The sequence below is a fragment of the Streptomyces sp. NPDC043427 genome (genome assembly GCF_056436655.1).
In genome coordinates this window covers 1-216,754 of sequence record NZ_JBWKCC010000017.1, presented here as the reverse complement: position 1 = coordinate 216,754, position 216,754 = coordinate 1, and the positions used below count along the sequence as shown (strand labels likewise).

Genomic DNA, 216,754 nt, shown 5'->3' with positions numbered 1-216,754 from the left:
CCCCCCCCCCCCCCCCCCCCCCCCCCCCCCCCCCCCCCCCCCCCCCCCCCCCCCCCCCCCCCCCCCCCCCCCCCCCCCCCCCCCCCCCCCCCGCTGCGGGGGGAAGTACCTGAGCGATCTGTTACGACGGGGGAATCGCGTCAGGCACTGCGGGGGGTGGCTGAGATGGTGCTGGGAGCGGCTTGGGGGGCCGACTCCGCGAGCTGGTGGTCGCGCTGGTCGAGGTTCACGAAGATCATTCCGTACCGGATGGCGCACCGCACTGGCTGCGGCGCCCCCCGAGGCCGTCGCAGGCACCGGTACGCCCGAAGGTCACCGTCCTCGTCCCGGGTGACGACGACCGGCTCTCCGAACACGGTCACCATCAACGAGTCACCACTGTGGGGGATGGCGGTGACCAGATCGATGAAGTGCCAGCCGGAGCGATAGGCGGTCGCCATCTCGCGACGGAACGAGCGGTCGTCGGGTGGGGTGGTCATGCGCTCTTGCCCGCCGGCGTCACCCAGCCGACATCCTGAGCCTTGATCACCCAGCCGACGTCGTCCTGCGTGCCGCTGATGGTTGCCGACGTGCTCGCCGCGTCGGAAGGGGTCAGCCAGCCGACGTCGAGAGAACCGGCCCCACCGAAGGCCAGCGCCAGAGCAACGACGGCAGTGGCAAGCACCGAGCGAAGCATTCTCTTATTCATGGTCGGCTTCGTCCTCACTTGATGGCTTCCTCTCCCCCGCGAAACAAGACGATGGCTCATTCAGGCACGTCAATGCCACACAGGAGATGCATCATGTTCCTGCACGTTCAGGACCCTGGGGGGTGGAGATTTGCCAGCAAAAACCACAAAGCCGACACATCCTCACGGCATCACCGAGTTGTGTGCCGAGGGAACGCGTCTCTACGCCAGCGCTCTCGGCTCCGGACGCATCTCCCGCGACGAGGTCGAGCCCGCTCCCTGTCTGCTGGAGTTCGCGCTGCTCCACCCCGACCCGGATGATGCGAACTGGCTGCGTCCGGTTCCGCCCTCCATCGCGCTCGCCCAGCAGTTGCAGCCCCTGGAACGGGAGATCCAGGACCGCCGCCGGCTCAGCGTGGATCTCACGGACACGTTCGAGCCCTTCCTGGCCATCAGTGCCCAGAAACCGGCCACCACGCACGCGATCACCGTGCTGGAGGGTATCGACCGCATTCATGCCGCGCTGGACGTGGCGACCGCCGAGGCGCGCAGCGAGGTCCTGACGGTGCAGCCCGGCGGCAGCCGCCCGGAACACATCCTGAGCCAGGCCCTGACGCGCAGCAAACCCCTCATCGAGCGCGGCATCTCCGTGCGCACCCTCTACCAGCACACGGTCCGCCACAGTCAGAGCACCTTCGCCTACGTGGACGGCATGGCGGGCGCCAAGGTCGAGATACGGACCCTGGAGGAGCTGATCGAGCGGCTCATCATCTGTGACACGACGGTCGCCTTCATCCCCGCGCAGGACGACCGGCAGGTGGCCCTGGAACTGCGGCACCCGGGGCTCGTCCAGTACCTCATCAAGGTCTTCGAGCAGCTCTGGCAGCGGGCCACCCCGCTCCTGGAGGAAGTCCCCTACGAGTCCACGCCCGAGGGCATCACCGGCGTGCAGAAGTCCATAGCGAAGCTGCTGATCGAGGGCCATGTCGACGAGGCCATCGCGCGGCGGCTGGGCATGAACGTACGCACCTGCCGCGCCCACATAGCGAAGCTGGCGTCGGCCCTGGGCAGCGGCAGCCGGGCCCAACTGGGCTTCCTCATAGCCCAGTCGGGGATGCTGGACCGGGACCACTGAGGTGACGGCCGATCACGGAAACGGGGAGACGCGCTCGGGACGGGGTGGGCCGGTGGGCGGACCGGTGGGCGCGGCGCACGTGGAGCACGGCGTGGAGGAGCTGTGCGCCTCTGGGAGCCGCTTGTACGAACGGGCCCTGCGCGAGGGCCGGATCCCCGCCGCGGACGTCCAGGAGGCGCCCTGTCTGGTCTCCTTCGGCCTGCTGCACCCCGCCGTGGACGCCCCGGGCCGGCTGGAGCCGCTCGCGCCCGCTGTGGCCCTTCACCGCCATCTGCGGACCTCTGAGGACCGGATCGCGCGGGAACGGCGGCGCGAGGCGCAGCTCGTCGACGTGTTCGAACCCCTGCTGCGGCTCGGTGGCGGCCGCACCCCGGCCGGGGGCGCGCCCGCGATCAGCCTTCTCAGCGGCCGGGACCCGATCAACCTGGCCATCACCCAGGCGATGGCGGACGCCTCCCGCGAACTCCTCGCCATCCAGCCCCACATCAGCTACGCCGGCAAGCCCGCGGCGGTCCTCACCGACGCCATGGCCCGCGACCAGGCCCTGCTCGACCGGGGCGGCCGTATCCGCACGCTCTACCAGCACACGATGCGGTACGCGCCCACCGTGCTGGCGCGCTACGAGTGGCTGCGCGGGGACGTGGAGGCGCGCGGCCTCGACGAGGTGACCGAGCGGCTGCTGGTCATCGACCGGACCGTGGCGTTCATCCCCGCGAACAAGGACCGCACCCTCGCGCTGGAGGTCCGCCACCCCGCCCTCGTCGACTACTTCGTCACCACCTTCGAGCGGCTGTGGCGGCTCGCCACACCCATGTACCCCGAGGCCGCCCGACAGCCCACCCTGAACGGCGTCACCCCCCGCCAACGCGCCATCGCCGCCCTCCTCGTCGAGGGCCACACCGACACCGTCATCGCCGAACGCCTCGGCATGAACGTCCGCACCGCCCGCGTCCACATCGCCAAACTGGCCGCCACCCTCGGCAGCGAGAGCCGAGCCCAACTCGGCTACCTCATCGGCCGCTCGGGCATCCTCGACAAGGACCGGTGAGCGGCACCGGGTACCGGCCCCGCGCCCGGCCGGGTGCGCGCCGCCGGTCCGGCTCCGCCGGCTGTCAGGTGGCCGGGGTGCCTCGGTCGGGGATGGGGACGGGGAGGGGGTCGGGCGTGCCGGGTGGGCCGTCGAGGCCTACCTGGGCTATGCGGACGCCCAGTTGGGTGCGGCTGGCGGCGCCGAGGGTCTCGGAGAGGCGGGCGATGTGGGCGCGGCAGGTGCGCACGCTGATGCCGAGGCGCTCGGCGATGACCGCGTCCTGGTGGCCCTCGGCGAGGAGGGCGGCGATGGACTGCTCGCGGTGGGAGATGCCCTCGATGCCGGTGGCGGGGATGGGCGCCGCCAGGGGGACGGCGAGCCGCCAGAGGCGTTCGAAGACCGTCACCAGGTAGGCGATCAGGGCCGGGTGGCGCAGCTCCAACGCCACGGTGTGTTCGGCGTTGGCCGGGATGAACGCGACCGTGCGGTCGAAGAGGATGAGGCGGTCGATGACCTCGTCGAGGGTGCGGGCCTCGACCGCGTCCCCCATCAGCTCCAGGTAGTTGAGCAGGCCCTGCCCGTGCCGGGCCACGTGGTTGTACAGGTCGCGCATCCGCACGCCCCGGCCGCGCAGCGCCAGCGCCCGGTGCAGCCCCTCGGAGAGTTCGTGCTCGCGGCGGATCCCGCCCGGCTGCACCGTCAGCACCTCGGTGGTGCACGCCTGTGTCGCCTCGTCCATCGCCGCCTGGATACGGGTCAGCCCGTCCAGGACCCGGATCGCCGTGCCCTCCCAGGCACCGGCCGCGGCGGGGCGGCCGCCCAGACCGGCGTACCGCTCCACGGCCTCCACCGCCGACCCCACCCGCCGCTGGCTCGCGCTGACCTCGTCGTGCACCGCGCGCAGCAGCCGGGTCATGACCTCCTGCGGGGACGTCGGAACCAGCCAGTCCATGTCGTCCGGGTCCGGATGGAGCATCGCGAGTTCCAGCAGGCACGGCACCGCGTCGGCGTCGTGCCGCGGCACCCTGCCCCGCCGTACGGCCCGGGAGTAAACGCGCTCCCCGGCCTCGCACAGTCGGTCAGCACCGTGGGGATGCCCCTCCGTGCCGTGCCCGGCCATCGACCGTCCCACCCCCGGTTTCCGCCTCTTCCGCAGCGCAACTATGCGCGGCCCGGGCCTGCTCCGCAACACGGCTCCCGTCTCGACGAGCGGAGAAAACCACCCGTACGCCCCGCTTCCTCCCGGCCTCCGTCCGGCACGTTGCAACGAGCTGATGGAGGGGGACCGTACCCGCCGGGAGCCCCCCGGAACCGGCGCCTTCCCCCTCAACGGAGGAAGGGCCCGCCCCGGGCCCCACGTCGGACGTGGCACCGGGGCGGACCCTTCCTCGCGCTGCTTCGCGCTTCCTCGCGGGAATCCCTGCTGCGGGCTTCCCTACTTCAGGCCGATCGTCGCGCAGGCGGACTTGTACTTCGAGGTGCAGATGTCGGACACCTTGTAGATGCCGTCCGCGACCACCGTGGACTCGATGTTGCTCTTCGTCAGCGAGACCACGGGAACCAGCTGCGCCGGGATGTTCTTCTCGGTGGGGCTGTCGACCTTCTTGCGGGTGAGGGCGTCGAACTGGATGTCCTTGCCCTGGATCTTGGCGACAGCCATCTCCGCGGCGGCCTCGGCCTCACCGGGGTAGGGCTTGTAGACGCTCATGTACTGCTCGCCGCTGACGATCCGCTGCACCGCCGCCAGCTCCGCGTCCTGCCCGGTGATCGGGGGCAGCTCGCTCACGCCCGCCTTCTCGAAGGCCTTGATGATGCCGCCGGCCATGGCGTCGTTCGCGGAGTAGACGGCGGCGATGTTGCCCTTGCCGATCTTGTCGATCGCCTTGGTCATGTTGGACTCGGCGACGTCCGGGCTCCAGTCCGTGGTGTCGAAGGACTCGGAGATGGTCACCTTGCCGTTGAGCTCGGAGAGCGCGCCCTGCTTGAACTGCTCCGCGTTCGGGTCGGTGGGTGAGCCGTTCATCATGACGACCTTGTCGGAGGCGTCGGCGGTACCGAGCGCCTCGATCAGGGAGCGGCCCTGCACCTCGCCGACGAGCTCGTTGTCGAAGGACACGTACGCGTCGATCGGGCCCTCGGCCAGCCGGTCGTAGGCGATGACGGGGATGCCCGCGTCCTTGGCCTTCTTGACCATGTCCGCGATGGTGTGCGCGTCGACGGCGTCCAGCAGGATGACGTCGACCTTGTCGTCGATCATCTTCTGCATCTGGGTCACCTGCGTCTTGGCCTTGGCACCGGCGTTCGCGTAGACCGTCTTGCCCTTGTTCTGGGTGAGGGCGGCGACCTTCTTCTGGATGATCGGGTAGTCGAACTCCTCGTACCGTGTGTTCGTCTTCTCCGGCATCAGCACGCCCACCGTGATGTCGTTGCCCTTGGTCGGGCTGGCCTCAGCGCTGTCCCCCGTCGCGTTGAGCATGCCGCAACCGGCGAGCGAGAGGATCAACGTGGACGCTGCCACGGATATGGCGATACGACGCATGCGGGGCTCACTATCAGGTGCGTGTTGTGGAGATTGGGTGCGGCATATTGACCCAGTGTCTGAAAAGACAACGCGGCGGTGACCGTCGGAGTCAAGCTGTCCCACTTAACGAGATGACAACATCACCTCCGCTCAGGCCGTGAGAAGGCCGTGAAGGACCGTGAAAGGGCCGAGGGGAGGCGGCGGAGACGTCGCGGACGGGTCGGGGAGAAGCCGTCCAACCAAGCGTCGTTCTCGTGAGTCGTGATCTTGACGGGCTGCGCCCCGCCCCGCACTCGATCAGAGGAACGAATGAACCCGGCCAGACAAGGGAGCGGGGCCGGGGGATGGTCCCCGGCCCCGCTCACCTTCCCGTCCGCCGCGCTCAGCGCGCCCCGGGGTCGTACTTCTTCAGCGACGCCTGCACCTCACCGGCGTACGGCCCCTCCCACCACGGGATCGTCTCGACCAGCACCGGCTTGGTGCCGGAGGCGAGGACCAGGGCCCGGCCGGGGGGCATCGCGCCGAGGTCGGAGACCTGCAGCACGCGCTCGCGGCGCGTGGACTCGCTGACCGTGCGGTTGCCGGACCAGCCGCCGAACTCCGACTCACGGCTCGTCTGGAAGTCGCGGAGCTCGAACTCGCCCGCCAGCTCGCTCAGGTCACCGAGGAAGCGGGTGTCGGAGACGCCACCGCCGTAGACACGGACGTTCGCCGCCGACCACAGCTTCTCCATGCCGCGCTCGCCCCACACCTCGATGCCCTGCGCCCAGGACTGAAGAATCGTCATCAGGATGATGCCGCGCGAGCCGTAGTGGGAGTACAGGTCGGGCAGGGAGCGCCAGCGGCAGACGTTGGCGGCCTCGTCGAGCACACCGACGAGGGGCAGCGGGAGCCGCCCGCCGCGCTGGGTGGTGGCGTACTCCTCGGCCGCTTCCACAACGGCGACGGTGAGTGCGGTGACCAGCGGCCCCGCACTGTCCCGGCCTTCCCTCGACAGTGAGTACAGCGTGCCCCCCGTCCGCACGAACGCGTGCGGGTCGAACTCCGGGGCGTGCGGGTCGGCGGGCGGGGTCACCCAGCGGTTGACCTCGGGGTTGATCAGGCAGGACGCCATCTGCTGGGCCACGCCGTAGATGCCGCTGCGCTGCTTCTCGGGCGCGTTGATGACACCGGCGAGACCGTCGGCGGCCATGGTGTGCCCGGCGCCGCGCAGGATCCGCTCCGGGGTGTCGTCCTTGGGGTTGGACAGCCAGGTGTAGATCTGGGTGACGGGCGCCTTCGCGCAGGCCGCGGCGAGCAGCAGGTTGGCCAGCAGGTCCTGTCCGGCCGGGTCGAAGAAGGCGTCGGTGGAGGCGTTGGCATCCCGCGAGCCCGAGGCGAAGTGGTCGGCCATCTTGCGGGCCTTGGCCACGTCGGTGACGTACGACAGCGGGTTCCACCACCAGGTGGGCGCCTCGGCGGCGACCTGCTGCGGGTCGAACACCCACACGGGACCGCGCGCCGACCGCGGCCCCCGGGTGGCGTCGACGATGTCCCGCTTGTTGGAGGTGACGAGCACGGCCCCGGGCCCGTCGAGAATGGCCGGGATGGCCCGCCGGGTCGTCTTACCGGTCCGCGGCCCCCAGATGTCGACGTGCATGTCCTCGTACGACCCGAACAGCGGCTGCCTGCCCTTGACGGACCGTCCGATGAACACACCGGGCGTCCGCGCCTGCACCCCGAGCCGCTCGGCGGTGGCCGCCGCGCCCTTCATGGTGAGCTTGCCGAGCTCCTCACCCTTCGCCAGGTGCTGGGCCGCCCCGTCCACCTTGGGCTTGTTCCGGATCCGCTGCCGCACGCGGTACACGGCCAGCCCCAGGATCCCGAGCACCACCGCCTCCCCGGCGGCCACGGCACTGGCCGCCGAACCGGGCCAGCCGTAGTCCCCCTTGATCACGGCCACGAGGAACGACAGCGGGTTCGACGGCGGCGCGGGCGCGTCCGCGAACGACGCCCCCACCTTCGCCGCCAGCCAGGCACCGGCACCGCACAGCAGGACGATCGCGACGACGATGGCGATCTCGAAGGTCCAGTCGTCCTCGGCGCGGGGTTTCTTCTTCTGTTCTGCGGTCACCCGCGGGTCCGTCCTTTCTGGGCGGCTCGGGAATCGGCCTCGTCAGGCCTGCTCCGCCGTGAAGGCGAAGAGGCCGTTGTCGGCGTGGACGAGGGTGCGGCCGTCGGTGGTGAACTCGTCCGGGACGTCCCCCTCGGACCCGGTGGAGATCAGCTTCTTGGTGCGTGCGTCCAGGACGGCGTTCTCGGCGCCGTCGAGCGCCGCGTACAGGACACCGCCGGGTGTGATGGACCGCGGTGCGATGTCCTTGTCCTCGGCCTCCTGCCGCCACAGTTCGGCACCGCTCTTCGTGTCCCAGGCGACCGCGCCCTCACCGAAGTTGACGACGGCCGTCCTGCCGTCGGGTGCCAGGACGGGGCTGCCGTCCTGCGCGAACTCCTTGAGCGTGACGTGCGGGCCGACGGCGAGCGTGCGGCCGGTGCGCAGGTCGATCGTGGTGATCACCGCGTCGTTGGAACCGCTCGCCGACCAGACGAGGGCCGCCTGGTCGCCCTGGAGGGGATAGAGCTGGGCGTCCCCCCCGTCACCGTCCTTGCCCTGCCGCGCGATGCCGTCGGGCGGGGTGAGGTCCGTGCTGGTCCACAAGGTGCGGCCCGTCGCACGCTCGATCAGCGACAGGGGCTCGTTGACGCCGTCGCCCTCGGGGACGTAGCCCTGCCCGGTGCCGAGCGGCTCGGCCTCGGCGAGCTCGGCGGGGAGCACCAGCCGCTGTCCGCCGCCGATCGGGGCGAAAGTGCGGTTCTCGCTGTACGACGGCGCCGGCAGCAGCACATGCCCCCGGACCACCGGGAGTTCGGCGTTCTCCTCGCCGCCGTAGGTGGAGCTGCCCAGCTTCGCGCCGCTGGGGGCGTACATGGTGTAGACGGTCTTGACGGTGGCCTTCCTCAGGCCGTCCGCCTCGGTGTTCGCGCAACCGCGGATCAGGACGGCCGGGCTGCCGTCCTTCCACTCGCCGACCTGGACCTGTGTGTCGCGTGCGGGGGTGTGACCGCCGGTGGGGTCGTAACCGCACTCGACCGGGAAGGACTTGCGCTCCTTCCCGGTCGCCGCGTCGTAGAGGTGGGCGACGAAGCGCGCCGTCTGCGGCTCGGTCTCACCCTCCGCGACCGGCGCGGACAGGTCCTGGACCAGCAGGAAGGCGTCGCCCACCACGCAGACACCACCACCTTGCGGGTCCTGCTTGCCGGGCGCGACGGCGGCCTCACCACCGCAGTTGTACGGGGCGTCGTCGTCCTGGGCCAGGCTCCACGCGGGCTTCGCGGCGAGCCCGGGGATCCGCTCACCGCCGTAGACGGGACCGCCCGACCCGGCGGGCACCGTGGCCGACGGGTCGCTCTTCCCGGCCCCGCGCGCGGGTTCCTGGTCGTCGCTCCCGCCACAGCCGGCGACGAGCCCCAGCGTCAGGACGGTCCCGGTGATCAGGGCGGTGCGTGTTTTCTTCAACTTCCTTGCTCCATCGAATGGTTGTGGTGCCGCCGGAGCTGCCCGGCGGCAGCCCCGTCAGGCGCCCTTCGCGTCGCTCTTGCCGTCGCCCTCGACCGCGTTGGTGCCCTGCGGGATCGGGACGCGGTAGACACCGGTGATCTCGTCCTGGACGTCCCAGGTGCTGAACTTGACCGACTGGCCCGGACGCGGGGCGTGAATGATCTTGTGGCCCTTGGGGTCCCAGACGAGGCCCACGTGTCCGGACCTGCCGCTGCCCTCCGGCCGGAAGAAGATCACGTCCCCGGGCTGAGCCTGGGACAACGGCACCTCGTGCGCCTTGAGATACGGCTCCTGCGCGTACGTCGTCGAGCCGATGTTGATCTTCCCGCCGCTGGCCATGTAGTACGCCCACTGCGTGAAGCTGGAGCAGTCGAAACTGGTCGGGTTCTCGCCCTGCAGGCGCGGTGCGCCGAACACGTACGGGACGCCGATGCCACGCTGGGCCCAGCCCAGCACCGCCCGGATCACCGGGTCGTCGGCGTCGGGCATCACACCGGAGGCACCGGCGCCGTCGGGGGCCACGCCCGCGCCGCCGTTGTCCTCGGCGCACTCGGCGTACTGCGCGTCCCGGCCGTCCGAGCCGGAACCCGGGACCGTGCCGTAGTCGGGGTTGGCGGTGATCCGGCCCTTCATCCAGTCCTCGGGGTCGACCATGCCCGGGCCCTGGTCCTGGCCGCCGACGAACGGGTTGTCGACGCCGGGGACGCGGACCTCCCAGTGCAGGTGCGGGCCGGTGACGTTGCCGGTCGCGCCGACCGTGCCGATCTGCTGACCGCGCTTGACCTGCTGGCCGACGGACACCTTGATCGAGGTCTGGTGGGCGTAGAGCGTGATGGCACCGTCCGCGTGCTGGATCTCGGTCATGTTGCCGTACGAGCCACCCGGGCCCGCGTGGACGATCTTGCCGTCCGCGGGGGCGTAGATCGGGGTGCCGGAGGGCGCCACCAGGTCGAGGCCGGTGTGGTAGCCGAGGCTCCACATGTTGCCGGTCTGGTGGTACTTGGTTCCGATGGTGTAGGTGCCCTGCTTCATGGGCCACTGCCAGTTCTTGCCACCGGCGGCGGGCTCCTTGGGAGCGCGCGGGAAGGCGGCGGGAGCGGCGAGGGCGGCGGTACCGGTGGTCGTGCCCGCGGCGGTGAGGTCGCTCGTGTACGCGGCGGTGAGGTCGCTCGTGTACGCGACCGGCGCCATGGCCGTCGTACTGCCGTCGCCACCGTCGTCCAGCGCCGGCGTCGACCAGGAGCGGGGCGAGGTCGCGGCGATGCTCAGCGCCGAACCGGGCTGCGCGTTGTTGCCGACCGGCTCCGGGATGTCCGACTTCTGCCCGAGGGTGGGGAAGTCCGGGTTCTTCTCGATGGTCTCCTTCAGGTGGGCGTACCAGCGCTTGATGAGGTCCTGGTCGCCGGTGAGCACACCGCGGTAGCGGGCGGCCTGGGTGAGGACCACCCGCGGGTAGATCGTGTTGGAGGCCGTGGAGCCGGAGTAGGTCAGCAGCGCCTGCCAGGCATTCGTCTCGGCCTTCTTGGCGTGCAGGAAGTTCGCGGCCGCCCAGGCGGCGTCGTCGATGTTGTACAGGTCCTTCTTGCCGTCGCCGTTGCCGTCGGCGCCGTAGTCCGTCCAGGCCGGGGTGCCGAACTGCAGGATGCCCATGTAGCCGAGGGAGTTCTTGCCGCCGGGCGCGGCCGACTTGTCCTGGCCGTACTTGGTCTCCTGGTACATCTGCCCGGCGATGAGCGTCCAGTCGAGGCCCTCGTAGCGGGCGGCGGCGCGCATCGCGGCGAGGATCATCTTCGGCGGGATCTCGTTGCGGGCCGTCTCGCTCGGCATGTACATCTTGCCGGCCGGCATCACCGGGTTGGTCGCCGCCGCGTCACCGGTGTTGCCCGCGTCGGCGTTGTCCCCGTAGTCGTCACAGGCGGCCTGCGCCATACCGGCGCCCATGCCGCCGAGGAGGGAGCCCAGGAGGACCAGGAGGAGGGTGCCGATGCCGGCGAAGGGCAGGAAACCGACGCCGCCGGCGATCCACATCCACTTGCGGTTCTTCTTCTTGCCGCCGTCCTTGCCGTTGCCGTTGCCGCGCTGGGCCGCCTGCTTCGCCGCCTTGGCCGCCTTGGCGACCTTCGCCGCCTTGCTGGCGGCGGCCAGTACCGCCGGAGCAACCATGAAGGCTCACACCCCCGAGTCGTCGGAGGCGCCCACGTCACCGAGGCCGAAGACGTCGAACCCGGAGACGACCCACTGGCCGTCCTCCTCCTTGACGGTGACCAGCCACTGGTTGGACTCGGTGGTGCTCTCGCCGCCCGCGGTGTGCCGGGCGGTCACCTTGACCAGGCTGGAGATCGAGCGGCCGCTGTCGCGCACCAGGTCGTCGGAGACCACTGCGTCGCCTACGACGACGGCGGCGCCCTTGGAGGAGCACCGGCCGGCCTGGCAGGTCGCCCACTCCTTGCCGGTGGGCAGGGAGGTGACCTGCTTCATCTGCGCGTCGTTCGTGGTGAGCCGGAGGAGGGGAGCACTCCAGGCCGCGGTCTTGCTCGTGTGGTCGTAGGTGGTGAGGCCCGCCATGTACCGCGCCATGACCTCGTGGGCCTCGCCGGCCTCGGCGGAGGAGACGATCGGCTGGGCCGCGCCGCCGTTCGCGCCGTCGGAGCCGGAGCCCGGGTCGTCCTGCGCGCCCGAGCCCGAGCCGCCCTTCCCGGCGGTGGCGGTGGGCGCCGCGGAGCCGCCGCCCTCGTCGCCCTTCTCGCTCCCGTCGTCGCCGTCGAAGACGGTGAACACGGTGAGTACGGCGACCAAGAGAACGCCGAGCACCGCCAGGGCCAGCAGCCCCGTGCGCTTGTTCTCCTCAGGCAACTCCACGTTCCCGCGCCTCCCTTGTGCTGAGCCGGTACGGCGGGTGACCGGGACACGGTAGGGGGAGGCGGGGCGGCGGGAGCGGCGGGAATTCCCGGTGGGAAAGGGGCCGGCGAGGGGCGGGAAAGGATGAGGAAAGCGCGGGAGGCGAAGGCGTGCCTCGCCGGGCGTCCTCAGCGGGCGCCCGGGGTCAGTCCTCCGTCGCGGCCCACCGCACGGCGGTGCCGTACGCGAAGAAAGCAGCGGCGCCCGCGACCCGGGGCACCGTGCAGAAGCCGACGCCCAGCACTCCGTCGGCGCCCATGGCACGGGCCTCCGCCTGCATGCTCACCAGCGCCTCCACCGGGCTCCCCCGCTCAGGTCCCACGGCCACGCCGAGGACGGTGTGGGGGTAGGGAGGCGCGCTGAGCGTCGCGGTGTAGAGGCCGGTGCTCTGCGCGTAGGCGTCCTGCATCTGCTTCTCGCGTTTTCTGTCCTCACGGCTCACCGCGCCATCCTCCCCCACACCCGCCCGCCGATCACTCCGGCCGCGGGTCCACCGGCAGTGGGTCGAACGGATAGGCCGTGTGCCCGTCGCGCGGGGAGCAGGCCGCGAAGGGGCCGGTGTCCGCGTCCATCAGGACCCGCAGATGCGGGTCGGCGTGGTGCAGCCACCAGGTCGACATGCCGAGGGCCGGGTCGTGGCGCAGGTGTTCCCAGGCCAGCCAGAGGGCGGCGAGGCGGGCGCCGGCCTCGGGGTGTTCCCACCACTTGGGGCACCAGGTGGCCGAGGTGCCGTTGATGCGGCGGCGGATCATCTGGGCGAGGTAGTCGGAGACGAAGACGTACACGTCGGCGAAGTAGAACTCCGGCTCCGCGGCGGCGGCTTCGGTCGTAGCGCTCATCGTTCCATTCCTGCTGTTGCTCGGGGGACGGGGGCGAGGTCCTGTGCCGTGCGGCCGGTCGTCTCCGTCAGCACGGCCACCTCTCTCGTCCAGGCGATCAGGTCAGGAAGACACCGAGCAGCAGCAGCCCCACCACCACCGCGCCCATCACGATCCGCGCCGTCGGGTCCTCGCGTTCCCACAGGTCGTGGACGACGGCCCACCCCGTCATCCGCGCGGCGCGGCCGCCCTGGAGCCGGTTGCCGTGGCCCTGCTCGTCCTCGTCCTGCTCGTCCGCGCCGGGCCCGGACGGCTCGGGTTCGGCGTCCAGGCCGACGGGCAGTCCCTGCTGCTCCTGCGCCACCAGCACCATCTGCTCGAGGAGTTCGGGAATCGTGTTCGGCGTGAGGGGATAGGCGTAGGTCCCGTACGGCGTCTGCACGCACAGCCGTGCCTGCCAGGGGTTGCCGGGCTCGTAGCCGTCGACCCAGGCGTGCTCGGCCTGGAAGACCTGGGGGGCTTGGGGGGCCTGCGGGGCCTGGGGCATCTGCGGGGCCTGCTGGACCGTCGGCGGCACCTGTTGGGGCACGCCCCAGGTGCGCGGGTCGGGCTGCTGCGGGTGCCCGTTCTCGTCGCTCAACTCTCGTCCTTCGCCGGGTCGGTCGGGTCCAAGTACGGGTACGTCGGGCAGACGTGCCCCGCGCATTGTGGGCCGAGGGGCGCCCGGCACACCGAGCCCTCTCCCGCCATGTCCCCATCACTTTTCCCGTCCGGTTTCCCCGGAACGGGCTTGCCGGGAATTCCCGTACTCCCGCCGGGAAAAGCGACACCGGTCCCGTGACGGGTCTTTGTCACACTGCCAGCGCACCTGGCCGAGCCAGGGCCCGTCGTGCGGTGCGGTTCGGACCCGCCCAGGCGGACGGGGAACCGACTCGCTGGAGTAACCGACTCGATGACAGACCACAACGGGCAGCCCGGGTCCTTCGGTCCTCCCCAGCAGCCGCAAGAGCCGCAGCAGCAGGCGTGGCAGGCACAGGGGCAGGGGGGACAGCAGGCCCAGGGGCAGCAGCAGCCCTCCGCCCCGCAGCCGCCCTACCCCCAGCCCCAGCAGCTCCCCTCCGACGCGGCCCGCGCGCAGGTCGCCGCCGCCTGGGTGCGCAACGCGCCCGGACAGGCCGCCGTACCGACGCTGCCGCCGCGCGAGACGCGTCCCCAGGGCGAGTCGAAGAAGGAGAAGCGCGAGCGGGAGCGGGCGGCGCGCAAGGCCGCGTACGAGCAGAAGAAGGCGGCGAAGGAGCAGCGCAAGAAGGGCGGCACGGCGACGGCGCCCGCCGCCCGGACGGCCGCCCCCGCCCACGCCGCCACCGCGACGCCCTCCGCACCCTCCGCGCACGCCACGACCTCCGCGCACTCGGCCCCCGCGGCAGCGTCCGCGGCCACCGCCCCCAAGGCCACCACCGCCGGCACCGCCACCGCGACGCACCCCGCCCGCGACTTCGACGTCCCCAAGCCCGGTGGCCGGATCGCCACCGGAGGCCGCCGTACGCACGTCGCGCTGCGCGCCACCCTCCTCATCACCACCTGCGTCTTCGCGCTGGGCTCGTGCGGTGTGATGGGGCTGATGGTCGGCAAGTCGTCGGGCCCCTCCACGGCCGGCCTGGACGCGGCCGACGCGGCCAAGTACCGCCTCACCGACTTCCCCACGCAGCAGGCGGCTTCCTTCGCGGAGCAGTACGCGCTGCTCTGCATGACGTACTCGCCCGAGCGCGCGTCCACGCGCCGCGAGAACCTCGCCCGCTACGCCTCCGCGGGCGTCGACCCGGAGTGCGGCTGGAGCGGTGAGGGCAAGAGCACCGCCATCTCCGCGAGCTGGGACGGCACGGCGGAGAATCTTCCCGAGTACGGCGCCAACGGCCGTTACATCGGGGTGCAGGTCCGTACGACCGACGGCGCGCTCACCACGCTCACCGTCCCCGTGTACGTGAAGGACCTCAAGACCGGCGAGGGCATGCGCGTCGCCGGTGACGTCGGACAGATGCCCATGCCGGCCCGCGCGGACGTGCCAGAGGTCGACCAGGACGACGAGGTCGTGGACGACGCGCTGTCGCAGCAGCTCCAGGAGAAGGTGCTGCCCGGCTACTTCACGGCCTGGGGCGCCTCCGACGCGACCGCCATGTCCCGCTTCACCACGCCCGACGCGTCGGAGGCGGCCACATCGGGCCTGGCGGGCCGACTGGCCGACCCGACCGTCAACGACGTGGTCGCGCTCGTCCCTGCGGGCCTCCAGGACACCGACCCGTACGCCTACAAGGTGGGCCAGTCCGTCCAGGTGCGCGTGATCATCGACTGGGGCGACCCGAAGGGCGAGACGGTGCGCCGCTCGTACCGGATGACCGTGGTGAACACGGCCCAGGGCTGGTTCATCAAGGACATCCACGGCGGTGTGCTGGACCCGGACGGCGGCCGGGCCGACAGCGACGGCACGGACACCGCGCCCGGCACCGGCGCCCCGTCGAGCGCCCCGACCGACCCGGCCGACCCGAACGCCTCGGCCCCCGCCTCCCCCGCCCCCTCTGCTTCCGCCTCCACGACGACCCAGTCGTCCAAGGGCCACAAGCCCGGCAAGTCCTGACCTGACCGGGCCGGCGCCCGCCGTGGGCGCCCCCACCGCTTCTTACTCACCACCCGAGAGGATTCACCGTGTACCTGGCAGCCACCACCATGGAGGACATGTTCGGAGAGATCGAGACGATCCTCCGCAACGCCGGGACGATGGTCGCCGTCATCGCCCTCCTCATCCTCGGCATCCGCATGCTCCTGTCGATGAAGCGCGGCGACGGCATGCGCGAGGCCTTCCAGGGCTTCGGCATGATCGCGCTCGCCGCCCTGATCATCGGCGGCGCCACCGGCCTCGCCGGTGTGCTCATCGACCTCGGCGGCCAGATCGGCGGCGGCAACGGCTGACGCACGCAAGCGTCCGACCGTAACGACGAGGAGATCGAGGGGAGTTCGCGGACATGAGTGCTGACGCTCCGGAGCCGCTGGTCGCCTACGACCACACCGACCTGGTCAACCGGCCGAAGCGGATCTGGAACTGGGGCAACATCCCGCTGCCGGGTCTGCTGCTGCCCGCGCTGGGAGCGGCGTTCGGCTTCGGGCTGCTCTGGCTGATCGCGCTGTTCTCGCTGTCGGCGTTCCTCCCCTTCCTCGGCATGTCGATGTGGACGTCGGTCCTCTACTTCGGGCCGCCGTTCGCCGTCTACTTCGTCTGGGGCCGACCGCTGCCCTCCGCGCTCACGCTGAGCCAGCAGCTGGTGGTGTGGACCGACTGGTGGTTCCAGCCCAAGCGGCTGCAGGGCCTCGCCGCCGACCAGGAGCCCGAGGAACTGCACTGGCAGGTCATCCTCTTCACGCCCGGTTCCCCGCGCTGGCAGGCGCGTTACGAGGCCGCGCGCCGGGCGGCGGCCGAGCGCGGCAGCGCCTTCTCGGCGCACCGCTGACCCACCACTGACCCACCGCTGTTCTACGTCAACTACCTCAGGGTGACTCCTCCATGTTCATGCTGATCCTTCTGGGCGGGGCGGCCGCCTTCTTCGTGGTCGCCATGATCATGGCCGCCTCGTCGAGCAAGAAGAACGGCCAGGGCCAGGGCGGCGGCAAGAGCACGTCCTCGTCCCGCTCCAGGTCGTCCGGCTCGTCCTCCTCCGCCCGCCGCGAGGACCTCCGCCTCCCCTACCGCTACGCCGACGACATGATCTTCGTGCACGGCGACTCGGTGTGGACGGGCCTGGTGCTGCCCAACGCGATCGACGAGTACCTGAACGCCGGTGAACTCCAGGCGATGGCCGAGGGCCCGGCCCGCGGCCTGCTCAACCTCGCGCGCGGTGACCGCAACGTCGAGTGCCACTACCGCAAGGTCTACCAGCCGATCACCGCGCTGACCTGGGCGGAGGACCTGAACGCGGTCGCCTGGGACCCCACCGAGAACTACAAGGCATACAACCTGCGCAAGGCGGAGTACCAGGAGCGCATCGGCGCCAAGCGGGAGCGCAACATCCTGCTGGTGAAGCTGGGTTCGCTGAAGCGGACCAGCGGGGGCGGCAGCGGTGTCGTGTCCCAGGACGACGAGCCCTACGACGAGCCCGGCCTGCTCCAGGGCGTGCGCGGCGCCGCCGACCAGGCCGCCGCCACCGCGACCGGCGTCGCGGACGAGCACCTGTCCCCGCACGTCGTCGCCGAGTGGGCCCAGGTCGCCAGCGAGGTCCACGAGAGCCTGGAGGGTCTCAAGGGCGCCCCGCTCACCCGCGAGGAACTGGTCTGGCTGATCCGCAAGCCGCTCCACGGCGACCTCCCGGTCCCGCCGGAGCCGGTGCTCGGCTCGCGCGCCTGGGGACCCAACCAGTTCGACCTGGTCGTCGACTTCTCCGGCGAGAACCGCAAGACGCACATCGTGCTGCACCAGTACGACGAGGTGACGGGCGAGCAGCAGACCAGCTACACGACCACCCTGGTCGCCGCCAACTGGCCCGCCGAGACCCGCTTCCGCCAGTCCACCGCGTGGGCCCGCTACGCCGCCCAGCACGTGGAGTTCCCGGTCGAGATCGACATGCGGTTCACGCTCATCCCGTACCTGAGGTTCAAGGACCGCGCCGACAAGATCCGCGGCAACCTCGTCGACGAGATGAACGACATGGCCAACTCCGGCCGCGCCCCCGACACCAAGCTGGGCAGCCAGGTCACCCGCGCCCAGGAGCTCGTCGACGACATCGAGGAGCACAAGATGCCGGGCATGGAGGCGCAGATCCGCTTCACGATCTCGGCGCCGGACGTGAAGGAGCTGGAGCGCCGCCGCCGCGTCCTGGAGATGCAGTTCAAGCAGGACCTGAAGGTCACGCTGCTGCGTCCGACCCGTCAGCAGTGGCGCCTGCTCCAGTCCCAGCTCCCGGGCGACGCCCCGAAGCTGCCCATCGCGCCCTACCTGCGTCTGCAGGAGGTCGAGCAGCTCGGCGCCGGCCTGCCCACCGCCGGCACCGAGCTGGGCGACAACCCGGAGCAGCGTTCCGGCAAGCGCCTCGGCTGGGTGGGGAACCTGGTCGGCTGGGCGGGCAAGATGCCGGTCCACTACTCGCTGCACGTGGGTCCGGCGCGGAACGACGGCGGTGGCCTGGCGATCGTGGGCGCCTCGGGCGGTGGTAAATCGTCGTTGGCCCTCCAGAAGTTCTACGAGGAGTCGGAGTCGGGCGTGCGCTGCCTGGTCATCGACCCCAAGACCGACTTCGCCCAGCTGTGCTACTACCTGGCCTTCGGCTCCCAGGTGAACGACCCGGCGTTCGCGTCCGACGCGGAGGCGGGCATCCTCGGTACCCCGGCGAGCCACTTCCAGCCGGTGAACCCGGATTTCTGGGCGGAGACGGAGGTCGTCGACCTCCTCAAGGGCCAGGCGGGCGTGCTGGACCCGTGGGTCATCGCGAGGGACGTACCGTCAGGGCGACTGCTCGCCGAATCGATGCTGCGGGGCTTCCTCGGCGACGAGGACTACCAGCGCGTACGCCTCCCCGTGATCGAGGCGATGGCCACGGTCATCGGCCGCTACAACTCCGCGATCCGCCAGGCGGTCGAGCAGGGCCTGACGGCCCGCGACGCCGAACTGGCCGTACCCCGACCCACGTTGTGGCAGGTGGTGGACGAGGTCGTGGCGGCGTACGACCACGCGGTGGCGTCCGGTGACCGCGAGGCGCAGAAGGACCTGAAACTGGCCCAGATGCTCCTCACGGAGCTGCGCACGCTCCCGTACGCCCGGCTGTCCTTCGCGGAGCGCCCGCAGCCGCTGTCCAGCATGCGCAAGCGCCGTACGGTCATCACCCTGCGCGGTTTCCAGTCCCCCGCGGCCTCCGACCCGCGCAACTGGAACCCGGCGGAACGCCTCGCGGCGACGGCCCTGATGGCGGTCGTGGAGCTGGGCAGCCAGATGCTGGACGTCGGCTACGAGAAGAACCCGGTGACCGGCGAGGTCGGCCTGCGCCCGAAGGCGCTCTTCGTCGACGAGGCGTACGTGGTCACGGCGACCGAGTCCGGCCGCGATCTGATGCGCCGCGCCCTGAAGCAGGGCCGTTCCTACCTCGCCGTGACGGTGCTGATCACCCAGCAGGCCATCGACCTCGTCCAGATCGAGGACTCCGAGGCCCGCAGCGGTGGCGCCAACCAGATCCACACGGTCTTCGCCTTCAAGCAGAAGTCCGCGCAGGAGGCGTCCCTGGTGGCGCCGCTCCTGGGCCGCCCCGAGAACGACCCGAAGGTCATCGCCGCCCTCCAGGAACTGCGCACCGGTGTCTGCCTCCAGCGCGACGCCGACAAGCGCGTCGGCACGGTCGCCGTCGACCTGGTCTTCCAGGAGATCCTCGCCGCCACCGACACCAACGGAACCACCCGCCCGGCCCGCCAGGGCATCAACCCGCCGGTCAGCGTCTGGGACTGGACCTTCCTCCAGGAGGCGGAGGAGGACCCGGCCCGCACGGCGGCACCGGCGACGGCCGCCGCATGACCCCCACGGAAACCGCCCAGCAAGGCAAGGACACCATGCGATTCAAGCGAGCACTCGCCACCTGCGCCCTCCTCGTCATGTCGACGTCGGTGGCGGCGTGCGGGAGCGGGGACGACGACGGCAAGAACAGCGGCAACGACGGCGACGGGACGAGCGCAGGCAGTTCACAGCCGGCGGCCTCCGGTCTGCCCGAGGGCAAGGACATGGCGTCCATCGCCTACTACCTCAACAAGTACGCCTCCTGCCTGGACCTGACGCCGGGTGCCGAGTACGACGACTCCGACGACGCCGACAAGAACCCCGCCTGGGGCGACACCGAGGCCAAGGACGCCTCGTGGGGCATCACCGAGCGGGCCGTCTGCACGGACAAGTACAGCGACGCCATCGCCCTGCTCACCGTCCCGGACATGAAGAAGCTCCAGACGGCCGCCAAGAAGGACGGTCACGCGAGCTTCCTGGTCGGCAAGGACTTCGCGGTCGTCCCGGTCGACGACCGCACGATCGAGGAGCTGAAGGCGTCCGACCTGAAGTACCTGACGTGCGATCCGGACGCCGAGATCCCGAGCGGCTTCGAGAAGCAGGCCGCAGCGGTCGACGGGTGCGTGCTGAGCGACTACTTCCCGTCCGACTACTGATCCGCCGAAGGACTCTCCATGCTGACCCGCAGCCGGCCACGCGCCGACCGTCCGGCGGCGCCCCGGACGAGGCGCTCCCTCCGCGAGAAACTCATCAGCACGGGCGTCGCGGCCCGCGCCGCCCTGTTCGTGGTGTTCGGGGTGATCGCGCTCTCGCTGTCCACCCCGCAGTCCGCCAAGGCCCTCTTCGACACCTGTGACTGGACGTCGCAGAGCATCAACCAGATGGCCGACATGCCCGGCGCGAACGCGGAGAACATCTTCCCGTCCGTGCAGCAGTGGGACGGCAAGCGTCAGCTCGTCTCCGGCGCGGTGAAGATGCCGGGCAGCGCGGGCGACTACACGCTCTACGAGATCGACGCCATGCGCGGCCTCAACTGGGCGTCCACGCAGGTGAGCCAGGGCCAGGCCAAGGACGGCGATTCCGCGGACGACGACGACTGCAGCATCCAGAACGAGATCAACAACACCATCGCCCAGATGGTGTTCGACCTCAGCAAGATCCTCAGCCGCGCCGCGATCAGCATCAAGGAGATCTCGTCCAACCCGAGCCCGCTCGCCGCGCTCTACGAGGGCACCGTCGAGGGTGACGACAGCGTCGTCGACCGCCTCAACAACGGCGTGTTCAAGCTCGCCGTACCCACCATGATCCTCCTCACCGGCCTGTGGGTGTTCGGCAAGTGGCGCAAGGGCGACATGCGCGAGGTCTGGGCCGGCGTCGGCTGGGCCGCGTTCGTGGTCGTCGCGGTCTCGGCGTTCCTGGTCAACGGCAACTACGTGGCCGTGGTCCAGACGGCCGACTCCGGCATCGCGCAGGGCAACGCGGCCCTCACCGAGGCCGTGCTCGACAGCGCGGTGGACGGCGTCGCCCCGCCCTGCGACCTGGACGACAACGAGCCGCAGCGCGGCATGCGGATCTCCAGCTGCGCCATGTACGACACGCTGGCCTTCCGCCCCTGGTCCATCGGCCAGTTCGGCGACGTCGGCAAGCAGCGGATCGAGTACGAGAAGACCGAGGACTGCGACTTCGGCAAGGGCGACCGCTGCACCGACCTGCGGGTCAAGCAGGTCGTCGTGCAGTCGGTGACGAACTTCGACTACTACAACGGCGACAAGGACATCATCAAGTCCAAGGAGAACAAGTACGGCGAGCTGCGCAAGTACATCGCCGAGAAGGAGAGTTCGCGCTTCTACGAGCAGTGGAGCGGCCGCAAGCCGGCCACCCGCATCAGCATCGCGATCTACGCGCTGGTCGCCTCGCTGATCGTCGGCATCATGGTGATCGCGCTCAGCGCACTGACGCTGCTGTGGCACGCGGTCACGCTCATCATGGTGATCCTCCTGCCACTGGTGGCGATCATCTCGATCCACCCCACACAGCAGAAGCTGCTCCGAGGCTGGTGGCAGACCTTCGTCCACAGCTTCGTGCTACGCGCCGGTTTCGGCGTGATCCTCACGATCCTGCTGCTCTTCTACCAGATGATCCTGCCGCTCCAGATCCCCCTGGGCATGCAGCTGCTGATGCTCCTGCTGGTCACCATCGCCGTGATCATGCTGCTGAAGAACCTGCTGTCCGGGAAGTTCTCCCCGCAGGTCGCGGGCGCGGACGACGCCCTGGGTGTCGGCGACGCGGCCGGTGCGGCCAGCGGCAATCTGGCCGACAAGACGGCCGGTGTGATCAAGCCCAAGGACGGCACGATGGGCCGGGTCGCCGGCCGCGTGGCCGGCACGGCGGCCCGCAACATCGACCGGCGCCTGCTGGGGGCGAGATTCCAGCGGTCCGGGCTCCTCCCCGTCGGCGAACGCGAAAAGCAGCAGGCCGCCTACGAGGGCACCCGGATGACGCACAAGAACTACCGGTCGATGGTCAAGGACAACAAGCAGGAGCGGGAACAGGCGGAGGAGGAGAGGCGCACGCGGCGCACCGGGCGGGTCAGCTCGGCCACGTCGAACAAGGGCGCCGATCCGTCGGCAGCACCCCAGCCCGGCCAGCACCCCCAGCCCCAGCCGCAGTCCCAGGCGAGGCCGGCCTCCTCCCAGCCCCGGCCGCAGGCCCCGCAGTCCCAGCCGCCGGTGCAGCAACCGTCCGTCCCCCGCCCGACGCCCGCGCCCCAGCAGCCGGCGTCCCCGACGCCGCCGCCCCCACGGGACCCGCGCAACCCCAACGGCCGCGTCTGACCACATCCCACCCCGAGGAGCCAGCCCATGCCCGTCCTGACCGCCGACCGCACCCCCGACCAACTGGTCACGGAACTCGAGCGGCTCATCGGCGTGGACTGGCCCACGGTGTGGGCGGGGGTTCCGCAGGACGAGGGCAAGCGCACCTACTGGTGCGCGGGCTTCGGCTGGCGCCCGCTGTGGTTCGAGGGCGGTATGCACATCCGTACGGCAGGAGGCGGACGTCTGTACCTCGCCACGGTCGCCCCCGGCCGGCCGGTGACCCGGGTCGAGCACACCGTGTGGTCCGCCCGGGCCCATGGCACGGACGAGAACGAGCGGGTCCTGGCTCTGGCGGAGGCACGGTGGACGGCTTGTGCCGACGCCCTGCGCGGCTTCATGGGCGCGCCGCAGTGGGACGGGAGGTGGGACGCGACGGACTTCCCTGAACTGCCCGGCCGGGCATGGTTCAGCCGGGAACGGCGCCTGGAGCACCGGGACCCGTACCGCGTCGCGGTGTGGCGCTTCCGGACGCCCGAGGCACCCGTCATCGAGCTGAGGATGACCTCGGGGCTGGGCTCAGCGTCCCGCCCGGTTCCGGCCGATGCGAGGATCGGCCTCGCCTGCCACGGCCCCTCCGATCCGGAGGACCGTGGCCCGGCCTGGCTCGGATGACCCGGGACCAGCAGACAGACGAGGAAGGCGACACACGATGACGACTCTCAAGACGGAGCGCTCCCCCCAAAAGTTCACCGAGGAACTGAGGGGACTGGAGCACGTGGACTGGCCGTCGGTCTGGGCCGGCCCGCCCAGCTCCGGTCAGGCGCTGGACGACTGGTGCACCCTGCTGGGCTGGAAGCCCGTACCGAGCGAGCGGACGCTCAGCGTCGAGACCGCCACCGGCCAGCACATGGCGCTGTACCCGGTCGTCGGCGGGGACTGGGCCCCGGTCGCGAGCCTGTCCTGGACGACCTGGCATCTCAGGGCGGACGACCCGGCCGAGAACCAGACGGTGCTGGACCGCGCCGCCGAGGCGTGGACGGCGTACGAGGCGGCCGCGCGCTCCGTGCTCGGCGCGCCCCAGTTCTCCGGAGCCTGGGACGACCCGGCCTTTCCCGAGCCGCCGCACGACGGCCACTGGCTCATGCCGCGTGCCCTGCGGCTGGAGAACCAGAGCCCCTACCGCCTGGCCATCTGGCCGGCGCTCGGCCCGGAGGGGCGCGTGACGGTGCTCTGGGTCAACCTCGGCCTCGCCCCGCTGCCGGGCGAGAAGCGAGGCGCGCTGATCAAAATCGACTGCTACCCGCCGGAGGTCTTGTGAACCAGGAGCCGCTGCCGAACGAGCTCATCGACGCCGCGCGAAAGCTCCGCAAGGACGACGCCCGCCGGCTGACCCCCGCGCAGGGCTTGGCGATCGCCCAGCAGCTCAAGGCCCAGGCCAGAGCCGCCGAGAAGGGCCTCACGGAGTACCTCGTCGACTTCGTCCACGAGGAGCTCGGCCCGCACGTCGCGACACCCGACCCCGACATCAGGTCGGCCTTCTGGTCCCACATCCTCCAGGACCACCCCTCCCTCGAAGAGAACGAGCGACTCAGCAACCAGTACGTCGCCGGGGCGTACACCGATGCGGAGAACGCGGTGGCGGACGGGAGCACGCGCTTCCTGGAGGGCACCCGGGGCGGCAAGGAACTGAGCGCCCTCCACCTGTGGGACAAGGCCGTGCACGACGCACTGGAGCTGGACGAGAAGGAGGGCAACGCCCTCGCCGGCAAGGCCTGGTCCGCTCTCTCCCAGGAGTACGCGAAGGCCACGCAGGGCGAAGCCGTCCTCTTCGCCCGGGGTCTCGCCCCCTGGTCGGTGGCGTACCAGACGGAACTGCCCGAGCTCCGCACCGGAACGGGCCTCGACAACATCCACTTCATGTACCCGCCGTCGGAGGCGGATCTCGAAGGCCTCCCGCCGGAGACACGGGCCCTGCTGTCCGAGGACCGCGTCCGCGCGCAGGTCCACCACCTGTCCTACGAGGACGCCGATCCGCGGCGCGCCCAGGTCGCCGAGGCCGGCTACGTCGACCTCAAGACGCTGAAGTCCCTGACCACCCCCGAGGCGCAACGCGTCGCGATCCTCGAGGCCTGCGCCCGCGTCGCTCACCTGGACGGCCGTGAGGCCGACGCCCGGTTGCTCACGGAGGAGGTCCTGTCCCTCCAGGCCGAACAGGGTGTCGAGGCTGCGGCGGTCGAGGAGCGGCAGGCGCCGGAGATCTCCGCTCCCCCGGTCAGCACGCACGGCGTCTTCCTGCCCGGCGTCACCGTCAACACCGGAGCGGAGTCGCGGCAGCCCGCGTCCCCGGTTCAGGCCGCGGCCACCGCGGTCAGCACCCACGGTGTCTACCTGCCCGGCGTGAACGTCGAGGCGAAGAACGTCGTGACGCCGGGCCCCGAGAACACTCCGGCACCACCCACGCAGGCGCCGCCCGCCCCCGAGAAGTCGAACGACTCCGGCCTGGGAGTGTGACCCGCCCATGAGCCGCACACACCGCACCCCGCCGGACCGCGTACAGCAGCGCGACCGGCAGCACGTCCCCCGGCCCGCTGCCGGCAGCCCCCTGCGTCGCCTCCTCCGCCAGGACGAGAACGACACGTGGGCCGTCCGCCTGCTCCCCCGCGTCGTCTTCGGTCTCGCCGCCGCCTACACCCTGGTCACCCTCGCCTCCCGGAGCGGCTCGTCCTTCCTCACCGTCTGTGCGCTGCTCGTCCTCGGCGCGGTCGTCTGGCTGCTGCGGCGCAGGGCGCAGTTGCTGCTGGCTCTCGGATCGAGCATCCTCGCCGCCGCGTTCACCGGCTACTTCTCGGCGGTGGGCGACGCGGCCCGCTGGAACTCGGGCACGGCGGTGAGCGGGACGGCCGCCTTCGGCTACTGGGCCCTCGCCGGCATGGCCCTCCTCGGTGCCTGGATGGTGAAGGACCACCCGGGCCGGCGCGGCGTCACCGTCGTCCTGGCGGATGTGATCCTCGTCATTGCCTCGGCCGTCGGGATGTTCGTCCCGGAGGCGGGCGTGCCGGTCGGATTCCTCGGTGTGGTCGGGGTGTTGGCCCTGCGCGGCGGAGGCCTGGAAGCCACGGTTGGCCGGATGTCGCCTCTCCTCGGCCGCCTGCTCCGGCGCAAGAACGCAAGACCGGTGGACAGCTGAGGCCGATGTGAATGTTTGGTCGCGTCAATGTGTCGGAACGGCACGCCCTTTGCAGATGCGTTGCACGAGGTTGACGAATTGCTTTAAAGTCCCCGGCGATCAAGGATCACCACGGGGGACAACAGACATGCGTATGGCAAGCCATACGGCGCTGCTCGCGCGCTCGTCGCGCGGGCCGGTACGGGGGGCGCACCTACCTGACGCCGCCCTGCCCTGCCGGCGCCGACCGGACGTCTTCCAGCACCCGCTGCTGGAGAGCGCGGACACCACGACGGACGCGACGGACCCCTCACCGGAACAACGGGAGCACCGCCGCCAGCACCTCGTCCTGCAACGCACCGCCCGCGACCTGTGCGCTTCCTGTCCCCTGTGGGCGGAGTGCCTCCAGGACGCCGTAGCCCACGCCGAGCCGTCCGGCTACGCGGCCGCGACCACGCAGGAGGACCGGCGCTGGATCCGCCGCACGCTCGGCATCGGCGACGCCAACGGCGACCTGCCGACCCGCTCTGCGGATGGCTTCGGCGGAACCTCCCGCCGCCTGACCCGCCTGCGCTCCCGCGCCGGCGACCGTACCGGCGAAACGATCCTGCGCCACACCGGCGAACACGGCCTGCCCGAACTGGAGCAGATCCTCGACGCGTTCGATCTGCGTCAGGACCAACTCGCCCAGCAGCAAAGGGCGTTGCAGCAAATCATGCCCGACGCACCGGCACAGTTGCACGAGCACACCGGCACGCAGCCGACCCACAGACAGCCCCCGGCGTTCTCCCCGACGCACGGGCCGACGGCAAGCAGGAGCGAGGACATGGCAGCGGCCGAGTCCGGGCAGCGGATCGCCTTCTCGTACGAGGATCCCGCCCAGGCCGTACGCCAGGCCCTGCTCGGTCCGCTGGTCCGCTCCGCGCTGCCCGCGCTCACCAGCCTGGAACAGCTCGTCACCATGCTGATGAGCGTGCCCGGCGGCGATGTCACCTCCGAGACGGTGCGCGAGGTCCACGCCGTGCGGACATCCGTCGAGTCACTGCTCCCGGACTGTGCCGTGGGACCGGAGAGCACCGACACGCCCCAGCTCGCCGCCCTGACCGGGTCCGTCTCCCTCGACCTCGCCACGACGGACCCGGTCGCCGCGCTCCGTCGCGACTTCGTGGAGCCGCTGCTGCGCGAACTCGCCGCCTCCCTCGCCAACATAGAAAAGGTGGCCGCCATGCTGGCCGCGACCTCCGGCGACGGGGACGAGGCCCACCTGGAGGCGATCCGCACCGCCCTGCACGGCATCCGCGCCCACCTGCCGCACCCGGCGCCCGCCGGGACCACGACCTCGGGCACGGGTTCCGCGACCGTATCCGGCCGCCGTGCCGCCGCCCCCAGCATCCGCGCCGCCGTGGAGGCCGCCGTGGCGACCTTCCCCGGCCCGTTCTCCGCCCGCGACGTCCTGCGCGCGCTGCCACCCGGCGTCTACGGCGACCCGTCGAAGACGATCAGCAACGTCCTGTCCGCCCTGGTGAAGTCGGGCCGCCTTCAGCGCCTGGCCCGCGGCACGTACGCCCGCACCCCCGACGCCGCCGACCGCGACCTGCCCACCCTGCCCGAGCAGGACGAGGCGAAGAGCGCCTGAGCCGGAAGGAAACCCCAATGCCCGAAGCGACCCCGTCCCCCGCTGCATCCGGCGCCGAACTCGACGCCCAGGTCCACGTCTTCTCCCCCAACGCCGGCCTCATCGACGGCGTCCCGGTTACTGCCCCGCCCTACGGCGACATCCAGGACGTCATCCTCTCGATCCTCCAACAGCGCGCCCAGCAACTCGGTGGCCCCACCCCGGCCACCATCAACGACAACCGCTACGGCGGCGCGATCCGCCTCCTGATCCACCCGGACGGGACGACGGAACAGTTGGGCTGAGCACCCTGCGCCGGGGGTTAGGGCCTCTCGTTTGGATCAGGCCGGGCTCGCGGGCCCCGGCACCGCGCCTGGCCGCGTTGTCGTCGGTCGGCAGGGCTCCGCCCTGCCGCCCTCCTCCGCCTTGCGATGCACGGCACCGGACCCCGCTCCCTGATCCGGCCTGATCCAAACGAAAGACCCTAGCTCCGCTTGGGCCCGGTGATCGCCTCACCGATGACAAAAAGGCACGCGGCGACACCCTTGCGAGTGACTGGGGCGCGAGGGCCCTCGCCTCAGTCTGGCGTCGACCTGCCGAGCGCGGTGACCGCGCGGCGTAGGTGCGCTTCCATTCGGCTCTGCCTTTGGCGTTCCACCAGCCCCTTCCGCGCACCGTCGCCTCCTCCGGCACACGAAAGGGGCCCGGAGACGAAACTCCGGGCCCCTCCACGTGCAGGCACACGCCTCAGTCGGCCTGCTGCCGCTTCGGCCGCCACACCACCAACGCGCTGGTCTGCTGCACCTCCTGGTACGGCACCAGGTCCCGACGGTAGGAGGCATGCACCGCCGCCTCCCGCTGCTGCATCGCCGCCGCCGCGCCGTCCAGGGCGGACTGGAGTTCGGCCACCCGCGCCTGCAGCGCGGCGACCTGGTTCTCCAGTTCGATGATGCGCTTGATCCCGGCCAGGTTGATGCCCTCGTCCTGCGACAACTGCTGGACAGTGCGCAGCAGTTCGATGTCGCGGGCCGAGTAGCGGCGGCCCCGGCCCGGGGTGCGGTCCGGGGAGACCAGGCCCAAGCGGTCGTACTGGCGCAGCGTCTGCGGGTGCAGGCCGGAGAGCTGGGCCGCCACCGAGATGACGTAGACCGGGGTCTCCTCGGTCAGTTCATACGGGTTACGCCGACGGCCGTCCATCACGCTCAGGCTCCCTTCGCCGCCTCGAACAGCTCCGCCCGCGGGTCCTCGCCCGCGGTCGCCTCGCGATACGCCTCGAGTGCGTCACGAGCCTTCCCCGCCACGTCCTTCGGAACACTCACCTCGACGGTGACCAGAAGGTCGCCGCGGGTGCCGTCCTTGCGGACCGCGCCCTTGCCCCGGGCGCGCATGGTGCGGCCGTTGGGCGTGCCGGGCGGCAGCTTCAGGGTGACGGGCGGACCGCCGAGGGTCGGCACGCGGACCTCGCCGCCGAGGGCGGCCTCCGCGAACGTCACCGGGACGGTCACCGTGAGGTTGTCGTCCTTGCGGCCGAACACCGGGTGGGAGCTGACATGGACGACGACGTACAGGTCGCCGGCCGGGCCGCCCCGCTCGCCAGGTGCGCCCTTGCCGCGCAGGCGGATGCGCTGGCCGTCCGTGACGCCCGCGGGGATACGGACCTGCATCGTGCGGGACGACTTGGCGCGGCCGCTGCCCTTGCAGTCCATGCAGGGGTGCTCGGCGATCAGGCCGCGGCCCTTGCAGTCGGGGCACGGGTCGGTCAGGGAGAAACCGCCGCCCGAACCGCGCGCCACCTGCCCGGTGCCGACGCAGGTCGGGCACACGCGCGGTGTGCCGTTCTTGTCGCCGGTGCCCGAGCAGGCCTTGCACGGTGACTGCGAGGACATCCGCAGCGGGACCGTCGCGCCCTCGATCGCCTCGGTGAAGCTGAGGGTGACCTCGGACTCGATGTCCTGGCCGCGCCGCGGCTGTGTCCGCGTGCCCGTGCCCGTGGTGCCGCCGCGGTTGAACAGGCCCCCGAAGACGTCACCGATTCCGCCGCCGAAGCCTCCGGAACCCCCGCCCTGGGCGCCGCCTCCGAAGAGGTCGCCCAGGTCGAAGTTGAACGAGCCGCCGCCCGCGCCCGGCCCCGGGCGGAACCCGCCGTTGCCGAAGAGGGCGCGCGCCTCGTCGTACTCCTTGCGCTTCTTGGGGTCACCGAGGATGTCGTTGGCCTCGGAGATCTCCTTGAAGCGCTCCTCAGCTTTGACGTTTCCCTTGTTGGCGTCCGGGTGGTACTCGCGGGCGAGCTTGCGGTACGCCTTCTTGATCTCGGCCTCGGTGGCGTCCTTGGGGACGCCGAGGACCTTGTAGTAGTCCTTCTCGATGAAGTCCTTGGTGCTCATCCTCGACGCCCCTCCTTCCTGATCGAGTGTCTCGTCAGTTCAACGTCAGCCCTCGTCCGGGCCACCGTTGTCCTTGTCGTCGCCGGCCGCCTTCTCGTCGGACTCCTCGGCCTTGACCGTCTGGGCCCCCGGCTGCGGCTCGGCCACGGCCACCCGCGCGGGGCGGATGGTGCGCTCACCGATGCGGTACCCGGGCTGCAGAATCGCCACGCACGTCGTCTCGGTGACGTCCGGCGCGTAGCTGTGCATCAACGCCTCGTGGATCGTCGGGTCGAAGGGCTCGCCCTCCTTGCCGAACTGCTGCAGGCCCAGCTTCGCCGCGACGGTCTCGAGCGACTCGCCCACGGACTTGAAGCCGCCGACGAGTTCGCCGTGCTCCCGCGCGCGGCCGATGTCGTCGAGCACGGGCAGGAGCTCGGTCAGGAGGTTCGCGATGGCGATCTCCTTGACCGCGATCCGGTCGCGGTCGACCCGGCGGCGGTAGTTCTGGTACTCGGCCTGGAGTCGCTGGAGGTCCGCGGTGCGCTCACCGAGCGCAGTACGCACCTGGTCCAGCTGGGCCACCAGCCCGGCTGTCTGGTTCGCGTCCCCGGCCGGGGCCGCCCCCTCCTCGGAAGCGGCGGCCTTCGGCTCGGCGTCTTCAGGGGTGGCGCCGGAGGGGACGTCGGGCTTCTCCTCGAAGCCCGGGGTCTCCTCCGTCACGCGGCACCGTCCTTGCGCTCGTCGTCCACGATCTCGGCGTCGACGACGTCGTCGTCGGCCTTGGCACCACCGGCGGCGGCGCCTTCCGGACCGCCCGCGGCCTGCGAAGCCTGCGCGTCGGCGTACATCGCCTGGCCCAGCTTCTGGGAGACGGCCGCGACCTTCTCCGTGGCGGTGCGGATGTCGGCGGTGTTGTCGCCCTCGGCACCCTCGCCGCCCTTGAGCTTCTCCTTCAGCTCGCCGACGGCCTCCTCGACCTCGGCCTTGATGTCGGCCGGGACCTTGTCCTCGTTGTCCTTGAGGAACTTCTCGGTCTGGTAGACGAGCTGCTCGCCCTGGTTGCGGGCCTCGGCGGCCTCGCGGCGGGCGTGGTCCTCCTCCGCGTACTTCTCGGCCTCTTCACGCATCCGGTTGACCTCGTCCTTCGGCAGCGAGGAGCCGCCGGTGACGGTCATCTTCTGCTCCTTGCCGGTGCCGAGGTCCTTCGCCGTGACGTGCATGATGCCGTTGGCGTCGATGTCGAAGGACACCTCGATCTGCGGGACGCCACGGGGCGCCGGCGGCAGACCGGTCAGCTCGAACATGCCGAGCTTCTTGTTGTAGGCCGCGATCTCGCGCTCGCCCTGGTAGACCTGGATCTGCACGGACGGCTGGTTGTCCTCGGCCGTCGTGAAGATCTCGGAGCGCTTCGTCGGGATCGTGGTGTTGCGCTCGATCAGCTTGGTCATGATGCCGCCCTTGGTCTCGATACCGAGGGACAGCGGGGTGACGTCGAGCAGCAGGACGTCCTTGACCTCACCCTTGAGGACACCGGCCTGGAGCGAGGCGCCGATGGCGACGACCTCGTCCGGGTTCACGCCCTTGTTGGCCTCCTTGCCGCCGGTCAGCTCCTTGACGAGCTCGGCGACGGCGGGCATACGGGTGGAGCCACCGACGAGGACGACGTGGTCGATCTCGTTGATGGAGATGCCGGCGTCCTTGATGACGTTGTGGAACGGCGTCTTGCAGCGCTCCAGCAGGTCGGCCGTCAGCTGCTGGAACTGGGCGCGCGTGAGCTTCTCGTCCAGGTGCAGCGGGCCCTCGGCGGACGCGGTGATGTACGGCAGGTTGATCGAGGTCTCGGTGGAGGAGGACAGCTCGATCTTGGCCTTCTCGGCGGCCTCACGGAGGCGCTGGAGGGCCATCTTGTCCTTGCCGAGGTCCACGCCGTGGCCGCTGGCGAACTGCTTGACCAGGTAGTCGACGACGCGCTGGTCCCAGTCGTCACCACCGAGGTGGTTGTCACCGTTGGTGGCCTTCACCTCGACGACGCCGTCGCCGATCTCCAGGAGGGACACGTCGAAGGTGCCGCCACCGAGGTCGAAGACGAGGATCGTCTGGTCGTCCTTGTCGAGGCCGTACGCGAGCGCGGCCGCGGTGGGCTCGTTGACGATACGGAGGACGTTGAGACCGGCGATCTCACCGGCTTCCTTGGTCGCCTGGCGCTCGGAGTCGTTGAAGTACGCCGGGACGGTGATGACCGCGTCGGTCACCTTCTCGCCCAGGTAGGACTCGGCGTCCCGCTTCAGCTTCTGCAGGATGAAGGCGGAGATCTGCTGCGGGTTGAAGGGCTTCCCGTCGAGCTCGATCTTCCAGTCGGTGCCCATGTGACGCTTCACCGAGCGGATGGTCCGGTCCACGTTGGTGACCGCCTGGCGCTTGGCCACCTCGCCGACCAGCACCTCGCCGTTCTTGGCGAAGGCGACGACGGACGGCGTGGTCCTGGCACCCTCGGCGTTGGTGATGACGGTGGGCTCGCCGCCCTCCAGAACGCTGACGACGGAGTTAGTCGTGCCCAGGTCGATGCCGACCGCACGTGCCATGGTGATCTTCCTCCAGCTGACTTGAGTGGAACGGACTCAAGTGTGCATGACGGCCCCGGTGCGGTCAACAGACCTGAGTCGCGCCGACTCAAGTCTTATCCGTTCCTTACACGCAACCGCGGCCTGACCTGCGGCGACACCTGCGCCTGCGATGACATCCGCGCCGACATCCGCGTCGGCCCGACCGGCCGCCGCACACGCGCGTGCCCCACCGGCACCCTCGTCAACCCCAGTACGACCACCGGCGTCACGCCCGCCACCCACCACAGCGCCTGCGCGCCCACCCACCCCAGATGCACGAGGACTCCGACGAGTACCCCCGCGAAGGCCAGCACGCCGAGCAGCACCGCCGCCCCCTGCCCGGTGAGCCCGAGCCGCCGCAGCCGGTGCGCGAGGTGGTCCGGCGCCCGGCGCGGCAGCGGCCGCCCGGCCAGCCGCCGGGAGAGCACGACCAGGGCGACATCGGCCCCGGCGACGGCGGTGAGCGAGAACAGCACCCCGAGGTTCACGCCCAACCCGTGCCCCGCGCGGACGGTCACCGCCACCACGGCGAGCAGGAACCCCGCGAAGAGCGACCCGCAGCCCCCGAGCGCCACCCGCGCGGGAGGCCAGTTGTGCATCAGGAACCCGGTGAGGGCGGCGGCCAGCACACTGAGCAGCCCCGCGAGCCCGTCCATCACCTCGGCGGCGGCACAGGCGGCCACCCCGAACGCGGTGAGGACTCCGACGGTGCCCGCGAGCCCGTCGGCGTGGTCCAGGGACCGGAAGGCGACGGCCACGAAGGTGACCCAGCCGGCGGCCAGCACCCCGCCCGGTACGCCGAGATCGCCGTACGGCACCACCCAGGCCGCCGCCACCGCCGTACCGACGACGAGGAAGCGCGCCTTCAGCCGCCACACGTCCGCGGCCAGCCCGAGTACGGCGATCACGGCGCCCGCGATCAGCAGGTCCCGGACCTCGTCGTCGAGCGGGGCGGCGTCCAGCCAGTCCCCGGCGACCACGACCAGACAGGTGACGAGCACGACGGCCACTCCCCCGGACAGCGGCACCGGACGCTGCCGTCGCCGGTCCACGAACCCGAGGCGCAGGGCCGGGACGCGGAACAGCGCGGCGAGCAGCGCGGCGAGAAGGAGGGCGGTGGTGGCGGCTGCGATCCCGTAGAGCACGTCACCAAATTAAGACGGATGTAACGATATGCGGTGAATAACACGACCGACTCGGCGCGCCGCGTCATGGCTGGACCCACGCCCTCACTGAGGGCTGCCTCAGTAGCACAGATCACCGCGCCCCTGACTACAGTGCGGCGCAGAATGTGGGTAGTCTCAAGGGACTGCATAAGTTACCGCTTAGTAATCTCGCTCGAAGAACACCTCGCAGGCCCGAGGAGCCCCCAAATGCAACTCGCCGCGATCATCGTGTCGCTGGTCCTGACCGTGGTCGGCGTCGCGCTGCTCGCACGCGCCATCGGCCAGTTCGTCAGGTATTTCAAGCTCGGCCAGCCCGTCCCCGCCGGCACCCGCACCGACAACCCCTACCAGCGCAGTGTGACGCTGGTGCGGGAGTTCCTCGGCCACACGCGGATGAACCGCTGGGGCATCGTCGGTGTCGCCCACTGGTTCGTCGCGGTCGGCTTCCTGACGCTGCCGCCGACCCTGGCGCAGGCGTTCGGCCAGCTCTTCCAGGCCGACTGGACGCTGCCGCTGATCGGCGACTTCCTGCCGTTCGAGATGTACATCGAGTTCATCGGCGTGATGACGGTCCTGGGCATCGCCGTGCTCATGGCGATCCGGCTGCTGAGCCTGCCCTCGCGCGCCGGCCGCAAGTCCCGCTTCGCCGGCTCCAAGGCCGGTCAGGCGTACTTCGTCGAGTACGTCATCCTCACCATCGGCCTCGCCATCTACGTGCTGCGTGGCCTTGAGGGCGCGATCCACCACGTGGAGCACTACGAGGCCGGGTACTTCGCCTCGTACCCGCTGGTCCTGGCCTTCAAGGGACTGAGCGTCTCCACGCTTCAGAACCTGGTCTACCTGGTCGCGACCATCAAGATCGGCACCTCGTTCATCTGGATGATCGTGGTCTCGCTCAACACCAACATGGGTGTGGCCTGGCACCGCTTCCTGGCCTTCCCGAACATCTGGTTCAAGCGCGAGGCGACCGGCGGGACCGCGCTGGGCGGCCTTCAGCCGATGACGTCCGGCGGCAAGCCGATCGACTTCACCGACCCGGGCGACGACGACGTCTTCGGCGTCTCCCAGGTCGAGCAGTTCTCCTGGAAGGGCCTGCTCGACTTCTCCACCTGCACCGAGTGCGGCCGCTGCCAGTCGCAGTGCCCGGCCTGGAACACGGGCAAGCCCCTCTCCCCCAAGCTCCTGATCATGTCGCTGCGCGACCACGCGCACGCCAAGGCGCCGTACCTGCTGGCCGGCGGCGGCAAGACGATGGAGGGCGAGGAGAAGGCGTCCGAGGAGGCCCTGAAGGACGTCCCCGCGGCGGCTCTCGCCGAGGCCGAGCGCCCGCTGATCGGCACGGCCGAGGAGAACGGCGTCATCGACCCGGACGTCCTGTGGTCCTGCACCACCTGCGGCGCCTGCGTCGAGCAGTGCCCGGTCGACATCGAGCACGTCGACCACATCGTCGACATGCGCCGCTACCAGGTCATGATCGAGAGCTCCTTCCCGTCCGAGGCGGGCACGATGCTCAAGAACCTGGAGAAGAAGGGCAACCCCTGGGGCCTGGCCAAGAAGCAGCGACTGGAGTGGACCAAGGAGGTCGACTTCGAGGTCCCGGTCGTCGGCAGGGACATCGAGGACCTGTCCGAGGTCGAGTACCTGTACTGGGTCGGCTGCGCCGGCGCCCTGGAGGACCGCGCCAAGAAGACCACGAAGGCCTTCGCCGAGCTGCTGCACATCGCGGGCGTCAAGTTCGCGATCATGGGCGGCGACGAGAAGTGCACCGGTGACTCCGCCCGCCGCCTCGGCAACGAGCCCCTGTTCCAGGAGCTCGGCATGGAGAACGTGGCGGCGCTGAACATGGCGTTCGGCGAGGAAATGGACGACGAGGGCAACGTCACCCCCGAGTCCAGGAAGCCGAAGTCGGCGAAGAAGATCGTCGCCACCTGCCCGCACTGCCTCAACACGATCGGCAACGAGTACCCGCAGCTCGGCGGCGACTACGAGGTCATCCACCACACCCAGCTGCTCCAGCACCTGGTGGACGAGGGCAAGCTGATCCCGGTCACGCCGGTCGAGGGCATCATCACGTACCACGACCCCTGCTACCTGGGCCGCCACAACAAGATCTACACGCCTCCGCGCGAGATCATCGCGGGCGTGCCGGGTCTCCGTAACGAGGAGATGCACCGCCACAAGGAGCGCGGCTTCTGCTGTGGCGCCGGTGGCGCGCGGATGTGGATGGAGGAGCGGATCGGCAAGCGCATCAACAACGAGCGCGTCGACGAGGCCCTCTCCCTCAACCCGGACATCGTCTCGACGGCCTGCCCCTTCTGCCTCGTGATGCTCACGGACTCCGTGAACGGCAAGAAGAACGATGGCAAGGCCAAGGAGTCCATCCAGGTCGTCGACGTGGCCCAGCTGCTGCTGGAGTCCGTCAGGACGCCGGTCCCGGACGAGGACGAGCCCCCGGCGGGTTCGTCGGAGTCGGAGAACGAGCCGGAGCCGACGCCGGTGAAGTGACGGCGCTCCCACGGCGTCGCGGCGCCCCCTGCCCCTACGGGCGGGGGGCGCCGTGCTGTTGGTGCGAGTGAGGGACAACTCCGTGACGTCCCTTAGGGGATGTCACAGCTCGGCCGCAAACCCCCCGCCAGGAGGGTGCGTCCCACACGTCACTTGGTGGGACCAGGTACGTTCGAAGGCGTGGCTGGATTCAGGATCGGACGCGGCGGCCGGGACGGCCGTACCCCGCAGACGCGACCCCAACAACCTCCGTACGGACAGCAGGCGCCCCAGGGCCCGTCGTACGGCTACCCGCCGGCGCCGCCGCAGCCGTCGTACGGCCGTCAGCGGCCCCACCAGGGCGGCCAGCAGCCGCCGTACGGCGGTGGAGGCGGCGGCGCCCAGTGGCCCCAGGCCCCCCATGCGCCGCAGGCGCAGGGCGGTGGCTACGGCGGTCAGGGCGGCGAGCCGGAGTACTTCGGCGGCGACGATCCGTACGGCCCCGGACCCGGCAACCCGGACCCGTACGCGGCCAACAACCCGGGCCACACCCAGGCGTTCTCGGTCGACGACCACGCCCAGTACGCGGACCCGCAGGGCTACAGCCAGGGCGGGACGTACCAGGCGGGCGCGGCGGCGGCCCCGTCGGGCCCGGTCGGACCGCGCCTGCACTGGAAGGACCTGCTGAGGGGCATCGTCACGACCCCCAACCAGACCTTCCTCCAGATGCGTGACTACACGATGTGGGGCCCGGCCCTGATCGTGACGTTCCTCTACGGCCTGCTCGCGGTCTTCGGCTTCGACGGCGCCCGTGCGGACGCGATCAACGCCACGCTCTCCAACGCGGTCCCGATCGTCCTGACGACGGCCGTCGCGATGGTGGTCTCGGCGTTCGTCCTGGGCGTGGTCACCCACACCCTGGCCCGTCAGCTCGGCGGCGACGGCGCCTGGCAGCCCACGGTCGGCCTGTCCATGCTGATCATGTCCCTGACGGACGCCCCCCGCCTGGTCTTCGCCATGTTCTTCGGCGGCGACGCGACCTTCGTCCAGGCCCTCGGCTGGGCCACCTGGGTGGCCGCGGGCGCCCTCCTGACCATCATGGTCACCCGCTCCCACGACCTGCCCTGGCCGAAGGCGCTGGGCGCGTCGGCGATCCAGCTGATCGCGCTGCTGTCGATCGTGAAGCTGGGTACGTTCTAGCGGGTTCCGCTGAACCACGAGAAGGGCTCCCGGCGGAAACCGGGAGCCCTTCTCTCACTCATCAGGCGGGGTGGTCCCGCGTTGGTGGTCCTGCGTGATGGTCAGGCGTCGAGCACCTGACCGGCGCGCCTGACGACAGGCGGCAGGACGCTCCACGGGAAGTTGATCCACTCGTCGGTGCGCTTCCAGACGTACTCGCACTTCACGAGCGAGTGGGACTTCTCATAGATGACGGCGGTGCGCACCTCGGCGACGGTGTCGAGGCAGAAGTCGCGGACCAGCTTGAGCGTCTTGCCGGTGTCGGCGACGTCGTCGGTGATCAGGACCTTCTTGTCGGAGAAGTCGATGGCGTTCGGGACGGGCGCGAGCATGACGGGCATCTCGAGGGTGGTGCCGACGCCGGTGTAGAACTCGACGTTCACGAGGTGGATGTTCTTGCAGTCGAGCGCGTAGGCGAGCCCGCCCGCGACGAAGACGCCGCCACGGGCGATGCTGAGCACGATGTCGGGCTCGTACCCGTCGTCGGCGATGGTCTGCGCCAGCTCGCGCACGGCGACGCCGAACTGCTCGTAGCTGAGGTTCTCCCGCACGGCCCCCACGTCGGCACTCACACCTGGGTCCGGTGGAAGTTGAGGAAGGACCGGGAGGCGGTGGGCCCGCGCTGCCCCTGGTACCGGGAGCCGTACCGCTCACTGCCGTACGGGTGCTCGGCCGGCGAGCTCAGCCGGAACATGCACAGCTGGCCGATCTTCATCCCGGGCCAGAGCTTGATGGGGAGCGTGGCGAGGTTGGACAGCTCGAGGGTCACGTGCCCGGAGAAGCCGGGGTCGATGAACCCGGCGGTGGAGTGGGTGACGAGTCCGAGCCGCCCGAGGGAGGACTTGCCCTCGAGCCGCGAGGCGAGATCGTCGGGGAGGGTGATGACCTCGTAGGTGGAGGCGAGGACGAACTCCCCGGGATGCAGGATGAACGGCTCGTCCCCGTCCGGCTCCACGAGCCGCGTCAGATCGGCCTGCTCGACGGAGGGGTCGATGTGGGGGTAGCGGTGATTCTCGAACACCCGGAAGTAGCGGTCGAGCCGCACATCGATGCTCGACGGCTGCACCATCGATTCGTCGTAGGGATCGATCCGTACCCGCCCGGAGTCGATCTCGGCCCGGATGTCCTTGTCAGAGAGAAGCACGCCCCGAGGATACGCAAGGCGCGCGGAGCCGCCACAATCAGGACGACTCCGCGCGCCAGGCCGTTTCTCTCCGTATTCCTACCGCTTCTGCAGGGTCACTGGCACCACACTGCGAAGCCGGGCACACCGAGGGCACCGGACGAGCCGTCCGGGGCCGAGTCGCTCGGCCTGCTGCATCGGGAACGAAGCGGTGGTGAACACGTGCCCATCGGCACAGCGGACGGCGGTGCGCTCCATCAAGTCCTGAAGTCCCTTCCCCAAAGAGCCACGTCTGGCTGGGATGTCACTGACGACAAAAGCCACATTACGGGACGATCGGGACGACCCTCCAGGCGGCACTCCAACCACTCCCGGACCCTCTCCCGCGCCCCCACCGTACGCCCCAACTCCGGCTCCGTGTACCCGGATCCCACCCCTGAAACGCACTCAGACCCACCGGGCTCCAGCACCGGGGGTCTGCGGTTTGGTACAGTGACCAAGCGATCGGACACCGGCTCCCACCGGCGTCTTACGCGGGTGTAGTTTAATGGTAGAACATCAGCTTCCCAAGCTGAGAGCGCGAGTTCGATTCTCGTCACCCGCTCCATGAAGAAGGCCCAGGTCAAAGACCCGGGCCTTTGCTGTTCGTGGTGATCAGCCGTTACGTGCGGCCGCGCCGACCGCCCCCTCGTCCGAGGCCCGTCAGGGCTGCTCGATGGTGATGAAGGGGTCCCACTGGAAGTACCCCTGCAGGTTGCGGTGGTGGTCCAGGATCTGGAAGTAGAAGTGGTACACGACCTTGCCGGTGTGCTTGACGGTTGTCCGCCAGTAGTGGTCCTCGTACTCCTGGGTCGTGAAGGCCGGCGTGCCCTCGCTTCCCTCCTGCGGCATCGGGTAGACGCCCTGGATCACCTCGATCTCCGGCGCCCTGATGAGCAGATGCTGGTTGTCGCTGCTCACGTACCGGTAGAGGAGTGCCTTGTAGTCGCTGCCGAGCGACAGCGTCGTCTCCCGCCACTTGACGCTGTCGCCGGGTTCGGCCCGGAGGTTCAGCTCGGCGCCGGACGTGCCGATGATGTGGTCCTGGCGCGTCGTCATGTAGATCAGGTTGTGGTCGACGTAGGTCGGCGCTTCGGGGTTCCTCGACGCGTTGGGGTTCCGCTCGACGATCGTGGCCGCGTCGAACGCGATCAGTACGTTGAGATCAGCCATTTCCTGCCCCCTTCGGTTACCGGTTTCTCCAGGCACACCGCCTTGGCGTGCCCCTTGCGCCCTGCGGACCGAGCGGCCCGTCAGGTGGTCGTGGCGGGCTTGGGCACCTTGTACGCCATCGCCCGCGGGTAGTCGCGCCGGCGCAGGCGGACGCGGACCAGCAGCGGTCCGGCGTTGACCGGGTCGGCGGGGTCGGCGAGGCGGGCCAGCAGGGCGTCCAGCTCGGAGGTGTCCGCGACGGCCAGCCCGTTCGCCGGGGTGTGCTTGTCGGCGAAGACGGCGGCGAGGCGGTCGTAGTGCCAGGGGTGGAGGACGTTGTAGAAGTCCGCGTCGCTCTGGTCGTGCTCGGCGTGCTCGGCGTAGTAGGAGGGGTGGACCAGCATCTGCTCGATCCCGTAGAAGTGTCCGTTGTCCATGACGAACACCACCGACCGCAGCCCGAGCCGGGTGTGGGTGGAGATCTCCTGACAGGTCTCCTGGAAGGCGCCGTCGCCGACGAACACCATCGGGCGGGCCTCGCCGCGCTCGGGGGCGAGCGCGGCGCCGGTGGCCGCGCCGACCGACCAGCCGATGGACAGCCAGCTGACCTGGGACAGGAATCCGCCCGCGGGCAGGGACAGGTTCATCGAGCCGATGAGCGAGAAGGCCGCGTCGGAGACGACCGTCCAGTCCTCCCGGGTCTCGTGGCCCAGGAAGTGGTTGATCCGGTCGAACACGCCGTCGTAGGTGAGGTGTTCGGGGTGCCGGGACCGCGAGCCGCTGACGTGGAGCGAGGCCCGGTGGTGTTCGAGGGCGGCGGGGCGGCCCTCGGGCGCTCCGTGGTGGGCGTGGGCCTCGGCGTAGTAGTCGGCGGTCAGCCCGCCGGAGCCGTAGTCCTTGACCAGCGCGTCCTGGAGGGCGGGCAGCAGTTGTTCGAGCTGGACGTCGGGGAAGTAGGAGGTGCCGACGCTGACGCCGCCGTTCGCGGCCATCACCCAGTCGGTGCCGACGCACTGCTCGCCGCCGAGGTTCTTCGACGTGGACCAGGCGCCGAGCCCGATCCGGCAGGTGGCCCAGTCCCTGAAGATCCAGTGCACGTCCGGGTGGCTGGCATGGCCGTTGTAGACGCCGTGGAACCGCGGCAGGTCCTCGTCGACGACGGCCTTGGCACCGACGCTGGTGCAGAACGGCACTCCGGTGGCCTCCACCAGGTCGGTGAGCTGCCCGGCGAGGCGGAAGCGGTCGATCTCCTCGCCGGCCCACACAATCGGGCGGGGCCTGCCGTCCGGGCCGGGGTGTTCCCCGATCAGGGTGAGGATCGCGTGCACGGCGTTGTCGAGCATGGTCCGGCTGCGCGCGCTGAACGGCCGGTCGCGGCGGACGAGCGGCGCCTCGGGCTCGGCGCAGGGCTCGTCCCACAGGTCCTCCATGACCTCCAGGTAGACCGGCCTGCGCTCGGTCAGACAGGCGGTGAGCGCGGCGTCGATCTGGCCGGGGGCGAGGCCCGGGTTGGAGATGACCTGTGCGTCCACGGTGACCTGCCGGTAGACGTCCAGGTTGCTCTCCGTGCGGGGGCTCATGTGGGAGGTGAGCAGGCCGAGGGCGCGCTGGTTCTGCCACTGCTCGTAGGGCGGGGAGGCGTTGACGGCGACGAGCGGGACCCGCTCGACGTAGGCGCCGCCACAGGCGTTGAGCAGGTTGAACGCGCCTACGCTGTAGGTGACCGCGGCCGCGCCCATGCCGTGGATGCGGGCGTAGGCGTCGGCGGCCTGGCCCGCTCCGCCCTCGGTGGGGGTGCCGACCCACTCGATGTCGCCCTCGGCGCGCAGGGTGGTCAGGAACGGGCCGAGGTGGTTGCCGGGGACACCGAACAGGTGGGTGATGCCCAGCTCGGCCAGGCGCAGAGCGAGGTAGCGGGCGACCGTGCACCCGGGGGTGATCGCGATCACGACGAGTACTCCTCCCTGTCCGGGCCCGGGGTGGTGACCGGCGGGGCCTGGTGGACGGCGACGGCGGCGCGGACGGCGCTCTCCAGGGCGCCCTCGATCCAGGCGTGTTTGAGGGAGGTGTGCTCTCCGGCGAAGTGCACGGGGCCCTCGGGCCGGGAGACGTCCAGGTGGAAGCTGGTCATCTGGTGCGCGGTGTAGATGGCGGCCTCGCCGAAGGCGTACGGGTCGCGCGCCCAGCTCTTGGTGGCGCCCCGGCCGCTGAAGAAGACCTCGATGCGGCGGCCGTGCAGGGCCTGGAGGTTGCGCAGAGCGTAGACGTAGCGCTCCGCGTCGCGCATGGAGTCCCAGCGCGCGGCGTCGTCGGACCAGCAGTACGAGGCGAGTACGACGCCGCCGGTACTGCCTTCGACCCGGTGCGAGGGGTAGTACATGAACCGGTTGGGGTTGTCGGTGGCGGAGCCCCCGCCGTGGCAGTGGGTGGCGGGGCGGACGGCGGGGCCGCGCAGCGGCATGGTGCTGTTGAGCTGCCGCATCTCTTCCGTGACGTCGCTGTCCTTGACCGCGGCGCCGAGCAGGCCGGCCTCCGGCTCGGGGAGGGTGAGGTGGGGTTCGGCGTCCATTCCGGCGCTGAGCCGGTAGTACTCGTAGAGGCCGGGTGCGATGTTCTCCAGTTCGCCGCGCCAGTCGTCCTCGGTGAACTCCCACCACCGGTGGCTGAACTCCAGCAGCACCTTGGTGGCCTGGTCGTAGTGGGTCTCGATGACGGCGCGGCGCTTCTTGTACGACATCGAGGGGACGATCTCCACGAAACGCAGGGCGGAGAACGGGATGGTGACGATCGCCAGGTCCGCGGTCCACAGGCGCGGCGGGGCCTGTGGGTCGTTCTCGGCGACGGTCTGCACGGCCACGCCCCAGCCGTCGGGACCGACGGCGCCGGTGCCCTCGGGGTCGGTGTCGCGGCTGGGGTCGTGGTACTCGAGGCGGATCATGCGGTGGCCGAGCCGCACCTCGTCGCGCAGGCCCTGGTGGAGGGCGTGCGGCAGGCGCCAACTGCCGCCGGGTATTTCCCAGTAGCGGACGGTGGGGTTGATGTCGCTGCGGCTCAGGAAGCTGTGGAAGAAGGAGAGGTGCAGCCGTGAGGACATGTTCTCCAGCGTTCCGACGGCCTCGATCGCCTCGTCGCTGAGCCCGGCGTGGTCGCGCAGGAAGCCGCCCATCGAATAGCCGTCGAAGTCGCGGATCACCCGGGCCCAGCCCTCGACCCACTCGTCGAACGGTTTGTTGACGCGCTTTCCGTCGACGATGTCGGAGTAGTAGTCGCGCACGCTCTCCAGCGCGTCGTCGACCATTTTCACGACGGGGGCGCGTACCTCGTCGTCGGTGAGGTGGAAGCCCTCATTGATCCGTTCGGGACCGGTGGTGTAGTCGGCCCGCCGTACCTGGACGCGGTTGGCGCGGATCCAGGAGTTGCCGCGCTTGTCGGGTTCGCGGAAGTCGGGGCTGTCGTCACCGTAGGTCCAGGTCCGGCCGGTGAAGGAGGTGTACGTCACCGGTGGGACGGGGACGTCGGGGCCGCTTCCGGTGGAGGGGTCCACGTCCACGTTGTAGAACTGGCGGCGGCCGAGCCCGAGCTTGTCGACGACGGCGAGGACGAGCGGGTGGAAGTCGGGCAGCCGCATGGCACCGGCCTCGGCGTACTGGGCGGGGTCGGCGAAGGGCTGGTGCTGTTTGGTGGCGCGGAAGGTCTTGATGCGTCCGCCGACGCGGCCGGCGTTCGCTTCGAGGATGGTGACGTCGTGGCCGGCGTCCTTGAGCAGGCGGCCGGCGACGAGGCCGGTGATGCCGGCCCCGATGACGAGGATCTTCTTGCGTGGGTGGTGGGTGGGGCCGAGGCGGCCCGTGTCGATCAGGGTGTGGAGATAGTCGAGCTTGAGGTCCTTGTCGTCCGGGCCGACGAGAAGGAGTTCGCGGGCAAGTCGGAGACAGGTCTGCCAGCGCGCACGGGTGGCGGTGTTTTCCCGTGGAATGTCGGTCATAGCTTGCGATCGTAGAGATGGGGAAACGGTTTCCCGCCTCCTCCTGCGAATAAAGTCCAAAAGGCGCCGATCGCGCTGCTTGACGGAAATTCGGCTTGCTCGAATTCTCCGTGGCGGACAGATGATCTGCCAGGGACGGAGGGGGAAAGAGAAACGAAGCCGAATCGATAATCCACTACGGAATTCGGAAGTCCTGGCGCCTCAATGGTGGTGGTCTCGCCAGCCGATCGGGGCGGGAAGGGCACCAGAACAGTGATTTTCCGTCCAGTCGTCGCCGCCGCGGCCTTGCCCGGTGTCGTGCCGCCCCGGGTGTCGTGGGTTGGGACGTGGGTGGCAGCGGCGCGGTGCGAAGCGTCATCCGGCTCCTGCCGCTGACCAACGGTCTGCCGCCGATACGCGGCAAGCACGTATTCCCTTACAGGGCGGACGCGTGATCAGTGGTCGCGTGCCGGACGGTCTGCTCATGCCCGCCGCATGCGCCTCAGGGCGCCGCGGGCCGGCAGGACGGTGGCCGCCGTGCCGAGCAGCAGGCAGCCTGCCACCACGCCCGTGAGCCAGGGCCAGGCCGGCGACAACTCCACTGGCAGGCCCAGCTCCTCGCGAAGGCCGTGGACCGTGCCGAACAGGGCCGGGGCGGCCGCCGCCAGGCCCAGGGCCGCGCCCAGGGTGACGACACAGCACGTTTCGGCTGTAAGGGCCAGCAGCACCTGGCGGGGCGTCGCACCGGACAGGCGCAGTACGCGGAAGTCGCGTACCCGGCCCGCGGTGGCCGTCAGCAAGGTGGAGGCGACGGCGATCGCCGTGTAGCCCGCCGATACGGCGACGAGCATCAGGGTGAAGATCCACACAAGCCGGTCCTCCTCGGCGTCGTCCGAGGCCGCGTACGCCTCCACGGAGACCTCATCGGCGCTGAGCCCGGCCAGGAGGTGCGTGGGGGCGTGAGTTGTGCGGTAGGCGACGTCCGCCAGTGCGGACGGGTCGTGGTCGCGTACCAGGTCGCGCGGGAGGAGGACCTGGTACGGCATCGAGTCGTCCACCACGGCCGTCACACGCAACCTCCGCGTACGGCCGTCCTCGAGGGTGAGTGGGGCGACATGGCCCTTGCGCCAGCCGTGCGCGGCCGCCACCGCCGCCGTGACGACGACCGTCTCGCCACGGGGCGCGGGCACGGCATACACCTGCTCGAAACCGGACGACACCCCCGCCGCGGACAGGGCCGCTCCGCCGTCACCGCCGTACACGGTCGTCGACAGCAGCGACGTGCCCTCGACCCGGGCCACCGCCGCGTCCGACAGACCCGGCGTCCCTCTGGGCACCACCGCCGCCTCAGCCCGTACGGCCGCGGCCTGCCGGGCGGTGTCGGCACTCTGGGTCGTCTGCACGGTGCTGGTGATCAGTACGGCGAAAGCGACGGTCGCCAGCACCGGGGCGACGGTGGCGGAGGTTCGGCGCACCGCGGTGATCATGTTCTCGCGGACGAGCACAGCCGTCGCACCGGGGCGCCGGGCGAGCGGCCGGGTCAGTGTCCCGATGACGGGCCCGACAAGCGCCGGTGCGAGGAGGGTCAGGCCGACTGTCAGGCTCATCGCCGTGCCGAGCGCCAGCAGCACGATGCCGTCGGCCCCTGCGAAGGCCGTGCCCACCGAGCAGACCGCGCCCGCGCCCGTCGCCGCCAGCCCGGCGACCCGGCGGCGCCGCGTCATCGGCCGGCTGTCCACCGCCGCCTCCCGCATCGCCTCCAGCGGCTTCACCCGGGACGCCCGGCGCGACGCGGCCCCCACGCCGACGAGGGCCACCACCACGCCCGAGGCGAAGGCCGCAACCGGTACCCACCACCGCAGGCTCACGTCGAAGCCCGCCGGCTGGAAGCCCGCGTCGATCAGCACCCCGGTCATCGTGGGCGCGAGCACCACGCCGAGCAGTGCCCCCGCCGCCGCACCGACGGCGCCCACCGCCAGGGCCTCGCCGTACACCAGCCGCTTCAGCTGCCGCGGTGTGGCGCCGATCGTCCGCAGCAGACCGAACTCGCGGCGCCGCTGCGCGACGGCGAACGCGAACGTCGAGGAGACGACGAAGACCGTGACGAAGGCGGACAGCAGCGCCATGGCGGTGAGCACCTGGCCGCCGATCCAGCGGGTCATCTCGTCCTGCTTCGGCGCCAGCGCGTCGCGTAAGGCACCGGTCAGGACCGTGCCGTCGCCGCCGGCGACGCGCCGCGCGGCTGCCGCGACGCGGGAGGCGTCGGTTCCCGGCGCGAGGAGCAGCCCGATGGTCCGTACTCCGCCGGCCAGTTCGGAGGCCCGCCGGTCGGTGACGTAGTAACCGGGGCCGTTCATCGTCCCGGACACCGAGAACCGCTGCGGTCCGCGCGCCGTCAGCACCGTGACGGGCTCGCCCGGCGTGAACCCGAGGGACCGGTCCACGACGATCTCGCCCGCGGTGGCAGGCGGCCTGCCCTCGCTCAGGCCGTACGCGGCAAGCGCCGCGGTCGACCAGGGGTGGCCCTGTCGCTCGCCCCTGCGCTGTTCGGTGTCCGCCGCCTGCGCGTAGAACGACCGGTCCGTCACCGCATCGGTGACTCCCGGCAGCTCGGCCAGCTTCCGTCGCAGTTCCTCGGCGCGCCCCGGTGCCCACGGCGGGTTCTCCACGAACACTCCACCGGTCTGCGTCCCCGCCGGACTCTGCACCAACACCGGTGCCCCCGCGAGCCGTTCAGGCACCCTCGTGCCGTCCGACAGCAGCACCAGCGCGCTCATCGCCACCACCGCGACGCCCAGCGCCACGGCCACGAAGCACCCCAGGAAGGAGCTCCAGCGTTCCCTTGCCGTCGCCAGGCTGATCACGGTCCAACCTCCAGCGCGGCGGTCCGCGCCGCGATCGCCTCGGCACCGGCGGCACCCGGCAGTTCGTCCACGAGCCGTCCGTCCGCCAGCAGCAGCACGCGATCCGCACACGCCGCGGCGGCAGGGTCGTGCGTCACCATCACGACCGTCTGGCCCTGGCTGCCCACCAGGTCCCTCAGCAGCCGCAGCACCGTCCGCGACGCCCGGGTGTCCAGCGCGCCGGTCGGCTCGTCGGCGAAGAGGACGGCCGGCCGCGCGATCATCGCCCGCGCGATCGCGACTCGCTGCTGCTGGCCTCCCGACAGTTCGCCCGGCCGGTGTCCGAGGCGGTCCGCGAGCCCGACAGCGGCTAGCACCGCCCGCACCTCGTCTGCCGCGGGGCGCCGCCCGGCCAGTCTCAACGGCAGTTCGACGTTCTGCGCTGCGGTCAGTGCCGACACGAGGTTGAACTCCTGGAAGACGAAACCCACCCGCTCCCGGCGCAGCATCGTCAACGCGTTCTCGTCCAGCCCGCCCAGGTCCGTACCGCCGATCAGCACCTCCCCGGCGGTCGGCCGGTCGAGGCCCGCCGCGCAGTGCAGCAAGGTGGACTTGCCGGAACCGGAGGGGCCCATGACGGCGGTCATCGTGCCAGCCGCGAAGTGCGTGGACACGTCGTCGAGAGCCGTGACGGCCTGATCCCCGGTGCCGTGGCGCTTCGTCACCGAGCACAGCTCGACGGGCCGCACGGCCGCCGAAGTGGTGTGTGTCGTGGTCATGTTGCAAGGCAACGGCAGGAGAACCACCCGGCGCATTCCCGCCTGGGCGAGAGGTGATACTCCATCTGGCACTACTGCCTCCGGGGACCGGCGCCGCTACGTTCGACCGCGTGACCACTCGAACCGTCCTGGAGGCCCTCGCCCGCAGCCCGTTGGGATATCTCCGCACCGTGTGGCCGTGGCGCGCGCTGGGGTTCCTGCTGTCCGGCGGGGTGTTCGCGACGGCCGCGTACCTCGGTGTCGGCGGGCTGCTCACCGCGCCCATCGGCACCGGGGCCACGGTGCTCTGTGCGGTGGCCGTCGTGGTCTTCGCCGCCGCCCTCGCGGGTCCGCTCGAGCGACGCCGCCTCGCGCTCGTCGACCGAGGCGACCGAGGCGACCGAGGCGACCGAGGCGACCGAGGCGACCGAGGGAGCCGCAGTGACCGGCCCGAGCCACGGAACGGTCTGCGGGTCGCCGGCTACGGCGCCGTATCCGTCCTGGCGGTGGGCTGGATGGACCTGGCCGTCGTCCTGGTCTCGCTCGGCATCCCGGGCTTCCTCCTCCTCGCGCCCCTCCAGCCCACCGCCTCCCCCTGGCAGACCGTGGCCGGTCCCGTCGCGGGTGCCCTGCTCCTGCCCGTGTCCGCGTACCCCATCGGTGCCTGGGCCGGCGTCCGCGCCGCTGTGACCCGTGCTGTCCTCTTCCCGAAGGACCACGAACTGCGCGAGGTCGTGCGCTCCCGGGCCCGCCTCGTCGACGCCTTCGAGACCGAACGCCGCCGCATCGAACGTGACCTCCACGACGGTGCCCAGCAGCGCCTCGTCGCCCTCACCATGAAGCTGGGCCTCGCCGCCCTCGACCTGCCGCCCGGCAGCGCCGCGGCGGGGCAGGTCGCAGAGGCCCACGCCCTGGCCAAGGAGGCGCTCACCGAGTTGCGGGAACTGATCCGGGGCATCCATCCCCAGGTCCTGACCGAGCGCGGGGTGCCCGCCGCCGTGCGGGACATCGCCGGGCGTTGCCCGGTCCCCGCGCGCTTGGACATCGATCTCTCCGGCCGGCTTCCGGCCGCCGTCGAGCAGACCGCGTACTTCGTGACCGCCGAGGCGCTCACCAACATCGCCAGACACAGCGGTGCCGACCACTGTCGCATCACCGCCCGCTGCCATGACGGAGTGCTCCGCCTCGACATCGAGGACAACGGTTCGGGCAACGCCGACCCCGCTCGCGGTACGGGCCTCATCGGCCTCGCCGACAGGATCGCCGCCGCCGACGGCAGAATGCTCCTGTCCAGCCCGCCCGGCGGGCCCACCCTGCTCAGAGCGGAGATCCCGTGCGGCCGTCCGTCCGCATAGTGATCGCGGAGGACGCCGTCCTCCTGCGCGAAGGTCTCGTTCACCTCCTCCAGCGCTTCGGCCACCAGGTCCTCGCCGCGGTGGGCGACGGCCCTTCCCTGCTCGCCGCGGCCCGGGAACACCGGCCGCACCTGGTCATCACCGACGTCCGTATGCCACCCGGCCAGACGGACGAGGGGCTGCGGGCCGCCCGCCGGCTCCAGTCCGAGCAGCCCGGGCTCGCGGTCCTCGTCCTCAGCCAGTACGTCGAGCAGACCTTCGCCGAGGAACTGCTGGACGACCGCCGTGGCAGCGTCGGCACGGGCTACCTGCTCAAGGAACGCATCGGCGACGTCGAGGAGTTCGCCGAAGCCGTCACCCGCGTCGCCGCCGGATCCACGGTCGTCGACCCCGAAGTCGTACGCCAGCTGCTCGCCCGCCACCGCGATCCCCTGGACCGGCTCACACCCCGCGAACGCGAGGTCCTGGCTCTCATGGCCGAGGGCCGCTCCAACGCGGCGATCGCCCGCCGACTCGTCGTCACCGACGCCGCCGTCGCCAAGCACATCGCGAGCATCCTCCTGAAGCTCGAACTCCCGCCAACGGCCCCCGACGACCACCGTCGCGTCCTGGCGGTACTGGCCTATCTGCGTGCCTGAGCCCACCTGCCGGGCAGGTGCCGGGGTGCCGTACCGACGCCGTCGAACGCGACGGGGCCCACCAACCGGCCTACGGAACGAACCTCGCCCCGGTCGGCAACCGCACCACCTGATTGCGCAGGCAACATCGCCTGGCCCCCGGCAGTTGACCGAGCCAATGAAGATCAACAGCTGGTTGACAGGCGCAGGCTTCCTGCGCCCACGAGCCGGGACGTCATTTGCGACGGCAGCCTCGCGCTCTTGGCGGCGAGGCCAACTGCCTCGTACGCGCCGCCACTTGACCCGGATCATGTGCAGACGCGAAGGCGTTGTAGGGTGATCGACCTCTGCCCCGGCAGAGCAGAACTCCACACCAAAACGAGGGGACCCATGAAACTGAGTCTGCGTCGAATATCGCCTGCGCTGCGGTCGTCCGCGAGCAGGAAGGCCATGTCGGTCGCGTTGGTCGGAGCTACCGTCGTCGGCGCGTCGGTGCTGGCTGTCTCCCCGGCGTCCGCGCTGAGCTGGAAGTGCAAGAGCAGTTCCAAAACCATCGACGACGCGGGGTACTCCGGCCCCTGGGGCGACAACTGGGACTTCACCGTCAAGAACTGCGTGGCCCGGTCCGGTGGTTACGTCTACGCCAAGGCCACGGTGAGCTGGGACGCGCCTCCGTGGTACTCCGGAACCGACCACCTGTATGAAACCTTCGACAGCGCCGGCTTCCGGCTGTATCTCAAGCACGCCGACGCCGGCGCGGACACTGTCCTGGTCAAGAAGGACTTCGACATCCAGGACAAGCTGGCGGCCATGAACGGCAGCGGCAATGGTTCGTGGACCTCGTCCACGATCAAGAAGAAGGTGGGGAGCAAGAGCGCATACGCCGACGGCGCCCTGAGGCTCAACTGGGACGAGGACGGCAAGGGCGTCCGCAACTACGGCTTCTCGGCCACCAGCTCGCTCTGACGCCGGCGCTGACGCACAGCCGTCCCCACACAGAAACCGTTCCTAGGGACTGAGCGGGAGTGCGTCCTGTTGCCAGGACTCACTCCCGCTCAGTCCCTAGGAACGGTTGCTCGTGGCGCCGACGATGGCGGAGAAGATCTGTTCCTGCGGCGTGGTCGGCACATGGAAGAAGCCGTTGTTGCAGCCGAGCCGCAGCACGGCCGCCTCGTCCGCGACGGCCTTGACGTCTCCCAGGTTGTGACTGATGAGGACCACCCCGATGCCCCGCTCTCGGAGCTCGTCGACGACGTCGAGGATGTGACCGGTCTGTCGGATGCCCAGCGCCGCGGTGGGCTCGTCCAGGAGGACGGCCTTCGGGCGACCAAGGAGCGCGCGGCAGAGCGCGACGGTCTGCCGCTGGCCCCCGGAGAGTGAAGCGACCGGAGCACGCACATCGGGGACCCGGATGCCCATCGCGTCAAGCTGCCCGCGTGCCTCCCTGCGCATGGCGTCGTAGTCGATCAACCGGAACAGGCGGCCCCGGACGCCGGGGCACCGCCGCTCCTGCCCCAGGAAGAGGTTCTCGGCGACATTGAGGTCATCGCACAACGCCAGTTTCTGGTACACGGTCGCGATGCCGAGACGCTGAGCGATCCGGGGGGTTCTGATCTGGACGGCCCGGCCCTCCCACTCGATGACACCCTTGTCGGCGGAATCGACACCCGCGATGACCTTGATGAGGGTGGACTTGCCGGCACCGTTGTCACCCACCAGAGCGACGACCTCACCCTCGTGGACCTCCAGATCCACGTCCTTGAGGGCCTGTACGGCGCCGAACCGCTTGGAGATTCCGCGTAGCGCGAGCAGGGGCGGCCCAGTCAAGCGAACCTCGCCTTCTCCGCGTGACCGTGGTGACGCCGCGCGGTCTCGGTGGAACTCCGGCCACAGGTGAGCCCGGCACTTCCCTTGCCAGGGCCAGGACTCCGCCCGTCCCGGTGTGTCCGTAACAACATCTTTCGCCTCAAACGGGACGTATGCAATGCAGGACGCACGCTCCCCGGCCGGTGCGACCGGGCGCGACACCTCGCGCTCGATGGCGGCACGCCCAGGGCGGGCGCGGGCGTGCCGGACCGAAAACCGGCGCGGGCGGGAGAGCCGGACTGGGGTGGTCGAAGAGACGCGCAGCGACACGGCGCACAGGGCGATAGCTATGATCAATACAGACATATGGTGCAGACGGCTTAGCCAGGGGTTCCGCGATGCCGGACCCGGCCGGAGGAGGGTGTCACCCATGGCACACCACCACACCGTCCGCGAGCGCAGTCGGCCACGGCGTCCCCGTCCAGGGGCGACGCTCCTCCTGGTGGCCACCTTGCTGCTCGGCGCCGCCGCCTGCGGCGGGGACCAGGACTCCACGGGTGGCGACGGGACGCGGAAGGTCACGATCGGCCTGGTGACCAAGACGGAGATCAATCCGTTCTTCGTGACCATGCGCGAGGCCGCCGCAGCCGCGGCGAAGAAGAACAACGCCGAGCTCATCGCCCTGTCCGGCAAGTTCGACGGCGACAACGAGGGCCAGGTCGCCGCGGTGGAGAGCCTCATCGCCCGCCATGTGCAGGGAATCCTGATCACGCCGTCGAACACGACGGGGATCCTGGGCGCCATCGCGGAGGCCCGTCGGCAGGGCATCATCGTGATCGCGCTGGACACCGCGACGGACCCGGCGAACGCGGTGGACGCCACGTACGCAACCGACAACTTCAAAGCCGGACGCCTCCAGGGCGCCTACGTCAGGGCCGTGCTCGGCAAGCAGGCCCCCAAGTTGTTCATGCTCGACGGAACGGAGGGCTCCACGGTCAGCCAGTTCCGGCACGACGGCTTCCTCAGCGGCTTCGGGATCAAGGACGACTCACCGGTGATCCGCGGACAGACGATCACCAACGGCGACCGCAACCGGGCGCAGACCGCGACGGAGAACCTGCTGCAGCGCACGACCGACGTGAACTCGCTCTACGCCATCAACGAACCGGCAGCCAACGGCGCCTACACGGCCCTCGCCGAACGCGGCCTCACCCGTCGGGTCACCATCGGCACCATCGACGGCGGGTGCGACGGCGTGCGCGACGTGAAAGCCGGCAAGTACGCGGCCACCGTCATGCAGTTCCCGGTCAGGATGGCCGACCAGGGCGTGGCCGCGGTCACCGACTTCGTCAGGAGCGGGAAGAAACCGTCCGGCTTCACGGACACGGGCACGACACTCATCACCGACAAGCCGGTACGCGGACTGGCGTCCCGGAACAGCGACTGGGGGCTCCGGTACTGCTGGGGTGACCCTTCCGCGCCCACCGGGCGAAGGGATCAGTAACGGATCATGAGATCTCCCGTCACCGCCAGTCCCGCCGACGGCGGCGACCCGGGCGCCGGGCTGCGGAACGGGCTGCGGTACGCCCTGCGCACACCGACCGTCGGCCCCCTCGCGGCCCTGGCCAGCGCTGTACTGGTCTTCTCGCTGACGACGGACACGTTCCTGACGCCGGACAACCTCTCCCTGGTGCTGCAGCAGTCCATCGTGATCGGCATCCTGGCGCTGGGCCAGACCCTGATCATCCTCACCGCGGGCATCGACCTGTCGAACGGGGCCATCGCGGTCCTCGCCACGCTCGTCATGGCCAAGCCCGTGTTCGAGGGGGGCAGCCCCGCGGCGGCGCTGCTGCTCGGTCTTGCCGTGGCGACCTGCCTGGGGCTCGTCAACGGTGTCCTCGTGGCCCGGCTGAGCCTGCCACCGTTCATCGTGACCCTGGGTGCGCTGACCGTCATCTATGCCGTGAGCAGGCTCTACTCCGAGTCCCGCAGCTATCCGGTGACCAGCGACCTCCTGGTCATCTGGGGGAACGGCATCCACCTCGGCAGCGTGCTCATCACCTGGGGGACGTTCCTGCTCGTGGGTCTGTACACGTTCTTCTGGTACGTGCTCGGCAAGACAGCCTGGGGCCGGCACATCTACGCCGTCGGCAACGCACCCGAGTCCGCCCGCCTGACCGGCATCAGCGTGCGGCACACGGTCCTGTCGGTCTACGTCACCGCCGGTCTCCTCTACGGCATCGCCGCCTGGCAGTCCCTCGGCCGCATTCCCAACGCCGACCCCAACGCCTACCAGACGGCGAACCTGGAGAGCATCACCGCCGTCGTCATCGGCGGGACCAGCCTCTTCGGCGGCCGGGGAAGCGTCGCCGGAACGCTCATCGGAACGCTCATCGTCACCGTGCTCCGCTCCGGCCTCACCCAGGCGGGTATCGACAGCCTCTACCAGGACGTCGCGACCGGGACCCTCGTCGTCGTCGCGGTCGGCGTCGACAAGGTCCTGCGCAGAGGCAACACACGCTGATACCGACGCGCGACCGCGTGCCAGGCAGTGCGGGCAACCACGTGCGGACCATCCCCGCCCGCATTTGGTCGCGCGCTGAGGCTTGTGGTGGCGAGCGGCAATCGTTAACTTCCCGACGTACCAAGGATGCGAAATCCTGCATGCCGTTCGCAATATCGAACAGCATGGGTGGCTCCCCAAGCCGCCAAGGGCAGGCCGAGGCAACGACCAACAGCACCTCCCCTCCGAACAAGACCAGCGCGTAGCCCTTCCCGCGAATGGGAGCACTCCCATTGATGCGCGGGTCAGGTCAGCACCGACAACCAAGAGGAGGAGACATGCCGCAAGATCGGAATGAGCCCGTGAGCAGCGAGCGGAGATCGCCGGGCCGGCGAACCGTCCTGGCGACGTTGGGGGCCCTGCCGATCCTCACGGCCACGACGGCGCCCGTGGGGGCTTCGGAAGCTGCGGCCGCGACGGCTGCCGCGACGGCGGTCATCGACCCGTCGGCGCGGCGGCAGACGATTCGGGGCTTCGGCGGCATGACCCACACGGCCTGGATCGGCGACCTGACAGCCGCCCAGCGGGACACGGCGTTCGGCACCGGCGAGGGCCGGCTGGGGTTATCCGTGCTGAGGATCCCCGTCCCCGAGAACCGGGCGGACTGGAGCCGTGATGTGGCGACGGCCAGGCGCGCGACCGAGCTCGGGGCGACCGTCATCGCGTCGCCGTGGAATCCCCCCGCCAGCATGGTCGAGACCTTCGTCCACGGCAGTCAGACCAACGCGAGGCGCCTCAGGTACGACATGTACGGCGCCTATGCCCAGCACCTCAACGACTTCAACGGGTTCCTGCGGAACAACGGGGTGAACCTGTACGGCATATCGGTGCAGAACGAACCCGACTACGCCCAGGACTGGACGTGGTGGACTCCCGCCGAAATGGTCCGGTTCCTGCGGGAGAACGCCGGCTCGATCGGCACCAGGGTCATCGCGCCCGAGTCCTTCCAGTACCGGAAGAACATCTCGGACCCGATCCTCAACGACCCCGTGGCGCTCGCCAACGTGGACATCATCGGAGCCCACCTCTACGGCACGCGGTTCGCGGACTTCCCCTATCCCCTCTTCAAGCAAAGGGGCGCGGGCAAAGAACTCTGGATGACCGAGGTCTACTACCCCAACAGCACCGATTCGGCGGACCTCTGGCCCCAGGCGCTCGACGTGGGGGAGCACATCCACCGCGCCATGGTGGACGCCGAGTTCCAGGCGTACATCTGGTGGTACATCCGGCGCAGCTACGGCCCCATGCGGGAGGACGGCCGGATCAGCAAGCGCGGCGCCAGCATGGCGCACTTCGCCAGGTTCGTCCGCCCCGGATATGTACGGATCGAGGCGACGGCGAACCCGGCGTCGAACGTCTACGTCTCGGCGTACCGGGGCGATCAGCGCACGGTCGTCGTCGTTGCCATCAACAAGGGGACCGCTGCGGTGAGGCAGCAGTTCTCCCTGGCGAACAGCACGGTGTCCAGTGTCTCCTCCTGGCTGACCGACGCGAGCAGGAACGTCGCGTCCCAGGGCACGACCGGCGCGTCGAACGGCTCCTTCACCGCCACGCTTCCCGCTCGAAGCGTGACGACCTTCGTGGTCGGGTGACCGGGGCTCCTCGCGGGATCAACACCAGTGCGTGGTGAGTGCGCGTGAACCGCAGCAGCGGCAAGGCACTCACAACCCGGGCCCTGTCAGTACGGCCGTACGGGCGCCGTCGGTGAACGTGGCCCGGGGCGCCCGCCCGAGGCTCATCGGACGAATGTCGCCAGTTTGGTGGCGCCGTTGGGCAGGTACTCCAGCGGTCCGCGGCGGAAGAAGCGAGACCAGATCGCCGCGAACAGGGTGGCCCCGACGATGAACCAGAGCAGCAGCGCGGCGGAGGCGGACTGTGGCGGGGTGGCCGCTTCACCCGGCGGGGCGAGGATGACCAGGATGTGGCCCACGTACAGGGTCAGGGACATGGTGCCGACAGCGATGATCGGAGTTGCCAGCCGGCGCAGCCACCGCAGTCGGTCCATCGCCGCCGTCAGGCACAGGAGCCCGGTGATCGCGATCCCGATGCTGCCGACGAGGTCGAATGTGGATCCGGTGTGCGGCTCGGCTGCCAGTAGCCCCCATGCGTCGGGGCCCCACAGCCCACCACCGATCTTCATGTCGAAGGAGTCCGCTGCCATTCCGGGGTCCTTCATGGCGCCGGGGTCCTTCATGGCGCCGGGGTCCTTCATGGCAGCCATCCCGGCCATGATCTTCTGAGCGCCGCCGGTCAACCGGAGCGCCAGCCACGAGACGCCGTATCCGAACACGATCACCGCAGGACCGACCACGGCCAGCCGCCGCTGCACCGCGCCGGAGGTCAGATCCAGCCGGCCCAGCGTCATGCCGGTGACCACGAACGTCATCCAGGTGATCGCCGGGTAGAGGCCGGTGAGCAGGAGGTCGAGCACGCCCACACCGCAGAGTCGCGCGATCGGGTCGTACGAGTCGATGCTGTTCACGATCGACTCGTTGAGCAGTGCCCTGAGGCCGAACGCCACCTGCGGCGTGACGACCGCGAGCGTGACCGCGATGGTCGCGAGTGTCCTGGCCCGCAGCCGCAGCAGGGGCAGGGCCAGCAGGAAGTACAACGCGTAGAAGTTGAGGATTCCGGCGCCGCCGAAGTTGGTCATCGCCAGCGCGCTGCCCACCACCAGCAGGATCACGGCCCGGATCACGATCCGGGCCTTCGCCTGCCTGGAGCCGTGTCCCGTAACTCGGCGGAGGCGTTGGGGGATTCTTCCCTGCGGCCGTGCAGTCGTTCCCTCTCAGGGTTCGTAGCGCTCGCGGTACCAGTCGACGGTCTCGGCGAGCCCGGACATGAAGTCGCGCTGCGGTTCGTAGCCGAGTTCCCGGCGGATCTTCGACCAGTCCACGGAGTAGCGAAGGTCGTGGCCCTTACGGTCGGCGACCCAGTCCACCCGGTCCCATTCAGCGCCGCAAGCCGCAAGCAGGGCGCCGGTCAGTTCCTTGTTGGTCAGTTCCGTACCGCCACCGATGTTGTAAATCTCGCCCGGTCGGCCTCGGGTGAGCACCGCGATGAGACCGCGGCAGTGATCGTCGACATGGAGCCAGTCCCGGACGTTCTCACCGTCGCCGTACAGCGGCACGTTCTCGCCGCGCAGCAGCCGAGTGACGAAGCGCGGGATCAGCTTTTCCGGGAACTGGTAGGGACCGTAGTTGTTGGAGCAGCGGGTGACGCGCACGTCGAGGCCGTGGGTGCGGTGGCAGGCGAGAGCCAGCAGGTCACTGGATGCCTTGGACGCGGAGTAGGCCGAGCTGGGCAGCAGAGGGTCCTGCTCGGTCGCGCTGCCGAACGGCACGGAACCGTACACCTCGTCCGTCGAGACGTGCACGAAGGGCTCCGTGCCGTGCCGCAGCGCGGCGTCCAGCAGGGTCTGCGTGCCCAGCACATTGGTGTGGACAAAGGGGAGGGCGGCGGCGATGGAGCGGTCCACGTGGGACTCGGCCGCCAGGTGGACCACGGCGTCGTGCTCGGCCATCAGCCGGTCGACCACCACCGCGTCGGTGATGTCTCCTTGCACGAAACGGAATCCCGGATGATGCCGCACGGTGTCCAGGTTGTCCAGGTTTGCGGCGTAGGTCAGGCTGTCCAGAACGGTCACGTGCACGGCACCGAGCGGCCGGTCCGGTGCGAGAACCGTGCGGACCAAGTGCGAACCGATGAAACCGGCACCGCCGGTGATCAGGATTCTCCTCATGACGGGATCTGCACCTTGCTGTGGTCGCCGAGCAGCAGCCGGTGGGCGTGCGGGGCGCGGGTGGTGGGCACGATCTCCACGTTGCGGCCGATCACCGACGCCTCGATGCGGCGTACTCCATCGATGGTCGCACCGGGCAGCACAATGGAGTACTCGATCTCACTACCGGAGACCGAGCAGTTCTCCGCGATGGACGTGAAGGGCCCGATGTACGAACTGGTGACGGTGGTTCCGGCCCCGATCACCGCCGGCCCCACCACGCGCGAGCCGCGCACTGTGGCGCCCTCGGCGACGACAACCCGGCCGACGATCTCGCTGTGCGCATCGACCGCACCGTCGCAGCGGCGCGCGATCCGGTCCAGTACCAACCGGTTCACCTCCAGCATGTCCATGGCGTTCCCGGTGTCCTTCCAGTAGCCGGACACAATGGAGGACCGGACATCGGCACCGTCCTCGATGAGCCGCTGGAGGGCGTCGGTGATCTCCAGCTCGCCTCGCGCGGAAGGCCGGAGGGCGGCCACCGCCTCGTGGATCGCCGGGGAGAAGAAGTACACGCCGACCAGAGCGAGATCGCTCTTGGGAAACTCGGGCTTCTCCTCGAGTGCGGTCACCCGGCCGGCCTCGTCCAGGGTCGCCACCCCGAACGCGCGAGGATCGGGCACCTGGGCCAGCATGATCTGCGCAGCCGGTCGGGAGGCCCGGAACTGTCGTGCCTGCTCCGCGATGCCGTCGAGCAGGAAGTTGTCACCGAGGTACATGACGAAGTCGTCGGAGCCGAGCCAGGGACGGGCTGTGGCCACGGCGTGCGCCAGGCCCAGAGGCCGGTCCTGACGAATGTAGGTGACGTCCAGGCCCCACCGCGATCCGTCCCCGACCGCGGCGCGTATCTCCTGCTCGGTGTCCCCGACGATGACGCCCACCTCGGTCACCCCTGCCTCGGCGATCCCTTCCAAGGCGTAGAACAGGACAGGTTGGTTGGCCACGGGCACCAGCTGTTTGGCTGACGTGTGGGTCAGGGGACGCATCCTGGTTCCGGATCCTCCGGAGAGGACGAGCGCCTTCACAGGGACTCCTCGGGGTCGGTCGGGAGAGGGCGCACCGCGCCGGTCGGGACGGTGACGCACATGTCGTAGGAAGGCAGCAGCCCGGCCGCCTCGGCGGCGGCGAGGCCGGGGGCCGCAGCGTCCTTCGCGGACAGCACCGGCGGGATGTCGCTGTCCCAGGCGATGCCCAGGCGCAGGTCGAAGGGATCCACAGCGTGTTCGCGGGAGGCGTCGTAGCCGGACGTGGTGAGGTAGACCACCGTCGCGTCATCTGTCAGGGCCTGGAAGCCGTGGCCCAGTCCTTCGGAGAGGAAGACCGCGCGCCGGTTGTCGGCGTCCAGCTGGACCGCGTCCCAGGCGCCGAAGCTCGGCGATCCGGTGCGCAGGTCCACCACGACGTCACGCACCGCACCGCGCACACACGTCACGTACTTCGCCTGCCCGGGTGGCACGTCGGCGAAGTGGATGCCCCGCACCACACCACGCCGCGACACCGAGCAGTTGGCCTGGGCCAGGTGGAAGGGGCGCCCCGCGGCGGCGCGCACGTCCTCGGCCCGGAACCATTCGTGGAAGGAACCCCGGTCGTCGGTGAACGACGGGGGATCGGCCACCCAGGCTCCGGGCACCTTCAGCGGTCTCACGCAGCCCCCTCCTGCCGCCCCGGCCCGCACACTTCGGCCAGCGCGGTGCGCCAATCCCGCGGCGCGGGCAGCCCGGCCTCGGTCCAGCGACGGTGACCGAGGACGCTCCAGTACGGTCGCCGAGCGGGACGCGGTATCCGGGAACTGTCGGTCGGCCGGACCCGGTCCGGGTCGGCGCCCTGTAGCCGGAACACCTCCCGAGCCAGTTCGTACCGGCTGGCGCTGCCCGCGTTCGTGGCGTGGAAGACGCCACGCACCGCGTGGGCAGGCAGGCCGGCCAAGGCGATCAGCTGGGCAGTCACGTCCGCGGCGTTCGACGGCTGGCCGTACTGGTCGCGCACCACGTCCACGGTGCCGTCGCCCCGGGCCGCGCGGGCCATGGCCCCGACGAACCCGTCCAGGTCCCTGCCGTAGAGCCAGGCAGTTCGCACCACGGTGGCGGCATCCGGCAGTTCCCGGAGCACCGCGCGCTCGCCGGCGCGCTTCGTGCGGCCGTAGGCCGTGCCCGGCGCGGTGGGTGCGTCCTCGGAGTACGGGGTCCCGAAGTCCGACAGGACGCCGGGGAAGACGTAGTCGGTGGACACGTGCAGCAGCCGGGCACCCTGGGCGGCGCAGCCGCGAGCGAGATGCCGCGCACCGTCGGCGTTGACTCGCCGCGCCTCCTCCTCGTGGGACTCGGCCGCGTCCACGTCCGTCCAAGCAGCGCAGTTGACCACGATGTCAGGGCGCCAGTGCCGCAGGGTCTCGTCGACGGCCCGGGCGTCGGTCACGTCCAGGCGGTCCCGGCCGAGTGGCACGCAGTCCGCGCCCTGAGCGGTCAACTGGGCGTGCACTTCGCGTCCGAGCCGCCCACTGGCGCCGGCGATGAGCCATCGGCCTGCTGGTACCGGGAAATTCATGAGGCCGTCTTTACTTAACACTCGGCGATGTTAGCCCGGAGTGCGACTGTTACGTGCACCAGTTCGAGCATGCTACGTCCGTTCTCACCATCACCCGCAAGACCGGCCGACTCCGCAGGATCTGTGCGTCAAGCGCTCGGCAACGACCAGCTACCCAAGAAAGGGACATCAGCTCACGAACCGCCCCCTGACCGGAAAGCGAATTACAAAAACGGCTTAATCGAAGTGAATGGCCGCACCATTGGCTACGGCCCGGCCCGATCACTCGACTTTGCCGACGCGTGCGTGGAACCTCAGCTTCCTGTTGCTCGTCTCTCTCTCGAGAGGGGGATCCCATGACCAAGGATCTGACAATCGGCGAGCAGATCGTGCTGCTCGCACTGGACGAAGAGACCGGCACGCTGCGCGAAGCGCCGCTGCGGGTGTCCCTGGCCGTTTCGGCGGCCGCCTTGCTGGAGCTGAGCTTCTCCGGGTACCTGACGGAGCGTGACGGTGCACTCGTCGTCGCTGGAGCGCCGACGCCAGTGGATCCGGCGGCCGCGGCCATGGCCGAGCACATACAGAGCCATCCCGAGGAGACGCCACGGGAGTGGCTGCTGGCCGTACGCGAGCAAGCACTCGACACGGCGTACCGGGGACTGTCGGAGAAGAGACTGGTGCGGGAGCAGGGACGACGGGTCCTCGGCGCCTTCGGATCGGTGAAGCACCCGGTCACCGGCCTGTCGGAACTCGCGGCGCTGCGAGGACGGCTGACAGCCGTCCTCACGCAGGGCCAGGACCCCGATGAGCGCACGGCGGCTCTGATCACAGTGCTGCACCACGCGGGCCTTCAGGGCGTCATGGCGCAGGGCCCCGGGGCAGAGGCACCCGAGTACCGTCTGACCGCGATCGCCGAGGGGCAAGGCACGGCCGCGGCACTCGGAGACGCGATCCGCACCACGGTCGCCGCTCTCACCGCGGTCATCGCCTCGTCCGCTCTGTAGGAAAGGCGTCGGCGGACCCGCTGGCCGGGTCCGCCCGCCGTACAGGACAGGGCGACCATTTCGCTCCTTCGCTTTAATGTTTGACAGCTACGGGAACTAATGTTCGAATAAGGTCATGGGGGAAATGACCTTAACTGCATTGGGTATGTCAAGTTTCGACGAATTGGTGTACAAAACCCTTTTGCGGGAAACAGAGATGGGAGTATCGGGCCTGTGCGTGGTCCTCGACCGTGACGACGAGGACATCCGCGCCTCGCTGCGAAGACTCGCCGAGCAGGGCATGGTCCGCTTGGATGAACACGGCGAGCCGACCGCCCTCAACCCCGACGAGAGTGTCGGACGACTTCTGGAACAGCGGCTCAGAAGCCTGCACGCAGAGCAGCAGGAAGTCCTGTCGTTCGGTTACTCACTGATCCGCCAGCCTCTCGCCTGGCGTTCTCCCAGACAGCTTCAGGGAGACGACAAGGCCGGGTGCGACCGGGCCGGGGAACTCATGGTCCAGGCCCGGCGTGAAGTGCTGACGATGCAGCCGAATTGGACCCTGACACCACAGACGATCCTGGCCTCGCGTCGGGTCGCCGTGAGCTGCCTGCGACGCGGTGTGACCGTGAAAACCCTGATACACAAACGGGCTCTGGAGGACGAGGCCACGTCCACGTTCCTCACCGAGATGATCCGGCACGGCGCACAGGTCCGCCTCCTGGACGGAGGGTTCGAGCGGGTGCTGATCGTCGATCGGGAGACCGCCCTCGTGCAGGCCGAGCGGGGCACCTCACCGAGCACCATGGTGGAGCAGGGAGCGCTGGTCGGCACGCTCCTGTCGTTCTTCGACCGCTGCTGGTCCCAAGCGCTCGACGCCTCGACGCTGCTCCCGCCGGGGCGTGGCCCCGCCCCACTGGACGGGATGCAGCTGAAGGTGCTCCAAGCCATGGCACGCGCCGACAAGGACGAGGTCGCGGCACGTGAACTGGGCATATCGGTGCGCACCTACCGGGGGCGGGTCGCGGAGCTGCTGAAGCACCTCCACGCCGCCACCCGCTTCCAGGCGGCACTACGGGCCAAGGAGAAGGGCCTCATCTGACCGGTGGGCCCGCCCGCCGGGCCCACCCTCGGCCAGATCCCTGACCAGCCGGAGCACACGCGGCTGGACGGAGGGCACCAGCCGCGCGGCGCGGCGGGCGTGCTCGACGCGGGAACAGAGCAGGTTCCGCGCGATGGCGTACCGCCCCTGTTCGGGCACCAACACGAGCTCCTCGAAGAGCTTCACCTCACCCGAGACCACGCGTTCGATCTCCTCGTCAAGGTCCTCGCTCCAGTCGAGGGGCCGTACCAGGGCGCCGGAGTCGTCCATCTGCCGGTACCAGTCCCTCATGTCCGCCAGGACGGCGGCGCGGAACAACTCGTCGTACCGGCCCGACCGGAGTTCGCACAGCAGCGCATGAGCGGTTCGCGCGTCGTCGAGGACGACCAGGGGCAGCCGGTGGGGGCGCGGCATCCGGTTCCTACGGGTGCCGCTGTCCATCAGCAGGGCCGCGGTCGGTTCCACGACGGTGCGAAACGTATGGCCCGCGTCGGCCACCCGCAGCCACAGATCCCAGTCTTCCAGGCCCGCACCGCCGCGCCAGCCCCCGACCCGCTCCACGACACCGCGGCGATGTCCCGCCCTCGACGGCTCGAACATAGGGCCCAGCACCTGGAGTTGGGGGTGCCAGAAGGCCGACAGCGGCGAGAACTCGGCGGCCTCCTCGCCGTCGGCGTCGTGGTACGTGCAGCCCGTCACCGCGAGGTCCGCGTCCGCCCGCAGCATGCCGAGCAGGACACGAAGGTGCTCGGGCCGCCAGACGTCGTCATGGTCCAGATAGGCGATGAACTCGCCCCGGGCAAGAGCCAGTCCCGCGTTGCGCGGCCCGCTGGGGTGGCCGCTCCGCTCGATGCGGTGGAGCCTGACCCGGGAATCCTCCCGCGCGGACCGGCGCACCCAGTCCTCGGTGTCGTCGTCGCACCCGTCCGAGACCACGAGCAGTTCCCAGTCCTGAAGGGTCTGCGCGCGGACGGAGTCGATGGTCTCCGTGATCTTCCGTGACCTGTTGTAGGTCGGACAGATCACGGACACCGCCACTGTGTCGTTGCCGTTCATGGCCCTTCATCACCTCCGTCGTCGGATCGGTTCACAGGAACGCCAGAGTCCCCGGCGCGGTGTTCGCGGCGCTCAGGGCGAGCAGCACGCCTGCGGCTCCGGTCGCCAGGTCCGTCGTGAGGCGCACGTTCTCCAGGCCCAGGAACGCCGGCCTGTCCTCGTGGACGACCCCGTACAGGCCGACCGTGGCGGCGAGGCGCTCGACCGCGGCAGCTTCCGCCGGGCCGGCCAGACGGGTGGCGGCCAGCATCACGCCGGCGAAGCCGTGGAAAAGCCCCGCGGTGTGGGGAACGCAGTCCAGGGCCGACCGCAGGACGGTTTCGCAGGCCAGCGCGAAGCGCGGCTCGTGGCGCTGGGCGAGGTACTCCCTCAGCACCATGGCGGTGCCGCCACTGCCGGCGGCGAACGTGGGACGTGTGCCGACGGCACCTTCCGCCCAGCCTTCCTCCGCCTCGGCACCGACCGCGCCCGCCTCCACACCCGGCTCCACCGTCCACCCGAGGGCGCGCAGATCGGTGTCGAGCAGCTCACGGGCCCCGTCGAGCAGGCCGGTGTCGGGCGTGTGGGCGTGCAGACGCAGCAGGAGCAGCGCGCCACCGGACCTGCCGCGCAGCAGACCGGCCTCGCCGCGGCGGGGAGGGCGGGTCGCCGCGCTCTCGACCAACTGCTCCGCCAGGACCGTAGCCTGCTTCAGGGCGGCGTCGTCCCCCGTGGCTCGTGCGAAGTACAGATGGGCGAGCCCCAGCCCGACCCGGCCGTCCAGGAGGCTGTCGTTCGCGGGTTCCACCCCGGACGCCTCCTTCAGCAGAGCCGCGGCGGCATCGGTCCGGCCGAGGCGCTGCAGCGCACACGCGACACCGGACGTGCCGGTGTAGAGCCCCGGGGACGGGTCGGTGAACCGGCGCGCGGACTCCTCGAGCCAGTCGACGTGGGCAGCGGGAATCTCCGTCCCCGCCTCGCTGAGGGCCCACAGCACCCCTGCGGCTCCGTAGGCGAGGCAGGTTCCGCCCTCCCGCAGGAGGAACTGGGCCGTGTCACCGGGAAAGAGACGGTCCTCGCGTCGGGGCGTGGCCGTCGCGAGAATGCCTTGCCCCACGGCGGCCGGGTCCCGCCGGCCTACGGTGAGATGCCGGGCCGCAGCGGTGGGCAGATCGCCGGACACCGCGTCCGCGTGACCGTCCTGCGCGCCCGCACCGTCGCCGGTCGTGAGGGGCGCGAGGTCGGCGCGGACCTTGGCTCCGTAGTCCTCCGGGACCGGGTACCGGGCCTCCACGAGCTCGATCAGCTCGTCCACCTTGTCGGCGTCCCACGACAGGAGACTGGTGAGCGGGGCGAACAGGGCGAGGCGCAGGCACCCCAGGGCGTACCTGTCGATGTCCTTGCCCCGGTGGGTGGGGGGTGCGGCGAAGCCCGGCGCCGCGTGGATCTGACGCGCGGTGAGGTCGGTCGACGCCGTCTCCAGATCGATGAACGCGACGGAGCCGTCCGGGCGGACCATGACGTTGCCGGGGTGCAGGTCGCCGAAGACGACACCCCTCTCGTGCATGGCCCGCACTCCCTGCTCGATCTGGTCGAGCACCTCGTTCGCCCATCGGGTGTACGCGGCGGTCCTGTCCGGATCAGCGTGCGGAGAAGGCGGGTTGTCCCTGGTGGTCCGGATCGCGAGCGTCTCGCCCTCCACGTACTCCCGTACGAGGAAGTGGTGTTCGTGTCCCACACGGGCTTCGATGAGTTCCGGCACCCACTTGAGACCGGCGAGTTTTTGCAGGCAGTCGCGCTCCCGGATGAGTCGGGCGACCGCGTCCTCACCGTTGGTGTCGATCCCGGCGAGCGGTCTCGCCTCCCGGAGCAGGACGGGCTCGCCCGTGCGCACGTCGGTGCCGCGGTAGACGCCGCCGCCGTTGGAGAAGTGCAGGGCCCGTTCGGCGCGGTAGGGGAAGTCGTGCAGGGTGCCCGCGTTGCGCGCCTCCACCGCCTCCGTCAGACAGTCGGGGATGGTCACCCACTCCGGGGGCCGGAACGACGGACCGCGCCGATCCGGTACCAGCCTGCCCTCCGGATCCTCGATGCAGGGGATCGTCTCCCCCTTCTCCGACTTCATCATGCGCGCGACGAACCCGCCGTAGCGCACGTAGAGGGGACCGGAACGCCATCTGAGGTCACTGAGGATATAGGGACCCTGCTCTCCGTCGAGGATGGCTCCCAGCTCGTTCAGCACGGAGGCCAGGCGGGTCTCGTCCTCGGGATAGATGGTGATGAACTTGCCGCTGGCTCCGCGGTCGCCGTACTTGCCGTTGCGTCGCACCAGCACCTGCCTGCTGCGGATGAACTTGAACGCCATGCGGCGGTCCACCAGCCACTCCCAGGACCGGGCGAGGACGCTCCGCGCATTCTCCGAAGTGGCCGACACATGGATCTTCCAACCCTGCGGCGGCAGCTGGAACCCGTGCGGGGTCAACATGGTCCAGTCGGGGCCCGTATGGCACGACCAGTCGTCAGGCGTCTCGGACGTCACGGTACGGAAATCGTCGTCCGCGTCGCCGGTGCCGGCCTCGTCCCGGTCGAAGAAGGGAGTGCCTGGCGCCAGGAACATCACACGCTGATAAGCATCCATGACAGGTGCAACCGCCTTCGGGAGTACGGAGAGATCAGGAGTGGCGGGTGGGGATCAGCGCCAGAAGGGCGCCAGATACTTGAGGTAGAGCCAGTCGCCCAAGCGCCGCTCGCCTGCGCTCACCTCGGCTTGGCCTGTGGTCCCCGGGGCCAGCCGTCCGCCGTCGAGGGCGATCCCCGAGGCCGGCACTCGTACCGAATCGAGGCCCTTCACCGGGACGAAGGCGGAGATCGGCACGGACAGGTCCACGAAGTCGGTGGAAGTCACCGTGGCTGTGCCCAACTGCTTCTGGAGCACGACACCGCCGCTCAGCAGACGCACCTCGGCGCCGGGCTCGATGGCGCTCCGGTCGGTCGTCCCGGTCGACACGAGCACCGCCCGGCCCTGCTCCTCGACGAAGCCGCCGGTGACGGTGTACGGCACGGAGACCCCCAGCATGGCCGCCGCCACAGCCGCGATCCCCACCGCGGAGACAGTGACGCGCCGCCACCGGGGTGCTTCGGCGGTTCGGGCCTCCGAATCCAGTTTGGCGGCGCCTACGTAGACACGCAGCATCAGGTACCCGAGCGCGACGGAGACGATGACGGCGCCCACCAGGCCCGCGCTCTCGAGGACCGAGCCCCACAGCGTGAAGGCCATGCTCAGGACGTACAGCGGGAACAGCATGCACGCCAGACCGAACAGGGGCGCCCAGTCGACCCCGGGCAGCGCACGCTCGTAGCGTCCGCCGAACAGCAGCCTGGCGACGAGCCGGCGCGCGTCCGTGATGGACCGGTCCCGCAGGTGGGAGATGTCCAGGTGGCTCATGAGCGCCAGGTAGCCGTCCAGCTTGATGAACGGGATGGCGTTGAAGAACCCGGAGACGTAGTTGGTCACCGTGAGGAGCAGCAGGAAATCACGCAGCGCGGGGCTGCCGCCCGCCGCCGCCACGACGACGGAGCCGACGCCGGCGAGGCCGGCTATGACCGCCTGGGCGGCGATACCGGCCAGTGCGACACGTACGCGCTGGCGGTTCTTCGGCAGCCGCCACCCGTCGGTCACGTCACAGAAGAACGCGGGCGTCAGGTAGAAGAACATGAAGCCCATGCGGCTGGGCCGGCCACCGTAGTGGCTCAGCACCAGACCGTGCGTGAGCTCGTGCAGCATGGTGCCGCAGTACGTGACGACCAGCAGCGCGATCAGCGCCGGCACGGAGATCGGCTCGGCCAGGGCATCCATGGTCGCCGGGGCCTGGGCGACGAGACACAGCAGTCCTGCCGCGGCGAGCACTGCCGCTACGACCGCCCAACCACGGTGGGCGAGACGGGCGGTGAGCGGACGGAACCTGCTCAGCATGCGTTCCGGCCGCACCAGGGTGAACTGGACGGTGAGCGGCGGGACGAAGGTGACTCTTCGGTCCCCGCGCGGTTTACGCTCCGCGTCCTCGAGGAGCTGGCTGCGCTGAGCACGCAGCAGGCCCTCGGCCACCAGCTCGACGGTCCAGGGATCGCCGAGCTCCCTCGCCATGTCCTCGGCGTTGCGGGTGCCGTCGGCGAGGCGCAAAAGCCTCGCCATGCCGGCGGCCACCCGCAGGTAGCGCTGCGCGCCGGACTGGACGAGCCAGGGGGCGCCGTCCTCGATCGGCTCGTGAACCCGCACGTCCGGCGCCAGGCGCGGACACTCGGGCAGGGGTGCCGGAGTCGTGTCCGCCTGTGGCCGGTTCAGGGTCAGTCTCACGGCAGGTCCCTGCGCAGGAACAGAGTCCGGGTGGCGATCGAGCCCGCGACGATCCACACCGCGAGCACCACCAGGGCCCACGGGATCGACAGCAGATGGTCATTGCCGCCCCGGTACACGGACGCCATGGCCTCGTCGATGGTGAACTTGCCGATCTCCGGGATCAGCCGCAGCAGGCCCTCACCGACCAGCCAGGTGCTGATCAGCAGGACGAGAATGGCGGCGACCTGCTGCCGGATCAGCATCCCGAGCAGCGCGCCCCACACGGCGCCCACCACGATGACCAGCATCACCCCGAGCAGCGTCCAGGTGGTGGTCATCGTCCACTCGGGCTCCTGCGTGCGCCCGGCCAGGAACACCCACGGACTGGCGGCGGCCAGCACACCGGCCCCCAGGGCGAACACCGAGCCGCAGCCGACGACGGCGATCAGCTTGGCCGTGAGCAGCCGGCCTCTCCCGCCGCTCAGCAGAACCGACCGGCTGATGGCGCCGTTTCCGAACTCCCTGGTCACCGCGAGCATGGCGACCACCGCGGCGGCGAGTTCGACCATGAACCAGCCCTGCACCAGGGTGGATGTGATCTCGCGGGTACTGCCGCCCTTCGGAGCCTTGTCGAGCTCCTGCTGCAGGAAGCCGGCGTCGGCCATCACACACATCAACACGGCGGCGGCGGCCACGCCCCACCAGGCACGCCCGGTCCAGATCTTCCGCCACTCGGCTCCGATCAGGTCACGCATGAGCGTTCTCCTTCACCGCGGGTCCCACCAGGTCGAAGAAGCGGCTCTCGAGGCTGACGTCGCCGTTCTGCGTCAGGTCGGCGACCGTGCCGCTGTAGCGCAGCGTCTTCTGCAGGATGACGATGTCGTCGGCCATCTGCTCGACCTCCGCCAGGATGTGGCTGGAGACCAGCACGGTGCGCCCTTCGTCTGCGAGGGACCGCAGGAGCTCCCGGAGCCAGCGGATGCCGTCGGGGTCGAGTCCGTTGGCGGGTTCGTCCAGGATGAGCAGTTCGGGGTCGGCGAGCAACGCGGTCGCCAGGGCGTGCCGCTGTCGCATGCCCTGTGAGTAGTCGCGGATTTTGCGGTGGGCGTCCGCGGCGAGCCCCACCTGTTCGAGGACGTCGTCCACCCTCGTACGGGAGAGACCGATGGTCTTCGCCCAGATCCGCAGGTCGGTTCGTCCGGAGCCCGCGGCGGAAGGACCGATTCCGTCGATACTGACTCCCACCCGGTGCGCCGCACGGGGCAGTTGCGCGTACGGGTGGCCGAAGATCGTGGCGCGGCCCGAGGTCGGACGCGCGAGACCCAGCAGCATCCGCAAGGTCGTTGTCTTCCCGGCCCCGTTGCGTCCGAGGAGTCCCACTACCCGACCCGACCGGACGGTGAAGGACACGTCCTCGACCGCGGTCAGTTCGCCGTAGCGCTTCGTGAGTCCCGTGATGTCGACGACGTCGGTCATGCTCCGCCCCTCGCCCGCGCACGGAGGTACAGACCGACACAGACGATGAGTGCCAACTCCACCCCGATGCAGATAAGCAGCCCTCTGGTGCGGGCCGGGCCCTGAGTGATGGCGTAGACCACGCCTGGGGCGGCCACGGCAACCACGAGCCCGAAGGTCATGAGGGACCAGACAAGGCCGCGAGAAGATGCTTGAGGCATCAGGTATCTCTCCCCTGCGGCTCGGGGCCGCACGTATATTCATTGGTGCGGCCCTGTTCCGGATGCTAATGGCCAGCATCCGGAACAGGGCATTGCCCGTCAGGCATCCGACCGGTCAGGTCGCGATGACAGAGGTGACGGCGATGGTGCTGTAGGCAGTGCTGACGCCGGCCGAGATGGCAGCGCTCGCGAGGAAGCTGTCCCACCAGTCGGGCGCCTCCATGCCCTCCAGCTCCTCCATGGACAGCTCCTGCATGGCCAGTTCCAGAGCGGGGTTGATGTTCTCCTTCATTTCTTTCACCTCCTTCAAGGGATCTTCGACATGTGCTTGCGGGGGCCGCCCTCGCTCAGCGGCGGCGGCCCTCCAGGTCAGGTCGCCAGCGTGACGATGGAGACGTAGGAGATGACGCCTCCTGCGCTCAGTCCACCGACGGCGCTCAGCGCCGCGCTCCAGCTGAAGTCCGGGGCGTCGAGCGCCTCCAGCTCCTGCATGTCCAGCTGCTGGGCCTCCAGCTCCTGGAGAGCAAGCTCCAGAGGTGCGGACACGGCGCTGTTCTTGTTCGCGGTCTGCATTGTGTTTTCCCCCTCCCGTGGTGTTGCGGGCCGTCCGTCGGCGGACGCCGACGGAAGTCTGTGGTGTGTGATGACGCCCTCTCGGTACGCCGTCACCGCGCCGCGGGCTGTGGCTGCCTGACGGCCTCGGCCATCACCCGCCGGACGTCGGCGAGAGTGAGGGCACCCAAGGTGGGCAGGCCGTCGCCCCACGCGCGCATCGTGGCCCGGGCGATCCGGTCCGTCCGCTCCGCGGTCGCGTCGATGTCGCGCTCGATCCCCCAGGCGTCCATCAGGCCCGCGACACCCTCGACCGGGTCGGCGGGCAGCGCCGGCCGGTGGACCGAGGCAACGGCCTCCCAGAGCCGCCGTAGCCGACGGGCGGAACCCCAACGGACGTCGCCTTCCACAACCCGCTGCCACAGGGGTGGCAGCACCGCGGCCGCGGCCGTCATCTTGCGGAGGCCCAGACCGGTGGAGAGCTCGTTGGCCAGGTACCAACCCTTGCAGGCGCACGGGTCGCGGCCGAGATTGAACCACTGGCTGTGGCTCACACCGCTGAGCTTGGCGATCTCCAGGCGCAGCAGGTCGCCAGGGGCTTCGCCGGCCCGCCGGACGGACGCCAGCTCAGCGCCCAGAACGACCAGTCGCTCGACGAGCGTCAAGGCGAAGGCGTCCTCGGAGGGGAGGTCCTGAGGATCCCCCACGTACATACCGGCCACCCGGAAGAACACCTCGAGGACGCCTTCCGCGAGGAGTTCCACGGGCAAGGTCCGGGTGGCGACAGGGTCGAGCACCGCCACATCCGGCTGGAGCCCGTTACCGAGCACCAAGCGTTTGCCCTGCGGGCCGGCGAGGCAGGCGCCGCCGCTCAGCTCACTGCCGGTGCCCACCGTGGTCGGCACGGTGATCAAGGGGATCCTGGGCTCCGCCTCGGCCGGGAGCAGCACCAGACCGCTGCGCTGCCGCACCGCCAGCCTGTCCCGCACCACGGGGGCCGCGCTCATCAGCACGGCCAACTTGGCCTGGTCGAGGAGTGTTCCCCCGCCGACCGCCAGGACGAGTTCGCTGTCACGGAGCTGCTCGGCCAGTGCCGTCACGCTCTCCAGCGTGCCGGAGCCGTTCAGTACCAGCCGGTCCACCGACCGTCCCGCCCACGCCACGCACGCGGACACCTGATCCACGGCCTCCGAGTCGGCGACGGCCGGGTCCGCGAGCAGGGTCAGTGTCCGTCCCTCGTGGAGGGGCAGCCACTTGGCCAGTCCACTGATCCCGTAGGCCACCTGGGTGAGGCGGCGGCTGCTCAGATTCCACACCGAGTCCATCAGACCGCCTCGGTCCGACTGCCGAGCCCGGCCCGGTCCCGGGCGTGCGCCCTCACCCCGAGGCGCACGCAGTCCAGGAGTTCGGCGAGTTCGTCGTCGGTGTAGGTCAGCGCTGGGAGGATCTGCACCCCGTTGACGCTGGGGTGGACCACCGCTCCGGCCCTGCGGATCGCGGCGACGACCTCCGGCACCTCCTGCTGCGGCAGTGGGTCTCCCTCAGGCGTGCGCAGCCGGATGGACCGGAAGCAGCCGATGCCGGTGGTGGCCGAGACCAGAGGCTCGGTGGCGACCAGGTCCTCGAGTGTCTTGTCCAGAAGGGCTGACAGGCGTCGCGAAGAGGCGACCGCGTCGAGCCGTCGCATCTCCTCCACCGTGGCGAGGATCGCCGCGCAGGTGACGGGCGTCCCGGCCTGGGTCTCCGCATGGACGAACACGTCACCCGCCGCGTCGAAGGGTTCGGCGAGCGCCTGGGGCATCAGCACGGCCGCCGCGGCGTGCGTGCCGTTGGTCAGCCCCTTCGACGTGATCAGCAGATCCGGTGGTGCCGGCCACCGCTGCGAGGCGAAGAAGTCACCGGTACGGCCGAACCCGGTGGCGACCTCGTCGGCGACGAGGAGGAAACCGTGGCGGTCCCGGAGTTCGAGCAGCGTCTCCACGTACTCCGGGGTGAGGGGCACCGCCCCGCTGCCGAGCACGGGTTCCACCACCACTGCCGCGATCCGGCTTCCCTGCTGGGCCGCCAACTGGGCGATCTCGTCGGCCGCGTTGGGTGTCACATGCCTGATGAACCGCTGGTCGACGCCGTAGACGGACTGGCCGAGATTCTCGCCGGTGAGTGCGAACCCACCGAAGGTCAGCCCGTGATAGCTGTCGCGGAGGCCCACCACGAGCTTGCGCACGCCTTCGCCGCGCAGCGCGTGGTAGTGCCTGGCCAGCTTCATCACCAAGTCGTTGGCGGCACCGCCGGAAGTCGAGAAGACCACCCGGCCGTAGTGCTCCGCGCCTGCCGCCTCGACCAGCGCCCGCGCGGCCCGCCTGGCGTAGACGTTCTCGTAGCGGAACACCGACAGATAGGACGCGTCACGCAAGGCGTCCGCACAGGCCCGGGCGATCGCCTCGTTGCCGTAGCCGAGGTTCACGTTCCACAGGCCGCTGGTGCCGCAGAGCAGTTCACGGCCGTCCTGGAAACGGATCTTGACGCCGTCGGCCGACACGGCGCACAGTTCGTCGGCTCCGTGCAGGCGGGGTTCGAGCAGCGAGGGCCAGAGTTCGGTGGACATCAGGCGGCCTCCGCCTCGAGCAGCACACCGGTATGGCGGGGGGAGGCGGCGGGCAGCGGATGACGCGCCACGACGCGCAGTCCAGCGGAAGCCATTTCCCGCGCGAGGTCGTCAGGGGGCAGGACCCGGATGGACGTGGTGAGCGCCAGTACCGGTCCGTCCGCCGGCGTTTCCCGCTCGGCCGGCAGGATGGTGACCTTGCGGACTTCTTGGCCGTCCCGCCAGTGTTCGATCATCCGGTAGCGCCGGCCGCTGGCACCCACGGCCTCGACGTCCAGGTCGTCCCCGTCGGCGCCGGTCACGTCGACGGTGGAGAGCAGGAACCTTCCGCCGGGCCTGAGATGGGCCCGCACGGCAGCGTAGAGTCCGGCCCGGCCCTCGGCGTCGAGCAGGGAGATGGACGTGGTGCCGAGCACCACGACGGCGTAGGTGCTGCCGAGCTCGAATGCGGACATGTCGCCCCGCACCACGGTGCACCGTGCCCTGCTGCCTGCCGGGGCCTCGGCGAGCCGCTGATGGAGCAGGGCCACCATGCTCTCCTTGAGCTCCAGGGCTGTGACCTCCCGGCCCAGCGCGAGCAGGGGCAGCGTCAGCCGGCCGGATCCGGCGGCGAGTTCCAGCACAGGGCCGGGGACGGCACGGGCCGACCGCAGCAGTTCCCTGATCTCGGTGGTGTCGATGGCCGCCAGGTCGTGGTAGACCGAAGCACCCGCCTCGTCGTACAGATCGTGCATGCTGACCCGGTCCCCGTACCCGGCCAGGATCTGGCCGGCCAGTCCCGGGACCGCCGCGGCTTCCGTCGTCGTCATGCGGTCGCCTCCAGCACGGGGGCGCCCGCAAGCAGCGAGACTCCCTTTTCGGCGAAGAACGAGAGCACCCACTCGACCGCAGCCCGGTCCACCGATCCGCTCTCCACGTTGGCGGCGTTCCGTTCCGCGTGGTCAAGGACGGCTTCGACGCCGCCGAGGACCAGCAGCATCTCCGTGATCTCCGCCGCGCGTCGACCGAGCTGGAAGGTCCGGTCGACACCCGCGACCCTGACGTACGCCTTGTCCGACGTCCAGCAGAGGAACGGCGCCTGAGGATCGTCGGCGTCCAGGGCCCCGTCGACCGCATCGAGCCCGGGAACGAGCCGGCGGCCGAAGCCCGAGACCCTGGGCTCGGTGATCCCACGCGTCTGCAGGTCGCGCAGCAGCTCCAGCGTGGCCAGATAGCGGGCGAGCCAGGGCCTTTGGCGCACGGCAGGGCCGCGCACCTCCTCCGGCACCGCCGCTCCGAGCGGCACCGCACCACCCACATCGCTTGCCGCGTTCAGGCGCTGCCATGCCGAGTGCAGGGCCGCGGCTGAATCCCCGGCGGTCCCCAGCCGCAGTCCCTGCGGCGAGACGGAGACACCTCCGTCCCGGTCCACGTAGAGCCTGGTGCCCGGTCCGTCACCCGGAACATGACCTCCGAGTGCGGAAAGGTCGGCGATCTGTACGGCCGGGCTGACCGCGAAGGGAGCGAACCTGCCCTCTTCCCTGGCGGCGTCGGCGTCCGCGAGGAACATCTCGAAGTCCGTGTCGCCGGCCACCCGCACGAGCGTCGTGCCGAGCAGCGACATGTAGGGGCTGACGCCGTAGTCCTGGATCTGGAGGAACAGAACGTCATCGACCGACGCGTCGCCCTCCGACCCGCTCAGCGATCCCTCGTACCCCACGACGGTGGCACCGGACGTGCCGTCCTGGCCGTCCTGTGCGCCCGGGGCGAGGACGAGCGTCCGCGGCCCCACGGCGTCGGAGCCGAGCAGCGCGTCCAGATGGGCCGAGTCCTCCAGCACAACGGTGGCGGCCTCCGGCCCCGGCGTGTCACCGACCGGCGGGCGTCCGGTGACCCAGGAGCGCAGATGGCGCCCCACTCGGGCGATCAGTTCCTCATTCACCGGAGTCCCTCCGATCCGCGCCTACCGCGGCGAGAATCTGCTTCAAGTCGTCCATTGCGGCCTTCGCGCCGTAGAGTCGGCATACGCCCGTAAGATTCAGCACGATTTCATCGACTCCGGCGTCGCGATACTCATCGAGACGCTTGACGATCTGATCGAGATTTCCGAACAGGAATGCACCGGAATCCGCCATGAGCCGGGCAGCTGCTCGCGGGTCGAGCTCGGAGAAATCAATGCCCGCTTTTCCGAGCATGTCAAGATAGTGAGGCGCCTGCATGTGTGCGGAATTACTCGCCAGCACGAAATCGGAGACATCCCGGTCGGAGCGCTCGAGCGCCACGGGCACCATCGCGGTGATCCGGGGCACGGGCCGACCCGCGGCGTCCGCCCCCTCCCGCATCGCGGGGCGGACGACACCGTCGAGGTAGGCCGCCGGCGTGAGCCAGGTGACCGCCACATCGGCGACCTCGCCCGCGAGACGGGCCATGCCGGGGCGCAGCACTCCGAGTCCGAGGTGCACGGGAGGCGACATGACCGGGCCCATCCCCGCATGGCAGGAGTAGTACTCACCGTCGAAGTCGACCGGGTCGCCGCTGAGCAGCCCTCGAACCACCGTCATGTATTCACGGACCGCCGTGAGCTGGCTGCGGTACGGGGCGCCGAGCAGGCTCTGCTGGAACGTTCTCGCACCCGGCCCGAAGCCGGCCACCACGTCGTTGCCGGTCGCCATCGCCAGGGTCTTGACCTTGTGAGCCGCCTCGAACGGATGCCGCAGCGGCATCAGGGTCACTCCGAGCCCGGTCGGCACCCGGAAGCCCGCTCCCGCAACCGCGGAAAACGTCTGGAAGGGTTCCATCAGCAGGCTTTGTCCCTGCCAGAGCCTGGCCGCCCCCGTCCATTCGACCAGCGCCGCAAAGGGAAGAACCTGCTCTGTTCGGCGCGGCAGGAATGGCACCAATATTGAGTAGTCCACGTTTCCCCCCGGACCCGCTGCTTCTGACGTCGTGAATATTTCCAGAGAGATCATCGGACGCGCAAGGATCTCCGCTGCAACTTGATGCAGGCAGAACTGCAGAAAACTGCACCCCGGAATTTTCGGACGGGGAAGCGGACAGGCGAAGTCCGTGTACCGAGGTGAAGGACGCGACCGTCCATGATCACGTTGATACCACTCAGCATGATCGTGAAGGCCGCGCCCGCGACGCGACGGCACGCCCGGCATGTCATCCTGCCCCGACCCTGCCCACGTCACGCCAACTCGCCGAGAAACACGGCCTGACTGTTGAGGAGGCCCGCACGCCCGAGAGTGCGGGGTGCGCTCGGTCCGCGGCGTGAGCCGCGACTTCCGGCCCGGTCTCCAAGGCGACTCGGACTCGGCCGGGGGCTGACCGGCACGCACAAGGGTTGGTGAACGGGCCGACGGCTCGGTGTGCCGCGCGCCTGGGCAGAAAGGCTGGGATGCTGAGGGGGCGCTGCCCATGACGTGGCCCTGACGGACAAGGGTGGTGAGCGCCGTGACCGAGGACTACGAGAACGCGCAAGGACCGGCCGTTTCCGTCGTTCCGGCCGTTCCGTGCGCCGATCCCCTGGGAGACCCGTCTCTGCGCACGCGGTTCGCCCTCCCCGCGAGGCCCGTCACGTTCCTGCGGCGCCGGCGGCTCGTCGACCACCGCGACCAGGCCCTCGGGACGCCGTTGGCGCTGCTCAACGGCGCGGCCGGGGCCGGCAGGACCCTGCCGGCCGCCGACTGGGCCGCCGGACTGCGGCGTGCTTCGGATGCGATGGGAGGAGCGGCGGGGCGTGCGTCGGTCACGGCCCGGCCGGCTCCACCGGCGTACTTGCCGGCCGACTCGGCGATGGCCACCGTGAGGCACTGGCGGGCTCTGATCGTCCTCGGTACGGCCCAGTTCCACCGGCGGCATCGCTCTCGCCCGTTCCTGGTCACACCGCACCTGCCGACAGCCCGGGAAAGCCGTCCGCGTGGGCCGGACGCCGACGCTCCGGCCGGAGTGACCGGATCGACGCACTGAGTCCGGAGGGAGCCACCGGTGTCCAGGACCAGGACGGGCCTGACCACGGCCCGCGGGAAGCGCCGCGCCGAGCGGCGGGTCCGCGCGGACTACACGGGCGGCGTCTACGGATCCATGCTCGCGGCCTCCGTGGTGATCGGCGCGGGCTCTCTGGGCTCGTTCCCCCGCACCGAGCTGGTGCTGCTGTTGTTGCTCACCGGCCTGGTGTTCTGGATCGCGCACGTGCACGCCCAGCTGTTCGGGGCCCGCCTGGCGCAGCAGGCTCCGGACCGCCGTGTCGTACTGAACGTGTGCCGTGACGAGTGGCCGATCGTCAAGGCCGCCGTCCCGCCGGCCGTCGCGGTGGCCGTCAGCCCGCTCCTGGGCCTGGACGTGCGGGGTGCCCTGTGGCTGGCCCTCTCCGTCGCCGTGGCCGGGCAGGTCGGCTGGTCCGTGGCGGCGGCACGCCGCGCCGGTGCTTCCCGGCGGCTTGTTGCCGCGACCGCGTCGGTCAACCTGCTGCTCGGTCTGCTGATCATCGCTTTCAAGATCGTGCTTACGCACTGATACGCGTTGATCCTGGGGTCCGTCGCCGGGCCACGGGTCACCTGTACCGGGTGAGGCCCGAAGCAGTACGGAGGCGGACGATCGCAGGGGGTGTCATCTCCGTGAACGCCTCCTTCGGCGCCTGCGCGACCGTCGTCCAGAGGGGCCCCGGAGTCGCCGGCTCGAACGCCGGGCGTACTGACCAGGTGGCATCGACCGTGTCGCCGCCAAGTGACTGACTCCCGTGGCGGGTCGCGGAGCGGGCCTGGGAGCAACTGCCACGATGCACCCATGGCACCCCCTGCGGACGCTGCCGCGAGGCCGGCGACAGCGCGCCTCGTCCTGCTGACACTGGCGTCAGGTCAGTTCCTGATGGCCCTCGACAGCTCTGTCATGAATGTGTCGATCGCGACCGTGGCCGAGGACCTGGACACGCCGGTGACCGGGATCCAGGGGGCCATCACGGCGTACACCCTCGTGATGGCGATGTTCATGATTCCCGGCGGCAAGGTCGGTGCCCTGATCGGACGCAGACGCGCGTTCATGATCGGCTGCGCTGTCTACGGCGTCGGTTCCCTGACGACGGCGCTCGCACCGAACCTGAGCGTCCTGCTGATCGGCTGGGCGTTGCTCGAGGGGATCGGAGCCGCGCTCATCCTGCCCGCCATCGTGACGCTCGTGGCGAGCAACTTCGCCGTGGAACGTCGTCCCGCCGCCTACGGACTCGTCGCGGCCGCAGGGGCCGTGGCCATCGCACTGGGGCCGCTCATCGGGGGTCTCGCGACCACGTACTTCTCCTGGCGCTGGGTGTTCGCAGGTGAGGTCGTGATGGTGCTCGGCATCGTGCTGCTCGCCCGCCGCATCGCCGACGCGCCGCTCGGCGAACGCGCGCCCATCGATCTCGTCGGCGCCGTGTTCTCCGCCCTCGGGCTCGGGATCTTCGTCTACGGGGTGCTCCGCTCGGACGAGTGGGGCTGGTTCCAGCCGAAGCCCGACGCTCCTTCGTGGCTCGGGGTTTCGCCGGTCGTGTGGCTGATGCTGGCCGGCCTGCTTCTGATCTGGCTCTTCCTCCGCTGGGAGGCCCGCGTGGTGGAGCGACGCGGGGAGCCACTCGTCGACCCGGCCATGCTGCAGAACAAGCAGCTCACCGGCGGACTGACGATGTTCTTCTTCCAGTACCTCGTGCAGATGGGCGTGTTCTTCGTCGTACCGCTCTATCTGTCGGTCGCCCTGGGCCTGTCCGCGCTCAAGACCGGCGCCCGCATCCTGCCCCTCTCGCTGACCCTGCTGGCGGCCGCGATCCTGATCCCGCGCCTCCTCCCGGACGTCTCGCCGCGGCGAGTGGTGCGGCTCGGGGTCCTCGCGCTGCTCGCGGGCGCGGTGGTCCTGATGGTCGCGCTCGACGCGGACGCCGGTGCGGAGATCGTCACCATCCCTCTCCTGCTGATCGGGCTCGGCATGGGCGCCCTGGCGTCCCAGCTCGGTTCGGTCACCGTGTCCGCGGTGCCGGAAGCGCAGAGCGCGGAAGTCGGTGGAGTCCAGAACGCCGTCACCAACCTCGGCGCCTCGATCGGTACGGCACTCGCCGGGTCGATCATGATCGCCGCGCTCACCTCGTCGTTCCTGACCAGCGTCGAGCAGAACCCGGCAGTCCCGGACCAGGTCAAGAGCCAGGCGTCCGTCCAGCTCCAAAGCGGTGCGCCCTTCCTGTCGGACGCTCAGCTGAAGAAAGCTCTCGACGACGCCGGGGTGAGCGAGGAGACGTCCCAGGACGCATTCGACGCGAACACCGAAGCGAGGCTCGACGGCCTGCGCGCCGCACTCGCCGCACTCGCCCTCGCCGCTCTCCTCGCCCTGTTCTTCACCTCACGGATCCCGACGACCCAGCCTCACGCGACAAGGCCGTAGCCCAGGGCGGAGAGGCCACGACTCGTGGCCATCGCACTGCACCGGCACCATGGACTGCGTACGCCTCACCGAGACTGCTCCCGGTCCAGCTCTCCACGCACAGGAACTGCCGCTGGACGGCCGGCCAAGGATCTGCGCCCTGTCCGTGCCCGTGAGAACGGATGCCGTGCCGGTACTGCAGCGTCTTGAGCCGCCTGCGGTGGCGATCCGCCGGCAGGGGAGCGACCGTCTCCGAAAAGTTTTCGGCTCGCGGCAACCCTTCGCGGGTCCTGCGACCACAAGGAGTCGGATCCGGCCATTCCGGTGGCTGGATCCACCTTTCCTCTGGTGGACGGCATGCAAGGAGAAACAGCTCCCCATGAAGAACTCCACGAACGGCGGACGCCGCGGGCGTCACCGCCGTCGCTGGACCGCGACCGGTCTGCTGCTCGGCGTGCCCGCCATCGTCGTGCCGTATCTGCTGTTCGCGCAGGAGGACTCGCAGGCCGCGACGGTCGACGGCAATGCCTACTACCGGCTGGTCTCCGTACGCAGCGGCAAGGTGATGGACGTCAACGCCTTCTCCACCGCCGACGGCACCCGCATCCAGCAGTGGACCGACCAGAACACCGCCAACCAGCAGTGGAAGCTGAGACCCACCGGGGACGGCTACTACGAGCTGGTGAACCGCAACAGCGGCAAAGTGCTGGGCATAGCGGGCGGTTCGACCGCCCAGTCGGCCGCCGCCGAGCAGCAGACCGACAGCTCCTCCACCTCCCAGGAGTGGCGGATCGACGATGTGAGCGGCTCCGACGCCGTCACCTTCACCTCCCGCAGGAGCGGCCAGGTCCTGGACGTCTCCGGAGGCTCCACGGCCGACGGCGCGGCAGTCATCCAGTATCCCGGCAAGGGCGGCACCAACCAGCAGTGGAAGCTGGTGAAAACGGCCGAGACCCAGGCGGCCGGATCCCAGGCGGCCGGGACCGGCGGGGCGCAGACCACGGCCGCGGCCGGACCGTATGTGTGGAAGAACGCCCAGGTGGTGGGCGGCGGTTACGTCACCGGGCTGGTGTTCAACCCGCGCGCGAAGGGCCTGCTGTACGCCCGCACCGACATGGGCGGCGCCTATCGCTGGGACGTCGCGGCCGAACAGTGGATCCCGCTGACCGACCGGTTCGGCGAGAAGGACTGGAACCTGCTGGGAATCGATTCGCTGGCCACCGACCCCGTCGACCCCGACCGGCTCTACGTCGCGGCGGGCACCTACACCAACAGCTGGGCGGGCAACGGCGCGATCCTGCGCTCCACGGACCGCGGCCGGACCTTCCAGCGCACCGATCTGCCCTTCAAGCTGGGCGCCAACGAGGACGGCCGCGGGGCGGGCGAACGGCTGGCGATCAACCCCGCGGACAACGGCGCCCTGCTGCTGGGCACCCGCAAGAACGGCCTGTGGCGCAGCACCGACCACGGCGTGACATGGAGTCAGGTCTCCTCGTTCCCGGTCAAGGACGGGGCGGGCAGCGGCGCGGGCATCTCCTTCGTGACGTACGGCCCGGCCGGAAGCAAGACGGTCTACGTCGGCGTCGCCGACAAGTCCCACTCGCTCTACCGCTCCACCGACGGCGGCAGCACCTGGCAGGCCGTCTCCGGGCAGCCCACAGGCCAGATGCCGCAGCACGGCGTGCTCTCCGGTGACGGCTCGCTGTACCTGACGTACACCAACGCCCTCGGACCCAACGGCGTGACCGCGGGCTCGGTGTGGAAGTACACCCCGGCCGGCGGGGCGTGGAAGGACGTCTCCCCGTCCAACGGCAGCTACGGGTTCTCCGGTCTGGCCGTCGACCCGCAGAAGCCGTCCACGGTGATGGTCACCACCCTCGACCGCTGGTGGCCCGAGGACGAGCTCTACCGGACCACCGACGGCGGCACGACCTGGAAGGCACAGGCCGCCAAATCGGTGCGGGACGCCTCCGCCGCTCCGTACGTCGGCACCGGCATCGGGCACTGGATGACCGCCCTGGCCATCGATCCCTTCGACTCCGGGCATGTGCTGTACGGCACCGGCAGCGGCATCTGGCGCAGCAAGGACGCCACCGCCACCGACAGCGGCGGCACCAGCCACTGGATCGTGGGGGCCCGAGGGCTGGAGGAGACCGCGCTGATGGACGCGATCGCCCCGCCCGGCGGCGCCACCGCCATCACCGCCATGGGCGACCTGGGCGGTTTCCGCCACGACTCCCTGACCCAGGTGCCCGCCGGGCGGCTGGAGAACCCGATGATGATCAACAGCACGGACATCGATTTCGCCCAGACCAAACCCTCGCTGATGGTCCGCGTCGGCCGTGGCGGCTCGCAGGACGGCGCCTACTCCACCGACGGCGGCAGCAGTTGGAACGGCTTCAAGGCAGAGCCGGTGGGCAGCGCCGACAGCGGCCATGTCGCGCTCGCGGCGGACGGCACCGCCATCGTCTGGACCCAGGACGGTCAGGTTCCGTACCGCTCGACCGACAACGGGGCTAGCTGGTCGAAGGTCAGCGGCCTGGGCGCCGGCGCCGTGGTCGTCGCCGACCGCTCCTCGGGCAAGACCTTCTACTCACTGGCCGACGGCACGCTCTTCGCCAGCACCGACGGCGGTGCGACCTTCACCGCCCGCGCCACCAACCTCCCCGCCGGCCGGCTCACGGCCGTCCCCGGCATCACCGGGGACCTGTGGATCGCCGGCGGTGCCAAGGGGGTGCTGCACTCCACCGACGGCGGCCGCACCTTCACCACGCTCGCAACGGTGCAGTCCGCCTCCGGCCTCGGCTTCGGCAAGGCCGCGCCGGGCGCCGCCTACCAGGCCCTGTACCTGATCGGTACCGTCAAGGACGTCACCGGCGTCTTCCGCTCCACCGACAAGGGCGCCACCTGGCTCCGCATCAACGACGACGCCCACCAGTGGGGCAGCATCGGCAGCGTCATCACCGGCGACCCCGACACCTACGGGCGCGTCTATGTCGGCACCAACGGACGCGGCCTCCAGTACGGCGACCCGTCCTGACCCCACCGCCTGAGCGGGGCCGCAGGCACAACGGCCTGCGGCCCCGCCATGGCTGAGGGACCCCGCTTCGTCCTGCACGAGCTCCTGGCGCCGGGGTGTCCACCCACCACTCCCATGGAGGCAAGCCGGGTACGCTTTTCGTGCGTACCGGACATAAGATGACAAGTGGGTCAGTGCACTCTCACGTGCCACGGCCCGGAAGGGCGGCCCCGGTGTGCATACGCCGGGGCCGTTGCACACCGGCCCGGAAGGAGGTGCCCCGACCTATGACGGACGGTGGGCGGAGACCGGACCGGGTCGGGGTGGACCGGTCGGAGGGGTTTGGCGAACGACTGCTGGGTGTGCTGCTGGACCGGGCCCACGAGATGCCGCCGGAGTTGATCGCCCCACTCGTCGCGGAAGAGGTGGCCAGGGTCGGGGGGCGGGAGGTCTCCATCCTTCTTCAGGACTACGAACAGGTGCTGCTGGTGCCGCTGCCGGGCCGGCGGCTGAGGGTCGGAGGCCCCGAGTCGGTCGAGGACTCCCCCGCCGGCGAGGCGTTCCTGAGCCTCAGAACGGTAGAGGTGCCGCAGGACGGCAGTGTGCGGATGTACCTGCCGCTGCTGGACGGCAGCGACCAGATCGGGGCGATGGCCGTCACCCTGGACAGGGTCGATGACGACGACCGGCGGTTGCTCCGCAGACTCGCCGGTCTGGTCGCGGACATGATCGTCACCAAGGACGCCTACACCGACCAGTTCTTCCAGGCCCGCCGCAGCGCCCCGATGAGCGTGGCCGCGGAGATCCAGTGGTCGTTGCTGCCCCCGCTGTCGATGATCGTTCCGCAGGTCGAGGTGGCCGGGATCCTGGAGCCCGCCTACGACGTGGCCGGCGACAGCTTCGACTACGCCCTCAACGGCGACATCCTTCACGTGGCCATGCTCGACGCGATGGGCCACGGGCTGGACGCGGCGACCATGGCGACGGTGGCCGTCGGTGCCTATCGCCACACGCGACGGGCCCATACCGATCTGTCCCAGGTGTACGCGTTCATGGACCGGGCCATCAACGAGCAGTTCGGCCATGACCACTTCGTCACCGCACAGATGATGACTCTGAACATCGCCACAGGCCTGCTGCATTGGGTCAACGCCGGCCACCCGGCTCCGTTCCTGATCCGTGACCGCTCCGTGGTGGACCGGCTGGAGAGCCCGACCACGTTGCCGGTCGGCTTCGGCGGGGAGGAGCCGGTGGTCAGCGAGCGGATGCTGCAACCCGGGGACCGGTTGCTGTGCTTCACCGACGGCCTGATCGAGGAACACCAGGTCGGCGGGGAACAGTTCGGTGAGCAGCAGCTCATCGAGTGGACCAACCGGATCCTCCGCGACCGCACCGAGGTACGGGCGGTGGTGCGAGCGCTCTCCCACACCCTGAAAGGCGAACGTGGCGGTGTAACGAGCGACGACGCGACCATCTTCCTCATCGAGTGGCGAGGCGGCGACGCCGATCATCTCGCCGTTCTCGGCTGAGCCCCAGTGTCCTGGGCGACGACGGACCGCCTCGATGCGGAGGTGCCCGCGGCCACCACGCGCCGCCGAAGGTACCCGTGCGCTCGGAAGTCGTCTCCCTCCGCAGAACCGCGGTGCCGGGGATCACTGGCCCTGCTGCACGTGTCGGCCTGAAGCCTGACGGCTTGTCGGTGAACACGGGGCTCACCCCGTTCCCTCATGGGTGCCGCCCCGAGGGTGGAGCCGTCCGCGTCCATGGTCGCGACGGTCACGGCGGCCGCCGGTGACGCTCGGCTCCGGCCCGCCGCGAGCCTTCTGCGGAGCCGGTGGAGCCGGTCCCGCGACGGGCGTGCCGGAGCGGGCGTAGTGGAAGGCGGCGATGCGGTCGCTGTGCCGCGAGTTGAGCAGGTGGATGAGGAGCACCCCGAAGGCGATCATCGCGACGATCACGATCACGGTCACGAATGTCTCCACGGTCCTCACCTCCCCACCGGCTGGTACGGCAGCGCGCGGGTGGCGGCCGGGACCCGTGGACGTGCGGCCGGACCGCGGGCCTCGTGCCCACCTTCGGAGTCCCAGACCGCTTCCACGGCCCGGTCGGTCTCGGCCACCGTGCGCAGGCGCGCCGCCTCCTCCATCAACCGGCTCGCGGTCGATGTGCCCAGGGGGTCGCTCGCGGCGGCCATCAGCCAGGCGGCCGAGGCGGGGTCCGTCTGCGGCGGGACCACCAGGAGGTTCCAGCGCCCCCTGTGGTACGAGAGCAGCAGCAGTTCGTGCGGGTCCTGCTCGGGCAGGAACCAGCCCACGTTCACCACATGCCCGGCGACGGCCACCTTGCGCGGGACGACCGGCCAGTGGGTGGGATTCACCGTGGCCCGGGTGATCCGCCCCCACATCGGATCCAGTACGGCTGTCAGGGAGGGGAGTTCCGCCACCAGATCGCGGGAACGGGGCCACCAGGCGCCGTCCAGCAGAGCCGGGGCGGGACCGGCGGGAGCAAGCGACAGACGGAGAGAAGACGAGGAGAACCGGTCTTCGTCGAGTGTCGGCGAGGGAGAAATGGTCGCAGTCATGACGCGAACCCTGCCCCGGTCCGGCCGCAACCGGCCCGGCATGTTCAATCGCCGAAAACGACACAAGCACGGAAGCCGGTGCACGAAATATCCTCGGTCGTTTCAGCCTACTCCTCGGACAAGCCGAACGGGCCGCGCGGCCAACCGCCCCTCCGCCGCCCATCACCCGGTCGGCAAGGTGGATGAGACTCCCCACAGCAGCCGTGAACCACGAGGACGAGACCGGCCTGGGCGCCGGTGCACGAAGCGAGGGCCCCGACCCCGGCCGTGCCTTCCCGGCCGCGCGTCGCCTCGAAGTGCCGCGGACGGACGGCGTCCCCGTCCACCGCGGCCTCTGCAGGAGGGCGGAGGGCCGGGGCTTGCCGCGCGCGTACCCATGCGGCGGCCGATGATGGGAACACGGCCGAACACGCGGAGCCGGTCATGACGGGTTGGCGGGTCCGGGACTACTCCCCGGACGATCTCGAGGGAGTGCTCCGTGTCGACATGGAGAGCGGCACGACCGAGGAGCCGGCCCTTTTCCCGCTCGCGGACGCCGTGACGGCCCTCCAGGCCCTCCACCCCGCTGTGGTGGCCATCGCGGACGACGTGGTCATCGGTGCCGCCGTGAGCAGGGTGGAGGGCGACCGGGCGTGGATCCTGCGCATCTGCATGGCACCTGCCTGGCGGCACCAGGGGCTGGGCAGCGCCCTGATCATGGCCCTTGAGCGACGGCTCTTCACCGACGGTGTCCGCGCGGTGCACGCCGCCCTGCCCGCGGGCGAGACCGGTGCCGCCGCCCTGCGCAACTGCGACTTCGGCGCCCGATCGGGCCTGGTCCTCTTCGAGAAGCGCAGACCGGTGCCCCCGCAGGCGGCAGACATGTTCTCCTCGCTCGGAGCGGAGCTGCCGGCCGGCGGACTGTGGCAGAAGGTCGCGGGCATGCAGAAGGAGAAAGAGCTCATCGAGCGCCGTCTGGTCCTGCCACTGGCCCACCCCGGGCTGGCCGCGGCACACGGTGTGGAGCTGCCGCGCGCGGTGATGCTGTTCGGTCCGCCCGGGACCGGCAAGAGCACCTTCGCGCACGCGATCGCAAGCCGCCTGGGATGGCCCTTCCTCGAGCTGTTCCCCGCGCGTCTGGCCGCCGAGTACGGCCTGGCGAGCGGGCTGAGCCGGCGCTTCGACGAGATCTCCCGGCTCGACCACGTCCTGGTGTTCATCGACGAGGTCGAGGAGGTCGCCGGCGCACGCGGCGGCGCGGACGCGACCGCGGTGGGTGTCGTCAACGAGCTGCTCAAGGCGATCGTCCGGTTCCGCAGCCAGGACGGGCGACTGCTCGTCTGCGCCACGAACGACGTGACCACGCTCGACTCCGCGTTCCTGCGGCACGGCCGCTTCGACTACGTACTGCCGATCGGTCCCCCCGATCACCGTGCCAGGACCGCGCTGTGGGCGAGCTACCTGGCACGAGCGGGCGCGAAGGCCGACAGTGAGGTACTCGCATCCGCGAGCGAAGGCTTCACCCCCGCCGACATCGCCCACGTGGCGCGAACCGTCTCCCAGGCCGGATTCGAGCGCACCTTCGACACCGGAACCCGCATCCTCCCCACCACGGACGACTACCTGGACACGATCCGCGGCACCCAGCCAACGGTCAACGCCACCATGTCCGAGGAGTTCGCCGAGCAGACGGAGCAGTACGCCCGCCTCTAGTGCTGTGACCGGAGAGTCTGACCACAGGGCTGATCGAAGGCGGGCAGCGCCGGGGTGAGGACCGTCTAGGTGTTGCCGCCGCCGGCACCGTCGACGGCCCGGACGCCGAGGGGTGGACCTTCGGCGAGGGGCGGGAAACCCGGCGGTGCCGGGCCCGCGTGAGGACGTTCAGTGCCGGGCGTTCTCCGGCACGGTGATCTGCCGCTGCGCCCATTCCATCCGGGTGGTCGCCGAGTAGGACAGGGTCGTGCCTGCGTCCAGCCCCGCCTGCCGCGCGGTGGCCGACGGTTCGGCCAGGCGAGTACGCGCGGACAGCACTCCTCGTAGACGTCCCGGAAGCGTTCGGCTTGGGTCACGCGCCGTCTCCTCGTATCGGCTCTGTCATCAAGCAATGTGCGTGACAGCCGAGTTATTACAGGCCGAGCAGAAATCCGTACGGCCCGGACCGCAGCGCGCCGCCCGGTGGGCGGGTGTCCCCGGAACAGTACGAACGGTCCGTGCCGGCGGGATCGGGCCAACCGGCCGGTTGCGGCCGCTGCTCGCCGAGTTGTCCGCGAACACCCCCGGGATTGTCCGTGATCGGTAACCGACGCATCCCGCGGCCGCCGTCCCTCGTCCTGCCAGGTGGTCGCAAGGTGACCGGGGGTCGGCGAGGAACTGGGCGAAAGCGGGGCGGACATGGCACGGCACGGCGGCGGGCGGGGCTGGTACGGCAAGGTGGTCGGGGTGGCGCTCGGGGTGACAGCGCTCGCCGCCGGTGCCTCGGTGTGGACCGCGCAGGCCGGCCCCGTGGGCGGCTCGTCGCCGAAGGTGACCGCGTCGGCCACGCCGGGCAGTGACGTCAAGCCGGTCGCGGTGACCATCGCGCACGCCTCGGACAAGGGGGCGCGCGGCGTCAACATCACCATCGACGACGGACCCGACCCCGTGTGGACCCCGCAAGTGCTGGACGTGCTGCGGGAGTACGGGGTGAAGGCCACGTTCTGCATGGTGGGGAAGCAGGCGCAGGCCCACCCGGACCTCGTGAAGAAGGTGGTCGCGGCCGGGCACCGGCTGTGCGACCACTCGGTGTCCCACGACACCACCATGGACAAGAAGTCCCAGGCCTACCAGTCGCAGCAGATCCTCGACGCCGAACGCATGATCACCAAGGCGTCCGGGGGCGTACGACCCGTGTACTACCGGGCCCCCGGCGGCGCCTTCACCCCCTACAGCCGCACGCTCGCCGCCTCCCGGGGCATGCGCCCGCTGGGCTGGAACGTGGACACGAAGGACTTCGAGCGGCCGGGCACGGACGCTGTCGTCGCCACCGTCCAGCGGGAGCTGCCCAACGGGCCGACGCTCCTCTTCCACGACGCGGGCGGCGACCGCTCCCAGACCGTCGAGGCGCTGCGCCGGATCCTCCCCTGGCTCAAGGAGCAGGGTTACTCCTTCGGCTTCCCGGTGCGCTGAGCCCCGCCCCTGGTCGATCCGGCATTCAAGGAAACGGACTCCCTGCCTGCACCGGGAACCCTTCTGGATCGACTCGGCTCGGCGGTTGTCAGTCGACGGAGGCCATGAAGTGCAGCATCCTGCGGTTCATCTCCTCCGCGTGGTCGATCTGAGGTCCGTGCCCGGTGCCGGTGACGATCTCGGCGCGGGCGCCTGGTATCAGACGCGGAACGCGCTCCAGCTGCCGCTCGGGGTGCAGCAGGAGGCTGCGCTTGCCGAGCACCAGGTAGAGCGGCGTACGGATGGTGGACAGTTCCTCCTCGGACAGGGGAAGCGGTACCGGGCGGCGGATGCGGTAGGCACGGACGGCGGTCCTGATCATCTTGCGCAGCTCGGGCATGACCAGGACCGGCTGTTCCAGCCAGGCCGCCAGTCGCGGGCGCAGCGCCTTGGGTGCGAAGGTCGCGAAGAGGCCGGCGAAGAGCCAGACGAAGAAGCGCAGCCCCACCTTCTCCAGGCCGCCGGGGTCGAGCAAGGTGACCGAGGCGAGGCGTTCGGGCCTGCGGTGCGCCTGGTTCAGGACGAGCCAGCCTCCGTAGGAGGTGCCGACGAGGTGGACGCGTTCGAGCCCGAGCCCCTCAAGCGTCTCGTCCAGCCACTGTGCGGCCCGTTCGGGCTGGTGGATCGGCTCGCGCTGCACGCTGCGTCCGGGATCGCCCGGGGTGTCGACGGCGTAGACGGGGCGCTCGGCGCTGAGGGCGGGGGTGTTCGGGTACCACATGGCGGAGCAGGAGCCCGCTCCGTGCACCAGGACGACCGGTGTGCGGGACTGAGCCGCGGGGTCGGTGGGCCCGTAGCGGTACACGTGGGTGGTGCCGAACGAGGTCTCCACGTCCTGTTCCGCGAGGGCGGGTGCTCCCAGCGCGTAGACGGCGTCGCACGCGGCGAAGTAGCGGTCGCGCCAGGCGTCGCTCACATAGCGGCCGACGTCGGGCTGGGTGCGGGCAGTGGTCTCGGACACGGCCACCTCCGGAGGTCTCGGTTTCGTGGTACGAACGTATCACGATGTTGATACGGCTGTACCATCAAAGGGCCGACGAGGGACCAGCGGACGGACGACGAGCGGAGAACCAAGCCCATGCCCAAGCGTGTGGACCATGCGGAACGGCGCACCGAGATCGTGGAGGCGCTCGTGCGGGTCGCCGGTCGACGCGGGCTGCATGCCGTGGGGATGCGCGATGTGGCAGCCGAGGCGGGCGTGTCACTGCGGCTGGTGCAGTACTACTTCGAGACCAAGGAGAAGTTGCTGCTCTTCGGACTGGAGCATCTGACCGGGAAGTTCGGGGAGCGGCTCTCCGCCCGTGTCCGCGCCGCCGGGGGCGCCGCGGGGCCGCGGGCGACGGTCGAGGCGCTGCTGATGACGGCGTTGCCGACCGACGAGGAGAGCCGTACCTTCCACCACCTCTACACCTCGTACGCCGTTCTGGCCGTGACCGACCAGACGCTCGCGGCCCAGCCCTTCATCAAGAACCCCGACGCCGCCGAAGGCGCCCTGACCGAAGTCCTCCGGCAGGCGCAGGCGGCGAATCTGCTGCGACCCGGCGTGGACGCGCAGTTGGCGGCGGCCGGCCTGCTCGCTATGTCCGCCGGGCTCGGCACCAGCGTCCTCGTCGGTCAGCGCAGTCCCGAATCCGCCGCCGCGGTCCTGGACGACCATCTCAACCGCGTCTTCCGCACGGTCGATGCGGCCGGTTGACACCAGAGCCGTCGGCTTCGGTTCCCAGGGCATGTCGGGGTGCATCTCGTGCCCTACGCCGCAAGGACGGGCGCGATCGTCGTCCCCCGCGGTTGCAGGGAACGTACGGTCCTGGCGCGGCGGGTGGCGAAGACGTGGAGGCGCAGGATGACGAAGCGGCCCGTGCCGGCAAGGCCGGAGGCACCGAGGTAGACGGTCTGCTCGGTCAGCATGCCGGGAGAGGGCTGCGCCAGATGCAGGACGAACACGGCGAGGCCGGTCGCCAGGTAGGCGGCGGTGGCCGAGCCGGCGGACTGCCAGTGCTCTCGCCATCCGGCGCCGCGTCCCGTGCCGAACGTGTAGCGGGCGTGGAGTTCGGTGCACAGCAGAGTGGAGGCGATGGTGATGATCGCGTTCGAGACCACCCAAGGCATGATCACGCCCAGCAGCGGTACCGCGAAGCTGGAGAGGACTCCGACGCCGCCTCCGAAGATCACGAACCGTAGGAAAGAGGCGATGGGGCCAGGGCCGGCCGGAGTCGCCATCTCGGGCTTCTGTGCGAGCGGCGACGTCATGGGGGTTCTCCTTTACAGGCTGCGGGCGGTGATGTCGCCGTGGGCGGTGGTCGCGTGGATGGTCAGGCCGGCGGCGGCGTCGGTGTTCTTGAGCGCGTTGTGGATGCGGCCGTGGCCGGTGCCGGCGTCCAGGGAGGCGGAGACCCCGCGGGCGGCGCCGACCTGGATCCCGCCCTGCTCGGTGCGCAGGGTGACGGTGCCGCGTACGGCCTCGGTGATACGGATGTGGCCCCTCTGGGTGCTGATCTGGGCGGGGCCGTCGAGTCGGCCGACCAAGACGTCGCCGTCGAGGACGGTGAGGCGGGTGGTTGCGGCCTCGTCGAGCTTGACCGGGCCCTGAGCGGCTTCGAAGGTGACGTCGCCGAGCCGTCCGACGCCCCGGAGTTCGCCGGCGGCCGCCTTGCCCTCGATACGGGAGCCGACGGGCAGTTGGACCGTGACCTCGATGGAACCGGAGGGGCCGAAGTACTGGTTCTTGGCCGCCGGGGCCTCGATCCGCAGCACGCCGTCGCCGTAGGCGACCTCGATCCGCTCGGCCGCCTTCACGTCGCGGCTCTTGGAGGCGTCGGCGGGCAGGACCTCGACCGTGGTGTCGGCCCGGTCGGCGGCGATGAACCGGATGAGTCCCGCGGGGATGTCGAGGACGGCGGAGATCGGGGCGGGGGTGGCGAACTTCTGCATCGTGCGCTCCTGTGTCGTTCGTTGTTTCTGACATCGGAAACGCTACGTTGCGTTCATGGAACTGGCAACAAGTTAATTGCACTCAACCTTCATTAGCCCAGGTGAGAGCGCAGATATTGTTGCAATGGGGGGAATTTAACGCAACAGAGCCCACCCTGTACGTTGCAATGACTGGAGAGTGAAGGCTATGCCGGAGGTGCCGGGAGGCAGACTCGCCCGGCAGGAACGACAGCAGCAGGTCCGGTCCGGACGGCCGTTCAGGTCGTCCCGTACTCGTCGTGCCGGCGCAGCCAGTGAGTCTGCTCGCCCTCCTCGTGGCGGCCCAACGGGGTCCGGTCGAGGAGGCCGTAGTAGGCCATGGCGGGCTCGAGGCCGCGCGCGGTGGTGACGTACGTCCGGTGGACGGTGTCGTCCGAGAGCGCGTAGGCGCTCAGTCCGGGACCCTCGGTGACGTACCCGAGTACGTCCGTGCCCGTCGCCTCGGCCATCTGGCTCACGGTCGGCGGGATGTCACCGTCGAGGAACGGCCTCAACTCCTCCTCGGTGTGCAGGAAGCCGAGGTCGCGGTGGAAGTCGGCGCCGGCCGTGGAGACCCAGTCGAAGCTCCAGCCCATCCGGTCCCGATAGGCGACGAGCTTGTCCAGCGGTGCCCGCGAGGAGCAGATCAGCGTCACGTCACGGGCCCTGAGGTGGACCGCGTTGGGGTCGAGGGTGTCCGCGATCGAGGAGCAGACCGGGCATCCGGCCGCATACGGCGGGCCGAACATGAAGTGGTACATGAGCAGCTGGGAACGCCCGTCGAAGAGGTCCGCGAGCGCCTTGGTGCCGTCCTCCGTCTCGAAGCGGTAGTCCTTCTCGACCGGCACCCAGGGAAGTTCCCGCCGCTTCCGCGCGAGCTCGTCGCTGCGTCGGGTGAGCGCCTTCTCCTCCGCGAGAAGCTCCTGCCGGGCTGCCTCGAATTCCTCTTGTGTGCCGACCGTGTGCTCGGGCATGGCCATTCCCTCCTGGTGTGGGAGCGGAAGTCACCTCGCGGCGGGCGGTCGCCTGCAGCGGCTGCCGACAGTGCCTGCACCGGCGTACCCATCCGGCCTCATTCCCACCGTACGCGCGCAGAGGCGGGCGTTCGACCCGGCCGAGCAGCCTGGCCCTCGCGCGGCGGTGCGGCAGGTGCGGACGCCGGTCAGGGTGCCTGGCCCGACATCTGGTCCATGGACGGACCGGACATCTGCAGGCCCGGCAACAGCCACTCCTCGAACGGGGCGAGGACGGCGAGGACGGCCAGGACGAGGAAGGCGACGCCGGCCACCTGGCTGAGCCGGGGGCCGCCGCGCCACAGTTTCTCCAGGAAGATCACCGCGGCAAGCATCGCCATCGCCGCCACGTTCATCAAGCCGAGCGGGACCAGAACGATCATCAGGCCCCAGCAGCAGCCCACGCAGTAGAGCCCGTGGTGCGCGCCCACGCGCAAATTCTTCGCCCTAGGCCGGAGGCGTGCGTACCGCAGCAGCTGGAACATCGGGTTGCGGCAGTGCCGCAGACAGACCCGTTTCAGCGGCCCGAACTGCTGCAGTCCCGCGAGCAGGTACGCGGTCGCGCCGATCCAGCGGCCCGCGTCGGGGTGGCTGTCGACCAGACGTCCCGTCGCGGCCAGCGCCCCGTAGGCCAGCAGCCCGAACCCGGCCCAGGCAAGCAGGTACCCACCGACGAACTCGGCGGTGCGCAGGGAGCGGACGCGGCCCGTGGCGCCGCGGCGGATCGCCTGCCCCCAGGTCAGGGCGACGGGCGCCAGCGACGGCAGCATCATCGCCGCCATCATGACCACCCACAGGAGCAGGAACAGCGGGAGCGCCAGGCCCATCGTTCCGGGCTCCATCCCCATGTCACGGGACTGGGCGATGATGAGCAGCCACGCCAGGGCCGCGATCAGCGTGAGCGCAATCCAGCCCAGGACCAGATCACGCCTCGGCAGGAGGACCCCGGGCCGGGTGGACACCGGAGGGGCGACCCGGAGATGCGGCATGGCGTGCCTCCCCTGTGCGCGCGACAAGCGCGGAGCACTCCGAAGACGTCTCCAGCAGATCACAGAATCGGTGGTCTCGCAGATCAACTGCGTCGCGACGGGGCGAACGTTGCCTGCCGGGGCACTAACCATGCAGTTCGCGGTAGGCCGCGACCGCCCCGGGGTGGAGGGGGACCACGCCGGTGGAGATCAGGCTGCGGGCGTCCAGGAACTGGGTGCCGAGGGCTGTGGTGGGGACCAGGTGGACTGCTCGGCGGGCCAGTACGTGGGTGAGGGCCGCGGCGATGGGGGCGGGCAGGTCGGGGCGGCACAGGAGGAGGTTGGCCACGCCAATGGTGGAGACCTCGGGCGTTCCGCGGTACGCCCCCGCCGGCACCGTCACCGCTTCCAGACCCGAACCGGCCCCTGCCGAACCGGCCCCTCCCGTGCCCGTGCGCAGGCGGGACAGCAGGTCGGCCAGTGGCAGGAGGCGGATGCCGGGGTGGGGGGCGAGGGAGGAGAGGACGGGCAGGGGTACGCCGCCCGCGACCAGCAGCGCGTCGATGGTGCCGTTCCGTATCGCCCGTGCGGCCTGTGGCATCAGGAGGTGGCGGACCTGTACGTCGGTACCCGGGGTCAGGCCCGCGGCGCGCATTAGGCGGTCGCCGAGCACGGCACCGCCGGATGCGGGCGCGCCCAGGGACACGGTGCGCTCCGCCAGGTCGGCGACGGTGTGGATCGGTGCGTCCGCGCGCACGGCCAGCTGTACGTAGTTCTCGTAGACCCGGCCTATCGCTCGCAGGGGGACACGGCGGCCGAAGGGTGTGGTGCCGCCGTACGCGGCCCACGCGATGTCCGTCAGGGCCAGTGCCACCTCGGCACGGCGTGCCTGGAGCAGCCGTATGTTGGCCACGCTGCCCTCGCTGTTGATCACCTCGCAGGACAGGCGGGGGTACACCGCCGTGACCTGGTCGGCGAGCAGTCGGCCGAAGGCCGCGTAGAAGCCGTCGGACTCGCCGGTCGCGATCCGTAGCCTGCCCTCCGGGCCACGGTCCGCGTGCCGGGCGTCGGCTGTCACGGCGACGGGCAGCAGCAGCCCGGTGCATGCCGCACCGAGTGCGGCGCGCAGCGCGGTGCGGCGGGTGGGACGGCGGACGGGACCGCGGAGGTGGCGGCCGGTCGTGCCGTGCGCCGCGGCCCGGCCGCCACCGTCACTGCTCACGCCGTGTACTCCATCACCTGTCACGCCGTGCCCCCCTTCGGAAGCACAACCCTCACCCGCAGCCCACGCGGTTCCCGCGCCGCGAACTCCACGCGTCCGCCGCGGCCCGCCACCAACCGCTCGGCGATCGCCAGGCCGAGGCCGCTGCCGCGTATGTCGCGGTGGCGGTCCGAGCGCCAGAAGCGGGTGCCCGCGTGGGGGAGTTCGGCGGTGGGGAGGCCGGGGCCGTCGTCCCGTACCTCGAGGACGGTGTCGGGGCCTTCGGTGAAGCAGTGGGCCTCGACGTGGGCGCCGGTTCCGGCGTACTTGATCGCGTTGTCGAGGAGGATGTCGGCGACCTGGGCCAGCTCGCCCTCCGTGCAGGTCATGTGGATGGAGGAGCCGGGAAGGAACTCCAGACGCACTCCGCACTGTTCGGCGACCGGCTGCCACAGTCGGGCCTGGGCCGCGGTGACCGCGGTCGCGTCGCAGCGGGCTCCCCGTACGTCCGTGACGGACAGTTCGCCGGCGCGGTGTTCGGCGTTCGCGAGGGCGAGGAGGTCGTCGAGGAGGTGCTCCATGCGTTCGAGCTCGGCCGTGACGCCGGTGTAGGTACGGGTGGCGGAGGCGGGCAGGCGGGGCTGGAGCGAGTCGATGCGCAGGCGGAGGGCGGCGAGCGGGTTGCGGAGCTGGTGCGAGGTGTCCGCCACCAGACGGCGCTGCTGTTCCAGTGCCGTGGTCACCGCGTCGGCCATGCGGTTGAAGCCGGTGGCCAGCTGACGCAGTTCGGGTGGGCCGCCGGCCCGGGCGTGCTCGGCCGGCAGCCCGGCCGCCAGGGTGCCGACCGCGCGGTCGAGGCGGTGCAGGGGGCGTACGACCCACCGCGTCGCGGCGCGGGCGACCAGCAGGCAGGCCACGGCGAACAGGGCCGCGCCCGCCAGGACCAGCGCCCAGCGCAGGGCGATGTCGTCGGCGGCGGCCCGTAGCGAGGCACGGAGGACCACGGCGCCGGACACCCGGGTGCCGGTGCCCACCGGGCGGGCGAGCAGCTTGTGCCCTCGGGACCAGGGGCGCAGCGTGCCTCCGGGCGAGACGCGCTGGTTGCGCAGGGCCGCGTCGACGAGGCGGGCGACGGACGGGTCGGCGGCGCGCAGGCCGCCGGTCTGCACCACTGGGGCGCGGCGGGCGTCGACGACCACGACCGCCTCGCCGTACAGCTCGGTGTAGCGGGTCACCTCGGCGGTCAGCGCGCCGGTGTCGCCGCTCTCGGCGGCCTGCTCGGCCAGTCCGGCGAAGCGGTCGAGGTCGGCGGTGCGCGCCGCGACGAGCTGCTGGGTGCGCTGGGACGCGGTGACACCCAGCAGGGGTACGGCGAAACCGGCCACCGCGAGCATGGCGAAGGCCAGGACCACGGTCAGTACGCGGGTACGCATGACAAGACCCGGCTCAGCCGCCGAAGCGGTAGCCGAAGCCGCGGATGGTGGTCAGCACGTCGGGGCGGGCCAGTTTGGCCCGCAGCTGGGTGAGGTGGACGTCCAGCGAGCGCGACACGGCCAGGTAGGCGTCGCCCCACACCTCGTCCATCAGCTGTTGGCGGCTGACCGCGGTACCGGGCCGGGCCGCCAGCACGGCCAGTACCGCGAACTCCTTCGTTGTCAGCCGCACTTCGGCGCCACCGACCGTCACCCGCCGCGCGTCGAGATCCACCTCGACGTCGTCGGCGCAGACCGTGCGCGGCGCCGGGGCGGTGGGTGCCGTGGCCCGGCGGGTCACGGCGTCGATACGGGCCAGCAGCTCGGCCAGCCGTACCGGCTTGACCAGGTAGTCGTCGGCGCCCAGCCGCAGCCCGCGCACCACCGACCGCTCGTCGCCCCGCGCGGTGAGGACCACCACGGGGAGACCGCTCACGGCGCGCAGCTTGCGCAGCACCTCCAGGCCGTCGATGTCGGGCAGGCCGAGGTCGAGGAGGAGCAGGTCGGCCTGGCGGTGGCGGGTGAGGACCTCCTCGCCGCGCCGCACCCGGGTGGGCAGATGACCGTGCTCGTACAGGGCTTCGGTGAGCGCACCGGCCACCCCGTCGTCGTCCTCGGCGAGCAGCACGTGCACGGTCGCCTCCCTCACATCAGTCCCGGGACTCGACGTCAGTCCCGAGGCTCGGTTTCCAGCGGCGATCCGTCCGACGTCTCGCGCATCCGAATGTAGACGAGCAGGGAGACTAGGACACAGGCGGTGACGTAGTAGAAGTACCAGCTCTCGTGGCCGGCGTTCTTGAACCACAGGGCGATGTACTCGGCGGTCCCGCCGAACACGGCCACGGTCAGCGCGTAGGGAAGGCCGACGCCCAGCGCCCGGATCGACGTCGGGAACAGCTCGGCCTTCACCACCGCGCTGATCGAGGTGTACAGGGAGCTGACGGCGAGCGGCACGACCATGAGCAGGAAGGCGTACGCCGGATTGCTGGTGTGGGACAGCAGCGTGAGCGACGGTACGACCACCACGGCGCCCAGCACCCCGAACGCGATCAGCATCGGACGACGCCCCACCCGGTCGGACAACAGGCCCATGAGCGGCTGCAGGACGACGAACACGACCAGCGCGAAGAAGTTGATCCACGCTGCTGTGGGCTTGGCGATGCCGCTGGTGTTGACCATGAACTTCTGCAGGTACGTGGTGTACGTGTAGAAGAACAGCGTGCCGCCCATGGTCAGCCCGACGACGACCAGGCACTGCCGCGGATAGGACAGCAGCAGCCGCAGGCTGCCCCGCGCCGGACCACCGCTCTTGTCCTCCTCGCCCTCGGCCGCCGCGCGCTCGAAGCTCTCCGACTCGTCCATGCCGCGCCGCAGCCACAGCACGACGATCGCTCCGGCGGCCCCCACGAGGAACGCGATCCGCCAGCCCCACGCCTCCATCTGCGCGGTGCTGAGCACCTGCTGCAGGACGATCTGCAGGCCGAGCGCCGTCAGCTGGCCGGCGATGAGGGTGACGTACTGGAAGCTGGAGTAGTAGCCGCGGCGGCCGGGCGAGGCCACCTCGGACATGTAGGTGGCCGACGTCGAGTACTCGCCGCCGACCGAGAGGCCCTGCAGCAGCCGCGCGGTCACCAGCAGCACAGGTGCGGCGACCCCGATCGAGCCGTACGACGGGGTCAGCGCCACGATCAGTGAACCGGCCGCCATGAGCGTCACCGACAGCGTCAGCGCCGCGCGGCGGCCACGGCGGTCGGCGTAGCGGCCCAGGACCCAGCCGCCGATCGGGCGCATCAGGAAGCCGACGGCGAACACCGCGGCGGTGTTGAGCAGTTGGGCGGTCTGGTCGCCGGAGGGGAAGAAGACGGCGGCGAAGTAGACGCTGAACGCGGTGTACGCGTACCAGTCGTACCACTCGATCAGGTTGCCGATCGATCCGCGCAGGATGTTGCTGACGACCCTGCGTTCGCCGCGGCGCGGCTTTCGCGCGCGCTCCGTCGTGGTGGTCTGTGTGGCCATCGGAACTCCCTTGTCTGCGGCCCGGGAGCACACAGAGTCGACGGCGACACAGGACCGCTCAATATCGGGAGCCAAGTCCTAACAGTCCCTTAGGGCCTCTCGTTTGGATCATGCCGGGCTCGCGGGGTCCGGCATGATCCAAACGAAAGACCCTAGGGGTCCTGAGGACACGACGCCCCCGACCGGGGTCGGGGGCGTCGCGGAAGGCGGGGTGCGGTGAGGCGCTACCCGGCTGGTGCGCTACTCACTGCGCACTGTCGTCAGCCGTCACCTCGGTCACCCTCCAGCGCTGGTTGGAGCCGGAGTTCGGCGTCCACACGCCGACGGGAGCTCCGTCGTTGGTGGCCTGGCCGGAGACGTCCGGGAGGCGACCGGTGGCGGCGTTGACGAGGGTCCAGGAGCCGTCGCCGGTCGTGGACATGATCCACTGCGCGGCGCTGTCGCAGTCGCCCTCGTCGGGCTCGGCCACGAGGGCCCCCTCACGGATGGCCAGCCGCTTTCCTTCGGTGGCCTCGGTGAGGACGTACCGCTTCCGGTTGTCGTTGCCCCGGCTGGTCTGCTCCACCCGCCACTGCTGACCACTGGGGTCGGCGGCGTCGGCGCTCTTGATGACGAGGCCGGTGCCGTTGTCGGCGATGCTGAGGTCCTTGCCGCTCTGGACGCCGGTGAGCCTGTAGGTGTGGCCCTTGCGCAGCTCGGCCGCGTCCTTGGCGACGCCGGACACGCCCTTGATGACGAAGGACGTCACGGACTGGGCGGGCACGGTGACGGTGGCCTGCTTGCCGGTGACCCGGACGGCCTTGTGACGGGCGAGCTTGCCGTCGGCGCTGGTCACCACCGGGGTGACGGTGGCACGGGAGGAGGTGTGGCCGAACTTCGACAGGTCGAGCGTGACGTCGCGGGCCTCGGTGGTGCTGTTGACGTGGACGACGGTCGCCTGGTCACCCTTGCGGGAGAGCGCGGCGGCGCTGGAGGTGTCGTTCGTCTTGATCAGCCGGTCGCCGGGCTTGATGTAGTGGGTGAAGTTCCGGGCGGTGTCGAACTTGGTGTTGGTGTAGATCGGGCAGGTCTTGAGGGTGTCCTTGGAGGTGCAGCTGAACGGGAGCTGGATCTCGCCCCAGTTGCCGCCCTTCGCGGACTCGCCGCCCGGCTTCATGTTGTCGTAGTCCTCGACGGGCTGCCAGAACACCCAGGCGCGGGGCTCCAGTTCACGCAGGTCGTCGACCATCTGCTGGGCCAGGCCGAGTCCGGGCCGCATGTCCGTGAAGCTCTGGCCGTCGCCCCAGTCGCCCTCGACCTCGCTCATCCACAGCGGCTTGTCCGCGGCCTTGGCCAGGTCGCGCACGGTGGTGCGCTGACTGGTGCCGTAGGTGTGGACGTTCATCTGGCCGACGAGGTCGCGCACGTCCTGGGGGTAGGAGTTCCAGTTGGTGGCGAAGGTGCCCGGGTTGGTCTCGTCCATCGCGGAGATCTCCGCGTGGGACTTCGACTTCTCCAGGGTCGGGCCGAGCGCGCGGATCACCTTCTGCTGGAGTTCGGGGCCGATGTGCGCCCCCTCCTGCCGGCCGCCCACGGGTTCGCCGTCCGGGCCGAGCTTGGTGCCCCAGTAGTTGGTGTTCGGCTCGTTGAACGGGTCCAGCGTGTCGACCTTGATGCCGTGCGCCTTCTCGAGGCGTTCGGTGGCACCCACCAGGTATTTGGCGAAGTCGTCGACCGATTCGGGCTTCAGCTGGTCCTTGCCCGCGTCGAAGTTGCCGGAGACGTAACCGCTCTCGGTCATGAACCAGGGCGGGGAGTTGCTGAAGGTCTCCCAGTGGGTGATGTCCTTCTTGATGCGGTCGACCCACCAGCGCTGCGTCTTGTCGGCGTTCTTGTTCCAGTCCTTGGGGTCGTCGGCGTCCCACCAGTCGACGTCCTCGCGGGTGGTGCCCGCCGGGGCCTTCCACCAGCCCTCGACCGCTCCTCCGGCGCGGAGGTAGTCCTTGACGTCCGGGGCGTTGCCGCCGCCGATGTTGTAGCGGGCGATGTTCAGGGCGAGGCCGTCGTCGCCGAAGAGGAGCTTGGCCAGCTTCTCCCGTACCGCGGGCGGGTAGTCGCCGGTGGCATTGGCGAACCAGACCAGGCTGGTGCCCCAGCCCTCGAACTTCTCCTGCTGGTAGGAGGGGTCGGGGCGGACGGTGACCCCGGCCGCGGCGGCCTGGGTCGGCTCGGCGTGCGCGGCGGGCAGGGTGGTCGCGGCCAGGACGGTTCCGGTCGCCAGGGTGACGCCGATGGCCCCGAGGAGCCTTCTCTTACGGGTGCGTTGTGCCATCTCGAGTACTCCACCTCTTCTGCGTGCCGCGTGTCCCGGCGACGCGGAGATCGGGGCCTGCGTGGTGCGACTGATGCGGGTTCGGTGCCTTTTCCTGCGATGTCGACTGGGCAATGTTTACGTAAACATCCACTGGCGGGATGTCTACACTGTCCGAATCTCAGGGGTCAAGGAGTCGTTCCGCACCGGAATTCGCGCGGGCCGGGCGGCCAGGGGGCGAGGCGCAGGTGGGCGCAGTGGACGGGGAGAGAGAACCAGTGGGCACGAGCCGTACGAGAAAACGCGCCGCCCGCCCACGGCAGGGCGCCTCCATGGCCGACGTCGCCCGCCTCGCCGGCGTCTCCTCCCAGACGGTCTCCCGTGTCTCCAACGGCTTCCCGGGCGTGACGGAGGAGACCCGCCGACAGGTCCTGGCCGCGATGCGGGAGCTGGGCTACCGGCCCAACAGCGCCGCACGGGCGCTCAAGCGGGGCGAGTTCCGCACCCTCGGCGTGATCACCTTCTCCCTCTCCAGCATGGGCAACATCCGCACCCTGGAGGCGATCGCCACCTCCGCCGCCGTGCAGGGCTACGCCGTCACGCTCCTGCCCGTCGCCGTCCCCACCCAGGACGAGGTGAACGGTGCCTTCTCCCGTCTGGGCGAACTCGCCGTCGACGCCGTCATCGTCATCATGGAGATCCACCTGCTCGACGCGGCGACCGTCTCGCTGCCGCCCGGTGTCCAGGTCGTGGTGGCCGACTCCGACGCCGGCGACCGTTACACCGTGGTCGACACCGACCAGGTGGGCGGAGCCCGGGACGCCGTACGGCATCTGCTGGACCTCGGCCACGACACGGTGTGGCACCTGGCCGGTCCGGAGGGCTCCTTCGCCGCCCAGCGCCGCGCCAACGCGTGGCGCGACACCCTCACCGAGGCGGGCCGCGTCCCGCCGCCCCTGGTACGCGGCGACTGGTCGGCCGAATCCGGTTACCGGGCCGGTCTCCGACTCGCCGGAGAACAGGACTGCACGGCGGTGTTCGCCGCCAACGACCAGATGGCCCTGGGCCTGCTGCGCGCCCTGCACGAACGGGGCCGCAGGGTTCCCGACGACGTCAGCGTCGTCGGCTTCGACGACATCCCCGAGGCCGCGTCCTTCCTGCCTCCCCTCACCACCGTCCACCAGGACTTCGCCGAAGTGGGCCGGCTCTGCGTCGAGGGTGTCCTCAGCAAGATGCGGCACGCCGGAACGGAACACGGCACCACGCTCGTCCCGCCCCGGCTCGTAGTGCGCCACAGCACGGCACCGCCGCCGCCTCCTCGCAAGGGCCCCTGAGCCCCCTGAAGGCCCGGCTCAGTGGTCCGGGCCCCGCATCCGGGTCAGGTTGCCGGCGGCCAGGGGCAGCAGCAGCCAGAAGAACGGGCCGATCGTCCTGAGCAGCAGCGAGAGCTGGTCCATGGAGTCGGAGAACACGGCCGCGATCATCAGCGCCGCCATGATGGGGGCCAGCAGCAGGGGGGTGAGCAGGTAGCCCAGCCCGATCGTGACCACCGTGCAGACCGCGGTCACGGTGACGGCGATGCGCGGGTGCGTGCGGTGCTTGAGCAGGGTGAGACAGGACACGCCCATGAGGACGGTGGCGGTCTTGTCCTGGTCCGGCGGGTCGGCGCTGGGCAGGGTGAGGGAACTACCGAGGGCCGCACAGCCCATCAGGGCCAGGACGATCGCCAGATCGACGAGGAAGGGGTGGCTGTCCGGTGGTCGACTTGGCCTCGTCCCCGGGCATGCCCAGCTGCAGGTCCGTCATCGGCAGGGCGAGAGCGCCCAGGCCCAGCACACCGAGGAGCAGAACGGGGAGGGGGCGGCGCAGCACGATCCGGGCCCAGCGGGTGCCCCCGTTGGTCTCGGTGCTCTCCTCGACCTTGCCGCGCTTGCGGTCGCGCCGCGTGAGCACGGCGTTCGGCCAGAAGCCGAGCAGCGCCGGGACGAGGGTCAGTGCGATCAGTACGGCGACGACGACCGCGCCCGCCGCGGCCAGGCCCATCTTGGTGAGCATAGGGATGCCGACCACCGCTAGGCCGGCCAGCGCGATGACGACGGTGAGACCGGCGAAGACGACCGCCGACCCGGCGGTGCCGACCGCCGTTCCGGTCGCCTCCTGGGGCGTACGGCCCTTGGCGCGTTCCTCGCGGTAGCGGGAGACGACGAACAGGGCGTAGTCGATGCCGACGGCGAGGCCCAGCATCATCGCGAGGGTGCCGGTCGTCGTGGACAGGCCGAGGGCGTCGGACAGGGCGAGGATCGAGGCCATGCTGACGCCGACGCCGACGAGGGCGGTCAGCAGGGGCAGCCCGGCGGCGGCCAGCGAACCGAAGGTGATCAGCAGGACGACCGCGGCCACCGCGATACCGATCACCTCGGCGAGCCCGCCCGCCCCGCCGCCGTCGTCCATCGCGCTCCCGCCGGCCTCGACGGTCAGCCCGGAGTCCCGGGCCTCGTGGAGGGCCTGCTCCAGTCGCGTCTTGCTGGCGTCGGTGAGGTCGTTGGCCTTGCTCTTGTAGGTGACGGTCGCGTACGCCGTCGAGCCGTCCTCGCTGACCGCCTTCGCCTGGAAGGGGTCTACGGCGCTCGCGACCTGCGGGCCGTCGCCCAGCTCGGTCACGGCCTTCTCGATGGCCCGCTTGTTCTCGGTGGCGGTCACCTTCTCACCGCTCGGGGCGATGAAGACCACCCGGGCGGTCGCGCCGTCGGCGGTGGCGCCGGGGAAGCGCTGCTCCAGCAGGTCGAACGCCTTCTGGGACTCGATGCCGGGCATCGAGAACTCCTCGTCCGCGGCTCCCGGCGCCTTGAGGGCGCCGAACCCGACGGCGGCCAGGACGGCTGTCCAGACCAGGGCGACGTACCAGCGTCGCCGGAAGGCCAGACGGCCCACTCGATACAGGAAAGTAGCCACGGCAGGAGGTCTCCACATCTGGGTGTCGATCGTCAGCCCAGGTTGTCCGGGACGAGGCTGTCCTGTCGTCGTGCGCCTGCCGACAATCCCCACTACTCAGAACGCAGTACGGACCGGCCGGGACGTCCACCGTGGGTACTGGTGGGGTTTGCCCCCGCCTCGGGGTCCACCGACCGGTGGACCCAAGGTTCAACCGAGCACCTCTGTCCGCCAACTGGCCTGTTCAACAAGGCTTTCCGGCATGAACTCATTATCTGTGCGCATGGCGCGCTGGAGCGCCCGGCACCCCTGGCGGGCCATCGTCGGCTGGCTGGTGTTCGTGGCGCTGTGCCTGGGGGCCGGCAGCGCGGTCGGTACGAACAGTGCGAGGACGGCGGACTACCGGGTCGGTGAGGCGGGCCGCGCCGAGACGCTGGCCGCCGAGGCGGGACTGGAGCGCAGGGCCGCCGAGCAGGTGCTGATCTCCGCCAGGTCGGGCCCTCTGGACCAGGGCGCCGCGCAGGCCGCCGCGAAGGACCTGACCGCGCGGATGAAGCGGCTGCCCGATGTCGCCGGCGTGGCCGCCCCGCTGCTCTCCGACGACCGCGCGATCCTCATGGTCGAGGTGGCGCTGAAGGGCGAGGAGCGGGACGCGAAGGACAAGGTCGACGCGGTCACCGAGCAGACCGCGGCGGTGCAGAGCAGCCACCCCGACCTGCTCCTCGAGGAGACCGGAAGTCCCTCCGTCAGCAAGGGGGTCGACCAGCAGCGCGGCGACGACCTGGCGCTCTCCGAGGCGATCACCCTGCCGGTCACGCTGATCACCCTGCTGATCGTGTTCGGCTCGGTCACCATGGCGGGGGTGCCGCTGCTGCTGGCGCTGTCGTCGATCGCGGCGGCGATCGGGCTCGCCATGGTCGCCTCGCATCTCTCCCCCGACGCCGGGGTCGGCACGAACGTCATCCTGATGATCGGCCTCGCGGTCGGCGTGGACTACACGCTGTTCTACCTCAAGCGCGAGCGCGAGGAGCGGGCCCGCTCCGGCGGCCGGCTCGGTTCCGAGGCGCTGGTGGAACTGGCGGCCGCGACCTCGGGCCGGGCGGTCGTGGTCTCCGGGCTCGCGGTCGTCGCCTCCACCGCGACGCTGTATCTCGCCTCCGACGTGATCTTCTCCTCGCTCGCGACCGGCACCATCGTGGTCGTCCTGGTCGCCGTGGCCAGTTCGCTCACGGCGCTGCCCGCGCTCCTCGTCAAGCTCGGGCAGCGGGCGGAGCGCCGGGAACGGCGGCGGGCGGAACGCGGGAAGCCCGCACGCCGGACGCGCGGCGGGGCAGGCGGCGGCCGGCTGTGGGCCGCGCTGCTGCGTCCCGCCGCCCGCCACCCCCTGGCCACCCTGTGCGTGTCGGTCCTCGGTCTGCTCGCTCTCGTCGCGCCGCTCGCCGGTCTGAAGATCACGGAGATGAGCCGGGACACGCACTCCCGCGACATCCCCGCGATGCGGGTGTACGACCGGCTCAACGAGGCCTTCCCCGAGCAGCGGGTGACCCACCAGGTCGTCGTACGCGCCGACGCCTCGCGCGCCACGGAGGTCACCGCGGCCCTGCGCGAGGTCACCCGACTCGCCGACGCCGACCGCCTGTTCACCGGCGCCTCGCGGACACGGACGTCGGCCGACCACCGCACCAGCGTCCTCGAACTGAAGGTGCCCTACCTCGGCAACTCCGAGCAGGCGTACGACTCCCTCGACCACCTGCGGGACGACTACCTGCCCGCCACCGTGGGCCGCATCGACGGCGCGGAGTTCGGGGTGAGCGGTGACGTCGCCCGCTACGCCGACTATCCCGCCCACCAGAACGGCAAACTCCCGCTGGTCCTCGGTGCGTTGCTCCTGGTGACCTTCGGGATGACCGTGTACGCCTTCCGGTCGGTCGTCCTCGGCCTGCTCGGTGTCGGACTGAACCTGCTGTCCGCGGCGGCCGCGCTCGGGCTGCTCGTCCTGGTCTTCCAGGGGACCTGGGCCGAGGGGCTGCTGGACTTCCACTCCACCGGCTCGATCGGATCCCGCGTACCGCTGTTCCTCTTCGTGATCCTCTTCGGGCTCTCCATGGACTACCAGGTGTTCGTGGTGAGCCGGATCAGGGAGGCCGTGCTCGCGGGTGTCCCCACGCGGCAGGCGGTGATCGACGGGCTCCGCTCCTCGGCGAGCGTGGTGACCAGTGCCGCGGCCGTGATGACGACCGTCTTCGTCAGCTTCGTCTTCCTGCACATCATCGAGATGAAGCAGATCGGCTTCGTGCTGGCGGCCGCCGTGCTGATCGACGCGTTCGTCGTACGGGTCCTGGTCCTGCCGTCGGCGATGCTGCTGCTGGGGGAGGCGAGCTGGTGGCCCTCGCACGGGGCGCGGCAGGCGGCGGGCGAGCCCGGGGAAAGGGCGCGTGGGCGCTCGGCGGTCGACGTACGTTGATCGGTATGACCGCTCTCGCCGGGCCCACGACCGACGCCTTCTGGGCCACCTCGCTGCGCCGCTGGAACGCCGTGTGCTGGGTGCTGTTCCCCGTGATGGCCGTCGGGCTGGCCGCCCTGGACCAGCCCGGCGTGAGCAAGTACGTCGCGCTCGCGCTGCTGGGCAGCGTGATGCTGTGTTACGCGGTCCTCGACCGCTTCCCGGACAACCCCGTCGTACGACCGCACGTCTACCTGTCGGTGCTGGTGGCCGCGCTGGGCGGGCTGGCGTACCTGCGAGGCAACTACGCGGCGCTGTTCATGGCGACGCTGCCGCACTACTGGATGTTCGGGCGTACTCCGCGGGCCTCGATGGGATTCCTGGGGCTCGCCACGGCCGGCACGCTGATCGGGACCGTCCTGCGGCAGGGTTGGTCGGTGCAGTTCTTCAGCGAGACGCTCGTGTCCACGCTGATCGTCGTCGCCGTGGGGGCGCTCATCGGGCTGTGGGCCCACACCGTGGTCGCGCAGAGCACCGAACGGGCCCGGCTCATCGACGAGTTGGAGCGGACCCAGGCCCAGCTGTCCGAGGCGCACCAGCGTCAGGGGGCGGCGGACGAACGGGAGCGGATGGCGCGGGAGATCCACGACACGCTCGCGCAGGGCTTCGCCTCGATCATCGTGCTCGCGGAGGCGGCCCGCGCGGGACTCGACTCCGACACCGCGCGCAGTGCCCAGCAGCTACGGTCGATCGAGTCGACGGCCCGGGAGAACCTCGCGGAGGCACGGGAGCTGGTCGGCTCGGTACAAGGTCCCGGCCAGGTGGCCGCCGGTTCGGTGGCACAGACCCTGCGCCGGACCCTGGACCGCTTCGCGGAGGACACCGGACTCACCGTCGACGCCGACCTGCGGGACCTGGAGTGCGACCAGCAGACCCGGATCGCGCTGCTGCGCTGCACCCAGGAGTCCCTGGCCAACGTACGCAAGCACGCGCGCGCCTCCACGGTGGGCGTGGTCCTGGCCCGGCAGGCGTACGGGGTGGAACTGGAGATCACCGACGACGGGACCGGATTCGTGGTGGAGGAGTCGGCGGGCTTCGGCCTGCAGGGCATGCGCAAGCGGCTGGCGGAGCTGGGCGGGAGGCTGACGGTGACGAGTTCGGTGGGGGACGGGACGCGGGTGCTGGCGCTGATACCCCTGACCGTCACAGAGAGCGGGGCCTCGGCATGACCGAAAGACAGCTCCGCATCATCGTCGTGGACGACCACACCGTCATGCGGGCCGGAGTGGTGGCCCTCCTCGCCTCCGAGCCCCGCATCGAGATCGTCGGCGAGGCGGCCGACGGCCGCGCGGCACTCGGACTCGTCGAAAGGTACGAGCCCGACGTCGCCCTGGTCGACCTGCGGATGCCGGTGCTCGACGGAGTGGCCACGACGACCGAGATCGTGGCGCGCTTTCCCCGTACCCGGGTGCTGATCCTGACGACGTACGACACGGACGCGGAGATCGAGCGCGGAGTGGAGGCCGGGGCCATCGGCTACCTCCTGAAGGACACCACCCGGGAGCAGCTGGTCGACGCGATCCACGCGGCGGCCCGCGGTGAGACGGTGCTGGCGCCCCGGGTGGCCGAGCGACTGGTCGCCCGTATGCGGCAGCCCGCCCAGATCCCGCTCACGGCCCGCGAGGCGGACGTCCTGAACGCGGTCGCGGACGGTCTGACCAACGCGGAGATCGGGCGGCGACTCGTCATCGCCGAGGCCACGGTGAAGACCCACCTGCTCCGCCTGTTCGCCAAGCTCGACGTGAACGACCGGACGAGGGCGGTGGTGGTGGCGATGGAACGGGGGCTGCTCCGGAGAGCTGCCGGGGAGGGCGGCTCCTAGGGGGTCTCGTCATGGTGAACCCCCGGATCAGGGATCCGGGGGTTCACTGGTTCAGGTCGGTGCCTTCACCGCGCCCTTACTCGTGCGGGTGGAGGACGACCTTGGTGTAGCCCTCGACGCGCTTGTCGAACTTCTCGTACGCCGACGGAGCCTGGTCGAGAGGCAGTTCATGGGAGACGACGAAGCTGGGCTGCGCACGTCCCTCGATGATCAGGTCACGCAGGTGCCGGTTGTAGCGCTTGACATTGCACTGACCGGTGCCCACACGCAGTCCCTTTTCGAACAGGCGGCCGATGGAAACCATCAGCATGCCCTGCTTGGCCGACTCGTCCGGTCCGCCGGGGTCGCGCGGAACGTACAGGCCCGGGATGCCCAGGGCACCTGTCGGCCGGACCGTCTCGACCAGCGAGTTCAGTACGGTCGCCGGCTCCTCGCGTTCTTCGCCGCGCGCCATGGCCTGGTAGCCGACGGCGTCGATGCCCTTGTCCGTGCCCTGACCCGCGGTCTGCTCCTTGATCTGCTCCACCGGGTTGCCCTCGGTGAAGTTGATCGGGACGGCGCCGATCTCCTCGGCCTTCTGCAGCCGCTCGGTCACCCGGTCGACCACGAAGACCTTGCTCGCCCCGCGCACCATCGCCGAGTAGGCGGCCATCAGCCCGACCGGGCCACCGCCGTAGACGGCGACGCTGTCGCCGGGGCGCACGTCGGCCAGCTCGTTGCCGTGGTAGCCGGTGGGGAAGATGTCGGCGAGCAGGACGAAGTCGGTCTCCTTCTCGGTGCCCTCGGGGAGCTTCAGGCAGTTGAAGTCCGCGTAGGGCACCTTCACGTACTCGGCCTGGCCTCCCACATAGGGGCCCATGGCCACGTAGCCGTACGCACCGCCGGCGAATCCCGGGTTCACTGTCAGACAGAAGCCCGTGAAGCCGGCCGTACAGTTCTTGCAGAAGCCGCAGGCCACGTTGAAGGGCATGACGACCCGGTCGCCGCGGCTGAGGGTGGTCACCCCCTCACCGGCCTCCTCGATGACGCCGAGGTTCTCGTGGCCGAAGACGATCCCCGGCTCGGCGGCGGTCCGACCCTCGTACATGTGCAGGTCCGAACCGCATATGGCGGTGGACGTAACCCGTACGATCACGTCGTTCGGGTGCTGGATCCGGGGATCCTCCACTTGCTCGACCGCTACTTCGAACGGTCCCTTGTACACGACTGCCCTCATCGTCGAGCACCTCCACTCAACGCACTCACTCGATCACTCTTGGAAACGGTGACTCCGGGGAGCCCTCTGCTCCCTCGAGGAGAAGTCTTGATCCGCGCAGCTAGTACAGCCTTTTGTGTGTTCCCTCACTGTCCAGCCTCGTCCACGATGCGATGATTTGCATCTAGGGAATGCAAACTTCCACTTGTGTGTGACTTGCGTGCTCCTTGCGTGCGACGCAGAAAGGATCAGGAACCGTGACACGACGTCTCGGCGTGCTGCTCGTCCCGGTCTCCGGGCTGTCCGGCACCAGCTATCCGGTGGGGACCCAGGTGGCCATCCGGGGTACCGGAGCATCGGTCGACGGCTTCGTCGACGGCGACTGGCTGCCGCTCGCATGGTGGGAGTTCGCGGACACCCAGCCGGACGACACCCCCCACATCTGAGTCCGCTCGGGCGTCAGGGTCCGTTCTCCTGACACCTCGGGCACCACACCGTGCCCCGGCCCCCCACACGGGACCGGCGCAGGTGGGTGCCGCAACGCGGGCAGGCCGGGTCGGGATCGTCGCGGTGCCCGGTGAGCCACGCGTCCCGCGGCGGGACACAGCCGGCGGTCACCGCGGAGCGCAGTGTGCGGCGCATCTGGATGTACAGGCGGTGACGGTCGGCATCGGAGAGCTCACTCGCGCGGCTGGTGGGCCGCAACCGCGCGCGCCACAGGATCTCGTCCGCCAGCAGATTGCCGAGCCCGGCCAGGACGGACTGGTCGGTGAGTACGGTCTTGACGCGGCCGCGCCGGGCGGAGAGCGCGGCCTCGAACTCCTCGCGGGCTACGGCGAGCGCGTCGGGCCCCTGGCGGCCGAGGAGCCGCGCGGCCTCGGAGTCGTCGTGGGCCAGCCAGAGCCCCTGGAGTTTGCGCTGGTCGCGGAAGCGGAGCTGACGGCCGCCGCCCACCGTGAACAGGACGCGATCATGGGGGTCGTACGCGTCACCGGGCCCGGCGCACACCAGCTGACCGGTCATGCCGAAGTGCAGCATCAGGGTGGGGCCGCCGGTACGGGCGAGCAGCCACTTCCCGTGCCGCTCCGGCTCCGTGAAACGCCGGCCCTCCAGAGCCTCACGCAGCCGCAGCGCACTCACCCCGTGCAGGACGCCGGGATCCCGCACGTCGACCCGCCGGATGACCCTGCCCCGCGCGCAGGACACGAGCACCTTCCGGAACCCCTCGACGTCTGGCAGCTCAGGCATCCGGCACGTCCACCTCTCACCCCCACCCCTTCAGTCCATGGTGGCTCCCGGGCGGCCGCGGCGCAGCACGCCCATCAGCCAGGGGCGTGACGCAGCGCACACTCACAGGGCGATCACTTCGCGCCCGCCCGTCGGTCTTCCCTGCGACAACACCGCGACCGACGGGAGACCACAGCCATGACCGCCACCGTGAAGGGCCCCGCGAGCTACTTCCCCTCCATCGAGAAGAAGTACGGCCGTCCGATCGCGGAGTGGAAGGAACTCATCCGCGCCTCTCCCCTGACCAAGCACATGGAGCTGGTCAACTGGCTCAAGGCCGACCACGGGCTGGGGCACGGCCATGCCAACGCCCTCGTCGCGCACACGCTCGCCGAGGACGTCAGGTGACGAAGTCGTGGTCGCGGGTCTCCGGCAGGGCCAGCAGGCACAGGAGGCTCAGGAGGCAGAGGCCGCCCGTGTAGAAGCCGAGGACCAGCGGGGACTCCCAGTGGCTGTTGAGCCAGGTGGCGACCAGGGGGGCGAAGCCGCCGCCGAAGGTGTTGGCGAGGATGAAGGCCGCGGAGGCGCCGGTGTAGCGCAGCCGGGCCGGGAAGAGCTCGGGGAGGAAGGCCGCCACCGGGGAGAACATCAGCGCGAGCAGCACGAGCCCGACCGTGTAGGCGCCGGTGATCACCCAGATGTCGCGTGAGCTCAGCGAGGCGTACATCGGCACCGCCCAGACCACGCAGCCGACGGCTCCGGTCAGCATCACCGGGCGGCGTCCGATCCGGTCGGCGAGCCTGGCGACCGGCAGGGTGACGGCGATTCCGGCCGCCGCGCCGACGCTCGCGGCGGTCAGCATCGTGTTCTGCGGGATGCCGAGTTCCTTCGGCCCGTACGACAGGCTGTAGACGATGGTCAGGTAGTAGATCGCCGAGCCGCCCATCGCCGCGCCGATGCCGAGCAGCAGCCGGCCGGGATGGCGGGCGAGGATCGCGCCGAGCGGGAAGCGGGGGACGGACGCCGGTGCCCGCGCCCCCGCCGTGCCGCTTGTCGCCGTGGTGAACACCGGTGACTCGGAGACCGTCGAGCGCACCCACAGGCCGACCGCGACCAGCACCGCGCTGAGCAGGAACGGGATGCGCCAGGCCCAGTCCGTGAAGGCGTCCCGGCCAGCGAGGTTCAGGGTGGGCAGGATGACCGCGCTGGACAGCAGGAAGCCGAGGGAGGGGCCCGCCTGCGGGATGGACGCGAACAGCGCGCGGCGCCCGGGCGGCGCGTGCTCCGCGGCGAGCAGCACCGCCCCGCCCCACTCGCCGCCCATGCTCACGCCCTGCAGCAGACGGAGCGTCACCAACAGGACGGGGGCGAGGAGTCCGGCGGTCTCGTACGTCGGCAGCAGCCCCACGCCGACCGTCGCCACGCCCATCAGCAGGAGCGAGACGACCAGCGCCCGGCGCCGGCCGAGGCGGTCGCCGATCGTGCCGAACAGGGCGACGCCGAGGGGGCGGGAGAGGAAGGCCGCGGCGAACGTGAGGAACGCGGCCAGGGAGGAGACGGTGGCGTTGCCGGAGGGGAAGAAGGCGGGTCCGAGGACCAGCGCGCTGGCGGTTCCGTACACCGCGAAGTCGTAGTACTCGATCGTCGTGCCGACCAGGCTCGCGACGGCGATCCGCGAGGCCGTCGGCGGTGGTGGTGAGGCGGCCGGTTTGGGGCCGACGACCTCAAAAGCGGTTTTGAACGGTAATTCGGGCATGGGGACTCACTTCCCGTACAGGGTGGGGAGGGGAGCGGTCGCGTCAGCCTAAGCGTCGAAATTCAATTTCGACAAGGAAGCAGTCGGGAGAGCGGCCGCGCGAGAATAGCCGTCTGTTTACTCTGAGTAACAGGCGCAGTCAACCCGGCCTCGCCTGTCGAATCGCTGTCAATATTCATACGGACCTCTGCATAAAAATTTGGCGATGGTGACGCCTTGCCAACGGCCGATCACGCACGAAAGGCTGCAGCGGAACTGAACTTGAAAGTTCTACGACCATCGTTTTTCGGACATGGAGACAGCCACAGGAAAGGCGCATCACCCATGCTGAAAACCGGCAAGTTATTACGCTTGAGAAGACTTTCACTGGCAGGTGATGACCGGTATCTGCTCGTCCCGCTCGACCACAGCGTTTCCGACGGCCCGATCGTCCCCGCCGGCAAGTGGGACGACCTGTTGCGCGCCCTGGTGACCGGCGGAGCCGACGGGATCATCGTCCACAAGGGCCGCGTCGGCGCCTTCCCACGGGACGTCCTCGGGAACTGCGCGCTGGTGGTGCACCTGAGCGCCAGCACCGCCCGCGCCGGTGACGTGCACGCCAAGGTGCTGGTCGCCGATGTCGAGGAGGCGCTGCGGCTCGGCGCGGACGCGGTCAGCGTCCACGTGAACATCGGCTCGGACACCGAGGCACAGCAGCTCGCCGACCTGGGGGCGGTGGCCCGCTCCTGCGACGCGTGGGGCATGCCGCTGATCGCCATGGTCTACCCCCGCGGCCCCCGCATCGAGGATCCGCGCGACCCCGACCTCCTCGCCCATCTGACCAACGTGGCGGCCGACCTGGGCGCGGACATGGTGAAGACCTCCGTCGCGCTGCCGCTGGACCGCATGGCCGAGGTGGTGGCCAACAGCCCCATCCCCGTCCTCGCGGCGGGCGGTCCACCGGACGACTCCGACCTCGTGGAGTACGGCACCGCGGTCATGGCCACCGGCTGCCGGGGACTGGCCATCGGCCGCCGGATCTTCTCGTCCCCCTCCCCCGGCCCACTGGTGTCCCGGCTCGCCGCGGTCGTGCACGGCGGCGACGAGACCGTGAGTGGCATGGGCATGACCGCCAGCACGACCAGCACCACCACCCAGACCACCAACTACTCGACGATCGTGGCAGGTGTCGCATGAGGTTCGCGTGGATCGATCTCCGGGACGTTCCCAAGGCGCAGCTCCAGGCTGTGGTGGACGCCGCCGTGCACACCCGGATGGCCGGGGTGCTCTCCGCCGACCCGGGGCTGCTCGGGACACTGCCTCCGACCGTCACCCGGGTCCTGGTAGCCGAGGGCCGGGCCCCGGCCGCCGCCTCGAAGAAGCCTGCCGAGAAGGAGGCGAAGGACCCGGGTGCCACGCAGGACGCCGGCACCGGAGCCGACGTCCTGCTGCGGAGGTTCACCTCCCAGGAGGAGCTGGACACCCTCGCCGCGGCCAAGCGTGTCGCCGGCTTCGTCGACGTACGGGACGACCGCACCCTCCAGCTGTCCTGCGCGGGCGCGATGGCACTGCCGTACACCGTCATCCACTTCGCCGACCCGACCAAGATCCCGCTGGAGATCGTGCTCGCCGCGGCCGAGTCCGCCGAGGGCAAGCTGGTGACCGTCGTCGACGGCCTGGAGGAGGCCGCGATCGTCTTCGACGTCCTCGAACGCGGCTCGGACGGCATCCTGTTCACGCCCCGCAGCGCCGACGAGGTGTTCGCACTGGCACGACTGCTGGAGGCCACCACACCCCAGCTGAAGCTGTCCACGCTGACCGTGGAGAGCATCAAGCACGTCGGGCTCGGCGACCGGGTCTGCGTGGACACCTGCTCCCACTTCGAGGAGGACGAGGGCATCCTCGTCGGCTCGTACTCCTCCGGGTTCGTGCTGTGCTGCAGCGAGACCCACCCACTGCCGTACATGCCGACCAGGCCGTTCCGCGTCAACGCCGGTGCCCTGCACTCGTACACGCTCGGACCCGACAACCGCACCAACTACCTGAGCGAGGTGGGCTCCGGCAGCGCCCTGCTCGCGGTCGGCGCCGACGGACGCACCCGCCGGGTGGTGGTGGGCCGCGCCAAGCTGGAGTCCCGGCCGCTGCTCGAGATCCGCACCCATGCCGAGGACGGCCGGCTGGTCAGCCTGACCGTGCAGGACGACTGGCACGTACGGGTGCTGGGCCCGGGCGGCAAGGTCCTCAACGTCACCGAACTGCAGACGGGTGACGAGCTGCTCGGCTACCTGGCGGCGGACAAGCGCCATGTCGGCCTGCCCATCGGCGAGTTCTGCAAGGAGGTCTGAGACCTCATGGGCGAACTGGCAGTGGACACGGCGGCGGACACGGACGACAGGGACGACGGGGTGCGGTCCCTCGTCAGGAGCCTCCTCGACGCACGGAACGACGACCTGCCCTACCTGACCCACCGACAGGAGACCGTCTCCCGCGGCGAGTTACGGGAACGGGTCGCCAAACAGGCCGCCGTCCTCGCCGGGCACGGCATCGGCCCGGGCAGCACCGTGGGTCTGCGGACACCCCCCAGCTTCACCCAGGTCGAGGTGCTGCTCGCGCTGTGGCAGATGGACGCCCAGGTGCTGCTCTTCGACTACCGGCTCAAACCGGCCGAGGTCGCCGGGCTCTGCGCGACCTGCCGGCCACAGTTCATGATCAGCGCCGGTACCAACGTGCGCGCGACCTTCGGCTTCCGGTCCGAGTACGAGGTCGTCACCGAGCGCCGCGGCACCGGCCGGCCGGCCACCACCGGGCACCGGCTCGTCCAGTTCAGCTCGGGCTCCACCGGACGGCCGAAGGTGATCGGCCGGACCCCCCGGTCGCTCGCCGAGGAGGTGGACCGGTTCACCGGCATCCCCGGCATGCCGGGTGAGGGCGACCGACTGCTGCTGCTCAGTTCGACCGCGCACAGCTTCGGCCTGATCGCCGGACTGCTGCACTCGCTCGCCGCAGGTGTCTCCGTGGTCTTCGCCCCCCGGATCTCCGCCGGCGACATCCTGCGGACCGCGGTGGACCACCGGATCACCGCCCTGTTCGGGGTGCCCATGCACTACGAACTGCTCGCCGCCGCCGTCGATCCCCCCGCCCTTCCCGACCTGCGGGTCGCCGTGTCGGGTGGCGAACTGATGCCCCCGCAGGTCGCGACACGATTCGCCGAACGCTACGGCGTCCCGGTCGGCGAGTCCTACGGCACCACCGAGACCGGTGTGGTCGCCATGGACGCCGGCGGCACCCTGCGTCCGTCGGTCGGCCGGGCCGCTCCGGGTGTGGTGCTGCGGGAACACCGGGGCGAACTGGACGTCGCCCTCGCGCAGTCGCCGTACCTCTTCGACTCGGGCGGCACCCAGTACGCGGACGGCTGGCTGCACACCCGGGACCGGGCCACGGTGGACGGGGCCGGAGCCGTGCTGGTGCACGGCCGCGCGGACTCCGTCGTCGTGATCGGCGGCCTCAAAGTGGACCTCGTCGAGGTCGAGAACGTGCTCCGCGAGCATCCGGCGGTCGAACAGGCGGTCCTGGTCCACGACGACGTGACCGAGGCGTACGTCGCCCTGGCCGCCGGCGCCGAACAGCCGACCTCGGCGGACCTGCTGCGCTGGTGCAGGGAGCGGCTCGCCGACTACAAGCTGCCACGCGTGATCCACCTGCTGGAGTCCCTGCCCCGCACGTCCAACGGGAAGCTGCTGCGCCAGGCCGCGGCATTGCGCTCCGCCGTGTGAGCACAGCCCCCTGGAAGCTCAGCCGCTCACCGGAACCACTCACCGGAACCATTCACTGGAGACGCTGATCATGAGTACGTCGACCCTGGAAGACGAGATCCGCGAGTTCGTCCTGACCGCGGTCATCGACGAGATGAACCTCCTGACGAGCCGCGACGGCATCACCGACGAGAGCCCGTTGACCGTCGGCGGGCTGGAGGTGGACTCGCTGAGCCTGATCGAGCTCACGATGCGGCTCGAGTCGCGTTTCGGCGTGGCGATACCGGACACCGACATCGAACCCCTGGCCACCCTGACCCTCGGCGGACTCGTCGCCGACGTCGTCCGACGCGGTGCGAAGGCATGAGCACGGAAGCGACGGCGCCCCTCACCACCGACACCGTCCGGGAGCTGCTGTCGGACCGGAAGATCTTCCCGGGGCTGCCGGACGACCTCGACGAGGACGCCGAACTGGTCCTGGACTCCCTCGGGCTGGTGTGGCTGCTGCACCTGGTCGAGGAGCGTTACGGACTCGTCGTGAAGCCCAGCGACGAGGACATCTCCGGCCTGGTGTCGCTCCGGAGCCTCACGGACTACCTGCAAGCAGCGCAGCGCGATGCGGCCGGAGGGGGCGACCGGGATGAGCGGTGAGGTCACGGTGACCGGATACGGGGTACGCACCGCGTTCGGCACCGGGGCCGAGGCCCTTCGGCGCGGGGTCTTCGCGGGAGTCCCGGGGTTCGCCCCCACCTCGAGGTTCGACACCGGCCCGTACCGTACGCCGATGGCGGCTGCCGCCCCCGACGGCCCCGACGCGGTCGAGGGCTGGGCGCTGCGCCCCGCGCTCGCCCGGTGCGGTGCGCAGGCCCTCGACATGGCGGGCCTGCGCCCGGGCACCGAGGCGGCGGTCCTGCTCGGCATCGCCGGAGACCAGACCAGCGTCACGCGGTACTGGCGGGGCACGGGCTCCACCGGGGAGGACCGGGTCGCCGACGCCGTGCCCGCGCGGCTCGCCGAGGCGCTGGCCGACGGGCTCGGGCTGCACGGGCCGCGGCTGACCTTCACCAACGCCTGTGTCGCCTCCGCCGCCGCGATCATCCACGCCTGCCGGCTGATCTCCTCCGGGCGGACCGACGTGGCGGTCTGCGCGGGCGGTTACCTCGTGGAGGAGGAGACCTTCGGGAAGTTCGACTCGGGACGGGCGCTGTCCCAGGACGGCGCGGTGCGCCCGTTCAGCGCCGACCGCAGTGGACTGCTGCTGGGCGACGGGGTGGCGGTCGTCGTGCTGGAGTCCGCCGAGCACGCCCGGCGCCGCGGGGCCCGTCCGCTGGCGTCCGTCGTCGGCTGGGGCGCGGCCACGGACGCCCACCACATCGCCCAGCCGCACCCCGAGGGCGCCGGTCTGGCCCGCGCGGCACGGCAGGCGGCCCGGCTGGCCGGTGACCCGGACGGGGCCGCCCTGGGCTACGTCAACGCCCACGGCACCGGCACGAAGTACAACGACGGGGCCGAGACCCGCGGACTGCGGGCCGCGTTCCCCGGCCGGGCGGAGGCGATCCCGGTCAGCTCAACCAAGGGCACCACCGGCCACCTCCTGGAGGCGGCGGGCGCCGTGGAGTTCGTGATCACGCTGCTGGCCCTGACGGACGGCGTCCTGCCGCCGACCGCCGGGTTCACCACGCCGGACCCGGAGTGCGACCTCGACTACGTGCCGAACCGGCCGCGCCAGGCCGACCTGCGCCGGGCCCTCACCGTCAACGCCGCCTTCGGGGGCGCCAACACCGCACTCCTCCTGGAGCGGCCATGACGACGACCGGGAACACGCGCGACCCGAAGAACACGGGCGGCGCCGAGAAGGCCGTGCTGCGGTCCGCCCTCGGTGTCCTGGCCACCGCCACCGCCACCCACGGCACCGGCCGCGACGACGACATCCCGCTGCCGAAGCTGCCCGGCTTCCTGTGGTCCGCCTTCAGCCCGCTGGCGTTCGAGGTGAGCAGCCGGTGTCTGACCGAGGCGCCCGGTGACGGTTCCCGCACCGCCGTGGCGCTGGCGAGCCTGATGGGTGACACCACCACCGCCGACATGGCCAGTCGGCGCATGGTCTCGGGGGAGGTCCACAACCCGATCCTGTTCATGCAGGCCACCCCCAACTCCGTACTGGGCCACATGAGCCGGGAGTTCGGGATCACCGGGCAGATGTTCAGCCTCTCCGCCCTCGACGACCCGGTGACCGAGCTGCTCGCCATGGCGGATCTGCTGCTGGAGGATCCCGGGTTGGACCGCGTCCTGGTCCTTGGCGTGGAGCTGGGCGGCGGTGAGCGCCTGGCCGCCGCGTACCGGGAACTGGCCGCCGACAGCGGCCGTCCGGTCCCCGAGCTCCCGGAGTCCGCGGGCCTCGCGGCGGCGGTGCTGCTCGGCCGCGCCGACACCGGGGCACCGGTGACGGTCCGGTCGGCCGAGACGGCGTACGACACCGGCCCCGACGACCGTGCCCCGGGCGCAGCCTGGCATCACGGCAGCGTCCAGGGCCTGTTCGAGCTGGCCGCCGCCCACCGGCGGCTGCTGCGGGACGGCGGCGGTCACCGCCTGGTGACGGAACCCCGGGCGCGGCGCGGCCCGGCCGCTTTCACCCTGCTGGCCCACGGCTCACGGAACGAGACGGAGACCCATGCTCATCAGTAGGCAGGAGCGGGCACGGATCTGCTCCGACACCGAACTGGGCGCCGGCAACGTCCTGGAGCGCCTGGGGGCGTACGGCCGACCGCTCGACGAACCCGTGCTGCGGACGGCCGGCGACTGGCGGGCGCCGGACGGCAGCCGCCCCGAGGTGCTGACGCTCGGCAGGCTGTACGAGGTGGTCGAGACGTACGCGGGCTGGTACGCCGCCCACGGTGTGCGGCCCCGCGACCCGGTCGCCGTCCACACCTCCTCCAGCGCCGAGTTCGCGGTGAACTTCCTGGCGCTGACGTCCCTCGGCGCGATCCCGTCGTTCGTCAACGGCAACCTGGCTGCGGAGACCGCCCGGGAGTACGTACGCCGACAGGGTGCCGTCGGCGCCTTCACGGACGCGGCGCACCACGACGTGCTGTCCGGACTCGGCTTCCTCGTCACCGCCGACGCCATCCGGCCCGAGCACCGCGCGTCGCTGCCGTCGGCGTACCCGTACCGGCACGACCCGACCGACCCGGTGCTCATCTCGCACTCCTCCGGCACCACCGGCACGCCCAAGGGCGTGCCGCACACCCACCGGACGCTGATGTACGCGCAGTCGCACCGGCTGCGCTACTCCACCGGCACCGACATGGAGCGCACGCTGGTGGGACTGCCGGGCGCGCACAACGCCATGGTGGCGACGCTGCTGTACTGCCTGCTGCTGGGCACCGACATCAAGCTGCTCTCCAGCCAGCGCGGCGCCGACGTGCTCGACGCCGTCGAGGACTTCCGGCCGACCACCGTGCTGGCCTTCGCCGGCACCTTCGGCGAGATGGCCGCCGAGGACCTGACCCGCCGTGACCTGTCCAGCGTGCAGGTGTGGTTCAACACCGGGGACGCGGCGCACGAGGCGCACATCCGGGCGCTCGTCCAGCACGGGAGCCACCTGGAGATCGGCCGGGACCTCAGCCGTACGCGGGTCGGGGGTTCGGTCTTCGTGGACGGGCTCGGCTCGTCGGAGGCGGGCTACTCCGTCTTCCACAACCGGCACACCAAGGACACCTCGGCCTACTCGCGCTGCGTCGGCAAGCCGATCAGCTTCGCCGAGGCCGCCGTGCTCGCCGAGGACGGCACCCCGCTGCCGCCCGGGCGGACCGGCCGCCTCGGGCTGAAGTCACCGACGCTGACGCCCGGTTACTGGAACGACTCGCTGACCTGGAACCGGATGCGGCTCGGCGGCTACTGGCTCACCGGCGACCTCGCCCGCCAGGACGAGGACGGCAACTTCTACCACCTGGACCGGGCCGCGGACGCCGTCCGCACCCGGGCCGGGATCGTCTTCAGCACCCGCACCGAGGAACTCCTGCTGGCCGAGCTGCCCGAGCTGGCCGACTGCACGATCGTCGGCGTCGCACCGGACGGCGTACGGGCCGACTGGGACGGCGACGGTCAGGCCGAGGCGTACGCGCTGCTCCAGCTCGCGGACGGGCGCGGTGACGACGGTGGGTGGACCGAGCGGGTCAACGCCTCCCTCACGGCCGCGGGTCTCCCCCCGGTCACCCGCGCCCTGCTCATGAAGCCCGACGACGTGGCGAAGGGCGCCACCGGCAAGGTCCTCAAACGCGTGATGCGCGACCGGTTCACCTCCAAGGAGCAGGCATGAGCACCCAATCCGCCCGGGCCGGTGAGGCGTACCGGCTGTGGTGGCAGCACGACGCCAACTGGTACCAGGGGGTGGCCGCGCGGTTCGGGCAGGAGATCGCGAACGAGATCAACGCCGAGGCGCTGCGCAAGATCGCCCTGCACGTCGGGCAGCGCGTCGGCCGGCTGTCCGGCCCGCTCCCCGACACCGGTGACACCCGCAAGGACCTGGAGGAGCTGCGCCGCCGCTACGACGACTGCGGCGACCGGATGTTCCCGCCGGAACTGCGCAACGCCTCCACCGAGGTCGAGGACGACGATCTGATCGTGCTCACCCTGAAGCGGAACTTCGCCGTCACGATGGTGCGGATGGCCGGTTCGCTGGAGGGCTACCGCTGCCCGTGCACCGCCATCCACGCGGGCTGGTCCGAGGGACTCGGCGTGACTTTGACGGAGAACCGGGCCGAGAGCTGCCTGAAGGACGGCGACCAGGCGTGCCGCCTGCTGATGCGGGTGGCCCCGGTCGCTCCGGTCACTCCGGAGAGAGGGGACTGAGCCGTGCGGGTACTGGTCGCCGGGGCCACGGGAGTGGTCGGGCATCCGCTGGTGGGCGCGCTGCGGGCGCGGGGCCACGAGGTGAGCGCGCTGGTGCGGGAGGCCTCGCGGGCTCCGGAGGCGGACGGGGTCGTGGTCGCCGACGCCCTCGACCGCGAGGCCGTGCTGGCGGCGGTGACGGCCGCACGGCCCGAGGTGGTCGTCCACCAGTTGTCGGCGTTGCGCCTGCTGCGCGACGACCCTCCGGAAGCCTTCGCGCGGACCGCGCGGCTGCGCACCGAGGGCACCGCGCACCTGGTCGAGGCGGCCCGCGCGGCCGGTGCGCGGCGGCTGGTCGCGCAGTCCGTCGCCTTCGCCGCGGCCCCGGCCGGGCCCTGGGTCCTCGACGAGGACGCGCCGCTGTACGTGGACGCCCCGGACCCCGGCTGGGCCGCCACCGTGCGGGCGGTCGCCGAGCTGGAGCGCCGGGTGACGGGCGGCGGCCTCGCGGGGGTGGTGCTGCGCTACGGCACGTTGTACGGCCCCGGGACGGCGTACGCCCGTACCGGCGGGACCGGGCAGCGGGTGCTGGCCGGGAGGTTCCCGCTGCCCGAGGGCGGGGCCGGCGTCACGTCGTTCCTGCATGTGGAGGACGCCGTGGGGGCGGCCGTGGCGGCCGTCGAGTCGGAGGCCACCGGCCGCTTCCACATCACGGACGACGAGCCGGCCGCGGCCGCGCAGTGGCTGCCGCACTACGCCCACGCGCTCGGCGCGCCGCCCCCGCGCACGATCCCGGCAGCCCTCGCGCCCCGGCTGTTCGGCTGGTTCATGGCCCATCAGCTGACCACGGCACGCGGAGCGGCCAACGACCGGGCCCGTACGGCGCTGGGCTGGAAGCCGCGGCGGCCGAGCTGGCGGGAGGGGCTGGGGCGGGGATGACGGGACACAACGGGCACCGTTCGTGGCCCGTCCTGCTGGTCGTCGTCTGTGCCCAGATGTTGATCTGGCTGGACACCTCGGTCCTCAACGTCGCGGTCACCACGCTGGCCGATCCGGCCGAGGGCCTGGGCGCGACCCCGGCGGAACTGGAGTGGGTGGCGAGCGCCTACACCCTGGTCTTCGCCGGCACCCTCTTCGCGGGCGGCGCGCTCGCCGACCGCTTCGGCCCGCGGACCACGCTCGTCGCCGGGCTGGCGCTGTTCGGCGCCGCCTCCGGCGCGGGCGCGTTCGCGGGGAGCCCGGCCTGGCTGATCGTGGCGCGCGCCTTCATGGGTGCGGGCAGCGCGCTGCTGATGCCCGCGACCCTGTCGGTCATCGTGCAGAGCACCCCGCAGGAGAAACGCACCCGGGCCATCGCGATCTGGAGTTCGTCCAGCGGCCTGGGCGTCGCCGTCGGCCCGGTCGTGGGCGGGGCGCTGCTCAGTCACTTCTGGTGGGGCTCGGTGTTCCTGGTCAACGTGCCGATCGTGGCCCTGTGCCTGGCCGGGGTGGTGGCCGTGGTGCCCGCGCTGAAGGGCCCCGGACGCAGGGTGCTCGACCTGCCGGGCCTCGCGTGGTCGGTCCTCGGTCTCGGCGGTGTGGTCTACGGGATCATCGAGCTCGGCAGCGGACAGCGCTGGTACGGGGCACACGTCCTGCTGCCCCTCGCCCTGGGCGGCGCCCTGCTCGCGGTCTTCGTGGCCGGTCAGCGCCGGTCCCCGACACCCAGCCTGGACGTGCGGCTCTTCCGGCAGCCCGGGTTCTCGGCCGGGAGCGTGGTGCTGCTGATCGCGTTCATGGCGCTGGCCGCGCACCTGTTCTACGCGGCCTTCTATCTCCAGGGGCCCCGCGGGCTCTCCCCCGCCGACGCCGGAACCGTGATGATCGCCGCCGCCGTCGGCATCGTCCTGGGCAGTCAGGCGTCCCCGGCGGTGAGCAGGCTGCTGTCGGCCCGGTGGACGGTCGCCGCCGGGGTCCTGGCCACGGCGGCCACGTACGTCGGCTATCTGTGGTTCGACGCGGGCACCCCGCTCGCGGTCGTCGCCGCGCTGCTGTGGGTGCAGGGCTTCGGCATGGGCCTGGTCGGCACCCCGGTGACGGCCGTGATGATGAGGGAGGTGCCGCCCCAGCTCGCGGGCGCCGGATCGGCCGTCAACAGCGTCACCCGGCAGGTGGGCGGCACGCTCGGGGTGGCGATGGCCGGCTCGATCCTCTCCGCCGTGTACCGGGAGCGGATGGCGGACGCCACCCTGCCCGGTGACGCGCGGGGACTGTCGGCCGACGCGGCGGACCAGGCCCGCTCCTCGGCCGAGGCGGCCCGCTCACTGGCCGGTTCGCTACGCCTGCCGGAGCTTGCGGCCACCGCCGACCGCGCCTTCCTCGACGCGATGTACGCGGCGACGCTCGCGACCGCCGTACTGGCCTTCGTCGGGTTCCTCGTGGCCGTGGTGGGGCTGCGGGTTCGGGATGTCCACAGCGGAGAGGGAAGCGGAAAGGTAGGGGACGACAGTGGCAGGGACGAGCGCACGAACGGCGACGGCCCGGTCGGTCTTCGTGACCGGGGGCAACAGGGGGATCGGGCTGGCCATAGCCCGCCGCTTCGCGACGGCGGGAGACCGGGTCACGGTGACCTACCGCGGTGAGGAGCCGCCCGCCGACGAGAATCTCCTCGCCGTACGATGCGATGTGACGGACAGTCAGCAGGTCGACCGCGCCTTCGAGGAGGCCGAGGCCGCCCACGGCCCGGTCACCGTCCTGGTCGCCAACGCGGGCGCCGCCCAGGACCGGTTGCTGGCGCGGATGAGCGAGGAGGACTTCACCTCCGTCATCGACACCAACCTCACCGGTGCCTTCCGGGTCGCCCGGCGCGCGGTGCGCGGAATGCTCGCGCAGGGTCATGGCCGTATCGTCCTCATCTCCTCCACGGCGGCCCTGCACGGCGCCCCCGGGCAGACCAACTACGCCGCGGCGAAGGCCGGGCTGGTCGGTTTCGCCCGGTCGCTGACCCACGAACTCGGCCCCCGGGACATCACCTGCAACGTGGTGGCCCCCGGCCTGACCGAGACGGACATGGCCCGCGCGCTCACCGAGCAGCAGCGCCGCGCCCTCCTCGACCGCACCCCGGCCGGCCGCCCGGCCCACCCCGACGAGGTCGCCGACGCGGTGGCGTTCCTGGCCGGCGCGGGCTGTGTGCGCGGCGCGGTGATCCCGGTCGACGGGGGCGCGGGGCTGGGGCACTGAGGGCGAACAAAGCCCGCGCGGCCGAACTCGCAGGGCCCTTACTGTGACCCGGTGACGACTCGGATGATCATTCTCAACGGTGGTTCCAGCTCGGGGAAGTCGGGGATCGTACGGTGCCTGCAGGCCGTACTGCCTCATCCGTGGCTGGCGTTCGGGGTCGACGCGTTCGTCGAGGCTCTGCCCGCGAGGATGCAGGGGGCGGACGGGGGGATCACCTTCACCGCGGACGGCGGGGTAAGCGTCGGGGCGGACTTCCGGGCGCTGGACGCGGCCTGGGTGGAGGGCGTCGCGGCGACGGCCCGGGCCGGTGCCCGGGTCATCGTCGACGACGTCTTCCTCGGCGGAGCCGCGTCCCAGCAACGGTGGCGGAAGGCTCTGGGCGAACTGCCCGTACTGTGGGTCGGCGTCAGATGCGAGAGCGCGGTCGCCTCGGGCCGTGAGGTCGCACGAGGAGACCGGGTCCAGGGGATGGCCGCCCTGCAGGCGGACGTGGTACACGAAGGCGTGTACTACGACCTGGAGGTGGACACGACGCACACCGAGTCCCTGGTGTGCGCGCGAACCATCGCGGCCCAGGTCAGCTGACTTCCGGCCGGGATATGTGCGGTCGGGGCGGAGCAATATCTGTCGTGACGGGATGAGAAAGTGCCGCGGCGCGCGATGAATGTTCTTCTTCCCGCCGACAGGGTGAAATTGTTCACCGCGTCCGGACGATCGCAGCGTGCTACTGTCGATGCCAGTTGCAGTTGTGGTTCCCAGAAGATTTTTCCGACGGGTGATCATCACGGCGACCGGAGACCGCACAGGGCGGCTTCCGAACACCGCCCCGAAGGAGAAACAAAATGGCTACTGGAACCGTGAAGTGGTTCAACTCGGAAAAGGGCTTCGGCTTCATCGCGCAGGACGGCGGCGGCCCCGACGTCTTCGCCCACTACTCGAACATCGCCACCCAGGGCTTCCGTGAGCTGCAGGAGGGCCAGAAGGTGTCGTTCGACATCGCGCAGGGTCAGAAGGGCCCGACGGCCGAGAACATCATTCCCGCCTGACACCGGGACTGACACATCTTTCGCAGCTGGGGCCCGCACCTTGGGGTGCGGGCCCCGGCTCGCTGCGTTTCAGGGCGCCCCAAGAGGATTACGGCCCTTATAGTTTTCGGCTCGTTCTCGCGATTCTCCGCGCCGCTCCACCGCTCCGGGAATTCCTTGACACGTGCCGCGTCAAGGAAGGTTCCCATGAGTCATGCGCGCACTGCCCGCGCCACCACCAAATCCCGCGCACCCCGTACCGCGGGACGCTCGGGTCAGGGACGCCGACAGGCCCCGCCCCAGGGTGAGTTCACCCCGCCGAAGACGCTGACGCCCGCGTTGCCGGCCGTCGAGTCGTTCGAAGACCTCGACCTGCCGACGCCGTTGCTGACCGCACTCGGCCACGAAGGCGTGACCGTGCCGTTCCCCATCCAGGGAGCGACCCTGCCGAACTCCCTCGCCGGACGTGACGTGCTCGGCCGCGGCCGCACCGGGTCGGGCAAGACCCTCGCGTTCGGCCTCGCGGTACTGGCCCGTACGACGGGCCGACGCGCCGAGCCACGGCAGCCGCTGGCTCTGATCCTCGTCCCCACCCGCGAACTCGCCCAGCAGGTCACCGACGCGCTCACTCCGTACGCCCGCGCCGTGCGGCTGCGGATGACGGCCGTGGTCGGCGGGATGTCGATCGGCAGGCAGGCCCGCGCGCTGCAGAGCGGCGCGGAGGTCGTCGTCGCGACACCGGGGCGGCTCAAGGACCTCATCGACCGGGGCGACTGCCGGCTGGACGACGTGGACATCACCGTCCTCGACGAGGCCGACCAGATGACCGACATGGGCTTCATGCCCCAGGTCACCGCCCTGCTGGACCAGGTGCGAGCCGACGGACAGCGGCTGCTGTTCTCGGCCACGCTGGACCGCAACGTCGACCGCCTGGTCCGCCGCTACCTCACCGACCCGGTGGTCCACTCCGTCGACCCGTCGGCGGCCGCGGTCACCACCATGGAGCACCACGTCCTGCACGTGCACGAGGCGGACAAGCAGCAGACGACCACCGAGATCGCGGCACGCGACGGCCGCGTCATCATGTTCCTGGACACCAAGCACAGGGTGGACCGGCTGACCAAGCACCTCCTGCGCAGCGGCGTCCGCGCCGCCGCCCTGCACGGCGGCCGGTCTCAGCCGCAACGCACCCGGACCCTAGCCCAGTTCAAGAGCGGGGACGTGACGGTGCTGGTCGCGACCAACGTCGCGGCACGCGGCATCCACGTCGACAGCCTCGACCTGGTCGTCAACGTGGATCCGCCCGGCGACCACAAGGACTACCTGCACCGCGGCGGCCGTACGGCCCGGGCCGGCGAGTCCGGCACCGTCGTCACGCTGGTCACCCCCGACCAGCGGCGCGACATGACCCGGCTGATGACGTCGGCGGGCATCACCCCACAGGTCACCCCCGTACGGTCCGGTGAGGAGGCACTGAGCCGCATCACCGGCGCCCAGGCCCCTTCCGGCGTCCCGGTCGTCATCAACGTGCCGACGACGGTGGCACGCCCGCGCCGGGCGGCTTCCGCGAAGCCGTCTCGGTCTTCGCAGTCGTCTCGTTCGTCGCAGACGTCTCGTTCGTCGCAGGCGTCTCGCTCTTCGCAGCAGTCTCGCTCTTCGCAGGCGTCTCGCTCTTCCCAGCCGTCTGCGTCTGCTCAGTCTTCTGCGTCTTCTGCGTCGTCTCCGTCGTCTTCTTCACAGAGCCGTCGCGGCCGTACCCGGAAAGCCCGCTCGTCCCCCTCCCCCCTGTGAGGCATCATGCGCTGTGTCATCGCCCGATACCCGTTCGACCTGACCAAGGACGGGGTGCTGGACTCGATGAAGGGCGTCACGCCCGAGTCCATCACCGGTGAGTCCGTGACCATCGGCCGTCGCCGTTACCCCGTCAAGCAGGTGGGCGCGGTCATCACCCGGCAGGACCGCCGTGACTTCACCAGCGGCGAGGTCGTCCGGGCCATGACCCGTCTCGGGTTCACCTGCCACCCCCACCCCGAGGCCACGCCTCTGGAAGCCGCCTCTCCGTACCTGACCGCGTCGGAAGCGCTCGGCGGCGCCGTTCACCCGGACGTATGAGGACGGGCAGGACAAGCCGACGTCAGGACAGCACGTAAGGCCGGTTCCATAGCGGGGTCGGCCGATGGTGTTGAATCGGGGCCGTGGAGTGCCGTAGGGCGCGCCACGGCTCCGAGACGTTTGCATGACGAGGTGACATGACGGCAGACAGTCCGCTCGACGGTCGGCTGGACGACGACGACTACCCGGCGTACACGATGGGCCGGGCCGCCGAGATGCTCGGCACCACGCCCGGCTTCCTCCGGGCCGTCGGGGAAGCCCGTCTGATCACTCCGCTCCGCTCCGAGGGCGGGCACCGCCGGTACTCGCGCTATCAGCTGCGGATCGCCGCCCGCGCCCGCGAACTCGTCGACCAGGGCACGCCGATCGAGGCGGCCTGCCGCATCGTCATCCTCGAGGACCAGCTCGAGGAAGCCCAGCGCATCAACGCGGAGTACCGCCGCGCGGCGAGCGAGGCGACGCAGGACTGAGACCTACGGACGAGCCGCTCCGGGTGCCGTCGTCAGTGCCGCGGTCTAGTCTCCGCACTAATGACCCTTTGCCCCCTTCTGGGAGGTTCTGATGGCCTCGCGACTCAACCCGTACATCAGCTTCGACGGTGACGCCCGGCAGGCGATGGAGTTCTACCGGGAGGTCTTCGGCGGCGACCTGAGCCTCAACACGTACGGCGCCTTCGGCCGGCAGGACGCCCCGGAGGCCGACAAGATCATGCACGGCACGCTGGAGACGCCGAGCGGTTTCACCCTCATGGGCGCCGACGCCCCGCCCGGCACCCGGCACGACCCCGGCAACAACTTCTCCGTGAGCCTGAGCGGCGAGGACGACGCCGAACTGCGCGGTTACTGGGAGAAGCTGTCCACCGGCGGCTCGGTGTCCGTCCCCCTCGAGAAGCAGATGTGGGGCGACGTGTTCGGCATGTGCACGGACCGGTTCGGCATCCCGTGGATGGTCAACATCAGCAAGCCGCAGGACTGAAGCCACCGGGTGGGCGGTCCAGGCGAACCGGGCGGCGGCTGCTTTCGATGAGTCCCTGACATGGGACCGCCCCGGCGGGGCACTCGCGGCTGTAACGGAAAGGCAAAGGGCGTGTGGACATTCGGTCCGCACGCACGTCAACCGGGAGTGTCCAATGGCGAGTTACGGCAGTTCCTCTGCCGCGTCCTCCGGATCGCGCACCAACGGCATGGCCATCGCGAGCCTGGTCTGCGGCATCGTCGGACTGTTCCTACTGAACATCGTCCTGGGCCCGCTGGCCATCGTCTTCGGCGCCGTCGCCCGCCGCCAGGCGGCCGGGAGGAACGGCGGCGGCATGGCGAAGGCCGGCATCATCCTGGGCATCGTCGACGTCGTGCTCTGGCTCGTCCTGCTGGCCGTCGCCGCCAGCAACGGCGGATTCAGCTGGTACGTGGGCGGCTGACGGCAGGCGCCGACCAGTCCTCGATCCCACGTCGGCCGTAAACAGAGGGCCCCCGGCAGGGTGCCGATGAGGACACGGCGGCCCTGCCGGGGGTGTGAACTGCTGTCGTGTGACGGCGCATGAGTGTGTTCTGGCATGTATGGGTGAGTGCCGGGCGCGGTGGTATGTGCGGCTGCGACCCCTGGAAGGGAATGGGAGTTTGTTTGTCGAGTGTGTGACCTTTGCCGGTGGTGGTCGTTGGGCGGGGTGACGGGGTCTTCGGCTGGCGTGAGGCGGGGGTGAGGGGATGGGCGGGGTGCGGGAGTTGGCGGTGCCGTTCGTGGTTCCCGGCCCCTCGGGAGTGGCGGTCCGTGACCGGCTCAGGCAGCTGACGGCCAGGGACGAGCAGGTACTGCGTCTGATCGGTGACCACCTGGGCACGCTGGCTGCCCGGGATCTCAAGGCGCGGTGCGCGGCCGGGCTGGAGCATGACAGCGGCCAGTGGGCGGAGCGCAAGCGCACCCTCACCCCGCAGTCGTCCTCGCGCTGGGCCGGGTCGATCACGAAGGCCACGCACGATCAGTGGGCGCTGGCCCGCCGCGGACAGCTCGCCCACATCCAGAGCCTGCAAGCGGGCGTCAGGATGATCGCGCACCGGCTGTCCCTCCCGGTGGGGGAGAAGGGCAGCAAACGGGCGCCGGGCGGTTACCGCAGCAAGCGGGAGTGGCATGCCAAGCGCCGCCTGCACGTCCTCGCAGACCGGTTGGAGGCGGCCCAGGCCGGGCGTGAGGCCGGGCGCGTGCATGTGGTGCGCGGCGGGAAGCGGCTGCTGAACACCCGCCACCACCTGGACACGGCGCAGCTCGCCGAGGAGCAGTGGCGCGAGCGGTGGCAGGCCGAACGCCGCTTCCTCCAGGCGGACGGCGAGTCCGGCAAGCGGTACGGCAACGAGACCATCCGCGTCACCCCGGACGGCGAGGTCTCGATCAAGCTTCCCGCGCCGCTGGCGCACCTGGCGAACGCGTCGCACGGCCGGTACGTGCTGTCCGCCCGGGTGGGCTTCGCGCACCGGGGCGAGCAGTGGCGCGACCGGGTCGCCACTCATCGGGCGGTTGCCTACCGCATCCACGAAGACACGGTGCGGGGCCGCTGGTACCTGACCGCCTCCTGGACGATTCCCCCGGTCCAGACCGTCCCCCTGGCCACGGCCCGCGCGGCGGGTTTGGTCGGTGTCGACACCAATGCCGACCACCTGGGGTATTCGGTCCGGCGACGGACGGCACCGCCCCCTGCTCACCGGAGTGATGAGCAGGGGCATCGGACCGTCCAGGCCCGACCAGGCACCCCAGGGTGCGAGGGAAGCCGCCCCCGCGTTCCCGGACCACGGACACGATCCGTACGCGCCGGACGCGGAGCGAACGCGGTCGACCAGAACGCCCAACACCGTCCGGGGCGTCCGGCTGAGCGTGAGCCCTGGCAACAGGACTCACTCCCGCTCAGCCTCTAGAAACGGTAGGCTCCTCGTCCATGTCGCACCCTGATGAGCTGCTCGTCGGCATTGCCACGATGGTGGAGTCGAAGCACAGCAGTCAGATGTCCCTCACCGTCGTGGTCCCCGGAGCCGTCATCACGGGCCGGCTCGCCCCGGAAGCCCTGTGGAAGGAGCGGGTGGCGGAGGTGCTGCGGGACTCCAGTCAACTGGCACCGTTCGCCGCCGCGTTCACCGCGCGGGACCACGACTCCGGATCACCGCAGGGCCAACGTCCCACACACCTGCACTTTCACCTCGCCCGCATCCTCCAGGGCAACATGGGCATCCCCGACACGGGCGGCATGTACCGCGTCGCCCTGGCCGACGTGAGCGCATGGACCATCGGGGACATCGGCTACACGGACACGTAGAGCGCCCCCTCGGGCAGGTGGCGCCCGTGCGAACTACCGCCGGGTAGTGGAGAGATCGAGCAAAGGGACGTCCACAAGAGCCCGCCCATTCCCATTTCCCCTCGGGTTGAGCTAGACATGCCCCCGAACTGGGCTTCAAGACGGGGGTCTTGACAGCTCATCGACCCGAGGGGAAAACACGCATTGAGTACGAGACGTTTCACGCCTCTGAGGGTCACCGCGGCCGCGGTGACCGCACTCGTCCTCGCCGGAACAGGGGCGCTGACCGCCCAGGCGACCCAGCCGCCGCCCGAGGAGCCGCCCGTGCCGACCCTCGCCTGGTCGGACTGCCAGGGCGGCTTCGAGTGCGCGAACGCCCAGGTGCCGCTGGACTACCGCGAACCGCAGGGCAAGGCCATCACCCTCGCGGTGATACGCAGGAAGGCCGCGGACCAGTCGAAGAAGAAGGGCACCCTCTTCCTCCAGCCCGGCGGCCCGGGCAACTCCGGTGTGGACTTCGTCCGCGGCAACTACGCGGACCTGCCGGCCGCCCTGCGCGACTCGTTCGACGTCTTCGGCTACGACGTCCGCGGTGTCGGACGCAGCTCCCAGGTCCAGTGCTGGGACGACGCGACGTACACCCAGGCCGTCACCGCGGCCAAGGGCGTGCCCGGCCCGGACGCCTACGAGCCGGCCGTGCGCCAGGCCGCCGACTTCGACAAGGCCTGCCAGGACAACGCGGGCGAGATGCTGCCGTACGTGGGCACCGCGTACGTCGCCCGTGACATCGACCTGCTGCGCCAGGCGCTCGGCGAGGACCAACTCACCTACTACGGGCGCTCGTTCGGCTCCTACATCGGCACCGTCTACGCCTCCATGTTCCCGGACCGGGTGCGCGCCCTGGCGCTCGACGGCGCGTACGACCCGGTGCACTACTCCTACAAGCCGTACAAGTACGACCGGCCCCAGTACCTGGCCCTGGACGGCGCGATGAGCCGCTTCCTCGACTGGTGCAAGGCCGACCAGGCCACCTGCGGCTTCGGTGACGGCGACCCGCGTGGGGCGTTCGAGAAGCTGAAGGCCGACCTGGACGCCAACCCGGTGCCGACTGCCAACGGCGGTCAGGCCAACGGCTACACCCTCGTCTACCGTCTGATGTTCAACATCAACACGGGCAAGGTCATCTGGCCCTCGTTCGGCGAGGCCCTGCGCAAGGCGCAGCAGCGCGACAACACCTCCTTCCTGCTGCGGCCGCCGTCCCCGGCGAGCTTCGACTTCCTCAACCCGAACGTGGTCGTCGAGTGCGTCGACAAGGACTACCCGAGTGACCCGGCCCTCCTGAAGCGCCAGGTCACGAAGAACGCCAAGCTGGCGCCGCTGCTCGGCCCGGCGATGGCGTACGGCCCGCCGACCTACGACCACCAGCACGCCACGGCCTGCGCCCAGTGGACCGGCGAGCACACCAGCCGCTACGAGGGCTCCTACCGCGCGAAGGGCTCGGCTCCGATCCTCGTCATCGGCAACACCGGCGACCCGGACACCCCGTACCAGGACGCGGTGGCGCTGTCCCACCGGCTCGACAACGGCCGTCTGCTCACCTTCGAGGCCGAGGGGCACACCGCCTTGAACCGCAGCGTGTGCGCGACGGACGCGATCACGAGCTACCTGGTGGACCTGAAGGTTCCGGCCCGCGGCACGACCTGCGCGGACGAGACCCAGCCGCCGTCCTCCACGCCCAAGGTCGCCCCGTCCGGCACGACGCTGGGCGAACTCCGCAACGGCGTGAGCGACCGCGTCGACCACATCGGCGCCCTGCGCCGCTGACCTCCGCATCCGCCGACACGTGAGGCGCCGGGCCGGCGACGGCCCGGCGCCTCACCGGTCGCGCGCCGCGTACGCCGGACGTCACCCGCTCGCTCCCCGGTCCGTCGTCGGCCAGACGTACGGCAGATCGTCCGGAACGCCGGGGAAGAGCGGTGCGTAGGTGGCCGGGTCCTTGCGCACCAGTGCGGACCGGTGGCTGCGGTGGAAGGCGCGGTCGCCGAGCCAGGAAGGCAGTTCCCCGGCGGCTGCCAGCAGCGCCTGCTCACGGATCGGCGCGCGCGGGCGGACCGTGGCCAGGTCCGCGACAAGGGTGGCCGCGCAGCTGTCCTGGTGGCCCTGCTCACGCCACACCTTGCAGATCTCCAGGCCGTAGCGGACCAGCGCCTCCTCGTATCCGGCCCACATCCGCACGGCCGGATGCCGACGCCATCCGTAGCCGGGCACGACGAGGCCACGCAGGACCTGCAACGCCTCGACCCGCTGCTTGCCGAGGCGGCGTCGGTCCAGGACGAGCGCGGAGGCCCTGAAGTCGGGATGGGGCAGAAAGGTCTGCATGGTGCCTCACCGAGTACCACGAAGAGCGCATAAATCGATAATCCAGGCAAAATTCCTGAAAGTGATTTCTTCCGGTCGAAAGGGTCACTCGCGGAAGTACTCAGCGCCTGCTGAGGCACCGGCACGCGAACGGGAGAGTTCCATGATCATCGAGAAGATGCACAAGATGGGTGTCCGCAGCGAGCACGCCTACGTGGCCGCCTTCACCTCCATCGGCCTCAGCGTCGTCAGCTGGTTCGGCAGCCTGAAGGCCGAACCCGGCACCGGGCTCGACCGCGCCGACCGGTGGGGCATCTTCGTGGGCGAATGGGCCCCCACCTTCTTCGGTCTCGGCCTCGCCCTGTCCCACTACGAACAGCAGGACGGCACCCTGACCGCCACCGTCCACGAATTGCGGGAGCAGCGGCAAGCAGGCTGACACCTGCTCAGCCGTGAGGGCGCCGACGGCCGGGCCGTCCGAAGACGTGGACATCGTCCTGCGGGTGCGCGGCCCGGCCCCCTGAGCCAGACTGGAGCGTGGCACGGCCTCGTCAAGGTGCGGCTGAGGAGGATTCGGCGTGGACGTTGACCGACCTCCACCCCACTGGCTCTTCTCGGGCGCCGAGGACTTACTGCTGTCCGCCCTGAGGGACGCGCCCGAGCACCTGGTCGAGCAGGCGCACGAATACCGGCTCCTGCGGAGCATCCTCGACGGTACGCCGGCCGCCGTGGCCGTGATGGACGAGCGGCTGCGCTACCGGTACGTGAACTCCGCCATGGCCCGGATGAGCGGGGTGGAGGCCTCGACGTTCCACGGGCGGACCATGTCCGAGGTGCTGCCGGGGATGCACCGCTCCGACGAGGTGCTGCGCATGGTCCTCAACGACGGACGGCCCCGCGCGCTGTCCGTCACCGGCACGACGTGGAACAGCTCACCGTTCACCCACCGGCAGTGGAGCGCCGTCTACCACCGCATCGAGGCCGAGGGGCGGACGCTCGGCCTGTGCGGCGTCGCGGTCGAGGTGAGCGGGATGCGGCAGTACATGGACGACCTGGAGAAGGCGCACCAGCGGCTGGCGATGCTCGACACGGCCGCCACGCGGATCGGCACCACGCTCCAGGTCGACACGACCTGCGCCGAACTGGCCGACTTCGTCGTACCGACGCTGGCCGACATGGCGTCCGTGTGGACGCTGGACGAGGAGACCGACGACGCGCCGCCGCCCGCCCACAGTCTCGTACGCCTGCGCATCACGGCCGCAGCGGGACGCATCGACATCCTCCGTCGCCTCGGGCTGATCGCCAAGGAAGGCGACTACTTCGACGTCCCACGCGACTCCCACACCCGGCGGTGCATGGACACGGGCCGCCCCTGGGTGGGGAACCTCGTCACGGACGATGTCCTGCTCAAGGTGGTGCAGACCCGGTTCAACCTGGAGGTGATCCGCGCCGCGGAGATCCACTCCGTGCTCCTCGTGCCGCTGCCGACCAAGGGGCATCCGATCGGTGTCGTCTACCTGTTCAGGTCCGGGGACTCGGCGCCCTTCACGAACGAGGACGTGATCGTGGCGCAGGACCTGGCCGCCCGGGCCGTCGTCGCCATAGACAACGCCCGCCAGTACACCTTCGAGCACACCATGGCCCTGGAGCTGCAGCGCGCGCTGCTGTCCGAGCCGGGCAGCCCGCACCCTGACATCGAGGTGGCCTCCCGCTATCTGCCGGCGGGGCGGCGCGCCCTGGTCGGCGGGGACTGGTGCGACTCGATCGCCCTGCCGTGCGGCCGCACCCTCCAGGTCGTGGGGGACGTGATGGGCCACGGGTTCACGGCGGCCGTCGCGATGAGCCACTACCGGTCGCTGCTGCGCACGCTGGCCGTCTCCAGCGCGCCCGTCGACGAGATCCTGGCGGAGGCGGACCACCGGGTGGCGAGCATCGGGGTCGACCGGGTGGCCACCTGCCTGCTGGCCCTGGTCGACCCCGCCTCCGGGACCTGCACCGTCTCCAGCGCGGGCCATCCCCCGCCGGTCCTGCTGCGCCGCGAGGCCACCGCCGGACTCGTCCCGGTCACACCGGGCCCCCCTCTGGGGACCGACCTGGGAGGGCACGAGGCGGTGACCGTGCCGCTGCCGCCCGGAGAGGTGCTCCTGCTCTACTCGGACGGTCTGGTGGAACAGCGCCGGGCGGACATCGACGCCTCGCTGCGGCGCCTGACCGACCTCAGCCTCGAAGTGGCCGCCCCACTGGAGGACGTCCTCGACACCGTCCTCGCCCGCCTGGTGTACGGGCCCGCGGAGGACGACGTCACCCTGCTGGCCGCCCGCCTGCGCGCGACCTGACGCCCGGGGCCCGGGCCACGGCGCGGCCGTCCGACACCCGGGCTCACCCGGCGGCGCGGGCCGCCGCCACGAACTCCGTGATCAGCTCCGGGTCCTTGACGCCCCGGCTGCTCTCCACCCCGCTGGACACGTCGACGCCCCAAGGCCGCGTGGCGGCCACGGCCTCCCGCACGTTGGCGGGGCTGAGGCCCCCCGCGAGGAGCCACTTCTCACCGGGAGCGGCGAGCGACTTGCAGGACCAGTCCCAGGCGACGCCGGAGCCCGGCACGGGGGCGTCGAGGAGGAGCATGTCCTCGCCCAACTCACCGAAACGGGGCGCGTGTTCACCGAAGGCCGTGGCCCGGATGAGGGTCCGTCCCCCCGCCGCCAATCCGTCGTAGTAGGCACGGTCCTCAGGCCCGTGCACCTGCACGGCGCGAATCCCGGACTCGTCGGCCAACGCCCGAACGTCGCTCAGAGGTTCGCCGCGGAACACACCCACCGTCAGAACGCGCTCCGGCACCCGGCGGGCCAACCGCGCGGCCGTGGAGACGTCCACACGGCGCGGGCTGTCCGAGAAGACGAAACCGATGGCGTCGGCGCCCGCCTCGACGGCCGTGTCGACGTCCCGTTCGGTCTTCAGGCCACAGATCTTGACGAACATTGACTGCTCCCTTCCTCGATGGCGAGGGGATTTCTGGCTCAGGCTGCCTGGCGAGACCGTACGTGGTGCGACATACGCACACCCGTGCCCTCATCGCGCCACAGTCACCACGACCAGCGAACACAGGCACACGCCTTCGCCTTACCCGGCTTCACCGGTGACCCTAAGGGCGCTCCGCGCCCTGTGTGACCAGACACAGTGACGCTCCCCGTCGCCATCACAAAATGCGATCCTCCCCGGCGGAACGTCGGGGCAAGAACCAAGCGTTGTACGCGGGTTGCTCACGCCGACGCTCCATATTGGGTCAAGTTTTTAGTCCAACGACCTTCATGCGTACGCGTTCTTCCGGAACGATGCGGCATGGACCGTGAACTCCGCGGTCCTCGACCCCCCTCACGTTCTGAGAGAACTTCATGAGAAAAAGCGCAGCCGTGCTGTGCGGCGCCACCGTCGTACTGGCCGGGACGCTCACGGCCGGCCCCGCCGACGCGAGTGTGTCGCAGTCCGCGGGCATCCCGAGTGTGCCGCAGGTGACTTGGAAGAAGTGCGGAACGGACGACCACCCGACGCTCCAGTGCGCGTCGCTGAAGGTGCCGCTCGACTACGCGAAACCGCGCGGCAAGCAGATCACCCTGGCGCTGACCCGCGTGCCGCACACCGCGAGGACGTACCAGGGCCCGCTGCTGGTCAACCCCGGCGGCCCCGGCGGCAGCGGCCTCACCCTCGCCGGATTCGTCGCCTCGTCGCTGCCCAAGGCGGTGGCGGCGCAGTACGACGTCATAGGCTTCGACCCCCGGGGCGTCGGGGCGAGCAAGCCCGCCCTGGACTGCAAGCCGGGGCACTTCAACCCGGTGCGGCCGCAGTCCGTGCCGAGCACCCCCGCGATCGAGAAGGCCAACCTCGACCGCGCCAAGTCCTTCGCCGCCGCGTGCCGCACGAAGTACAAGGACGTCCTGCCCTACATCAACACGGTCAACGCCGTGAAGGACATGGACTCGATCCGCACGGCCCTGCGCGCACCGAAGATCAACTACTTCGGCTACTCGTACGGCACCTACCTCGGCGCGGTCTACGCGAAGCTCTACCCGCAGCGGGTGCGCCGTCTCGTCCTGGACTCGATCGTCGACCCGACCGGCGTCTGGTACGACGACAACATCGCCCAGGACTACGCCTTCGAGGACCGCCACCAGGCCTTCATGGCGTGGGTCGCCAAGTACAACTCGACGTACAAGCTCGGCACCGACCCGGCCAAGATCGAGGCCAAGTGGTACGCGATGCAGGCGGAGCTCGCGAAGAAGCCCGCCGGCGGCAAGGTGGGCGCGGCCGAGCTGGAGGACACCTTCCTGCCCGGCGGCTACTACAACGGCTACTGGCCCACGCTCGCCCAGGCGTTCGCGGCGTACGTCAACAACAAGAAGGCCGAGCCGCTGGTCGCGGCGTACGAGAACCTCGCGGCCGTCGACGCCTCCGGCGACAACGGCTACAGCATCTACACCTCGGTGCAGTGCCGTGACGCGAGCTGGCCCCGCGACTGGAACCAGTGGCGCAAGGACAACGCGGCCGTCGCCAAGAAGGCCCCGTTCTTCACCTGGAACAACGCCTGGTACAACGCGCCCTGCGCCTTCTGGCCCACGACGTCGCAGAGGCCGGTGAACGTGGCCAACACCAAGCTGCCCCCGGTCCTGCTGTTCCAGGCGACCAACGACGCGGCCACCCCGTACGAGGGCGGCGTCACCGTCCACCGACTCCTGAAGAACTCCAGCCTGGTGGTCGAGCAGGGCGGCGGCAACCACGGCATCAGTCTGAGCGGCAACGCCTGCCTGGACAAGTACCTGGCGACGTACCTCACCAACGGCAAGGTGCCGCACGGCAGGGGCGTGGCGGACGCCGTGTGCCAGAAGACCCCCGACCCGAAGCCGCAGGCCACGGCGAAGGCGGCGCTGAGCGGCGCCACCGCCCAGCCGACGACCACGACGGGCGGCGACGCCCTGCACAGCATGCTCGGCTTCCGCGGCTGATCCCCTGACAGTACGACGAAAAGGCGCCCCCCGGCTTCGGCCGGGGGGCGCCTGACGTGTACGGCGCTCTGCTCGGGCACGGCGCGGCGCGACACAGCCCGGTCAGGTAACTGTAAAGAACCTTGACAACCGATTGGTCTAGTCCAACCATGGTCGCTGTTCGCCCCCACCCCCCTCCCGCCCGCGGCCCTGTTGGGAGCGTCAATGAGACGACCTCGTCCCCTTCGCACTCTGCTGTCCTGTATGACCGTCACCGCCCTGTCGGCCGGGCTCGTCGCCCTCGCAGGCGGCGACGCGCTCGCCGCACCATCCGCGCCCTCGGGCTTCGGGCTCCCCATGCCCTCCCACGTCGCGGCGCCGTACTTCGAGGCGTGGACCGGGGAGAGCCCGGCCGCCCTCGCCGCCGAATCGGGCAACAAGTACCTCACCCTGGCCTTCCTGCAGACCGAGGCGCCCGGCTCCTGCACCGCGTACTGGAACGGCGACAGCACCCAGCCCGTCTCCAGGGCAACCTTCGGCAGCGACATCAGCACCATCCAGGCGCGCGGCGGCAACGTCATCCCGTCCTTCGGCGGCTACAGCGCCGACACCACCGGCACCGAACTCGCCGACAGCTGCACCAGCGTCGACGCCATCGCCGGGGTGTACGAAAGCCTCGTCACGACCTACGGCGTCACCCGCATCGACCTCGACATCGAGGCCGACTCCATCAACAACTCCGCCGGTGTCGACCGCCGCAACAAGGCCATCGCCCAGGTCCAGCGCTGGGCCGAACGCACCGGCCACGAGGTGCAGTTCTCCTACACCCTGCCGACGACCACCACCGGCCTCGCGCCCAGCGGTGTCGCGCTGCTGAGGAACGCCGTCGACAACGGCGCCCGCGTGGACGTCGTCAACATCATGACGTTCGACTACTGGGACGGCGCCACCCACGACATGGCCGCCGACACCGAGACGGCTGCCGCCGGCCTGTACGACCAGCTCGCCGCCCTCTACCCGAAGAAGACCCCCGCGAAGCTGTGGGGCATGGTCGGCGTCACCGAGATGCCCGGCATCGACGACTACGGCCCCGAGGAGACCTTCACCACGCAGGACGCCGTCAAGGTCAGGAACTGGGCCGCCGCCAAGGGCATCAACACGCTCTCCTTCTGGGCCCTCCAGCGCGACAACGGCGGCTGCGTCGGCACGGCCGGCGCCAACTCCTGCTCCGGTATCGCCCAGGACACCTGGTACTTCAGCCACACGTTCGCACCGTTCACGAACGGCGGCGGCAAGGCCTGATCGCCGCCCCGGCCGGCCCCGTCACCCCTCGTCCTCCCCACGACGGGACCGGTCGGCCCCGTAATCGAGCCCGCGCGCCGTCTTCACCAGGGGAGCCAACGGATCCCCCCGCAATGAGGGTTGCCCCAGCCGCACCCTCGCCCTGCGCCAGGAGGTCCGTAGAACACGTGCTCCAGGAGCGAACATTCCGAACGTAATCGCCACGGTTCGCCACCCCTTCCGCGCCGTAGAAATATGCACCAGCATTGCCGTTGCCGGGCCCGGCCACCCCGGCACTGAGGGGAAGATGCGTCCCGCGTCCGCGGGCGAAGGAATCCCGGAGGGCATCATGCGAACAGTCACGCGGCAGGCCATGGAATGGCTCGCCGCCGCCGCGACCGACCCGAGGGCCTGCAAACAGCAGTGGCACGGCGAGAGCGGGATCGCCGTACTGGCCTGCGGCCGGTTCTGGGACGTGCTGAGCGTGCCGGAGGAGATGGGGATGCCCGCCCTCGACGCCCTGCTCTGCGTCCCCCAGCAGCCCGGCCCCGTCCTCGCCGACGCCGCCGCCCGCCGCATGGCCTTCTTCCTGCCGCCGGACCCCGAGGGCCGCTGGATCGGCTCGGGCATCCGGTACGCGGGCCAGGGCGCCTGGATCGCCGTACCCGCACCACACCGCGCCGCCGGGCGCCTGCGCTGGCTGGTGCCGCCCGACGGCAGCGGCGCACTCTTCGTACCCGCCGCCGTGGAACTCGCCCTGCAGCTGGCCCTGGGCCGACGCGCCGCCCAGTCCCTCACGGGCCGAAGATGCCCCACCTGCGGGGCATCGGCGCCGGGGCCGGTCATCCGGGCCGACTGACACCTCAGCGGCGCCCCGTCGCATCAACCCGCTCGACCGGAAGAAACCCGGCCCGTCGCCACGGGGCGGGCCCCAGGGACGTCAGGACGATCCACTGCGGATCACGCTTACCCGGAACCATCCGCCCGCCGACCACCCACTCCGCGACGAGGGCCGCGTAGATGGGCGAGTCCCCCCAGCCGGCCCCGGCGGGTTCTCCGTATGCTCCAGATTCTCCAGATGGCGTCTGCCGGTTTCCACTCGCCAGGAGGAGACGCCCCGTGGTGACAGTGCAATGCATGTCCCTGCAACGTGCCGGCGCGCGCCGCTGGTACGCCCAAACCCGCGCATGGTCCCATCGGATGAGGATGCGTCCCCCGTTAGGGGCCATCCGATTGTCGGACGAGAGCGTCGGAGGACGTCCTGCCGGACAGCAGATTCCTGGGAGGCGGCCCCACGCGTGTCACCGTGACGTCCACGCCCGGACGTCAGCCGGCGAAGCACCCGAACCGCTCCTCGTCCAACCCCTCGTAGTCCCCGCGGGACTTGCTCTCACCCTCACCGAACACCACGCGCCCGACCGACAGCTGCTCCGGCCGGAAGGTCACGAAGCCGAGGCGGATGTCCCCCGACGGCAGGTTGGCGCGCAGGGCGTACGTCGAACCGGGGTCCAGGGAGACGGTCAGCGGCACCCGGGTCACAAAGCCCTCGGGCGCACTCCCGAGCCGTACCCGATGCACCAGCGCGTCCCCCTCCGCCTCGACGCGCCAGAGCGGTTCACCGGGCTCGTCGATGGTGCGGGAGCCGTCCCACCGGAAGAGCTCGACCGCGACGATCCCGTCCCGCCCACCCCCGGGGCACTCACGCCACCCGACGACGGTCCGCCGGCCGTCCTTCTCGACGTACAGCGGGTCGAGCTCCGCCCCACAGCCGCTCAGGAGAAAGGCGAGCCCCACCACGACGGCCGCGACCGTTCTCCGCCACGTCATGCGTCGGAGTTTAGGAGCGGAACGGGTCGTACAGGACCATGTGGCCGGATCCGGCCATTTATTTCCCGCCAGGCAACCGACACGGTCCCCGCATCTGTCTCACATGATGCTCACAGGTCGGCCATGGACGCGTGGGGTGCGTCCGGGGAATTGGCGCCGGTCTGAGGGCTGTCCGGTCCGATGCCACGACCATGGCACTCGCAGACGAGGAACCGATGACCAGTCAGGAACACCGCAGCCGCCTGAAGCGCTCCGCGCTCGCCACGGGCGCCGCGCTCACCGTCGTCGTCGCCGCGGCGGCGGCGGCGCCCAACGCGGGGGCCCAGCAGTCCACCACGCCCGGTACGCCCAAGCTGAAGCTGATCGCCGCGTCGAAGTCCGTGACGCTCGACCGCTACGAGGGCAACGAGGGCGTCTACCTCGACCTCGGCACCTACCTCCAGGTCGACAACGCACCGTTCGAGTTCAAGGTGACCCGGAAGTCCTACAAGGACCCCGTGGTCGCCCAGCAGATCCTCCGCGACGGCACGAGAACCCAGGTGAAGACCCTCCCCACCGGGACGGTGAAGGACTTCTCCGGGCTGCCCGGCTTCCTGGAGGTGTCCATCAAGAACACGGCGGGCAAGGAGGTGGCGAAGAGCAAGGGCACCTACTGCCCGAACAACGCCGCCGGCCGGATCCGCCCGGACGCCCCGGCGACCTCGAAGTACCCGGAGAGCTGCCCCACCAACCCGTGGACGCTGGGCTCGGTGTGGGGCGTCCAGAAGGGCTGGGCGTCCAACACCAGCACGGTCGACTACGACCACCCGGTGAACCTGGCCGCGGGGTCCTACACGGCCAAGGTGACGGTGGCCAAGAAGTACCGCGACATGTTCGGCATCCCGAACGACCAGCCCACCATCAAGCTCACCGTCCGTCAGATCAATGACGACGAGGGCGAGGGCGTGTCCGGCTCCCGGTCGTCCGCGATGTCCCACCACAACCACGGCGGCGGCCACTCCGCGCCCGGCCTGACGAGCGGCCACGCCGGCCACCACTACGGCCCGCGCGGCGCGGACGCCCCCACGCCGGGCGCCCTCTCGCACGCGATGGAGCAGCGCGGTCTCGCCCACCACCTGGGCGACGGACGCGACCACACCGACGGTTCGCGCATCGCACCCGCGCTGAAGGCCAACACCAAGCGGCCCACCGGCCGTGCGGGCGTCCCGGCCAACGTGCCCAAGCCGGACCTGCGTTCGCTGCCCGCCTGGGACATCTCCGTCACCGACGGCGAGGACGGCGACATCGCGGGCAAGGACTACCTCGCCTTCAGCGCCAACGTCTGGAACGCGGGCCCGGCCCCCCTCGTGGTGGACGGCTTCCGCAAGCCGGGCGCTGACCTGATGGACTCGTACCAGTACTTCTACGACGCCAAGGGCAAGCAGGTCGGCTACTCGCCCGCGGGCACCATGGAGTGGGACCCGCGCGTGGGTCACGAGCACTGGCACTTCACGGACTTCGCCAGCTACGAGCTGCTGAGCGCGGACCAGACCAAGAAGGTGCGCAGCGGCAAGGAGGCGTTCTGCCTCGCCAACACCGACGCCGTCGACTACACGGTGAAGAACGCCAACTGGCACCCGTACAACACCGATCTGTCGACCGCCTGCGGTGAGCACAGCGCGATCTCCGTGCGTGAGGTCCTCGACGTCGGCTCCGGCGACACGTACACCCAGTACCGTCCCGGCCAGTCCTTCGACATCACGGGCCTGGCGAACGGCACGTACTACATCAAGGTGACCGCCAACCCGGCGAAGCGCCTGCAGGAGACGAACCTCAAGAACAACGTCTCGCTGCGCAAGGTGACCCTGGGCGGTACGCCCGGCGCCCGCACCGTGAAGGTGGCGCCGGTCGGGCAGGTCAACGCCCCGTAATCCACCACACGGTCGCCCCGGGGCCCGGCCACACCGGCGGGCCCCGGGGCGCCCTGCGTTCCGGAGCAACCGGCGCCGTGGCCGCGGCGCTGACCGCCGTCGGCCTGCGCCGCCGAGGTGGCCTGGCTGGACAACCGCGCCCTGCCCGAGGCCGCTTCGTGAGCGGAAGGGATTGGGGCGGGCGGCGCCCCCTGCACGTTCCGTGAAGCCCCGGGCCGGTGGCCCGGGGCTCGCGATCGCTGCTCAGCCGGCCCTCACAAGCCCCACCGGTACTTCAGATGCCGCCAGAAGTCGCGCAGCATCCACTTGTCGAAGTCGGTGATCTGGGTGGCGCTGCCGGCGTTCATGATGAAGCAGCACTGGCCGGTGGGGGTCCAGTCGTAGAAGTCGTCGAGGCCGAAGGTGTGGCCGACCTCGTGGAGATAGATGTGGATGTTCTCCTGGGCGAGGGCGCCGGTGAAGTATTCCTGGCCGACGCGTTGGCCCCAGTCACCTCCCGCGCCGCCCTGGAAGCCCTTGGTCAGCCACAGTGACTGGTCGTAGTGGCGGGTCACGCCGCCGGGGCAACGGGAGTAGTCGCCGTCCTGGTGGAAGAAGCGGCCGCAGTCGGGGGCGCACTGGGGGGCTCCGCCGCTGTCCAGGTTGTTGGTGTAGATGTCGACCGAGTTGTCGGTCCACTGGAGGGTGGAGCGGTTCTTGACCGCCCAACCGACGATGTTCACCGGCACATTGGTGTACGGCCAGGCGTTGTGGCCCTTGCCGTTCTCCACCATCGCCGTCATCCATTTGGCGAACTGCTTCTTCAGCGCCGTGTGGACACGGTCGCGCAGGGCCGCGCTCACCGGCGCGTCCGACTCCCAGCGGACGCAGTAGTTGACGCTGCCCTTGTTGGCCATGACCTGGTCCCAGCCGTAGTTCCGGAAGCCGTAGAGGTCCGGGTAGGTCGACTGGACGTGGTTCCAGACCTGGTTGAGCGGCTGGGTCAGGTTCGACGGCGGGTTCCAGTCGTCGGCGGCGACGGTGGGGGACGCCGCCGCCTCGGCCCGGGACGCCGCGAGGGTGGCGGACGCCGGGAGGAGAGCGGCGAGGACGGCCAGGACCGTCAGTAAGCGCGCGAAGTGTCTGCGCATGTGAACTCCTGGTGTGGGGGACGGGATTCGCCCCCCTGTCGCCGCCTACGACGAAACGGTTGCCGCGCCTTCGGCTGGAATCGACGTGAATCGGTCGCGGTGCCGTGCGCCTTCCTGCAAAATCGGCTCACCTACATCTCACGTACCGTCATAACGCGCTTACTCTTCGAACATGTGCGCGGCGGCCCACATCAGGGGAAAGCACCATGGAGCTCTCGCTCACCCTCGCCGACGGCGAGAACACCGGCGACCAACTCGCCTCGCTCTACCGCTGGCTCCGCCAGGACCCCGACATCACCGACCACATCGACGTCCGCCACGGGCAGGGCACCGCGCCCCCCGGCACGATGAGCGGCACCCTCGAGGTGATCAACCTCGCCGTCTCCAACACCCTCGCCCTCGCCAACCTGTTCGTCGCCGTCGGCGCCTGGCGCGGCACCCGGCGCGGGGCCCCCGAGGTCCGTGTCGAACGCGACGGACTCGTGCTGACCGTGACCGGCGACGACCCCCAGAAGGTACGGGCCCTGATCGCCGCCCTCGGCACGGCGGACCGGCCGTGACCGACCCGCGCCTCGCGGACCCGTCCCGTTCGTACGCGGTCCTGGTGGGCACCCACCAGTACAAGAGCCTCGACGACCTGCCGGCCGTCGAACAGAACCTCGCCGTACTGCGCGCCCTGCTGTGCGCACCCGACCTGTGGGGGCTGCCGCCGGAGCACTGCGTCGCGCTGTTCCAGCCGGACAGCTCGCGGCACGTGGCGGAGACCCTGAGGGAGGCGGCCGAAAAGGCCACCGACACCCTGATCGTGTACTACGCCGGACACGGCCTCGTGGACCCGCACGACGACGAGTTCCAGCTCGCCCTGCCGGACTCCGACGCCGAACACATCCCCGCCTCCACCCTGCCCTACGACTGGGTCCGCCGCGAGATCCTCCAGAGCCGCGCCCGACAGAAGATGGTCGTCCTCGACTGCTGCTACAGCGGACGGGCGATGGACCTCTACATGGGCGGGGAGCGGCAGGCCGGCGACGCCGTGGCCCGCAGCTCCCAGGTCAACGGGGCCTGCGTGCTGACCGCGGTCGCCGAGACCAAGCTCGCGCTAGCCCCGCTCGGCGAGGACTTCACGGCGTTCACCGGCGAACTGATCCGCGCCCTGCGCGAGGGCATACCCGATGGCCCCGAACTGCTCAGCCTGGACGACCTGTACCGCCACACACACGCCCAACTGGGTTCGAAGAGCCGCCCTCTTCCCCAGATCCGCAGTCGCAACCAGGGCGGACAGACGCCGCTCGTCCGCAACCGCGCCCACCCCTCTGCCCGTCGGAGCCCGCACGGCTCACTCCCCCGCGCCCGCCAGGCAATCCAGGCTCCGGGAGAGCCGCAGACCAGCGAGGAGCCGTCCGCCTACGACGACATCCTCGACGACCTCTTCGTCGACGACCCCGCCCGCACCCCCGTCCGCATCGGCCTCTGGGGCGCCCCCGCCAGCGGCAAGACCACGCTGCTCGCCGCGCTCGCCCATGTCGTCGGCGACACCCAGCAGGGGTACGGCAGCTGGCGGATCAGCGGCACGGACCGAGTCGCCGAGGAGTTCCTCGTGCAGCACAAGGGCGTGCTGATGAACAACCGGTTCCCGCCCGCGACCGAGGCCGCCGGAGAGCCGCTGCGGTTCAGGTTCAGCGGAGAGCCCGACGAAGCAGACGGCGCGGACGGCGCGGACCCCGACTTCGTGGTGGAGGTCCAGGACCTGCCCGGCGAGTACTTCCACGACCAACGCGTGATCGACGACGTCTCCCTCACCCAGCGGCTCGCCGCCTCCGACGGTCTGGTCTACCTCTTCGACCCGACCAACGAGAGTGCCAATGCCAGCGCCGACTACCTCTTCGGCATCATCCAGCGCCTCACCACCCACCTGGAGGAGAGCGGACACCCATCCGGCCGCTACCTCCCCCACTCCCTCGCGGTGTGCGTCACCAAGTTCGACGACCCGGCCGTGTTCAGGGCGGCCCGTATCGCGCGCTGGGGCACCCAGGGCGACGACCGCTACCGCTTCCCCCGGGTGAAGGACCAGCACGCCCGGCAGTTCTTCGCCTGGGCGGCGGAGCGGTTCGCCGGGGCGTCCGGCGGCCGGCTGCGCCATCTGGTCGAGAACCACTTCGACCCCGAGCGGACGGTGTACTTCGTCACCTCCGCCATCGGCTTCCACGTGGGCGCCGACGGCGTCTTCGACGCCTCGGACTTCGCCAACTCCAGCACCAACGGAATGCGCATCCGTGGCGGCGTCCGCCCCATGAACGTGCTGGAACCGTTCATCGCGCTGGAGCGCCTGATCCGCCTCGATGCCGGAGTGAGCCGGTGACGGTCTACGCCGAGTGGGCCGTCCACGGCAAGAACGCCGGGGACGGCCACGACTACCGGATACTCGGCTCCAGCCGGGACCGCGCCGAAGACGCCCACTTCGAGGGTCTGATCCGCCGCGCCTCCCCGGGCACCCCCCAGAGCGGCGACGGCGACGAGCCCGGCGCGCTGCCCTGGGTGACCTTCGACGTCGCGGGCGGCGCCGGGGAGCCGTACTGGTCGGGCATCGCGCTGAAGGAATGGTCGACGGAACTCGACAGGTCCGCCCGGCCCATCACCACCACCCGCTACTTCACCTTCCCGTTCGACGACACCGCCGGACCCGCCGTCACCTACCGGGCCCTCTACGACCAGGTGGCGTCCATCGCCCTCCCGCGACCCGCGGCCGCCGCCGTCCCGCTCGACCTGCCCCCGTTCGACCCGGACGCGCTGGCAGGACGGATGAAGACCGACGGACGCGGCTTCGACTGGTACGCCACCGTGGCCGCCCTGCTCCTCGACGGCTCCGTCGCGCTCACCGAGGCGGGCGCGCTGCCGCTGGCCGAGCGGATCGACTGCCTGGACACGGTCGTCGCGCTGCTGCCGTACGGCATGCGGGCGACCCTGCGGGCCAGCACCTGGGCGGACAACCTCGCCGACCACGGGGTGCGCCTGTTCTTCGGCGAGTGGGTCGGCAAGCCGCACCAGCACCAGGTCCGCTGGGACGCGCCCACCGAACCGGCCGCGGGCACCGTCGGACACGTCTACCGCTCCGCCCTGCTCGACGACTACGAACGCCACGGCGGGCCGGCGCCGCTCGTCGAGCGGCTGGTCCGCGCCCGCACCCCGCGCGAACTCGACGGCGGCGCACTGCTGCACGCCCTGGACTGCCTGTCGTCCGGCGCGAAGTACCGGCAGGAGGCGCTCGCCGCACTGCTCCCCCGGACCGAGCGGCTGGACGACGAGACACTGAAGCGCCGATGGAGCGACACCCAGGACCACATCATCACCACAGCGGGCCAGGAACTGGCCGCCGGACGACCGGGACTGGCCCGCACCTACCTGCCGGTCGCCACCCGGCGGCAGCAGACCGGTACCTTCGTCAACCACGTCCTGGCGCTCTGTCCCCCGGCCCAGGAGACCGCCGCGCAGGCGGCACTCCTGCGTGGTGCGCCGCCGCTCCCGCCCGGTGCCTCGCCCGAGCTGCGCACCACCGTCCTGTCCCGCCCCGAGGTCGCCTACGAGCTGCTGCGCCACCAGGTCGGCGACGCGCGGGCCCCGCTGGAGGATTGGCTGGCCTGGCTCTGCCCGCCCGGACCGGCCGGGTACGACGCCCCGGGCTGGCTCAGGGCGTTCGGCGCACTGCTGCCCGGCCGTTCCACCGCCGTACGGCCGGAATGGGTCGAAGACCTGGTCCGGCGGTTCGGCTCCGACGCCCTGGAGCCGCTGCTGCGCACCGCGCTGCGGACCGGGAGCGCCGACGCGGTCCTCCTCGGCTGCTGGGGGAAGATCGTCGCGGTCGGGGTCGACGGCCCGCCGTCCGTACAGGGCCGGGTCGGGAAGGCACTGAGCCTGCTGAAGCCCGACCACCCCTTCAACCGGGGCGCCATGGACGTGGTGTCCCCGCTGTTCGGCCGTACGCCGCCCTGGGCGACGCGGACGCCGAGGAAGCACGCCGAGCCCTATCTGTACGGATTCACGGAGATCTGGCTGCTCCCACGCATGGCGGGGCAGCGTGAGGAGACGGCCCTCGCGCTGGTCACGACCCTCCCGCGCGACCACTGGCTGCTCAGCCACCTGAGGAAGATCAACCACCCGGGCGTACGGCAGGCCGTCGCCGAGCAGCGCCGAGGCCCGCGCCGGACCACCCGCTGGCCGCGGCTGCGCCGGACGCGCTCCAAGGACCCCGGCCCGTCGGGCGAGGAGAACGGCACATGAAGCACCCCGTCCGCACCGCCGCCGTACTCCTGGGGCTGCTGACCCTGCTGGCCCTGACCACCCCGGCCCGGGCGGCCACGGCGGCCACGGTGGCCGCCGGACAGCCGACACCGAAGAAGACCTCAGGGCCGACGCTGGGCGTGCTCACCCCCGACCAGTTCTACGGCGAACTGGGCATCACCGGCGTCCGCGCGCGCTATGTCGTGCTGGTCGACACCGCGTACCTGAGAGCGATGCCGCTGCGGGAGACCCGCACCCAGCTCACCACCCTCCTGGACGCCGTGTCCGGCAAGGACGAGATCACCCTGATCCTCTTCGACCGGGAGGTCCGCCGGACGATCCCCCGGCTGACCCGGGAGGATGTCGACAATCTGAGCGCACCGGGGCCCCCGTCGACGGACTACACGATCGACCTCCCCCGGGCGCTGGACGCGGCGCTGACCACGCTGAAGAGCGACCTGCCCCAGAGGTCGGCCATCGCCGTCCTGGCCGCGGGGGAACAGACCACGCCCCGCCCCGACTCGGTCGACGCGCTGGGCTCACGGGCGGAGGCCCTCAGGCTCCGCACCCGGCTGACCGTCCACCTGTTCCCGCTCTCCGGCTACGACGGCAACCGGACCGGGCACCTCGAGGTCCTGGCGCGGGCCTTCCCCTCCTCACTCATCACCAATTCGTGGAGACCCTGGGAACGGCCGGACCTGGCCCAGGTACGGGAGGACGTCCTGCGGCGCGCGGCCATCGCCGCGCTGGCCGTGGAGCGCTCGGGGCGGATCGTCGTCGAGTGGCCCAAGAAGCCGGTGCGACTGTCACCGCAGGACGGCAAGGCGACCGTCACCCTCACCCTGCGGTCCACCATGACGAAGACGCCCCTGTGGATCTCGGGCCTGAGGTTCACCGTCGACGACGACTCCGTACCGATCACCGCGAAGGTACCGTCCGACAAGTACATCTCCGGCGACGAGCTGAAACCCGGCGCCGCTGCCCAGGTGACGGTCGAGCTGACCTGGAAGTCGGACCAGTACGCGACGGAGCGCAGGACCGTACGGCTCACCGGGCGCCTCTCGGTCCACGCCGACGTGAGCACGCGCTGGCAGCCGAATCTGACGGCCCTCGGAATCCGGACGATCCCCCCTCCGCTGGACGCGCGGTCCATCACCGTGTCCGGCACCGGCCAGGTGGGGATCCCGGCGTGGGTGGTCCCGGCGGTCGGGGCCGGTGTCGTCGGGCTCGTCCTGGTCTGGGTCGTCCGGGCCGTGCGCAGGCGGGCGCGTCGCCGCCCGAGGATGCACGGCTGGCTGGTCGCCCGCATCCTCGACGAAGGTGACCAGGGCACCGTGACCAGCGAGTTGGGCCCCGTACCGCTCGCCGGACAGCGCTCGCTCTGTACCGATCGACTGCTGCCCCCGGGCGAGGGCCTCATCCACGTCAGCCCGGAGTGCGACGACCGGGGGGCGGTGGCTGCCTTCCTCATCGTGTACGAGTCGTGCGACCCGCAGATGCCCGACGACGACGGCGTGTGCCGGATCGACGACGGGGTGGTCATCAAGGGCGTGGAGTTCGTACACATGGTCCGGCAGCCGTCCCGTCCCGTAGCCCGACCGGAGGAACACCACGGCGTGTAAGCCCCCACCACCTCACCCGTCGACCCTACTTGTCCGACGATCCGAAGATGCGAGGAGACCACCGCACCCGCTTCGCACGACACACCGCCGCACTGGTGGCCGCCCTGCTGGTCGCGCTGACGGCGGCCCCGGCCCGCGCCGTCAGCGACGTCGACCCGCCCCGCGACGAGGCCGCCCGTGCGGTCCGCGCCCACGAAGCGGCCCGCGCCCGCGTCGACCGGCTACGGCGGGACGCGGAGGCCCGTCCCGAGAAGGTGCGGGACGCCGAGCGGCACCGCAAGGCCATCCGCAGCGACCTGTGGGACATACTGCGCCGGGCGGGCCGCCACCGCGGCGACCCCGTCGCCGTCGACCCGTCCGGACGCGCCGGGCACTGTCGGGTCGGGCTACGCAAGGCCCTGCACGCCCCGGGCCGCGACAACGGCCAGGACGACTGGACGGCACCCACCCGCGGCTACCGGCTCTCCGCCGCATACGCAGCCCGCGGCCCGCACTGGGCCCACCGCCATACCGGCCAGGACTTCGCCGTCCCCAGGGGCACACCCGTGTACGCGGTCGGCCCCGGCACCGTACGCGCCACGACCTGCGGTGACGGCTTCGGCAACCAGGTCGTCGTCCGCCACCGCGACGGCTACTTCACCCAGTACGCCCACCTCGCCCGCATCCTCGTGGGCAGGGAGCAGCACGTCTCGGCCGGCCAGCGCATCGGCCTGGCCGGCACGACGGGCAGCGCCACCGGACCGCACCTCCACTTCGAGGTGCGGATCACTCCCTACTTCGGATCGGCGGTGCCCCCGCTGCCGTGGCTGCGGAGGAAGGCGGTCCAGGTGGAGGGGGCGACGGTGAGGTAGCCGAGGGCGGGGTTCTTGGAGTCGCGGACGTGCACCGACTCCGTGGTGGGCACGGCGACTTCCAGGCAGGCGCCGCCCTCATCACTGCTGTAGCTGGACTTGAACCACTCGAGTGCGGTGCCGCTCATGTCTCTCCCAGAAGACGGTCCAACAAGTCCCTCGTGTCTTCGGCGTTGAGGGCCTGCGTTCGCAGCATCGCATACTTCTGGGTGAGGCTTCCCACCTCGTCTCGGTCAGCGATGAGTTGACTGCCGCGCGGGGTCTCGGCGTAGGCGAGCCGCTGGTACTCGGGGGTTTCCAGCAGGACGAAGGGCCCGGCGAGACCCGCGTGCGAGGTGCGCCCGAGCGGCAGGACCTGCAACGCGATCCCGGGCATGTCGGCGTACTCCCGCAGGTGGCGCACCTGCTCGAAGTACACCTCGTCGCCGCCGAGGCGGTCCCGAAGAGCCGCTTCCCAGATCACGAAGCTCGCGGTCGGCGGCAGCCTGCGATGCAGGATCTCGCGCCGCTCGATACGGGCCGCCACCAGCTGCTCGATCTCGTCCTCGTCGTACACCGGCACGCGGCTGCGGAAGACCGCCCGCGCGTACGCCTCGGTCTGGAGCAGTCCGGGAACCACCAGGCTCTCGTACCACGAGACGGCGATCGCCTCCCGCTCCTGATCCAGATACTCCTCCGCCCACAGCGGCACCAAGTCCACCTCGGGCATGTACTTCAACGCCTCGCTCAACGCCCCCCTTGTCTCCAGGAGTTCATCCAACTGCTCCGCGAGGTCCCGCTTCAGTGGCCGTCTGCCTTGTTCGATCGAGGCGATCTGCTGCTCACCCACCACGAACCGCTCCCCGAGCGACCGTTGGGTGTATCCGGCGGCCTCTCGGAAGACGGGGAGCAGCGCGCCCACCATCTTCATCGCCGAGGCGTTCCTGCGTGACCGTCGAGTCGTGGTGCTCATGCGGTGCAACTCCCCACCCGCGCGCGTACGTTCACCATCGCGCACTCGTACAGACCAGGTGTACGTGTGCACGTACTGTCTCACCATGACCACGGATCGTCACTCTCGTCCCGTGAACCTCGAAACTCCACCCCCGTCCCCACGCGAACGCTTCTATCGGCGGGAGCGTCAGTCCGTACCGGCCGCCCGCAGGTTCGCCCGGGACGCGCTCGCCGACTGGGAGGTCGGGCCGCGCGCCGACGACGTGCTGGTGTGCGTGAGCGAACTCGCGACGAACGCGCTGGTGCACGGCGTACCGCCCGGCCGGGGTTTCCTGCTGCGGCTGCTGCCGTACGACGGCGGGGTGCGTGTGGAGGTGCACGACAGTGGGGACGGCGTGCCGGCCGTACCGCATGTGGAGGGCGGGGAACCGGCCGAGGGCGGGCGGGGGCTGCTGCTGGTGGCGGCGCTGGCGGACAAGTGGAGGGTCGGGTCCAGGGCGCCCGGGAAGATCGTGTGGTGCGAGTTCGGGTGACTTCGCGGGGCCGCAGGGCGTGGCGGCCGACGACTGGTCGGGCTGCGGCCGAGCATGAGTGCACAGCCGTCGGCACCCGGAGGGCGTTCTCATGCGCAGGTCATTCCTCGTCCGCCCGCTACGGGCGCTGCTGCTCACCGTCGCGCTCGCCGGAACGGTCTCGGCAGCCGGGGGCCGGGCTCCCGAGGCCGACCTGGTCACGGCGGTGTCGGTCGTGGGGGCGACGGACGACGACCCGATCTTCCCGGGCGGCACCTTCGCCTACGCGCTCACGGTGAGCAACCACGGTCCGTCGGACGCCACCGACGTGACCGCGACGGCCGTCCTCCCCGACGGTGTCGACTTCGTCTTCTCGCGGGGCGGGGGCTGCGCGGCGACACGCGACGGTCGGCGCGTCACCTGCGGACCCGTGGACATCCTCGCGTCCGGCGCGCGCGCCTCCTGGGGCGTCACGGTCCTGCTGGACCCGTCGTACGCGGGGACGGGCGCGGACCTGTCGGGCACGGCGACGGCGCACTCCCGTACGCCGGACCCGGTACCCGGCAACAACAAGACCCGGCCGGTCCACCCCGTGGTGACGGCACCTCAGACCTCGTTGTCGGTCAAGCGGGACGGGCCGACGATCACGGTGTCCAACGGGGGCCCCTCGACGGCCGTGGACGCCTCGATCCACCACCCGGCGCCCGCCTCCTGGACCTGCGCGGCGACCCCGGGCAGCTCCTGCGGGGCCGCCTCCGGCGCGGGCACCCTGCACACCACGGGCACGATCGCCCCCGGCGGCGCCCTGACCTACACCCTCACCAGCACGCCGGCGGACACCGCCCTGGCCGGCGCCCCGACGGTGGTCCCGCCGGACGGCGTCACGGACACCGCCTGCGCCCCGTCCTGCACGGCACCGACGGGCTGACGAATAACCAGTGCGGGGAACGCCCGTGTCAGGGGACACTGCCCTGCATGAGCAAGCGGCGCTACGTCGCTCGGGGTGTGCCCGGGGGATACCGGATCTGGGACAACCGCAGGCGCGGGTTCTGGGGCGACTTCTACGAGCTGTGCCCGGACGAACTGCTCGCCGAGCTGAACGGCCCGGCGGACCAGGCACGGATCATCGAGCTGATGCGGCGGTACAAGAAGGCGAAGCGCTGAGCCGTCACCCGGCGGGATACACCGTCCGGGCCGCCCGGCATGCGGGCGTACGCGAGGCGGCCTTCACTGAAGGGGACACCCCGACCTTGGAGGCAACATGCCCGCTCACCGCACGCCCCGCGCGACGTGCACGGCGCTGGCGGCGGTCACGGCGCTCGTGCTGACGGCCGGGCTGACCGGCTGCTCCGACGACAGCAGCCCCGAGTCCGTCGTCAGCGAGGCCGCCTCCGCCGCGTCCTCGCTCGCCTCCAAGGCCGGGGACACGCTGGCGTCGGCGACCGCGGAGGCAGGCCACAAGCTCGACGAGATCGACAACGGCGTCAACGCCAAGGACGACGTACAGCTCGGCAAGCCGGCCGCCGGTTCCGACGGACGTACGACCGTCGAGGTCACCGCGGCCAACACCGACGACAAGACCAGGTCCTTCGCCGTGCAGGTCGACTTCGAGCAGGCCGACGGCGGGCTCCTCGACGTCGTCGTCGTCACCGTCGCCGACGTGGCGGCAGGCGGGACCGGCAAGGCCACCGCCCGCAGCACGCACAAGCTGTCCGGCGAGGTGAAGGCGCACGTGGGCCGGGCACTGCGCTACTGACCGCAGCCTCGCTGACGGCGGCCTCGGACGGGATCAGGCCATCCAGAAGAAGACCGCCGTCATCCGCTTGTCCTGAAGCGTCGTACCGAAGTAACCGGTCGCGCTGTGCACGAGGTTGGCGTGGTAGAGCAGCAGCCGGTTGTACTTGTGCGGTACGCGTACGTCCTCCTCGAAGGCGTCCGGTGCCACGAACCGGGTGCCGAGTGCCTCGACGAGGTTGTGGTGCGGGGCCTGGACGACGTTGCCGCCGAGACGGCCGCCGGGCAGGGACTGGCGGTAGAAACTGGTGCCGCAGTCCTTGGGCACGGCCGGGTTGAGGTAGAGGACGGCGGCGTAACGGCACAGGTGGCGTGAGTCGGTGTGCGGGCGCGGCTCGCTCTCGCCCTCCCCCACGACCTGAACGCAGTTGTGGTTGAGGGTGCCGCCGCCGGGCGCCCGCTGCACCCACAGCTCCTTCGCGCCGGTCGCCTTCTTCACCAGCCGCTCCACCCTGGCGAGTTCACCCGGCTCCAGGCCCGGCATGGTGCGCAGCCCGGGCCAGGTCTCCGAGGTGTACGGGTACCCCCGCACCCAGTCGTCCTTGGCCAGACACCGTTCCCGTACGGCGTCCACGTCGGGCAGGACGTCGTCCAGGACCCAGTAGTCGCGGCCCTTGGTGGGCTTGCGGTAGGGCAGGACCGGGAGCGCGGCGGGGACGCGCGGGGGTGGCTGTGGGGGCATGCGGCGACACTAGGTCGAGGGTTCGTCAGGACTCTCCCGCGAAATCACCAGGAGTCGGCCTGGAACGGGTCAACGTTTTCCCAACAAGCCTTTGTCCTCGGGGCGTTGTCTCACCTTTGCGGCGATCCGACCATGATGGCGACCTGTTCGCTCGCCGCGCTCACCCCGTTCAGGGTGGCTGTCGCCTGGAGCCGGTTGCCGCCGGCGGGCAGGCCGGGGCCCGGCGCGCAGGACCACGCGCCGTCCAGGCCCGCGGTCGTGGAGCACACCTCGTGCTCGTCCTTGTCGCGTACGGCGACCTGCGCGCCCGGGTACGCCGTCCCGGCCGCCTCCGGGCGCGGCCCCAGCGGCACACCCGACGGCGGACTCACCAGCGTCGGCTCGGGCAGCCCGACGGTCACCGTGCACGTCCCCTGGTCCTTCAGGACGCCCTCGGCATCGGTCAGCCGCAGCGCGCAGCCGGCCAGCCGAGAGCCGGGCACGGCGTCGGCGGGCACGGCCACGACGAAGGGGAAGGAGCGCCCCTCCCACGGGTTCTGGGCGGTGGCACCGGTGAAGGTGTACGCCCCCGTGCGGCCGTCGGCGGCGACGGCACCCCGGTAGCCCTGGGCGTCGAGGGGCATGTCCGTGATCGTGGTCCGGCCGGGCGCCGTCAGCGTCAGCGTGGAACCGGTGCTCAGGACGGGCTCGGTGTGACCGGAGACGTCGAGGACGCCCGCACGGCCGGGGACGATGGTGACGGCGCCCCACAGGTCACCTCGTCCGTGCGCGGAGGCGGCGGCCGGAACCGTGACGAGGGCGGCGAGGGCGGCGGCGGAGCACATCAGGACGGTTGCCGTCCTCGGCCGTGAGCGTCTCATGGTGGGGGCTCCCTGTGCGTGTGGAAGGGCGGTGGGCGGTCGGACGCAGGCACCCCCCGAGCCCCATTCTCACGGCCGTTCCCGCAGGTGACGCGCGCTGTACGGCCGTACGGACTACGGAACCCTCCACTCCTGCACGGACACCTCGTCGCCGACCGACAGCTTCCCGGTGCGCCGGATGGCGAAGTAGGCGCCGAAGAGGATCCCTCCGTCGGCCGCCTTGCGGTAGGTCGCGAGGGTGCGCAGCGGTTCCGGGCTCGCCCGGCGGCCGCTGTCCTGGTCGACCATCGTGATGGCGCAGCGGACGGTGGCCTCGGTGTGGGTCAGTTCGGTGTCGGCGACGGTCAGACGGCGGGCGCGGTCCTCGGTGTGCGGGTCGTCCCAGCCGTCGACCACGACGTTCGGGCGGAAGCGGTTCATGGGCAGCGGCGGGGCCGGGTCGTCCCGCTCGGCGAGGCGCCGGTTCAGCAGGTCGAGGCTGGCCCGGGAGACGATGTGCACGCGGTTGCTGTTGGCGGCGACGGGCCCGCCGTCCTGCTCCGGCGGCACCCGCAGCAGCCTGCTCCGCGCACCGATCACGTCCGACACCCACGCGGCGGCCGTGTCGCCCTGGTCGACGGCCCGGTAGTGCCGGCCGGGGAGCTCCACCGGTTCGGTGAAGTCGTCGGCGTCGATGCGGAGATCGCCGTACCCGGGCGCGCGCAGCGTGAGCACCGAGTCTCCGCCCTGGCCGCCCACGCCCCCGAGTTCGGGCGTGATCAGTGCCATCCGCGGGTCGCCCCACAGCCAGCGCAGCTCTCTCTTCTCGTCGACGATCACATAACGGCGGTCGTACGCGAGCCCGGTGGGCGTGAGCGCCGCGTCGGAGACGGTGATTCCGGCGCAGCCCTTCACCGGGTAGTACGTGAGTTCGGTGATCCTCGCCATGTTCTCCCCCTCTGCTCGCTTCTCGGTCGTCGGGTCAGCCGGTGACCACGGCGAGCACAAAGCCGTCGTACCCCTTTTCGCCGACGGTCTGCAGGGCCGTGGCGGTCAACTTCGGGTTCTGGGCGATGAGTTCGGTGAAGCGGCGGACGCCCTGGACGCGTGGGTCCTCGCTGTCCGGGTCGGTGACCGCGCCGTCGCGCACGACGTTGTCGCCGACGATCACGCTGCCGGGGCGGGTGAGGCGCAGGGCCCACTCCAGGTAGTCGGGGTTGGTGGGCTTGTCGGCGTCGATGAAGACGAGGTCGAAGGGGCCGGCGTTCTCCTCCGCGAGCCGGGGGAGCGTGTCCAGGGCCTTGCCGACGCGCAGGTCGACGAGGTGGTCGAGGCCGGCGCGGGCGATGTTGTCGGAGGCGACCCGTGCGTAGCGCTCGTCGGCCTCCAGGGTGACCAGACGGCCGTCGTCGGGAAGCGCGCGGGCGAGCCAGAGGGTGCTGTAGCCGCCGAGGGTGCCGATCTCCAGGACGGAGCGGGCGCCCTGGATGCGGGCGAGGAGGTGGAGCAGCTTGCCCTGGTTGGGAGCCACCTGGTGCGGCGGCAGACCGGCCGCCTCGCTGCCCTCGCCGGCCGCGCGCAGGGCGCCGTCCTCCTCCACGAGCAGGGTGTTGAAGTAGGCGTCGACGGCGTTCCAGGTCTGCTGGGGCACGGCGTTCCCTTCCGTAGCTCAGTGAGTTCCGTATGGGAACTTACTTGTTGGTGGGCGCGGTTGGGAAGCCTTGACCAATGCGAGAGGCTCCGTTGACCGGTCGAGCCGTACTCCCCTGCGACCAGACCCGCCGCGCGACGGCGGGACCCTCGACCGGGCAGGAGGCACGGTGCTCTTCTCGCGGAACGCGATGGGAACCCTTCTCGTGGGGGGCGCCCTGGGCCTGACGGCCATCGCGCTCGCCTATCCGGCCATGCTCGGCATGAACAACGTGTCCAGCACCCCCGACCGGATCATCGCCCAGACCTCGGCCGGGCCGCTGACGGAGGCCGACCGGGACTTCGTGGTGAAGGTGCGGGCGGCGGGGCTGTGGGAGTACCCGGTGGGTCAGATGGCCGTGCAGAAGGGGACGACCAAGGCGGTCGTCACGGCCGGGCAGCACCTGATCGCCGGCCACGCGGCCCTGGACGCGACGTGCCGCCGGATCGCGCCCCAGCTGAACATCACGATCCCCGACCAGCCGAGCCCGCAGCAGCAGGGGTTCATCACGACGCTGAGCAGCGACAGCGGCAAGCAGTTCGACTCCGACTTCGCCAACATCCTGCGCGTGACGCACGGCAGCATCTTCAACACGGTCTCGAAGATCCGCTCCACCACCCGCAACACCCTGGTGCGCCAGCTCGCCGACCAGGCGAACACCACTGTCCTGGACCACATCACGGTCATGGAGAAGACGGGCCTGGTCAACTTCGACCAGGTCCTCTTCCAGGAGACCACCCCGCCCAAGCTCCCCTCCTCCGACCTCACCCCACCGCCCCCGGCCCCCGGCGAGCCCGAGGTGGTCCTGACGCCACCGGCGAACAGCACGCAGGGCCCGGCGGCAGCCTCACCCAGCCCGCCGGCGGGGTGAGACGGGCTGCGGCCGTGGAAGCGCCCCCGAGGATTCCGGCGCCCGGCCCGTCGGCCGGGGTGCGCCCGTTCCTCCCTGAGCTGCGCGTCGCTCAGGCCAGCCACGCGGTCGTGTCGGGGCCCAGCCGGCCTTCCGGTGACAGAGGGGCGCTGGTCAGGAGAACCTCGCCGGGCGGGAGGGGTACCGGGGTGTCCGACAGGTTGGTCACGCAGCGCCAGCCGTCGGTGCGGGTGAAGGCGAGGACGCCGGGCGGGGTGTCCTCCAGCCAGGTCAGGGACTCACCCTCGAGCAGCTTGCGGCGCAGCTTCAGGGCCGTGCGGTAGAGCTCCAGAGTCGAGCCCTCCGTCCCGTCCTGGGCCTCGACGGCGTACGACGCGAAGCCCGGCGGCTGGGGCAGCCAGGCGCCGCCCGCGCCGAAGCCGTACGACGGACCGCTCTTCGTCCACGGCAGCGGCACCCGGCAGCCGTCGCGGCCCTTGCGGACCCGGCCCGTCTGCTCCCAGATCGGGTCCTGGAGGACCTCCACGGGCAGGTCGGCGACCTCGGGCAGCCCGAGCTCCTCGCCCTGGTAGACGTACGACGAGCCGGGCAGCGCCAGCATCAGCAGGGCGGCCGCCCGGGCCCGGCGCAGGCCCCGGGACTCGTCCACGGCGGGCGCGTGGCCGCCGGACAGCAGCCAGGCGTTCTCGTCCGTGCCCGGCGGCAGCATCAGCCGGGAGGCGTGGCGTACGACGTCGTGGTTGGACAGCACCCAGGTCGCGGAGGCGCCGGCCAGCCGCGCGTCCTGAAGCGATCCGGTGATCACCTGGCGCAGTTCACACGCGTCCCAGCCCGCCTGGAGGTACTCGAAATTGAACGCCTGGCCCAGTTCGTCCGGGCGCGCGTACAGCGCGCGGCGCGGGCCGCGCACCCAGGCCTCGGCGACGGCCATGCGGGGCGGGGAGTAGGAGTCGAGGATCGTGCGCCAGTCGCGGTAGATCTCGTGGACGTCGTCGCGGTCGTAGAAGGGGTGGGTACCGGGCGGGAAGTCCGGCAGCGCCTCCTCCCGGCTCAGCTCGGGCCCGCCCAGGTCGCGCAGCGGCTCGGCCAGGTCCTTGGCGAGGGCGTGGGCGACGTCGACCCGGAAGCCGTCGACCCCGCGGTCGGCCCAGAAGCGCAAGGTCGTGCGGAAGTCGGCGCGGACCTCCTCGTGCCCCCAGTTCAGGTCGGGCTGCTGGGGCGCGAACAGGTGCAGGTACCACTGCCCGTCCGGCACCCGCTGCCAGGCGCTGCCGCCGAAGACGGACTGCCAGTCGGAGGGCGGGAGCTCTCCGTGCTCGCCCCGGCCGTCACGGAAGACGTACCGGTCGCGGGCGGCGGAGCCCGGGCCGGCCGCCAGGGCCTCCTGGAACCAGACGTGCTGGTGCGAGGTGTGGTTCGGGACCAGGTCGACGATCACCTTCAGGCCCAGGCGGTGGGCCTCGGCGACCATGTCGTCGAAGTCGTCCAGGCTGCCCAGGCGCGGGTCGACGTCCCGGTAGTCGGCGACGTCGTAGCCGCCGTCGGCGAGCTCGGAGGGGTAGAAGGGGCTGAGCCACAGCGCGTCCACGCCGAGCGCCGCGAGGTGGGACAGGCGCTGGGTGACACCCCGGACGTCGCCGAGCCCGTCACCGTCGGCGTCGGAGAAGCTGCGCGGATACACCTGGTAGATGACGGCCTGCCGCCACCAGTTCGGATCCTTGGACGAGAGGTCGGGCGTGGTACGGACGATCACGCTGGCTCCTCTTCGGGTTCTCGGCGGATGATGCGGACGAGCGGTCTATGCACGATAAAGGGAAATTCTGTCCACATCGCCGGAAAAGTGAACCTCCGCCACCGTCGGAACGAATCATTCCCCGTGTGACGGAACTGTGATGGCGTCCGAACTCACTTGCCGTCGCAGCAGGTTGACAGCGTTCCGCCGCGAGATCCACCATGAGTACACGCTGTGGCGCATGTGACCAATGGGCCCGGTGTTTCTTCGACCGCACACCCCCGGTACGGCCGACAGCGTCGTGCTGCCCTCCCGCCGTACCCGGGTTTCGCACGCCAAGATGGGATCTGCATGTCCATAGCGAGACGTGTCACCATGCGCCGCCTGCTGGGGACGGGCGCCGCGTCGCTCGCCCTGTGCGCTGCCTCCGTCGCCGCTGCCTCCGGTGCCTGGGCCTCCGAGCCCGGCGGGGACGGCTGGGCGTCCGGCGGGGCGTACCAGCCGGGCACCGGCGCGGGCACGGAGACCGGCACGGACCGCTGCCAGTTCTCCCTGGACGGCGTCGGCTTCTTCGACTCGGTCAAGGTCGACGACCAGAACCTCAAGCCGACCGAGGACGGCAAGGTCCACATCAAGGTCCGCACCGCCGGGGACGCGAGCACCTGCACCGCCTCCCTGTCGTCCTTCCTCGCCCACGGCGCGGACTTCGGCACCTCCGGTGAGCAGATCTTCATCGACTTCGACACGGTGACGGTCAAGCCCGGCCAGACCGAGTCCCTCGACATCGCGGTGCCGGACGCGGGCTGCTACGCGCAGATCGACCTCTACCGGGGCGCCAAGAAGTTCGACGGCAAGCTCGACGCGAAGGACGGCTTCGAGCACGGTGAGCTGCCCAAGGGTCCGGACCGTCCGGTGATCAAGGACAAGCTGATCGCGGCCTGGAACGGCGGCAGCAAGGACTGCACGACCATCGAGTCGCAGCCCCCGACCACCCCGCCCGCCTCCACCCCGCCCACCACGCCCGCCACTCCCACGACGCCCCCGGCGAGCGAGCCCGTGACCCCGCCGGCCGAGACCGAGCCTCCCGCCGGCACCCCGACCCCGTCCGGCTCGACCTCCACCCAGCCGCCGAGCGACTCCGAGTCCACCACGCCCCCGGCTGCCACGCCGCACGGCGGCGGCGGCGACCTCGCGGAGACGGGCGCGAACAGCAGCACGACCCCGATCGCCATCGGCGCGGCGGTGCTGCTCGCGGGTGGCGCGGTGATCGTCGTGTCGACGCGCAGGCGCAAGGCGGCCGCTCGCTCGTAGCGACGACGCCGGGATCTTGGGGGCCGGGGGCCTGGGGGCGTTGCCCCCGGGGCCTCGGCCCCACCCGGCTGTGCGGGAGCTGCGGTGAGCACCTACTGTGGGCGGGCCGTGGTGTTCGGGAAGTCGGTGTGAAGCCGGCGCGGCCCTCGCCACTGTGATCGGGGAGTTCCCGTCCCGCGTCCCGTGAGGGACAGCCACTGGTCGTCGCGAGGCGGCCGGGAAGGCAGGGCCGGGCGCGTACACCCGGAAGCCAGGAGACCGGCCACGGCATCTCACGAAGTGATCCACGAGGTGCTGGAGCTGACCGTATGACCGAGCCTGTTTCGCCTGCTTCCTTCCGCTGGCGGCGTGAGGACACCGTGCGGACGGCGGTGCTGATGGCGGTCATCGCCGCCCTGCACGTCGTCGCGTTCGGGATCCTGTTCCTGCTCGTCGTCCCCGGCCACTACGAGGTCGGCGACAAGGCCTTCGGCATCGGCCTCGGCATCACCGCCTACACCCTCGGCATGCGGCACGCCTTCGACGCCGACCACATCGCCGCGATCGACAACACCACCCGCAAGCTGATGGCCGACGGCAAGCGGCCGGTGTCGGTGGGCTTCTGGTTCGCGCTCGGCCACTCCAGTGTCGTGGTCCTGCTCGCCCTGCTGATCGCGGGCGGCACCCAACTGGCCGGCCGGGTCATGAACGAGGACTCGGGCACCCACCAGGTCCTCGGCTTCCTGGGTACGACCATCTCCGGCACGTTCCTCTACCTCATCGCCGCCCTCAACCTGGTCGCCCTGGTGGGCATCCTGAGGGTGTTCCGGGCGATGCGGGCGGGCGCGTACGACGAGCGGGAGCTCGAACAGCACCTGGACTCGCGGGGCTTCATGAACCGGATCCTCGGCCGCCTCACCAACTCCATCTCGCGCCCCGGCCAGATGTACCCGCTCGGCTTCCTCTTCGGCCTCGGCTTCGACACCGCGACCGAGGTCACGCTGATGGTGATGGCCGGTTCGGGCGCTGCGGCGGGCCTGCCCTGGTACGCGGTCCTGTGCCTGCCGCTCCTCTTCGCCGCCGGCATGAGCCTGTTCGACACCCTCGACGGCACGTTCATGAACTTCGCCTACCAGTGGGCGTTCTCCAACCCCGTCCGCAAGGTCTTCTACAACCTCACCATCACCGGCCTGTCCATCGCCGTCGCCTTCTTCATCGGCACGATCGAACTCGTCGGCGTCCTCCACGAGAAGCTCGACCTGCGCGACGACGTCACCGGCTGGATCGCGGGCCTCGACCTCGACAACGTCGGCTACATCATCGTCGGGCTGTTCGTCGTGGTGTGGGCGGCGGCGGTCGCGTACTGGAAGCTCGCGAAGGTGGAGCAGCGGTGGGCGGTACGGCCCGCCGACACGCAGTGACTTCGGTGAACACCGGGCGAACTACCTGTGTGCATATGTGACTTGACCGTGACGCGACCGGCCATCGCAAGGTAATCTTTTGGCAAAGAGGTGTTCGCAGGAGCCAAGTGGATCGAGGGAGGCAATCGTGTTCGATCTCCGGACCGAGGCAGAGATGAGGCTGCACTCGGAGAAGACGGCCCGGGAACTCGCACTGAAGAAGCAGCGGGAGAAGTCCGGCGAGGCGCACACGAGCGCCGAACCGACCGCCACCCCCGACACGGCGGCTACGGCTTCTCGACCGTCGTCAGCCACAGACTGACGTAGCGCTCCACGTTCACGCCCAACGCCACGTCTACCAGCGGCTGTTCACGTTCGCCGTGGTGTATCTCGGACTCGCCGGGGCGTGGGCGGCGGTCCACGACCGTCTGGCCTCGGGTCGGGCCCGGGGCGAGGGAGACCTCGACCGGGAGGAGCTCGGTGGTGATCCCCTCCGGGTCGACGACGGCGCAGACCGCGCCGGCGTCACCGAGGCCGCCCATGGGGGTGGGGTCGCCGGAGGTGGCGGGGTCGCGGTGGGCGAGGAGTTCGCCGGCCATGCGGAGGCTGGGTTCAGGGCTGTTGCGCAGGCGTTGGACGTCGGCCGCCGGGACGAGGACCCGCTTGAACACGTCCAGGCCGTACATGGTGATCGGCACCCCGGCGGTGAGCAGGATCGCGGCCGCCTCCGGGTCGTGCCACACGTTGAACTCCGCGACCGGCGTGGCGTTCCCGGTGGCCACCGCGCCGCCCATGAACACGATCCGCTCGATGTTGCGGACCACCTCCGGGTGCGTACGCAGCAGCAGGGCGATGTTGGTGAGGGGCGCGGTCGGGATGAGGGTGACCGGATGCGGGGAGGCGAGGATCTCCCGGCGCAGCAGCGTCACCGCGTCCACGTCGACCGGGGTGCGGGTGGGGGCGGGCAGACCCAGGTCCGCCATGCCGTCCTGGCCGTGCACATGCCGGGCCACGCGGACCGACTCGATCAACGGGCGTTCGGCGCCCCGGGCGACGGGAATGCCCGGGGCGCCGGCCTGCTCGAGCACGGTGAGGGTGTTGCGCACGACCCCGTCGACGTCGGTGTTCCCGGCCACGCAGGTCACCGCGCGCACGTCGAGGCCGGGGTGACGGACCGCGAACAGCAGGGCGAGGGCGTCGTCGACGCCGGTGTCACAGTCGATGATCACGGGGATGGGACGGTCGGTGGGACGGTCGGCCGAGCGGTCGGTGGGGCGATCGGTCATGAGGCACCTCCCTTTCGTCACTCCGACCCTACGCAGCCCGACCCGCTCCGCTCACCTGCCCCTCACGCCCAGAGGCCGGTCCCGCGTGCCGCCACCTGTGCCGCCACGCGGTCCAGGAGCTCGGCGGCGGGCAGCACTCCCGGCTTACGGCCGTCCCGCAGGCGTACGGCGGCCAGCGCGCCGTCGGCCTCCCGCTCGCCGATCACCGCCTGGTACGGGACCAGCCGCGCGGCCCGGACGCGGGCGCCGAGGGTGCCGTCCTCGGGGCCGTACAGCCGTGCCCGCAGTCCCCGTTCCTCGGCACGCCGCACCAATTCCTCCGCTTGTCCGACCTGTGCGTCCGCCACGGGGAGCACGGCCAGTTGCTCGGGGGCGAGCCACACCGGGAAGGCGCCGCCGTGCTCCTCGATGAGGTGCGCGACGGCGCGCTCGACGCTGCCGATGACGCTGCGGTGGACCATGACCGGGCGGTGTTTGGCGCCGTCGGCGCCGATGTAGTGCAGGTCGAAGCGTTCGGGCTGGTGGAAGTCGATCTGGACGGTGGAGAGGGTGCTCTCGCGGCCGGCGCGGTCCTCGATCTGCACGTCGATCTTGGGGCCGTAGAAAGCGGCCTCGCCCTCCGCCTCCTCGTAGGCGAGACCGGAGCCGTCCAGGACCTCCCTCAGCAGCGCGGTGGCCCGCCGCCACAGGGCGGGGTCGGCGACGTACTTGCCGCCCTCGCCGGGCAGGGAGAGCCGGTGGCGGGAGGCGCGGATGCCGAGGTCGGCGTAGGCGCGGGTGATGAGGTCCAGGGCGGCGCGGGCCTCTTCCACGGCCTGGTCGAGGGTGCAGAAGATGTGGGCGTCGTTGAGCTGGATGGACCGTACGCGGGTCAGGCCGCCGAGGACGCCGGACAGTTCGGAGCGGTACATGCCGCCCAACTCCGCTATGCGCAGGGGTAGTTCGCGGTAACTGTGGGAGCGGGAGCGGTAGATGAGGGCGTGGTGGGGGCAGAGGCTGGGCCTGAGGACGACCTGTTCCGCGCCCAGGTCCATGGGCGGGAACATGTCGTCGCTGTAGTGGTCCCAGTGGCCCGAGGTCTCGTACAGCTCGCGCTTGCCCAGGACGGGCGAGTACACGTGCCGGTAGCCGGCGGCGCGTTCGGCCTCCCGCACGTACTCCTCCAGGGTGTGCCGTACGACGGCTCCGTCGGGCAGCCAGTACGGCAGTCCCGCGCCCATCAGGGGGTCGGTGTCGAACAGGTCGAGTTCACGGCCGAGGCGACGGTGGTCGTGCATGGTGGGCTCCCTCACTGGAGGGACGAGCACCCCGGAAACGCCGAAGCCCCGGGGCACTCGCCCCGGGGCTTCGGACTGCGTCAGCTGTCAGCGCGCCGGGACATGCTCCGGCGTCGTCGTGAGAGACGGACGAGGGTGTGACTGGGCACGCTGCATGGGGGTGACCGTAGCAAGGGGGTGGAGAGGCCGCGACGGGTTTTCGGGGGCCGCGGACAGGAGTCTCCCCCGCCGGGCCTTCTCACCCGGACGGACCGCCGCGCTGGTCTGTTGGCGGAGGCAGTGGTGCCGTGGAGGGGCGTAGCCGATCTTGGCGACTCACCCCGTTTACCTGGAGGCTTCCGGATGTCCCGTCCCCCGGCCCGTGCGGTCGTCGTGTCCTCGGCGCTCGTGCTCACCGCTTCGCTGACCGTGGCCGCGTGCTCCATCGAAGGGCCGGGCACGGTGTCGACCGCCGCGTCCGCCTCGTCCGGCGCCGGGCACTCCTCCGCCGGCACGTCACCCGCCCCCGCCGGAGCCCCCGCGCTCACCGCCGCGCAGGCGCAGGCCGCGCTGATCACGGCGGGGGATCTGGGGGAACCCTGGACGCCCACCCAGGGCTCGGCGAGCTGGCGGGACGGGCTGCTGAAGGCGTCGGCGGACAAGCCCGAGTGCGGGCGGCTGCTGGACGCCCTCTACGCCGAGGAGCTGTTCGGGCCGGACGCGCGGATCGGGGCGGTGGCCGGGCTCGACGACGACTGGTACCAGGCCCAACTGCACTACCAGGTGGTCGCCCAGGCCCCCGCGGAGGTGGACCGCACACTGGCCTGGCTGCGGACGCTGCCGCGGACGTGCGCCGAGTTCCGGGCGAAGGCCGCCGGGGGCCGCGTACAGTCCGGCACGGTCCAGGAGGCCGCCCTGGCGAACGTGGGCGACACCCGGCAGGCCCTACGCCTCACCCTGGGCAGCGAGACACCGGACGGCGACTTCACCGAGCTCACCCTGTACGTCGCCGCCGTCCGCGTGGGCGACGACACGATCACCGTCACGAACGGCGGCGTCGGCGAGGTCTTCGAGTCGGTCACCCGGGCGGCCGTCGAGATCGGTGCGGCGCGCGTGGCGGAGGTACGCAGGCAGGGGCGGAAGCAGGTCTGAAGCGCCTCGCCCGCAAGGGGCCGGGCGGCATCCGACCGCCCGGCCCGGTCACCCAGGTGGCTCCTCGGCGGGAAACGGGAGGCTGTCCTGCCGGGCCGGGCTTCAGAGGGGTGGCTGTGCCGGGGCGGGGCCCAGGGTTGTCGTGCCCGGTGCCGTGCGGTGCCCGAGGCCCGTGCGATAGGCGTCCAGGGCCGCTTCCACCCGCCCCGTCCGCCGCAACAGGTCGCCGAGGAGACGGCACAGGTCGGCGAGGTCGCCGGCGGCTCCGGCGCGCTCCAGGAGGCTGAGGGCGCGGACGTAGTGCTCCTCGGCGGCCTCGGTGTCGCTGGCGTCCTCGGCGATGATGCCGAGCAGGCGGTGGGCGGCGGCGGAGTGCAGGGCGCCGCGCTCCGGGCTGAGGTCGCTCAGGACGCCGTGCAGCAGTTCGGCGGCCTCGTCGGACTTGCCGCGCCGGTGCAGTACGTCGGCGAGCTCCACGGCGACCTGACTGCTGTACAGGGCGGCGCGCTTGGCGGAGAGCATCGTGAGCGCGGCCCGCAACTCCTCCTCGGCGCGGTCGAGTTCGCCGTCCTGCGCGTAGACGTAGCCGCGCATCCAGTGGCAGTTGGCCAGCTCGGTACGGATCTGGAGCTGGCGGTACAGTTCGGCGGCCTTGGCGAGCGAGGCGTCGGCCTCGGCGATACGGCCCTCGGCGAGGAGCGTGCGGGCTACGGAGCGGTGCATACGGGCGACCAGCGCGGGGTCGGCGACCTGGGGTGCGAGGGCGAGGGCGAACTCGGCGGCCTGGGCGGCGCGGGCGTGGGCGCCCATGTCCATGTAGGGCCCGATGACGGAGGCGTACAGCAGGAGCAGCGCGTCGGGGTCGTGCAGGCCACCGCGATTGAGCTCGTCGAGGGCGGTCTCGAGGAGGTAGACGGCGTACCGCAGTTCCCCGGCGAGGTAGTGGGCGACGGCCCGCCCCCGTAGGGCGGGGACGCGTACGGGCAGGGGTGCGTCGACGAGACAGGCCTCCGCCCGCTCGAAGTACACCCGCGCCGCCTCCAGCTCGCCCAGCCGGATCACGCACTCCCCGAGCCCGAGCAGCGCGGTGGCCTGCTCGTCGACGAGGCCGTGTGACTCGGCCTCCGTGAGCAGCTCGGCGTACCGCTCGGCGGCTTCCTCGGTCTCGCCGGTGGCGAGGGTGCGCTGCGCTTCCGTCAGGCGGAGCCGAAGGTCGGTGACGAGACGCGCGGAGCGGCCGGTGGCCAACTCCTCGAACGCGACTCCCAGCCGCTCGGCGAGGTGCTTCAACGCTTCGTCGGAGGGCCGTACGCGGCCCGCCTCCAGGGTGGAGACGTAGGCGGGCGTGTACGTCGGCTCGGCCAACTGCTTCTGTGTGAGCCCCCGTTCGACCCGCAGCCGCTGCACCCGCCGCCCGATGACCTCGGGCCCGTCTCGCTCCGCCACGCTTCGACTCCCCAACTCCGGTGCGCCCTCTTGCCGTTGACCTGGGGCACGCCCTAGGTTAATCGGCGAATTAACCGTGCTTAACACATTGCTGTAATTCCTTTGATCCACCCCGTGTCCACCCCCCACCATCGTTGCGAGGTCACCGTGCACGAACGCACAACCCCCCGCTACGAAAGCCCGTCCGCCCGCTGTGCCCGAGGAGTCGCCGCAGCTGTGATCGCCATAGCCGCCCTCATCACAGCGTCGAACGCGGGCCCCTCAAGAGCGGGCGAGGAGCCCCCGGCACCGTCGACGGCACATCAGGTACAGGGCGGTTGACGGCTCCAGGCGGCCGTGGGACCTCAGTCGGGCAGCGCCCTGCGCAGAGCCCCGTCCAGGCGTCCGGCCAGTTCCGCGTCTGTCGGTGGGGCCTCGCCGAACAACGCCCCCAGCTCGGTGGTGAAGGTCTGGGTGAAGGCGCCGTACAGCGGGGTGCGGGGGCGGGAGGTCGCCTGCTGGAGGGACCTGAGGAGGATGGGGGCGGCGTATGCGGGGCGGCCGGCGCTGTCGCGGGGCATGCGGTCGGCGCTTTCGCCCGTGGGCGACGCCGGGGATGTGGCGGAGACGCGGGCGTTCGTGCACTTCACGTCCTGCGTGTAGACGGAGGTGCGGGTCGCGGCGAAGCCCGCGTCCAGGAGGCAGCGTTCGCTGTCGGCGTTGGTGAGGAAGTCGATCAGTGCGGCCGCCCCGTCCAACCGCTGCGAGGACCGGGTCACCGCGAGGTTCTGGCCGCCCAGCACCGCACGCCCCGGCAGCGGGGCCACGCCGAGCTGGTCCTCGGTGAACGTCTGGTGCAGGGTGCGGTAGGCGTACGGCCAGTGGCGCAGGAACGCCGTACGGCCGTCGGCGAAGTCGCCGAGGGTGGCCGCCTCGTCGGAGCGGAAGGCGTCGTCGAGGGTGTACGACGTGTCGGTGCGCGCGCGCAGTTCGGCGACGCCGTCGGTCAGCTCCTGCACGTCGGCCGTGTAGTGGCCGTCGGCGTCGGTGAGCGCGAAGTCCGGCGTGACCGACGCGAACGCCTCGATCGCGTTGACCGTGAGGCCCTCGTAGGACGCCAGCTGACTCGTCCAGCCCTCCTCGTAGCCCTTGGGCTCCTCGCGGTCCAGGGAGTTGATCAGTTCCCGCAGCTCCTGCCAGGTGGTGCCCGCGCTGAGGTCGGTGCGGCCCAGCGCGTCGAGGTAGTCGCGGCGGTAGTAGAGCAGCCCGACGTCGCTGTTGAACGGCACCGCGTACACCTTGCCGTCCCAGCGGGCCGTGCGGGCCACCGACGGGATGACGTCCGGGTCGACCGCCTGCTCGGCCAGCGGCCGGATCAGGTCCGCCTCGGCGAACTCCGGCACCCATGTCACGTCCAGGTTGACCACGTCGTACCGTGCGCTGCCCGACTGCAGGGCGCCGAGCAGCTGGCTGCGCTGTTCGTCGGCGGAGCCGGGGAGTTCGACCAGCCGGGCGTGGTACCCGGTGCCCGCCTTGTCCTGCTCTCGGTTCCAGGCGTCGATGAGCTGCTGACGGATGCCGTTCTGACCGGTCACGTCCCGGCCACTGGCCACCACGATCTCCCCGGGCGCGACGGCGGCGGCCGACGGGGCCTCCTGGCCGGCCGAGCCGCCCGTGCAGGCGGTCACAGCGAGGAGCAGCAGCGCGACCAGCATGCGTCGGGCCATCAGTCCTCCCCCGTTCCCACGCGCGCGACCTCGTCGTGCAGGCCGGCGCCGAGGTCGTCGTTCGCGTCGAGGCAGCGGCCGCCGCTCGCCTCGGCGATCCGGGCGTCGGTGCGACCCCGGTCGCAGGCGCCGATCTCCAGGGACACCATCACCACCGGCACTCCCGATTTCCCCGCCTTCTCCAGCACTGCGTCGAGGTTGCGGCCGGTCAGCCGTGTGTGGTCCTCGTCGTCCGTGAGAAAGACGATCAGCTGCGGTCCGTCGTCGTCGGCGCCGCGGCCCGCCATGTCGGCGAACGCGGCGAGCAGCGCCGCGTGCGGGTCGGCCTCGGCGTCGCGCACCTTCGTCCGCCGTGGGTCGAGGACCTTTTCGGCGTCGGCGCGCTGGTGGTTGCCGAACGAGAGCAGGAGGTCATGGCGTTCACCGGACGTGCCGGACACCGTCCACACGCCGTACTGGTCCTGGTCGCCGAGCCCGCCGAGCGACTGTTTCAGGATGCCGGGGCCACCGCTCGGCCCCTGCCAGAAGTCGGTCATCGAGCCCGAATTGTCCAGGAGGTAGAGGACCCGGCCCGGGCCGCTGGCGCCGCGGTAGCGCGTGAGCGTCGTGTCCATCGCCGTCCGCTCGGCGGTCGCAGTCGGCTGGCCGGGGTCGCGCAGGACACCGGTGCCGACGTGGTCGGGGTCGAGCAGCGGACGCTCACCGGCCGCGGACCGGAAACCGGCGTCCCGGAACACCGCGAGGCCGCCGTCCTCGTCGGTCAGCCAGCTGTGGAAACGGTTCACCGCGTCCGCACGCGCCTCGGCGTCCAGATCGGCGCCCTTCCAGCGGACCGGTACGAAGGTCGGGGTCAGCCCCGGTACGTCGAAGGGGTAGGCGGCCAGGCGCGGCGTGCGAGTCGCCCGATGGCAGGTGACACCACTCCTCAGCAGGAACTCCGGGGCGAGGACCGCGGTGCGCCGGTCCGCGCCGGCGTCCTCGGGCAGCGCGCACAGCAGGTCGGAGGCCGTGGGCGACGGGGCACCCGGCGCCAGCCGACGCTCGGCGCCCCCCGCGCCGCCGGTGCCGGCCGCGTCGCCCTTGCCCCCCGTGCCGCCGTACAGGCCCAGCGTCGCCAGCAGGGCCGCGGTCGTGAACTCCGGGTCGGGGCGGCGCACCTCGGCGTCCGCGTCCCGCCGCTCCAGGTCGTCCATCAGCCGGGTGAGGGAGCGTCCCTTGCGCTCGTCGACCGAACCGGCCAGGTCCCGGGGGGCGGCCAGCACGACCGGGGAGTACACGAAGGGCCCGCCGAACGGCCCCAGTTCGGCGAAGGTACGGCCCTGGAAGCCGCGGACGACCCGGGTGACGTCCGCGGCCGAGGCCGGGATCCACACATCGGGCTGCGGACCGACGTCCCGCTGCGGGTTGTCGTCCTCGACGACCGGCTCCTGCCACGCGTCGGTGCCCTCACGCAGCGCGGTGACCGCGTCGGCGGCACCCGCATCGTAGACGGTGAGGCCGCTGTGGCGGCAGCCCTGGTCGGTGGTGTTCGCCTCGGAGGTCAGATACGCGTCGGCGGCCGCGCGGACGGTGGACTGCAGGTCGGGGTCGGTGAGCACGCGCAGTTCGAGGGGCGGGGCACAGACGGTGTCGTCGTCGGGGCCGATGAGGGCGTAGCCGAGGCCACAGAGCGCGAGGACGAGGACCACACTCACGGCGGCCCGAAGCGCCGGGCGCCCGTGCCGGAACCAGCGCGCGGTGGCGCGGGCGCCGGCGCGGAGCGCTTCGAGGAGGGGCCCGAGGACGCGTGAGAGGGCCGCCTTGAGCGAGGCGAGGCGTTCCTTGAGCTTGTTCTCCTCAGGTATGACGATCGGCACCGGCGCGTCCCGGGCTCCCAGCAGGACGTCCGTCTGCCCCTCCAGCTGGGGCTTCTGCGGCTCGCCCAGCGTGGTCCTGTATCCCGCCGCGGCCATCCGCTCCGGTAAGTCGGCGAACACGTCCTGGAAGGAGACCTCACCGCTGCGGTTCAGGAGGGTGAGCAGTTCCCGGGTGAACGGCGTGGGCACCTTGCCGTTGCCGCCGTGGGTGAGCCGGTTGGCCTGCACGCTCATCAGCAGCAGGATCTTCTCCCGGTCGACGGCGTGGTCGCCGAAGTCCCGCAGGATCCGCGCTGCGTTACCCGCGTAGCAACAGTCGAGGATCACCACGATCCGCTGCGCCTGGCTCCCCGCGAGTTCGGTCAGGACGCCGGTGAACCCTGCCGCGCCCGGGAACACCGCGTGGCCGCCCGCGACGACGCGTGCGTTGCGCATCTGAAGGAAGAGTTCGGTGCCCGCGCTGGGGACGGCGCCGTGTCCGGCGAAGTAGAGCAGCAGCAGCCCCTCGGCCTCGTGTGCGACGCGGCGCAGTTCCTCGCTGAACTCGTCGAGGGAGGCGCCGGGGAGCGTGGTGATCTCGTCCGCGTCGAACACTCCGCCGCCATGCAGGACGTCGCTCAGCCGGTCCAGGTTGTGCTCGACGCCGGGCAGGTTGCCGTCTACGCCGTCCCGTTCCCTCGGTCTCGTGTGGTCGTACGCGAAGACACCGACGAGCAGCGCCCGGTTCTTCTGGCGGCGCGGATCGAAGCGGGTCACCGGGCTACCTCTCGTCGGGGTTCACCCGATCGACCCGCACCTGGGGCGGTTCACCGCTCTCCACCTCGCGGCGGTTGTCCTGCCATGCCCGGACCGCCCTGGCGATGTGACTGAGCAGCCGGTCCGTCACGACGGTGGTGGCCGAGCTGACCACGACCAGCCAGATCTCCATCGCGACACCCATGTGCCCGTCGGGCACGTCCCCGCGGGGCCGCTCGACGATGCGTAACTCTTCCAGGAGCGTCTCGCGCTCCAGCCACGCCTTCAGCGCGCTGACGTCGCTTCTGCTCGCACTCTTGTCCAGCCGGACGCGGATGCCTTGGCCGGCCACACCTTCCCCCTCAGCCATACCCCTCATCATGGCACCGGGGGCGCGCCGGAAGGGAGAGGTCGGGCAGGAACGCCCTTTTCGATAAGGACCGTTCCGTTCAGCCCTGCGTCTGGAGCTGGTGCAGCTGCATCCGTACGTTCTCCAGCGCGCCCTCGTGCCGGCCGGGGACGCGGCCGCGCAACTCCGCGAGCGCGGGGCCGAGTTCGCGGGCACGGGCGGCGTCCCCGATACGACCCCACTGGTGGTGGGCGCGGTCGACGGCGGCTTCGACGGCGGGCGCGTCCGGGGCCTGTCCGGCGGCCAGCCGGGCGCCGGCGACCGCCAGCCAGGTCCGGCAGCTGCGTTCGGCGTCGCCCGCGAACATCGCGAGGTCGGCGCGGACCTCGCTCCAGTGCAGGGCCTGTTCCGAGGTGGGGCCGTGGGTGTGTACGGCGGCCTGCTCGTGCCGTGCCGCGAGGGCGTCGGCGTCGGCGTGCCGGCCGGACTGGACGGCGGTGGCGATGTCGGCGTGCGGGTCGCTGTCCGCGCCGGCGGGTGGGGGTGGTGCGTCGGTTCTTGGCTGCGGGAGTGTTGTGGCTGGTCGCGCCCACGCGGCGGTAGCCGCAGCGTCAGCACGGCCCCACGCCCCTACGGGTGCTCCGGGCATCGTCCCGGCGAGTTCCAGGCCGATCTCTCCCGGCGCCAGTCGCATCCACGCCTGCTGGTGCAGTTGGTCCTCCGGGGGGCGCCAGCCGCTGCGCAGTATCGTCGCCACGGCCTTCATGTACGCCGGGGTCGCGACCTTGCGGCGTGACCTGGGCGGGGCGAGGCGGCCGTGGACGCGGACACCGGGGCCGCAGTCCAGGGGGTGGGCGCGGAGGTGGTCCCAGGTCTCCTGGTCGGCGTGGAGGTCGGCGTACAGGGTCGTGGAGCCCGGCTGTCGCAGACGCAGCTCCTCGCGGAACCAGTGCCAGGGGAAGCCCGTGTAGCGGACGGTCGCGGGGGTGGTGCGGGCCAGCGCGAGGTGGGGCAGGCGTTGGCGGCGGTCGAGCTGGAGCTGGCCGGTGACGTAGAGGGTGAGCGGGTCGGGGGCGGCCGCGGCGGCCCGGAGCCGGGTGAGGACGGCCTGTGGTTCCAGCGGGTCGGCGAGTTCCACGACGTTCGCGGTGTCCGTGCCGGACAGCACGGCGGGCGGGACGGCCGCGAGGACGGGGAGCACGGAGGCCGCGTCCACCAGACACCCCTTGCCCACGGGCGAGGCCGCCAGCAGCAGCACGGTTCCGGGCATCGTCCCCCCTGTCACCGGTCCATCGTGTCGATCAGGTACCTCAGCACCGTAACCGCTGCCGCTGCAAAGGGGGGCCTCAGGCCCGCAAACGTCCCGGTACGGGGTCCTCGGGCCGCGGTCGCCGTACGGCGAAGACGGTGGTGTCGTCGGCGAGGTGTCCGCCGCAGTGGCGCAGGGTGCGGTCCCTGACGTGGGCCACCAGCCGGGCGGCTGACGGTGCGCGGGTCGGCGGGCGACCGCCCCGGCCACGTCCTGGGCGAGCACGTAGGACGCCCCCTGCCCGTCCCGCGCCTCGGTCACCCCGTCGGAAGCGCCCCGTCGGGCACCCACGGCTTCATGGGGCCGCGAAGCACGGGGCCCTGCGGACCGCATCCGGATTCGTCACGTCAACCGACTTGCCTGGCGTGCGCCTCAGGTGTGCCCTGGAAGGCAGGGGCGGCGAGAGAGAGGAGCGCGCTCATGGCTCACGCGGCACCCAGGTCAGGAGTACGCCCACCGGAGCTGACCGGCAGGACCAGGGCACCCGACCTCTTCAGCGCCCGCACACACCGGGCCGCGGCATGGGCGGCGCCCGTGGTGCTCGGGCTCGTCTACGGCTATTGGGCCGCGGCCAACCGGCGCGACGGCGGCCCCATCACCGGCTGGAACGTGCTGTTCGGCTTCGTGACCGCGATCGTGTTCGCGGTGCTCTACGTCGTCGTCCGGGACCTCGCCCCGCGCATGAAGCGGGAACTGCACGCGCTGTCCTGGGGCGCGTTCTACGGCGTCGCCTTCGGCTTCCTGTACAGCCAGACCGGCTACAGCGTCCTGCGGTCCTGCGCCGTCGCGGCGGTGATCGGCGCGGGTGTGGCCGCCTTCGTGTTCTACCGCTACTACACGCGCGAGGACGCCGAGGGCCGTCGCATCCACTGACGCCCGTGTCAGCTCACCCCCGCACGCGTGGGCCCCGGCATGATGGCCGGGGCCCGCGTTCCCTCATCCCTCCACTCACCCGATTGGGTAAGGGTCCAAGTCCCCCAACTCCAGGAAACACCCGTTGGAGTGAACGCTCCACCGGAGAGCCAAAGCCCCAGGTCCGCCGCACGACACGGCCCGACACCCATGTGGCCGCGCCCCGCTCGCGCCCGCGCCCCCCACGCCGTTGCCTGGAAGCGTGTCCCGACGCCTCAGGACCGCTCTGTCGGCCTCCCTGATCGCCCTGGCCTGCGTGCTCGTGCCGTTCGGCGCACTCGCGGCCTGGGTGGCGTACGGCCTCGCGGACACCGGCCGGTACGTCACCACGATGGCGCCGCTCGCCACCGACCCGGCCGTACGGAACGTGGTCGCGGACACGGTCGGTGACGGCATCATGCGCGAGGTCGAGGCCGGCCGTCCGCAGCAGCCCGCGGTCGCCCCGTTCGTGCACGACGCGGTCCACTCGTTCACACAGACGCGGGCCTTCCGCACGGCGTGGGACGCGGGCAACCGGGCCACGCACGACGCCGTCATGGACGCCCTGCGGGACGACCGCGTCCGGACCGTCACCGTCGACCTCGCCCCCGTCACTCTCCAGGTCAAGCGTCAACTCGCCGACGAGCACATCCCGTTGGCGGACCGCATCCCGGTCGAGCACACGGCCGTGGCCCTGCTCCAGGCGCGTGACCTGGCCCCGCTCCGGAAGGGGTACCACGTGCTGCACGTCGCCGGTTTCTGGCTTCCCGTCGCGGCCGTCGTCTTCGCCGTCACCGGCATCGCGGTCGCCGCCTGCCGCCGCCGCGCGGTCCTCGCGACAGCGCTCGGCACGGCACTCGGCGGCGCGTTCCTCGCCCTCGCGGTCGTGATCGGCCGCCGCCTCACCCTGGCCGACCTGCCCGAGGACCTCCGCCGCCCGGCCGGGGGCGCCGTCTACGACGCCCTGACCGCGACCCTGCGCACGGCCTCCTGGCTGCTGGTCGCCGTCGGTCTGACGGTCGCTCTGACCACCTGGCTCACGGGCCGGTACGGGCCCCTCGCACGACGTCGGCGAGCGTCCGCAGCGCCCGCTCCAGTTCCTCCTCCGGAGCCGACGCAAGTCCGAGCCTGACGGCGTCCGGGGTGCGGTGGGGGGCCACGGCGAAGGCGGTGCCGGGGGTGACGGCGATACCGTGCGCGGCGGCCGCGGCGGTGAAGGTGTCCGCCCGCCAGGGTGCGGGCAGCTCCCACCAGGCGTAGTACGCCCGCGGATCGGTCCGTACCGCGAAGGTGCCGAGGTGCCGGGTGACGAGCCGCTGCCGGCGCGCCGCGTCCGCCCGCTTGGCCGCCACCAGCCGCCGTACGGTCCCGTCGCCGATCCAGCGTACGGCCGTCTCCAGCGCGAACCGCCCCGCGCTCCAGCCGCCCGACCGCAGCGCGGCCGCCACCGCGTCGACCCGCTGCGGTGGTACGACGAGGAAGCCGACGGTGAGCCCGGGCGCGACCCGCTTGGACAGCCCGTCGACGACGTGGACCAGGCCGGGGGCGTGGGCGGCGAGCGGGGTGTCGTCCGGGTGGAGGAAGGACCAGATGCGGTCCTCGACGACCGGGAGGTCCAGCTCGGTCACCGTCCGCGCGAGCTGCCGTCGCCGTTCCTCGCTCGTCGTGAGCGAGGTCGGGTTGTGCAGGGTCGGCTGGACGTAGAGGGCGGAGAGGGACGCGGTGCGGTGGGCGGCGGCGAGGGCGTCCGGGCGCAGCCCCTCCGCGTCGCCCGCCAGCGGCACCAGGACGATCCCCAGCCGGGCCGCGATCTCCTTGACCAGCGGGTACGTCAGCTCCTCGACCCCGACCCGGCCGCCGGGGCGCACCAGGGAGGCGAGGGCCGCGGCGATGGCCTGACGGGCGTTGCCCGCGAAGAGCAGCCGTCCTGGGTCCGGGTGCCAGCCGGGGGCGGAGAGCAGGGTCGCGGCCGCGTGCCTGGCGGACGTGGTGGCGGTGGCGGCCGCCGGACGCAGCGCCTCCTCGAGCACGTCGGGGCGCAGGAGCGTCGCGAGGGCGGGGGCGAGCAGCTCTGACTGGCCTGGCGCGGAGGGGTAGTTGAGCTCCATGTTGACCGGCGCGGCCGTGGCCCGCTCGATGAGCGCCCGCCCCGTCGGCTCGGCGGGCGCGGCCCGTACGAACGTGCCCCGCCCGACCTCGCCCACGACCAGTCCGCGCCGCACGAGTTCGCCGTACACCCGCCCCGCCGTGGACCCGGCGATCCCACGCCGCCGTGCGAACGCCCGCTGCGGTGGCAGCCTTTGGCCCGGCCTGAGCCGTCCGGCGGTGATGTCGTCGGCGATGCGGTCGGCGATGCGCCGGTAGTCGTCCACGAGGCTCCCATCTGCGCTGTCCGGTCATTGCACCGAGGGCAAAGATCTTATTGCACCGAGGAGTTGGGCGGATCTAGGGTCGGCACATGACCTCCTTCCTCGCGTACGAGGACAAAGGCGCGGGTACCCCCCTCACCCCCCTTGTCCTCGTCCACGGCCATCCCTTCGACCGCACGATGTGGGACCCCCAGATCGAGGCGTTCGGCTCGGAGAGACGGGTGATCGCCCCCGACCTGCGCGGCTACGGCGCGTCCCCCGTCGTCCCCGGCATCGCGCTCCTCTCCGACTTCACCCAGGACATCGCGGCACTCCTGGACGACCTTAGGGTGGAGAGCTTCGTGCTGGCCGGTCTCTCCATGGGCGGCCAGATCGCGATGGACTGCTACTGGCAGTTCGGCGACCGCGTCCGGGGCCTGGTCCTCGCCGACACGTTCCCCGCGGCGGAGACGCCCGAGGGCAAGGTGGCACGTAACGCCATGGCGGACCGGCTGCTGCGCGAGGGCATGCGCGGATACGCCGACGAGGTGCTGGAGAAGATGGTCGCCCCGTACGCCGACCCGGCCGTCAAGGCGCACGTCCACCGCATGATGACCGCCACCTCCGCCGAGGGCGCCGCTGCGGCCCTGCGCGGCCGTGCCGAGCGCCCCGACTACCGCGAGCTGCTCACCAGGGTCACCGTCCCCGCCCTGGTCGTCGTCGGCGCCGACGACGAGTTCACCCCGGTCCCCGACGAGGAGGCGATGCACGCGGCCCTCCCCGACTCGACCCTGCGGATCATCGACGGCGCGGCCCACATGCCGAACCTGGAGCGCCCGGAGGAGTTCAACGAGGCGCTGCGGCTGTTCCTCGAGCGGGTCGACGGCGCGGTCGACGGCACGGTCGACGGAGAAGCGGGCGGGGGGCGAAGGCGTCATCCCGTGCGCCGGGCCGGCGGTGAGACGATCCTGGGGCTGGAGGCCCCGGCGGAGGAGCTGGATGAGTTCAACGCGCACATCGTGGGACGCACCTGACGAGGGCGGTCGGAGCGCCGGACGGCGGTTCGCGGCCTGGTGCGCCGGGCTGGCGCTGGCCGGGGTGAGCGTGGTCGTCGGCTGCCGGGCCGTCGACACCGACGGCATCACCCCGGTCCCGCAGCTGCTCGCCTTCCTGCCGTGGCTGCTCGCGCCCACCGGGGTCGCGCTGGTCCTGGCATTCCTCGCCCGGTGGTGGGCCGGGCTGATATGGGGCGTCGCGGTCCTCGGGCTGCTCGCCTGGTTCATCGAGCCGTACGGCAAGGTCGACGAACCCGGCGGGCCCACGGTCGCCGAGCTGCGCGTGCTGACCTCGAACGTCGAGTTCGGCCGGGCGACGGACGCGCTGATCACCACCGTACGCCGGGAGAAGCCGGACCTCGTGTTCGCCCAGGAGTGCGAGTACACGTGTGACGCGGCGCTGAAACGCGACCTCGACTATCCCTACCGGCAGGCCGTACGGGCGGGCGGTTCGAGCGGCTCGGTCATCCTCAGCCGTTTCCCGCTGAAGGGCACGGACGGGGTGCGCGGCACCATGGGCATGCCCGGCGCCGTGGCCGACGTGCGCGGCCACGCCGTACACCTCCAGCTCGCGCACCCCATGCCCCCGCTGCCCGGTCAGGTCGGCCTCTGGCGACGCGAACTGGGCGCGCTGCGGGACTTCGCGGCCGGTCCGGTGGCCCCCGTGATCCTCGCCGGTGACTTCAACTCCTCCCAGGACCACGCGGCCTTCCGCCGCATCCTCGACACCGGCCTGCGCGACGCGGCCCGCCTGGCCGGGCAGGCCCGCACCCCCAGCTGGCCGTCCCGCACCGCGCCGTTCCTGGGCGCCCAGATCGACCATGTGCTCGTGTCGCCGGACTTCTCGGCGAGCAGGGCGAAGTTCCTGGGTCTGGCGGACACGGATCACCGGGCGCTGGTGGTGGACGTGGCACTGCACTGAGGGGGCCGGGCCGACATGGCGGCGGGAGTGGGCCCCCTCAGGAGGGGCCTCAGACGCCGATGTCCTCCCCGTCCGCGCGCCACACGGCGACGACCGCCGGGCGGACGATCTTCCCGGGTCCGTCGGGCCAGACGCTCGCGGGCTTCTCCACGGACGCCCCGTTGATCTCCCCGGGGTGCTGTACGGCGACCAGCACCCGCCGGTCCTGGACGATCGGGCCGCACGTCTCCGCACCGACGGGCATGCTCAGGAACTGCTTGAGCTCACCGCGCCGCGGGCCCTTGGTCGCGACCCCGTAGAGCCCGTCGTGGAAGCCGAGCTGGGCGCCGTCGGTGGAGATCCACAGGTTGCCGTACGGGTCGAAGGCCACGTTGTCCGGGCAGGAGATCGGGCTGACGTCGTCCTTCGGGAAGCCGGCGAAGTAGGTCGCGGGGTCGTCGGGGTCACCGGCGACGAGGAACAACGTCCAGGCGAACTTCCGGCTGTCGGCCCGGTTCCAGCGCTCGGTGAGCTCCAGGATGTGCCCGTGCTTGTTGGCGTTGCGTGGGTTGGCCTCGTCGGCCGGGGCGTTCGTACCGACACCGCGGTTGGTGTTGTTGGTGAGGGCGACGTAGACCTTGCCGGTGTGCGGGTTGGGCTCGATGTCCTCCGGGCGGTCCATCTTGGTGGCGCCGACCTTGTCCCCGGCGAGCCGGGTGAAGACGAACACCTCCTCGGCGCTCATCCCGTCCACGTGCGAGACGGCGCCGTCGCAGGTCGCCGTGGCCAGCGGGATCCACTCCCCGCTCCCGTCGAACTCGCCGTCGGCGGGGAGCTTCCCGGTCCCGTCGATCTCGATGGCGGGCGAGTCGCCGGTGAGCCGGGCGACGTAGAGCGTCCCCTCGTCGAGCAGCGACAGGTTGTGCTCGCGCACCGCACGGGAGGTGCCGTGCTTGACGCGCTTGCTGCCGACGAACTTGTAGAAGTAGTCGAACCGCTCGTCGTCACCGGAGTACACGACCGGCCGCCCGTCGTCGGTGAGCCGCACGGTCGCGCCCTCGTGCTTGAACCGCCCGAGCGCGGTGTGCTTACGGGGCTTGGACGACGGATCGTACGGGTCGAACTCGACGACATAACCGAACCGATGAGCCTCATTGGGCTCCTGTGCGACGTCGAACCTCTTGTCGAACCGCTCCCACTTGCGCTCGGTGGCCCCGGTGCCGATGCCGTACCGCTTGTCGGTGGCACGGGAGGCGCCCGCGAAGTACTGGTTGAAGTTCTCCTCGCCGTGGAGCGTGGTGCCCCAGGGAGTGGTGCCGCCGGAGCAGTTGTTGAGGGTGCCGAGGACCTTGGTGCCGGTCGGGTCGGCCGAGGTCTTCAGGAGCGCGGACCCGGCGGCGGGCCCGGTGATCCGGAACTCGGTGGTGGCGGTGACGCGCCGGTTGAGCGGATGCCGGGGCACGGCGACGAGCTTGCCGGTCTTCCGATCGCCTTCCACCACCACGGCGGACAGGCCGTGGGCGGCCCAGGCGACCTCGACCTGCTGCCGGGTCGGGTTGGCGGCGTCGTAGTTCCGGAACATCAGCACTTCGTCGGTGTACTCGTGGTTGGCGACGAGCAGTTGCCGATGACGCTCACCGGGCAGCGGGAGCAGGGCGAGGAAGTCGTTGTTGTACCCGAACTGCCCCGCCTGGGCCGCCGCGGTCTGGTTCTCCGGGTCGAACGCGGGCGCACCGCGCAGGATCGGCTCCCCCCACCGCACGACGACGTTCTGGCGGTAGCCGTCCGGGACGGTCACGGCGTCGGCGTTGTTGGGCGCGACGGGGGTGAAACGGAGGCCGCGGGCGGGGCGGCCGGAGGGCTTGGGGGTGGAGGGCGCGGCGGCGGGCTCGGGGGTGGAGGGCGCGGCGGCGGCGGGCTGGGCCGCGAGGCCGGCCACACCGGCTCCCGCCGCCGCGGTGACGACGGCGGCGGCGCGCATCACGCTCCGACGGCTGAGCGCACCGGCGATGACATCGCCGACGTACGGGTTGGCGGTGGGGTTGGGCACCTCGTGGAAGCAGGCGTCACCACACCGGAAACGGCAGGTCAGGGCGGACCGACCGCCGGGGTGTGAGTCGGACGAGCCCGACGAGCCCGACGAGGACGTGGTGTTGATGATCGGCAGCTGAATGCGCACTTTTGCTCTCCCCTTGCTTCCCCTTGAATCTCGCGTGACGGACGGTATGGGGCACAACTGTGCGGAAGCGGGGCGGGGCGGTGAACGAGGGGTGAACCCGAGACATCCGTAGGGAAGTTGGGGAGGCGCGAGCTGATGAAAACCGGCCGGAGGCTGAGTGGCCGAGCCCGTGGCCCCCAACCCTCCCCAAGATCACTATCCCGGGCCGCTAACCTTACGTGTCCGTCCTGGCCAGGGATTGACGGGCTACTCATGCGAAGGGTTGCGCACATGGGCATTCTCACTCTCCTGCGGAACGCGTTCGGCCGGTCACGCAAAGCGCGCACCGCCGAAGCAGAGGGTGCGGAGCAGGTTCCTTCGCAGGAGCCGGAGCCGACGCCTCCGACCTCCACGACCACCCCGACTCCGACCCCGACCCCGACTCCGCCCTCGACGCCGACGACGACGGCGACGGCGGAGACCCCCGAGGTCCCCGAACCCCGCACGTCCGACGACGACGAACACGAGCTCGTCTCCGCAGCCTTCGACAACGTCACGGTCCCGAAGCAGACCCGAGTGACGGAGGAGGAGCAGGTTCCTGCGGTGCAGGAGCCGGCGCCCGCGAAGCCGGAGCCCGAGGCTGCGGCGGAGGTCGCGACACCGGAGCCGACGGCTGAGGCATCGGAGCCCGTGACCACGACACCGGAACCCGCGCCTGCGGCCAAGACAGAGAGCACGCCCCAGCCCGATCCTGCGGCCGAGGCGAAGCCGGTGACGGAGGAACCCAAGGCTGAGGCGGAGCCGATCGTCGAGGAGTCCGAGCCCAAGGCTGAGGCGGAGCCGGTCGTCGAGGAGTCCGAGCCCAAGGCTGAGCCTGTGGCCGAGGAGCCGAAGGCCGAGGCGGAGCCGGTTACGGAAGAGCCCAAGGCCGAGGCACAGCCTGTCGCCGAGAAGCCGAAGGCCAAGGCCGAGCCCGTCGGGGACGAGGCCGAGGCCGAGCCCGTGGCCGTGGCCGAAGAGCCGAAGGCCGAGGCCGAGCCGGTTACGGAAGAGCCCAAGGCCGAGGCACAGCCTGTCGCCGAGAAGCCGAAGGCCAAGGCGGAGCCCATCGCGGACGAGGCCGAGGCCGTAGCCGAGAAGCCGAAGGCCGAGGCCGAGCCGGTCGCGGAGGTCGCCGAGCCCGCGGCCGCCGACGGCGAAGGCGCCCCGCAGGGGCCACCCGCAGCCGACGACGAGAGCAGCACGGGTGGTGCGGGTGGGAACGACCCGGCCGAGGGCGAAGCCGAGGCCGCCAAGGTGAGCCCCGCCACCCCTCTCACCCGCGTAAAGTCCCGCGCCCCCGGCCTCGCCACCGCCTACAAGGCCGCCGGCGCCACCCTCAAGAAGCAGAACCTCACCGGCACCCGAGCGAAGCTCTACCTCGTGCTCGACCGCTCCGCGAGCATGCGCCCGTACTACAAGGACGGCTCCGCCCAGGCCCTCGGCGAGCAGACCCTCGCCCTCGCCGCCCACCTCGACCCCGAGGCCACGGTCCACGTCGTCTTCTTCTCCACGGAACTCGACGGCACCGGCGAACTCACCCTCACCGAGCACGAGAACAAGATCGACGACCTCCACGGCGCCCTCGGCCGCATGGGCCGCACCAGCTACCACGCGGCCGTCGAGGCAGTGATCGCCCACCACGAGAAGGAAGCCGCAGGCACCCCCGCCCTGGTCGTCTTCCAGACGGACGGCGCCCCGGACGCGAAGACCCCCGCCACCCAGTCCCTCACGGACGCCGCGAAGAGCCACCCGGAGATCTTCTTCTCCTTCGTCGCCTTCGGCGAGCACGACAACAAGGCGTTCGACTACCTCCGCAAGCTGAAGACCGACAACACGTCCTTCTTCCACGCGGGTCCGACCCCGCGCGAGCTGACGGACGCCGAGCTCTACGAGGGCGTACTGGCGTCCTGGCGCCCGTAGGGCCCTTCCGGGGGGGTGGAGCCCGTGGTTCCACCCCCCGAAACGCGTGTGAGTCGATCTCCACGAGCCCAGTAGGATTTCGGGCATGGCGGCCACTGGATCAGAGAAGCAGGGTGGCAAGGCGTACTACGTCTCCACCCCCATTTACTACGTCAACGACGCTCCTCACCTGGGCCACGCCTACACGACGGTCGCAGGCGATGTGCTCACCCGCTGGCACCGTCAGCGCGGCGAGAAGGTGTGGTACCTCACCGGCACGGACGAGCACGGTCAGAAGATCATGCGCACCGCGGAGGCGAACGGCGTCAGCCCTCAGCAATGGGCCGACAAGCTCGTCAACGAGGCCTGGCGCCCCCTCTGGGAGCACCTGGAGATCGCGAACGACGACTTCATCCGCACCACGCAGAAGCGGCACACCGACCGCGTCCAGGAGTTCGTACAGGACCTGTACGACAAGGACGAGATCTACAAGGGCGGCTACGAGGGCCCGTACTGCGTCGGCTGCGAGGAGTACAAGCTCCCCGGTGAGCTCCTCGACGGCGAAGGCGACTTCGCAGGTCAGAAGCTCTGCCCGATCCACAAGAAGCCCGTGGAGATCCTCAGCGAGGAGAACTACTTCTTCAAGCTGAGCGAGTACGGCGACAAGCTCCTCGCCCACTACGAGGCGAACCCCGGCTTCATCCAGCCCGAGTCCGCGCGCAACGAGGTCGTGAACTTCGTCCGCCAGGGCCTGCAGGACCTCTCCATCTCCCGCTCGACCTTCGACTGGGGCATCCCGATCCCGTGGGACCAGAAGCACGTGATCTACGTGTGGGTCGACGCGCTGCTGAACTACGCCACGGCGGTCGGCTACAACGAGAACCAGGAGAAGTTCGAGGCCACCTTCCCGGCCGACGTCCACCTGGTCGGCAAGGACATCCTCCGCTTCCACGCGGTGATCTGGCCGGCGATGCTGATGGCGCAGGGCCTCCCCCTCCCCGGCAAGATCGCGGCCAACGGCTGGCTGATGGTCGGCGGCGAGAAGATGTCGAAGTCGAACCTGACCGGCATCAAGCCGCAGGACCTGACCTCGCACTTCGGCGTGGACGCGTACCGCTGGTACTTCCTGCGCGCGATCGCCTTCGGCCAGGACGGCTCCTTCTCGTGGGAGGACTTCTCCGCCCGCTACACGAGCGAGCTCGCGAACGACTACGGCAACCTGGCGTCCCGCGTCGCCGCGATGGTCGGCAAGTACTTCGGCGGCACACTGCCCGAGTCCACGGCCGACGGCGAGGCCGAGAAGGCGGTCCACGACGGCCTCGCCAAGGCGGTCGCCGAAGCCGACCGTAAGATCGGCGACGACCTGGACTTCCAGGGCGGCATTCTGGCGGTCTTCGACTTCGTCAAGCAGGTCAACGGCTACATCACGGAACAGGAGCCCTGGAAGGTCGCGAAGGACGATTCGGCCGAGGGCAAGGCCCGCCTCGCCACCATCCTCTACACGGCCGCCGAGTCCCTCCGTGCGGTCGCCGTCCTCCTGAACCCGGTCATGCCGGAGACCTCCCAGAAGCTCTGGGACTCCCTGGGCGCGGAGGCGTCCCTCGGCGCCCTCGCGGACCAGAACGTGCACGAGGCGGGCGAGTGGGGCGTGCTCCCGGCGGGCTCGACGGTCACGAAGGGTGCGGTCCTCTTCCCGCGCCTGGAGGAGAAGCCGACCGCGTAGCACCTCCGTACGCAACCCTCCCCGCCCCCCTGTGCGTCCTCCGATACATGGCACTGTTCGGAAACGCGCACACCGTCAGCCCCGACAAGGCCCAGCAGGACTACCAGCGCCTGCTGGGTCACGGGGAGCAGGTGCACGCCGCGTACCTGCTCATCCGCGACACCATCCTCTTCACCGACCGACGCCTGATCCTGGTCGACAAGCAGGGGCTCACCGGCAAGAAGGTGGAGTACCACTCCGTCCCGTACCGCAGCATCACCCACTTCTCGGTCGAGACGGCCGGCCACTTCGACCTCGACGCCGAACTCAAGATCTGGCTCTCCGGCACCCACGAGCCCATCGAGAAAACCTTCACCAAGGGCGTCGACATCTACGAGGTCCAGGCGATCCTCACGGAATTCGTCGCCAGGTAGGGAAACGTCAGCTGCCGGACGCATACATCACGAAGTCCGCCCACGCGTCCGGCGCCAACCCGAGCTGAGGCCCACCAATGCATGCTGCCTGACAGTCACCCTACGCATCCGCGTCATCACTGTTCACGGTAAGCGCGCGCCACCTCGCATGCCGATGATCACCGACCCGGCCGAGGCCCGCAAGGATCTCGCGCTCGCCACGCTGTCCGCTATCACACACGGCAAGAACCCGGACATCTCGGCCATACTCAAGGCAATGACGACCGTTCTGCGGGACACTCCGGACGTCGTCAAGAACCCCATCATCGAATTCATCTCACAAGGCCTGGGCAACCTGCCCGCCGCAGCACTTTGGAGGAAACTGGTGGCCGTGGGCCTCTCCTTCTACAAGTCGCCCCTTTTTGAAGAAGTCCGCGACGAAGCGCGCTCCAAGGGCCGGGCCGAGGGCCGGGCCGAGGACATCCTGTTCGTCCTGGAGCGGCGCGGCATCGACGTCCCCGACGAGACACGGGAACGCATCACCTCCTGCAACGACCTCGACCTCCTGCGTCACTGGCTCGACCGAGCCCTCACCGCCTCCTCCGCCACCGAGATGCTCGCCGACGATTGACGCTGGCAGTGGCGGTGCCCAAGCTGGGGTGAGGTCGGCAGAAGGGACCGCGGCCGTGAATGGTGGACAGAGCGAACTTCCCCGGCTGCTGACGGCAGCGGAGAGGGCTGCGCCGGTGGACGCCGTCGACGTGGTCGCGGAGGAGTTGCGGCGGCGCTTCGAGGCCACGAAGGTCTCCTTCCTCATCGTGGACCTGACGGGAAAGGCGGTCGCACGACTGGCCACCGCCGGGGCGGGGGAGGCCGGGCAGGAAGCGGAGCGGATCCCCTTGTTCGGCAGCGCCTACGAGCAGGTGATCCGTACCCAGCGGATGTATCAGGAGGCGACCGCTCAGGGACAGCGCGTGATCGTGCCGGTCACCAACCGGGGCGACGCCATCGGGCTGCTGGAGCTGCTCCTCCCGGCCGCTCCCAGCGAGGACGTCCTCGTAGCGGTCGGGGAAGCCGCCCACGTCCTGGCCTACGTCGTGATCGCCAACGGGCGCTTCACCGACTTCTACACCTGGGGCAAACGCTCCAGGCCCCCCACCCTGGCAGCAGAGATCCAGTACCAGCTGCTGCCACAGTCGCTGTCCTGCGAGGCCGCACAGTTCACTCTGTGCGGAAGCCTGGAGCCCTCCGCGGCCCTCAGCGGCGACACCTTCGACTACGCGCTGGACCGCGACACGCTGCACGTGTCGGTGACCGACCCGATGGGCCACGACCTCGACGCCGCCCTGGCCGCCACGATCCTGGTGGGCGCCCTGCGCAACGCCCGCCGCGCAGGGGCCGGCCTGGGCGAGCAGGCCCACCAAGCCGACCAGGCATTGGCTGACCACGGCCATGGTCACGCCACCGGGCAGCTGCTGCGCATCAACCTCCACACCGGGCAGGCCCGCATCGTCAACGCCGGTCATCCCTGGCCACTGCGCATGCGCGATGGGGCCGCGGAGGCGATCACCTGCGAGGTGGACCATCCCTTCGGGCTGTCCGTCTACGTGCCCCACCAGTACCGCGTTCAAGACCTCGATCTGCGTCCCGGTGACCGTCTGCTCATGCTCACCGACGGTATGTTCGAACATCACGGGGAGAAGGTCGACCTGCTTGCCCTGCTGGAGCAGACCCGCGACCTGCACCCACGGGAGGCCGCGCTGACGCTGACGTCCGCGGTCCTGGACGCCGCTGGCGGCCGGCTCGAAGACGATGCCACCGTGGTGTGCCTGGACTGGCACGGTCCCCAGGAGACTCAGCGGACCGTCAGCTCCGGCGCGGACACTCGGCAGGCCTCAGCCGCCCGCACGACGCAGGATCCGTGACAAGGCGCTGTCCCTGACCCGCCGGTGTCCAGTTCACCTTCGTCTTTGAGGTCCTTCGACAACGCGGCGTTGTACGCGGCGAAACGACTCACGAACCGCCCTCTGGGAATTCCTCGACGTCCCCTGCCCGATCCTCGCAAATAGGCTGGGACAACCAAAGAGGCGATCGGCGACGGACGGGCAGCGCCCTCAACCCGTTCGACCAGCAAGGGATGGCATGCACACGACCATCAGCTCGTTCACACTCACGTACCGGAAGGAGAAACAGCCCGCCGGGCGAACGAAGTTCGGCTGGGAGGGCACTTCTCCGGAGCTCGGCGACATCCGGGTGGTGTACCCGGCGGGCCGGGACATGCCGAACGCGATCGCCACGAATGTGCGCGGTGGTCTGGTCCCCACGGCCACGTTCGAGACGCGTGGCGTGCACACGGACGTCCTGTCGATGCCGACCCTCAACCGCGCGACGCTCCGGGTGGGCGACGGACTCGTGCGGATGAGCCGGGCCCGGTGGGCGCTTACGCACCGGGGGCGCTCCCTGCACATGACGTATCTGGGTGACGCGTACAGGCTCACGGCGATCGACCGCCGGGCGTACACGCTGTCCCGGCAGCCCGACGCCGAAGACCCCGGTGTCGTCATCACGGTGCGGCAGTCGGGTCTCGGAAGCGGCAGGAAAGTGACCGTGCGGGCGGCGGGCCGGGTCCTGCCCGCCGACGTCTCCCTCGCGGTTCTCTTCTCCGGAGTCGACCGGTCCGTGCTCACGCGGCGCGGCGCCGTACGGGCGGGCTTCTCAAGGATCTTCAACTTCTGGGCCGAGGCCCAGTCCTGAGCGACTGCCAAGTCGCTCGAGAAGAGGGAGGCGGGCCGCGCACACGACGTCGCCGCAAGGGGCCCGGGAACACGCCCCGGGCCCCTCACCCTTCTAGGAGAGCACCCCCGCCCCCGTCGTCGTCCCCAGCGACGTCGGCAGGTTCTTCGCGGACGTCTCCAGGCCCGACGTGAGGGCCGGGGTCCAGTTGACGGTGGTCTTGATCTTCTTCGACGACGCGGCGTTGTACGCGGCGACGAGGTCGGTGACCGTGCCGTTGACCAGGTTGCCGCCGCCCGCGACGGAGCCCGTGCCGTCGCCGCTCAGTACCTTGGCGGGCTTTGCGCCGGAGGGGAGCTTCCAGTAGTTGTTCTCGGCGACGACCTGGGCCTTTGCGCGGGAGTTGATGCTGTACTGCGGCGCGTAGCCGTTGAGGGGCGTGGTGTCGTAAACGTTGTTGTAGATGTGGATCTGGCCGATGCGGGCCAGGGGAGCGCGCTGGACGATGCCCTTCCACACGTTGTGGTGGATGGAGACGCGCAGCTTGCCGACGCTGTCGGTGTCGCTGCTGCCGATCAGCATCGTCTTGTCGTGGTTGGTGAACTGGTTGCGCTCGACGGTCACCAGGTCGGAGCCCTTGGTGATGTCGAGGGCGCCGTCGTGGATCTGGTACTCGCGGCCGTAGTACTTAGGGTTCGCGCTGTCGAAGTGCGGGCCGTCGGTGAACGTGTTGTGGTCGGCCCAGACGTGGGTCGCCCCGCGCAGGGTGACGGAGTCGTAGTTGGAGTTCCAGTTGCCGTCGTCGCCGTCGGTCGGGTCCCACTGCGGGAAGCAGTCCTCGGTCGCGGCGAAGGTGAGGTTGCGGACGATGACGTTGTCCACGTTCTGGATCTGCAGCATGCCGCCGGTGATCCCGGCCTTCGTGCCGGGCACGCCCACGAGGCTCGTGTTGGCCGGCACCTTGAAGACGACGTTCTTCGCCTGCTTGGCCTGGGCCGCGGCGCGGGCCTTCTCCTGGGTGCCGGAGGGCAGCTTGGAGCGGCCGTAGGTGGCGGGGTCGTAGTCCTTCAGGTAGGCGGAGAGCGAGTAGCCGGTGCCCGACGCGTAGTCCGCGCAGGTCAGCTTCTTGCCCGCGTCGTCCGTGTTGGCGTCGATCGTGCCCTTGACCTTGATGATCCGGGGCGTGGTGTCGGTGGCCGACCCCAGCGCCTTCACCAGCTGCGCGCGAGTGGAGACCGTGAAGGTGTGCGCGGCGTCGGCCTTCGTGCCACCGGTCGTCCCCGTGCCGGAGGACGCCCAGCCGTCCTTCGCGGCGAGCGTCTGGTGGTACAGGTCGACGGGGGCGGCGCTCGCGTTCATCACCAGGAAGCCCGCGCCGACACCCGCGGCCACGACGGCGGCGGAGACGACGAGGGTGCGGCGCTTGCGGAGGGACCGGCGGTGGGAGGGTGCTGCCACTGAGGAAGTCCTTAAGAGTGTGGGGGACAACTGCTGTGCGGTGAAGCTCCGGTGAACGGTGCTCACGACCCCTCAGTGGTCACCGCGGGCACGGGGGTTGCCGCCGGGCACGGCGTTTTTTCCTGCGACAGTTCGTCCCAACGATTGGTAATGTCCGCTCACTTGTGCGAAGGGAGCGTGTCCCTTCGTGGGGAGGGAAGAACACGTGGGCAGATACGCCCTGCCGCGCCGCCGCCTGGCGGTCGCGATCTCCTCGGTGGCGCTCGCGGTCGCGGGCGGCGCCGTCCTTCCGTCGGCGGCCGTCGCCGCACCGGTGGTGCCGTGGACCACGGCCACCGCCATCACCGGCACCGACGTCTCCACCGACGTCCTCGACGTCGTCACCGCCCCCGACGGGTCCGCCGTCACGCTGTGGAACCAGTTCGCGCGCACCGGCGGCGGCGAACGGAAGCTGTACGCGGCCGTCCGGGCCAAGGGCAGCGACACCTGGGGAGCCCCGAAGCTCCTCGCCACCACCCCGACCGAGGCCGGCGCCGCCCAGCTGCACGCCTCGGCCGACGGCACGGTCACCGCTCTATGGGTGGAACTCCCGGACAACACCGCACCGGGCGACGGCAACTACGCCACCCGCCTCGTCGGTTCCGTCCTGTCCGCCGACCACTCCGTCTGGTCCGCGCCCGCCGAGATCGTCGGCACCGACACCGCCTGGGGCGGCGACGCCGGCATCGACCTCGCCGAGGCTCCCGACGGCACGCTCACCGCCGTATGGGCCACCCGGACCGCCGCCGGCACCGAGGCCGAGGTCTACGGCTCCACCCGGAGCGGCGACGGCAGCTGGTCCGCGCCGGTGCCGCTGAGCACCGCCGTCGCGGACGGCGCCGACTCCGCCTACGAGCCGAGCGTCACCGTCACCTCCGACGGCACCACTGTCGTCGTCTACAAGCAGTGGGACGGCCCGTCCGCCAGGCTGATCGAGGTCACCCGCGCGGCCGGCGCCACCGAGTGGAGCGCGCCCGCCGCCGCGACCGGCAGCTACCAGTCGGTCGGCGACCCCGAGGTCACGGCCGGCGAGGACGGCACCCTGACCCTCGCCTGGCCGGGCACCGACGAGTCCGAGGACACGACCATCCTCACGTCCACCCGGTCCGCCGCGGGCACCTGGTCCGTGCCCGAGACGGTGAGCGCGAGCGACGATCTCGCGAGCACCCCCGAGCCGCTCATCGCGCCCGACGGCGACGTCACCCTCGTCTGGGTCGACTACACCACGACGTTCAGCGCCCGCACAGCAACCCGCGACGCCGCGACCGGCACCTGGTCGGCCCCGCGGACCCTGTCGACGTCCTACGCCGGCGAGTCGTACGACGCCACCATCGGCGCCGACGGCACCGTACGCGCCCTGTGGAACCAGAGCGGAGCCCTGTGGGAGTCCGTCCGCACCGACGGTACGTGGAGTGCGCCGACCCAACTGCCCGGCTCCACGAACGCCTGGGGCCACGGCATCAGCGTGGGCCCGGACGGCGGGGCCACCGCCGTCTGGTCCGCCGCCAAGACCGACAGCGGCAACGCGCAGCTGTGGGGCTCCCGGACCACCTGGCCCGCGCTCGCCGTCACCGGCTCCACCGTCCCGACGGCGGCCTCGCTGAAGAGCACCACCCCCGCGACCGTCTGGGCGCCCACCTGGCAGCTGAGCCGGCCCGCCTCTTCCTGGTCGGTGACGATCAAGGACTCGGCGGGCAGGACCGTCCGCTCCCTCACCGGCACGACCGCCGACCTGAAGGTCGCGGCGAGCTGGAACGGCCGTACCATCAGCGGCGGTTACGCTCCCAACGGCCCCCTGACCTGGACGCTCGACGCCACCCAGCAGGGCGCGACCACCGCCGTGAAGCTGGCCTCCGGCACGGTCACCGTCTCGGGCGGCGCGGCCGTCGCCCGCGACTTCGGCGGCGCCTCGGGCACCCCGGACGGCACGGGCGATCTGCTGACGCTGAACTCGTCAGGGGCGCTGTCCGTCCACTACGGCGGCAAGTTCTCGGGGAAGGTCACGGGCACGGGCTGGCCCACGTCGATCACGCCGGTGCCGTTCGGTGACCTGAGCGGCGACCGCTGCAACGACGTGCTCGTGCGGCAGGGCAACGGGTCGCTGCGGCTCTACAAGCCGGTGTGCGGCAAGGCGGTCACGCCGACCACGGCCTACACCACGGCCGGCACCAGCGGTTGGAGCCAGTACGACGTGCTGGCCTCGCCCGGTGACGTGAGCGGCGACGGCCGCCCGGACCTGGTGGCGCGCCAGGCCACGACCGGAGACATCTACCTGTACAAGGGCACCAGCACGGGCGGCTTCTCGGCCCGCGCGAAGATCTTCGCGGACTGGCGGACGTACAAGAAGATCGTGGGCGTCGGCGACATCACCGGCGACGGCGTCGGCGACCTGATCGCACAGGACAAGTCCAACAACCTGTACCGGTACGACGGCACGGGCACGGGCACCTTCAAGGCCCGCACGAAGGTGTTCACCGACTGGGGCGGTTCCTACGACGCCGTCGTCGGCGTCGGGGACATCACCGGGGACGGCAGGGCCGACATCGTGTCGCGTGACGCCAGCGGCAACCTCTTCCGCATCAACGGTGACGGGAAGGGCTCGTTCGGCGGCCGGACGCAGGTCGGTACCGGCTGGGGCGGCTACAAGACGCTGTCGTAGAGCAGTTGAAGGCGAAGGGCGCCCGGAGGTACGTATCTCCGGGCGCCCTTCCCTGTCGGCGTCAGCTCGCCGAGGCGGAGGCAGAGGCGGAAGCGGAGGCTCCCGGCTGGACGGCGTCGTCGGTGCCGTCGTGGGTGGTGTCGGGGTCGACGCCCATGGTGATGGAGCCGATCACGCCCTTCGCGATGTTCTTCTTGTCGTACTTCAGCTTGAGCAGGCCGCCCTGAGTGCCGCTCTGGTCGTAGATGGTGTCCTCGGTGAGGGTGGTGCGCTCGGTGGCGCTGGTGGAGTACGGCTCCACCTCGGCGGAGGCGAGGACGGATTCCTCGTCGAAGAAGAACCGGCCGGTGTGACAGGTGTGGCCGCCCTCGTAGCCGGCGTCGGTCCACTTGCTCACGAAGCCCCGTCGGAACCGCTCGAGAAGGACGACTTCTGCCACTGGATCACGTCTACAGCTCCCCCGCGAGACGGTGGATGAAGTCCCGGGACTTCACAGGGTCGAGCGACGCCGACTCCACTTTACGGAAGAGTGTTCGCATCGCCTGAAGCTGTGCAGCCGCATCGACGAACGCAGACCCGGACGGCGTCCTTCTGCACCGTGTCCAGCGCGGGTACGCGTACCTCGACACCCTCACCCTCTGGTTCGACCGTTCCCTGACGGCCACCGCGGCGGAGGATCTGTTCGTCGAGTGCCCGGCGGACGAAGCGAACACATGAACGCGGACAAGGAGTCACTGGTCGTCGAGCAGATCCAGCTGACGCTCTGAAAATCGGCCCCGACCGCGCAGGTCGGGGCCGACTGGTGTCCCGGAGTTCCGAGGAGGGCCTTTACTTCGGCTGGGGCTTGCGCACCGAGAGGTGCAGCTCGCGCAGGCGCGTCTCGTCCAGCTCCGTCGGCGCGCCCATCATCAGGTCCTGGGCGTTGCCGTTGAGCGGGAAGGCGATGGTCTCGCGGATGTTGGGCTCGTCGGCCAGCAGCATGACGATGCGGTCGACGCCCGGCGCGATGCCACCGTGCGGCGGGGCGCCGAAGCGGAACGCGCGGAGCATGCCGGCGAACTCGCGCTCGACGGTCTCCTCGTCGTAGCCCGCGATGCCGAACGCCTTCAGCATGATGTCGGGCTCGTGGTTCCGGATCGCGCCGGAGGACAGCTCGACGCCGTTGCAGACGATGTCGTACTGCCAGGCGAGGATGTCCAGCGGGTCCTGGGTCTCCAGGGCCTCCATGCCGCCCTGGGGCATGGAGAAGGGGTTGTGGGAGAAGTCGATCCGGCCGGTCTCCTCGTCCTTCTCGAACATCGGGAAGTCGACGATCCAGCAGAAGCGGAAGACGTTCTCCTCGAAGTGCCCGGCACGCTTGGCGGCCTCGACCCGCACCGCACCCATGATCTTCGAGACCTCGTCGAACTCGCCCGCGCCGAAGAACACGGCGTGACCGGCCTCCAGGCCGAGGCGCTCGGTGAGGACCTTGACGTTCTCCTCGGTGAGGAACTTGGCGATCGGGCCGGAGAGCGAGCCGTCCTCGGCTACACGGACCCAGGCCAGGCCCTTGGCGCCTTGCGAGACGGCGTAGTCGCCGAGCTGGTCGAAGAACTTGCGGGGCTGGTCCTGGACCGCCGGGACGGGCAGCGCGCGGACGTGCTTGCCGGCGAACGCCTTGAACTCCGAGCCCTCGAAGACGTCGGTGATGTCGACGAGCTCCAGCTGGGCGCGCAGGTCCGGCTTGTCGGAGCCGTACTTCAGCATCGCCTCGCGGAACGGGATCCGCGGGAACGGCGAGGTGACGTGACGGCCGTTGCCGAACTCCTCGAACAGCTCGGTCATGAGCTGCTCGATGGGCTGGAAGACGTCCTCCTGCTCCACGAAGCTCATCTCGACGTCGAGCTGGTAGAACTCGCCCGGCGAGCGGTCGGCGCGCGCGTCCTCGTCGCGGAAACAGGGCGCGATCTGGAAGTAGCGGTCGAAGCCGGAGATCATCAGCAGCTGCTTGAACTGCTGCGGGGCCTGCGGCAGGGCGTAGAACCGGCCCGCGTGCAGACGCGAGGGGACGACGAAGTCGCGGGCGCCCTCGGGGGAGGTCGCGGTCAGGATCGGCGTCGCCATCTCGTTGAAGCCGAGGGCGACCATCTTGTGACGGATGGCCGAGATGACCGCCGTACGCAGCATGATGTTGCGGTGCATGCGCTCGCGGCGCAGGTCCAGGAAGCGGTACTCCAAGCGCCGCTCCTCGTTGACCCCGTCCTCGGTGTTGATCGTGAAGGGCAGCGGCTGGGCGGCGCCGAGCAGCTCGACCTCGCCGACCTCGACCTCGACCTCACCGGTGGGCAGGTCGGGGTTGATGTTCTCGGCGCCCCGGGAGACGACCTTGCCGTCGATGCGGACCGTCGACTCCTTGGTGAGCTTGTCGAGGGCCTCGTACGCCGGGGTGCCGGGGCGCGCGACGAGCTGCGTGATGCCGTAGTGGTCGCGCAGATCGATGAAGAGGATGCCGCCCAGGTCGCGCCGATTGTGCAGCCAGCCACTCAGCCGGACGTCGGTGCCGACGTCAGAGGCGCGGAGCTCGCCGCAGGTGTGGGACCTGTACCGATGCATCGTCGTTCATCCAGTCTTCGCGGATCGGGGTCTGTTTCAGCCGGTGTTTCACGTGAAACACCCCCCAGCGTACCGGGCACCCCGTAATCGCCTCCCCACCATTGTTGTGCGGCGGTTCTGTCGGCGATCAGTGGCACTTCTCGAGCCTCTGTCCTTAAATTGGGGCAATGCGCACTGGCGAGCCCCTGCCCGCCGTGGGGGAGGTCCTCGCCGCCCTCGCGACCGGCCTGTGGCACTGGAACACCGCCACCGAGCTGGTCACCGTCGACGCGGAGGCAGCACGGCTGCTGGGGCTGCCCGCCGAGCAGACCACCCTCACCCAGGCCCAGGCCCGGGCCCGTCTCCACCCCGTCGACTGGAACGAGATCACCGGCGTGGTGCAGCTCGCCGTCGCCGAGAGCACCCTTGCCGAGGTGCGGGTGCGGGTCATGGACGACCAGGGCCGGATCATCCGGGTCGTACGCAGCCGGTCCAAGCCGTCCTTCGACCCGGTGCGGAAGGCGTACGAGCTGATCGGCACCCTCCAGGAGGTCACCGAGCCGTCGCCGGGCACCCCGGCGGGCCGCAGCGCGGTCACCGGCGACTGGAGGCGCTCACGGGAGGCGTTCCTGCTGGACGCCGGCCGGGCACTGGCGGAGGCACGGTCCACGGAGGAGGTGCTGCGGGTCGCGGCGGGGCTGTCGATGCCGGGCTTCTCACCGGACGGTCTCGCGGTGTTCGGGATCACCGGCGACCGCCTGACGATCATCGGCCACCACGGGCAGGAGCCGAGCGACGAGAGTCCCTTCACGCACATGTCGCTGGAGACGGACTATCCGGCGGCGGAGGTGGTGCGCACGGGCCGGGCGGTGTATCTCTCCACCCCCGAGCAGTACAAGGAGCGCTATCCCCTCACCTGGCCTCTGGCCCAGCAGTTCGGCCGCCAGTCCTGGGCGTTCCTGCCGCTGATCGTCGCGGGCCGCACGATGGGCGCCTGGATGGCGGCCTTCGCCTACCCGGTGGCGTTCACGCCCGACGAGCGCTCGGTGCTCACCACCGTGGCCCGCATGCTCGCCCAGGCCCTGTCCCGGGCCGGTGCGGCCGAGACGCAGCGGGAGCTGACCGACGGGCTGCAGCGCTCGATGCTGCCCCAGCTCGGCCCCGAGATACCGGGCATGACCCTCGCCGCCCGCTACATCCCGACCGGCGGCGGCCTCCAGGTCGGCGGCGACTGGTACGACATGATCCCGCTGCCCAGCGGCCGGTTCGCCCTGGTCATCGGGGATGTGCAGGGGCACGACGTACGGGCGGCGGGCCTGATGGGACAGCTGCGCATAGCGTTGCGGGCGTACGCCGCCGAGGGCCACCGCCCGGACGCGGTCCTCACCCGCGCCTCCCGCTTCCTCTACGGCATCACGCACTCCGACGACGACCTGGCGGGCCTGCGCTTCGCGACCTGCCTGTACGTCGAGGTCGACCCGGTGACGGGGGTCCTGGAGACCGCCCGCGCGGGCCATCTGGACCCGGCGATCCGGATGGCGGACGGCACGGTGATCGTCCGCCCCACAGCAGGCGGCCTGCCCCTCGGTGTCGATCCGGACTCCGACTACCCGACCACGCGGCTCGCCCTGGAGCCCGGCGAGTCCATGATGATCTGCACGGACGGTCTGCTGGAGACCGGCGGCCACGACCTCGACACCGGCTGGCAGCGCATCCGCAAGACCCTGGAGGCCCACGAGGGCGACCTGGAGGGGCTCGCCGACGCCCTGGTCCAGGCCGTGCACGGGCCGTCCTCGCACCACACCACCGGCCCGCTGGCCGACCGTCGCGAGGACGACATCGCCCTACTGCTGTTGTGCCGGCAGGGTGAGGGCTGCGGCTGCGGGGACACCGTCGCCGTACGGCCGAGTGTGCGCCGCACCGTGCTGACCATCGCGCAGGACGAGCCCGAGCGGATCGCCGAGGGCCGTCAGCAGTTGCGTGAGCTGCTGCACGACTGGTCCTGCGCGGACCAGGTCGACTCGGCGGTCCTCCTCGTCTCCGAGGCGCTGACCAACGTGCTCGTGCACACCGACGCCGACGCCCTCCTCGTCGCCGAGGTGACCGACGGCCCGGCCGGGCGCCGGATGCGGATCGAGGTCGCGGACACCAGCGACGACCTCCCCCACAAACGCAGACCCGGCGAACTCGCCTCCTCCGGCCGCGGCCTCCTCCTCATCGAACTCCTCGCGGACACGTGGGGGGTTGCTCCGCGCGGCGAGGGCAAGAGCATCTGGTTCGAGCTGTACGAGCCCGAGGGCAACGCACGCTGACACACCTTCGGGACGCTGCTGACACGCCCACGGGTCGCTACGGTCGCTACGAGGCCCCGGAGGACTCCGCAGACGTGCCGTAGCGGGCCCGTAGTTCGCGTGCGACTCCGAAGGCGGCCGCCGTCAGTGGGACCGCGAGGAGCATGCCGAGGACGCCGGCCACGGATGCTCCCGCGGTGATCGTGAGCATCACCACCGCGGGATGCATCTGCACGGTCCTGCTCTGGATCGCCGGCTGGAGCACGTGCCCCTCCAGCACCTGTACGGCGAGCACGACACCGAGCGCCCACAGCGCGATGACGAATCCCCGGTCGGCGAGCGCGACCAGCACGGCCAGGGCCCCGGAGAGGAACGCGCCGAGGTAGGGGATGTAAGCGCCGACGAACACGAGCGCGCCGAGACCCGCGGCGCCGGGAACACGCAGGATGAGCAGTCCCACGGTGATGCACAGGGCGTCGATGAGCGCGATGAGGGTGGTCCCGCGCATGAACCCCTCGACGGCCCGGAAGGCCCGCCGTGCCATCGCCTCCACGGTGTCACCGGCCGCACCGGGGACGGCGGACCGCAGCGAGCCGACGGCGCGGTCGGCATCGCGCAGGAAGAAGAAGACGAGCAGCAGCGCCAGGACGGCCATGGCGATGCTCTCCCCGACGACACTGACCCCGCTGATCACCCCGGAAGCGGCCGTGCCGCCGAACTTGGTGAGCAGCTCCCGGGCGTTGGCGGCGATGTCGTCGAGCGAGGTCCCGGCGGCCCCGAAGTGGTCGGCGATCCCCCGCGCCGCGTCCCTGAGCGAGGCGATGATCTCGTCCCCGGTGTCGATGAGCGCGGCGACGACGATGTACACGGCCCCGCCGACCACGGCGACGACGGCCACACAGGTCACCCCCGCGGCGAGGGACCGGTTGACCCCCGCTTTCACCAACCGCCGGTGGAAGGGCCGCAGCAGCGCCGTCCCGAGCAGCGCGAGCAGCACCGGCACCACGGCCGTACGCACCTGCGCGCAGAGCTGGATCCCGACGTAGACGACCCCGGAGACGAGCAGGATCGTGGCGCACCAGGCGGCGAGACGGCGGACGGGGCCGGGGAGCAGCGGGCGGGACTCCTGCACTCCTCCAGGGGAGCACGGGGAGGGCGGGCTGTCCTTCGCTGACGGACCGGTCGGGTGACGGGTCGTCAATTATCCCACTACACCACTCTTTCGAGTGACCCCTGTGTGAGTGACGGCGATCGTCGCCTCCCGAACTGCACGATGTGTGCCCTGGCCGTGTCCCTACGGCAGGCAAGGAGCGACATGGGCAAGTCCGCATCCCGGAAGGACGGGGCCGAGGGGGCCGCGTTCACACCGCACATGATGCGCGAGTACAGCGCCGGTATGGCGGAGTCGGCGAGGATCCAGGCACAGGGGGAGGCTGAAGCGATGACCATCCGGGCGCAGGCCGAGGCCGACGCCCGGCGCACCCGGGCCGTCGCGGACGCCGAGGTCACACGGGTGATGCAGGAGGCGCACGGAAGCTCGCCCTCGTCCAGCCTCTCCGTGGGCGGCCGGGGCTTCAAGCTCGCCTTCAAGGGCCCCACCCTCGCGTTCGTGGCCGCCGCCGTGCTGTCCGTGGGCGGGGTGGTGGCCTACCAGGTGCTGACGCAGTCGAACGGCACACCCGGCGCTGACCGGACAGCCGGCCGGACCGGATCCGCCGCCGCACCGACGCCCTCCGTCACGCCCTCCCCGTCGGGCGTCCTCGGCGCTCCGGCGTCCGGCGGCGCCACGGCCGACGTCACGGGAGCGGCCGCCGCGGTCCGCGAGCAACGCAAAGTGGTCCTGCGTTCCGGCACGAGCCTGGACGTGGACTTCACCAACGCCCAGCCCGACATCTCCTTCTACCTGCTGTCGAACGCCGACGGCTACACCATCGCGGGAGACCACGGTGACCTCGCCACCGTCAGTGGCGAGGCGACCGCCGAGAGCTGTTCCGCGGCCACCGAATTCGGTTTCGCCATCAAGGCGAAGACCATCCGCCGGGGGCTCACCGCGTGCGTACTCACCGACGAGAACCGCGTCGCGGCGATCCGGGTCCTCGGATGGCAGAAGGACGACGAGTACGGCCTGTCCTCCGTCACCCTGGACGTGACCACATGGGAGAAGACGGAGGAAGCGGCCTGACCCATTGGGTCACTTCCTGGCCCGGCTGCAGGGCATGGCACTCAGGCTGCGGACCCGACGCGGACACCAGCGCGAAGGTCGCCTTCACTCGCTGTTCCTCCGCGCACTTGTTGGTGATCGAGACTCCCATGTGGCTGACCACCTCGCGCCTTCACCACCGTACTGACACAGCTCGGCACGGAATCCGCCGCAGCCGCCGATGCCTGAGGAAGGGCCGCAGCCAAGGCCTACAGTCCGCCCTCGGACATCCCGTGCACCGCCGGGATCGTCCCGAGCCGGCCCTTCTGGAAGTCCTCGAAGGCCTGCTGGAGTTCCTCGCGGGTATTCATCACGAACGGGCCGTAGTGCGCCATGGGCTCACGGATGGGCTGTCCGCCGAGGAGGACGATCTCCAGGTCCGGGGTGTGGGAGTCCTGCTTCTCGTCCGCGCGGACCGTCAGCGACCCACCGGCACCGAACACCGCCGTCTGCCCCATGTGCACGGGCCGCCGCTCCTGGCCGACCGCGCCGCGTCCCGCCAGGACGTAGGCGAGGCCGTTGAAGTCCTCGCGCCACGGCAGGGTGATCTCGGCGCCCGGTGCGAGCGTCGCGTGGATCATCGTGATCGGGGTGTGGGTGATGCCGGGGCCCTGGTGGCCGTCCAGCTCACCGGCGATGACACGCATCAGCGCGCCGCCGTCGGGGGAGGTGAGCAGCTGGACCTGGCCGCCGCGGATGTCCTGGTAGCGGGGAGCCATCATCTTGTCCCTGGCCGGGAGGTTCACCCACAGCTGCAGGCCGTGGAAGAGACCGCCGGACATGACGAGGGACTCCGGCGGCGCCTCGATGTGGAGGAGGCCGGAGCCGGCCGTCATCCACTGGGTGTCACCGTTGGTGATGGTGCCCCCACCGCCGTTGGAGTCCTGGTGGTCGAAGATGCCGTCGACGATGTAGGTGACGGTCTCGAAGCCGCGGTGGGGGTGCCAGGGGGTGCCCTTCGGCTCGCCCGGCGCGTACTCCACCTCGCCCATCTGATCCATCATGATGAACGGGTCGAGGTGACGGTAGTTGATCCCGGCGAACGCACGGCGCACCGGGAAGCCCTCGCCCTCGAAACCGCTCGGCGCGGTCGTGACGGTGAGCACGGGACGTGCCACGGCGTCGGCGTGCGCGGTCACGCGCGGCAACGTCAGCGGGTTCTCGACGGTCACTGCAGGCATGTCGGTACCTCCTTGTGCGGCCAGTTTAGTTGAGCGTTGAACTTTCTGCCACCCTTAACAGGGAAAGCCCGGAGGGCATTCCCTCCGGGCTCACGGGTCCCGTCACGCGATCAGCGACCACCCGCTCTAGCCGTACATGCGGCGCATCGCGAACTCGACCATCTGCTCGACCGCCTTCGCGTCGAAGACCATGCGGTGCTCGCCCTCCATGTCGAGGACGAAGCCGTACCCGGTCGGGAGCAGGTCGATCACCTCCGCGCCGGTGATCACGAAGTACTTGGACTCCTTGCCCGCGTACCGGCGCAGCTCCTTGAGGGAGGTGAACATCGGGATCACCGGCTGCTGGGTGTTGTGCAGGGCGAGGAATCCCGGGTTGTCGCCGCGCGGGCAGTAGACCTTCGACGTCGCGAAGACCTGCTGGAAGTCCTCGGCCGTCACCTGCCCGGTCGTGAAGGCCCGCACCGCGTCCGCGAGCGAGGGCGGGGACGGCTCGGGGTAGAGCGGCGGCTGCTGGCCGTACCCTCCCACGCCGCCGGACATGGGCTGCTGCGGCGGGGCGTACCCCTGCTGTGCGCCGACGTTCTGGTCGTAGCCGTACATGAGCGCAAGCGTACCGAGAGGACCCGTCCGCCCGGGACGGTACGGCGGCGGCACCTCTCACCGGGGGCTCTTCGTCCGCTCCGGGATGATCCGGCCGCTCGCCGGCGCGAGCGACGCTCACCGTCCCGGTGTGACCTGTCACAGATGACCGGTTCGGGGTTGCTTCTTATTACCGACGGGTAGCATCATCGTAGCCACTTGTTTGGTACGTGAACATGAGCGAGGAGTCAGTGCCTCGCCGATCTCTCTACGGAGCCGTCGCCATGGGGCACTACAAGTCGAATCTCCGCGACATCGAGTTCAACCTCTTCGAAGTACTCGGACGCGACAAGCTGTACGGCACGGGTCCGTTCGAGGAGATGGACGTCGAGACCGCGAAGAGCATCCTCGAGGAGCTGACCCGCCTCTCGGAGAACGAGCTGGCGGAGTCCTTCGCCGACGCCGACCGCAACCCGCCGGTCTTCGACCCGGAGACCAACACCGCGCCGGTCCCCGCTTCCTTCCGGAAGAGCTACCAGGCCTACATGGACTCCGAGTACTGGCGCCTGGGCCTGCCCGAGGAGATCGGTGGCACCACCGCGCCCCCGTCGCTGCTCTGGGCCAACGCGGAGCTCGTGCTCGGCGCGAACCCGGCCGCCTTCATGTACTCCTCCGGTCCCGCGTTCGCCGGCATCCTCTTCGACGAGGGCAACGACGTCCAGAAGAAGATCGCGGAAATCGCCGTCGAGAAGCAGTGGGGCTCCACGATGGTGCTCACCGAGCCGGACGCCGGCTCGGACGTGGGCGCCGGCCGCACCAAGGCCGTGGAGCAGGAGGACGGCACCTGGCACATCGAGGGCGTGAAGCGGTTCATCACGTCCGGTGAGCACGACATGTCGGAGAACATCCTCCACTACGTGCTGGCCCGCCCCGAGGGCGCCGGACCGGGCACCAAGGGCCTGTCCCTCTTCCTCGTACCGAAGTTCCTCTTCGACTTCGAGACCGGCGAGCTGGGCGAGCGCAACGGCGTCTACGCCACGAACGTCGAGCACAAGATGGGCCTGAAGGCCTCCAACACCTGCGAGATGACCTTCGGCGACCGCCACCCCGCCAAGGGCTGGCTGATCGGCGACAAGCACGACGGCATCCGCCAGATGTTCCGCATCATCGAGTTCGCCCGCATGATGGTCGGCACGAAGGCGATCTCGACCCTGTCGACCGGCTACCTCAACGCGCTGGAGTACGCCAAGGAGCGCGTCCAGGGCCCTGACCTGGCCAACTTCATGGACAAGTCCGCGCCGAAGGTCACCATCACGCACCACCCGGACGTCCGCCGCTCGCTGATCACGCAGAAGGCGTACGCCGAGGGCATGCGCGCGCTGGTCCTCTACACGGCGTCGGTGCAGGACTCGATCGCCGTCAAGGAGGCCGCGGGCGAGGACGCTTCCACCGAGCACGCGCTGAACGACCTGCTCCTGCCGATCGTCAAGGGCTACGGCTCCGAGAAGGGCTACGAGCAGCTCGCCCAGTCGCTGCAGACCTTCGGCGGCTCCGGCTTCCTGCAGGAGTACCCGATCGAGCAGTACATCCGCGACGCCAAGATCGACACCCTGTACGAGGGCACCACCGCGATCCAGGGCCAGGACTACTTCTTCCGGAAGATCGTCCGCAACCAGGGCGCCGCGCTGAACTCCCTCGCCGAGGACATCAAGAAGTTCCTGGCGCTCGGCACGGGTGGCGCGGAGCTGGAGGGCGCCCGCGAGCACCTCGCGAAGGCCGCCGTCGAGCTGGAGGCGATCGTCGGCCTGATGCTGACCGACCTCGCGGCCACCGAGCAGGACGTCAAGAACATCTACAAGGTCGGCCTCAACACCAGCCGCCTGCTGCTCGCCTCCGGTGACGTGGTCGTCGGCTACCTGCTGCTCAAGGGCGCGGCGGTCGCGGCCGAGAAGCTGGAGACGGCGTCGGCGAAGGACAAGTCCTTCTACACCGGCAAGATCGCGGCGGCGAAGTTCTTCGCGGCCAACGTCCTGCCCGGCGTGACCCTGGCCCGCAAGGTGGCCGAGGGCGTCGACCTGGACCTCATGGAGCTCGACGAGGCCGCGTTCTAGGCTTCGGACACTCCCTCCACACTGTCCTGACGAGGGCCCGCTTCCAGTGATGGGGAGCGGGCCCTCGTACGTCGTTAAGGTGAACCCCATGAGCGCACCCTCCCGCTTCGACCGCGGCCACACCGACGATCTCATGACCTTCCTGGCGGCAAGCCCGTCGCCGTACCACGCCGTGGCAAACGCCGCGGAACGGCTGGAGAAGGCAGGATTCCGGCAGGTCGCCGAGACGGACGCCTGGGACGCGGAGACATCCGGCGCTTCCGCCACCGGGACCGGCGGCAAGTACGTGCTGCGCGGAGGCGCGATCATCGCGTGGTACGTCCCCGAGGGCGCCGCCCCGCACACGCCGTTCCGCATCATCGGCGCGCACACCGACTCCCCCAACCTGCGCGTCAAGCCGCTGCCGGACAGCGGGGCGCACGGCTGGCGCCAGGTGGCGGTGGAGATCTACGGCGGACCGCTGCTGAACTCGTGGCTCGACCGGGACCTGGGCCTGGCCGGGCGGCTGACGCTGCGCGACGGCTCGACCCGTCTGGTCAACGTGGACCGGCCGCTGCTGCGCGTGCCCCAGCTTGCCGTGCACCTCGACCGGTCGGTCAACACCGAGGGCCTCAAGCTCGACAAGCAGCGCCACCTCCAGCCGGTCTGGGGCCTGGGCAACGACGTGCGGGACGGCGACCTGATCGCCTTCCTGGAGGAGACCGCCGGGATCCCGGCGGGCGAGGTCACCGGCTGGGACCTGATGACGCACTCGGTGGAGCCGCCCGCCTATCTGGGCCGCGACAAGGAGCTGCTCGCCGGGCCGCGCATGGACAACCTGCTCTCGGTGCACGCGGCCGTCGCCGCGCTGACCTCGGTCGCCACCAGCGGTGAGGCCCTCACCCACATCCCCGTCCTCGCCGCCTTCGACCACGAGGAGAACGGCTCCCAGTCGGACACGGGCGCGGACGGGCCGCTGCTGGGCAGTGTGCTGGAGCGTTCGGTGTTCGCGCGCGGAGGGTCGTACGAGGACCGGGCACGCGCCTTCGCGGGCACCGTCTGTCTGTCCTCGGACACGGGCCACGCGGTCCACCCCAACTACGCCGAGCGGCACGACCCCACGCACCACCCGCGGGTCAACGGTGGGCCGATCCTGAAGGTGAACGTCAACAACCGCTACGCCACGGACGGTTCGGGCCGAGCGCTCTTCGCGGACGCCTGCGACCGGGCCGGGGTGCCCTTCCAGTCGTTCGTCTCGAACAACTCCATGCCGTGCGGCACGACCATCGGCCCGATCACCGCGGCCCGGCACGGCATCAAGACGGTCGACATCGGCGTGGCGATCCTGTCGATGCACAGCGTGCGTGAACTGTGCGGCGCCGACGACCCGTTCCTGCTCGCGAACGCGCTGACGGCGTTCATGGAGGTGTGACGGACCCGCCGTCGCATGGGAGTTCGCCTCGGGGGTACCCGCACTTACGGACCGGAACGACCGGACCGGACAGGGAGGCGACACTCATGGGCCTCGGCGGGTGCATCATCCTCATCGCCGTGGGAGCCATCCTCACGTTCGCGACCGACTGGGACATGCAGGGGGTCAACCTCGACCTGGTCGGCGTCATCTTCATGATCGTCGGATTGATCGGCGTCACGACGTTCAGCAGCATCGCCCGGCGCAGGCGCGTCGTGATGCCGCCGTCGACGCCTGTCATCGACGAGGACGGGCACCACCACCACTATCGGCGGGACGGGTACAGCGACGGTTATGGAGTTTGAGCGTCGCACTTGTTTCTAACTCAGTAATTTACTGAGTTATGGACTTCACCGTTATCGCCCATGCCGTCGAGGTGGACCACGGCATCAAGCGGCTCTCCATGCGGTTCATCAAGAAGTACGCCGCACCGGAACGCTCCCGGCTCAGCGCCGAGCTGTGCGAGCAGATCTCGAAGGCGTTCGACGACCTGGGGCTCATTACGCTGCCGCGACGGCTGCCGACCTCGGAGAACGAGTTCGTGTTCGTGATCGAGAAGTCCAGCCCGCTCGGCCAGACCGTGGAAGTCGCGTCAAACCTGGCGACGCTCGACCGGCTGGGGCAGAGCCCCGCACCGCGGCTGTTCGAGAATTTCCCGGGGGCGCGAGCACAGTTGACCCAATGACGGTCAAGTGACAGTCACGTCCGAGCAATTCACATAGAAATGCGATCGGACGATAAGAATCTGACGTTCGGACGAAGTGGCAGCGTTAACGTCATCCACGCCCGTCGCCACCGGCGGCGGGCGTGATCATGTTTCACCGGCTCGGCGAACCCTGTTCACCGGCGCTGCCCTCTGTCCGAAGGACACCACCCATGCCCTTGCACGCCCCCCGCTCCTTCACCGTGCCGTGGGGTTCCGACTCCGTGCTCGTGTCCCATGTCGAGCCCACCCTGCCGGACACCTCCCGGGACGCGGACCTGGCGAAAGTCGTCGACGCGGGCAAGGCCAACCCGGTGACCCTGCTCCCCGAGACCGCCTGGCAGGCCGTCGCCCGGGCCACGACCGGCCTCGAGGGGGTCGCCGTACAGCTCCGCCCCACCACTGCGGACCCCGCCGGGCTGCTGATGGTGGAGAACGTCGACGGAGCGACCCTGCGCTCGGTCGTCACCCGGGTCCACCTGAGCGAGCTGCTGCCCGGCATCCAGCCGCGCACCGGCATGGAGGTGATGGAGATCCCCGACCCCCAGGTCCAGGGGATCACGGACGACGGCCGCCCCTGCGCGATCGTCCGGTACCGGTACCAGGACCTCGCCCACCTCCGCGACCACGTGTGGCAGACCATCCACGGCACCCTGTCGCTCAACAGCTACGCGCCCTCCGTCCTCGCCCGCAAGGTCACCCGCAACCTGATCACCCACCCCGTCGAGATCTCCTTCGAGGACGGCACCGAGTCCTTCCACACGCTGGTGGTACGGGACGGCATCACCCGGCTGGCGAGCGCCTGGTCCGTGCTCGCCGGACCCGACGCCGACGCGGCGGAGACCGCGCAGCTCACGGTGGACTCGCTCTTCGGGAAGAAGAGCGCGGCTTCGTCCGCCGTGGGCATGGCTGTGTCCGGAGGGGGCGGGGCTGCGTCCGGAGGGGGTGGGGCTTCCTCCGCGCCGGGTGCGGCTTCGTCCGGGGCGGGCGGTGCCTCGTCCGGGGCGGGCGGTGGGCCTCTCGGTGAGCGGCTGGCCGTCGGCCGGGAGAAGTGGCGGCGGAAGCTGAAGGAGGAGTTCACGCGGGAGATCGCAGCGGAGGAGCCGGGGCCGCGCGCGGCCCAGATCGCCCAGACGTACGTCGTCCCGGCCCAGATCGCCGTCGGGGCCGAAGGGCATCCGGGGCACCTGCTGGCCGCCGAGGACATCTTCGACGACGCGATCCGCTCCGTACTGGCCTCGGTGCACGTCGAGTTCAAGCAGTGGGACACGGCCGCCCAGAACGTCGAGGTCGCCACCCGCGCCCTCAAGCGCGTGATCCAGCTGGGCGACTCGCTGGTACCGAAGGACGATCTCCAGGTCATCCACGGCCTGGCCGTGGGCCGGATCCCGGTCGAGGAACTCCCCCAGGTCTTCGCCCAGGAGACGCCCCCGCCCGGCACCGCCCTGTGGCGCGCCGTCTACCTGGTGCACGCCCTGACCCGGCCGGAGCTCCTGGAACCCTTGAAGGACCAGGCCAAGGCCATCAAGGGTGGCAAGCGCATGGGCCTCAAGGGGTTCGCGGAACTTCTCGGCCCGCTGATCGACCTCCCCTGGCGCTCGTACAAGAAGCACGTCACGACCCAGGCGCGCAACGCCTGGAACAACGGAGGTGTCCTCACCTCCGACGTCATCCAGGAGTGGGAGCCCCGCCCCACCGAAGACTTCACGTCCCTGGTGAAACCGGCGCTGGAGGGCGACATCGACGCCCGCTGCACGCTGGCCGTGGCGGGCGGAGTGGCCCTGATCGCCGACAAACTGCTCACCCGGAACGTCGGATCGGCCCTCATGGCCGCCAAGGAGAAGGGCGGCGTCCCCTTCCGCGCCGATGTCAACCAGGTCATCGAGGACCTGTCCCAGCAGCACAACGAGCGGGGCCTGTGGATCCTCGCCCTCGCCGCCGAACGGTTCCGCAGCGACGCGCTGCCGGAGAACGCGGTGACGATGCGCCAGCTCATCCACAAGCAGAAGTCGGGGGACGAGTCGGACACCCCGTACGTCCACTTCAGGCTCGACCTCGACAGCCCCGACAAGATCGAGCGGGACGGCAACGGCATGCCCGTGATGCTGCATCAGTGGGACGTGGTCTGGGCGTCGAACCCGGAGCGTGCGCGTAAGGCGCATCCGCCGAAGACACGGCTTGTGCCCTCACCGGTGAGTACGGGGGACGGAGCGGCGGCATTCCCGGTGGCCGGTGGGACGGGGGTTGGTGGGGCGGCGTCGGGGCCCGAGGGGTCCGGGGTCGAGGGGCCTGGAGTCGAGGGGACGGGGGCCAACGGATCAGGGGCGGACGGGTCCGGGACGGACGGGTCCGGGGCCGACGGGTCGTACGAGTCCGGGGCCGGGCACGTGCTCCCCGCGCAGCACACGCCCCGGCCCGCCAGTCAGCGTGCTGTCGAGCACCGGCAGGTGTTGCGCGAGAGCGTGACGACGGCCAGGGACGCCCTGGACTGCCTCCAGCTCCTGGAGCCGGAGGTCGGCGGCCACACCCCCATCGTCCCGCTGCCCGTCCTCGATGAGCTGCACAAGCTGCTGATCGGCCTTCAGACGGACGTCGAGAACCTGCGCCGAAGGGTCAGTCGGGACGACGATCCGGCTCCGGAGGACGAGGAGGCGCAGGAGGAAGTGGGGGTGTGAGCCGCCCGGCCGGCCGGGTCAGCCCTCGTCCATCCCCGCGAGCACCAGCGGCAGCCGGTCCGCCCCGCCCTCGACGACCCGCACCGGAACTCCCCAGTCCTGCTGGTGCACATGGCACGCGGGGTACTCGTTGGCACCCGCGGCGGAGCCGCTGTCGGATGCAGTGTCGTCGCAGGAGGCCGCCATCGCGGAGACATGCAGGACGCCTTCCGTGAGCGCCGGGTTCAGCTCCAGCGTGCGGGAAAGGTCGGTGTCCGCGCCCTCACCGGCGAGCAGCAGCTCGGGCGGGGTGGAGGAGACCAGGAGGCGGGTGGAGGGGCCGTACCGGGTGTCGAGCTTCTGGCCCGCGGGGGCCTGGAAGATCACGTCGAGCCGGAGCTTGCCCGGGCCCACCTCGGTGGCCGCGCGCTGTGTGCGGTGGGCGACGGCCTCCACCCGTACCGCCTCCTCCGGCAGCCGCAGCCGGGTCAGGCGGTGCCGGGCCGACTCGACGACCACGATGTCCTCGCCCACGAGGACGGCGTCGCTGGGCTCCCGCAGGTCCGTGGCGAGTGTGGTCACCTCGCCGGTCGCCGGGTCGTAGCGGCGCAGGGCGTGGTTGTAGGTGTCGGCGACGGCGACCGAGCCGTCGGGCAGGGCGGTGACACCCAGGGGGTGCTGGAGCAGCGCCTCTCCGGCGGGCCCGTCGCGGTGCCCGAAGTCGAAGAGGCCGGTGCCGACGGCCGTGTGGACGGTGCCGTCGAGGTCCACCCAGCGCAGGGCGCTGGTCTCGGAATCGGCGAGCCACAGCCGCTCCGGGGTGGCGGCCAGCCCGGACGGCTGGGCGAACCAGGCTTCTGCGCCCGACCCGTCGACGAGCCCCTCGTTGGTGGTGCCGGCGGTGACGTGGACCGTTCCGTCGGCCGGGTCGTACGCCCACAGCTGGTGCACGCCGGCCATCGCGATCCAGACCCGGCCGCCGAACACGGCCACGTCCCACGGCGAGGAGAGGTCGATCTCGCGGGCAGGGCCCGAGGTCGGGGAGCCCTGCCACCACTGCCGTCCCGTGCCCGCGAGGGTGGTGACCTCACCGGTGGCGAGGTCCAGGCGGCGCAGGGCGTGGTTGACGGTGTCGGCGACGACCACCAAGCCGTCGGGCAGGAGGGCGAGGCCCTGCGGTTCGTTGAAGGACGCGCTGTCCGCGCCGCCGTCGGCGAACCCGCGCGCGCCGGAGCCGACGCGCCGCACGACGCTCTCGCCGTCCCCGGCCAGCTCCACCAGCTGGTGTCGGGTGGTGTCGCTGACCAGGAAGTTCCCCGACGGCAGCAGGAGGGCCTTGCCGGGGAAACGCAGCACGGTCGGCTCGGGTTCCGGCGCCACGTACGGCCCGTCGCCGCGCCGGAGGGTGCCCTTGGTCTCGTGCTCGGCCTCCAGCTCCGTGACGAGCCGCTCGATGGCGTGCACATGGCCTTCGCCGGCGTGCTGGGCGACGACGTACCCCTCGGGGTCGATCACCACGAGCGTCGGCCACGCGCGCACCGCGTACTGCTTCCAGGTGGCGAGTTCCGGATCGTCGAGCACCGGGTGTTCCACGCCGTAGCGCTCCACCGCGTCCACGACCGCCTGGTGCTCGGCCTCGTGGACGAACTTCGGGGAGTGCACCCCGATGACGACGACCGTGTCCGGGTGCTTCTCCTCCAGCTCGCGCAGCTCGTCGAGGACGTGCAGGCAGTTGATGCAGCAGAACGTCCAGAAGTCCAGGACGACGATGCGCCCTCGCAGGTCGGTGAGGCTGTACTGCTGGTCGCCCGTGTTCAGCCAGCCGCCCTTGCCGATCAGCTCGGGGGCGCGGACACGGACACGACGGGGTGCGGAGTCGGTCATGATCCAAGGGTGCCACCCGGGTACGACACTCAGGTCAGCGCGTGTCCCGTGGTCGCGTCCACGTGCTCGGGCACGGCGTCGTGGCGGTCGCCGACCGTGGAGGTGCCGGACGGTTCGAGTACCAGGATCTCGGTGGGAACGGGGGCGTAGGGCTTGTGCTCGGTGCCGCGGCGAACAGTGAAAACGCTGCCCCGGGGCAGGACGACGGTGCGCTCGCCGCCGGGCTCGCGCAGGCCGATGTGCAGTTCGCCCTCCAGCACCAGGAAGAACTCGTCGGTGTGGTCGTGGACGTGCCAGAGGTGCTCGCCCTCGACCTTCGCCACGCGGACGTCGTAGTCGTTGACGGTGGTGACGATGCGGGGGCTCCACTGCTGGGTGAACGAGGCGAGGGCGGCGGGGAGGGACACGGGTTCACGCGGTTCCTTGGTCATGCCGTCATCCTCAGCCGCACCCGATCACCCGGACGAGTGCTAGAAATCGCACATGCCGCAAGGATCCTCGCACGTCCCGACCCACCCGCACCGTGTCGTCCTCGTCGTCGACGAGAACTCCAACCCGTTCGAGATGAGCTGCGCGATCGAGGTCTTCGGGCTGCCGCGGCCGGAACTCGGGCGTGAGCTGTACGACTTCCGGCTGTGCGCGGACGGGCCCGCCACCCGGATGCGGGACGGATTCTTCACACTCACGGGGGTCGCGGGGCTGGAGGCGGCCGAGGAGGCGGACACGTTGATCGTGCCGAACCGGCCGGACACCGAGGCCCCGCGCTCCCCACGCGTCCTGGACGCGGTGCGTCGGGCACACGCGCGTGGTGCGCGACTCGTCGGTTTCTGCTCCGGCGCCTTCACGATGGCGGAGGCGGGGCTGCTGGACGGGCGGCGGGCGGCCTGCCACTGGATGTGGGCGGAGGCGTTCCGGACGCGGTTCCCGCGCGTGCGCCTGGAACCGGACGTGCTCTTCGTGGACGACGGCGACGTCCTCACGGCGTCGGGCAGTGCGTCGGCGCTGGACCTGGGCCTGCACCTCGTACGCCGGGACCATGGCGCCGAGATCGCGAACGCCGTCTCCCGGCGGCTGGTGTTCGCCGCGCACCGGGACGGCGGCCAGCGGCAGTTCGTGGAGCGCCCGGTGCCTCAGGTGCCGGACGAGTCCCTGGCGCCGCTGCTGGCCTGGGCCCAGGAACGGCTGGGCGAGCCGCTGACGGTCGCGGCGCTGGCCGCGCGCGCGGCGGTGTCGCCGGCCACCCTCCACCGGCGCTTCCGCGCGCAGCTCGGGACGACTCCGCTCGCGTGGCTGACGGGGGAGCGGGTGGCGCTGGCGTGCCGGCTGATCGAGCGGGGCGAGGAACGGCTCGATGTCGTGGCCGCGCGCAGCGGGCTCGGTACGGCGGCGAACCTGCGGGCCCGGCTGCGGCGCGAGACGGGACTCAGCCCATCGGCCTACCGTCGGCGTTTCGGACCGGCCGCGGGGGAAGCGGTAAGCGCATGAGATTCCTCGTACGCGACCGGCTCCTCGGCTTCGGTGACGACTACTGGATCGAGGACCAGCACGGCAACAAGGTGTTCCTCGTCGACGGCAAGGCGATGCGGCTGGGGGACACCTTCGAGCTGAAGGACAGGGACGGGCGCGTCCTCATCGACATCCACCAGAAGATGTTCGCCCTGCGCGACACCATGGTCATCGAGAGGGACGGTGAGCCCCTCGCGAGGATCCGCCGCAAACGCCTGTCCCTGCTCCGCAACCACTACCGCGTCTCCCTCGTCGACGGCACCGAACTCGACGTCAGCGGCAAGATCCTCGACCGCGAGTTCGCCGTCGAGTACGACGACGAACTCCTCGCCGTCATCTCCCGCCGCCTGCTCCACGTACGCGAGACCTACGGCGTCGACGTCGTCCGCGACGACGCGGACCCGGCCCTGCTGATCGCGGTGGCGGTGTGCGTGATCCAGATGGCCGAAAAGGAACGCGAGTCGGACTGAGGCTGCGTCCCACCGCGGGCAGTCACGCCGCTGGGGCGGCTCTCCACCTGCAGAAGGACGGCACACGGTCAGTGTCGGGCGGCGCGAGCGACCCCCCGCCCCAGCGCAACACCGGGTTCAGCGACGAGGAACGTCAACCCCCAGCACCCGGTCCTTCAGCGCCGGGAACTGCTCACGCGTCACGCCCACCTTCGACGGATCGAACTCCACGGACAGGACCTCCTCACCGGACCCGGCCTCCCCCAGCACCTCCCCCCACGGATCGACCACGATCGAGTGACCGGCCTGCGGAACCCCCGCATGTGTCCCGGCCGTTCCACACGCGAGCACGAACGCCTGGTTCTCCACCGCCCGCGCCTGAGCCAGCAGCGTCCAGTGCGCCCGGCGGCGCTCCGGCCAGCCCGCCGGCACGACGAGGGTCTCCGCGCCCGCGTCGACGAGCCCACGGAAGAGTTCAGGGAAACGGAGGTCGTAGCAGGTAGCCACCCCGAGCGTCGTCTCCGGCAGACGCACCGTCACCAGCTCCCGCCCCGCCCCCATCAGCACGGCCTCGCCCTTGTCGAAGCCGAAGCGGTGGATCTTGCGGTAGGCGGCGACCAGATCACCGGAAGGAGAGAAGACCAGCGACGTGTTGTACAAGGGCCCCTCGCCCGCGGCGGAGCCGCTTTCGGATGGAGCGCGCTCCGGAATCGAACCCGCGTGCAGCCACACACCCGCGTCGCTCGCCGCCTTGGCCATCGCCTCGTGCGTGGGCCCGTCCAGCGGCTCGGCCTCCGCGCCGAACCCCTCGTAGGCGAACGCACCGGTCGTCCACAGCTCGGGCAGTACGACGAGGTCGGCCCCGGCCTGCTCCCGTACCAACGCGGCCACTCGCCGCCGCCGGGATTCGACCGATTCACCCTCGTCTACGGCGATCTGGATCAAAGAGGCGCGCACACTACCACCGTCCTGGCATTCGAGTCGTCCACACGGGCCTACGATCGTCACACGAAAGCACTGCCGGGGTGCCTCCAAGCAGCGTAACTTAGCGTTCCAAGACACCCGCGACAGCAGCCACCTCCCACTGGCAACGCCGCCACAATCCACCCGTGTACCGACCGCCGAGGGGTCCCGTTCCGTGAGTCTGCATCCCACTCTCCAGCCCTACGCCGACGCCTGGACCCATTCCATCGAAGCGATATCCGAGCTGGTGCTGCCGCTGGTGGAAGCAGACTGGAACCGCCGCACGCCATGCCCGGGCTGGTCCGTGCGCGACATCGTGTCGCACGTCATCGGGCTGGACAACGAGATGCTCGGGGACCCGCGCCCCATCCACTCGCTCCCGCGCGACCTGTTCCACGTCACCAACGAACACCAGCGCTACATGGAGATGCAGGTCGACGTCCGCCGTCACCACACCGCGCCGGAGATGACGTCCGAGCTGGAGTACACGGTCATCCGCCGCAACCGCCAGCTGCGCAACGAGTCCCGTGACCCCGGTACGAAGGTGCGTGGCCACCTCGGCGCCGAGCTCACCCTCGAAGAGTCGATGCGCAATCACGCGTTCAACGTGTGGGTGCACGAGCAGGACCTGCGCGCGGCCCTCGGTGTCCCCGGCAACCTCGACTCCCCCGGCGCGCACGTCACCCGTGATGTCCTCCTCGACACGCTCCCCTCGATCGTCGCCGACAAGGCCGACGCGCCCCGTAGTTCGGCCATCGTCTTCGACGTGCATGGCCCGATCGAGTTCCTGCGCACGATAAGGGTCGACATCCAGGGCCGCGGCACCCTCGAAACCGCCCCCGCCCTCGGCCCCGCCGCCTCCCTCACCCTGGACTGGGAGACGTACGTCCGTCTGGCCTGCGGCCGCGTGACCCCGGAGGCGGCCGCCGACCGCGTCAAGACCGAGGGCGACCAGGAGTTGGCGGCGGCGATACTGCGCAACCTCACGGTGACGCCGTAGGGCGCGGGTGCTCCAGCGGTCGCCGGGGCGCGCGGAACGCCGGTCGTTTATTCGGTGTCCCATGTCCTCCGCCCCGAACTAGCTTGCGCCCATGACCGACATGGACACCCCGCCCCAGCCCGTCGCCCCGGACACGGCATCGGCCCCGGCATCGCATCCGGCATCCCATACCGACGGCCCGCCCCGACTGACCCGGCTCACCTTCCACGGGCCGTTGTCCGAGGCCCGTGCCACGGAGTTGGTGCGGCGGCTCGCCACGCCCACGACCGGCACGGTCCTCGACCTCGGCTGCGGCTGGGGCGAGCTGATGCTGCGCGTCCTGGAGGCCGTACCGGGGGCGCGCGGGGTCGGCGTGGACCTCAACGGCGACGACCTCGCGCGGGGGCGGCGCAACGCGGCGGCCAGGGGGCTCGGGGAGCGGGTGGAGTTCCTGGAGGAGTCCGCCGCGGCGACACAGCGCGGGCCGGCCGATCTGGTGCTGTGCCTGGGCGCCAGCCACGCCCTGAGCGCGTCCGAGCCTCCCGGACACACCGCCGAGGCGCTGCGCGAGCTGCGTCGACTGGCGGCGGACGGCGGGCGTGTGCTGCTCGCCGAGTGCTTCTGGGAGCGGGAGCCGAGCGCCGCCGAGCTGTCCCGGATGTGGCCGGAGGCGAAGGTCACCGACCAGTACGACCTCGGGACGCTGGTCGACCTCGCTGTGGCGGCCGGGTTCCGGCCCGAGTGGATCGAGACCGCGGGCCTCGACGAGTGGGAGGCGTTCGAGTCGGCGTACCAGGCGGACGTGGAGGTGTGGCTCGCGGAGCACGGCGACCATCCGCTGGCCGCCGAGACCCGCGAGCGTGTCGACCGGCACCGCGCCCAGTGGCTGGGCTACCGCGGCATCCTGGGGCTCGCGTACCTCACGCTCGTCCCGGTCGTCCGCTGAACGGCGGGCGTCACGCCGGTACGTGCACCGTCTCCACCCGGCTCGCGACCAGCCGCTCGCGCTCCCTGCGCGCTGCCCGCCTGCGCAGGCGGAGGATCTGGGTGATGCCCAGTGCCTGCAGGACGAACACGGCGGAGAAGGCGATGGTGTAGTCGTCACCGGTGGCGTCCAGTAGCACCCCGACCGCGAGGAGCGTCGTCATGGAGGCCGTGAAACCACCCATGTTGGTGATGCCGGACGCCGTCCCCTGACGCTCCGGCGGGTTCGCCGGGCGAGCGAAGTCGAAGCCGATCATGGAGGCGGGGCCACAGGAGCCGAGCACCGCGCACAGCACGACGAGCAGCCACATCGGCGCGTGGTCGCCGGGGTAGGCCAGCGTCGCCGCCCACAGCAGCGCGGTCGCGCCGACGGTTCCGAGGGCGAGCGGCAGCCGTGCCGCGTGGTGCCGGGCGATGATCTGGCCGTAGACGAGGCCGATGACCATGTTCGACAGCACGACGAGAGTCAGCAGCTCACCGGCCGTGGCCCGGCTGAGCCCCTGCGCCTCGACCAGGAACGGCAGCCCCCACAGCAGCAGGAACACCATCGCCGGGAACTGGGTCGTGAAGTGCACCCACAGCCCCAGGCGCGTCCCCGGCTCCCGCCAGGACGCCGCGATCTGCCTCCGTACGTACGCGGCGCCCTGGTGCGACATCGGCGCGGGCTCGTGTCCCTCGGGGTGGTCCTTCAGGAAGAGCAGCAGCAGGACGAGGACCACGACACCCGCGACCGCGCTGCCCGCGAACGCCGCCGTCCAGCCGATGCCGTGCAGCAGCCGGGCCAGGACGAGGGTGGAGACCAGGTTGCCCGCCATCCCGGCGAGGCCCGCCATCTGCGCGATCATCGGCCCGCGCCGGGCCGGGAACCAGCGGGTGCCGAGCCTCAGCACGCTGATGAACGTCATCGCGTCACCGCATCCGAGCAGTGCCCGCGAGGCGAGGGCGGTGCCGTACGACGGCGAGAACGCGAAGCCCAGCTGCCCGAGGGTGAACAGCACGACACCGATGCCCAGCACCCGCTTGGTTCCGAGCCGGTCCACCAGCAGACCGACCGGTATCTGCATCCCCGCGTAGACGAGGAGCTGGAGGATCGAGAACGTCGACAGGGCCGAGGCGCCCACATGGAAGCGGTCGACGGCGTCGAGACCGGCGACTCCCAGGGACGTACGGAAGATGACGGCGACGAAGTAGACGGAGACGCCGATGCCCCAGACGGCAACGGCGCGACGGCCGCCCGGCGGATCACCCGGAAGGGTGGAGTTGACCGACGAGCCCGCTCCGGCCCTCATCGGACCTCCCCCCGCGCCAGGTGCGAGAACCAGCCGATGTGCCGGTGGACGATCGCGACGGCCTCCTCCGCGTCCCCCGAGCGCAGTGCCCGCAGGATCTCCTCGTGCTCGACGAGGGTCTTGGCGATCCGGTCCGGGTGGGAGTGCATGATCGCGACGCCCATGCGCAACTGGCGGTCGCGGAGCTGGTCGTAGAGGCGGGAGAGGATCTCGTTGCCGCCGCTGCGGACGATCTCGGCGTGGAAGCAGCGGTCGGTGACCGCGGCCTGGGCCAGGTCACCGGCGGCGGCCTGTTCCTTCTGCCGCGCGAGCAGCTCCTCGAGGCGCTCGATGAGCCCCGGCGGGGCGGGTACGGCCTTGCGCAGGGCGTGTTCCTCGACGAGCAGCCGGGTCTCCACCACGTCCGCGATCTCCTGCGCGGAGACGGGCAGGACCAGGGCGCCCTTCTTCGGGTAGAGCTTGATCAGCCCCTCCACCTCCAGCCGCAGCAGCGCCTCGCGCACCGGAGTGCGCGACACCCCGACGGCCTCGGCGAGCTCGCCCTCGGTGAGGAGGACCCCACCCTCGTAACGGCGGTCCAGGACACCCTGCTTGACGTGGGCATAGACGCGGTCGGCGGCGGGGGGCTGCTTGACGGAGGCGGGCGGAGCGGAGGACATGCCGACAGGATAGATACAACACGTACACATGGGGGCTGTCGTCCACCATGCGGACGACAGCCCGATGTTCGTGGCCCGTTTCACATCCCCGATACCGGGCCCCGTAAGGAAACCGCACAACCTTCTGTGCTACTTACGTGTCACACACGTACGGCCCTTCCTTCTTTCCCCCTTCAACTGGGCCGTCCAATAGGGGCAATTACAGCAATTGGGGTATCTCAGTTGATCACCGGTATCAAGGGCATCCGTATCCGCAGGGCCGCCGCCGTCGCCGTGACCACCGGCGCCGTGCTCGCCACCGGAGCCCTCACCGCGGCGCCCGCGCAGGCCGTTTCCACTCCCACGATCGCCGCCAAGACCGGCTTCGTGATGAACAACGCCAACGGCACCAAGCTGTACGGGAAGGGCGAGAACGACAAGCTCTCCACCGGCTCCACCACGAAGATCATGACCGCGAAGGTCGTGCTCGCACAGCGCAACCTGAACCTCGACGCGAAGGTCACGATCGCCAAGGCCTACAGCGACTACATCGTCGAGAACAACTACGCCTCCAACGCCAAGCTGATCGTGGGCGACAAGGTCACCGTCCGTCAGCTGCTCTACGGGCTGATGCTGCCCTCCGGCTGCGACGCCGCGTACGCGCTGGCCGACAAGTTCGGCACGGGCACCACGCGCGCCGCGCGCGTGAAGTCGTTCATCGGCAAGATGAACACCGAGGCGAGGAGCCTCGGCCTGACGAACACGCACTTCGACTCCTTCGACGGCATCGGTCACGGCGCCAACTACTCGACGGCGAAGGACCTGACGAAGCTCGCCAGCAGTGCGATGAAGAACGCCAACTTCCGCGCGATCGTCAAGACCAAGAAGTACACCGCCAAGACGATCACCAAGACGGGCAGCACCCGCACCATGGCGGCGTGGGAGAACACGAACACGCTGCTCAGCAGCTACAGCGGCGCCATCGGCGTGAAGACCGGCTCCGGCCCCGAGGCCAAGTACTGCCTCGTCTTCGCCGCCACCCGGAACGGCAAGACCGTCATCGGCACGGTCCTCGCCTCCACCGGCATCCCCCAGCGCGCCTCCGACGCGACGAAGCTGATGAACTACGGCTTCGCCAAGCTGAGCTGAGCACGACCGGACACAAGTGAGCCGCGCATCCCCTCGGGGGTGCGCGGCTCTCTCGCGTTACGCCCAGGTGATCAGGCGCTTGGGGTTCTCCAGGATGGCCGCCACGTCGGCGAGGACCTTGGAACCGAGTTCGCCGTCGACCAGACGGTGGTCGAAGGAGAGGGCCAGGGTCGTGACCTGACGGGGCTTGACCTTGCCCTTGTGGACCCACGGCTGGAGCTTGATCGCGCCGACCGCGAGGATCGCCGACTCGCCGGGGTTGAGGATGGGCGTGCCGGTGTCGACGCCGAAGACGCCGACGTTGGTGATGGTCAGCGTGCCGCCCTGCATCGCGGCGGGGGACGTCTTGCCCTCCCTCGCCGTCGAGACCAGCTCACCGAGGGCCTCCGCGAGCTGCGGGAGCGTCTTGGTGTGGGCGTCCTTGATGTTCGGGACGATCAGGCCGCGTGGAGTGGCCGCCGCGATGCCCAGGTTCACGTAGTGCTTGACCACGATCTCCTGGTTGGCCTCGTCCCAGGACGCGTTGATGTCCGGGTGGCGCCTGATCGCGACCAGCAGGGCCTTGGCGACCAGCAGCAGCGGGTTGACCCGCAGCCCCTGCATCTCCTTGTCCTGCTTGAGCTCCTCGACCAGCTTCATCGTGCGGGTCACGTCGACCGTCACGAACTCCGTGACGTGGGGCGCGGTGAAGGCCGAGCCGACCATCGCCGCGGCCGTCGCCTTGCGGACGCCCTTGACCGGGATACGGGTCTCACGGGCCGCGTCGTATGTCGGCACCGGTGCGGGAGGCGCCGAGACGGCCGGGGCCGCCACCGGCTCGGGGGCCGGCGCGGTCGGGGCCGCCGCCGCGTGGACGTCCTCGCGCGTGATGATGCCGTCCGGGCCGGACGGGGTGATCGTCGCCAGGTCGACGCCCAGGTCCTTCGCCAGCTTCCGCACCGGAGGCTTGGCCAGGGGGCGCTCCTTGGCGGGGGCGGCGGGAGCGGTCGTGGCCGCGCCGCCGTGGCCGTTCAGCTCCGTCTGGAGCGCCGTCGACGCCTGCTGGACCGGGACCTCCGGGCCCTTGCGGGGGCGGCGCTTGGTGGAGGAGGCGGCCACGCCGTAGCCGACGAGGACCGGCTGGCGTCCCGAGCCCACACTTGAGCCCGAACCCGCGCTCTCCGGCTTCGGCGCTTCCTTCGGTGCCGGCTTCTCGGCGGCAGCCGCCGGTGCCTGAGCCGGCGCCTGGGGAGCCGCGCCCGCCACGTCCACCGCGATGATCGACGTGCCCACATCCACCGTGGTGCCCTCGGTGAAGTGGAGCGCGCGGACCACGCCGTCGTAGGGGATGGGGAGTTCGACGGCCGCCTTGGCGGTCTCGACCTCGCAGACCACCTGGCCGTCGGTGACCGTGTCGCCGGGCTGGACGTACCACTTGAGGATCTCGGCCTCGGTGAGTCCCTCGCCCACGTCGGGCATCTTGAACTCGCGTACGGACGCTTCTGTCATCGTCGTCACGACCCTCTCCTCAGTACGCCAGCGCGCGGTCGACGGCGTCGAGCACTCTGTCCAGGCCGGGCAGGTACTCCTCTTCCAGGCGCGCGGGCGGGTAGGGGGCGTGGTAGCCGCCGACGCGGAGGACGGGGGCTTCCAGGTGGTAGAAGCAGCGTTCGGTGATGCGGGCGGCGATCTCGGC

At 70.7% G+C, this 216,754-nt stretch carries 189 protein-coding genes, 1 tRNA gene, 6 pseudogenes and 1 riboswitch; of the genes and pseudogenes, 103 read left to right on the top strand and 93 right to left on the bottom strand.

Going from position 1 to position 216,754, the window contains the following annotated elements; all coding sequences use genetic code 11:
- Positions 1 to 140: 140 nt before the first annotated feature.
- Both AC067M_RS26235 and AC067M_RS26230 read right to left on the bottom strand, forming a co-directional pair.
- Positions 141 to 479 carry a hypothetical protein gene (locus AC067M_RS26235; protein WP_393624976.1) on the bottom strand — a complete coding sequence of 113 codons (339 nt, stop codon included), beginning with the start codon at positions 477 to 479 and terminating at the stop codon, positions 141 to 143.
- A complete protein-coding gene (locus AC067M_RS26230) occupies positions 476 to 706 on the bottom strand; it encodes a hypothetical protein (protein WP_478699472.1) in 231 nt (76 codons plus the stop codon). Before AC067M_RS26230 ends, AC067M_RS26235 begins: the two co-directional genes overlap by 4 nt.
- 151 nt (positions 707 to 857) lie before the next feature.
- On the opposite strand from AC067M_RS26230, the gene AC067M_RS26225 reads away from it, so the two are divergent.
- Both AC067M_RS26225 and AC067M_RS26220 read left to right on the top strand, forming a co-directional pair.
- Entirely contained in the window at positions 858 to 1,802 is a 945-nt protein-coding gene (locus AC067M_RS26225) for a helix-turn-helix transcriptional regulator (protein ID WP_478699482.1), read from the top strand.
- Between the two features lie 52 nt (positions 1,803 to 1,854).
- Positions 1,855 to 2,850 (top strand): helix-turn-helix transcriptional regulator, encoded by a 996-nt coding sequence (locus tag AC067M_RS26220; RefSeq protein ID WP_478699471.1) that lies wholly within the window; start codon positions 1,855 to 1,857, stop codon positions 2,848 to 2,850.
- Positions 2,851 to 2,914: 64 nt separating this feature from the next.
- On the opposite strand, the gene AC067M_RS26215 is transcribed toward AC067M_RS26220, so the two are convergent.
- From AC067M_RS26215 to AC067M_RS26175, 9 genes are all read right to left on the bottom strand, one after another.
- Complete coding sequence (locus AC067M_RS26215) at positions 2,915 to 3,952, bottom strand: helix-turn-helix transcriptional regulator (protein WP_478699470.1); 1,038 nt, start codon at positions 3,950 to 3,952, stop codon at positions 2,915 to 2,917.
- A 315-nt stretch (positions 3,953 to 4,267) separates the two neighbouring features.
- Positions 4,268 to 5,371 (bottom strand): sugar ABC transporter substrate-binding protein, encoded by a 1,104-nt coding sequence (locus tag AC067M_RS26210; RefSeq protein WP_478699469.1) that lies wholly within the window; start codon positions 5,369 to 5,371, stop codon positions 4,268 to 4,270.
- Positions 5,372 to 5,735: 364 nt separating this feature from the next.
- Complete coding sequence (locus AC067M_RS26205; RefSeq protein WP_478699468.1) at positions 5,736 to 7,466, bottom strand: type IV secretory system conjugative DNA transfer family protein; 1,731 nt, start codon at positions 7,464 to 7,466, stop codon at positions 5,736 to 5,738.
- Positions 7,467 to 7,508: 42 nt separating this feature from the next.
- A complete protein-coding gene (locus AC067M_RS26200; protein ID WP_478699467.1) occupies positions 7,509 to 8,909 on the bottom strand; it encodes a PQQ-binding-like beta-propeller repeat protein in 1,401 nt (466 codons plus the stop codon).
- A gap of 57 nt (positions 8,910 to 8,966) precedes the next feature.
- Complete coding sequence (locus AC067M_RS26195) at positions 8,967 to 11,114, bottom strand: peptidoglycan DD-metalloendopeptidase family protein (RefSeq protein ID WP_478699466.1); 2,148 nt, start codon at positions 11,112 to 11,114, stop codon at positions 8,967 to 8,969.
- A 6-nt stretch (positions 11,115 to 11,120) separates the two neighbouring features.
- Positions 11,121 to 11,810 carry a hypothetical protein gene (locus tag AC067M_RS26190; RefSeq protein ID WP_478699465.1) on the bottom strand — a complete coding sequence of 230 codons (690 nt, stop codon included), beginning with the start codon at positions 11,808 to 11,810 and terminating at the stop codon, positions 11,121 to 11,123.
- Between the two features lie 184 nt (positions 11,811 to 11,994).
- A complete protein-coding gene (locus AC067M_RS26185; protein ID WP_478699464.1) occupies positions 11,995 to 12,291 on the bottom strand; it encodes a heavy metal-binding domain-containing protein in 297 nt (98 codons plus the stop codon).
- Positions 12,292 to 12,322: 31 nt separating this feature from the next.
- Complete coding sequence (locus AC067M_RS26180) at positions 12,323 to 12,688, bottom strand: DUF4913 domain-containing protein (RefSeq protein WP_478699463.1); 366 nt, start codon at positions 12,686 to 12,688, stop codon at positions 12,323 to 12,325.
- 97 nt (positions 12,689 to 12,785) lie between these two features.
- Positions 12,786 to 13,307 carry a hypothetical protein gene (locus tag AC067M_RS26175; protein WP_478699462.1) on the bottom strand — a complete coding sequence of 174 codons (522 nt, stop codon included), beginning with the start codon at positions 13,305 to 13,307 and terminating at the stop codon, positions 12,786 to 12,788.
- A gap of 312 nt (positions 13,308 to 13,619) precedes the next feature.
- On the opposite strand from AC067M_RS26175, the gene AC067M_RS26170 reads away from it, so the two are divergent.
- The 12 genes from AC067M_RS26170 to AC067M_RS26115 all read left to right on the top strand — a co-directional run bounded on the left by AC067M_RS26170 (position 13,620) and on the right by AC067M_RS26115 (position 27,089).
- Positions 13,620 to 15,299: a conjugal transfer protein gene (locus tag AC067M_RS26170; protein ID WP_478699461.1), complete on the top strand. Its 1,680-nt coding sequence runs from the start codon at positions 13,620 to 13,622 to the stop codon at positions 15,297 to 15,299.
- 68 nt (positions 15,300 to 15,367) lie between these two features.
- Entirely contained in the window at positions 15,368 to 15,631 is a 264-nt protein-coding gene (locus tag AC067M_RS26165) for a hypothetical protein (protein ID WP_133928284.1), read from the top strand.
- Between the two features lie 53 nt (positions 15,632 to 15,684).
- A complete protein-coding gene (locus tag AC067M_RS26160) occupies positions 15,685 to 16,167 on the top strand; it encodes a hypothetical protein (RefSeq protein WP_478699460.1) in 483 nt (160 codons plus the stop codon).
- 53 nt (positions 16,168 to 16,220) lie between these two features.
- Entirely contained in the window at positions 16,221 to 19,208 is a 2,988-nt protein-coding gene (locus AC067M_RS26155) for an ATP-binding protein (protein WP_478699459.1), read from the top strand.
- Positions 19,205 to 19,843, top strand: coding sequence for a hypothetical protein (locus AC067M_RS26150; RefSeq protein WP_478699458.1), 639 nt, complete (start codon positions 19,205 to 19,207; stop codon positions 19,841 to 19,843). The genes AC067M_RS26155 and AC067M_RS26150 overlap by 4 nt, the downstream gene beginning before the upstream one ends.
- An 18-nt stretch (positions 19,844 to 19,861) precedes the next feature.
- Positions 19,862 to 22,021 (top strand): hypothetical protein, encoded by a 2,160-nt coding sequence (locus tag AC067M_RS26145; protein WP_478699457.1) that lies wholly within the window; start codon positions 19,862 to 19,864, stop codon positions 22,019 to 22,021.
- Positions 22,022 to 22,048: 27 nt separating this feature from the next.
- Positions 22,049 to 22,675 carry a hypothetical protein gene (locus AC067M_RS26140; protein ID WP_478699456.1) on the top strand — a complete coding sequence of 209 codons (627 nt, stop codon included), beginning with the start codon at positions 22,049 to 22,051 and terminating at the stop codon, positions 22,673 to 22,675.
- A 37-nt stretch (positions 22,676 to 22,712) separates the two neighbouring features.
- Complete coding sequence (locus AC067M_RS26135; RefSeq protein WP_478699455.1) at positions 22,713 to 23,321, top strand: hypothetical protein; 609 nt, start codon at positions 22,713 to 22,715, stop codon at positions 23,319 to 23,321.
- Positions 23,318 to 24,514: a hypothetical protein gene (locus AC067M_RS26130; RefSeq protein WP_478699454.1), complete on the top strand. Its 1,197-nt coding sequence runs from the start codon at positions 23,318 to 23,320 to the stop codon at positions 24,512 to 24,514. Before AC067M_RS26135 ends, AC067M_RS26130 begins: the two co-directional genes overlap by 4 nt.
- Before the next feature lie 7 nt (positions 24,515 to 24,521).
- Positions 24,522 to 25,190, top strand: a complete 669-nt coding sequence (locus AC067M_RS26125; RefSeq protein WP_478699453.1) for a hypothetical protein — start codon at positions 24,522 to 24,524, stop codon at positions 25,188 to 25,190.
- Between the two features lie 127 nt (positions 25,191 to 25,317).
- Positions 25,318 to 26,805: a WhiB family transcriptional regulator gene (locus tag AC067M_RS26120; RefSeq protein ID WP_478699452.1), complete on the top strand. Its 1,488-nt coding sequence runs from the start codon at positions 25,318 to 25,320 to the stop codon at positions 26,803 to 26,805.
- Between the two features lie 17 nt (positions 26,806 to 26,822).
- Positions 26,823 to 27,089: a hypothetical protein gene (locus AC067M_RS26115; protein ID WP_478699451.1), complete on the top strand. Its 267-nt coding sequence runs from the start codon at positions 26,823 to 26,825 to the stop codon at positions 27,087 to 27,089.
- 442 nt (positions 27,090 to 27,531) lie between these two features.
- Here the strand turns inward: AC067M_RS26115 and AC067M_RS26110 are convergent, their stop codons facing one another.
- The 5 genes from AC067M_RS26110 to AC067M_RS26090 form a co-directional block, all read right to left on the bottom strand.
- Positions 27,532 to 27,981: a heat shock protein transcriptional repressor HspR gene (locus AC067M_RS26110; protein WP_478699481.1), complete on the bottom strand. Its 450-nt coding sequence runs from the start codon at positions 27,979 to 27,981 to the stop codon at positions 27,532 to 27,534.
- 5 nt (positions 27,982 to 27,986) lie between these two features.
- The gene (gene dnaJ, locus AC067M_RS26105) at positions 27,987 to 29,168 is read right to left on the bottom strand and encodes a molecular chaperone DnaJ (RefSeq protein WP_478699450.1); all 1,182 of its coding nucleotides are present in this window, start codon (positions 29,166 to 29,168) and stop codon (positions 27,987 to 27,989) included.
- Positions 29,169 to 29,213: 45 nt separating this feature from the next.
- Entirely contained in the window at positions 29,214 to 29,870 is a 657-nt protein-coding gene (gene grpE / locus AC067M_RS26100) for a nucleotide exchange factor GrpE (protein ID WP_478699449.1), read from the bottom strand.
- Entirely contained in the window at positions 29,867 to 31,732 is a 1,866-nt protein-coding gene (gene dnaK, locus AC067M_RS26095; protein ID WP_478699448.1) for a molecular chaperone DnaK, read from the bottom strand. The genes grpE and dnaK overlap by 4 nt, the downstream gene beginning before the upstream one ends.
- Before the next feature lie 95 nt (positions 31,733 to 31,827).
- Positions 31,828 to 32,898 carry an MraY family glycosyltransferase gene (locus tag AC067M_RS26090; RefSeq protein ID WP_478699447.1) on the bottom strand — a complete coding sequence of 357 codons (1,071 nt, stop codon included), beginning with the start codon at positions 32,896 to 32,898 and terminating at the stop codon, positions 31,828 to 31,830.
- Positions 32,899 to 33,126: 228 nt separating this feature from the next.
- On the opposite strand from AC067M_RS26090, the gene AC067M_RS26085 reads away from it, so the two are divergent.
- Together AC067M_RS26085 and AC067M_RS26080 are read left to right on the top strand one after the other, a co-directional pair.
- Complete coding sequence (locus tag AC067M_RS26085) at positions 33,127 to 35,424, top strand: (Fe-S)-binding protein (protein ID WP_478699446.1); 2,298 nt, start codon at positions 33,127 to 33,129, stop codon at positions 35,422 to 35,424.
- Between the two features lie 99 nt (positions 35,425 to 35,523).
- Positions 35,524 to 36,603, top strand: coding sequence for a Yip1 family protein (locus tag AC067M_RS26080; RefSeq protein ID WP_478699445.1), 1,080 nt, complete (start codon positions 35,524 to 35,526; stop codon positions 36,601 to 36,603).
- 101 nt (positions 36,604 to 36,704) lie between these two features.
- Here the strand turns inward: AC067M_RS26080 and AC067M_RS26075 are convergent, their stop codons facing one another.
- Positions 36,705 to 37,202 carry a phosphoribosyltransferase gene (locus AC067M_RS26075; RefSeq protein WP_478699480.1) on the bottom strand — a complete coding sequence of 166 codons (498 nt, stop codon included), beginning with the start codon at positions 37,200 to 37,202 and terminating at the stop codon, positions 36,705 to 36,707.
- 8 nt (positions 37,203 to 37,210) lie between these two features.
- Positions 37,211 to 37,786 (bottom strand): dCTP deaminase, encoded by a 576-nt coding sequence (gene dcd / locus AC067M_RS26070; protein ID WP_478699444.1) that lies wholly within the window; start codon positions 37,784 to 37,786, stop codon positions 37,211 to 37,213.
- Between the two features lie 512 nt (positions 37,787 to 38,298).
- On the opposite strand from dcd, the gene AC067M_RS26065 reads away from it, so the two are divergent.
- Positions 38,299 to 38,372, top strand: a tRNA-Gly gene (locus AC067M_RS26065).
- A 95-nt stretch (positions 38,373 to 38,467) separates the two neighbouring features.
- On the opposite strand, the gene AC067M_RS26060 is transcribed toward AC067M_RS26065, so the two are convergent.
- From AC067M_RS26060 to AC067M_RS26040, 5 genes are all read right to left on the bottom strand, one after another.
- Positions 38,468 to 38,977 (bottom strand): inclusion body family protein, encoded by a 510-nt coding sequence (locus AC067M_RS26060; RefSeq protein WP_478699443.1) that lies wholly within the window; start codon positions 38,975 to 38,977, stop codon positions 38,468 to 38,470.
- Between the two features lie 80 nt (positions 38,978 to 39,057).
- Entirely contained in the window at positions 39,058 to 40,905 is a 1,848-nt protein-coding gene (locus AC067M_RS26055; protein WP_478699442.1) for a thiamine pyrophosphate-binding protein, read from the bottom strand.
- On the bottom strand, positions 40,902 to 42,941 hold the full coding sequence (locus AC067M_RS26050) for a flavin monoamine oxidase family protein (protein WP_478699441.1): 2,040 nt from the start codon (positions 42,939 to 42,941) through the stop codon (positions 40,902 to 40,904). The genes AC067M_RS26055 and AC067M_RS26050 overlap by 4 nt, the downstream gene beginning before the upstream one ends.
- A gap of 461 nt (positions 42,942 to 43,402) precedes the next feature.
- Positions 43,403 to 45,784, bottom strand: coding sequence for an ABC transporter permease (locus tag AC067M_RS26045; RefSeq protein ID WP_478699440.1), 2,382 nt, complete (start codon positions 45,782 to 45,784; stop codon positions 43,403 to 43,405).
- The gene (locus tag AC067M_RS26040; protein WP_478699439.1) at positions 45,781 to 46,542 is read right to left on the bottom strand and encodes an ABC transporter ATP-binding protein; all 762 of its coding nucleotides are present in this window, start codon (positions 46,540 to 46,542) and stop codon (positions 45,781 to 45,783) included. The genes AC067M_RS26045 and AC067M_RS26040 overlap by 4 nt, the downstream gene beginning before the upstream one ends.
- A 110-nt stretch (positions 46,543 to 46,652) precedes the next feature.
- On the opposite strand from AC067M_RS26040, the gene AC067M_RS26035 reads away from it, so the two are divergent.
- The 3 genes from AC067M_RS26035 to AC067M_RS26025 all read left to right on the top strand — a co-directional run bounded on the left by AC067M_RS26035 (position 46,653) and on the right by AC067M_RS26025 (position 49,459).
- On the top strand, positions 46,653 to 47,876 hold the full coding sequence (locus AC067M_RS26035) for a sensor histidine kinase (RefSeq protein ID WP_478699438.1): 1,224 nt from the start codon (positions 46,653 to 46,655) through the stop codon (positions 47,874 to 47,876).
- A complete protein-coding gene (locus AC067M_RS26030) occupies positions 47,876 to 48,514 on the top strand; it encodes a response regulator (protein WP_478699479.1) in 639 nt (212 codons plus the stop codon). Before AC067M_RS26035 ends, AC067M_RS26030 begins: the two co-directional genes overlap by 1 nt.
- A 429-nt stretch (positions 48,515 to 48,943) precedes the next feature.
- Complete coding sequence (locus AC067M_RS26025; protein WP_478699437.1) at positions 48,944 to 49,459, top strand: hypothetical protein; 516 nt, start codon at positions 48,944 to 48,946, stop codon at positions 49,457 to 49,459.
- Positions 49,460 to 49,555: 96 nt separating this feature from the next.
- On the opposite strand, the gene AC067M_RS26020 is transcribed toward AC067M_RS26025, so the two are convergent.
- A complete protein-coding gene (locus AC067M_RS26020) occupies positions 49,556 to 50,320 on the bottom strand; it encodes an ATP-binding cassette domain-containing protein (protein ID WP_478699436.1) in 765 nt (254 codons plus the stop codon).
- A gap of 409 nt (positions 50,321 to 50,729) precedes the next feature.
- Here AC067M_RS26020 and AC067M_RS26015 point away from each other — a divergent pair, with 409 nt between their 5' ends.
- From AC067M_RS26015 to xynC, 3 genes are all read left to right on the top strand, one after another.
- Positions 50,730 to 51,803 carry a substrate-binding domain-containing protein gene (locus AC067M_RS26015; protein ID WP_478699435.1) on the top strand — a complete coding sequence of 358 codons (1,074 nt, stop codon included), beginning with the start codon at positions 50,730 to 50,732 and terminating at the stop codon, positions 51,801 to 51,803.
- Positions 51,804 to 51,809: 6 nt separating this feature from the next.
- Entirely contained in the window at positions 51,810 to 52,823 is a 1,014-nt protein-coding gene (locus AC067M_RS26010) for an ABC transporter permease (protein WP_478699434.1), read from the top strand.
- 317 nt (positions 52,824 to 53,140) lie between these two features.
- A complete protein-coding gene (xynC, locus tag AC067M_RS26005; protein WP_478699433.1) occupies positions 53,141 to 54,454 on the top strand; it encodes a glucuronoarabinoxylan endo-1,4-beta-xylanase XynC in 1,314 nt (437 codons plus the stop codon).
- Positions 54,455 to 54,597: 143 nt separating this feature from the next.
- Here the strand turns inward: xynC and AC067M_RS26000 are convergent, their stop codons facing one another.
- The 5 genes from AC067M_RS26000 to rfbD form a co-directional block, all read right to left on the bottom strand.
- Positions 54,598 to 55,560, bottom strand: coding sequence for a DUF418 domain-containing protein (locus AC067M_RS26000; protein WP_478699432.1), 963 nt, complete (start codon positions 55,558 to 55,560; stop codon positions 54,598 to 54,600).
- A gap of 90 nt (positions 55,561 to 55,650) precedes the next feature.
- Positions 55,651 to 56,604 carry a dTDP-glucose 4,6-dehydratase gene (rfbB, locus tag AC067M_RS25995; RefSeq protein WP_478699431.1) on the bottom strand — a complete coding sequence of 318 codons (954 nt, stop codon included), beginning with the start codon at positions 56,602 to 56,604 and terminating at the stop codon, positions 55,651 to 55,653.
- Positions 56,601 to 57,668 carry a glucose-1-phosphate thymidylyltransferase gene (locus AC067M_RS25990; protein ID WP_478699430.1) on the bottom strand — a complete coding sequence of 356 codons (1,068 nt, stop codon included), beginning with the start codon at positions 57,666 to 57,668 and terminating at the stop codon, positions 56,601 to 56,603. The genes rfbB and AC067M_RS25990 overlap by 4 nt, the downstream gene beginning before the upstream one ends.
- Positions 57,665 to 58,288, bottom strand: a complete 624-nt coding sequence (locus AC067M_RS25985) for a dTDP-4-dehydrorhamnose 3,5-epimerase family protein (RefSeq protein WP_478699429.1) — start codon at positions 58,286 to 58,288, stop codon at positions 57,665 to 57,667. Before AC067M_RS25985 ends, AC067M_RS25990 begins: the two co-directional genes overlap by 4 nt.
- Positions 58,285 to 59,187: a dTDP-4-dehydrorhamnose reductase gene (rfbD, locus tag AC067M_RS25980; protein ID WP_478699428.1), complete on the bottom strand. Its 903-nt coding sequence runs from the start codon at positions 59,185 to 59,187 to the stop codon at positions 58,285 to 58,287. The genes AC067M_RS25985 and rfbD overlap by 4 nt, the downstream gene beginning before the upstream one ends.
- A 335-nt stretch (positions 59,188 to 59,522) precedes the next feature.
- On the opposite strand from rfbD, the gene AC067M_RS25975 reads away from it, so the two are divergent.
- Both AC067M_RS25975 and AC067M_RS25970 read left to right on the top strand, forming a co-directional pair.
- Entirely contained in the window at positions 59,523 to 60,170 is a 648-nt protein-coding gene (locus AC067M_RS25975) for a GOLPH3/VPS74 family protein (protein ID WP_478699427.1), read from the top strand.
- Positions 60,171 to 60,366: 196 nt separating this feature from the next.
- The gene (locus AC067M_RS25970) at positions 60,367 to 61,251 is read left to right on the top strand and encodes a hypothetical protein (protein WP_478699426.1); all 885 of its coding nucleotides are present in this window, start codon (positions 60,367 to 60,369) and stop codon (positions 61,249 to 61,251) included.
- Here the strand turns inward: AC067M_RS25970 and AC067M_RS25965 are convergent.
- The 12 genes from AC067M_RS25965 to AC067M_RS25910 form a co-directional block, all read right to left on the bottom strand.
- The gene (locus tag AC067M_RS25965; protein WP_478699425.1) at positions 61,222 to 62,307 is read right to left on the bottom strand and encodes a glycosyltransferase family 2 protein; all 1,086 of its coding nucleotides are present in this window, start codon (positions 62,305 to 62,307) and stop codon (positions 61,222 to 61,224) included. The genes AC067M_RS25970 and AC067M_RS25965 overlap by 30 nt on opposite strands.
- 31 nt (positions 62,308 to 62,338) lie before the next feature.
- The gene (gene lanKC / locus AC067M_RS25960) at positions 62,339 to 64,900 is read right to left on the bottom strand and encodes a class III lanthionine synthetase LanKC (protein ID WP_478699424.1); all 2,562 of its coding nucleotides are present in this window, start codon (positions 64,898 to 64,900) and stop codon (positions 62,339 to 62,341) included.
- Between the two features lie 75 nt (positions 64,901 to 64,975).
- On the bottom strand, positions 64,976 to 66,637 hold the full coding sequence (gene mpaP / locus AC067M_RS25955; protein WP_478699423.1) for a daptide biosynthesis intramembrane metalloprotease: 1,662 nt from the start codon (positions 66,635 to 66,637) through the stop codon (positions 64,976 to 64,978).
- Positions 66,634 to 67,374, bottom strand: coding sequence for an ABC transporter permease (locus AC067M_RS25950; protein ID WP_478699422.1), 741 nt, complete (start codon positions 67,372 to 67,374; stop codon positions 66,634 to 66,636). The genes mpaP and AC067M_RS25950 overlap by 4 nt, the downstream gene beginning before the upstream one ends.
- Entirely contained in the window at positions 67,367 to 68,095 is a 729-nt protein-coding gene (locus AC067M_RS25945) for an ABC transporter ATP-binding protein (RefSeq protein ID WP_478699421.1), read from the bottom strand. Before AC067M_RS25945 ends, AC067M_RS25950 begins: the two co-directional genes overlap by 8 nt.
- A 315-nt stretch (positions 68,096 to 68,410) precedes the next feature.
- Entirely contained in the window at positions 68,411 to 68,587 is a 177-nt protein-coding gene (locus AC067M_RS25940; RefSeq protein WP_478699420.1) for a daptide-type RiPP, read from the bottom strand.
- A 77-nt stretch (positions 68,588 to 68,664) separates the two neighbouring features.
- Complete coding sequence (locus tag AC067M_RS25935; protein ID WP_037678348.1) at positions 68,665 to 68,868, bottom strand: daptide-type RiPP; 204 nt, start codon at positions 68,866 to 68,868, stop codon at positions 68,665 to 68,667.
- A 92-nt stretch (positions 68,869 to 68,960) separates the two neighbouring features.
- Positions 68,961 to 70,172: a daptide-type RiPP biosynthesis dehydogenase gene (gene mpaC, locus AC067M_RS25930; protein WP_478699419.1), complete on the bottom strand. Its 1,212-nt coding sequence runs from the start codon at positions 70,170 to 70,172 to the stop codon at positions 68,961 to 68,963.
- The gene (gene mpaD / locus AC067M_RS25925; protein WP_478699418.1) at positions 70,172 to 71,452 is read right to left on the bottom strand and encodes a daptide-type RiPP biosynthesis aminotransferase; all 1,281 of its coding nucleotides are present in this window, start codon (positions 71,450 to 71,452) and stop codon (positions 70,172 to 70,174) included. Before mpaD ends, mpaC begins: the two co-directional genes overlap by 1 nt.
- Complete coding sequence (gene mpaM / locus AC067M_RS25920) at positions 71,452 to 72,261, bottom strand: daptide-type RiPP biosynthesis methyltransferase (protein ID WP_478699417.1); 810 nt, start codon at positions 72,259 to 72,261, stop codon at positions 71,452 to 71,454. The genes mpaD and mpaM overlap by 1 nt, the downstream gene beginning before the upstream one ends.
- A complete protein-coding gene (gene mpaB / locus AC067M_RS25915; RefSeq protein WP_478699416.1) occupies positions 72,258 to 73,373 on the bottom strand; it encodes a daptide biosynthesis RiPP recognition protein in 1,116 nt (371 codons plus the stop codon). The genes mpaM and mpaB overlap by 4 nt, the downstream gene beginning before the upstream one ends.
- Positions 73,366 to 74,400: an LLM class flavin-dependent oxidoreductase gene (locus tag AC067M_RS25910; RefSeq protein ID WP_478699415.1), complete on the bottom strand. Its 1,035-nt coding sequence runs from the start codon at positions 74,398 to 74,400 to the stop codon at positions 73,366 to 73,368. The genes mpaB and AC067M_RS25910 overlap by 8 nt, the downstream gene beginning before the upstream one ends.
- A gap of 487 nt (positions 74,401 to 74,887) precedes the next feature.
- On the opposite strand from AC067M_RS25910, the pseudogene AC067M_RS25905 reads away from it, so the two are divergent.
- From AC067M_RS25905 to AC067M_RS25885, 5 genes and pseudogenes are all read left to right on the top strand, one after another.
- Positions 74,888 to 75,139 (top strand): annotated as a pseudogene (locus AC067M_RS25905) (hypothetical protein); the annotation flags it as partial.
- A 282-nt stretch (positions 75,140 to 75,421) separates the two neighbouring features.
- Positions 75,422 to 75,949 (top strand): hypothetical protein, encoded by a 528-nt coding sequence (locus tag AC067M_RS25900; protein WP_478699414.1) that lies wholly within the window; start codon positions 75,422 to 75,424, stop codon positions 75,947 to 75,949.
- 270 nt (positions 75,950 to 76,219) lie between these two features.
- The gene (locus AC067M_RS25895) at positions 76,220 to 77,836 is read left to right on the top strand and encodes an MFS transporter (RefSeq protein ID WP_478699413.1); all 1,617 of its coding nucleotides are present in this window, start codon (positions 76,220 to 76,222) and stop codon (positions 77,834 to 77,836) included.
- Positions 77,837 to 78,194: 358 nt separating this feature from the next.
- On the top strand, positions 78,195 to 80,855 hold the full coding sequence (locus AC067M_RS25890) for an RICIN domain-containing protein (protein ID WP_478699412.1): 2,661 nt from the start codon (positions 78,195 to 78,197) through the stop codon (positions 80,853 to 80,855).
- 266 nt (positions 80,856 to 81,121) lie between these two features.
- A complete protein-coding gene (locus tag AC067M_RS25885; RefSeq protein ID WP_478699411.1) occupies positions 81,122 to 82,363 on the top strand; it encodes a PP2C family protein-serine/threonine phosphatase in 1,242 nt (413 codons plus the stop codon).
- A gap of 183 nt (positions 82,364 to 82,546) precedes the next feature.
- Here AC067M_RS25885 and AC067M_RS25880 read toward each other — a convergent pair whose 3' ends face one another.
- Positions 82,547 to 82,816 (bottom strand): hypothetical protein, encoded by a 270-nt coding sequence (locus AC067M_RS25880; protein ID WP_478699410.1) that lies wholly within the window; start codon positions 82,814 to 82,816, stop codon positions 82,547 to 82,549.
- A gap of 5 nt (positions 82,817 to 82,821) precedes the next feature.
- The gene (locus AC067M_RS25875; RefSeq protein WP_478699409.1) at positions 82,822 to 83,415 is read right to left on the bottom strand and encodes a DUF5994 family protein; all 594 of its coding nucleotides are present in this window, start codon (positions 83,413 to 83,415) and stop codon (positions 82,822 to 82,824) included.
- 423 nt (positions 83,416 to 83,838) lie between these two features.
- Here AC067M_RS25875 and AC067M_RS25870 point away from each other — a divergent pair, with 423 nt between their 5' ends.
- A complete protein-coding gene (locus AC067M_RS25870; protein ID WP_478699408.1) occupies positions 83,839 to 85,107 on the top strand; it encodes an ATP-binding protein in 1,269 nt (422 codons plus the stop codon).
- A gap of 168 nt (positions 85,108 to 85,275) precedes the next feature.
- Here the strand turns inward: AC067M_RS25870 and AC067M_RS25865 are convergent, their stop codons facing one another.
- The gene (locus AC067M_RS25865; RefSeq protein ID WP_478699407.1) at positions 85,276 to 85,425 is read right to left on the bottom strand and encodes a hypothetical protein; all 150 of its coding nucleotides are present in this window, start codon (positions 85,423 to 85,425) and stop codon (positions 85,276 to 85,278) included.
- Between the two features lie 360 nt (positions 85,426 to 85,785).
- Here AC067M_RS25865 and AC067M_RS25860 point away from each other — a divergent pair, with 360 nt between their 5' ends.
- On the top strand, positions 85,786 to 86,559 hold the full coding sequence (locus tag AC067M_RS25860; protein ID WP_478699406.1) for a polysaccharide deacetylase family protein: 774 nt from the start codon (positions 85,786 to 85,788) through the stop codon (positions 86,557 to 86,559).
- Positions 86,560 to 86,647: 88 nt separating this feature from the next.
- Here AC067M_RS25860 and AC067M_RS25855 read toward each other — a convergent pair whose 3' ends face one another.
- Positions 86,648 to 87,559 carry an alpha/beta fold hydrolase gene (locus tag AC067M_RS25855; protein ID WP_478699405.1) on the bottom strand — a complete coding sequence of 304 codons (912 nt, stop codon included), beginning with the start codon at positions 87,557 to 87,559 and terminating at the stop codon, positions 86,648 to 86,650.
- Between the two features lie 117 nt (positions 87,560 to 87,676).
- Between AC067M_RS25855 and AC067M_RS25850 the strand changes: the two genes are divergently transcribed.
- Positions 87,677 to 88,294, top strand: coding sequence for a TetR/AcrR family transcriptional regulator (locus AC067M_RS25850; RefSeq protein ID WP_478699404.1), 618 nt, complete (start codon positions 87,677 to 87,679; stop codon positions 88,292 to 88,294).
- A 53-nt stretch (positions 88,295 to 88,347) separates the two neighbouring features.
- Here AC067M_RS25850 and AC067M_RS25845 read toward each other — a convergent pair whose 3' ends face one another.
- The 9 genes from AC067M_RS25845 to AC067M_RS25805 all read right to left on the bottom strand — a co-directional run bounded on the left by AC067M_RS25845 (position 88,348) and on the right by AC067M_RS25805 (position 98,528).
- Positions 88,348 to 88,848, bottom strand: coding sequence for a GtrA domain-containing protein (locus tag AC067M_RS25845; protein ID WP_478699403.1), 501 nt, complete (start codon positions 88,846 to 88,848; stop codon positions 88,348 to 88,350).
- Positions 88,849 to 88,860: 12 nt separating this feature from the next.
- Positions 88,861 to 89,529: a DUF4097 family beta strand repeat-containing protein gene (locus tag AC067M_RS25840; RefSeq protein WP_478699402.1), complete on the bottom strand. Its 669-nt coding sequence runs from the start codon at positions 89,527 to 89,529 to the stop codon at positions 88,861 to 88,863.
- Positions 89,530 to 89,786: 257 nt separating this feature from the next.
- Complete coding sequence (locus tag AC067M_RS25835; RefSeq protein ID WP_478699401.1) at positions 89,787 to 90,521, bottom strand: DUF899 domain-containing protein; 735 nt, start codon at positions 90,519 to 90,521, stop codon at positions 89,787 to 89,789.
- Positions 90,522 to 90,709: 188 nt separating this feature from the next.
- Complete coding sequence (locus AC067M_RS25830) at positions 90,710 to 91,549, bottom strand: DUF2182 domain-containing protein (protein ID WP_478699400.1); 840 nt, start codon at positions 91,547 to 91,549, stop codon at positions 90,710 to 90,712.
- Between the two features lie 124 nt (positions 91,550 to 91,673).
- Entirely contained in the window at positions 91,674 to 92,657 is a 984-nt protein-coding gene (locus AC067M_RS25825; protein WP_478699478.1) for a TAXI family TRAP transporter solute-binding subunit, read from the bottom strand.
- A gap of 113 nt (positions 92,658 to 92,770) precedes the next feature.
- A complete protein-coding gene (locus tag AC067M_RS25820) occupies positions 92,771 to 94,162 on the bottom strand; it encodes a sensor histidine kinase (RefSeq protein ID WP_478699399.1) in 1,392 nt (463 codons plus the stop codon).
- A gap of 13 nt (positions 94,163 to 94,175) precedes the next feature.
- The gene (locus tag AC067M_RS25815) at positions 94,176 to 94,835 is read right to left on the bottom strand and encodes a response regulator transcription factor (RefSeq protein WP_478699398.1); all 660 of its coding nucleotides are present in this window, start codon (positions 94,833 to 94,835) and stop codon (positions 94,176 to 94,178) included.
- Between the two features lie 35 nt (positions 94,836 to 94,870).
- A complete protein-coding gene (locus AC067M_RS25810; RefSeq protein WP_478699397.1) occupies positions 94,871 to 96,217 on the bottom strand; it encodes an MFS transporter in 1,347 nt (448 codons plus the stop codon).
- Between the two features lie 244 nt (positions 96,218 to 96,461).
- Complete coding sequence (locus AC067M_RS25805) at positions 96,462 to 98,528, bottom strand: glycoside hydrolase (protein WP_478699396.1); 2,067 nt, start codon at positions 98,526 to 98,528, stop codon at positions 96,462 to 96,464.
- Between the two features lie 311 nt (positions 98,529 to 98,839).
- On the opposite strand from AC067M_RS25805, the gene AC067M_RS25800 reads away from it, so the two are divergent.
- Positions 98,840 to 99,841, top strand: a complete 1,002-nt coding sequence (locus tag AC067M_RS25800; RefSeq protein ID WP_478699395.1) for a LacI family DNA-binding transcriptional regulator — start codon at positions 98,840 to 98,842, stop codon at positions 99,839 to 99,841.
- A gap of 33 nt (positions 99,842 to 99,874) precedes the next feature.
- Here AC067M_RS25800 and AC067M_RS25795 read toward each other — a convergent pair.
- Together AC067M_RS25795 and AC067M_RS25790 are read right to left on the bottom strand one after the other, a co-directional pair.
- A pseudogene (locus AC067M_RS25795) lies at positions 99,875 to 100,255 on the bottom strand (sensor histidine kinase); the annotation flags it as partial.
- Positions 100,256 to 100,262: 7 nt separating this feature from the next.
- Positions 100,263 to 101,459: pseudogene (locus tag AC067M_RS25790) on the bottom strand (MMPL family transporter); the annotation flags it as partial.
- Positions 101,460 to 101,700: 241 nt separating this feature from the next.
- Here AC067M_RS25790 and AC067M_RS25785 point away from each other — a divergent pair.
- Genes AC067M_RS25785 through AC067M_RS25775 form a run of 3 tightly spaced genes read left to right on the top strand, consistent with a single transcriptional unit; the run spans position 101,701 to position 105,763 of the window.
- The gene (locus tag AC067M_RS25785) at positions 101,701 to 103,902 is read left to right on the top strand and encodes an MMPL family transporter (protein ID WP_478699394.1); all 2,202 of its coding nucleotides are present in this window, start codon (positions 101,701 to 101,703) and stop codon (positions 103,900 to 103,902) included.
- Between the two features lie 5 nt (positions 103,903 to 103,907).
- Entirely contained in the window at positions 103,908 to 105,110 is a 1,203-nt protein-coding gene (locus AC067M_RS25780; protein WP_478699393.1) for a sensor histidine kinase, read from the top strand.
- Positions 105,107 to 105,763, top strand: a complete 657-nt coding sequence (locus tag AC067M_RS25775) for a response regulator (protein WP_478699392.1) — start codon at positions 105,107 to 105,109, stop codon at positions 105,761 to 105,763. Before AC067M_RS25780 ends, AC067M_RS25775 begins: the two co-directional genes overlap by 4 nt.
- Positions 105,764 to 105,839: 76 nt before the next feature.
- Here AC067M_RS25775 and AC067M_RS25770 read toward each other — a convergent pair whose 3' ends face one another.
- Positions 105,840 to 106,979, bottom strand: a complete 1,140-nt coding sequence (locus AC067M_RS25770) for a glutathione-independent formaldehyde dehydrogenase (protein WP_478699391.1) — start codon at positions 106,977 to 106,979, stop codon at positions 105,840 to 105,842.
- Positions 106,980 to 107,215: 236 nt separating this feature from the next.
- On the opposite strand from AC067M_RS25770, the gene AC067M_RS25765 reads away from it, so the two are divergent.
- Positions 107,216 to 107,404, top strand: a complete 189-nt coding sequence (locus AC067M_RS25765; RefSeq protein WP_478699390.1) for a hypothetical protein — start codon at positions 107,216 to 107,218, stop codon at positions 107,402 to 107,404.
- A gap of 13 nt (positions 107,405 to 107,417) precedes the next feature.
- On the opposite strand, the gene AC067M_RS25760 is transcribed toward AC067M_RS25765, so the two are convergent.
- Positions 107,418 to 108,206 carry an Fpg/Nei family DNA glycosylase gene (locus AC067M_RS25760; protein WP_478699389.1) on the bottom strand — a complete coding sequence of 263 codons (789 nt, stop codon included), beginning with the start codon at positions 108,204 to 108,206 and terminating at the stop codon, positions 107,418 to 107,420.
- A 177-nt stretch (positions 108,207 to 108,383) separates the two neighbouring features.
- On the opposite strand from AC067M_RS25760, the gene AC067M_RS25755 reads away from it, so the two are divergent.
- Positions 108,384 to 108,593 carry a DUF4287 domain-containing protein gene (locus tag AC067M_RS25755; RefSeq protein WP_478699388.1) on the top strand — a complete coding sequence of 70 codons (210 nt, stop codon included), beginning with the start codon at positions 108,384 to 108,386 and terminating at the stop codon, positions 108,591 to 108,593.
- Here AC067M_RS25755 and AC067M_RS25750 read toward each other — a convergent pair.
- The gene (locus AC067M_RS25750; protein ID WP_478699387.1) at positions 108,586 to 109,941 is read right to left on the bottom strand and encodes an MFS transporter; all 1,356 of its coding nucleotides are present in this window, start codon (positions 109,939 to 109,941) and stop codon (positions 108,586 to 108,588) included. The genes AC067M_RS25755 and AC067M_RS25750 overlap by 8 nt on opposite strands.
- Before the next feature lie 324 nt (positions 109,942 to 110,265).
- Between AC067M_RS25750 and AC067M_RS25745 the strand changes: the two genes are divergently transcribed.
- The 22 genes from AC067M_RS25745 to AC067M_RS25640 all read left to right on the top strand — a co-directional run bounded on the left by AC067M_RS25745 (position 110,266) and on the right by AC067M_RS25640 (position 129,956).
- Complete coding sequence (locus AC067M_RS25745) at positions 110,266 to 111,117, top strand: 2-amino-3,7-dideoxy-D-threo-hept-6-ulosonate synthase (protein WP_478699386.1); 852 nt, start codon at positions 110,266 to 110,268, stop codon at positions 111,115 to 111,117.
- Complete coding sequence (locus AC067M_RS25740) at positions 111,114 to 112,265, top strand: 3-dehydroquinate synthase II family protein (protein WP_478699385.1); 1,152 nt, start codon at positions 111,114 to 111,116, stop codon at positions 112,263 to 112,265. Before AC067M_RS25745 ends, AC067M_RS25740 begins: the two co-directional genes overlap by 4 nt.
- 6 nt (positions 112,266 to 112,271) lie before the next feature.
- Complete coding sequence (locus AC067M_RS25735; RefSeq protein WP_478699384.1) at positions 112,272 to 113,693, top strand: class I adenylate-forming enzyme family protein; 1,422 nt, start codon at positions 112,272 to 112,274, stop codon at positions 113,691 to 113,693.
- A gap of 70 nt (positions 113,694 to 113,763) precedes the next feature.
- Entirely contained in the window at positions 113,764 to 114,039 is a 276-nt protein-coding gene (locus tag AC067M_RS25730) for an acyl carrier protein (RefSeq protein WP_208299019.1), read from the top strand.
- Positions 114,036 to 114,323: an acyl carrier protein gene (locus AC067M_RS25725; RefSeq protein WP_478699383.1), complete on the top strand. Its 288-nt coding sequence runs from the start codon at positions 114,036 to 114,038 to the stop codon at positions 114,321 to 114,323. Before AC067M_RS25730 ends, AC067M_RS25725 begins: the two co-directional genes overlap by 4 nt.
- Complete coding sequence (locus AC067M_RS25720; protein WP_478699382.1) at positions 114,313 to 115,479, top strand: beta-ketoacyl-[acyl-carrier-protein] synthase family protein; 1,167 nt, start codon at positions 114,313 to 114,315, stop codon at positions 115,477 to 115,479. Before AC067M_RS25725 ends, AC067M_RS25720 begins: the two co-directional genes overlap by 11 nt.
- Positions 115,476 to 116,354, top strand: coding sequence for a hypothetical protein (locus AC067M_RS25715; protein ID WP_478699381.1), 879 nt, complete (start codon positions 115,476 to 115,478; stop codon positions 116,352 to 116,354). Before AC067M_RS25720 ends, AC067M_RS25715 begins: the two co-directional genes overlap by 4 nt.
- Positions 116,341 to 117,987: a class I adenylate-forming enzyme family protein gene (locus AC067M_RS25710; RefSeq protein WP_478699380.1), complete on the top strand. Its 1,647-nt coding sequence runs from the start codon at positions 116,341 to 116,343 to the stop codon at positions 117,985 to 117,987. Before AC067M_RS25715 ends, AC067M_RS25710 begins: the two co-directional genes overlap by 14 nt.
- A complete protein-coding gene (locus AC067M_RS25705) occupies positions 117,984 to 118,520 on the top strand; it encodes a hypothetical protein (RefSeq protein ID WP_478699379.1) in 537 nt (178 codons plus the stop codon). The genes AC067M_RS25710 and AC067M_RS25705 overlap by 4 nt, the downstream gene beginning before the upstream one ends.
- A gap of 3 nt (positions 118,521 to 118,523) precedes the next feature.
- The gene (locus AC067M_RS25700) at positions 118,524 to 119,438 is read left to right on the top strand and encodes an NAD-dependent epimerase/dehydratase family protein (protein ID WP_478699378.1); all 915 of its coding nucleotides are present in this window, start codon (positions 118,524 to 118,526) and stop codon (positions 119,436 to 119,438) included.
- Positions 119,435 to 121,120: an MFS transporter gene (locus tag AC067M_RS25695; protein ID WP_478699377.1), complete on the top strand. Its 1,686-nt coding sequence runs from the start codon at positions 119,435 to 119,437 to the stop codon at positions 121,118 to 121,120. Before AC067M_RS25700 ends, AC067M_RS25695 begins: the two co-directional genes overlap by 4 nt.
- Positions 121,032 to 121,718 (top strand): 3-oxoacyl-ACP reductase FabG, encoded by a 687-nt coding sequence (fabG, locus tag AC067M_RS25690; protein ID WP_478699376.1) that lies wholly within the window; start codon positions 121,032 to 121,034, stop codon positions 121,716 to 121,718. Before AC067M_RS25695 ends, fabG begins: the two co-directional genes overlap by 89 nt.
- Positions 121,719 to 121,781: 63 nt before the next feature.
- Positions 121,782 to 122,303 carry a chloramphenicol phosphotransferase CPT gene (gene cpt, locus AC067M_RS25685; protein WP_478699477.1) on the top strand — a complete coding sequence of 174 codons (522 nt, stop codon included), beginning with the start codon at positions 121,782 to 121,784 and terminating at the stop codon, positions 122,301 to 122,303.
- A gap of 257 nt (positions 122,304 to 122,560) precedes the next feature.
- Positions 122,561 to 122,764, top strand: a complete 204-nt coding sequence (locus AC067M_RS25680; RefSeq protein ID WP_133928200.1) for a cold-shock protein — start codon at positions 122,561 to 122,563, stop codon at positions 122,762 to 122,764.
- Positions 122,765 to 122,950: 186 nt separating this feature from the next.
- Positions 122,951 to 124,534 (top strand): DEAD/DEAH box helicase, encoded by a 1,584-nt coding sequence (locus tag AC067M_RS25675; protein ID WP_478699375.1) that lies wholly within the window; start codon positions 122,951 to 122,953, stop codon positions 124,532 to 124,534.
- Between the two features lie 6 nt (positions 124,535 to 124,540).
- Complete coding sequence (locus AC067M_RS25670) at positions 124,541 to 124,855, top strand: SCO5918 family protein (protein ID WP_478699374.1); 315 nt, start codon at positions 124,541 to 124,543, stop codon at positions 124,853 to 124,855.
- A gap of 137 nt (positions 124,856 to 124,992) precedes the next feature.
- Positions 124,993 to 125,325 (top strand): MerR family transcriptional regulator, encoded by a 333-nt coding sequence (locus AC067M_RS25665; RefSeq protein ID WP_478699373.1) that lies wholly within the window; start codon positions 124,993 to 124,995, stop codon positions 125,323 to 125,325.
- 91 nt (positions 125,326 to 125,416) lie between these two features.
- The gene (locus AC067M_RS25660; protein ID WP_478699372.1) at positions 125,417 to 125,830 is read left to right on the top strand and encodes a VOC family protein; all 414 of its coding nucleotides are present in this window, start codon (positions 125,417 to 125,419) and stop codon (positions 125,828 to 125,830) included.
- Positions 125,831 to 125,984: 154 nt separating this feature from the next.
- Positions 125,985 to 126,272, top strand: a complete 288-nt coding sequence (locus AC067M_RS25655; RefSeq protein ID WP_478699371.1) for a DUF4190 domain-containing protein — start codon at positions 125,985 to 125,987, stop codon at positions 126,270 to 126,272.
- Between the two features lie 286 nt (positions 126,273 to 126,558).
- A complete protein-coding gene (locus AC067M_RS25650) occupies positions 126,559 to 127,758 on the top strand; it encodes a hypothetical protein (RefSeq protein WP_478699370.1) in 1,200 nt (399 codons plus the stop codon).
- A 20-nt stretch (positions 127,759 to 127,778) separates the two neighbouring features.
- A complete protein-coding gene (locus tag AC067M_RS25645; RefSeq protein WP_478699369.1) occupies positions 127,779 to 128,153 on the top strand; it encodes a hypothetical protein in 375 nt (124 codons plus the stop codon).
- A gap of 183 nt (positions 128,154 to 128,336) precedes the next feature.
- Positions 128,337 to 129,956, top strand: a complete 1,620-nt coding sequence (locus tag AC067M_RS25640) for an alpha/beta hydrolase (RefSeq protein WP_478699368.1) — start codon at positions 128,337 to 128,339, stop codon at positions 129,954 to 129,956.
- 81 nt (positions 129,957 to 130,037) lie between these two features.
- Here the strand turns inward: AC067M_RS25640 and AC067M_RS25635 are convergent, their stop codons facing one another.
- Positions 130,038 to 130,511 carry an MSMEG_6728 family protein gene (locus tag AC067M_RS25635; RefSeq protein ID WP_478699367.1) on the bottom strand — a complete coding sequence of 158 codons (474 nt, stop codon included), beginning with the start codon at positions 130,509 to 130,511 and terminating at the stop codon, positions 130,038 to 130,040.
- A gap of 142 nt (positions 130,512 to 130,653) precedes the next feature.
- Between AC067M_RS25635 and AC067M_RS25630 the strand changes: the two genes are divergently transcribed.
- The gene (locus AC067M_RS25630) at positions 130,654 to 130,929 is read left to right on the top strand and encodes a hypothetical protein (protein ID WP_478699366.1); all 276 of its coding nucleotides are present in this window, start codon (positions 130,654 to 130,656) and stop codon (positions 130,927 to 130,929) included.
- Positions 130,930 to 131,068: 139 nt separating this feature from the next.
- Positions 131,069 to 132,826, top strand: coding sequence for a SpoIIE family protein phosphatase (locus AC067M_RS25625; protein ID WP_478699365.1), 1,758 nt, complete (start codon positions 131,069 to 131,071; stop codon positions 132,824 to 132,826).
- 43 nt (positions 132,827 to 132,869) lie between these two features.
- On the opposite strand, the gene AC067M_RS25620 is transcribed toward AC067M_RS25625, so the two are convergent.
- Positions 132,870 to 133,469, bottom strand: coding sequence for a phosphoribosylanthranilate isomerase (locus AC067M_RS25620; protein WP_478699364.1), 600 nt, complete (start codon positions 133,467 to 133,469; stop codon positions 132,870 to 132,872).
- A 413-nt stretch (positions 133,470 to 133,882) separates the two neighbouring features.
- On the opposite strand from AC067M_RS25620, the gene AC067M_RS25615 reads away from it, so the two are divergent.
- From AC067M_RS25615 to AC067M_RS25605, 3 genes are all read left to right on the top strand, one after another.
- The gene (locus AC067M_RS25615; RefSeq protein ID WP_478699363.1) at positions 133,883 to 135,487 is read left to right on the top strand and encodes an alpha/beta hydrolase; all 1,605 of its coding nucleotides are present in this window, start codon (positions 133,883 to 133,885) and stop codon (positions 135,485 to 135,487) included.
- Positions 135,488 to 135,730: 243 nt separating this feature from the next.
- Entirely contained in the window at positions 135,731 to 136,768 is a 1,038-nt protein-coding gene (locus AC067M_RS25610) for a chitinase (RefSeq protein WP_478699362.1), read from the top strand.
- Between the two features lie 328 nt (positions 136,769 to 137,096).
- Positions 137,097 to 137,606 carry a hypothetical protein gene (locus AC067M_RS25605; RefSeq protein WP_478699361.1) on the top strand — a complete coding sequence of 170 codons (510 nt, stop codon included), beginning with the start codon at positions 137,097 to 137,099 and terminating at the stop codon, positions 137,604 to 137,606.
- 467 nt (positions 137,607 to 138,073) lie between these two features.
- Here AC067M_RS25605 and AC067M_RS25600 read toward each other — a convergent pair whose 3' ends face one another.
- On the bottom strand, positions 138,074 to 138,574 hold the full coding sequence (locus tag AC067M_RS25600; protein ID WP_478699360.1) for a hypothetical protein: 501 nt from the start codon (positions 138,572 to 138,574) through the stop codon (positions 138,074 to 138,076).
- A gap of 215 nt (positions 138,575 to 138,789) precedes the next feature.
- On the opposite strand from AC067M_RS25600, the gene AC067M_RS25595 reads away from it, so the two are divergent.
- Positions 138,790 to 140,484 (top strand): lysyl oxidase family protein, encoded by a 1,695-nt coding sequence (locus AC067M_RS25595; RefSeq protein ID WP_478699359.1) that lies wholly within the window; start codon positions 138,790 to 138,792, stop codon positions 140,482 to 140,484.
- Between the two features lie 254 nt (positions 140,485 to 140,738).
- Here the strand turns inward: AC067M_RS25595 and AC067M_RS25590 are convergent, their stop codons facing one another.
- Positions 140,739 to 141,614 (bottom strand): hypothetical protein, encoded by an 876-nt coding sequence (locus AC067M_RS25590; RefSeq protein WP_478699358.1) that lies wholly within the window; start codon positions 141,612 to 141,614, stop codon positions 140,739 to 140,741.
- A gap of 206 nt (positions 141,615 to 141,820) precedes the next feature.
- Here AC067M_RS25590 and AC067M_RS25585 point away from each other — a divergent pair, with 206 nt between their 5' ends.
- The 5 genes from AC067M_RS25585 to AC067M_RS25565 are packed head-to-tail and all read left to right on the top strand — an operon-like array spanning position 141,821 to position 148,362.
- The gene (locus tag AC067M_RS25585; protein ID WP_478699357.1) at positions 141,821 to 142,174 is read left to right on the top strand and encodes an effector-associated constant component EACC1; all 354 of its coding nucleotides are present in this window, start codon (positions 141,821 to 141,823) and stop codon (positions 142,172 to 142,174) included.
- Positions 142,171 to 143,973, top strand: coding sequence for a caspase, EACC1-associated type (locus AC067M_RS25580; protein ID WP_478699356.1), 1,803 nt, complete (start codon positions 142,171 to 142,173; stop codon positions 143,971 to 143,973). Before AC067M_RS25585 ends, AC067M_RS25580 begins: the two co-directional genes overlap by 4 nt.
- Positions 143,970 to 145,889, top strand: coding sequence for a hypothetical protein (locus AC067M_RS25575; RefSeq protein ID WP_478699355.1), 1,920 nt, complete (start codon positions 143,970 to 143,972; stop codon positions 145,887 to 145,889). Before AC067M_RS25580 ends, AC067M_RS25575 begins: the two co-directional genes overlap by 4 nt.
- Positions 145,886 to 147,511, top strand: coding sequence for a hypothetical protein (locus AC067M_RS25570; RefSeq protein WP_478699354.1), 1,626 nt, complete (start codon positions 145,886 to 145,888; stop codon positions 147,509 to 147,511). The genes AC067M_RS25575 and AC067M_RS25570 overlap by 4 nt, the downstream gene beginning before the upstream one ends.
- Before the next feature lie 47 nt (positions 147,512 to 147,558).
- Positions 147,559 to 148,362 (top strand): M23 family metallopeptidase, encoded by an 804-nt coding sequence (locus tag AC067M_RS25565; RefSeq protein ID WP_478699353.1) that lies wholly within the window; start codon positions 147,559 to 147,561, stop codon positions 148,360 to 148,362.
- Here the strand turns inward: AC067M_RS25565 and AC067M_RS25560 are convergent.
- The gene (locus AC067M_RS25560) at positions 148,284 to 148,490 is read right to left on the bottom strand and encodes a DUF397 domain-containing protein (protein ID WP_478699352.1); all 207 of its coding nucleotides are present in this window, start codon (positions 148,488 to 148,490) and stop codon (positions 148,284 to 148,286) included. The two genes, AC067M_RS25565 and AC067M_RS25560, sit on opposite strands and share 79 nt — an antisense overlap.
- Positions 148,487 to 149,314: a helix-turn-helix domain-containing protein gene (locus AC067M_RS25555; protein ID WP_478699351.1), complete on the bottom strand. Its 828-nt coding sequence runs from the start codon at positions 149,312 to 149,314 to the stop codon at positions 148,487 to 148,489. The genes AC067M_RS25560 and AC067M_RS25555 overlap by 4 nt, the downstream gene beginning before the upstream one ends.
- A gap of 85 nt (positions 149,315 to 149,399) precedes the next feature.
- Here AC067M_RS25555 and AC067M_RS25550 point away from each other — a divergent pair, with 85 nt between their 5' ends.
- The 4 genes from AC067M_RS25550 to AC067M_RS25535 all read left to right on the top strand — a co-directional run bounded on the left by AC067M_RS25550 (position 149,400) and on the right by AC067M_RS25535 (position 151,563).
- Positions 149,400 to 149,828 (top strand): ATP-binding protein, encoded by a 429-nt coding sequence (locus AC067M_RS25550; protein WP_478699350.1) that lies wholly within the window; start codon positions 149,400 to 149,402, stop codon positions 149,826 to 149,828.
- Between the two features lie 91 nt (positions 149,829 to 149,919).
- Entirely contained in the window at positions 149,920 to 150,735 is an 816-nt protein-coding gene (locus AC067M_RS25545) for a hypothetical protein (protein WP_478699349.1), read from the top strand.
- Positions 150,736 to 150,782: 47 nt separating this feature from the next.
- A complete protein-coding gene (locus AC067M_RS25540; protein WP_478699348.1) occupies positions 150,783 to 150,971 on the top strand; it encodes a hypothetical protein in 189 nt (62 codons plus the stop codon).
- Positions 150,972 to 151,068: 97 nt separating this feature from the next.
- Positions 151,069 to 151,563, top strand: a complete 495-nt coding sequence (locus tag AC067M_RS25535) for a hypothetical protein (protein ID WP_478699347.1) — start codon at positions 151,069 to 151,071, stop codon at positions 151,561 to 151,563.
- Between the two features lie 33 nt (positions 151,564 to 151,596).
- On the opposite strand, the gene AC067M_RS25530 is transcribed toward AC067M_RS25535, so the two are convergent.
- From AC067M_RS25530 to AC067M_RS25515, 4 genes are all read right to left on the bottom strand, one after another.
- The gene (locus tag AC067M_RS25530; protein ID WP_478699346.1) at positions 151,597 to 152,283 is read right to left on the bottom strand and encodes a DUF6445 family protein; all 687 of its coding nucleotides are present in this window, start codon (positions 152,281 to 152,283) and stop codon (positions 151,597 to 151,599) included.
- A gap of 110 nt (positions 152,284 to 152,393) precedes the next feature.
- Positions 152,394 to 153,143 (bottom strand): carboxypeptidase regulatory-like domain-containing protein, encoded by a 750-nt coding sequence (locus AC067M_RS25525; RefSeq protein ID WP_478699345.1) that lies wholly within the window; start codon positions 153,141 to 153,143, stop codon positions 152,394 to 152,396.
- 114 nt (positions 153,144 to 153,257) lie between these two features.
- Positions 153,258 to 154,070, bottom strand: coding sequence for an MOSC domain-containing protein (locus AC067M_RS25520; protein WP_478699344.1), 813 nt, complete (start codon positions 154,068 to 154,070; stop codon positions 153,258 to 153,260).
- 34 nt (positions 154,071 to 154,104) lie between these two features.
- Positions 154,105 to 154,773, bottom strand: coding sequence for an O-methyltransferase (locus AC067M_RS25515; protein WP_478699343.1), 669 nt, complete (start codon positions 154,771 to 154,773; stop codon positions 154,105 to 154,107).
- 190 nt (positions 154,774 to 154,963) lie between these two features.
- Here AC067M_RS25515 and AC067M_RS25510 point away from each other — a divergent pair, with 190 nt between their 5' ends.
- Positions 154,964 to 155,683: a DUF4142 domain-containing protein gene (locus tag AC067M_RS25510; protein ID WP_478699476.1), complete on the top strand. Its 720-nt coding sequence runs from the start codon at positions 154,964 to 154,966 to the stop codon at positions 155,681 to 155,683.
- Positions 155,684 to 155,774: 91 nt separating this feature from the next.
- Here AC067M_RS25510 and AC067M_RS25505 read toward each other — a convergent pair whose 3' ends face one another.
- Positions 155,775 to 157,436 carry a glycoside hydrolase family 13 protein gene (locus AC067M_RS25505; RefSeq protein WP_478699342.1) on the bottom strand — a complete coding sequence of 554 codons (1,662 nt, stop codon included), beginning with the start codon at positions 157,434 to 157,436 and terminating at the stop codon, positions 155,775 to 155,777.
- 330 nt (positions 157,437 to 157,766) lie between these two features.
- Between AC067M_RS25505 and AC067M_RS25500 the strand changes: the two genes are divergently transcribed.
- Together AC067M_RS25500 and nicT are read left to right on the top strand one after the other, a co-directional pair.
- Positions 157,767 to 158,726 (top strand): LAETG motif-containing sortase-dependent surface protein, encoded by a 960-nt coding sequence (locus AC067M_RS25500; protein WP_478699341.1) that lies wholly within the window; start codon positions 157,767 to 157,769, stop codon positions 158,724 to 158,726.
- 92 nt (positions 158,727 to 158,818) lie between these two features.
- A riboswitch (cobalamin riboswitch) is annotated at positions 158,819 to 159,007 on the top strand.
- Positions 159,008 to 159,034: 27 nt separating this feature from the next.
- Positions 159,035 to 160,126 carry a Nickel transporter NicT gene (gene nicT, locus AC067M_RS25495; protein WP_478699340.1) on the top strand — a complete coding sequence of 364 codons (1,092 nt, stop codon included), beginning with the start codon at positions 159,035 to 159,037 and terminating at the stop codon, positions 160,124 to 160,126.
- A 266-nt stretch (positions 160,127 to 160,392) separates the two neighbouring features.
- Here the strand turns inward: nicT and AC067M_RS25490 are convergent, their stop codons facing one another.
- Positions 160,393 to 161,391: a nucleoside hydrolase gene (locus AC067M_RS25490; protein ID WP_478699339.1), complete on the bottom strand. Its 999-nt coding sequence runs from the start codon at positions 161,389 to 161,391 to the stop codon at positions 160,393 to 160,395.
- 62 nt (positions 161,392 to 161,453) lie between these two features.
- Positions 161,454 to 162,668, bottom strand: coding sequence for a threonine--tRNA ligase (thrS, locus tag AC067M_RS25485; protein WP_478699338.1), 1,215 nt, complete (start codon positions 162,666 to 162,668; stop codon positions 161,454 to 161,456).
- Between the two features lie 342 nt (positions 162,669 to 163,010).
- Here thrS and AC067M_RS25480 point away from each other — a divergent pair, with 342 nt between their 5' ends.
- Positions 163,011 to 163,799 (top strand): hypothetical protein, encoded by a 789-nt coding sequence (locus AC067M_RS25480; protein ID WP_478699337.1) that lies wholly within the window; start codon positions 163,011 to 163,013, stop codon positions 163,797 to 163,799.
- Between the two features lie 102 nt (positions 163,800 to 163,901).
- Here the strand turns inward: AC067M_RS25480 and AC067M_RS25475 are convergent, their stop codons facing one another.
- The 6 genes and pseudogenes from AC067M_RS25475 to AC067M_RS25450 all read right to left on the bottom strand — a co-directional run.
- A complete protein-coding gene (locus tag AC067M_RS25475) occupies positions 163,902 to 165,245 on the bottom strand; it encodes a helix-turn-helix domain-containing protein (protein WP_478699336.1) in 1,344 nt (447 codons plus the stop codon).
- Positions 165,246 to 165,589: 344 nt separating this feature from the next.
- On the bottom strand, positions 165,590 to 166,951 hold the full coding sequence (locus AC067M_RS25470) for an extracellular solute-binding protein (RefSeq protein ID WP_478699335.1): 1,362 nt from the start codon (positions 166,949 to 166,951) through the stop codon (positions 165,590 to 165,592).
- Complete coding sequence (locus AC067M_RS25465) at positions 166,951 to 169,563, bottom strand: caspase family protein (RefSeq protein WP_478699334.1); 2,613 nt, start codon at positions 169,561 to 169,563, stop codon at positions 166,951 to 166,953. The genes AC067M_RS25470 and AC067M_RS25465 overlap by 1 nt, the downstream gene beginning before the upstream one ends.
- Positions 169,564 to 169,567: 4 nt before the next feature.
- Positions 169,568 to 169,912, bottom strand: a complete 345-nt coding sequence (locus AC067M_RS25460) for an effector-associated constant component EACC1 (RefSeq protein WP_478699333.1) — start codon at positions 169,910 to 169,912, stop codon at positions 169,568 to 169,570.
- A gap of 79 nt (positions 169,913 to 169,991) precedes the next feature.
- Positions 169,992 to 171,161 (bottom strand): hypothetical protein, encoded by a 1,170-nt coding sequence (locus AC067M_RS25455; protein WP_478699332.1) that lies wholly within the window; start codon positions 171,159 to 171,161, stop codon positions 169,992 to 169,994.
- Positions 171,162 to 171,237: 76 nt separating this feature from the next.
- Positions 171,238 to 171,470: pseudogene (locus AC067M_RS25450) on the bottom strand (SpoIIE family protein phosphatase); the annotation flags it as partial.
- 150 nt (positions 171,471 to 171,620) lie between these two features.
- On the opposite strand from AC067M_RS25450, the gene AC067M_RS25445 reads away from it, so the two are divergent.
- Together AC067M_RS25445 and AC067M_RS25440 are read left to right on the top strand one after the other, a co-directional pair.
- On the top strand, positions 171,621 to 172,073 hold the full coding sequence (locus AC067M_RS25445) for a hypothetical protein (protein WP_478699331.1): 453 nt from the start codon (positions 171,621 to 171,623) through the stop codon (positions 172,071 to 172,073).
- A gap of 241 nt (positions 172,074 to 172,314) precedes the next feature.
- Positions 172,315 to 173,223, top strand: a complete 909-nt coding sequence (locus AC067M_RS25440; RefSeq protein ID WP_478699330.1) for a hypothetical protein — start codon at positions 172,315 to 172,317, stop codon at positions 173,221 to 173,223.
- Here AC067M_RS25440 and AC067M_RS25435 read toward each other — a convergent pair.
- Positions 173,129 to 174,463, bottom strand: a complete 1,335-nt coding sequence (locus AC067M_RS25435) for an aminotransferase-like domain-containing protein (RefSeq protein WP_478699329.1) — start codon at positions 174,461 to 174,463, stop codon at positions 173,129 to 173,131. The genes AC067M_RS25440 and AC067M_RS25435 overlap by 95 nt on opposite strands.
- 86 nt (positions 174,464 to 174,549) lie before the next feature.
- Here AC067M_RS25435 and AC067M_RS25430 point away from each other — a divergent pair.
- Positions 174,550 to 175,326 (top strand): annotated as a pseudogene (locus AC067M_RS25430) (alpha/beta fold hydrolase); the annotation flags it as partial.
- A gap of 112 nt (positions 175,327 to 175,438) precedes the next feature.
- The gene (locus tag AC067M_RS25425) at positions 175,439 to 176,416 is read left to right on the top strand and encodes an endonuclease/exonuclease/phosphatase family protein (protein WP_478699328.1); all 978 of its coding nucleotides are present in this window, start codon (positions 175,439 to 175,441) and stop codon (positions 176,414 to 176,416) included.
- 49 nt (positions 176,417 to 176,465) lie between these two features.
- On the opposite strand, the gene AC067M_RS25420 is transcribed toward AC067M_RS25425, so the two are convergent.
- A complete protein-coding gene (locus tag AC067M_RS25420) occupies positions 176,466 to 178,574 on the bottom strand; it encodes a PhoX family protein (protein ID WP_478699327.1) in 2,109 nt (702 codons plus the stop codon).
- Between the two features lie 270 nt (positions 178,575 to 178,844).
- On the opposite strand from AC067M_RS25420, the gene AC067M_RS25415 reads away from it, so the two are divergent.
- The 6 genes from AC067M_RS25415 to AC067M_RS25390 all read left to right on the top strand — a co-directional run bounded on the left by AC067M_RS25415 (position 178,845) and on the right by AC067M_RS25390 (position 185,363).
- Entirely contained in the window at positions 178,845 to 180,515 is a 1,671-nt protein-coding gene (locus tag AC067M_RS25415) for a VWA domain-containing protein (RefSeq protein ID WP_478699326.1), read from the top strand.
- Positions 180,516 to 180,600: 85 nt separating this feature from the next.
- Entirely contained in the window at positions 180,601 to 182,217 is a 1,617-nt protein-coding gene (gene metG / locus AC067M_RS25410) for a methionine--tRNA ligase (protein ID WP_478699325.1), read from the top strand.
- Positions 182,218 to 182,264: 47 nt separating this feature from the next.
- The gene (locus tag AC067M_RS25405; protein ID WP_478699324.1) at positions 182,265 to 182,630 is read left to right on the top strand and encodes a PH domain-containing protein; all 366 of its coding nucleotides are present in this window, start codon (positions 182,265 to 182,267) and stop codon (positions 182,628 to 182,630) included.
- Between the two features lie 148 nt (positions 182,631 to 182,778).
- Positions 182,779 to 183,240, top strand: coding sequence for a hypothetical protein (locus AC067M_RS25400; protein WP_478699323.1), 462 nt, complete (start codon positions 182,779 to 182,781; stop codon positions 183,238 to 183,240).
- 115 nt (positions 183,241 to 183,355) lie between these two features.
- Entirely contained in the window at positions 183,356 to 184,534 is a 1,179-nt protein-coding gene (locus AC067M_RS25395) for a PP2C family protein-serine/threonine phosphatase (protein WP_478699475.1), read from the top strand.
- A gap of 217 nt (positions 184,535 to 184,751) precedes the next feature.
- Positions 184,752 to 185,363, top strand: coding sequence for a hypothetical protein (locus tag AC067M_RS25390; RefSeq protein WP_478699322.1), 612 nt, complete (start codon positions 184,752 to 184,754; stop codon positions 185,361 to 185,363).
- A gap of 93 nt (positions 185,364 to 185,456) precedes the next feature.
- Here AC067M_RS25390 and AC067M_RS25385 read toward each other — a convergent pair whose 3' ends face one another.
- Positions 185,457 to 186,800, bottom strand: a complete 1,344-nt coding sequence (locus AC067M_RS25385; protein WP_478699321.1) for a pectate lyase family protein — start codon at positions 186,798 to 186,800, stop codon at positions 185,457 to 185,459.
- A gap of 205 nt (positions 186,801 to 187,005) precedes the next feature.
- On the opposite strand from AC067M_RS25385, the gene AC067M_RS25380 reads away from it, so the two are divergent.
- Positions 187,006 to 189,498, top strand: a complete 2,493-nt coding sequence (locus AC067M_RS25380) for an FG-GAP-like repeat-containing protein (RefSeq protein WP_478699320.1) — start codon at positions 187,006 to 187,008, stop codon at positions 189,496 to 189,498.
- Between the two features lie 61 nt (positions 189,499 to 189,559).
- On the opposite strand, the pseudogene AC067M_RS25375 reads toward AC067M_RS25380, so the two are convergent.
- Together AC067M_RS25375 and aspS are read right to left on the bottom strand one after the other, a co-directional pair.
- Positions 189,560 to 189,889, bottom strand: a pseudogene (locus AC067M_RS25375) (peptidase associated/transthyretin-like domain-containing protein); the annotation flags it as partial.
- A gap of 437 nt (positions 189,890 to 190,326) precedes the next feature.
- Positions 190,327 to 192,090: an aspartate--tRNA ligase gene (gene aspS, locus AC067M_RS25370; protein WP_478699319.1), complete on the bottom strand. Its 1,764-nt coding sequence runs from the start codon at positions 192,088 to 192,090 to the stop codon at positions 190,327 to 190,329.
- 167 nt (positions 192,091 to 192,257) lie between these two features.
- On the opposite strand from aspS, the gene AC067M_RS25365 reads away from it, so the two are divergent.
- Positions 192,258 to 194,381 carry a SpoIIE family protein phosphatase gene (locus AC067M_RS25365; protein WP_478699318.1) on the top strand — a complete coding sequence of 708 codons (2,124 nt, stop codon included), beginning with the start codon at positions 192,258 to 192,260 and terminating at the stop codon, positions 194,379 to 194,381.
- A gap of 46 nt (positions 194,382 to 194,427) precedes the next feature.
- Here the strand turns inward: AC067M_RS25365 and AC067M_RS25360 are convergent, their stop codons facing one another.
- Entirely contained in the window at positions 194,428 to 195,492 is a 1,065-nt protein-coding gene (locus AC067M_RS25360; RefSeq protein ID WP_478699317.1) for an AI-2E family transporter, read from the bottom strand.
- Between the two features lie 183 nt (positions 195,493 to 195,675).
- On the opposite strand from AC067M_RS25360, the gene AC067M_RS25355 reads away from it, so the two are divergent.
- On the top strand, positions 195,676 to 196,542 hold the full coding sequence (locus tag AC067M_RS25355; RefSeq protein ID WP_478699316.1) for a hypothetical protein: 867 nt from the start codon (positions 195,676 to 195,678) through the stop codon (positions 196,540 to 196,542).
- A 227-nt stretch (positions 196,543 to 196,769) separates the two neighbouring features.
- Here the strand turns inward: AC067M_RS25355 and AC067M_RS25350 are convergent, their stop codons facing one another.
- A complete protein-coding gene (locus AC067M_RS25350) occupies positions 196,770 to 197,741 on the bottom strand; it encodes a pirin family protein (protein WP_478699315.1) in 972 nt (323 codons plus the stop codon).
- A 126-nt stretch (positions 197,742 to 197,867) separates the two neighbouring features.
- Positions 197,868 to 198,341: an SseB family protein gene (locus AC067M_RS25345; protein WP_133928138.1), complete on the bottom strand. Its 474-nt coding sequence runs from the start codon at positions 198,339 to 198,341 to the stop codon at positions 197,868 to 197,870.
- Positions 198,342 to 198,604: 263 nt separating this feature from the next.
- Between AC067M_RS25345 and AC067M_RS25340 the strand changes: the two genes are divergently transcribed.
- The 5 genes from AC067M_RS25340 to AC067M_RS25320 all read left to right on the top strand — a co-directional run bounded on the left by AC067M_RS25340 (position 198,605) and on the right by AC067M_RS25320 (position 205,259).
- Positions 198,605 to 200,431: an acyl-CoA dehydrogenase gene (locus tag AC067M_RS25340; protein ID WP_478699474.1), complete on the top strand. Its 1,827-nt coding sequence runs from the start codon at positions 198,605 to 198,607 to the stop codon at positions 200,429 to 200,431.
- A gap of 88 nt (positions 200,432 to 200,519) precedes the next feature.
- Complete coding sequence (locus tag AC067M_RS25335; RefSeq protein ID WP_478699314.1) at positions 200,520 to 201,842, top strand: M18 family aminopeptidase; 1,323 nt, start codon at positions 200,520 to 200,522, stop codon at positions 201,840 to 201,842.
- Positions 201,843 to 201,928: 86 nt separating this feature from the next.
- Positions 201,929 to 202,186: a DUF6458 family protein gene (locus AC067M_RS25330; protein ID WP_478699313.1), complete on the top strand. Its 258-nt coding sequence runs from the start codon at positions 201,929 to 201,931 to the stop codon at positions 202,184 to 202,186.
- A 38-nt stretch (positions 202,187 to 202,224) separates the two neighbouring features.
- Complete coding sequence (locus tag AC067M_RS25325; protein WP_478699312.1) at positions 202,225 to 202,566, top strand: hypothetical protein; 342 nt, start codon at positions 202,225 to 202,227, stop codon at positions 202,564 to 202,566.
- 191 nt (positions 202,567 to 202,757) lie between these two features.
- A complete protein-coding gene (locus AC067M_RS25320) occupies positions 202,758 to 205,259 on the top strand; it encodes a hypothetical protein (protein ID WP_478699311.1) in 2,502 nt (833 codons plus the stop codon).
- Between the two features lie 18 nt (positions 205,260 to 205,277).
- On the opposite strand, the gene AC067M_RS25315 is transcribed toward AC067M_RS25320, so the two are convergent.
- Both AC067M_RS25315 and AC067M_RS25310 read right to left on the bottom strand, forming a co-directional pair.
- Positions 205,278 to 207,122, bottom strand: a complete 1,845-nt coding sequence (locus tag AC067M_RS25315; protein WP_478699310.1) for a thioredoxin-like domain-containing protein — start codon at positions 207,120 to 207,122, stop codon at positions 205,278 to 205,280.
- A 29-nt stretch (positions 207,123 to 207,151) separates the two neighbouring features.
- Positions 207,152 to 207,553, bottom strand: coding sequence for a cupin domain-containing protein (locus AC067M_RS25310; protein ID WP_478699309.1), 402 nt, complete (start codon positions 207,551 to 207,553; stop codon positions 207,152 to 207,154).
- A gap of 52 nt (positions 207,554 to 207,605) precedes the next feature.
- On the opposite strand from AC067M_RS25310, the gene AC067M_RS25305 reads away from it, so the two are divergent.
- A complete protein-coding gene (locus tag AC067M_RS25305; RefSeq protein ID WP_478699308.1) occupies positions 207,606 to 208,607 on the top strand; it encodes a GlxA family transcriptional regulator in 1,002 nt (333 codons plus the stop codon).
- Positions 208,604 to 209,098: an LURP-one-related/scramblase family protein gene (locus tag AC067M_RS25300; protein WP_478699307.1), complete on the top strand. Its 495-nt coding sequence runs from the start codon at positions 208,604 to 208,606 to the stop codon at positions 209,096 to 209,098. The genes AC067M_RS25305 and AC067M_RS25300 overlap by 4 nt, the downstream gene beginning before the upstream one ends.
- A 117-nt stretch (positions 209,099 to 209,215) precedes the next feature.
- Here the strand turns inward: AC067M_RS25300 and AC067M_RS25295 are convergent, their stop codons facing one another.
- Positions 209,216 to 210,034: a carbon-nitrogen family hydrolase gene (locus tag AC067M_RS25295; RefSeq protein WP_478699306.1), complete on the bottom strand. Its 819-nt coding sequence runs from the start codon at positions 210,032 to 210,034 to the stop codon at positions 209,216 to 209,218.
- 181 nt (positions 210,035 to 210,215) lie between these two features.
- Between AC067M_RS25295 and AC067M_RS25290 the strand changes: the two genes are divergently transcribed.
- Together AC067M_RS25290 and AC067M_RS25285 are read left to right on the top strand one after the other, a co-directional pair.
- Entirely contained in the window at positions 210,216 to 211,040 is an 825-nt protein-coding gene (locus AC067M_RS25290) for a maleylpyruvate isomerase family mycothiol-dependent enzyme (protein ID WP_478699305.1), read from the top strand.
- A 100-nt stretch (positions 211,041 to 211,140) separates the two neighbouring features.
- Entirely contained in the window at positions 211,141 to 211,965 is an 825-nt protein-coding gene (locus AC067M_RS25285) for an SAM-dependent methyltransferase (RefSeq protein WP_478699473.1), read from the top strand.
- 10 nt (positions 211,966 to 211,975) lie between these two features.
- Here the strand turns inward: AC067M_RS25285 and AC067M_RS25280 are convergent, their stop codons facing one another.
- On the bottom strand, positions 211,976 to 213,292 hold the full coding sequence (locus tag AC067M_RS25280; protein WP_478699304.1) for an MFS transporter: 1,317 nt from the start codon (positions 213,290 to 213,292) through the stop codon (positions 211,976 to 211,978).
- On the bottom strand, positions 213,289 to 213,951 hold the full coding sequence (locus AC067M_RS25275; protein ID WP_478699303.1) for a GntR family transcriptional regulator: 663 nt from the start codon (positions 213,949 to 213,951) through the stop codon (positions 213,289 to 213,291). Before AC067M_RS25275 ends, AC067M_RS25280 begins: the two co-directional genes overlap by 4 nt.
- A 222-nt stretch (positions 213,952 to 214,173) precedes the next feature.
- Here AC067M_RS25275 and AC067M_RS25270 point away from each other — a divergent pair, with 222 nt between their 5' ends.
- On the top strand, positions 214,174 to 215,079 hold the full coding sequence (locus tag AC067M_RS25270) for a D-alanyl-D-alanine carboxypeptidase family protein (protein WP_478699302.1): 906 nt from the start codon (positions 214,174 to 214,176) through the stop codon (positions 215,077 to 215,079).
- A gap of 57 nt (positions 215,080 to 215,136) precedes the next feature.
- Here AC067M_RS25270 and AC067M_RS25265 read toward each other — a convergent pair whose 3' ends face one another.
- On the bottom strand, positions 215,137 to 216,576 hold the full coding sequence (locus AC067M_RS25265) for a dihydrolipoamide acetyltransferase family protein (RefSeq protein ID WP_478699301.1): 1,440 nt from the start codon (positions 216,574 to 216,576) through the stop codon (positions 215,137 to 215,139).
- Positions 216,577 to 216,586: 10 nt separating this feature from the next.
- On the bottom strand, positions 216,587 to 216,754 hold a 168-nt coding region (locus tag AC067M_RS25260; RefSeq protein WP_393625197.1), incomplete at its 5' end, for a transketolase C-terminal domain-containing protein.

What these genes read in the sequence shown, in the direction of transcription:
- AC067M_RS25715 (WP_478699381.1), top strand. Translation starts at nt 115,476, where the DNA reads ATGACGACGACCGGGAACACGCGCGACCCGAAGAACACGGGCGGCGCC.
- AC067M_RS26060 (WP_478699443.1), bottom strand. Translation starts at nt 38,977, where the DNA reads ATGGCTGATCTCAACGTACTGATCGCGTTCGACGCGGCCACGATCGTC.
- AC067M_RS26085 (WP_478699446.1), top strand. Translation starts at nt 33,127, where the DNA reads ATGCAACTCGCCGCGATCATCGTGTCGCTGGTCCTGACCGTGGTCGGC.
- AC067M_RS25555 (WP_478699351.1), bottom strand. Translation starts at nt 149,314, where the DNA reads ATGAGCACCACGACTCGACGGTCACGCAGGAACGCCTCGGCGATGAAG.
- AC067M_RS25755 (WP_478699388.1), top strand. Translation starts at nt 108,384, where the DNA reads ATGACCGCCACCGTGAAGGGCCCCGCGAGCTACTTCCCCTCCATCGAG.
- AC067M_RS25950 (WP_478699422.1), bottom strand. Translation starts at nt 67,374, where the DNA reads ATGCGTGACCTGATCGGAGCCGAGTGGCGGAAGATCTGGACCGGGCGT.
- AC067M_RS25280 (WP_478699304.1), bottom strand. Translation starts at nt 213,292, where the DNA reads ATGAGGGCCGGAGCGGGCTCGTCGGTCAACTCCACCCTTCCGGGTGAT.
- AC067M_RS25275 (WP_478699303.1), bottom strand. Translation starts at nt 213,951, where the DNA reads ATGTCCTCCGCTCCGCCCGCCTCCGTCAAGCAGCCCCCCGCCGCCGAC.
- AC067M_RS25695 (WP_478699377.1), top strand. Translation starts at nt 119,435, where the DNA reads ATGACGGGACACAACGGGCACCGTTCGTGGCCCGTCCTGCTGGTCGTC.
- AC067M_RS25935 (WP_037678348.1), bottom strand. Translation starts at nt 68,868, where the DNA reads ATGCAGACCGCGAACAAGAACAGCGCCGTGTCCGCACCTCTGGAGCTT.
- AC067M_RS25820 (WP_478699399.1), bottom strand. Translation starts at nt 94,162, where the DNA reads ATGCGTACCCGCGTACTGACCGTGGTCCTGGCCTTCGCCATGCTCGCG.
- AC067M_RS25340 (WP_478699474.1), top strand. Translation starts at nt 198,605, where the DNA reads ATGGGGCACTACAAGTCGAATCTCCGCGACATCGAGTTCAACCTCTTC.
- mpaM (WP_478699417.1), bottom strand. Translation starts at nt 72,261, where the DNA reads ATGACGACGACGGAAGCCGCGGCGGTCCCGGGACTGGCCGGCCAGATC.
- dnaJ (WP_478699450.1), bottom strand. Translation starts at nt 29,168, where the DNA reads ATGAGCACCAAGGACTTCATCGAGAAGGACTACTACAAGGTCCTCGGC.
- AC067M_RS25785 (WP_478699394.1), top strand. Translation starts at nt 101,701, where the DNA reads ATGAACTCATTATCTGTGCGCATGGCGCGCTGGAGCGCCCGGCACCCC.
- AC067M_RS25530 (WP_478699346.1), bottom strand. Translation starts at nt 152,283, where the DNA reads ATGCCCCCACAGCCACCCCCGCGCGTCCCCGCCGCGCTCCCGGTCCTG.
- AC067M_RS25490 (WP_478699339.1), bottom strand. Translation starts at nt 161,391, where the DNA reads ATGACCGATCGCCCCACCGACCGCTCGGCCGACCGTCCCACCGACCGT.
- AC067M_RS25325 (WP_478699312.1), top strand. Translation starts at nt 202,225, where the DNA reads ATGGACTTCACCGTTATCGCCCATGCCGTCGAGGTGGACCACGGCATC.
- AC067M_RS26120 (WP_478699452.1), top strand. Translation starts at nt 25,318, where the DNA reads ATGCGTATGGCAAGCCATACGGCGCTGCTCGCGCGCTCGTCGCGCGGG.
- AC067M_RS26115 (WP_478699451.1), top strand. Translation starts at nt 26,823, where the DNA reads ATGCCCGAAGCGACCCCGTCCCCCGCTGCATCCGGCGCCGAACTCGAC.
- rfbB (WP_478699431.1), bottom strand. Translation starts at nt 56,604, where the DNA reads ATGAGGAGAATCCTGATCACCGGCGGTGCCGGTTTCATCGGTTCGCAC.
- AC067M_RS25405 (WP_478699324.1), top strand. Translation starts at nt 182,265, where the DNA reads ATGGCACTGTTCGGAAACGCGCACACCGTCAGCCCCGACAAGGCCCAG.
- AC067M_RS25710 (WP_478699380.1), top strand. Translation starts at nt 116,341, where the DNA reads ATGCTCATCAGTAGGCAGGAGCGGGCACGGATCTGCTCCGACACCGAA.
- AC067M_RS25560 (WP_478699352.1), bottom strand. Translation starts at nt 148,490, where the DNA reads ATGAGCGGCACCGCACTCGAGTGGTTCAAGTCCAGCTACAGCAGTGAT.
- AC067M_RS25320 (WP_478699311.1), top strand. Translation starts at nt 202,758, where the DNA reads ATGCCCTTGCACGCCCCCCGCTCCTTCACCGTGCCGTGGGGTTCCGAC.
- AC067M_RS25740 (WP_478699385.1), top strand. Translation starts at nt 111,114, where the DNA reads ATGAGGTTCGCGTGGATCGATCTCCGGGACGTTCCCAAGGCGCAGCTC.
- AC067M_RS26140 (WP_478699456.1), top strand. Translation starts at nt 22,049, where the DNA reads ATGCCCGTCCTGACCGCCGACCGCACCCCCGACCAACTGGTCACGGAA.
- AC067M_RS25970 (WP_478699426.1), top strand. Translation starts at nt 60,367, where the DNA reads ATGGGAGTATCGGGCCTGTGCGTGGTCCTCGACCGTGACGACGAGGAC.
- AC067M_RS25520 (WP_478699344.1), bottom strand. Translation starts at nt 154,070, where the DNA reads ATGGCGAGGATCACCGAACTCACGTACTACCCGGTGAAGGGCTGCGCC.
- AC067M_RS25605 (WP_478699361.1), top strand. Translation starts at nt 137,097, where the DNA reads ATGCGAACAGTCACGCGGCAGGCCATGGAATGGCTCGCCGCCGCCGCG.
- AC067M_RS26040 (WP_478699439.1), bottom strand. Translation starts at nt 46,542, where the DNA reads ATGACCACGACACACACCACTTCGGCGGCCGTGCGGCCCGTCGAGCTG.
- AC067M_RS25585 (WP_478699357.1), top strand. Translation starts at nt 141,821, where the DNA reads ATGGAGCTCTCGCTCACCCTCGCCGACGGCGAGAACACCGGCGACCAA.
- thrS (WP_478699338.1), bottom strand. Translation starts at nt 162,668, where the DNA reads ATGCACGACCACCGTCGCCTCGGCCGTGAACTCGACCTGTTCGACACC.
- AC067M_RS26015 (WP_478699435.1), top strand. Translation starts at nt 50,730, where the DNA reads ATGGCACACCACCACACCGTCCGCGAGCGCAGTCGGCCACGGCGTCCC.
- AC067M_RS25300 (WP_478699307.1), top strand. Translation starts at nt 208,604, where the DNA reads ATGAGATTCCTCGTACGCGACCGGCTCCTCGGCTTCGGTGACGACTAC.
- AC067M_RS25885 (WP_478699411.1), top strand. Translation starts at nt 81,122, where the DNA reads ATGACGGACGGTGGGCGGAGACCGGACCGGGTCGGGGTGGACCGGTCG.
- AC067M_RS26150 (WP_478699458.1), top strand. Translation starts at nt 19,205, where the DNA reads ATGACCCCCACGGAAACCGCCCAGCAAGGCAAGGACACCATGCGATTC.
- AC067M_RS25645 (WP_478699369.1), top strand. Translation starts at nt 127,779, where the DNA reads ATGTCGCACCCTGATGAGCTGCTCGTCGGCATTGCCACGATGGTGGAG.
- AC067M_RS25940 (WP_478699420.1), bottom strand. Translation starts at nt 68,587, where the DNA reads ATGAAGGAGAACATCAACCCCGCTCTGGAACTGGCCATGCAGGAGCTG.
- AC067M_RS25805 (WP_478699396.1), bottom strand. Translation starts at nt 98,528, where the DNA reads ATGGCACAACGCACCCGTAAGAGAAGGCTCCTCGGGGCCATCGGCGTC.
- AC067M_RS25965 (WP_478699425.1), bottom strand. Translation starts at nt 62,307, where the DNA reads ATGAACGGCAACGACACAGTGGCGGTGTCCGTGATCTGTCCGACCTAC.
- AC067M_RS25470 (WP_478699335.1), bottom strand. Translation starts at nt 166,951, where the DNA reads ATGGCCCGACGCATGCTGGTCGCGCTGCTGCTCCTCGCTGTGACCGCC.
- AC067M_RS25610 (WP_478699362.1), top strand. Translation starts at nt 135,731, where the DNA reads ATGACCGTCACCGCCCTGTCGGCCGGGCTCGTCGCCCTCGCAGGCGGC.
- AC067M_RS25365 (WP_478699318.1), top strand. Translation starts at nt 192,258, where the DNA reads ATGCGCACTGGCGAGCCCCTGCCCGCCGTGGGGGAGGTCCTCGCCGCC.
- AC067M_RS25500 (WP_478699341.1), top strand. Translation starts at nt 157,767, where the DNA reads ATGTCCATAGCGAGACGTGTCACCATGCGCCGCCTGCTGGGGACGGGC.
- AC067M_RS25330 (WP_478699313.1), top strand. Translation starts at nt 201,929, where the DNA reads ATGGGCCTCGGCGGGTGCATCATCCTCATCGCCGTGGGAGCCATCCTC.
- mpaC (WP_478699419.1), bottom strand. Translation starts at nt 70,172, where the DNA reads ATGGACTCGGTGTGGAATCTGAGCAGCCGCCGCCTCACCCAGGTGGCC.
- AC067M_RS25975 (WP_478699427.1), top strand. Translation starts at nt 59,523, where the DNA reads ATGACCAAGGATCTGACAATCGGCGAGCAGATCGTGCTGCTCGCACTG.
- AC067M_RS26080 (WP_478699445.1), top strand. Translation starts at nt 35,524, where the DNA reads ATGTCACAGCTCGGCCGCAAACCCCCCGCCAGGAGGGTGCGTCCCACA.
- AC067M_RS25760 (WP_478699389.1), bottom strand. Translation starts at nt 108,206, where the DNA reads ATGCCTGAGCTGCCAGACGTCGAGGGGTTCCGGAAGGTGCTCGTGTCC.
- AC067M_RS25810 (WP_478699397.1), bottom strand. Translation starts at nt 96,217, where the DNA reads ATGGCCACACAGACCACCACGACGGAGCGCGCGCGAAAGCCGCGCCGC.
- AC067M_RS26155 (WP_478699459.1), top strand. Translation starts at nt 16,221, where the DNA reads ATGTTCATGCTGATCCTTCTGGGCGGGGCGGCCGCCTTCTTCGTGGTC.
- AC067M_RS26110 (WP_478699481.1), bottom strand. Translation starts at nt 27,981, where the DNA reads ATGGACGGCCGTCGGCGTAACCCGTATGAACTGACCGAGGAGACCCCG.
- AC067M_RS25735 (WP_478699384.1), top strand. Translation starts at nt 112,272, where the DNA reads ATGGGCGAACTGGCAGTGGACACGGCGGCGGACACGGACGACAGGGAC.
- AC067M_RS26210 (WP_478699469.1), bottom strand. Translation starts at nt 5,371, where the DNA reads ATGCGTCGTATCGCCATATCCGTGGCAGCGTCCACGTTGATCCTCTCG.
- cpt (WP_478699477.1), top strand. Translation starts at nt 121,782, where the DNA reads ATGATCATTCTCAACGGTGGTTCCAGCTCGGGGAAGTCGGGGATCGTA.
- AC067M_RS25845 (WP_478699403.1), bottom strand. Translation starts at nt 88,848, where the DNA reads ATGACGTCGCCGCTCGCACAGAAGCCCGAGATGGCGACTCCGGCCGGC.
- AC067M_RS25590 (WP_478699358.1), bottom strand. Translation starts at nt 141,614, where the DNA reads ATGCGCAGACACTTCGCGCGCTTACTGACGGTCCTGGCCGTCCTCGCC.
- AC067M_RS25335 (WP_478699314.1), top strand. Translation starts at nt 200,520, where the DNA reads ATGAGCGCACCCTCCCGCTTCGACCGCGGCCACACCGACGATCTCATG.
- metG (WP_478699325.1), top strand. Translation starts at nt 180,601, where the DNA reads ATGGCGGCCACTGGATCAGAGAAGCAGGGTGGCAAGGCGTACTACGTC.
- aspS (WP_478699319.1), bottom strand. Translation starts at nt 192,090, where the DNA reads ATGCATCGGTACAGGTCCCACACCTGCGGCGAGCTCCGCGCCTCTGAC.
- AC067M_RS25480 (WP_478699337.1), top strand. Translation starts at nt 163,011, where the DNA reads ATGTCCCGTCCCCCGGCCCGTGCGGTCGTCGTGTCCTCGGCGCTCGTG.
- AC067M_RS25315 (WP_478699310.1), bottom strand. Translation starts at nt 207,122, where the DNA reads ATGACCGACTCCGCACCCCGTCGTGTCCGTGTCCGCGCCCCCGAGCTG.
- AC067M_RS25630 (WP_478699366.1), top strand. Translation starts at nt 130,654, where the DNA reads ATGATCATCGAGAAGATGCACAAGATGGGTGTCCGCAGCGAGCACGCC.
- AC067M_RS25390 (WP_478699322.1), top strand. Translation starts at nt 184,752, where the DNA reads ATGCACACGACCATCAGCTCGTTCACACTCACGTACCGGAAGGAGAAA.
- AC067M_RS25680 (WP_133928200.1), top strand. Translation starts at nt 122,561, where the DNA reads ATGGCTACTGGAACCGTGAAGTGGTTCAACTCGGAAAAGGGCTTCGGC.
- AC067M_RS25910 (WP_478699415.1), bottom strand. Translation starts at nt 74,400, where the DNA reads ATGATCTCTCTGGAAATATTCACGACGTCAGAAGCAGCGGGTCCGGGG.
- xynC (WP_478699433.1), top strand. Translation starts at nt 53,141, where the DNA reads ATGCCGCAAGATCGGAATGAGCCCGTGAGCAGCGAGCGGAGATCGCCG.
- AC067M_RS25350 (WP_478699315.1), bottom strand. Translation starts at nt 197,741, where the DNA reads ATGCCTGCAGTGACCGTCGAGAACCCGCTGACGTTGCCGCGCGTGACC.
- AC067M_RS25565 (WP_478699353.1), top strand. Translation starts at nt 147,559, where the DNA reads ATGCGAGGAGACCACCGCACCCGCTTCGCACGACACACCGCCGCACTG.
- dnaK (WP_478699448.1), bottom strand. Translation starts at nt 31,732, where the DNA reads ATGGCACGTGCGGTCGGCATCGACCTGGGCACGACTAACTCCGTCGTC.
- rfbD (WP_478699428.1), bottom strand. Translation starts at nt 59,187, where the DNA reads ATGAATTTCCCGGTACCAGCAGGCCGATGGCTCATCGCCGGCGCCAGT.
- AC067M_RS26195 (WP_478699466.1), bottom strand. Translation starts at nt 11,114, where the DNA reads ATGGTTGCTCCGGCGGTACTGGCCGCCGCCAGCAAGGCGGCGAAGGTC.
- AC067M_RS25545 (WP_478699349.1), top strand. Translation starts at nt 149,920, where the DNA reads ATGCGCAGGTCATTCCTCGTCCGCCCGCTACGGGCGCTGCTGCTCACC.
- AC067M_RS25535 (WP_478699347.1), top strand. Translation starts at nt 151,069, where the DNA reads ATGCCCGCTCACCGCACGCCCCGCGCGACGTGCACGGCGCTGGCGGCG.
- AC067M_RS26025 (WP_478699437.1), top strand. Translation starts at nt 48,944, where the DNA reads ATGTCGGTCGCGTTGGTCGGAGCTACCGTCGTCGGCGCGTCGGTGCTG.
- AC067M_RS25600 (WP_478699360.1), bottom strand. Translation starts at nt 138,574, where the DNA reads ATGACGTGGCGGAGAACGGTCGCGGCCGTCGTGGTGGGGCTCGCCTTT.
- AC067M_RS25310 (WP_478699309.1), bottom strand. Translation starts at nt 207,553, where the DNA reads ATGACCAAGGAACCGCGTGAACCCGTGTCCCTCCCCGCCGCCCTCGCC.
- AC067M_RS25830 (WP_478699400.1), bottom strand. Translation starts at nt 91,549, where the DNA reads ATGCCGCATCTCCGGGTCGCCCCTCCGGTGTCCACCCGGCCCGGGGTC.
- AC067M_RS25725 (WP_478699383.1), top strand. Translation starts at nt 114,036, where the DNA reads ATGAGCACGGAAGCGACGGCGCCCCTCACCACCGACACCGTCCGGGAG.
- AC067M_RS25615 (WP_478699363.1), top strand. Translation starts at nt 133,883, where the DNA reads ATGAGAAAAAGCGCAGCCGTGCTGTGCGGCGCCACCGTCGTACTGGCC.
- nicT (WP_478699340.1), top strand. Translation starts at nt 159,035, where the DNA reads ATGACCGAGCCTGTTTCGCCTGCTTCCTTCCGCTGGCGGCGTGAGGAC.
- AC067M_RS25670 (WP_478699374.1), top strand. Translation starts at nt 124,541, where the DNA reads ATGCGCTGTGTCATCGCCCGATACCCGTTCGACCTGACCAAGGACGGG.
- AC067M_RS25355 (WP_478699316.1), top strand. Translation starts at nt 195,676, where the DNA reads ATGGGCAAGTCCGCATCCCGGAAGGACGGGGCCGAGGGGGCCGCGTTC.
- AC067M_RS25835 (WP_478699401.1), bottom strand. Translation starts at nt 90,521, where the DNA reads ATGCCCGAGCACACGGTCGGCACACAAGAGGAATTCGAGGCAGCCCGG.
- AC067M_RS25285 (WP_478699473.1), top strand. Translation starts at nt 211,141, where the DNA reads ATGGACACCCCGCCCCAGCCCGTCGCCCCGGACACGGCATCGGCCCCG.
- AC067M_RS25850 (WP_478699404.1), top strand. Translation starts at nt 87,677, where the DNA reads ATGCCCAAGCGTGTGGACCATGCGGAACGGCGCACCGAGATCGTGGAG.
- AC067M_RS25550 (WP_478699350.1), top strand. Translation starts at nt 149,400, where the DNA reads ATGACCACGGATCGTCACTCTCGTCCCGTGAACCTCGAAACTCCACCC.
- AC067M_RS26145 (WP_478699457.1), top strand. Translation starts at nt 19,862, where the DNA reads ATGCTGACCCGCAGCCGGCCACGCGCCGACCGTCCGGCGGCGCCCCGG.
- lanKC (WP_478699424.1), bottom strand. Translation starts at nt 64,900, where the DNA reads ATGTTCCTGGCGCCAGGCACTCCCTTCTTCGACCGGGACGAGGCCGGC.
- AC067M_RS26180 (WP_478699463.1), bottom strand. Translation starts at nt 12,688, where the DNA reads ATGAGCGCTACGACCGAAGCCGCCGCCGCGGAGCCGGAGTTCTACTTC.
- AC067M_RS25745 (WP_478699386.1), top strand. Translation starts at nt 110,266, where the DNA reads ATGCTGAAAACCGGCAAGTTATTACGCTTGAGAAGACTTTCACTGGCA.
- AC067M_RS25620 (WP_478699364.1), bottom strand. Translation starts at nt 133,469, where the DNA reads ATGTTCGTCAAGATCTGTGGCCTGAAGACCGAACGGGACGTCGACACG.
- AC067M_RS25870 (WP_478699408.1), top strand. Translation starts at nt 83,839, where the DNA reads ATGACGGGTTGGCGGGTCCGGGACTACTCCCCGGACGATCTCGAGGGA.
- AC067M_RS25770 (WP_478699391.1), bottom strand. Translation starts at nt 106,979, where the DNA reads ATGAGGGCAGTCGTGTACAAGGGACCGTTCGAAGTAGCGGTCGAGCAA.
- AC067M_RS25415 (WP_478699326.1), top strand. Translation starts at nt 178,845, where the DNA reads ATGGGCATTCTCACTCTCCTGCGGAACGCGTTCGGCCGGTCACGCAAA.
- AC067M_RS25510 (WP_478699476.1), top strand. Translation starts at nt 154,964, where the DNA reads ATGGGAACCCTTCTCGTGGGGGGCGCCCTGGGCCTGACGGCCATCGCG.
- AC067M_RS25750 (WP_478699387.1), bottom strand. Translation starts at nt 109,941, where the DNA reads ATGCCCGAATTACCGTTCAAAACCGCTTTTGAGGTCGTCGGCCCCAAA.
- AC067M_RS25890 (WP_478699412.1), top strand. Translation starts at nt 78,195, where the DNA reads ATGAAGAACTCCACGAACGGCGGACGCCGCGGGCGTCACCGCCGTCGC.
- AC067M_RS25775 (WP_478699392.1), top strand. Translation starts at nt 105,107, where the DNA reads ATGACCGAAAGACAGCTCCGCATCATCGTCGTGGACGACCACACCGTC.
- AC067M_RS26050 (WP_478699441.1), bottom strand. Translation starts at nt 42,941, where the DNA reads ATGACCGACATTCCACGGGAAAACACCGCCACCCGTGCGCGCTGGCAG.
- AC067M_RS25635 (WP_478699367.1), bottom strand. Translation starts at nt 130,511, where the DNA reads ATGCAGACCTTTCTGCCCCATCCCGACTTCAGGGCCTCCGCGCTCGTC.
- AC067M_RS25730 (WP_208299019.1), top strand. Translation starts at nt 113,764, where the DNA reads ATGAGTACGTCGACCCTGGAAGACGAGATCCGCGAGTTCGTCCTGACC.
- AC067M_RS25460 (WP_478699333.1), bottom strand. Translation starts at nt 169,912, where the DNA reads ATGGCTGAGGGGGAAGGTGTGGCCGGCCAAGGCATCCGCGTCCGGCTG.
- AC067M_RS25945 (WP_478699421.1), bottom strand. Translation starts at nt 68,095, where the DNA reads ATGACCGACGTCGTCGACATCACGGGACTCACGAAGCGCTACGGCGAA.
- AC067M_RS25705 (WP_478699379.1), top strand. Translation starts at nt 117,984, where the DNA reads ATGAGCACCCAATCCGCCCGGGCCGGTGAGGCGTACCGGCTGTGGTGG.
- AC067M_RS25455 (WP_478699332.1), bottom strand. Translation starts at nt 171,161, where the DNA reads ATGCCCGGAACCGTGCTGCTGCTGGCGGCCTCGCCCGTGGGCAAGGGG.
- AC067M_RS26170 (WP_478699461.1), top strand. Translation starts at nt 13,620, where the DNA reads ATGACAGACCACAACGGGCAGCCCGGGTCCTTCGGTCCTCCCCAGCAG.
- AC067M_RS25655 (WP_478699371.1), top strand. Translation starts at nt 125,985, where the DNA reads ATGGCGAGTTACGGCAGTTCCTCTGCCGCGTCCTCCGGATCGCGCACC.
- AC067M_RS25305 (WP_478699308.1), top strand. Translation starts at nt 207,606, where the DNA reads ATGCCGCAAGGATCCTCGCACGTCCCGACCCACCCGCACCGTGTCGTC.
- AC067M_RS25675 (WP_478699375.1), top strand. Translation starts at nt 122,951, where the DNA reads ATGAGTCATGCGCGCACTGCCCGCGCCACCACCAAATCCCGCGCACCC.
- AC067M_RS25895 (WP_478699413.1), top strand. Translation starts at nt 76,220, where the DNA reads ATGGCACCCCCTGCGGACGCTGCCGCGAGGCCGGCGACAGCGCGCCTC.
- AC067M_RS26235 (WP_393624976.1), bottom strand. Translation starts at nt 479, where the DNA reads ATGACCACCCCACCCGACGACCGCTCGTTCCGTCGCGAGATGGCGACC.
- AC067M_RS25720 (WP_478699382.1), top strand. Translation starts at nt 114,313, where the DNA reads ATGAGCGGTGAGGTCACGGTGACCGGATACGGGGTACGCACCGCGTTC.
- AC067M_RS25660 (WP_478699372.1), top strand. Translation starts at nt 125,417, where the DNA reads ATGGCCTCGCGACTCAACCCGTACATCAGCTTCGACGGTGACGCCCGG.
- AC067M_RS25840 (WP_478699402.1), bottom strand. Translation starts at nt 89,529, where the DNA reads ATGCAGAAGTTCGCCACCCCCGCCCCGATCTCCGCCGTCCTCGACATC.
- AC067M_RS25665 (WP_478699373.1), top strand. Translation starts at nt 124,993, where the DNA reads ATGACGGCAGACAGTCCGCTCGACGGTCGGCTGGACGACGACGACTAC.
- AC067M_RS25445 (WP_478699331.1), top strand. Translation starts at nt 171,621, where the DNA reads ATGGCTCACGCGGCACCCAGGTCAGGAGTACGCCCACCGGAGCTGACC.
- AC067M_RS25570 (WP_478699354.1), top strand. Translation starts at nt 145,886, where the DNA reads ATGAAGCACCCCGTCCGCACCGCCGCCGTACTCCTGGGGCTGCTGACC.
- AC067M_RS26160 (WP_478699460.1), top strand. Translation starts at nt 15,685, where the DNA reads ATGAGTGCTGACGCTCCGGAGCCGCTGGTCGCCTACGACCACACCGAC.
- AC067M_RS25525 (WP_478699345.1), bottom strand. Translation starts at nt 153,143, where the DNA reads ATGAGACGCTCACGGCCGAGGACGGCAACCGTCCTGATGTGCTCCGCC.
- AC067M_RS25345 (WP_133928138.1), bottom strand. Translation starts at nt 198,341, where the DNA reads ATGTACGGCTACGACCAGAACGTCGGCGCACAGCAGGGGTACGCCCCG.
- AC067M_RS25875 (WP_478699409.1), bottom strand. Translation starts at nt 83,415, where the DNA reads ATGACTGCGACCATTTCTCCCTCGCCGACACTCGACGAAGACCGGTTC.
- AC067M_RS26215 (WP_478699470.1), bottom strand. Translation starts at nt 3,952, where the DNA reads ATGGCCGGGCACGGCACGGAGGGGCATCCCCACGGTGCTGACCGACTG.
- AC067M_RS26135 (WP_478699455.1), top strand. Translation starts at nt 22,713, where the DNA reads ATGACGACTCTCAAGACGGAGCGCTCCCCCCAAAAGTTCACCGAGGAA.
- AC067M_RS26125 (WP_478699453.1), top strand. Translation starts at nt 24,522, where the DNA reads ATGAGCCGCACACACCGCACCCCGCCGGACCGCGTACAGCAGCGCGAC.
- AC067M_RS25780 (WP_478699393.1), top strand. Translation starts at nt 103,908, where the DNA reads ATGACCGCTCTCGCCGGGCCCACGACCGACGCCTTCTGGGCCACCTCG.
- AC067M_RS25400 (WP_478699323.1), top strand. Translation starts at nt 182,779, where the DNA reads ATGCCGATGATCACCGACCCGGCCGAGGCCCGCAAGGATCTCGCGCTC.
- mpaD (WP_478699418.1), bottom strand. Translation starts at nt 71,452, where the DNA reads ATGTCCACCGAACTCTGGCCCTCGCTGCTCGAACCCCGCCTGCACGGA.
- AC067M_RS25800 (WP_478699395.1), top strand. Translation starts at nt 98,840, where the DNA reads ATGGCCGACGTCGCCCGCCTCGCCGGCGTCTCCTCCCAGACGGTCTCC.
- AC067M_RS25595 (WP_478699359.1), top strand. Translation starts at nt 138,790, where the DNA reads ATGACCAGTCAGGAACACCGCAGCCGCCTGAAGCGCTCCGCGCTCGCC.
- AC067M_RS25860 (WP_478699406.1), top strand. Translation starts at nt 85,786, where the DNA reads ATGGCACGGCACGGCGGCGGGCGGGGCTGGTACGGCAAGGTGGTCGGG.
- AC067M_RS25540 (WP_478699348.1), top strand. Translation starts at nt 150,783, where the DNA reads ATGAGCAAGCGGCGCTACGTCGCTCGGGGTGTGCCCGGGGGATACCGG.
- AC067M_RS25425 (WP_478699328.1), top strand. Translation starts at nt 175,439, where the DNA reads ATGAGTTCAACGCGCACATCGTGGGACGCACCTGACGAGGGCGGTCGG.
- AC067M_RS26010 (WP_478699434.1), top strand. Translation starts at nt 51,810, where the DNA reads ATGAGATCTCCCGTCACCGCCAGTCCCGCCGACGGCGGCGACCCGGGC.
- AC067M_RS25650 (WP_478699370.1), top strand. Translation starts at nt 126,559, where the DNA reads ATGGGCGGGGTGCGGGAGTTGGCGGTGCCGTTCGTGGTTCCCGGCCCC.